Source organism: Actinoplanes sp. NPDC051513 (genome assembly GCF_044454685.1).
GTDB lineage: Bacteria > Actinomycetota > Actinomycetes > Mycobacteriales > Micromonosporaceae > Actinoplanes.
Genome location: NZ_JBITDW010000007.1, coordinates 56534 through 284954 on the forward strand (window position 1 = coordinate 56534; position 228421 = coordinate 284954).

The window sequence follows — 228421 nt, forward strand, 5'->3', positions numbered from 1 at the left end:
CCGTCGAGCACGACGCCCGGCAGCTCACCGCGCGCACCCACCTGGTCTGGTCCAACATCCACCGGCTGCTCGGCGACGCCGCCCAGTGCCTCGAGCACGCGGTGCTCAGCGTCGAGCTGCTCGACGAGACCGCCACCGACCACATGCGCATCTGGCACCGGGTCAAGCTGGGCGACGCGCTCAGCCTCAGCGGGTCGATGGACGCGGCGCGCCTGCGCTACCGGCAGGCCGCCGAGCTGTCCTCCCGGCTCGGGCGGCCCGACCTGCTGCTCGCGGTGCTCAACAACTTCGCGTACGCCGAGTACGCCGCCGGCCATCACGATCGAGCGCAGCAGGTCGCCGGCCAGTTGCAGGACGTCGCCAAGACCTTCGGGTTCGATCTCGACGCATCGCTGCTCGACACCATCGGCGCCATCCAGATCGAGAACGGGCAGCACGCCGAGGCCGAGAAGACCCTGCTCTCCTGCATCGATCAGCACAACGACGGCAGCCAGGACGACGCCGACGCGCTCGCCGAATACCTTCTGACCCTCGCCCGGGCGCAGCACGGCCTCGGCGCGTACGGGCGGGCCCAGCGCAGCCTCGACGCGTCCCGGCGGCTCTGCCTCGAGCGCGAGCTCGGCCACGTCCTGGTCCGGGTGCATCAGGAACAGGCCGAGCTGCACGCGACCCGGGGCGAGTTCGCCGAGGCGTACGCGGCGCACAAGGAGTTCTTCGCCGCCTACACCCAGCAACACTCGCTGCAGCGGGAGGCGCAGGCACGTACGCGTCAGGTGATGTTCGAGACCGAGGAGGCGCGGCAGGAGGCCGAGCGGTTCCGCGAGCAGGCGCGCCGCGACCCGCTGACCGGGCTGCGCAACCGGCGGTACCTCAACGAGCAGTTGCCCGGTCTGATCGCGACCGACCCCGAGCTGACCGTGGCGATCGTCGACCTCGACCACTTCAAGCGGATCAACGACGAGCTCTCGCACGACGTCGGCGACCGGGTGCTGGTGCAGGCGGCCAAGCTGCTCGAGACCGGGCTGGCCGCGGTGACGCCGCGCGGGTTCGTGGTCCGGCTCGGCGGCGAGGAGTTCCTCATGGTGCTGCCCGAGACCCCGGCCGAGCTCGCGGTCGAACAGCTCGACGCCATTCGCCGTACGATCAAGGGCTTTTCCTGGGAGGCGCTCACCGCGGGCGTTCCGGTCACGGTGAGCATCGGGGTCGCCGGCGTCGCCGACGCCGCGAAGGCGACCCAGCCGGCCCTTCTGTCCATTGCCGACCGGCATCTGTACGCCGCGAAGCACGGCGGACGCGACCGGGTGGTGTGGTCCCGCTCCCGGCGTGGCCGGGCCTCGGCAGCGTGAGCCTCCGGTAGCCCTCCTCAACGCTGCGTAGCCGCACTGCGGGCTCGGTTGTTGCACTCAAGGTGAAGATCCACGCCCCCAGTCGCTACCCTTGCGGACACTGACGGACGTCGACCTCTTCGCGGGGTCGAGTTGGGGGGCGGTCGTGGAGCTGGGCAATGAGGTGGCGCCGCCGGGCGTCAACATCAACGTGCCTCACTCCGCCCGCATCTACGACTACTGGCTCGGCGGCAAGGACAACTTCGCGGTCGACCGGGCCGTCGGCGACGCCATGATCCAGGCGATCCCCGACCTGCGCTACATGGCCGGCGAGAACCGCAAGTTCGTACACCGGGCAGCTCGGGCGCTCGTCTCCGGCGAGGGCATTCGCCAGTTTCTCGACGTGGGCACCGGCATACCGACCTCACCGAACCTGCACGAGGTCGCCCAGCGGCTCGAGCCCTCGACGCGCGTCGTCTACGCCGACAACGACCCGATCGTGCTGGTGCACGCGCGCGCCCTGATGATCAGCTCGGACGAGGGCCGCAGCGAGTACATCTCGGCCGACATCCGCGACACCCGGTCGATCCTGGACGACAAGGCGCTGCGCGACACGCTCGACTTCTCCAAGCCGATCGGGCTCACGCTCATCGCGATCCTCATGCTGCTCGCGGACGCCGACGACCCGTGGGCGCGGGTCGCCGAGCTGCGCGACGCCATGCCGTCGGGCAGCTGCCTGGCGATCACCCACCCGACGGCCGATTTCGCCCCCGACGAGATGAATCAGGCAGTACGCGCGGCGACGGACGCCGGGATGACGCTGGTCGCCCGCGACCGGGCGGCGGTGCAGCGCTTCTTCGGGGACTGGGAGTTGCTCTCGCCCGGGCTGGTGCCGGTGTCGAGTTGGCGCCCCGACGCCCCGGTCGAGAACCCCGAGGCCGCCTATTACTGGGCCGGAGTCGCGCGCAAGCCCCCGTCGACCAGATCGCCGACCGGACCGAGCAGGCCCTGAGGCAGATCGGGGACCGCCCTTGGGTAGCGGTCCCCGACCAGTACCCCCTCCCACCGAGCGGGCGTGGCGCTCGGCAGCGAGTGGACCGGTCGGGCGATCTGGCACGGGGGAACCGGACCGCCCGACCGGCGTTGGGTTGCGGGTGTTACGGCGTCACACCCGCGCTCGCGGTCTTGTCGGCACGCAATCGCGGCCTCTTCCGCGCCAGCGGAGCCGGAAGCCGCTCCGCCCGGATGAATATTTGGCGCCGGCCGACGCGATGGCCGGCCGAATTGATCTCTATGGCGTCGGCCGCGAGCCACGTGGACCCATCGCGGACGATGGCGATCTCCCACTCGACATGCACGATGCGTAACCGAAGCGTGCCGCTGCCATGACGATAGTCGGACTCCGCAAACTCGTGTTCGGGCCAGCGGGGCAGGCGCTCGAGGAGGCGGCCACCGCGGAAGGTCAACGCCGTCGGCACGGGCACCGGGGGGCCGGGAACAAGCCCGGCACGTCGGCCCCGCGCACAGCTGACGAGGTCACTCGCGCGCGTCGGAATCACCCTCCTCGGCCGGTGGCACGGGGTCGGCCACCGTCGCATCGGGGCGGCTCAGGGCATACCTGACGCCGCCGAATCGGTGCGTCACCGCGCTGGCCCTGGCCGTCGCGGCGGACACCTCGTCGGTCTGTGGCTCGTCGCGGTAGACGAGCGGCGGGTTTCTCCTCCGGTGTGTTTCCACTCCATCGGGGTCGCCCGGTTCCGCGTGCTCGGGGCCGATGTTGGGAATGGACATCTCGTCACCTCTCGCTCGGACCGCCCCCCAGGGAGCCTCGCGCCGAGACCGCAGACGCCGTTTCCGCGACCGACCCGTCACTTAAAGATGTCACCGTAAGTGACACCCCTTCTGGTGTGTACGTGCGTTATCATGCTCACAATCCCGTGAGTACGCAAGGCCAAATGCACGTGCATTTGCACAACGTGTGATGCGGCCGTTGCCACGAGAGAGCACCTCCGGGCGATCCCCGACCGGAGCAAACCAAGGGAGCTTCGAATGTCGTACGCGGTTAACGGCACCCCCGCCGGCCAGTTGGACGGTGTCACCTGGCAGAAGAGCCGGCGCAGCAACCCCAGCGGCAACTGCGTCGAGTGCGCCGCGCTGCCCACCGGAGAGGTCGCCGTGCGCAACTCTCGGGACCCCGAGGGGCCGGCCCTTATCTACACGCCCGCCGAGATCGAGGCCTTCATCCTGGGCGTTCGTGACGGCGACTTCGACAACCTGCTCGGCTGATCTCCAGTCGCGAGCGGTATGACGAAGGGCGCCGGGCGTGACGTGATCATGTCCACGTCACGCCCGGGCCGATTAGCGCAGACCTGAGCGAATACAACACACGACGCGCGGCAGAAGGCCCCTCACCAGCCCCTTGCCGTGCAGACGACAGAGGGCCGCGTCACCCCATGACGACCGCGGCCCTCTTCTGGTGTCCAGACCCTTTTGCTATGACCCGGTCGGCTTTGCTCGGACCCGGTCAGGCCGGGCGGCTTTGCTCGGACCCGGTCAGGCCGGGCGGCTTTGCTCCCACCCGGTCAGGCCGGGCGGCTTTGCTCCCACCCGGTCAGGCCGGGCGGCTTTGCTCGGACCCGGTCAGGCCGGGCGGCCGACCTCGTGCAGCAGCTTGCCGAGGATCTCGGGCGTGTGGTTCGGCGGCTCGGCGTCGATGCACACGCGCTCCATCGCCATCGCGTACTGGTCGACGTCCTCGCGCTTGTCGAGGTAGATCGCGCTGGTGAGCTGCTCGACGTAGACGACGTCGGGAAGCTCGGGCTCGGGGAAGCGCAGGATCGCGAACGGGCCGCCCGCGGCGGCGTGACCACCCGCGTTGAACGGGATGATCTGCAGCCGGACGTTCGGCTTCTTGGCCGCCTCGATCAGTGCCTCGATCTGCGCCCGCATCACCTCGACGCCACCGATCGGGCGGCGCAGCACGGCCTCGTCGATGACCGCCCACAGCTGCGGCGCCTCGGGCCGGTCGAGGACCTGCTGCCGCGCCCGCCGGAGCTCGACGCGGCGGTCCATCTCTTCCGGGGTCACGCCGGCGTGGCCGAGCATGATGACGGCCCGCGCGTAATCGGGGGTCTGCAGCAGACCGGGAACGAACTGGATCTCATACGTACGGATCAGCGTGGCGGCCGCCTCGAGACCCAGGTACGACTGGAACCAGCCGGGGAGGATGTCGCTGAACTGCTGCCACCAACCCGGGTTGTTCGCCTGGCGGGCCAGGACGAGCAGCGCCTCACGCTCTTGGTCGCTGGTGACGCCGTAAAGGGTCAACAGGTCGGCGACGTCGCGTTCCTTGAAGCTGACCCGGCCAAGCTCCATCCGGCTGATCTTGGAACCCGAGGCGCGGATCTCCCACCCGGCGTCTTCCCGGGTGATCCCCTTGGATTCCCGCAGACGTCGAAGCTGGGCACCGAGAAGGATCCGCAGCACTGTGGGGCCGCTGCCCGGTGCCTCCTCCTGCGAACCCGCGCTCACCTGACTCCTCGTCATCGCTGTCTGGGGCTGCCGGCCGCAGTCCCTACGCATCCTAAAGGGGAGATCGTCCACAACGAAACAGCACCAGCTTATCTCCGGAGCGTGACGCCCAGAGCATTCGCTCGGTGCGGATGCACGTGCAGACGGCCTTGCGGTTGCAACCGTTCGCGAGGATGATAGCTGACAGACACGCATCGCTCGCTGACACACCGTGTTGGTTGGCGAGGCGTGCCGCACAGTTCGGCTTCTCGGCCGACGCGTACGGGATGGATGGCGGTCAACGCCAACCTGACGACCGAGTCTCCGAGATCTGGGAGGGTCATCTCGATGTCCACGGCTTCCCCGCCTCCGCCCGGCACCCCGGAAAGGCCTGCCGCGCCGACCGTCGCCCCGCCGCAGCGTGACCCCGCCGACGTGGCGCCTGCCGACAGCTACCACCCCGCCGATCCGGTCTGGGTCTACCGAGACGGCTGGCGTGCTGGCGTGATCGAGGCGGCTTCCCCCCGCGCCGTGACCGTGACCTACCGCCCCGGCGCCCACCGCGGCACCGGCGTCGACACCTTCACCGCTCCTTATGTAACGGCTCGCTCGTCCGAAGATCCCGCGCTCGACCGCCGCGACCGGGGCCCACAGGCCCGGGGCGTGCGAATGACGCCGACCGGCCTGCCGGTGCGAGGCTCGGCGGCATGACCGGGGCGGTGGCCGTCGCGGCGTTCGTGGGCCTGTTGAGCCTGCTCGCCGGGGTGGCCCTCGGGTGGTATTTACGACGGTCCAACGATTGGTGTCCTGCTTGCGGCGACCAATTGTCCTGTGAGGGGTGTGGATCGGGGGCGGCCTGGCCGAAGCGGCCGGTTGCCACGACACATCAGAGTTAAAGCGTTCCGGATATATAGAGGGGCTGGCGCTGGCGCGCCGGCCCCTCCCGTGTTTGCGCCGCATTTCGGCGGTCGCTGCTGGGGGATGGCACGGGCCGAGCGAGCCCTGGCCCAGAGCGCGGGGGCAGAGCGCGGGGTACGGGGCAGAGCGCGGGTGCGGGACAGAGCGCGGGTGCGGGACAGAGCGCGGGTGCGGGACAGAGCCGGGCGCAGTTTCGGCGCGCGGGCGCAGCTGCGCGGCAGAGCGCGAGCCCAAAGCTGGGCGGGGTGTCGGCGCGAGCGCAGCTGCAGGGCAGAGCGCGGGTGCGGGGCCAGGCGCGGGTGCGGGGCTGGGCGCAGGCGGGGGCCGGGCGCGGGGCTGGGAGGGGTGCGGGGCGGAGAGCGCCGCGGCGGAACCGGCCGCTACGCACGGACACCGCGGCGAACGTTGGGCTTGGGGGTGACGCGTCGGTTACCAGAGGACGGACACGCCACCCCGAACGGGTGAATTCCCGCTTTTCGACCCCGCCGAAATGGTTACCGAACGTAGTTGTCGATCACTCGTGAGCCGGAACTATTCCCCCAAAGGGTCGATATTGAAGTTGTCACGGAAGACGTTCGCCGGGTCGTACTGCTTCTTGAGAGCGCGCAATCGGGCCAAAACCGATGCTGGCCAGGCCTCTTGGATTCGCTCGGGACTCTGGTCAGTTTCGAAGGAGAGGTACAAACCCCGGAAATGGGTGGCAAGCACCCCCCATGCTGCGTCCAATCTCGACTTTGATGCGCCGAATGCCACCACCGAGAAGTTTGCCGATCGGTGCGAATACGCGGTCTCATCCTCGGGCACGTCGGCCACCGCGCCGCCGACGGAGCGCACCTGGAAGAAGTAAACGGTGCCCGACGCGATCAGCTCAGCCGCCGCGGCGGCGAACGACGGGGTCAGATGCTCGATCAGACCCGAGCGGGCGACCGGCTCGCCTTGCCCGTCGTGCGCGGCGTCCGGCACGTTCATCACACCGGCGTACGGCAGCAGTTGGACCTGCTGGTCGAGCAGCGGCGCGATCTGGGCGATCGGCGTCAGGCGGTCGATGATCGTGTCGGGTGTGGACGAGTCGACCACGCCGTACACCTGGGCCAGCGCCTGCCCGCGCCGCGGCGGGCCCATGATCAGGTTGGTGGTGAGGTCGCGCGGGGCGGCCTCCATCGCCGCGCCCCAGCGTTCCAGCAGGCCGGCCGGGTCCGACGCGTCGTAGACGAACTGGCCGAAGCCCACGTCGCCGACCTCGTCGACCTGGAACTCGAAGGCCGTGACGATGCCGAAGTTCGCGCCGGCGCCGCGCACCGCCCAGAACAGATCGGGGTGCTCCGCGTCGCTGACGTGCACCTTCGAGCCGTCGGCGAGGACCAGATCGGCGGCGCGCATGTGGTCGATCGTGAGGCCGTGCTCGCGGGCCAGCCAGCCGATGCCGCCGGCCGTGGCCAGCCCGCCGACCCCGACGCCGCCGTAGTCGCCGCTCGACAGCGCCCACCCGTGCGGCGCGAGCGCGGCCGCCACGTCCTTCCAGCGGGCGCCGGCCTCGACCCGCACCAGGCGATCCGCCTCGGAGAGCACGGTGATCTCGCGCATCGACGAGAGGTCGATCACGATGCCCCCGTCGTTCGTGGACCGTCCGCTGATCCCGTGGCCGCCACTGCGCACCGCCAGCGGCACCTTCTGGTCGCGGGCGAAGGCGAGCGCGTCGGCCACCTCGTCGGCGTTCTTCGGCTGGATCACCAGGCCGGGCGAGCCGCCGCGCATGTAGGTCGAGCGCACTTTCGCGTACGCGTGATCGCCGGGCTCGACGGCCGTGAGCGACCCCGGAAGCTGGTCGTAATCGATGCCCTCGCGTCGTTTCGCGAGCTTGGCGGCGCTGCGCACCGGCCCGTCGACCACTCCCGCGGCCGACCGCGCCGAGGCGACCTGCTCCCGCACCGCCGGAATGACCTCCTCGGCGAAGCGCTGCAGCTCGCCCGGGTCGTCCGACCCGATGATCACAGTGCCAATGCCGTCCTCAAGCACCAGCGGCAAGATCTCGTCGATCCATTGGTCGGCCGACTTCGCCGGGTCCCCGAAGATGTTGAGCAGCCGCCGGATCTCGCGCGGATCGCGGCCCGCCCCGGCCGCCGCCTCGTCGATGATCGCGTTGCCCTTTGCCAGGTCACCGGGCTTGAAGTAGCTCAGCGACGGCAGCCAGCCGTCGGCCTTGGCACCGATCAGGCGCAGCATGCGCGGCTTGTAGGCGCCCAGCCAGATCGGCACCTCGTGCGCCGGGGCGGGGCCACGCTTGGCCCCCTTGAGCTGGTAGAACTTGCCGTCGTAGCGGAGTTGTGCGCGCTCGTCGGCCCGCCAGACCTCACGGATCACGTCGATCGCCTCGCTCAGCTGATCGACAGACTCGGGGGCGGTGCGGCGCGGGAAGCCCATCGCGACCATGGCGTCCCAGAACGCGCCCGCGCCGAGCCCGAGCGCGAGCCGCCCCTCGGAGAGCAGGTCGAGGCTGGCCGCCGCGCGCGCGAGCACCGGCGCCGGACGCATAGGGATGTTCAGAACATTGCCGGAGATATGTATTTTCGTCGTCTGCGCGGCGACCCAGCTCAGCAGCGTCCACGTGTCGAGGAACCCGGCGTTGTACGGGTGGTCCTGGAAGGTAACCAGATCGAAGCCGAGTTGCTCGCTGAGCTGCGCCCGAGCGACCGCGGCCTGAGGCGGGTCATTGACGGGCGTGACGAAGGTCCCGAATTCAAGCGGGTGGCCGTAATCCACAGTTCGAGCGTAGGTGGTTATTTGCGGCGTCAACTTGAGGTCCGCGCCACAAGATTCGACCGGAGTGACCTGGGTCACGCCGGGCGTGGGCGATCAGGGGTCCGGGTCGGTGTGGGTGCGGGACTTCAGGTCGCTCACCTCGGCTTGGAGTTTGCGGATCTCGCGCAGGAGCAGGGCTACGTCTGCTCGGGTGGCGGTTCCGGCCGGGCGCTCGGCGTCCGAGATGCGGTCGACTATCCAGCTGGCGAGGGAGCCAGTGGTGAAGCCGATCAGGCCCAGGCCGCCGATCATCAGGGCCACGGCGACCATCCTTCCCTCCAGCGTTTCGGGGTAGAGGTCCCCGTAGCCGACTGTGGTGATCGTGCAGACCGCCCACCACAGGGCGGCGGGGTAGGACTGGATGTTGCTGTCGGGATGGCCTCGCTCGGCCTCCAGCACGGCCAGGCCGGCCACCAGGACGATCAAGATGGTGGCGGCTATGACGTAGACGGCCAAGCGGCCCCGGGTCCAGGCGACGGCGTGGCGGTTGATCACGCGTAGGGCATTGAGCAGACGTAACGCGCGCAACGGGCGGAGCACGGGCAGGACCAGCACGGCCAGGTCGAACCAGTGCGAGCGGATGAAGCGGCGCCGGTCGCGGGCCAGGCTCATGCGAATCAGGTACTCGATGCAGAACAGCGCCCAGATCGCCAGATCGGTGGCCTCGCACAGGTGACGCCAGAGCGGATGCATCTCCGGGTCGAGGATCGGCCACGCGTACACCGCGATGAACAACACCGAGAGCGCGGTCAGCGGGTAGGCGGTCGCGTGCTCCCAGGCGCGCAGGCGGTCCTCGGACCGGTCGGAGGTCATGATCGCAGCTTGCCCGATCAACGTTGCCGTTCGTGGCACGTCGGGGCGGCCGTTACTCGGCCGGCGGTGCGCATATCGCTGGGGCGGCCCGCTGGCCCGAGCAGTTGGCGGCTCCGCTGCTGCGGTTGGGTGCGCGGTCACCCGTACGAATCATTGGTATTGATCTTGATCTTTATGGCACATGGCGCAGGCAACAGTTTTCGGGCGGGAATCGCCGGGTAGCCAAAGCGCGGAGGTGGTCCCCCGTGCTCGAACCCAACGAGAAAGCCGTCTTCGACGGCATGGTTACCCAGCTGCGCGCGGATGATCCACGATTCACCCAGCGCGTCGACCGGATGTGCCGGCCGAAGCAGCGGCTGTACACGACGATGGCGATTCTGCTGTGGACGATGGCGCCGCTGTGCATCGTGTTCGGCGGATGGACCGGCGTGATCATGGCGGTGGTGGCGACGGCGTACGGCGCGCACCTCATGAACAAGCGCGGTGGCGCCACGTTGCAGACGCTGTGGTCGTCGACGCGCCGCCCGCGGACTAGCTCCAGCTAGATCCCGTCAGCCGCTCGTATACCTCTATATAGCGGTTGCGGGTGGCCTCGACCACCTCGTCGGGGATGGCCGGCCCCGGGTCGGTCCGGTCCCACTCGGTGAGGCTCGACGACCAGTCGCGCAGGAACTGCTTGTCGAGGTAACGCTGGGTGCCGCCCGGCTTCCACTCGTCGGCCGCCCAGAACCGCGACGAGTCGGGGGTGAGCAGCTCGTCGCCCAGCTTGAGCGTGCCGTCCTTGGCCGTGCCCAGCTCGATCTTCGTGTCGGCGATGATGATGCCCTTGGTCTCGGCGATCTGCTGGCCGCGCCGGTAGACCTCGAGGGTGATGTTCTTGAGCTCGGCGGCTCTCTCTTTGCCGACCTTGACCTCGACGTCGGCGTAGGTCATGAACTCGTCATGGCCCTCCCCGGGTGGGACTTTGGTTGTGGGCGTGAAGACTGGCTCGGCTAACTGGGAACCTTCGATGAGGCCAGCTTCCAGCGGGACGCCGGAGATGGCGCCGTCGCGCTCGTACTCCTTGAGGCCGGAGCCGGCCAGGTAGCCGCGGGCTATGCACTCGACCATGACCATGTCTAGGCGCTCGCAACGGATGGCGCGGCCGGCCCACTCCTGCGGGACGTCGGTGGCGGAGATTACGTGGTTGGGGACTACGTCGCTCAGCTGGTCGAACCACCAGAGGGAGAGCTGGGTGAGGATCTTGCCCTTGTCGGGGATGGGCGTGGGGAGGATGACGTCGTAGATCGAGATCCGGTCGGAGGCGACCAGGAGTAGGTCGTTGTTGTCGGCGTAGACGTCACGGACCTTGCCTGAGTGCAGCAGCTCCACTTGCTCCCCTTTGCAGTACCTGTTCGGTATACCGCCACACGCTATCCGACCATGGGTAACGAGGTCCGAACGTCCCCAGAGCGATCACCCGGATTCTTGAGGAGCCCGTACGCTCGCCATTAGGTCGAGCCAGGTCACCGCGAACGGCGCGCCACGCGCGGCGCTTGCGGGCTTAAGAGCATCGATGGCAACGTCTGTCAGCCAAGCCGGCGGGTCCGCCACAACGTCGAGACTTGTAACGAGATACAGGAGGCCGCGGGGCTCGGGGTATCCGGTGCCGATAAGTTCCTGACGATCCACGGCACGCCATTCGCCAGCGCGAGCAAGTTCGAAAATGCGCGGGACGCTACGAACCTCCTCGTATAGCAGTACGAGGCGGGCACTAAGTTCACGACTCCCGAGATGCAACGCTCCGGTTCGGTTGTCCGCGCGGACGTTGTAGCTGCGAGTCTGGTCGATCCACGCCCGGTGCCTTGAACCTCGCACGTATCCCACCAGGACGTCGGTATCCGCCGGCGGTCGATCAAGGAAAGGCGCCGGAGGCAGGCGCGGATGCTCCTGTGCCGGAGCCGCATAGATGCGCGCCCGCCAGAACCTCTCCCGCTCATGTTGGGTCGCTTGGTCGGCTACGTGATCTAGGACGCCGGTCAGAAAGATCGAGATCTCCTCGACGCCGTAGGCCCCCTCGGCGCCGGGGCGAAGCGGGAAGGCACCAAGGCCGGGAAGTGCCTCGGAAAACTGACGCCGATCGACGGTCACGTCACCGGGGTACAGGACGTACGCGCCCGCGGTGCGATGAATGGCATCGCGATACGCGTGCATCTTGAGTAGGTCGTCGCGTTTCGCCGCTCCCCGTGAAATCACGCCGTCCTCGTCCTCCACCGAGAAATCAATAGGTGCGGCTCCGCTTACACGGTACTTGGCATCGAAGTGCACCCAAACGTCGAGTTCTTCAGCGCGCGCCGAAGCCAACGGGAGCGGACGGATAAGAATCGAGCAGTCGGGTCGCATAGGTGCCGTCCATGACCCATTTCCGGCGGTGAACTGACGATTGAACATGAGACGCACCTCGAGCGGACGACCGCGCCTAGTCGTTGACCAAACGAGTGCGGACTCCACGCCCGTCATGAGGCGCAGCGACAGCCCGTTAGCGCTGGGTGTGAAGGCCTGCGCGGTCTGTCGTTGTCCGCACACCTCACCTACAACATCGACTAAGGTGAGGTAGCTCCACAGCTCATAAAGCGTCGCGACATTGCGGAGAGTGGGATTGTAGACGTCATCTGCGTCCGAATCCCACGGCAGTTCCAGTCCAGCGTCGATGAGTACAAACATGTGAAACAACTGCCGATAACCTGCCCGTCTGAGCAGCACCTGGCTGCTCGATGGGAAGCGGTCGAGCCTTCCGACCTGGCGAAACAGCGGGCGATTCAGGATGTCGTCGAGAATTTCGATTGCTTCGTCGGCGGCCTGCTTTCCTCGGCGCATCGGTCCCGGCACAAGTCTTAGATCGTCACGGACCAAACCGTCACGCAGTTGCCGTGCCAGCGCTCGCCACGTCTCCAGTGCATATTTGACGAACCGGTTGGGTGCGGTATCGACCGTCGTCTCGTGCCTAGATCGCTCCAGCATCGTTGGCATCGTGGACAGGGCCGGACGGCCGCGTCCCTGCAGCCAAGGTCGACGTGGGCCCGGCGCGCCAAGCGCCCTTCCGAACGCCGGTCCCACTGGGTACGCGCTTCCCGGGCTTTGACGCTCCCCGACCGCGCGCCATTCGAGATGAGGATCGCCAAGTATCTGCCCTAGCACTGCTTCAAATTCGTCGGAGCGCAAGTGCGAGTCGAGGATGACGAATCGCTGGTATAGCAGGTCAGTGCTGTGGTTCGCTATTGCGGCCTCAAGGGCGGCCGGCGCGAACCCTTGGAGCACCGCCTCAGCCGCATGCTTCGTGATATCGGAAAGCATTTGGCGGTATTCATCGCGCTGTGTCAGCTTGGCGGGCACGACATCGACAACGGCCGACAAAATGGCCGAATTCGAGTAGACGACGATGACTATCGTGCCCACAGATTGCCCGGGTGCGATTCGCCCATGGCCAAGAGACACGTCATCGGGATCGAAAAGCTCCGCCGGCTCGATCCGCGAGACTTGATCGACGCCATGCAGCTCGTACCAGTACCGCTGACCCTCTATCAGCGCGACAGAGCCGTTCACTGCCGGTGGTGGACCGCTGGGAAGCTCCGACACCACCAGAGCTCCGCGCTCCTGGCCAGCCAAGTCACGGAGAGGTAGGGAGACTGACGTCATGGCTACTCAGCAAAACTCACGAACTGGTTTGCCCGCAGAACCTCCAACATGCGGCCGACCTTGGAGTGTGTCAGCGGCCATCGGACGGATTCGTCACCGTTTGCCCGTGTTTGGAGCTCCACGAGGAGCGGTTCCAGCCGACGCCGGGAGCCATGCAATCGCGGCAGAATCTTTTGCATCAGGATGAGGTCGAACACCTCGTCGATTGACGGAGTGGATGACGATGAGGCGGCATAAATAGCGGCGAAGCGCAGACTTTCGTACATCGTGCGGTGACCGAACTCAAAACTGACGTCGGCGAGGAGTCGGTGCACGCCCCGTAGGGCCTCAACCAACTGCTCCCGGTACTCATACGGATGCGTGTGGTGCCAGCCATCGTCTTCGGCCAGGGCGCAGACTTGCCGAACGATTTCCTCAGAAGCGGCTGCCGCCGGGACGGGACGGCCACGATCGGGGTCCAGAGCGTCTGCCTCGACGCGGAATTCAAAAGTAAATGCCCGGTCCAGAACCTTGGGAGAGAACATGTACGTCGTCTCATCCACATTGACCGTGCCGACGACGAACAGATTCCGCGGCAACGGGAGCCGCTCACCAGGAACGCTGCGCACCTCCCAGGACAAGTCCTCGTCTCGTCGCACCAAATCGGGCAGAATCGGCTGGCGTGACTCCGTGCCGGAGAGGAAATCGGCGAAGTAGCGCTCAACGTGGGCTAGGTTCATTTCGTCGAGAATGAGCAGGTACGGCGCTGTGGGATCGTCGACCGCGCGGAGGATGAGCTGCAGCGCTTCGGGTACGAACCACACCGGCGTCTTCGCCTCGGCGCTGCGGAGGGCATCCTCGTAGCCCAGCAGCGCCTCCGGCCCGGTCCAGTCCGGTCGGACCGGCACGACTAGATACCGAGGGCGCCCGCCAGCATCACGGCCGAGCCAATCACCGAGTCGCATGGCGAGCTGAGTCTTACCAGAACCGGACAACCCGGTGAGGATGGCGAATGGCTTGGCCAAGATGCCACTAAGGAAGGCGCGTACGAAGTTGCCGCCCGACGCGAAAGCGAGCCCCGATTCCTCCACCGCAGCGGCAAAGTTCTGCTGGACCGTCGCGAGGTCGATGTCAGACGCCGTTGACGTTGTCTCGGTTGGCTCATACCACGGCATCGCAGCACCAAACTCGGGGAAGTCCCTGACCAGCACGTTCAGCAGGGCCTCGCCGACCTTATACAGGTAGCCTTGCTGCACCGAGCCTACGCTGGTGAAGGGGCCTGAAGCGGGGATACGCACGGCCGCCGGGATCGATGCCAAGGGAACCGGGCTACCAAGATCTTCGTAGTGAACTTGGACGAGCCGGCCGTCCTGTTCCCACTCGTCGGATTCGAACGGATTCGCCGCATCCGACGCTGGGCCTTCGGCCGTCCCGATAGCCCGCAAGCTTCCGTTGCTGTAGTGCAGGATGATGTCGCCGCCGCTAACGTCGCGCATCGTTTCCCAGTGGCGCTCAGTGCGTCCGGCCTTGTTGAGCTTCGGCGCCCAGATGACACCGGAATTACGAGCCTTGCCGTACGTCGAGCCCTGGTTCACCCACCACACCGACGGCTGCTGCCCATTCATCTTGACATCATGCCCCAAAGCATCGACAGGACGCCGCTACAGATGACCAGCGCGCCGACACAAGGCAGGCGTGGGGTTGTCGGCGGCCGCCAAATTCCCGGGGCCCGCGTGGGCAATCCGCACGTCAGCTGTTCATCAGCTTCAGCATCTGCTGGACCTCGCTCTGGCGGGACTCGCGCACCCGCTCGGCGAAGGCCTTCGCCTCCTTGTTCGCGCCGTTTGTGGTCTCCAGGTGAGCCATCTCGATGGCGTTGTGCTGGTGGGCCAGGAACAGGTTGAGGAACGCGGTGTCGAAGCCCGCGGCCGAAACCGTCTTCAGCGCCTTGATCTCGGCGGGGCCTGTTGCGGGCAGGCCGCCGTGGTCGGCGTGCAGGCTCTTGTTGGTGTCGACGTCGACGGGCTTCTTCCACTGGGTCAGCCACGCCTGCATCATCGACAGCTCGTCCTTCTCGGTGGCCTGAACGGCCTGGGCGAGCGTCTTCAGCGACGGATTCTTTGCCCGTGCGGCGGCCATCGCGGTCATCTCGAGGCCTTGCTTCTGGTGGTAGACCAGCATCTGTAGGAACATCACGTCGGTGTCGTTGAAGTCGCTGCCGGCCTGGATTTCCGCTACCGCTTGAGCGGAGACGACCGAGGCCGGAGAAGGCGCGGCCGTGCCGCAGGCGCCTACGAAGAGGAGCGGCAGGGCGGCCAGAATCAGGCGCTTCACAGCGGGAGCCAGAGGGCGAGGGTGTAGATGGTCGGCTCCCAGCTGTTGATCGACGTGTGCGACTGGCGGCACTGGTAGCGCTTACCGCGATAAGTCACGACCTCGCCCGTTTTGTACGAGACTCCGGCGGCCCAAGATGAGGACGAGCCGCTGGTCGCGGCGGGAGAGGAAGTAGCGGCAACGATAGGTGCAGTCGTCGGCGCGGTGGTAGGCGTCGATGACGATTCGCCGCCGCCGACGTTCAGGTCTACGCAGTTGTAGAAGGCGTTCGCCGTGTCGCCGATGTTCCAAACGGCCAAGACCTTCTGCCGGCCGGGGAACTTGCTCAGGTCGACCGTGTGGGAGACGACGGCATCGGGCTGGGCGTTGCCGCCGTCGAAGGTGGCGACCTTCGTGCCGTCGATGTAGTAGACCCAATCCGCGGTGCGGTGCCGGGCCGTCAACACCCAAGTGAAGGTCACCGACGAGCCGACGGACTTCGCGGGCCAGTTCCGGGACTCGTCCGAGAGCACCGACCACTGCGCCACCCCGCCGTCGCACGATCGCGAGCCCTTCAAACCCTCCACGGTCTGCGGCTCGAACTGGATGGGTCCGCAGTCGGTCACGGCGCCGGAGGCGCAGAGGGCCTGGCGGCTGGGCGGCGTCGAGACGTATCCGTGGGCCGAAGCCGGTGAGGCGACCGCCAGGCTCGATCCGAGTACGCCCAGGGCTACCAGCGGATAGGCGATCTTCCTGCGCATGTCAGCACTCCACAACACTCCGGGGGCCAGTTACGCCGGAGACGGTAGGGAGCGCTGCCATAAAGGAGCCTTAACGGACCCGGAAAGGATCATGAAACCGGGAACAGGATGCCGACGCGGGCGCCGCCCAACGGGCTGCGCGTAATAACGAGCTCGCCCGACGATGAAGAGGCGGCTCGGCGCACGATGTCGAGGCCCAGGCCGGTCGAGCCGGCGCCGCTGACACCGCGCTGCACGGCATGCGCGGGGTCGCGGATGCCGGGGCCGGCGTCATCGACCAGCAGCCCGGACGGCGAGATGCTGACCCGGAAAGCCGTGCGCTCGGGGGTGTGCGAGAAGACGTTGCCGAGCATGGCGTCGACCACCAGGATCAGCTCGCTGCGCGGCAGCGGCAGCATCACCGGCACGTCGCCGCCGACGACCTCCCACGGCCGCTCCTGATCTTCGGCGAGCACCGACCAGAACGCCAGGCGGTCGGCGAGCACCTCGACCAGGTCGGTGCGCTCCTGGCCGCGCGCCTCGACGCCGAGCCGGGCGCCGGTGATGATCGCCTCGAGCTCCTCGTCGAGCAGGTCGCAGGCCTGCCGCATCCGCTCGGCTATCGGGCCGGGTGGCATCGCCTCGGCGTCCAGGCGGAGCGCCGTCAGTGGCGTACGCAATCGGTGTGAAAGGTCCGCGGCCAGCTCGCGCTCCTTGTCGAGCAGGCTCCGCAGGTCGTCCGCCATGGTGTTGAAGGCGTTCGCGGCGTCGCGCAGCTCGCGCGGGCCGACCGGTTCAACGCGTGTTTTGAGGTCGCCGCCGCCGAGCCGCCGGGTCGAGTTGGCCAGCTGCCGGGTCGCCCGCACCATCTGGCTGCCCAGCCGGTCGGCCAGCAGCGTCGACCCGGCGACGAGCACGATTGCGAGCCCGCCGAGCACCAGCCAGGCCGCCCACACGCCGCGGCGCATCTCGGCGTCGGGAACGTAGACCTCGACCACGACCGTGCGCCCGTCGGTGAGGACCGTCGGCTGCAGGTAGGCGACGCCGTCCGGCGCCGGCGCCAGCACCGACCGGCGGTCCTGCGCGGCTAGGGAGATCTGGGCGGCGTCGGTGTGCGAGACGCCGATCGGGGCGACCTCCGGCAGGTGTACGGCGAGCCGGCCGGCGCTGCCCGCGGTGGTGCTGGCCACCGCGTTGGTCAGCAACGTCGGGTCGGCGTCGACGCCGAGCACGGTGACCAGCGAGGTGGCCTGCTGGCGCGCGTCGCTGACCGCCCGGTCATGGGCGATCTGCCGGGTGGCCACGGCCAGCGGGACGAGGAAGGCGAGCGCCACCATCGACGTGATGGCGAGGGCGAGCCGGTTCAATGCCCATCTCATCGAGGATCGACCATCATCACGCCCACACCGCGCACGGTGTGCAGGAAGCGCGGCTGCGCCGCCGTCTCCCCGAGCTTGCGGCGCAGCCACGAGATGTGTACGTCGATGGTCTGCTCCTCGCCGATCCGGGCCTGGTTCCAGACCTCGTTCATCAGCTCACGCCGGCTGATCACCTGGCCGACCCGCTCGGCGAGGTACGCCAGCACGTCGAACTCGCGCCGGGTCAGCTGCAGCGGCTGCCCGTGCAACTCGGCCCGGCGCTGCCTCGGGTGGATGATCAGGTCGCCCACGACGATCTGCTGCTGGATCGGCTCGGGCGCGGTGCGGGCCCGGCGCAGCACGGCGGCGATGCGGGCGAGGATGTGCCCGCCCGAGAACGGCTTGGTCACGTAGTCGTCGGCGCCGGCTCTGAGCAGCGTGATGATGTCGGCCTCGGAGCGGCGGGCGGTGGCCACGATGACCGGCACGTCGGAGACCGAGCGGATCATCCGCAGCGCGTCGGTGCCGTCGATGTCGGGCAGCCCGAGGTCGAGGATGACCAGGTCGGGCCGTTCCTCGCTGACGATCTTCAGCGCGTCGCCGGCGCGGCCCACCGGCCGCACGACATGCCCGGCATCGGTCAGCGCCCGGGACAGCGCGGCCGTGATGATGCGGTCGTCCTCGACCAGCAGGATCAGCGCCATGCGGTGCAGCATAGGTGTATCTGAGAACATGGCCGCGTGGGATCTTCCCGGTGGACTCCGATCGCGGGCTGGGCTGCGGCTACCGCGACCAGCATCGTGCTGGCCAGCGTCGCCATCCTGCCGGTGCTGCGCGCCAGCGAGCCGCAGGATGGCGCCCTCGCGCAGCTCCCGGCCGCGGCGGCGACCAGCTTCCCCGCGCCGCTGCCGAGCGTGACCACGCCGGTACCAAAGGAGTCCCCGACCAGCAAGAAGCCACGGACGACGCCGACGTCAAAACCCCCCACGACGAAACCGGCCACCAATTCGACGACGCCGCCGAAGACCACGACCGAGGACGGCTGGACGGTCACCACCGCCGACGACGGGCTGCGCACGTACGTGCGGTCGTTCCAGGTCGAGGGTGGCCAGGCGGTCATCAAGATGACCTCCGACAGCGTGGTCTCGCTGGTCACGGCGACGCCCGCCGACGGGTACGCGGTGCAGAAGTTCCAGGACTCCGCCGACAATCTGGCCGTCTACTTCAACGAGACGAACCACAGCTTCATCATTCACGCGACCTGGTGGGACGACAAACCGTTCGCCGAGGTCAGCGAGATCGGCCAATAGATGCCGGCCTGGGCCGCCGTGCTGATCACCGCGGCGCTGTTGCTGGTGGTCGCCGGCGTGGCCGCGCTGACCGGAAAAGGTCAGATCCGCAAGCCGCTGCCGGAGGAGGCGATGGCCAGCGGCCGGCGCGACGTCGAGGCGGTGAAGGACGCGATCCGCGCGAGGCCCCAATAAGCCATCGCGAGTTATCAAGATCGCTAAGGCACCCGGGCGGCTGGATCGGTCCGGTCCAGCGCATCCTCGAGCACGCCGTTGAGCATCCGCGAGTAGGTCCCGGTGATGTGGAACCGATTGCGGTAGACCATTACGTTCCCGATCACCGGCGTGCAGATCGACGAGCACAGCCAGGGCAGCACCGAGACGTACCCGGCGCCGGCGCCGTGCGCCGCGGACTCGTCGGCCGCGTTCCACACCCGCGCGGTGGCCTTCGTCCGGGTCGTGAAGCAGGTGGCCAGGTTCGACCCGTGCGCGGCCAGGCAGTCCGGCGTGCTCTGGTCGAGCACCGGGGTGTCGCCCAGCACGACCACCCGCGCCGCGGCCAGCGACAGCGAGGTCAGCGTCTTGCGCAGCCCCGCCGCCCATTGTCCGGGAGTGATCAGCTCGCCACGGTCCACCTTCTGCGAGAAGCTCTCGTTGGTGACCACCACCAGGTCGGGCCGCGTCCGGCGCACCTCACCCAGGACGTACGAGTGGAACCGGCCGCACTCGGCGAACGGCCGTTGCTCCTGCTGGTTCCAGAAACTCAGCTCGGGTGTCGGGCAGGCCGGCTTGCCGTAGAACTCGAGCCGCCAGTGCCGCCGCTGCGCGATCTCCTTCATCGCCGGCAGCCACATCCCGGCGTGCGAGTCGCCGTAGAGCACCACGCGCAGCGCGCTCGCCGGATCGCCGAAGACGCACGGCTCCATGATCCGATCGGCGGCCGGCGCGACCTCGCACCTCTCGTTGTCGAAGCCCAGATCGGTTCCGGCGCTCGCGATCGACGGCGTCAGGTCGGCCGGCGCCGTGCGGATGGCCGGCGCCTTGCGGACCGCGGCGAGCACGCTCGACAACGCGATCCGCGGAGCGGGCTGATCCGACGGGCGCGGCGCGGGCTTGCCGTCGCCACAGGCCGACAGCAAGACCAAAGTCAAAAGAACCGGCAGAAGACGCGTACGGGAATCAGGGCTGCACATGCGCGACCGACGCTCCTAACCGGGGCTGAAACTGGGGTTGGTCGCCCGCTCCGGGCGACGTTGCCGTCTTCCACAGGGCCACCGCGACCGGCGCCAGGATGAGCAGCAGGGCGAGAAGAGCGGTGAGCAGGTGCGACCGCCGGAGGCGGCGGCTGTGCCGGATCGGGTTCTCCACCAGCGCGTACGTGGCGATCGCCAGCACCACGCCGAGCAGCACCAGGCCGGTGCGGGTGAGCCCGTTGAGCGGGCCGAAGGCCTGCGCGGCGATCATCAGGACCGGCCAGTGCCACAGGTACAGCGAGTACGAGATCCGGCCCAGCCAGCGCAGCGGCGCGACGCCGAGCACCGCGTCTGAACGGCCGGCCAGGGCCAGCAAAGTGGCGGCCACCGGCAACGCCGCGGCGTACCCGGGAAACGGGGTGCCGTCGTCGAAGGTCAGCGCCGCGACGATGATCCCGGCCAGCCCCACCCCCGCCATCGCGGAGGACAGGCCGGCCGGAATCCGGCTCAGGCGGCCGGCCGCAAGCGCGAGCAGGCAGCCGGCCCCCAGCTCCCAGGCGCGCGTCGCCGGGGAGAAGTACGACCAGGTGATGCCCGACTGCCACACCGAGCAGACCAGCGACGCGGTGACCGCGACGCCCAGCACCGCCGGGGTGAGGTGCCGCAGGCCCAGCCAGATCAGCAGGACCAGCAGCGCGGGCCAGACGAAATAGAACTGCTCCTCGACCGCGAGCGACCAGAAGTGCTGGAGAGGCGAGGGCGCGGCCTGCGACTCCAGGTAGTCGACGCCCTGAGCGGCGAAGTTGAAGTTGGAAGCGAACAGCGCGGCCCACCGGCCGTCCGAGGCGATCTCGTCGCCGCGGAGGAAACCGAGCCAGTGGTATCCGGCCAGGATCACGGTGACCAGCACGACGCCCGACGCGGGCAGGATGCGCCGGGCGCGGCGGCCGTAGAAGCGTAATAGCGAGAGGCCCCCGGTCGTGGCGACCTCGCGCAGCATCAAGGAGGTAATGAGGAACCCGGAGATGACGAAGAAGACGTCGACCCCGATGTAGCCGCCCCCGATTCCGGGAACGCCGGCGTGGAACAGCACCACCGCGGCGACCGCGACGGCACGCAGTCCCTCGATGTCGGGACGGAACGCGAGGGACGGCCCGGCCGCGCCAGCGGCGGCCGGGGAACGTACCTCTGTCGTCGTCTCTGTCATCGAGAGCGACACTAGCGGCGCAAAATCGCCGAAACCGGGCAATCAATCGAATACGACGCGTCCGGCGAGAGTTCGGCGAAAGTCCTGCGCGACGGGTCGGACACGTGCTACCGCGCATTGACGATGCCTGTCACCATAACTGTCGCCAGCGACGAAACGGGGGCGTCATCAACGGGTTCATCGAGGCTGCGTTGAGCTTTCCCGCCGTCTTGTTCACGCCGCTTCTCATCATCGTGATCGCGTTCTGGGCGGTGGTCATCGCGGGCGGCGCCGATCCCGACGCCGATGGCAGCGGCGACCTGCTGGGCTTCGCCGGGCTCGGTGGCGTGCCGGTCTCGGTTCCCATTTCGCTGCTGGTGGTCTTCGCCTGGTTCGGCAGCCTGGCCGGGGCCGTGTTCCTCCCGGCGTGGATCGCGCTGGTCGCCGCGCTGGCGGTGGCCTGGTTGACAACCTGGCTGATCGTCGTCCTCATCGGACGGTGGTGGCCGGCCCGCCCCGAGTCCCGCGCCGACTTCGTCGGCCGTACCTGTGTCATCCGCACCGGGCGCGTGACCCCCACCTTCGGTCAGGCCGAAGTCCGCGCCGAAGACGGCTCGTCCGCCATCGTGCAGGTTCGACAGACCGGCGCCGACGACTTGCACGCCGGCACGGTCGCCGTGCTTTACGACTTCGACCCGGAAGGCGAATTCTTCTGGGTCGTTCCCGCCGACATCGCCACGAAGGAACATTGATGGAAGTAATCTCCACCGGTCTTGGCATCGTGATTGCCGTCGTCGTCCTCATCGCTCTCGGCGTGCTCTTCTTCCTGAGCCGCATGTTCCGCAAGGTCGAACAGGGCAAGGCGCTGATCATCTCCAAGGTGCGACGGGTGGATGTCACCTTCACCGGCGCCGTGGTGCTCCCGGTCCTGCACAAGTCCGAGATCATGGACATCTCGGTGAAGACCATCGAGATCGTGCGGACCGGCCGCGAGGGTCTGATCTGCCGCGACAACATCCGGGCCGACATCCGGATCACGTTCTTCGTGCGGGTCAACAAGACCACCGAGGACGTCATCAAGGTGGCCCAGGCGATCGGCACCGCCCGCGCCAGCAACGAGGCCACGCTGCAGGAGCTGTTCAGCGCGAAGTTCTCGGAGGCGCTCAAGACGGTCGGCAAGCAGCTCGACTTCGTCGACCTCTACACCAAGCGGCACGAGTTCCGCGACCAGATCATCGAGGTCATCGGCACCGACCTCAATGGATACAGCCTCGAGGACGCGGCGATCGACTTCCTCGAGCAGACCCCGCTGCTGTCGCTCGACTCCAAGAACATCCTCGACGCCCAGGGCATCCGGAAGATCACCGAGCTGACCGCGATCGAGGCGGTGCGCACCAACGACTTCCGGCGCAACGAGGAGAAGGAGATCACCCGGCAGAACGTGGAGGCCAAGGAGACCATCCTCGAGCTGCAGCGCCGGCAGTCGGACGCCGAGATCAAGCAGCGCCGCGAGATCGAGACGATGCGGGCCCGTGAGGAGGCCGAGATCGCGCTCGCGCACGCCGAGGAGCTGCTGCGCTCCGAGGGCGCGAAGCTCAAGACCGAACAGCAGCTGGGCGTGCAGAGCGAGAACAAGGCCCGCGAGATCGCGGTGGCCGAGAAGAACCGCGAGCGGGTCATCGCGATCGAGACCGAGCGGATCGAGAAGGACCGGATGCTCGAGGTCATCGCCCGCCAGCGCGAGACCGAGCTGTCCACGATCGCCAAGGACAAGGAGGTCGAGGGCGAGAAGCGCTCGATCGCCGAGGTGATCCGGGAGCGGATCGCGGTCGAGAAGACGGTCGCCGAGCAGGAAGAGAACATCAAGCGCCTGCGGGTCGTCGAGGAGGCCGAGCGCACCCGGCAGGCCGTCATCATCAACGCCGAGGCTGAGGCGCAGGAATCGCTGGTCAAGGACATCAAGGCGGCCGAGGCGGCCGAGGCCGCGGCCAAGTTCAAGGCCCGCGAGGAGCTGGTGCTGGCCGAAGCGCGGCAGCAGACCGCCGAGCTCGACGCGCGCGCCAAGATCCGGCTGGCCGAGGGCCTGCAGGCGGAGGCGGCCGCGGCCGGCCTCGCCGACGTGCAGGTGCGCGAGCGCAACGCCGAGGTGGTCGAGAAGCACGGCATGGCCGAGAACGTGGTCGCCCGCGAGAAGGCGATGATCGCGGCCGACTCGATCAAGGCGAAGCTGGTGGCCGAGGCGGCCGGCCTGCAAGACAAGGCGGGCGCGATGGCGGCGCTCGACGACGCCACCCGCCAGCATGAGGAGTACCGCCTGCGGCTGGAGATGGAGAAGGAGATCCGGCTGGCCGGCATCAGCGTGCACAAGGAGATCGCCGAGGCGCAGGCCAAGGTCATCGCGGCCGGCCTCGAGAAGGCGGACATCGACATCGTCGGCGGCGAGTCGGTCTTCTTCGACAAGCTGATCGGCTCGATCACGCTGGGCAAGAGCGTGGACGGCTTCGTCGAGCACTCGAACGTGGCGCAGGCGATCGGCGCCCGCTACATCGAGGGCAACGGCAACCTCGTCGGCGACCTGGGCAAGGCGCTGGCCGGGATCGACACCGCGGACGTGGCCAACGTCAGCGTCGCCGCGCTCCTGGCCAAGCAGCTGAAGGAAGAAAAGGCCCAGTGACGTCGGGCACAGCGACGTCGACTCTCGACGCCGGCACCTACGAGGTACTGCGCGCCCGGCTGGGCGCGCAGGCCAAGGAGCTGGCCGCGCGGGCCGAGGCGCTGAACGACCGGCGGGTGCGGACGTTCGGCGGCTGGCCGATGACGCTGACCGGCACCGAACGGATCCGCACCGAGAACAACTGCGTGCCGCGGGACATCGCGCACGTGGGCGGCGCGATGCTGTTCGGCTACAACGTCTTCATCGGGCTCAAGGCCGAGACCTCGATCGCGGACGTCTTCGCGGTGCACGACTTCGCCGGCGGGAAGTTCGCCGGGTCGCAGAAGCCGGGGCTGCTCGACGACCCGGGCTTCCAGCGCGACTTCGCCGAGCTGTACCGGTACTACCGCGACACCAAGCTGCTCCAGCTGCGCCGGCTGGAAGGACTGCTGCTCGCGGTGTTCCAGACCGGGGCGCGCGGCGACGACGTCAAGGTGCTGCGCTGGCGGGTCGCCACCGACGGCGCCGTGTCGTACGTGGACAGCCGCGGCGAGCGGGACCACGTCTTCCCGCCGGCGCACGACTTCGAGTGGACGCCGACCACGCGGGACCAGCACGTGCAGGGCCGGCACCCGCACGTCTCGATCGAGGACGTGGTCTTCGTCGAGACGGTCGGCGGCGATCTCACGATCAAGGTGGAGAACAACACCGAGAACGGCGAGGGCATCTACACCGAGCCGGTGGACGAGCCCTTGCAGAGCCTGGCCGACGCCGAGATCGCGTACGCGAAGCTCGGGCCGTTGATCTTGCTTCGAATCCTGCCCTACAAGGAGACCCGGCGCCGCTACCTGGTCTTCAACACCCGCACCCGGGACGTGCGGCGGCTCGACGGGATCGGGCAGGCGTGCCAGCGGCTGCCCGAGGACCAGGGGATCATCTTCCCCGGCGGCTACTACCTGGCCACGGGCGTGAGCCGGACGTTCGACGCGGAGACCGCCGACCTCGAGTTCGAGCGGGTGGTGCGCTCGGTCAACGGCGAGGACGTGCTCTACGTCTTCCACGCCCGCGAGACGGGGCGCTACCTGCTGCTGCCCTACAACGTGATCCGCAAGGAGGTCGCCACCCCGATCATCTGCCACGGGTGGTCGCTCTTCGACGACGGCACCCTGATCGCGTTCCGGCACGACGGCGACGAGCCGAGCCGGGTGCACGCGATGCAGCTGTGGCAGACGCCGTACGTGTCGGACACGTTCGCGGCGGCGCAGCCGGACGGCGAGGGTCCGCTGCAGCGGATCGGCAACGCCGACCTGGTGCGGGGCATCGCCGACGCGCTCTCGGTGGCCCGGATGGTCGACGAGATGTCGCCGTCGGGGCCGGTCTTCGAGGCGATCATCGCGGCCTGCGGGCGGCTCTTCGACCACTACTTCTGGCTCGGCGAGGCCGAGCTGGAGAACCTGGCCGGACCGGTCGGCGAGGTGCGGGCGACGGCCGAGCAGGTGCTCGACGAGTTCGAGACGGTGCAGCAGCTGACCGCGCAGGCCACGGCCGCGGTCGACGAGTTGCGAGGAGAAGCCGAAGCGCTGATCCGGCGCGCTCGCAACGACTCGCCCGTCGCCACCGACGGCTGGATCGCGCTGCTCGCCTCGCTGCGCGCGCAGCAGGGACACGCGGTCACGCTGCGCGAGATGCGGTACGCGGACCTGGCCCGGCTCACCACCCTGGAAGATCAACTCGCGGCGGAGGTCGATGCCACGGCCGGCCGCGCGGTCGAGTTCCTCCGCCGCGAGGACGCGTTCGCCGGCTACCAGCGGGCGGTGGAGGACCTGGTCACCGAGGCGAGCAAGATCGCCAGCGTGGCCGCGGGCGAGCCGGTCGTGGCCAGGCTCACCGAGCAGGCCGACGGCCTCCAGGTGGTCATCGACGTGGTCGGCGGGCTGGAGATCGCCGACGCCACCGTGCGGGTCGCGATCCTCGAGCGGATCGGCGAGGTGCTGGGCGGGGTCAACCGGGCCCGGGCCACACTCGACGCGCGCCGCCGCGACCTGGCCGCCACCGAGGGGCGGGCCGCCTTCGCGGCCGAGTTCGCCCTGCTCGGGCAGGCGATCACGGCGGGGCTCGCGGCGGCCGACACGCCCGAGCGCTGCGACGAGCAGTCGGCCAAGCTGATGCTGCAGGTCGAGGCGCTGGAGTCGCGGTTCGGCGACTTCGATTCGCCCAATGGCTGGAACAGCGTCGACCAGCTGACGGCCAAGCGGACCGAGCTGTACGAGGCGTTCGCGGGCCGGCGGCAGGGCCTGCTCGACGAGCGGGCGCGGCGGGCCGAGCGGCTGGTGGCCTCGGCGCAACGAACCCTGGCGAGCGTGCAGCGACGGGTCGCGTCACTGTCCACGCTGGACGAGGTCAACACGTACTTCGCAACCGACCCGATGGTCGGCAAGCTGCGGTCGGTCGCCGGCGAGCTGCGGGCCCTGGGCGACACCGTGCGCGCCGAGGAACTGGACGGGCGGGTCAAGGCGGCGCGGCAGGAGGCCGGGCGCTCGCTGCGGGACCGGCTCGACCTCTACGGCGACGGCGGCACCACGATCCGGCTCGGCCGGCACACGTTCGCGGTGAACACGCAGGCCATCGACCTCACGCTGGTGCCCGACGGCGCCGAGCTGGCCTTCACGATCACCGGCACCGACTATCGCGCCCCGATCCGCGACGCCTCGTTCGTCGCCGAGACCCGCCCCTTCTGGGAGCAGCCGCTGATCTCCGAGAACCGCGAGGTCTACCGGTCCGAGCACCTGGCCGCCGCGATCTTCGCGGCGGACCCGGCGGGTGCCGCGGCCTCGCTTGCCGACGGGTCGATTCGCGATCTCGTACGGCGGGAAGCGGAGTCCCGCATCGGCGAGGGATACGAGCGCGGAGTGCACGACGCCGACGCGGCCCTGATCCTGGATGCCGTGATCCGGCTGCACGCGGCGGCCGGGCTGCTCCGCTACGAGCCGTCGGTGCGGGTGGCGGCCCAGGTGTTCTGGGCCTTCGAGACGACCGCCGAGCAGCGGGCCGCCTGGGCGCTGCGGGCTTCCTCGCTGGCCCGGGCGCGTGAGGTCTTCGGCGCCGAGAATGCGCTCGACGGGTTGGCGCGCGAGCTGGCCGCCGCGGCCGGGTCTTCGGCCGCCGGGGCCTCGGCTACTGCGGCCGGGTCGCAGGCTGCTGCGGTCAGGTCGCAGGCCGCTGCGGTCAGGTCGCAGGCTACGGTCGGGGAGTATCTTGCCGAGGAGCTGGCTACCGGAAATTCCGGATTTGTCACCTCGGCCGGCGCCCGGACCTTCCTCGACCGCTTCCACCGGACCGGCCGCGGATATCTGGATGACCTGTCGGGGCTGCCGGAGGTCGAGGCGCGGCGTGGGTTGATCACCAGCTGGCTGTCGGCGTTCCGGGCGGCCGATGTTTCACGTGGATCCGAGGACGATCTCATCGAGGCGGTCGCGATCGAGCTGACCGGCACGCAGATCACCCGATACGACTCGGCAGCCGCGCTGGAAACGACCGTCGAGGGACTGCTCGGCGTGCATCCGCGGATCAGCGGCGGCCGGCTGACCATCCGGCTCGACCGGTTCCTGGCGACGACCCGATCGTTCCGGGAGACCGGGGTGCCGGCCTTCCGCTCGTACCAGAAAAAGCGGACCGCCCTGGCCGCCGCCGAACGCACCCGCCTGCGCCTCGATGAGTTCGAACCGGCGGTCATGACCGCCTTCGTGCGGAATCAGCTGCTCGACAATGTGTATCTGCCGCTGATCGGCGACAACCTCGCGCGGCAGATCGGGGCGTCCGGCGACGCCAAGCGCACCGACCAGTCCGGGCTGCTGCTGTTGATCTCGCCGCCCGGCTACGGCAAGACCACGCTCATGGAGTACGTCGCGAACCGGCTCGGCCTGGTCTTCGTCAAGGTCAACGGGCCGGCGCTCGGGCATGGGGTCACCTCGCTCGACCCGGCGGCGGCGCCCAACGCGACCGCGCGGCAGGAGGTCGAGAAGATCTCGTTCGCGCTGGAGATGGGCAACAACGTCCTGCTCTACCTCGACGACATCCAGCACACGTCGCCCGAGCTGCTGCAGAAGTTCATCTCGCTGTGCGACGCGCAGCGCGAGATGGAAGGCATCTGGGACGGCGCCACGAAGACCTACGACCTGCGCGGGAAGCGGTTCGCAGTGTGCATGGCCGGCAACCCGTACACGGAGAGCGGTCAGCGGTTCCGGATCCCGGACATGCTCGCCAACCGGGCCGACGTGTGGAACCTCGGCGACGTCTTGTCTGGCAAATCGGACTTGTTCGAGATCTCGTACCTGGCGAACGCGCTCACCTCGAACCCGGTGCTCGCGCCACTGGCCACCCGCTCGCCCGAGGACCTGCCGTTGCTCGTACGGCTGGCCGCGGGGGACGAAACCGTGCGGCCCGACCGGCTGTCCTACGCGTATTCGGCGGCCGAGCTCGACCAGGTGCTGTCGGTGCTGCGGAAGATGCGGCATGTGCAGCGGATCGTGCTGCGCAACAACCAGGCGTACATCGCGTCGGCGGGGCAGGACGATTCGTCACGGACCGAGCCACCGTTCCGGCTCCAGGGGTCGTACCGGAACATGAACAAGCTGGCCGAGCGGATCGTGCCGGCCATGAACGACGACGAGGTCGAGGTGGTCGTCGACGACCACTACGCGGGCGAGGCGCAGACGCTCACCACCGGGGCCGAGGCGAACCTGCTCAAGCTGGCCGAGTTGCGCGGACGGATGACGCCCGAGCAGGTGAATCGATGGGCCGAGGTGAAGGCGGGCTATCTGCGGGCTCAGGCCCTGGGTGGCGACGGTGAGGACCCGCTCTCGCGGGCGATCGGGGCGGTCGGGCTGCTCGCCGATCGGGTGAGTGACGTGTCGTCGGCGATCGGGCGGCTGCGGTCTTCTTGATCTCCGCCGGATATCGTTCGAGCCATGGATATCGCTCCTGTCTCGGACGGCGTCGAGGTCTTCCGGCTGGCCGACGTGGCGGTCAAGCACACCGCCGCGGACGCCGCCGACGTGGTGTCGGGCGCGCCGACGCTCGGCACCACGGCGATCACCACGCTCGGGGACTCGGGCGTCGAGGTCGGCGTCTGGGAGATGAGCGTCGGCGCGGTGCGGGACGTCGAGATCGACGAGGTGTTTCTCGTGCTGACGGGCTCGGCGACCATCACCGTGGGCTCGTCCGCCTTTCAGGTCGGCGCCGGTGATCTTGTGCGGCTGACCGCGGGAACGTCGACCACGTGGGAAGTCACCTCGCCGCTGCGGAAGCTCTACATTGCCTAGTCTTTGATCTCGCAGCCGCTCCGGGCCGGGCTGCGGGTGAGCTCGATGACGGCGTCGAGGCGGTCGCGCGTACGCGTCAGCTCTGAAATTTGCTGATCTATGCGGTTGCGTTCCTCCTGCAGGCGGGCTCGCGACTCAGGGGTGCTGACCTTGGCGTCGACGCAGGGGAGCAGCTCGGCGATCGTGCGGCTGGTCAGGCCGGCCGCGTACAGGTGCTGGATGAGCTGCACCCGGTCGACCGCCGCCGACACGTAGATTCGCTGGCCGCTGCCGCTGCGGTCGCTCATCAGCAGGCCCTGCTCCTCGTAGTAGCGCAGCGCCCGGACGCTCACGCCCGCCTTGGCGGCCAGTTCACCGATGCGCATAGTGACCTCCGTCGCCACACTTGCCTCTGACGTCAACGTCAGGTTCTAGCGTAACCGGCATGCAGATTTCCGGATCAATCGCCCTGGTCACCGGGGCCAACCGCGGTCTCGGCCGCGAGTTCGCCACCCAGCTCCTCGCCCGCGGCGCCACGAAGGTCTACGCCACGGCCCGCTCGGCCGGAAAGGTCGACATCCCCGGCGCCGAGGTGCTGCCGCTGGACATCACCGACCCCGACTCGGTGGCGGCCGCCGCACGCGCCGCCTCCGACGTCACCCTGCTGATCAACAATGCCGGCATCTCGACCGGCGCGAACCTCGTGAGCGGCGACCTCGACCTGCTGCGGCGGGAGATGGACACGCACTTCTGGGGCACGCTCCGGATGATCCGGGCGTTCGCGCCCTCCCTTTCCGGCGGCGCGATCCTCAACGTGCTGTCGGCGCTCTCCTGGTTCGCCTACGACGGCGCCGGCGGTTACGGCGCGGCCAAGGCCGCGGAATGGAATCTGACCAACGGCGTACGCCTGGAGCTGGCCACCCAGAAGACGCTCGTCACCGCCCTGCACCTGGGAGCGGCCGACACCGACATGATGGCCTGGTACGAGGGCCCCAAGACGGCGCCGGCCACGGTGGTGGCCGCCGCGCTCGACGGGATCGAGCAGAACCGGCTCGAGGTCGTGGCCGACGAGTGGAGCGCCACGGTGAAGGCCTCACTCGCCGACGACCCGAGCCGGTTCTACACCTCCATCTAGCGGTAGGCGCGCACGTCGGCCACCGACCACCAGCTGCCGGACGCCGCGGTCAGGGTGAGGCGGACGTAGCGGACCGGGTGACCGCGCAGGTCACCGGTAGCGAACTGACCCGCGCCGACCGACCGCATCGGCCCCCAGGTAGTGCCGTCGGTCGACGCGGTGATCGTGTAGCCCCGCGGGTAGTCGCCGGTCGAGGCGCCGGTGTCGAAGACGATCCGGCCGATCCGCTGCACCTTGCCCAGGTCTATCTGCAGGTACTGGCCCGGCTCCTGACCCGCGCCGGTGCTGAAGCGGGTGCTGGCGTCGTCGTCGACCGCGTTGGCCGGCACGTCGGCCGGGGAAGCGACCGAGGCGGTGGCCGTCCAGCCGGTGGGCGCGATCGGCCGGTCGTCGCTGTGGCCGCGCCAGACGAACGTGGCGAGCGCGCCGCCCGGCAGCGTGTAGCTGAACTGCCGGTCGCCGAAACGGACCGCGACGGCCTGCGGGTTGTCGTTCTCGTTGTGCGCGACCAGGACCGTGCTGCCGTCGGGGTTGACGAACGCCACGTCCATGACCTGGCCGTTCCAGCCGGTGGTGCCGAACGACGTGCTCGCCACCCGGGTCGCGCCGGGCCGGACGAAGCGGGCGAGGTGGCCGAGCGTGTAGTACTCGGCGTTGCGGGTGACGTTTCCGGCCTGGTCGACGGTGACCACGCCGGTGCAGGTGCCGCAGCCGCCGGTGTGCGGCCCGTTGGTCTCGTCGAGCGCGAGGTTCCAGTTCACGACCGTCTTCGCCCAGTTCCGGGTGTTCCCGATGATCAGGTTCCGGGCGTGCCACTTGAGCGTGTCGGAGAACGTGTTGGCCGGGTCGCCCGACTGGCTGCCGGAGCACTCGGTGAAGTAGATGTCCGAGCGCGGGAACTCGTTGTGCAGCGCGGTCATGGCGCTGGGGTCGCCGTAGTAGCAGTGGTACGCGGTGCCGGCGATCCAGCGGGCGGCCGGCGACTCCAGCAGCTCCTGCGGGTAGTGGTCGATGTCGGCGACCTCGTCGGGCGGGGTGTTGGCCGCGTCGTTGGGGTGCTCGGACCAGTTGTGGTCGTACCCGAGGATCTTGGTGTCGAGGTGGTTGACGCGCAGCATCGGGCCGAGCTGCTCGATCACCTTGGCGGCCTGCCAGGACGGCAGATCCATGCCGGGGTACCCGCTCGGCGCCCGGTTCTGCGGCTCGTTCTGCACGCTCAGGTAGTCGACGCGGACGCCTTCCTTCTGGTACGCCTGCACGAACTTCAAGAGATAGGCCGCGTACGCCCGGTAGATCGCCGGCGAGTCGATGAGCCGTCCCCCGATCAGCGACCCGTTGGTCTTCATCCAGGCGGGCGGCGACCACGGCGTACCCATGATCTCGAGCTCGGGATTTCGCCGGGCGGCCTCGCGCAGCAGCGGCAGGATCTGTGCCTTGTCGTGCGCGATGCTGAAGCGCCGCAGCATGTAGTCGGTCTGCCCGGCCGGCACGTCGTCGTAGGTGTAGGCCGGCTCGTCGGTGAAGTCGGAGGCCCCGATCGGCTGCCGCAGGAAGTTGATCCGGTCCCGCCCGAACAGATCGGCCATGACGGCGGACCTGGCGTCGCTGTCGAACCGGTAGAGGACCGCCGCCGAGGAGTCGGTGATCGACGCCCCGAAACCGGTCATCGTCTGAAATTCCCGATTCGGGTCGACGACGATCGTCGGCGTCGAGGTGTCGGTCGCCTTTCCGAAGGCAACAGTGCCGGCATCGGTCAGGCGATACGTCCCGCCCGGCGAGCTGAGCCATACGTGGGCGGTGTGGCTGGGCTCGTGGGCGGTGCGGCTGGACTCGTGGGCGGCCGCGGGAACGGGCGCGGCGGCGAGGAGAAGGGCGGTCAAAGCGGCGGTTCCGAAGCTGGCCATGGGCGTCTCCCGATGTAACAAGCTGAAACAACACCGAAACGTTTCTGCTAAGGGGTAGGTAACCATCAGGCTCGGCGAACGTCAATGTCTATGCTTCGGTCATGAAACAAGGCCGGGTAACGGTCCGGGACATCGCGGCGCACGCCGGGGTCTCGATCGCGACCGTCTCCCGCGTGCTCAACGAGCAGGCCCACGTCGCGCCGGAGACCCGCGACCTGGTCCACCGCACCATCGAGCGGCTCGGCGGCCGGGCGTCCGGCCGACGGCCCGCCGGGAGCGGCGCGATCTTCCTGCGCTGCCCCTACCTGCTCACCGACTACTTCGGACTGATCGTCTCCTCCATCGCCGAGACGCTCGACCTGCACGACCGCCAGCTGGTCCTCAACGCCGGCGAGGCCACCCAGGAGCACGACGTGCTGCCCACGCTGGCCACCCGCGCCGGCATAGCCGGGGCGATCGTCGTGCTGCCGCCCGAGCCCGGCGCCGAGCTGGTCGCCCTGCAGGAGGCGGGCTTCCCGTTCGTGGTGGTCGACCCGCGCGAGACGGTCCCGCGCGACATCGCCGCCGTCTCGGCCGCCCACTTCGCCGGCGCCCGCAGCCTCACCGGCCACCTGACCGGGCTCGGCCATCGCCGGATCGGCCTGATCGCCGGTCCGGACAACTGGCTGGCCAGCACCGCCCGGCGAGCCGGCCACGTGTCCGCGCTTGCCGACGCGGGCGTGCTGCCCGACCCCGCCCTGGCGCTGCCCGGCGAGCCCACGGTCCGTTTCGGCTACGAGGCCGCCCAGCACCTGCTCGACCTGCCCGACCGCCCCACCGCGCTGCTGGGCTTCAACGACAAGGCCGCCTCCGGCGCCCTGGCCGCGGCCGCCCAGCGCGGCCTGCGCGTACCGGAGGACCTGTCGATCGCGGGCTTCGACGACATCGACCTGGCCCAGGCCACCCGGCCGACGCTGACCACGGTCCGCCAGCCGCTGCAGGAGATGGGGCGCATCGCCGTGAGCCTGCTGCTACGCCTGCTCAACCGCCACCGCCTCGACGCGCTGCACCTGGAGCTGGCGACGGAGCTGATAGTCCGCGACTCCACCGGCCCGGCCCCTAGTATCGATAGTTAGATTAACTATTAGCCTCGGGAGCCTTGTGGGGGCACACATCGATGCCTGAGGATGTGAGCCAGCGGCGCCGCGTCCCCTACCGCTCTCATCCCCAGAGGTATCGGATCGTGGCGAGAAGACTGTTCCGACGCGCCCTCGTGGCGACAATTGCCCTGCTCACGGTGGCGGCCACCGGGCTGGCCGTGCACACGGCCGAAGCGGCCGCGGCGGCGACCTTCAAGGTGCTCGCGTTCTACAACGGCACGTGGGACGCCGCGCACATCGATTTCGACAAGGAAGCCAAGGACTGGTTCCCGAAGGCCGGCGCGCAGTACGGCTTCAGCTGGGAGGCCACCACCGACTGGAGCCGGCTCAGCGCCTCGGGGCTGGCCGGGTATCAGGTGATCATGTTTCTCGACGACGGGCCGCCGGCCGAGCGGCGGGCCGCGTTCCAGCAGTACGTGCAGAACGGCGGGGGCTTCCTGGGCTTCCACGTCAGCGCGTTCACCACCAGCGCGAGCGACTGGAGCTGGTACTACAACACGTTCCTCGGCTCGGGGAACTTCGTCTCCAACACCTGGGGGCCGACCGCCGAGACACTGAAGATCGAGGACCGGAACCACCCGTCGACCGCGGGGCTGCCGGCCACGATCCAGTCGTCGGTCTCCGAGTGGTACTCGTGGAGCAACGACCTGCGGCAGAACTCCAACATCGACATCCTGGCGTCGCTCGACGCGTCCACCTTCCCGGTGGGCACCGACCCCAACCAGCAGTGGCGCAGCGGCTACTACCCGATCATGTGGACGAACAAGAACTACAAGATGCTGTACGCCAACTTCGGCCACAACGGCATGAACTACGACACCAACACCCGCACGTCCTCGACGTTCGAGAGCGCTCAGCAGAACCAGTGGCTGATCAACGGATTGCTGTGGCTGGTTGGCAGCCCGGCAAATCCGACAAGTCCCCCCACCACGACTCCGCCGACCGGACCGGATCCGAACACCTGGTACTCGCTCGTCAACAAGAACAGCGGGAAGTGCGTCGACGCCAAGGCGGCCGGCACCGTCAACGGCACCGCGATCCAGCAGTACGCCTGCAACGGCAGCACGGCCCAGCAGTACCAGCTCGTCCCCACCGGCGGCGGCTTCGCGCGGGTCAACAACCGCGGCAACAGCGCCCAGGCGCTGGACGTGACCGGCGTGTCCGCCGCGGACAACGCGAAGATCCAGACCTGGACGTACGGCGGCGGCGCCAACCAGCAGTGGCAGGCCGTGGCCGAGGGCAACGGCTACTACCACCTCGTCAACCGCAACAGCGGCAAGTGCCTGGACGTGCCGGCCGCGAGCACGGCCGACGGCGTTCAGCTCGTGCAGTACTCCTGCAACGGCACCGGCGCGCAGAGCTTCAAGCTGCAATAGCGGTATAGCTCAACCGAAGCGTCCGTTGACGTAGTCCGCGGTGCGCGGGTCGATCGGCTCGTTGAAGATTTTGTCGGTCGGCCCGTGCTCCACGATGTGCCCGGGCGTGCCCTGCTCGGCCAGGAAGAACGCGCATTGCCCGCCTTTCGGCAGACCCGGGGTTCGGTTAACGACGGACGAATGCGCGCCATGGTTTGGCGCGGGAACGGACGAGAAGGTGTGCAACGCTCACCGGCGCGGGTCGAGCCCCACGATCTCGGCGGCGGGGATCAGATCGAGGGCTATCGTTGCAGCTTGCTCGGCCTGTATGCGCCTTTGATAGTCGCGGCTGGAGACGGCGACGACGGCCTCCCCCGCCATGATCCGCCAGCTCCATGAGGACGGGCCGGCGCGGACGATGACGACCCGCAGGTCGGCGATTTCGCGCTGGAGCCGGAGCACGGCCGCCTGGCAAGATTGGGCATCCGGATAGGCGATGGGGGCCCGGGCCAGGTCACGGTTGTTGGTGGCCAGCAACCGCCAGCTCATCGAGCCGTCCAACCGGTGCCGAAGGATCCGAAAGCGCGCTGCTGCCACGAGGTCTCCTAGAGGGGCGCGCTGGAGAGATCATCGCGCGCCCCATACCGTGGCGGCCTTCCGTACACAGCCGACGCACAGCGCGTGAACAGCAGGCTTTAAAGAAGCGACATCAGGTCAGTGGCAGTGCCGGGCCGTGGATTTCGGGACGTCGAGAGCGGGGTTGCGGTCGAAGAAGCCGGACGGCTTGAGCGTGAACCCGGCGTAGTCGACTGGCATGATCGGCCAGTCCTCGGTCCGCGGGAAGTGGGTCAGGCCGAACGTGTGCCAGAGGACGATGTCCTCGCCGTCGATCGATCGGTCGGCCGCCGTCCAGGCCGGCAGCCCCGCGCCGGCCGGGCTCTGGTTGACCAGATCACCGGCGGGGTAGCGCTCGTCCGGCGAGTACCGGGTGACCCAGAGGTGCCGGGTGGCGAAGGCCGCGCGGGCATGGATGGACGACGATTCGTCGGCGAGCAGCAGCGGCAGCCCGGCCGGGTGCAGCGCGTAACCGACCGGCTGGCCGAGCCGGTTGGTGACCTCGGGGTTGACGACCTGCCAGACCCGGCCGGCCGCCGGGTCGGCGAGCCGCTGCCCCGCGGACTCGGACGCGAGCCGGGTGACCCGGCGGGCGAACGCGTTGCCGTACGGGTTGTCCGGGCCGACCGGCACCCGCACCGCGTCGATCTCGTCGACCGCGTTGCGCACGCCGTCCACGGTCATGTCCAGGCGGGCCGAGAAGAGATGCTGGTGGAACGGCGCGCCGAGACCGGGGGCGATCTCCGTCGCGTACGGATAGCCCGCTCCTGGATAGGCGGACGTGAAGACCACCCCGGTCGCCTTGGCCTCGAGCTGGATCGTCCCGTCGAGGTACAGGTACCAGTAGAAGCCGTAGTCGTAGTTGCCGATCGTCACGAAGAACGAGACGACCAGGCGGCGCTGGCGGCGGGTCTCGGACATCTCGTTGAAGAGGTCGGTGTGCTTCCACAGCACCCCGTAGTCCTCCTCGTGCATGCAGATCGCGTTCGGGATGACCCGCGGCGCGCCGAGCTCGTCGACCAGCGTCGCGTCGAAGTAGTGGATCTCGCCGAGGCAGTCGCAGCCCAGCTCCAGCGGGTTGGTGTACCGCGCGAACAGGTACTCGCCGGTGTCGAAATAGTTCTGCCAGAAGCGGGCCGGGGACGGGTCGGCGTAGGGCACTACCATCTCGGCGATCGAGGCGCGGTAGACGATCGGCCGGCCGTCGAACGAGACCTGGTTGAGGATCAGCCCCTCGCGCATGTCGAAGCCGATCCGCAGCTGCCACTTCTCCCAGGTCACCACGTCGTCCTCGACGCTGAAGCTGGGGCCGTCCGGCTGCGTGATCTCGATGGTCCGGAGGGTCTCGCGCGGCGGCGTCTCCCACTCGGCCTTCTCGCGCGGGATCGGGTGCTGCTCGTGGTCGTGCACGGCCAGCGCGATGCGCTCAGTCAGGTCCACATAGGCGACAAGACCATCGATCGGGTACGCCCACACGAGCTCTTTCGGATCCGGCTGGTGGAATGCCAGCACCCGGATCATCCGCCGCCCCGCCTCGTTCTCGTAGCCGAAGCTCCCGGCCGACAGCGGACAGGCGCGCACCTCCTCGACCGGCAGGCCGCGCTTCTCGAGGGCGGCCAGCCACTCCGGCGACTCGGCCAGGATCTCCTCGATGACCATGAACTCCTCGTCGAGGATCGGCAGCTGGCCGCCGGCCGGGTCGAGCTCGTCGATCGAGACGATCGCGCCGGCGGTGAGGTCGATCCGGCAGTCCCGGCCGAGACCGGTTGCCCGGTCGAGCAACAGCACCCGCACCTCGCGCGGCACGGCCTCGCCGGCCAGCACCGGGCGCTTGTCCGGCTCGACGAGCCCGAGGTAGGCGAAACGCGTGCTCTCGGCGAGCGCGCCGGCGTTCTCGAGCAGCGAGCGGGCGGCGTCGATCTCGTCTGCGGTGAGCCGGGAGAGAGGATGCGGACTCATGCGACGTTCCTCCAGAGTGGTCGGTTGAGCTGCGTCAACCTACCGCCGGATTGTTTCGCCGACCAGAGATCAAAGCCCATCAGTGGGGATTTGAAGGGCTCCTAGTGGGGTGACCTGCTCGCGCTCGTCGGTTGTGGCCGGTGCTGCGCCCATAGGCCGGTCCAAGCGGCGAGGTCGTGCACCCACGGATCGGGGCTGGTCTTCGCCTTGGCGGACCACTTTGCCGCATTCCGGATGGCGAAGTGGTCCAGTGCTTCGATGCCGGCTGTATCCCAAGCCGGGAACCGGGCCAGCCAGTCCTCGGCTTGGCCGGGAGTGTGACCGCTGCCGATGAGCCATTGGACGAGCAGGGCCAGTTCGACCCATGGTGCTGCCTTCGTCGCATACGCCCAGTCGACAATCCGTAGGCTGCCGCTGGTCACGATCAGGTTGGCGGGGTTGAGGTCGGTGTGGACGAGCGTATCGCCGTCCATTGTTGGGTGGGAAAATCCGAGTCGGGCCAACGGGTTGAACAGGGGTAGATCCGGCGGCGACGACCTGTTCAGGTCGTATATGGCTGCGGCGAGCAGGTCAAGATCGGGGCTGCTTGGCGACAGGTCGGCGTGGGGGCCGTCGAGCTGTTCGAAGCCGGCCACCAGCCAGCCGCCGGTCTCGAAATGCCATTGAATCGCTGGTGAGTGAGGCGGCTCGAGTGCCTCACCCACCAGCAGTTCGTAGCGCAGTGACCGGACGCCCAGATCAGTGTGGGCCGCCTTCACGAACACCTTCCCCGCGGTTCCGGTGACCGTTGCGGCGATTTCCGCATGGTCGCCGTGCATGGCGGGGATGGCGTGAGATCCGCCGATTCTGTCAGCTATCTCCTTCGTGACGGCTTCCGGTAGAGCTGTCCAGTCGATGCGCATCGGCTCTCTTGGGCCCTTTCAGACGCCCGGGTTCGGCGGGCAGCAGGACTCCGCCTCGCCGTCCCAGAATTCCATGTCGATGGCGTAGCCGGTTTCGGCCAGCGCCTTCATCGTGTACTGCTTCGCGGTGCCGTTCTGCATGGCCTCGGTCAGGATCGGGCGGTGGTGCACGAAGTCCCCCGCGATCGCGTCGCAGGCAGCGGCGTAGGGCTCGGTGTTCTGCAGGCAGGCGTGCCAGACGGCGTCGATCGGGGCCGTCGGGACGACGCGGTAGGACTCGCCGGTCGGCAGGAGCATCCCGAACGCGGGGTCGTTGCGGAGCCCGTCGGCGTGCGCTTTGAGGAAGATCAGGAACTGACCGAGCGCCCGCTCGGCGTAGTGCTGGCTGACTTCCTGGCGGGCGGCGAAGAAGCGGGCGAGCTTGTCGAAGGTCTCCGGGTCGACGAGGGACTGGGGGTCTTTGCCGGTCTGCACCGGCATAGCGGTCGTGACGGTCACGACTCCTCCTCGGATCTATGGATCGCCGACGCCTGGCGCGTCGGTGGAATCCCGTATGAACGGATCAGTCATTGACGCCTCAGACATAGTCGACGTCCGGTTCGGTGCGGGCTGCCTCGAGCAGCTCGGCGGCAAGGGCCACGTCGTCGACCGAGGCCAGCCACTTCACCAAGAGGGTTCGCGCCTCGTCGATCTGCTCGGCAAAGGCGGCAAGGTCAACAACGCGGTCGGGTGGGATCACACGCCGGAGCGGAGCCGACCTGATCGCGGCCTGGGCCAGCTTCTCGCCGATCCAATGGCCGGTGCGTTCGCGCATCACGAAGGTCAGATGGATGCTCTGGTCCTCTTGACCACGCGTGTGTGGGCTATGCATGCAGCCTCGGGGCAGCACGAGAACCTGTCCCGCGCGAAGGTCGAACTCGTGGTCAGGACCAGCGGCCTTCAGCCGGTTGACGACTTCGCGGCCCGGCGGGGCGTTGGAGGCCAGGTAGTCACGATGGGGTTCCTCGACGACCGGCTTCCAGATCTGCCAAGTCTTGCGGCCGACCACCTGGTAGACGAAAACGCTGCTCTGGTCCCAATGATGGTTCAGGCCCTGCGCCCCCGCTGGGCTGACGAAGCCGGCGACGTAGCAGCCGTACCCGGTTTCCCCCTGGATCGCTGAGCACATCGCGTGCAGCGGCGGATACCAGCGGTTGATGTTGCGAAGTTGGAGGCTGTATCCACGGCCACGCCAATTCCCGACCTTCGCCGGGTCGAGGTCGCCGGCCGTCGTGTACGCGCGAGGGTGCAGTGCAGCGCCAGACATGATGACGATGACCTTGTCGGCGGGCATAGCGCAGCTGTCGACGTAACGGTCGAGCACTTCTGCGTTGATGATCAGCGGAAGCTTGGACTCCGCCGGAAGCTCATGGATCGCGGGCTTCGTAGGCCACTCGCGCATCAGACCGCTGAGATAGGCGTCATTGAACAACATCCTGAGAGACATCAAGTCCTCCTGTTACCTGAGGCGGCGGGGAAGGCCGCGCCGCCTCAGGCTCGTCGACCACCATCGACAAACGCCGCTAGCGCGCGAGTGGGAGCGACGAGACCGTGACACGACGAGCGTTGACCAGCTCAGGTCGGCTGGCACCCGGCAGCCGGACCGGCAGTCGCAGACTTCGCGAGAGGATCGCCACCGCGCTCTCGCGTCGCCAACACGGCCCCGGTGAGCCGCACGCCAGACAGGCGCCGGTTGCGCTCGACGTGACGTGTTCGTCCAGAGTCGCTTGAGCGTCGCCGAGCAGGCGCTCAGCCGAGATCGAATAATAAGCGTTCTCTTCCATAAGCTCTCCCCGCGCGGCGTGGCGAAATTCGGTGCCGCGAACCTTCACACATTCCGAATGATCAACAATCATGCGGAAACCGAATCGATGTCGTTCTGCTCGTCAACGGCATTTCCTTTTGATTGACTGCATCACGGTACGATCAGGAATTGGAGCACGGAACTGACCACGAGTACGGGTGGACGGCAAGGAATGAGAACGCCAGGAGGGGCGTCATGGCACGCAGTTTGGGTACACTGACTGGCGGTCAGAGTTCGCGTGCGTCCGGCCTTATTTCAGGCTTCGTGTTGCGACTTGCGCGGCAGTCTGCCGCCATGACGCAAGATAGATTCGCCGAAGTCCTAGGCGTCGATGTCACCACGGTCCAGGGTTGGGAGTCGGGTCGCCGACCGCTTTCGGCGGTTGGTGCCGGCGACTTTCTCCGCATGTGCAGTCGTCTGTCCCGCATGGGAGCCCCCGCGTCCACCGGGCGTCACCTTCGTGAGGCCATCGAGGCAGATCAGGTCCTGGCGACTGGTGTTGCCGCCGGCGCCACCTGGATCAGCCCGGACGGCCATCCACTGGCAGCGAGCGTTCACCGCTGGACGATCACCAACCTCATCCTGTGGCCGATCCTTGGGAACACGCCACAGCACCTGCGCGAGTTCGTGCCCCGGACCCCTCGCCGTGGTCCCATGCCCACCCACCCCATGTTGACCACGGAAGAACGAACTCGCCTTCTCGACCATCTCCTCACCATCGCGGAACGCGCCAAGCACACCAACGAGGCCCTACTCCGCCGCCAAGCGGTGTATCTGCTCGGCTTCGATGGCCGGCCGGAAGCGGTCGAGTGGCTCCGCGCCGAGTGGAAACGCGCGTGCCGCCGACGGCCGGCAGAAGGCAACATCACGGAACTCCTGGAGGCCCGCTCCGCATCTGTTGCCCTGGCGGTGACCGGCGACAATACCTACCTCCACGACTTCGTCGGTCACATGAAAAGCCAGACCGAAGAGATCGCGAACCTGAACTATTGGGCGTACTGGATCGGAGAACTCAGCGACGAGCAGACAAGCGACACGTTCATGCTGCAGGCAGATACGCGATCATGGACCGGTGTCCGGATGATCCAGCACCTACTGCACCGCCTCGACCCCGCGTCGCCTCACCTTCCGCTGAATCTTTCAACCGTGCACACGCTGGTGGCGTCCCGTCCGTCCTTGCTCAGCGGGGCCCCTGCCACTCGCAGTTCCCTAGCCGAGGTACTCGATAGGCTCGCGTCCAGCAACGCCCTGGATCGCCACGAACGTGATCAGCTCGCGGGACTCCAATACGCATTACGCATCGCTGACCGGTTAGGGGAACGAACGTGCCAGAGGACGCTGAAGGGCTCGCCGAATTCGCGTATGAACTCGGGCTGCTGAAACGCGTCCGGCGCTCTGGCTGGTGGCACGCAGGCGTAAGCGACCCCGAGTCAATCGCCGATCACACGATGCGTGCAGCTCAGCTGGCCGCACTCATCGCAGCCGAGGAGGGAGCCGACCCCGCACGAGCGGCGTTCTTGGCCCTGTGGCACGACAGCCAAGAAACACGCACCGGCGACCTGCCGCACACCGCGACCGCCTACCTGGCCAAGCCTGATCCGCGCCAGATCACCGTCGATCAGACACAGGGGCTTCCTTGGCGATCCCGCGAGCTGGTCCGTGGCGCCGTGGACGAATACGAGTCGCGCCAGACCCTCGAGGCCCGATGCGCAAAGGACGCCGACAAGCTGGACATGCTGCTGCAAGCCGTCGAATACCGCGATGCCGGGGTGCAGCGCACGGATGGCTGGATCGACTCGGCACGCAAAGACCTCTATACCGAGACCAGCCGTCGCATCGCCGAGGCGGCCGTCAACATGTCGCCGCTGTCGTGGCGTGACCGCTGACCGCGCGGTTCTACAACCGGGAGCCGATGTCCCCGCCGCACGAGTGAGGGCAGACTGGTCGCATGGCGCAGTCCACCCCCACGGCCCCGATCGATCCCAGCGCGCTCGACGCCGTCTTGCGGCCGTTCGGCCAGTCCCGCATGCTGCCCGCCGCCGCGTACACCGGCCGCGAGATCTTCGAGTGGGAGCAGCGCCAGTTGTTCGCCGGAGCGTGGGTCTGCCTGGGCCGTGCCGACGAGGTTCGCCAAGGGCAGAGCCAGCAGGCCTTGACCGTGGGCGGCATCGGTGTGCTGCTCACGTTCGACGAGGAAACCGTCCGCGCGTTCGCCAACGTGTGCCGGCACCGCGGGCATGAGCTGCTGCCGGAGGGCGGGGCGGCCGACCGGATCGCCGTGGTGTGCCCGTACCACGGCTGGGCCTACCGCCTCGACGGCACGCTGAGCACCGCGACCGCCATGCGCGAGCTGGCCGACTTCGATCCGGCCGAGCACGGCCTGGTCGAGTTGCCCGCGGTGGTGTGGGAGGGCTGGCTGTTCGTGAACGCCGACGGGAGCGCGCCGCCGTTCGCCGAGCACCTCGGCGAGCTGGACGGCCTGCTGCGTCCGTACCGGTCGGCGGAGCTGCGGCTGCGGGCGGCGCACGACTACCGGGTCGCCGCCAACTGGAAGGTGATCGTCGAGAACTACCAGGAGTGCTACCACTGCCCGCAGATCCATCCCGAGCTGTGCCGCGTCTCGCCGCCCAACTCGGGCGACAACTGGGATCTGCCGGGCGCGTGGGTGGGTGGCTCGATGGATCTGCGGGAGCACGCCGAGACGATGTCGGTCGACGGCCGGGGCGCGGGGGTGTTCATCGACGGCGCGCCGCAACGCACTGTGCGCTACATCGCGCTGTTCCCGAACCTGCTGGTCTCGGCCCACCCCGACTACGTGATGACGCACCGCCTGTGGCCGGTGGCACCGGGCGTGACCGAGGTCGAGTGCCGCTGGTACTTCCCCGAGGAGATCACCGATCCGGCGTACGCGGTCGACTTCTGGGACCTCACCAACCGCCAGGACTGGGCCGCGTGCGAGTCCGTCCAGCGAGGCGTCGGCTCCCCGCATTTCCGGCCGGGACCGCTCGCCCCGAACGAGGACGCGGTGTACCGGTGGACGACGCTGATCGCGCGGGCCTACGCGAGCGGCCGCCTCGACCTGGCATAGAGGCGCGGCGAGGTCCATAGCTCCGCCGGACCGGCCATCAGCCAGCCCACCGCGCCGGTGAGCGCCAGCGCGATCATCGAGATCAGATAAAGCCACGCGTACGCCGACGCCCAGGTCACCTCGCCGGCGTGCAGCAGCAACGCCACCACGGCCGCGCCGCCCGCCACCAGGTAGTTGATCGCGCCCACCCGCTGCCGGTCGGGATCGCCCTCGCGGATCGCCAGCACCGAGCCGAGCCCGAACACCAGCGCCCACGCGCCGAGCGCCGACACGTCGAGCTCGGACACCGGCCACGGCCACATCCCCGCGACGGAACCCGGGAAGATCAGCGCCAGCAGCCCGGTTGCCCCGCCGATCGCCGCGACCAGCGCCACCGGCAGCACCGTGAACCAGACCCGCGGCTCGGCCCGCGGCGAGGGCCGGCCCGGCGCCCGCAACTGCCCGATCAGCAGCGCGACACCCGCGATCACCGCGACGATGTGCACGAGCAGCCAACCCCACGCATAGCCGAAGGCCACGATGTCGCCGCCGCCGAGATGGGTCTCCCCTCGGTACCGCAGTGTCACCGCGAGCATCAAAATCATGAGCAAGAGCGTGCTCATGTACGCGACGCGTACGTCGACCCAGCGACGCAAGCGCGAGGCGGCGACGAGCATGGCCAGACCGCCCAGATATCCCGCTCCCATCGTCGCTGCGGACAGCGGCGACCGGAAGGTCCAGGCGAACCCGCGTCCACCGAGGACGAACAGGACAAGCACCTGGAGGCCGGCACAGAACGCCAGCGGAAGGAGGAAGCCGCCGCGCGCCGCGGCGGTCATGTCTCTCTCGGAGGGTGACATCCGGTCACGTTACCAGCGAGTAACGTGACCGGATAGGCCCCTTCACGCCGTCCGAAGTGCCTCCGTCGGCGAGAGCCGCGCCGCCCGCAGCGCCGGCACCAGCCCGGCAATCGCGCCGATCACGACGGCCGCCACGATCCCGCCGACCCACGCCTCGACCGGCACCACCACCTGCCACCCCTTGCTCTGGGCGTAGATCACGGTGGCGGCCATGCCGGACGCCACCCCGAACGCGCCACCCAAGACGGTGAGCAGGATCGCCTCGGCCAGGAACTGTGCCCGGATCTGCCGCCGGGTGGCGCCGAGCGCCCGTCGCAGGCCGATCTCCGAACGCCGTTCCAGCACCGAGATAATCATGATGTTGGCGACGCCGACCGCACCCACGATCAGCGCGACCACGCCGAGCCCGAGGAAGAGGCTGTCGAACGCGCCCTCGGCGGCGGCCCGCGCGGTCAACGCGTCGGACGGCTGGCTGATGTCGACCTCGTTGGGCGCCTCCGGGTTGGCCGTCTGGGCCAGCACCCCCCGCACCGCGTCGACCCGGTCGGTGCCGGTCCGCACGTAGAGCGTCGCGGGCGGCCCGGCCACCGCCTTACCGGCCGCCATCTCGGTGTAGCCGAGGTAGCGCTGCGCCGCCGGGTATCCGATCAGGACGCTGCTGTCCAACTCACCGGCAAGCGCGGACGGCGCCAGGATCCCGGCGACGTAGAACCACTGCCCGCCCAGCCACACCCGCCGGCCGGGAATGACCCGGTCGAAGCCGAGCCGCTTGGCCGCCGACGCCCCGAGCACCGCGACCGGCTGGGTGGCGGTGGCCTCGTTCAGCCAGCGCCCCTGTGCGACGTCCGCCGCCACCACCGACGGCAGGTTGAGGCTGGCCGCTCGCACCGACAGCGCGTTGGTGCTCACCTCCGGGATGAGCGGGGAGCGGTAGACCTTGGCGCTATCGATCACGGCGGTGTGCGCGACCGTCTCGACCCCGTCCAGGTTGCCGACCCGGGCGGTGGCCTCGAGCGGCAGCGGGGCGGCCTCGCCGCCGAACGAGTGCCCGGCGCCCGCGGTCAGCAGGTTGGTGCCGAGCCGGTCGATCTCGGCGAGCAGGCCGGCCTGCGACGACGAGGAGAGCCCGAGCACGGCCACGATCGCGGCCACCCCGATCGCGATGCCGAGCCCGGAAAGCCCGGCACGCACCTTCCGGGCCCGTACCCCGATGCTCGCGACCCTTGCCTGGTCAGAGAACCGAAGCCGCATGGCTGTCCCTCACGATCCGCCCGTCCAGCACCTGCACCTGGCGCGGCATCTCCAACGCCAGATCGTGGTCGTGGGTGATCACGATGATCGTCGCCCCGCCCGCGTTGAGCTCGTGGAGCAGCGACACGATGCTCGCCCCGGTGGCGCTGTCGAGGTTGCCGGTCGGTTCGTCGGCCAGCACGATCGCCGGTCGGCCGACCAGCGCGCGGGCGATCGCCACCCGCTGCCGCTCGCCGCCGGAGAGCTTGGCCGGCTTGAAATGCGCGCGGTGCGACAGGCCCACCCGTTCGAGCGCCTCGGTGGCCCGCCGGCACCGGGCCCGGGCCGGCACCCCGGCGTAGAGCATGCCGTCGGCCACGTTCTCCAGGGCCGTGGCGTGCGCGGCCAGGAAGAACTGCTGGAAGACGAAGCCGATGTCGCGGGCCCGGACGTCGGCCACCTGCCGGTCGCCGAGCCGGGCCGCGTCCACCCCGTTGATCCGCACCACGCCGCTGGTCGGGCGCTCGAGTGTGCCCATGATGTGCAGCAGGGTCGACTTGCCGGAGCCGGACGGCCCGACGACTGCGACCAGCTCGCCGGCGCCGACGCGCAGGTCGATCCCGTGCAGCACCGACACTTCCCCGTACGCCTTCACGACGTTCACCAGCTCGAGGACGGGCTCGCTCATGTCGACGGCACCACCACTCGGTCGCCGGCCTCGAGGTCACCGGTGACCTGCACCATCCCGGACGAGTCGTCGAACATGCCGAGCTTGACCGGAACCGTTTGGCGCGCCCCGGCCGCGTCGACCCGCTCGACCGCGAAACCGCCGCCGTCCGTGCCGATCAGCGCGGTGACGGGCACCTTCAGGGCGTTCTTCACCCCGGCGGTGGTGATCTGCACCCGCACCTCGGCGGCGTCCAGTGTCCCGGCGTCCTTGGGCTTGTCGAGGGTCAGGTAGGCCGGGATGGTCACGTTGCCCTCCTTGTCCATCTCGGCGACCGTGCTGATCCGGCTGACCTTGCCGGTGGTCACCTTGTTGTCCGGCAGCGTGATCGTCGCCTTGTTGCCGGCCTTGACCTGGGCCTGCTGCGACGCGCTCAGCTTCACCTCGACCTCGCGGCGGGTGGTGACGGCCGAGCCGAGCGGGCTGCCCGGGCCGGCCCGGCCGCCGAGCTGGGCGGTCACGCCGGCGATCCGTACGGGGCCGGGCAGCACCACGGCGTCCGCTCTTTCCAGATCGTCATCGTCGAGCAGGTCGTCGAGTCCCGCCGCCGTCTCCCAGGTGAAATCGTCGCCGTCGTCGGCGTCGTAGCCGAGGTCGCGCAGGTTCTTGTTGAGGATGGCGACATCCCAGCCCTCGTCTCCCCGGGACAGGTCGCGGTAGAACGGCCGGCCGCCGCAGAGCAGCAGCACCGGCTGGTCGTCGACCCAGTACAGGACCTGGCCGCAGGAGACGATCTGGCCGGCCGCCGGCAGCTTGGTGTAGGTGCCCGCCGCCTGGTTGACGATCGGATAGTCGCTGCCGTCGGCCTGCTTCGCGTACGAGAGGGTGCCGGTCAGGCTGACCTGCCCGTTGAGCGAGCCCTGCTGGACTTGCGCGGTGGCGACGCCACCGGCGGTGGCGCCAGTCGTGAGCGGGGCCGTCCCGCCGGAGGCCGAGCGCGACCAGAACACCCCGCCGACCGCGAGCGCGGCCACGCCGAGCAGCGCCGCGCCGTACTTGAGGAGGCGTCCCATCAGCTGCCGGCCGCCCCGCCGGGGAGCTGGTCCCGGCACTTCGTCTGCGCGTCCTTGAATGCCTGCGAGTTGGGGTCGACCCCGGAGCCCTGCCCGATGATCATCCCACCGTCGGCCTGCGGGTCGGGCATGTTCGGCACGCCGTTCTGCCGCATGCACTGCACAAACTTGAGCATGTCGGCCTGCTGCTGGGGGTTCCCCTGCGCGCCGGCGCCCTCCGGCGCGTACTCCTTGCACTTCTCCTGGGCCTGTTTGAAGGTGTCGCTCTGCGGGTTGAGGTCGCTGCCCGGTTCGGCCCTCAGCTGGATGCGGCCGTTGGCGTCCGGGTCGGGGAAGCTGGGCACGCCGTTCTGGCGCATGCACTCGGAATACTTCACGGCCTTGTTCTCGGTGCTCGCCGTCGAGGGCTGCGCGGCCGGATCGTCGCCGCCGCCGCACCCGGCCAGGCTGAGCCCGAGCGCCAGCAGGCCGATCGAGAAAACAGTTCTCATTCGCATGCCGAGAAGTTCTACGGATCCGGCAGTCACACGCCGGTCCGCGCGATGGTGACCTCGGTGTGACATCGGATCGGGCAGGCTGGGCCTATGCGCGTGCTGGTGGTGGAGGATCAGGCCGAGCTGGCCGACTCGATCGGGCGGGTGCTGCGCCGCGAGGGCATGGCCGTCGACGTCGTGTACGACGGCGGCGCCGCCCTCGAGCGCACGATCGCGACCGACTACGACGTGCTGGTGCTCGACCGGGACATCCCGGTGGTGCACGGCGACGACGTCTGCCGCCAGATCTCCGGACCGCGGGTGCTGATGCTCACCGCGTCGGGCACGCTGGCCGACCGGGTCGAGGGGCTCAATCTCGGCGCCGACGACTACCTGCCCAAACCCTTCGCGTACGCGGAGCTGATCGCCCGCCTGCGCGCCATCGGCCGCCGCTCCCAGCCGGCCGTGCCCACCGTGCTCGCGCACGACGATCTCCAGCTCGACCCGGCGCGCCGGGTCGCCACCCGCGCCGGGGTACGGCTGGCGCTGAGCCCGAAGGAGTTCGCGGTGCTGGAATACCTGCTGGCCGCCGACCACCGCGTCGTGTCGGCCGAGGAGCTGCTGGAACGGGTCTGGGACGAGGCCGCCGACCCGTTCACCACCACGGTGAAGGCGACCATCAACCGGCTGCGCGGCAAGCTCGGCGAGCCACCGCTGATCGCGACCGTCACCCGCGCCGGATACCGGATCTGAGCCATGCCGCTAGTGAAGAAGACCGTGCGCGCCCGGCTCACCCTGCTCTACAGCGGCCTGTTCGTGGTGAGCGGCGCGGCGCTGCTGACGATCACCTACCTGCTGGTCTCGAACACGAAGCGCAGCGTGGTGCTGCGCAACTTCAACGCCGACGGCGCCCCGCTACCGCCGGCCGACTTTCTCGACGACCTCACCGAACGGGCCCGGGCCGAGGCCGAGCGGCAGCACCAGGAGACCCTGCAATCGCTGCTGACCTACTCGGGCGTCGCCTTGGCGATCATGACAGTCCTCGCGCTGGTGCTGGGCTGGCTGATGGCCGGCCGCATCCTGCGCCCGCTGCGCTCGATGATCGCCTCGATCCAGCGCATCTCGGCCCGCAACGTGCACGACCGGCTGGCCGCGACCGGGCCGCGCGACGAGCTCAAGGACCTCTCCGACACCGTGGACGGCCTGCTGCATCGGCTGGAGACCGCGCTCGACGCGCACAAGCGCTTCGTCGCCAACGCCGCACACGAGCTGCGCACCCCGCTCACCCTCGAGCACGCGCTGATCGAGGAGACGCTGACCGACCGAACGGCCACGCTGCCGCAGTACCGGTCGCTCTGCGAGCGCCTGCTGGAGCTGCGCCAGCAGCAGGCGGCGATGCTGGAATCGCTCCTCACGCTGGCCGGCAGCGAGCGCGGGCTCTCGCAGCGCGAACACGTCGATCTCTCCGAGATCGCCGAGCGGACGGTGACGGCCGGGCGGATGGCCGCTCTTCACGAGGGTGTACGGCTGGAGCCGCGCATCGACTCGGCCTGGACGACCGGGGATCCCGCGCTGGTCGAGCGGCTGGTCGCGAACCTGGTGGACAACGCGATCGCGTACAACGTGCCGGGCGGGTCGGTCGAGGTGAGCACCGGGGTGCGCGACGGCCGCGCGGTGCTCACCGTCGCGAACACCGGGACGCTGATCCCGGCCGAGCGGGTCGATGACCTGTTCGAGCCGTTCCAGCGCCTCGATCGCAGCGCCGGCCGGGCCGGGCACCACGGGCTCGGCCTGTCGATCGTGCGGGCGATCGCGGCCGCCCACGAAGCGGTGGTCGAGGCGGAACCCGGTCCGGAGGGCGGCCTTCGCATCGAGGTGACTTTTCCCGGCGTACGCGAACTGGTGTTGTCAATGGCGGAAGGCGGCATGGCCGGTCAAGGCCTGGCCGAGCACTAGCGTGTGCATCTCGGTGGTGCCCTCGTAGGTGAGCACCGACTCGAGGTTGGCCATGTGGCGCATCACCGGGTACTCGTACGAGATGCCGTTGGCGCCCAGGATCGTGCGGGCCGCGCGGCAAATCTCCAGCGCCTCCCGCACGTTGTTGAGCTTGCCGAGGCTGACCTGCTCGGGGGCAAGCACACCGCGGTCCTTGAGCCGGCCCAGGTGCAGCGCCAGCAACCCGCCCTTGGCCAGCTCGACCGCCATGCCGGCCAGCTTGGCCTGGGTGAGCTGGTACGACGCGATCGGGCTGCCGAACTGGCTGCGGCTGCCGGCATAGTCGAGGGCCACGGCGTAGCAGCTCCGGGCGGCGCCGAGCGCGCCCCAGATGATGCCGTAGCGGGCCTCGTTGAGGCAGGACAGCGGGCCTCGCAGGCCGCGCACCTCGGGCAGGGCCGCGTCGGCGGGGAGTCGCACCTGGTCGAGCACCAGCTCGCTGGTGATCGAGGCGCGCAGCGAGCCCTTGTGCTTGATCAGCGGCGCCGCGAAACCATCGGTGTCCGTGGGCACGACGAAGCCACGGATGCCCTCGTCGGTCTGCGCCCAGACCACCGCCACGTCGGCGACGCTCCCGTTGGTGATCCACATCTTGCGCCCGGTGAGCACCCAGTCGTCGCCGTCGCGGCGCGCCTGGGTGCGCATCGAGGCCGGGTCGGAGCCGGCATCGGGCTCGGTGAGGCCGAAGCAGCCGATCGCCTCGCCCGCGGCCATCGCCGGCAGCCACCGCTGCTTCTGCTCCTCGCTGCCGTGCCGGTGGATCGCGTACATGGCGAGCGAGCCCTGCACGCTGACCAGCGAGCGCAGGCCGGAGTCGGCGGCCTCCAGCTCGACGCAGGCCAGGCCGTAGGCGACCGCGCTCATCCCGGCGCAGCCGTAGCCGGTCAGGTGCATGCCGAGCACCCCGATCTTGCCGAGCTCCCGCGCAAGGCTCCTGACCTCGGGAAGCTCGCCGCGCTCGAACCAGTCGCCGACGTGCGGCAGCACCCGATCGGCGCACCAGTCGCGGACGGTCTCGCGGACGGCGCGCTCCTCCTCGGTGAGCACCTGGTCGATGCCGGCGGGGTCGAGCGGGTCGATGGTCATCGGATCTCCTTCAGGGGCCGGCCTCCGTGAGCGGGTTCTCCCATTCTGCTGCGGTCATCCCTTGACCACCCCGTCGACCCGGCGCGGGATGCTCCACAGGTTCGTTTCGCGCAGGTCCGGCGGCAGGCGTCGTGGCTGATCTTCGGCGTCCTGCACTTCGCCTTCCACGCCACCCACCTGGCGATGTTCCCCACCTTCGACCGCATCGCGATGCTGGCCGCCCTCGGCGGCACGGTGCTGCTCGCCGCCGTGCTCGTCATCCCCACCGGCGGCGCGTGGTCGCTACGGACCCGGCCGGGCACACCTGCGACATGAGGTCACCGAGTGCGATGGCTGGAACGTCACCGCCTGGAGCTGCCGTACGGCTTCCAGCCGGCCTCCAGATAGCGCAGCACCGCGGTGACGCGACGGTCCGCGCGGTCGTCGGGCGCCAGGTCGAGCTTGGCGAAGATGCTGCGGATGTGCTTGTGCACCGCCCCCTCGGTGACCACCAGCTTGTCGGCGATGGCCGCGTTGCCCAATCCCTCGGCCATCAGCGCCAGCACGTCGCGCTCGCGGGGGCTCAGCCGCTCGAGCGCCCCGCCGGGCCGGCTGCGGCTCATCAGCTGGGCGACCACCTCGGGGTCGATGGCCGTGCCGCCGTCCGCCACCCGGCGCAGGGCGCCGAGGAACTCCTCGACCCGGCCCACCCGCTCCTTGAGCAGGTAGCCGACGCGGTGCGCGCCGTCGGCCAGCAGCTCGGTCGCGAAGGCCTGCTCGACGTACGCGGAAAGCACCAGCACCGCGAGCCCGGGCTGCCGGCGCCGGGCCTCGACCGCGGCGACGATGCCCTCGTCGGTGTGGCTGGGCGGCATCCGCACGTCGACGATCGCCACATCGGGCCGGTGCTCCTCGATGGCCGCCAGGAACGGCGCCGGCGAGTCGGCGGTGGCCACCACCTCGAGCCCCTCGGCCCGCAGCAGCAGCGCCAGCCCCTCCCGCAGCAGCGCGTCGTCCTCGGCGATCACGATCCGCATGGCAGCTCCACCCGCATGGTCGTCGGCCCTCCGGCCGGGCTGGTCAGCGACAGGCGTCCGTCGTGCGCCTCGACCCGCCGCCGGATGCCGACGAGCCCGGACCCGCGGCTCTCGTCCGCGCCGCCGTGCCCGTCGTCGTCGATGCGCAACACGAGCCGGTCGCCCTCGCGACGCGCGGCGACCTTGGCGCTCGACGCTCCGCTGTGCTTGGCCACATTGGTCAGTGCCTCGGCCACGACGAAGTATGCCGTCGCCTCGACCGACGCCGCGCACCGCCCGGGCATCTGCACGTCGACCGCGCACGGCACCCCGCTGGCGCCGGCGAGGCCCGCTATCGCCCCGGCCAGACCCCGGTCAGCGAGCACCGGCGGCAGGATGCCGCGGGCCACCGAGCGCAGGTCGGCGAGGGCCTGTTCGGTCGCGTCCTGGGCGCGGGCGAGGATCTCGTCGGCCGCCGACGGGTCACGGGCCAGCTGACGGCGGGCCGCGCCGAGCAGCACGTTGACCGCGACCAGGCGGTTCTGGGTGCCGTCGTGCAGCGACCGCTCGATGCGGCGCAGCTCGACGGCGTGCGCGTCCAGCGCGGCGGCTCGGGTGGCGGTCAGCTGCGCCACCCGCAGCGAGAGGTCGACGTCGGCCGAGGCCTTGAGCAGCCGGCGCCCAGGCCAGGCCTGAAGGCGCGCCAGCCAGGGCAGCGCCACGAGTCCGACGAGCAGCCAGGCGACGCCGACCAGAGCGACGGCGAGCGCGTCGGGCCAGGTGCGGATCGCCCAGAAGATGAGGGTGGGGCTGCCCTCCTCGGGCGGGATCAGCTGCCACCACAGCGGGAAGGTCAGGTCCTGCACCGCGTAGAGCGGCACGGCCAGTCCGAACAGCCCGACGACCAGGCCGACGGTGGCGTGCACGACCAGCCAGCCGAGCTCCCGGTGCACGGCGGGGTCGCGTAGGCCGGCGAGCCGGCCGCTCGGGATCGGGTCGGGCGGGATGACCTCGGGACCCCAGCGGGTCAGCCGCCCCCGCTCGCGGTCGGCCACCGTCCGCACCGCGCGCAGCGCGCCGGGCACCAGCAACAGACCGACCCCGGTCAGGCAGAGCAGCGCCACGATCACGACCCAGACCAGCGCGCAGATCGCGAGCACCGCGGTGCCCAGGCCCCCGACGAGACGCCCAAGGCCATCGATGGCGCGGCGCACGCGGGCCGGAGGTGTCACAAGCCTGAGGGTAGCTTCGTCGCCCGTCACACCGCGGATGGGTCGCCGACGGGAATCTCACAACCACCGAGCCGAGGGCCCCTCGGGCGCGAACTCGTGCCGAGAAGTCACCGGCACGGAAGGACACGACATGACCGTCAAACCGACGACCGCGCGTGTGGCCGCTGCGCTCGGCGTGAGCGTGCTGCTCGCCGGCTCGGTGTACGCGCTCGGTCCCGGCGCCGCCACGGCGTCGAGCCACCGGGAAGCGCCGCTGGTCGCCGCCGACCCGGCGATCGACAACACCGACCTGTACGCGTTCGTCAGCCCCGAGCGCCCCGATTACGTCACGCTCATCGCCAACTGGCAGCCGTTCGAGGAGCCCAACGGCGGCCCCAACTTCTATCCGTTCGCGACCGACGCCACGTACACGATCAAGGTCGACAACGACGGGGACGCCAAGCCCGACGCGGTGTTCCGCTGGAAGTTCCAGAACCAGGACAAGCGCGGCAACAACACGTTCCTCTACAACAACGGCCCGGTCACCTCTCTCGACGACGAGAACCTGCTGTTCAAGCAGACCTACACGCTCGAGTCGTCGTTCAACGGGCAGCCGTTCAAGACGCGGGCCACGGGCGTTCCGGTCGCGCCGTCCCGGGTCGGCCCGGCCTCCATGCCCAATTACGGCGCGCTGCGGTCGCAGGCCACCCGCACGCTGCCCGGCGGCTGGAAGACCTTCGCCGGCCAGGCCGACGACCCGTTCTTCCTCGACCTGCGGGTCTTCGACCTGGTGTACGGCGGCGACCTGAGCGAGACCGGCCAGGACACCCTGTCCGGGTACAACGTGAACACCATCGCCATCCAGGTGCCGTTCAAGGACGTCGCGCTCAAGGGCGACGCGAAGCGCAACCCGGTGGTCGGCGTCTGGACGACGACCGAGCGGGATCGCGTACGGGTCGCGGACGGCTCCTCGTACGGCGGCAAGGTTCAGGTCTCGCGCCTGGGCAACCCGCTGGTCAACGAGGTGGTCGTGCCGGCCGGGCTCAAGGACACGTTCAACGCGACCCCGCCCGAGCGGGACGCGAAGATTCCGGCCCTGGTCAAGCGGGTTACCAATCCCGAGGTGCCACAGTTGCTCCAGCAGATCTACCAGATCCCGGCGCCCGCGACGCCGCGCAACGACCTGGTGGAGATCTTCCTGACCGGCATCACCACCAAGGCCGGTGGGCCGATCAAGGCGGACCTCAACTCGCAGCTCAACAACGCCGACGTGTCGGCCGGCAAGTTCACGCCGTCCGAACAGCTGCGGCTGAACCTGTCGGTGCCGGTGACCGCGCAGCCCAACCGGCTCGGGGTGCTCGGCGGCGACCTGCAGGGCTTCCCGAACGGGCGGCGGCTCACCGACGACGTGGTCGACATCGAGCTGCAGGCCCTGGTCGGGGCGGCGCAGACCGGCAAGCTGGTCGACGCGCTGGCCACCGGCGACAAGGTGGACGCCAACAACCAGCAGTTCGGCGGGAAGTTCCCGTACCTCGCGCTGCCCAACTCGGTGGCGGTCAACTCGCAGGGTGGCGCCGCCGCCCCGCCGGCCGCTCAGCAGGCGGCTCCGCCGTCGACCGATCCGTCCGCCGACACCGGTGCGGCCGGGGCCGGGCTTCCCGACACCGACCAGTCCGACGCCGCCGCGGCTCCCGGGGCCGGTATTCCGGACGCCGCCGAGCCCGCTTCGGCCGAGAGCACCGACAGCGGGACCTGGATGACCAAACCCGTGGCGTACGCGACCGGCGCCACCGGCTTCGGCGCCCTGATCCTCGCCTTCGGCCTCTTCGCCTTCATGCGGCGGCGCCGCCGTCCGGCGCCGCAGCAGCCCATCTTCGATCCCGAGCAGACGACCCGGATGTAACCCCGCGCAGGTGGGCGCACCAGCTGGTGCGCCCACCTGCTTGAAAATAAGGAGGAGCACCATGCGCCGCACCCTGATTCGCCTGGGTATCGCCGCCGCGCTAGCGGCCGCGGTGCTCACCGTCGCCAACATCGCCTTCCGCCCCCGGACCGAGCGGCCGGCCGCGCAGACCGTGGCCCAGCAGACCGACCTGCTGGCCGGCCGGGTCGCCCGCGCCCAGCAGCACCTGCGCGACGTGCCCGGCGACTGGGCCGGATGGTCGGCGCTCGGCGCCGCCTACCTCGAGCAGGCCCGGGTCACCGCCGACCCCGGTCTCTACCCCCAGGCCGAGCAGGCCACCCGCAAGTCCCTCTCGCTGCGCCGCGACGGCAACGGCGACGCGCTCGTCGTGCTCGGCGCGCTCGCCAACGCCCGCCACGACTTCGCCACCGCCCGCGACCAGGCACGCGCCGCGCTGCGCGTCGACACCGCCGACGCGGACGCCTACGGGGTGCTGGCCGACGCGCTGACCCAGCTCGGCGACGCCCGCGGCGCGACCGACGCCGTGCAACGCATGCTCGACACCCGGCCCGGGCTCGCCGCGTACGCCCGCGCCTCCTACGACCTGGAGCTGCGCGGCCGCATCCCGGAGGCGACCGCCCTCATGCGGCGCGCCCTGAACGACGCGGTCGACCCGCACGACGCCGCGTTCTGCCGCACCCAGCTCGGCGACCTCGCCTTCGGCCGCGGCGACCTGCGCGCGGCCGCCGACGAGTACGCCGCCGCGCTCGCCGCCGATCCCGCCTCGATCGCCGCCCAGCGGGGCCGCGCCCGGGTCCGCGCCGCCCAGGGCGACCTGCCCGGCGCGCTGAGCGACTACGCCGACCTCACCGCCCGCCTGCCCGGCCCGTCCTACCTGATCGAGTACGCCGAGCTGCTCAACGTCGCCGGGCGCGCCGCGCAGGCCGAAGAGCAGCTGTCGCTGGCACGCGCCGCGCAGCAACTGTTCACCGCCAACGGCGGCCAGGACGGTCTCGCCACGGCCGCGCTGGCGCTCGCGACCGGCCGCTCCGCCGACGCCGTCACCGCCGCCCGCGCCGAGTGGAACCGCCGCCACCACCCCGACGTCGCCGACACCCTGGCCTGGTCGTTGCACACCGCCGGCCGCGACGCCGAGGCGCTGACGTACGCGAAGCAGGCTGTCTCGGGCGGGGCGCACCCGTCCACGTACGCGTATCACCTCGGCGTCATCGAGCTGGCCCTCGGCCACCGCGCCGAGGCCCGCGCCGAGCTGACCCGCGCGCTCGACACCAACCCGTACTTCTCGCCCGTCGACGGACCCAACGCCGGCCGCGCGCTCGCCGCCCTCGGAGGCTCCCGATGATCCAGCTCGTCGTGCCCCTCGTGGCGGGCGTGCTCGCTCACCCGATCAACAACTTCTCGATCAACCAGTACGCCGAGCTGACCGTGCGCGCCGACCGGGTCGAGGTGCTGGCCCTCGCCGACGTGGCCGAGATACCGACCCTGCAGGAGAAGCCGGTCATAGACACGGACCACAACGGCACGCTGTCGGACGCCGAGCGGGCCGCCTACGCCACCGCGGAGTGCGGCCGTTACGCCGACGCGTTCGCCGTGACCGCCGACGGCAACCGTCTCACCTGGACGGTCGCCGCGCCCGGCTACCAGGTCATGCCCGGCGCGGGCGGCCTGTCCACGGGCCGACTCTCCTGCTCGCTGACGGCCCCGGCGACCGCGACGACCTTGCAGGTCGACAACCACTACCGGTCCGGCCGGGTGGGTTGGCGCGAGCTCACCGCGCGTGCCGATGGCGTACGGATCCAGACGGCGCTTCCCACTGACAGCGTGAGCGCCCGTCTCACCTCGTACCCCCGTGACCTGCTGACCTCGGTCCCCGACGTCCGCACCGCCACCATCAAGGTCGGCGGCGCGGCCGGGTCGCCGGCCGCGGCCGATGCCCCCGAGCGGCCCGCCATCGCCGGACCCTCCTGGCTGACCGCGGCCCAGACCCGGGTCGAGTCGCTGGTCGGCGGCCATCTGACGCCGGTCGTGGTGGCCTTGGCCTTCCTGCTGGCGCTGCTGCTGGGCGCGGCGCACGCGGCCCTGCCCGGCCACGGCAAGACCGTCATGGCGGCGTACTTCGCCGGCCGCCGGGGCCGCATCCGGGACGCGCTGGCGGTGGGCGGCACGGTGACGCTCTCCCACACCGGCGGCGTCCTGGCGGTGGGACTCCTCCTGAGCACGTCGACAGCCCTCGCCGGCGAACAGCTGCTGTCCTGGCTGGGGGCCCTCAGCGGTGTCGTGGTGATCGCCGTAGGCATCGGCATGCTGATCTCGGCCCGTCGCGCCCGCCGCTCCCCCGCAGGCCACAGCCACGGCCACGGCCACACGCACCACCACGCCGCCGACCACGCCCACGCCACCAATCACACTCACGCGACCAATCACACTCACGCCACCGATCACACCCGCCCTGCCGATCACGCCCATGACGGGCACGCCCACGGGCGCGGAAACAGCCATGGGCATCACCATCACCGGCCGGGTGGACGGCTCGGGCTGGCCGGGATCGGGCTGGCCGGTGGCCTGGTGCCCAGCCCGTCGGCGCTGGTGGTGCTGCTCGGCGCGATCGGCCTGGGCCGCGCGGGGCTCGGCGTGCTGCTCGTCCTCGCGTACGGAATCGGCATGGCCGGCACTCTCACGGCCGTCGGCCTTCTGCTGGTCGTCGCCCAGCGCAAGCTGGGCGACCTGGCCACCCGCGGCTCCCGCGCCGCCCGCCTCGGCGGGCTGCTCACCCGCCTGACCACCCGCGTCTCCGCCGGAGCTCCCACCGCCACCGCCGCCCTGGTCGTCCTGGTCGGCCTCGGCATGGGCGTCCGGGCCGTCGCGTGACGCCCGCGGCCGCGACCCGCCGACCGCCTCGCTCGACGCCGGAGGCCGCGACCTGCCGACGCCCGCCGCCGGCCACCGGACCGGCGTGATCCGCGACATCGTCGCCGCCGGGCGTGGTCAGGCCTACGCTCCGATCATGGAGAGGCTGCGGGTCGGGGATCTGGTCGCGCTGGTCGCGCCGTCGGGCGCGATCGGCGCCGAGGAACTCGCCGCGGCCGTGCGGGTGGTCGAGAGCTGGGGTCTGAAGACCCGGGTGGGCCGGCACGCGCGAGGCCGGCACTCGTTCCACTCCGGCACCGACGCCGAGCGCCTCGCCGACCTCAACGACGCGCTGCGTGACCCGGCCGTCCGCGGGATCCTCTGCCTGCGCGGCGGCTACGGCCTCCAGCGGATCGTCGACGACGTCGACTTCGTCGCGGCGAGGGCCGATCCCAAGCCGATGATGGGGTATTCGGACATCACCGCGCTGCACGTCGCGCTCTGGTGCGAGGCGGGGTTGCCGACCGTGCACGGGCCCACGGCCGGTCATCTGTTCCGGGGCGCCGACGAGGCACGGCGGGCGCTGATGAGCGGCGAGCCGATCGAGGTGGCCGCCGATCCGGCGGAGAGCACCTTCCCCGTACGCGTCGGTGGCCGCGCCGAAGGCGTGCTGCTCGGCGGGAACCTGACGATCCTGGCCGCCACCGCCGGCACCCGGCACCGGCCCGACCTGCGCGGGGCGATCCTGCTGATCGAGGACGTGAACGAGGCGCCTTACCGGATCGACCGATCACTCGTGCAGCTGCGGCGGGCCGGGTGGCTCGACGGGCTCGCGGGTGTCGCGATCGGACAGTTCATCCGCTGCGCCGACGAGACCTACCCACGCACGGCCGAGGAGGTGCTGGCCGAGCAGCTGGGCGAGAAGATTCCGGTGCTCGGCGGCCTGCCGATCGGCCACGGCGAGCGGCAGACGGCGGTGGGCCTGGGCGTGCGGGCCGTGCTCGACGCCGACGCCGGAACCCTGGTGGTGCAGGCCGCGTACGTCAGGCGGTCGGCGACGTGAGACTCCAGGACAGGATGTCCTGCGTCGACGTGGCGTCCCCGGTCGCGCCGGTGAATCCGGCCCACGCCGTCGGGCCGACCTCGCCGGCCAGGTCGACGGTCGTGCTGAGGGTCGGCTGGTCCCCGCCGACGTAAACGGTCAGCGCGTGCGTGGGCGCGTCGTAGGAGACCCGTACCGAGAACGGGGTGCCGTACAACGGGATCCCGGTCGGCGCGGTCGCGAGGTGGTAGTCCGGATTGCCCCGGAGCACGACGCCGACGTGGTCGGTGGCGGGATCGCCCGGGTTGGGGTAGTCGTCGAGCTCGACGGCGACGCTCTGCCGGATGCCGCGGTAGCCGAGGCCGCCGCCCCAGCTGCCGAGCGCTCGCGGACCTGCCGACTGGACGAGGAAGGCGATGCCGTCCGCCTTGTTCGCCCCGGCGTGCAGGTACGCCCGGAACGTGGTCTCGAACGACCGCGTGAGGTCGATCTGCTGGGCCGCCCAGGCCGCGCCCTCCTGCCGGTAGCCGCCGCCGGTCAGACGCAGGACCTGGCTCTGCGGCTCGATCGCGGCCGTGCCGTTGAGGCTCAGCGTGCCGGCGTCGAGGAAGGCGGGGTAGTCGATCAGCGTGGGCGGCCCGTCGGCAGCCAGGGCCACGCCGGGCGTAGCGGCGGCGACGAGCGAGAGGGCGACGGTCAGGATGCAGCCCTTCGCCCGTTGGCGGTAAGACATTTGATCCGGTCTCCGTTTCGGGGAATTCGACCTGTCCGAACCGGCCCAACGTATGGCAGCGAACCCGGCCGCGTGACGCGAATGGCAACCTCAGGCCGCATATCCGGGGAATCAACAGCGGGCCGCGCAGGACGCATGCTCATCTGCGTCTCGCGCGGCCCGCGCCTCGTGCTCGATCTCTAGGGCGACGTGCAGGTGGGTGTCATGGCGGCGCCGCTACCGGTCGCCTGGAAGCCGAACTCGGTGTAGCCGCCGGCCGGGATCTGGCCGTTGTAGCCGACGTTGGTGAACTGGACCGGGCCGCTGCTCGCGCTGCGGTTGGCGTTCCAGGCGTTGGTGATGGCGGCGCCTGACGGCAGCGTCAGGCTCACATGCCAGCCGTTGACCGCGGACGATCCGGCGGTCACCCGCACCGTCGCCACGAAGCCGCCGGTCCACGAGTTGAGCGCCACCGAGGCCGAGCATCCGCCAGTCGGCGGCGTCGTGGGTGGGGTCGTCGGCGGGGTCGTCGGCGGCGTGGTGGGCGGGGTTGCAGGCGGCGTGGTGGGTGGAGTCGTCGGCGGCGTGGTCGGCTGGTTTCCCAGCACCGGGGTGGTCCAGTCGACCCAGTCCGACAGCCGGCCCTGCGCCTTGCTGGAGATCCGCATCTGGCCCGTGTAGCTGCCGTTCCCGACCAGGAACTTCCTGATGTTCTGGGTCAGCGGGTCGCGCCACTCGGGCCGGTTCGCGCAGTGCGTGCCGTCCGCGATGTCGGACCAATAGGTGATGTTGCCGCCCGCCCCGAGCGCCTTGTAGACCTCGGCGCCGCCCAGGGCCGCCACGCTCGCCGACTTCGGGCCGAGGTTGGCGATGTGCGGGTTGTCCATGACGAAGAGGCCGCGCGGCGCGAACATCGCCACGACCTCGTGCGTGTCGATCGGCAGCCGGTTCGGCGCGCTCGTGAACGAGCCGAACGCGTCGCCGAGCCACGGCTGCTCGCCGTACGCGCTGCTCAGGCTCTGCGCGCCCTCGCCGGGGATGCCGCGGAAGATCGGGGCGCCGGCGCTTCCCGACTCGATCGGCATGGTCAGGGCGATGCGCTGGTCGAACGCGCCGATCACGAAGGCGCCCTTGCCGAACCGCGAACAGCCGGTCACGCCGGTCGCGTCGGCGCGCAGGACATTGCCGCCGGACTGCTCGATCACGTCGATGATCCGGCTGACGCCCCAGGCCCACGCCATGAGCAGGCCGGTCGGGCTCGACGAGCCGTACAGCGTGTAGAACGCGCCCTGCTTGTTGTTGCGCGGCGTGCCTTCCTTGCCGACCGCGTACGGGTCGTAATTGATGACCGCCGCGCCGGCGGCCCTGATGGTCGAGGTGTCGGCGCCGAAGCCGCCGAGGACGACGACGGCGGGGAACGGGCCGGTGCCGCTGGGCAGGCTCACCGAGGCCGAGAAGCTGGCGCTCTTGCCCTGGTTCGAGACGTTCACGGTGATGTTGGTAGCCGAGACTGCGCCGGTGACGCTCTGCGGCTTGCCGGGCTTCTCGCCGTAGACGAACTTCTCGGACAGCTTCTTGATCTCTTCGCGCCGGCAGGTCCAGTCGGCGGTGCTCGTGATCCGCGTTCCGTCGAGCTTCTTGAAGGGGTCGGGGAGCTTCGCGTTGGTGGGCAGCGAGCCCGCGTCGGGGAGAGCGGGCACCGCGCAGGCCGCGCCCTCGTCCTCGACGCCGGTCGCGGCGAACGCCGGTGTGCTGTGGGGGATTGCCGTTACCGCTCCGCCGATCGCGAGGGCCGCCGCGAGGGCGACGATCGTCGATCGGCGGATGGAGCGGCCCGAGCCGGTGGTCACTGGGGCTCTCCTTCGGGGATGAGGGGATCTCCCGCCCCGGGGCTTGGGAGCGCTCCCGGGCGAGTTCGCCCAAGTCTCCGACCCGACATCGAAACAAGTCAATACTTCTCGGAAACTTCCGGAGCTGGCGATCGAAACTTTCGGAACCGGTCACCCATGCCGGACCGGCACGGCAGGATGCGATAACGACCTTCCCGACAAGCGTCTAATTCATCACAGGGCCTGCGCAAAGGCCTCCTTTGTTTGTAGTTTCATTCGCCGTGCGGGTTGCGGCGAGAATGACGGCGGCATTCAGCCTGTCGGTCGTCACCGCGCTCTGGCTGACCGGTCTGGGCGAGGCGCCGGGAGGCATCGCGGCCGCCGGCCGGCTCGCCGCATTGTGGTCGGCCGACCTGCTGCTGATCCAGGTCGTGCTGATGGCCCGCATTCCGTGGCTCGAGCGCACGTACGGGCAGGACACGCTGGCCACCTGGCATCGGTGGACCGGCTTCACCTCGTTCCACCTGCTGCTTCTGCACGTGGTGCTGGCCATCGTGGGGCGGGCCGAGCGCGCGGGCACCGGTCTGCTCGCACAGACGTGGACGCTCCTGGTCACGTACAAGAGCATTGTTTTTGCATTTTTGTCGCTTTTCGCTTTTGTGCTGGTCGTGGTGACTTCGCTCCGCCGGGTGCGCCGCCGGCTCCGATACGAGTCGTGGCATCTGCTGCACCTCTATGCCTATTTGGGCGTGCTGTTCGCTCTGCCACACGAAATACTGCTCGGGAGCGATTTCCGCTCCGGCGCGGCGAAGGCCTATTGGTGGGCTCTTTATGCGATTGCGGCCACCTCCACCCTGATTTTCCGGATCGGGCTGCCGGTGTGGCGCACGCTGCGGCATCGGCTCACCGTCGACGAGGTGGTGACCGAAGCGCCCGGCCTGGTCTCGGTCTACCTGCGCGGCCACCACCTCGAAGACCTGCCGGCCCGCGCCGGGCAGTACTTCGTGTGGCGTTTCCTCGACGGCTCGCGGGTCCTGCACGGCAACCCGTTCTCGCTCTCCGGCCGCCCCAACGGCGACCGCCTGCGCATCACCGTGAAATCGGTCGGCGACGGCAGCGCCCGCGTGGCGACGCTGCGGCCCGGCACGCGCGCGCTGATCGAGGGACCGTACGGCCGGATGACCGCCGACAACTACTCCGGCGGCCCGGTGACGATGCTGGCCTGCGGGATCGGCGTGACGCCCCTGCTGGCGCTGTTGTGGGATCTTCCCTACGACTACGGGAAGGCGACGCTGGTCTACCGCACGCGGCACCCGCACGAGGTGGTGTTCCTGTCGGAACTGGAGCGCCTGGAGCGCGACCGGGGCGTGCGGGTCGTCCCGCTGGTCGGCCCCCGGCTGGCCGACGGGTCGTGGTTGCCGATGGCGTTCGCCGAGTACACCGACACCGAGGCGCTGCGCTCGCTCGCGCCGGGCATCGCGCACCACAACGTGTACGTGTGCGGGCCGGACGCCTGGACGGCGGCGGTGCTGCGGTCGGCCCGGGAGCTGGGCGTGCCGCAGGCGAGGCTGCATCGGGAGCGTTTCGCCTGGTAGGCGCCTCGCCTGGTAGGCGCCTCGCCTGGCAGGCGCTGCGTCAAGCGGCGCGAACCTCGCCCGTCCACGGCGGATCGGGAACTATCAGACTCATTGCCGCCCGGACCAGGGTGGCCGGCGCCGGCGAGGGCGCCAGGTGAACGTGGAACGGCGTCCGGGGCCGCCGGGCCGGTGGGTCGCCGGCCACGTGCGTGGTCAGCAGCCTCGTCCGCGGATCGGCCGGCAGCCGCTGCTCGCGCGCCGCGTGCTGGTCGGTCAGCACCACGACGATCTCCATGCCGCAGCCGGCCGCGGTCGACATCGCCGCCGGCAGGTCGGGCCGGTCGAGCCCGCGCCCCAGCCACATCGCGAGCAGGCCGGTCCGGTCGGCCAGCGGCTGTGCCTGCCCCGGCATGTCGGTGCGGATCAGGCACACCTGCTGGACCATCAGCCCGAGCAGGTGCCCGACCGAGCGCAGCACCGCCTCGACCGGCCCGAACGTCGCGGGCGAGGTGTCCAGCACGATCGCGACCGACGGGTACTCGGTCTCGGTCGACGCCACGTGCAGGCGGTACAACAGGTTGTCCTGTGCGAGCTGCATGCGGAACAGATCGGGCGGCAGGGCCAGCTGGAAGCGCAGCAGGTTCGAGACGGAGCCGTGGCGGCTCGTGCCGGCCAGCTCGCCGGTGACGCGCGGGGTGGGTGAGTGGGCGCCGGACTCGGAGATCAGCTCCCGGACATCGCGGGCGAGCAGCGTACGGGTGTCGAGGTCGAGCACCGGCAGCGAGCCGCCGTGCTGCTCCACCCGCAGCGGCAGGCCCGGATCGGCCGCGACCGCCTCGGGCCCCAGGATGTTGAGGAGCGTCACGGTGCCGGAGTCGACCCGGTCCGCGCCCGCGCGCAGGAGCGCCAGCGGCGCCGGCGGCGCCTCGGGCGGCACGGGTTTGCCGCCGAGCGCGCGCAGCAGCGCCGTCCGCAGCTCGGCCCGGGAGCTGTCGGGCGCGCTGTAGGCGGGGTCGGCCGGAAGGTCGCGCAGCAGCAGGGCCGCCAGACCGGCGCGCGCCTCGGGCGGCCAGCCCAGCGCGCGAAGCCGGACGATGCCGGGATGGTCGGCGAGACCGGTCAGCTCGGCGGGGGTCCGGCCCACGCCGCCGATGAGCCGGGTCGTCTCCTGCAGAAGGCTGAGCGGGGGTTGCAGGCCGGTGTCGGCCAGGCCGATGAGGGCGTCGGCGCCGGCCGGGAGGCTCTCCGCCATCGGCGCGATCTCCTCGGCCTCGGCGGCCTCGCCGATCCGCAGCGGCTGCCGGACGAGGTACACGGCGCCGCCCGCCGGAACCAGGACGACGAGGGTGTCCTCCTCGACCCGCGCGAACATCTTGTCCGGCTGGGACCGGCCGAGCGACGGCAGCTCGATCGAGGCCACGACCCGGCCGGTCGGGGCGTGCAGCACCTCGAGCAGGCCGCGCTCGCCCTGCTTGCTCGCGACGACGAAGAGCTGCTGGTTGTCCGCCTGGCTGATGTAGCGGGACGCCACGTCGCCGGCGACATGCTCGTGCAGGCGGGTTCCGGTGAGGCCGTCCCAGATGCTCACGCCCTCGTCATGCCCGACGCCGACGAGCACCTGGTCGTCCGGCGTCACGGTGATCGCCACCGACCAGAGGTCGGCCGCGGGACCAGTGGGAAAACTGGAGAGCGACTGCATACCCCGGTCCACGTCGTAGACGTTGACCGTTCCGCTGGAGTCGCCGACGGCGAGGACGGTGTCGCCCGACCGCCGCCTGCCCAGCGCCACCGCGGTCGCGTCCTCGTTGGGCAGCTGGTGCACGAGGCGCCCGGTCTCCACGTCCCACAGGGCGAGGCCGATGGAGATGCTCACCCCGGCCAGCAGGGGCGTTCCGTCGGCCATCTCGATGAAGTCGACCGAGTAGAAGGAGTCCATGCTGTCGTCGGCATCGGCATCGGCCAGGTTGCGCACCAGGTGACCGTCGAGCTCGTAGATCGTCACCCCTTCGTCGCCGCCGACGGCGATGCGCGCCTCGCCGCTACGCGTCCGCACCAGCTCGGTCGTCCAGGTGTTGTAGAAGCGGTGCGGGAAGGCGGCGAGCAACTGCTGGGTGACGCCGTCCCAGACCTGGATCCGGTCGTTGATGGCTGCCGCGACGACCAGCAGCCGGCCGTCGTCGAGCCGCATCCCGGCCACGGCGTGCAGGGGCTCGGACCCGGTGGCGCCGAGATTCGTCACCTCGGCGCGCCCGTCGGCCGTGAGCTCGCCGCCGGCGGCGAGCCGCTTCCCCGGCAGCCCGACCCGGATCAGCTCGATGCCCTCCTCGCCGGGCGCGGCCCGGCCCGCCAGGATCAGGGAATCCGCCGAACGCAGGTAGCCCGACCGTAACGACGGCGGCTGGCCCCGGCCCGCGAGCTCCTCGAGGATCACGTCGGCTTCGATGTCCCAGAGGAAGCACTTGCCGGCCTGGGTCACGGCCAGCAGCACGGGCTTGCCGGGCAGAACATCGACGAAGTGGAGGTCCGAGATCGGGTCACTCGGCGAGAGGGCCCGCTCCCCGATCCGCTCGGCCCGCTCGACGTCCCACAGCGTCACCTTGCCTTCCCAGGCGCCCACGGCCGCGCACGACCGACCGTCCGGCAGGCGCGCCCAGGCCAGCGCCTGGATGATGTCCTCATGGTCGATCTCCCGTAGGAGTTGGTCGGCCAGCGGGTCCCAGAGCTGGATCCGGCCGTCCTCGCGGCTGGACACCAGGAAGAGCGGGTCGCCGCCCGCGCGGGCGAGCCAGAGTCCGATGCGGGTGCTCGGCAGCGGCGTACGGACCGTGGAGATCTGGCGGCCGGAGGGCAGCTCGAGAAGGGGAATCTCGGCGTCGCCGACCATGGCGACGACGGTCCGCCCGTCGGGCAGCACGGTGGTCGGCAGTCCATAGAGGTCGATCGCGTTGGGCACCTCGCACAACTGGGCGCCGGTGACGGCGTCGATCGCCACGAACGGTGATCCGTCCCGGGCGATCAGGGCGACCGGCCGGCCCTCCAAGCGCGTCAGGGCGACGTTGCAGAAGGTCAGATAGGGATCGTCGTCGTCTCGATCGATGGCCGTCGCCGCGACGAGAACCTGGCGGGAGTCGAGATCCCAGATCTCGTACTGTCCCCTGGTGCTGCCGAGGGCCATCAGCGCCGGATGGCCGGCCGAGGGGAGGAACGACGTCGTCCACAGGTCGGGGGCCCGGCTGGCGAGGGAGGTCGACCCGGACTCCCCGCGGAACGGCGTGTCCGCACCCCGGGACGGGCGCGACACCGGCGCGGGCTTGGGCTCGTCGCCCCAGATGTCCCAGAGGTCGAGCGAGGTGCTCATGTGCTCGGCGGCCAGCATGAGCCGGCCGTCGACCTCGGCGAACCCCAGCTCGTACAGGCCGAAGTCGACGTCGACGTGGGTGAGCCGTCGCCCCTTCTCGAGGCTCCACAGGTCGAATCCCCGGCGGACGGGCAGCGCGACCAGTGTTTCGCCGGCCCGGTGGACGATGCCCACCGATCCGTCGATCTCGATCGCCGATTCCGTGATCGCCACGCGATGGGAGAAGTCGGCCAGATCGAAGACCTTGACCGCCTCGGGGCCGTCGCCGGCAGTGACCAGCGACGGCCTGCCGTCCGCGCCCGGGACGACCCGGGCGCCGATGACCGTCCCCTCGTGCGGGGAGAACGAGCGCACCCGAACACCGGTGTCGACGTCGTTGACGGAAACCGTTCCCTCGTAATCCACCGCGATCACCCAGAGCGCGCCGTCCGGCGATCGGGTGAAGGCCGCCATCCGCAGGTCCGCCTCGTGGGGTGTGAGCTCCAGGCTCCGGCGGCCGTCCAGGGTGGTCACGCGCAGGGCGCCGCCGCTCTCGCCGACGGCGATCCACTCTCCCCCGTCGACGACGTGCGCGGCCAGGGCGGTGATCTCGTTGCCACGGTCGATTTCGAGCGTCCGGCGCGGCACCCCGGTGACCGGGTCGCAGTCCTGGACGGTGCCGTCCAACCGCCCGATGATCAGCGCGGGGGTGCCGTCGGCGCGCCGGACGAACGTCGCCGCGCCGACCGACTCGTCCCAGCCGCAGGCCACGTCGCCGGTGCGTGCGTCCCAGACCCGCAGCTCCCCGTCGTCGCCGAGGCCGGCGACCAGTGGCCGGCCGTCGGGCAGGACGACCGACTCGATCGCCATCGTCATGAACGGCGTCTCGAAACTGCGCACCATCCGCGGCTCCGGATCGGGCGCGGGCCCGTCCACCGACGGCGCCCGGCGCGGTGCGCCGCCGTTCGCGGTGCCCGCGCGCCCCACCGTCCGCGCGTGCGCCTCGGCCCACGCGCGCAGCCCGTCGACGGTCACGGGGGTCCCTCCGGGAGTCGGGGTGTGGGCGGCCGGTCGGGGCGGCGCTCGGCGTCGCGCAGCTGCGCCAGGCGCTCGAAGAGGTGGGCGGCCTGGAGCGGCTGGTTGTGCGCGCGATGCAGCTCGGCCGCGCGGCCGAGGTCGCCGTTCATCTCGGCGTTCCAGGCCTCGTTGCGCCAGGCGTCGAGCGGCGTCACGGGACGGTTCGGGAACGGCCGCGGCTGGGGAATCTGCGGCGCCGCCGTCCGCGGGGCGTCCTGCTCGCGGGTGAGCTCGGCGAGGGCGTCGGCCGTCTCCGGCGGCACCTGAAGGTCGACCCGCGGCCGGGCCGGGGCCCACAGCTCCCAGACCGGTTGCCGCCGCTCGATCGGGAAGTGCAGGGCCGCGCCGTCGGCGAGCACCACGATGTGCCGGTCGTCCGGCAGGAACAGGCGCTGACGGGCGGCCGGGGGCAGCTCGGGGCTGAGCGCCGAGCCGATCGGAAGGTAGAGCGGCCCCGGCCCGAGGCAGGTGAGCGGCGTGCCGACGCCGACGTTGACCAGCAGGCCGCCGGCGGCGATCAGAAGGTGCCGGTCGCGCCCCCGGATGATCAGCGCCGACTCGGCGAGCGGGTGCCCCTCCAGCAGCAGCGGCACCAGGACGAGGTCCATGTCGTCCAGCAGCACCGCGTCGACCCGCTGCCCGGGGCTACGCCGCGGCACCACCCTCAGCTCGGCGTTCGCGGTGGCGCCGTGGTCGCCGAGCGGCGTCTGCGGCTGCGGCACGAAGCCGGTGGCGACCTTGATCAGCGAGACGGCGGGCTGGTGGTCGCTCAGCGGCTCGATCCGCCAGGAGCCGAACGCCTCGTCGGCGAGCGCCCAGCCCCCGGGCGGCAGCAATGTGGACAGTTGGTGGTCCGCGATCGGCAGACCGGCGCCGTGCTGGACGAGCAGCTCGCCCTGGTCGCCGGCGCGCCGGAACACCGTGGTCAGCGGGAGGCGCTCGGCGGCGGCGAAGAGCCCGGCCGGGATGGTCCGGGCGCCGGTGGCGTGCACGGTGACCTCGAGCATCACGGACTCACCGGCACCGTCGCCGTCGCCGTCTCTGCCGCCGTCTCTGCCGCGGCCGAGCGGGTGCAGGCGGACCGGGCGCTGCCAGACGTCCAGATCCAGTTCGAGGGCACGACGCACGAGCTCCTCGGTGGTCACCCCGGGCGTGAGGACGGCCGCGTCGTGCAGGGGCGCCTTTCGGGTACGGATCAGGGGCGCGTGCCGGATCAGGTCGGTGACGTCGCTGGGCTCCAGGGCCGTCACGGCGATCCCGCGGTCGCCGAACACCGGCCCGCCGAACGGCCGGTACCGGAAGAGCAGGTCGTCGTGCCGGGCGTAGACCCGGCCGCCGGCGCTGTGCGCGGCCGTCCGCACGAGGTCGGGCTCGGCCTCGGCGCGCAGCCACCATTCCCCGCCGCGGCGGTGGATCCGGCTCTCCGCGCCGCTCAGCACGGAGAGGCAGCGCAGCGCCCGGCTCGCGTCGGGCAGGCTCACGAAGATGTCGTCGGGCTCGGCGTCGGCCGGCGGCCCGAACACGGGCGACGGCACGACCACCGGCGGAGGCGTGGGCACGGGAGTGGGCGCAGGCCGGACCGGGACGGCCGGCGGCAGATCGGGTGGGATGCGCTCGATCGGGCCGCCCGCCCGGTGAGTGCGCGGCGGCGCCGGGGGCCCGGCGGGCGGCGGGGTGGTTGGCGGTGTCGGCTCGGCGGGCCGGCGTCGTCGGAACATCCTCAGGCCGTCCCTCGGGTCGCCGCGGGCGTCGCCTGCGGGATGACGATCCGCTGTCCGAATCGGTCCTGCGCCCATCGGCGCCAGCGCTCGGCGGCGGCGTCGTCCCCGCCGCGCACCGCGGCCGCGTAGGTCAGCGCGACCTGGTCGAATCGGTTGGCGGCCTCGGCGACCGCCACACCCCATTCCTCGAAGGTGCTCGTCCAGACGAGGTCGCCGGGAGCGCCAAGGTGGTCCTGCACGGCGGCGAGGACCGGCAGGACGGTGTCGGCCGGCGCACCCTCGGCCAGGGCACAGCGCATCTCGACCAGGCGCCGGAGCAGGTCGTTCCCGGCCGTTTCGTCGATGGGCGGCAGCGCCTGCCGGGCGGCCTCGGCGTCACCCAGCTCGTGCACGAATATCCAGGCGGCGACCAGGTGCCGGCCGGCGTGGCTCTCCATCTGTGCGGTGGCCCGCAGGTTGCCGGCGGCCCGGAAGACGCGGGCGGCCTGCGGGAACTGGCCGGCGTTGGCGTAGCAGCGGCCGGCGTCCTCGAGCCGGCCGGCCAGCTCGTAGCAGTGCGCGGCCTGGTTCCACGGCCACTCCGCGGCGGACGGGCTAGTCACGCATCGGCTCCGATCGGCGCTGCTCCTCGTCGTCGGGCGGCAGCGTCAGCGGGGGTTCGACCGCCGGCGGACCGCCGACCTCGTGGATCGACGCGTACGGGTCGACGACCCGCGCCACGTCCCGGGTGGCCGCGTCGTGCCGGGCGTCGTGGTCGGCCGCCCGGGGGCCGCCGTCCACGTCGTCGACGGTGAAGGCCTCCACCTCGCCGGTCTTGGCGTTGTAGCGGAATCGGACGCGTAGCCGCATCGTCACCTCTCCTCAGGCCTGGATCTCGAACTCGATCTCCAGCACGCCGTTCGTCTCGACGACCTGGACGCCGTCGGCGCCGCGCATCCGGGCGTAGGCGAGGACCGCCTCCCGGTACGCCTCGGCGAGCACCCGGTGGAACTCGTTGCGCCCGCGGACGCCGATCGTGGCCAGCACCTCGGCCGCGGCCGCGCCCAGCTCGGCCGTGCGCTCCGCGAGAATCCGGTCGAGCTCGGCGGTGGCCGCGGCCCGGGCAGAGGCGTCGAGGCCGGCCAGGTGCTGTTCGGCGGCCTCGCTCTGCGCCGTCGTCAGCGCCTCCGCACGGGCCGCCGCCAGGTTGAGCTGCGCCTGCCGTTCCGCCTCGCGACGGGCGTCCTCGGCGGTGATGCCGCCCCAGTTGTCGTCGTAGTGGGTGCCGGACCCGGCCGCGGTGATGTCCCGCTCGATCTCGCCGCTGATCGTCCGCGACGCCTCGCCGCTCGCGCTGACCTCCTCGGCGAGCTCCGCGACGATCTCCAGCTCGCGGGTGTCGGCGTGGTACGCGACGTACCCGCCCTCCATCGCGTAGCGGTAGACGTCGCCGTCGAGGACCCAGCCCTCGGCCTCGTCGAGCGTGCGGGCGAGCGCGGCGAGCGTCGGCGCACCGAGCGTGTCCTCCAGCGACTCGGTGATCCGGGCCTGCCCGGTCGCCGCGCCACTGATCGTGGCCACCCGCCGGACCTCGTGCTCCCAGGCCTCGCGCAGGTGCTGGGTCGCGGTGACATCGATGCGTCGGGGGTTACACATGTCTAGCCGTCCCTTCGGAGCTGCTGGAGTCGCTCGACGACGCCGAGCTGCACGTCGCGCAGCAGGGCGAGCGAGTCGCCCGCCTCGAGCCGGCCGGTGCGGATCTCGCGCAGCAGCCGAGCGGCCCGCCGCTGGGCCTCGTTGAGGTCCTCCATCGCGGTGACGTGCTGGACCGCGCGGGCGAGCTCCTTGATGTCCGCGACGACCTCGCTGACGTGCCGGGCCGGAACACCCGCGTCCACCGGCACGCCGTGCGCCGCCACCACCTGGCGGATGACCTTCTCGTCGTACTCGCTGGTCCAGAGGTGGACCAGCACCGAGAGGTCCTCGAGCCCGGCCGTGGGCCGGCCGTGCAGAAGGGCGTTGGCCGCGATCGCCTTCTGCGCCTTGACCGCGCGGCGGTCCGAGAAGGTGATCCGGTCCTCGCGCAGCGACCGGAGGATCGAGGCCAGCTCGGGCCGCACCGGGCCGAGGTCCACCTTGGCCACCGCGGATTGCAGCTCGAGGAGGTCCTCGCGACGGAACTGCGGGCCGACGGCGGTCGGCGCCCGGCCGTCGAGCAGCGCGGCCTCGACCTCCCAGCCGCTGTCGAGCACCTCCTCGAGCGACTCGTCGGGCACGTAGTCGAGCCGGCAGCGGAACAGGAACCGGTCCGAGAATGCCTGGAGCACCGGGTCGTCGACCAGCCCGTTGGTCGCGCCGAACAGCGAGATCAGCTGGGCCTGCTCGCGGTGCGAGCCGTTCACGAAGGTCCGCTCGTGCACGAGCGTCAGCAGCGTGTTGAGGATCGCGCTGCTGCCGTTGAAGATCTCGTCGAGGAACGCGATGTCGACCTTGGGCAGCATGCCCTCGGTCTTGATGCGGTAGACGTTCTCCTTCTGGAACGACTCGACGTCGATCGCGCCGAACAGCTCGGCGGGCTCGGTGAAGCGGGTCAGCAGGTAGCCGAAGTAGGTGGTCTGGAGCAGCTTGCTGAACCGCTCGATGAGCGACGTCTTCGCCGTGCCGGGCGGACCGACCAGGAGCACGTGCTCCCGGCACAGCACGGCCAGCGCGATCACGTCCACCGCGACGTCGCGGTCGACGTACTCGCTCTTGAACTCGTCCATCACTACGGCGAAGGCGCGGCCCTTGCGCAGGGCGTCCGGGCTGGGTGCAGTCATGACTGGGTCGGTTCCTCGGGCGTCTGGGAGATCATGGTGTCGTCGCCGGCGGCGCGTCCGCCGCCGGCCGCCGGCGGACGCCGGCCCGTGCGCTGATCGCGGTCGGCGTCGCGTTCCTGGATCGTCCGGCGCAGGCGCCCCACCAGCTGTCCGAGCCGGTAGGGGTCCTTCGCCGGCTCCACCCGCTTGACCGCCGCCTCGCCGCGGGCGGTGCTGAAGATCGAGCGGATGTCGTCGCCGTTCATCAGGTTGGTGGCGGCGGCGATGCGGTTGAGCAGGGCGTCCGTCACCGGAATCCCGAAGTGCTCGGCGTGCACCTCGGCGATCTTGCGGCGGGCTTCGAGGTTGGGCAGGTCGATCTTGATCGGGCGGAACCGGCTCGGCCGCAGCAGTGCCTCGTCGATGATGTCGAGCCGGTTGGTGGTCCCGACGATCAGCACCGGCACGGCCGGCCGGAAGCCGTCCATCTCGGTCAGCAGTTGCGCGACGATCGCGTTGCCGGCCCGGCTGCCGCCGTCCTCGCGACCCGAGCGCTGCGTCGCGATCGAGTCGAACTCGTCGAAGACGACCACCGCGGGCGCGTTCCGGCGGGCCTCGGCGAAGATCTCGCGGACCTTGCGCTCGCTCTCCCCGACGTACATGTCGGTGACCTCGGGCCCGGACACCACGTTGATCGTCGCCTGGAACGCGGTGGCCAGCGCCTTGGCGAACAGCGTCTTCCCGGTGCCCGGCGGCCCGTGGAAGATGAAGCCGCGCGGAATCAGCTCGCGGTGCAGTCGTTCGGGCAGCCCGGCCCCGCCGTTGATCAGGTCGATGGCGTGCTGGAGCTCGTCCTTGACCGCCTGGTACCCGCCGATCTGGTCGAAGGTCACGTCGGGCAGGTCGAAGTCGTTCGAGGTGGTCGCCTTGAAGATGCGCAGCTCGTCGAGCAGGTCGGTGAAGGTGCCACCGTCGCGGTGCTGGTGCTGGGCGTACCGGATGGCGTGCCGGAAGCGGACCGCGTTCATGCCGGCGATGTGCTTGTAGAGCCCCACCTCGTCGAAGCTGGAGAACATCGCGGCCTCGCCCGCGGTCACCAACGCGGTGCCGACCGGCACCTTTCCCTCGTCGCGGCGGACCTCGCGGGGCAGGATGTCGATCGCGATCCGCACCGCGAACCGGTTGGCCAGCACCTCCGGGATCACCAGGGACGGGTCCACGAAGGCCAGCAGCACGCAGGAGCTCGAGTCGTAGAGCACGTCGGTCAGCTCGCGGGCCTCGCTGTTGAGCGCGGCATCGCTGCCGCCGGCGAGCAGATCGAGGTGGGGGACGACGACCACGTCGTCCTCCTTGGCGTGCCGAACGGCCTCCTGCAGCGCCTGCAGGGACTGCTGCCGCCGGCCGCCCTGCATGCCGCCGAAGTCTTTCTGCGCCGACGCCGGATCGGGCCGGACGATCACCGGTCGCCGGCCGGAGCCCGACGTGATCTCGCGAGCCAGGTATTCCACCAGCAGCTTCTCGCACTGGACCACCACCGAGAGCCCGGCGTCGAGGTATTGCGCGGCCTTCTCGATGTCGGGCTTGTGGGCGATCCGGACCGCCGCCCCCTCGTCGATCTTGTCGGGGTGGCCGGCATCGACGATCTCCACGGTGCCCGCGGGCGCGGCGGGCTCCGGAGCCGGTGTGCCGCCGCTCGCCCCGGCTACCGTCATTCCCGGCGGCCAGTAGAGCGGCGCGTCCGTTGCCGGCGTGGTGAAGCTCAGGCTGAACCGGTGGAGCGGAATCTCCAGCGTCTCGGGCGAGAGCGGGGTGGCGGACAGCGCCGGCATCTCGGCCAGCGCCTGGCCGAGCGTCAGCTCCGGCTCGCGGTCGGCCATCAGCCAGCGGTCGCTGAGCCGCTGGGGATCGCCGAGCGCCACCAGCGCCACCCGCGGGCGTCTCGCGCTCATCAGCGGTCTCCGATCGTGAGGACGTCGCGGTAGCGGGCGAAGAGCCGCACGGCGCGGCCGTAATCCGCGTACGTCAGGTAGGTGCGGGCGCGGATCGAGGCGGCCGGGTCGATCGCCACGCCCCGGATACGGCCCGCGATCGTGCCGGCCTCGATCTCGGCGCGCTCGGTGTCGGCGAGCGGCCCCCAGAAGCGCACCGTGGCGAGCGCCAGCGGATCCGGGCCCTCGACGCGCGTCATCGCGGCGTCCGCGGCGGCTATCCGCGCGTCCCAGGCGGCGCCGTACCGCAGCCGTGCGGCCAGGTAGACGTCGAGCATCAGGCCGGGACGCTGCTCGCGGAGGATGCGCAGGAGTCTGGTACGCCAGTCGAGCACCAGCGGGTCGTCGCTCGGCCGGGCCATCACCGCGGTCAGCGAGGCCGCGCCGTGCGGGCGCCCCAGCAGCCGCATGCTCAGGTCGAGGGCGGCGGTGCGCCCGGCCGGGCCGGTGGGCGGGCGGAGGAAGACCGCGGTGAGCGGCGACATCGCCCGGAGCCGGTCGGCGAGGTCGGCCGGGATGCCGCTAGCGGAGGCGCCGAGCACCGGCGCGACCAGGGCGTGCCGGGCCAGCGCCTCGGCCCAGCGCCCGTCCCGCCGGGGCGAGACCTCGGCGACGAGATCGAGGATCTGCGAGGCGCGCGAATCGGCGCGTACCCCGGCCGCGGCGGCCATCAGGACGACGCCCGGCCCGACCGGTTCGCCGTCCGCCCACGGTGGATCCCCGGCCGCGAGCAGGGCGCCGGCCGAGGACACCAGCCGTCGCACGTCGGGGGCGCACTCGCCCGCCTCAGCCAGCGAGCCGGCCGCGCGCAGGATCCCGGACGGCACCGGACCGGACGGCGCGGCGGCCCACCTCAGCACCCGCTGGGCGGTGGTCAGGGCGTTCATCCGTCCACCACCCACTGTGGGAGGCGGCGCATTCTGCGCCCATTCCAGCCGTACGCCCGCAGCACCCGTTCCCCGTCGTCCAGATTCAGCAGTCCCGCGATCTGCCAGCGCCGCCGGAAGGTGCGGCTGTGCAGCTCGACGTCGCTGCTCGACAGCCCGAGCCGCTCGGTCGCCGGGAACAGGTGGGTGTGGTACCACCCGACCAGCTGCAGGTCGCCGCCGAGCCGGTGCACGGCGTCGTTGGCCCGAAGGAAGCTCTCCCCGGTGAACGTGAACTGCAGCATCGAGGCGCCGGTTCGCTCGGCCGGCAGCGCGTGCACGACCTCGACCAGGCACCGCTCGGGGTGGTCGGCGTCCCGGTGCACGTACCCGACCAGGAAGCCGCCCTCCTCGATCTCCTCGGACAGCGGCAGCTCGCGGCGCAGCGCCTTGCCGGCCTCGGGCGCGAACACGACCGCGACGTCGTCCTCGGGGCGCAAGCCGTCCTCGCCCGGGTCCGGCACGCCCAGGTCGGCGAGGCGGGCCAGCGGCGGCTCCGGCTCGGCCACCTCCTCCAGGTTCAGCCGGCTGGCGCGGCCGCGGCGCAGCCGTACGTCGATGGTCCCCTCCATCCGCGGCGCCGGGCGCTCGAGGCTGATCTTCTCGAGCCCGGGACCCGCGGGGGCGTACCCCCAATGCTTCTCGTCCGGGAAATCGGCGGCGAGCAGGCGCTGCAACGGCCGGGCGAAGACCTCGCGGACGGAGTGCGGGTGCCGGTAGATCAGGCGGTCGCCGACCAGGATGCGGATGGTGAGATAGCTGTGGCTGGGCCGCAGGTTGACCATGACCGGGTCGCCGCTGGTCTCGCGCTGGTCGGCCACCTGGTGGAAGCTCAGCGCGAACAGCGCGTCGTCCAGCGACCGGCCCAGCGCCTCACCGAGCACGCTGCGCAACAGCGGGAACAGGTCGGCGCGGCCCTGCAACACGTAGTCGTCGGTGCGGTAGAGGTCGATGCCGACCGTCTCGCGGTCAGTCCACGCGATCGATGACACTTCGCGAGACCCGAGGTCGGATGGCGGCGGACCGGACAATCGGGACCCCTCCCCTGCCCTTGATCAGTTCCTGGTTCTCCATGGCCCAGACCGCGGCCCGCTTGTCGAAGAAGTTGGCGTGCAGTTCCGGCGCCGCTCGGTCGCCGGTGACGTGGATGAGGTCGTAGTTCCGGTAACCGGCGATCTCCACCACCATCTGGCAGACCTCGCCCATATCCATGCCCGGATACCAGCTGTCGTCCAGCTCGCCGAGGCAGACCAGCCCGCGGAGGTCCTTGTTGTACCGCGTACCGAGGTCGGGGTTGTCGTACATCGGGTAGACGTTCGGGTGGAAGATCGGGCTGAGGAAGAACACGTCGGGGTGCCGCTCGGGAAAGTCCGGCCCGAGCTGGATCCGCACCCGATGGCGCTGGATCAGGGTCGGCTCGCCGTCGGCGCCCGGCGGCCCGAAGCTGTTCTCCTCGAACTCGAGGTCGTAGACGGTCGGCAGCGTCTCGGCGTTCGCGGTCAGCCGCATGCCGGGGTGCGCGTTCGCGTAGTTCACGATCTGCTTGTGCACCCGCTGGAGCGCGTCCTCCCGGATGATCGGGTTGACCGCGCCGGCCCGGCCCTCGAAGCCGATCCGCATCTGCTCGCCGTCCTGCACGCCCGCCTCGTGCAGCGTCTCGTCCGGGTTGGCCCGCTTGCGCTCGCCGCCCGGCCCGATCCGGTCGACGATCGCGTTGTTGACCGTGTCGCCGGAGACGGTTCCGGGGTAGTGCTCGCTGATGACGTCCTCGGCCACGTCGCGGAACGTCCGCTGCGACGGCGTGTCCCGGGCGATGAACCGTGACCCGTCCGGGCCCTGCAGCGACAGCGCGGAGAAGACGTAGTCGGGCTGCGCCGGACCGGCGACCGTCCACCCCAGATCGGTGCGGTCGAGCAGCGACGTGACCCGCACGACGTCGGGGCTGTTGGTCGCGAACGACGTCGTGTAGGTCGACGCCCAACGGAACTGCGGCGCCAGGCCCAGATCGCGCAGCTGCCGCTCGGCGTCCTCCCGCTCGGCCTCGGACCGCACGCTCACCATGACCCGGCAACTCGCCTCCTGCGCGACCTGATCGACCACAGCGGCGTCGTGCGGCGCGTCGGCCTCCGCCAGGTAGCGGTCGTGCAGCCGGGTGATCTCGGGGTTGTACGGGAACTCCTCGTGCACCGCCCGCAGCAGCCGGGAGTAAGGCCGCTGGACCCGGCCGAGATCGAGCTGGTCGAAGGCCAGCCACCACCAGCTCTCCGCGTCCTCGGCCGGCTGCGGGATGTGGTCGGCCGGGAAGCTCAGCCGACGCAGCCACCGGGCGCCGGCCTCGCGGTTTGCCGCCAGCCGGGTCATGACCTGGATGAAGGCGTCCCGGTCCTCCGCCGTCATCCGCACGTCCGGCCGTTCGCGGGCGGGCTCCTCCTCGCCCGGGCCGCCGGTTCTCATCCGAGCCTGAGCCATGAGTACTCCCCATCTGACGATCGGACGGCAAGGACCTCGTGCGGTGCGATGCCGAGCTCGGCCAGCTTCGTGCCGGACGAGGCTTCACGGATTCGGGTGGTCCGGCGGAGCCGGAGCCAGTCGCCGCAGTGCGGGCACTCGATGGTCGGCTCGCGATAGCCGTAGCCGGGCTCGCAGACGCCGTGGCATCGATAGCACTCCTGCGGTGGCGGGAACTCGGCCCAGGCCAGCGGCTCCGACCGCGGCGGCAGGGCGCCGAGCAGCTCGCCCACCGTGTCGTCGCGCGACACGGTGGCCCGCGCCGGCTCGCCGATCGCGCTGTGGTGCGGACACTCCGGGTCGCGGTCGACCAGCACCGGCGCGGTGTCGCCGATGGCGATGTCGACGGAGAGGAACCGCCACGGCAGCGGGACGCCGAGCACCTGGCGCGCCGCGGTTGCCGCCATCCAGCCGGCCACCAGTGACGACGAGAGGATGGACGCGGGCAGCGGCTGGTCGCCGAGCTCGGCGCAGCTCGCCGGGACTTCGGAGCCCCAGCGCTCGGCGGGGGTGAGCGTGCAGCCGTAGCAGGGCTCGGCCGGGTCGACGCGCAGCCGCACCTCGCCGCCCCACGGATGGGTGCCGCCGTCCACCAGCGGAACGCCGGCCATCGTGCAGCGCTCGAGCAATTGCAGGCGCGCCCATCGGGTGTCCAGGCAGCCGAGCACCACGTCGGCGTCGGCCAGCTCGCCGATGCCGACCCCGCGCACGAGGCCGTCGACGCGGGCCTCCACCGCCGTCTCCGGTGCTACCCGGGCCAGCGTGCGGGCCGCCGCCTCCGCCTTGGGCCGGCCCAGGTCGTTCGCGTCGAACAGGACGGTGCGGCTCAGGTTGTGCGCCGCCACCGTGTCCGGATCGCAGAGGATCAGCCGGCCGAAGCCGAGCAGCCCGAGGTTCTTGGCCACCTCGTTGCCGAGCGCGCCGACCCCGGCCACCACCGCGGTCGCGCCGGCGATGCGCGATTGGTCCCAGCCGGGCATCAGCCGCTGCCGATCGTGCCGGTCGGGGCTCGTCACCGCCGGGCCTGTCATCACTGGGCCTGTCATCACTGGGCCCGTCATCACTGGGCCCGTCATCACTGGGCCCGTCATCACTGGGTCTGCCATCACTGGCCCAGGTTTCGCGTCGTCACCGGGCAGGCCCGCAGCTCGCTGGCGGGCAGCCAGGCCTCCCAGCACACCAGGCCCTGCGCCGGATCGCGATGCACCGCGGCCCGGCACCGCCGCTCGGCCGGCTCGCACGGACAGATGATCACCATCTCGGCCGGGCGGAACGAGTGCGCGCAGACCAGGCACGAGCGACGCCGGAACCCGCGGTCCGCGGGCGCCAGCAGGTACGACGCCTCGTCGGTGCTGACCGTCGGCACGTCGCCGGCCGTCGGCCACGCGGCCAGCAGCCCGCTCACGAACGCGCTCACGTCCGCGTCGTCGGTGCCGGGCTCGCCCTCGACCTCGCACGACAGCACCGGGTCGAGGTGGGTGACCGTTCGCGTACGGCCGTCGACCTGCACCACGTCGTTGCGGCGGAACGTGTGCCCACAGTGGGTGCAGCGATCGTTGTGCCACCACGAGGTGACCCCGGTGACCGACGCGCCGTCCTGGGCGGTATCCAGCTGCGGCGGCGGATCGGCGGCGTTCTCCCGCCCGGCGTCGAACAGCTCGTCGTCGCTCACCCGATCACCCGCACAGCATCTGCTGGACCGGGCCGCCGCCGAGCTCGTCCATCAGCCGCTCGACCTCGAGCGGACGGAACGCGTCGGCCAGGACGGACACGCCGTTCTCGTCCACGGTGATCCGCAGCCGCACCAGCCGGCCCTCCGGATGGTCGGAGTACTCCTTCGCGTCGATCAGATCCGGCAGGTCCTGGACGAACTCGCGCTCAGTCATCGGGCTGCTCCCATCGGCCCTGCTCTCATCGGCCTGGCTCCCATCGGCCCGGCTCCCATCGGCCCGGAATGCCGGTCCCGCAGCCCGCGCAGGCGCCGGCCACGACGGCCACCTCCATCGTCTGCCAGACCCCACGATCAACCAGGGTTGCGTCGCAAGTGGGACACCTTGTGCGTCGTCCCTCGGCGCCGAGCGCCCGTTCGACGTACACGAAACGCAAGCCCGCCGCCCGGCCCACCGCGGCGGCCTCGGCCAGCGAGGACGGCGGCGTCGGCGCGAAGCGCCCCATCCGGAAGTCGGGCGTGAAGCGCACGAGGTGCCAGGGGATGTCGCGGTCGATGTCGGCCAGCGCGCCGGCCATCGCCCGCCAGTGCCGCGGCTCGTCGCCGATGCTCGGGATCAGCGGGCTGGACACCTCGACCCAGACGCCGAGCCGGTGGAACCGCTCGATCGCCGCGAGCACCGGGGCCGCCGAGGCTCCGGTCAGCTGCCGGTGTCCGCGCTCGTCCGCCGCCTTGAGGTCGATGTTGACCGCGAGCAGGCGCGGGGCGATCAGGTCGATCGCCTCCGGCGTCAGGAACCCGTTGCTCTTCCAGACCAGGCTCACCGCCGGGTCATCGGCGAGGGCCAGGGACAGTTCCAGGGCAAGAGCGGCTTCCGTGTACGAGAAACCGATCGCGGCCCGCTCGGCGAGGGCCCGCGCGCGCAGCCCCGCGACGTCGGCCGGACGGGCGCTCCACGGCACCGACTCCTCGCGGCCGTACTGGGAGATCGTGTGGTTGAGGCAGTAGTTGCACCGGAACGTGCAGCCGGGGGCGGCCAGCGTCAGAACGCGCGACCCCGGGCGTACGTGAAACAGGGGTTTTCTCTCGATCGGGTCGAGATGGGTCACGGTCGTCGCGAAGGACGCCGTCTCCAGCCGGCCGCGGTGATTCCGCCGGACGTGGCATGCGCCGACCGCCCCCTCGGCGAGCTCGCAGCGATGCGGGCACAGGTCGCACCGCAGCCGGTCGTCACCGAGCACCGTGGACAGCACCGCCGGCGTCCAGGTCGGGGCCGTCACGGCCGGCTCCTCAGCACGACGACGCCCTCGGCCATCGAGCGCCGGCGGGGGTGCTCGGCGACCAGCTCACGGCGCGCCCGGTCGGCGGCCGCACCGAGATCGCGGGAGCGGCCGAGCGCGTCGTAGAGGTAGGCGGCCCACAGCGCGGCGTCGTCGTCGACCAGATCGCCCTCGTGCGCGACCGTGACGCTCGCGGTCATCCGCAGGATCTCGGCGGCGGCCACGCTCGTGCAGGCGTTCAGCATGATCCCGGACAGCCGGGCCGGCCGGATCAGCTCGACGAGGTCGTCGGCGCGCACGACGATCGACGCGCCGTCGCGGCCGGTGAAGAACAGCTCGTCGCCGCGGGCGTGGCAGGCGAGGTGGAGCAGGTGATATTTGCCGTCGCGCAGCTCGGAGAGGTCACGGACCGTCGCGATCGGACGGTAGTCGGGCCGCAGGTGGTGGCCGGCGTCGACGAGCCGGCGATATTCCGTGTCGAACCGCAGCGGGTCGAGCCCGGCCGGCGACGAGCCGAGGAACAGGGTCTGCCAGACCTCGGGCGGCTCGTCGGCGAAGAGGACCTCGTTGTACGGCGCCCTTTCCCGGGCGGCCAGCAGCACCAGGTCGCGGCCCTGCGGCACCTCACCGGCGCCGATCTTGTCGTTGATCAGCAGCCAATACTCGTACGCGTGCTCGACGCTCTGGATGTTGGGCAGCATCGCCCGATCGAAGCCGAGACGCGCGAGGATCAATGGCGTGGCACGCGTGAGCGGGAAGATTCGCGAGAGCTCCCTCAGCTCACGGTCGGAGAAGCCCGTCGCCACTTGATCACCACCCGTCGCGGACCGTGTTCCACGAGTTATATCGGTGACTGTCAAGGCCGTCCATCACCCGCCGGGCCGACGACAGATGTCCGAATCGTCGCCGATCGTCCCCGGGCGGGTGATCCGCTCCAGGTAATCTTCCGTTAGTCGCCGATGACCCCATCTGCGAACCTGTGGGCGTGACCATCGACTACGACGCCGAGCTGCGGTTGTACAACGAGCCGCTGCACCGGGCGTGGAACCTGCGGCGTGACGATCATGTTCTCGACGTCGGCTGCGGAACCGGACAGACGACCCGCGACGCAGCCCGGACCGCCGGGAGCGCGCTCGGCGTCGACATCTCCGAAATATCCGTTCAGAATGCCCGTCGTCTCGCCTCGGCGGACGGGCTGACCAACATCAGCTTCGAGGTCGGCGACGCCCAGGCGTACGACTTCGGGCCGGCTCGATTCACCATCGCGACCAGCCGATTCGGCACGATGTTCTTCGCCGACCCGGTGGCCGCGTTCGCGAACATCGGCCGCGCGCTGGTCCCCGGCGGGCGCCTTGCGATGATCGTCTGGCAGGCCGCCGAGAGGAACGCATGGGACGTCGCGCTCCGCGAGGCCTTCGGGCCCACGCTGGATGGGCCGGAGCCGTTCTCCCTGGCCGATCCGCGCGCCGCCGGAGCGATTCTCCAGACGGCGGGATTCGGGGATGTCGCCTTCACCGGCGTCGAGCGGCCGGTCTGCTACGGCCCGGACCTGGATGCGGCCGTCCGCTTTGTCCGCGGCTTCAGCTGCGCCCAGGCCGCCACCCCGCACTCGCTCGCCACCCTGCGCGAGAAGCTCGCCGCGCACCTGACCGACGACGGCGTCTGGTTCGACTCCCGCGCATGGCTGGTCACCGCCCGCCGCGCGCCCCGTCGGGGCTACTGACGGCCCGTCAAAACCGCTTTCGCGTACGGCGAAAGGCCCACCCGACCAGCGTCGCGGCCACGACCGTAAGGACGAGACCGGCAATCGTGACCGCCTGTTCGAACTCCGCGGACTGCTGCGCGGTCCAGTGCGGTGTGGCGATGTCGCCGGTGAACAGCACCGCGAGGATGGTGCCGGCGATGGCGATGCCGGCGCCGTTGGCGACCTCGGTGGCGGTGTCGGTGAGCGCCGCGCCGATCGTCGTGCGGTTCGTCGGCAGACCGCGGAGCACGTTGACCCCGGCCACCACACCGACCACCCGAATTCCGGCCGCCACGAACACGAGCGCGATCGCGACCCACACGTATCCGAAACGGCCCAGCAGGCCGTAGACGGCGAGCCCGACGACGACCGACGAGGCGCTGAGCCAGGCGGCCCGCTCGAGACCGACCCGCCGCACGAACGGATTGACGAACGCGCCGCCCCCGACGAGGACGACGACCTGCGGCAGCAACCCGACGGCGGCGAGCGCGGGCGACCACCCCCAGTCGAGCTGCAGTTGCAATGTCACCAGGTAGCCGACGCCGGCGGTGGCCAGCCCGGCCGCGGCCTTGTACGCCAGGCCGCTGGAGACGAGCGGGCGCGCGACGAGCTTCAGGTCGAGGAGCGGATAACGGGCCGAGCGCTCGCGGAGGACGAAGAGGATCGCCGCCACCACGGCCGCGACGGTGGCCGTCCAGGGCGCCCAGATGCCGCTGCCCTCGTTCACGAACAGCGTCGGCGCCACGAGCGCGGGCACGATCGTCGCCGTGCCCAGCGCGGCGCCGAGCACATCCACCGGATCGCGGTGCAGGCCGGCCGGGTCGTCCCCGGCGATGCCGGCCCGGATAGCGATGATCGCTAACATGGCGATCGGGACGTTCGCCAGCAGCAGGACCTGCCACGGCGCGACCGCGAGCACGAGGCCGCCGGCCGTCGGCCCGATCGCCAGCCCGACCAGGCCGACGGTCGAGATGAGCGTCATCGCCCGTACGCGCAGCCCGTCGTCCTCGAACAGCCGGAAGGCCAGCGCCGCCGACCCCGGGGTCGTCATCGCCGCCGCGACGCCCATCACCGCCCGGACGGCGATCAGCTGCCCGGCCGTGGTGACGAAGGCGGTCGCCAGGCTGGCGACGCCGAGCAGCGCCAGCCCGACGAGCATGATCCGCCGCCGGCCGACCCGGTCGGCCAGCGCGCCGAACGCCAGCATCAGACCGCCGAAGACGACCGCGTACGCCCCCGTCACCCACTGCAGCGCGACGGTCGAGGCCTGCAGGTCGCGCCCGATCGTGGGCAGCGCGACGTTCAGGATCGAGTTGTCCAGCATTTCGAAGAGGAAGACGGACGACAGCCCGGCGAGGGCCACCCAGGCCGCCCGCAGTGACTCTGGTTTCCGCAGTTCAGTAGATACGAGCACCGTCCCAGAGTAGAGCGGTGCTCGGATTAATACGAGCGCTGATCGTATGATGCAGAACACTGTTCTCGGAGACCGCTAGACTCCGCACATGTCACCGACCCCGGAGGAACGGCGCGCCGCGCGGCACCAGCTCGCCGCCGGCCCGAGCACACCCGCGGGCCGGCGCGGCCCCTCCCGCGGGCACAAGAAGCCGATCACCGTCGACGCCATCATCGAAACCGCGTTCGGCATCGTGGAACGGGAGGGCTACGAGGCCCTCACCATGCGGCGGGTGGCCACCGTGCTGGAGACGGGCTCGTCGTCGCTCTACGCCCACGTGGTCAACAAGGAAGACCTGGACGAGCTGCTGATCGGCCGGCTCTGTGCCGAGATCACCCTGCCCGAGCCCGACCCCGCCCGCTGGCGACAGCAGCTCACCGGCGTCTGCGCCCAGCTGCGCGACCAGTACCTGCGCTACCCCGGCATCTCCCGGGCGGCCTTCGCCGCCGCCCCGTCGAATCTGGACACGCTGCGCGTGAGCGAGGGCATGCTGGCCATCCTGCTGGCCGGCGGCGTCCCGCCGCCGGCCGCCGCCTGGGCGATCGACTCCCTGACCTTGTATGTCAACGCGTACAGCCTCGAGGTCTCCCTCGCGGCCAAGCGCCAATCCCGCCCCGAAGACGGCTGGGTGGTGAGCCGCGAGGAGCTCCTGACCCGCTTCGCGGCCCTGCCCGACACCTTCCCCCAGACCAAGCGCTACGCCGCCGAGCTGACCGCCGGCACGATCCACGACCGCTTCGACTTCACCCTCGGCCTCATGCTCGACGGCCTGCCGATCTCGTGATCCGTACGGCACGCCGCCCACCGCGGGGGGATGCGGTGGGCGGCGCGTGACCTCAGCTGAGGGCTATGCCGCTGTAGTAGTGGCGGAGAATCGTCTGGTAGCCACTGCCCCCGTTCGCAAGATCACGGGAGCCGTACTGCGACATCCAGTTCCCGTCGACCCAGGCGCCGCAAGCGGTCGTGGTCGAGCAGTAGTGCGCTTGCAGGATGTTCCCGCTCCGGGTCATCCGGGCCGACCAGGTGCTGTCCACCGCGGCCGACGTGGACGACAGGGCCGACGACGGCCGGTAGACCTGGTCGGCCGTGTCGTCCCGGACGTCGTAGCACAGTCCGCCCCCGGTCTTGCGGGTCGAGTGCAGCGCCCAGTACCACGCGTAGCTCTTGACCGCCATGGCGCCGGCCTGCAGCGAGGCGGACGGCCAACTGCTGATCCATTCGTTCGGCAGGACGTTCTTGACGTACGTCTTGAAGTCCACCCGGTCGACGCGCCCGAGGCTGACCCGGTAGACCAGGATCGTGCGCGGAAGCTTGGTGTTGGTGCCGTCGGTGCTGCAGCCCGTCGGCCCCGACGACAGCAGCTCGTGCGAGGCGTTGTTGTTCTTCAATGTGGCGTTGAGGTTGCCCTTCGCCCCCGGCGCGAAGTCCTGGCTCGCCCCGGCGTTGTTGCTGTTGTAGTAGACCCGCACGGTCTTGCTGGTGCGGTTCCACACCGACGCGGCGTTGTTCTTCACGCACACGCCCTGGCCCGCGCCGGCGCCCTTGAACTCGTAGCAGGTCGGCTGGGTCGTGCCGTAGTCGTCCACCGAGTCGGTGAAGTCGGAGACCGAGCCGGCCTCGCCGCTGTTGTAGTAGTAGCAGAATTCGCCGCTGTCGCAGGTCCCGTCGCGCTCGGCAGCCGATGCCGCCCCCGGCGCCACGATGACTCCCACGAGCGCCGAAATCGCGACGGCGAGAATTCCGATCCGTGTACGCATCGCGGGTTACCAGCCGCTCGGGACGTACGCCCAGCCCAGGTAATCGGACCGCTGCCGGAACGTGCTGGTCTGGTAGACGCTCGGTCCGGTGCTGATGGCGCTGTTGCCGCCGATGGAGAGCATGACGTGGCCGGCCGACGTGGTGGACGTGAAGAACACCGCTGCTCCGGCCGGCGGCACCGAGCCGGTGTGGATGCGCCCGCTGCTCTTCTGCCACTGGTAGTGCGCGATCGCCGTGGCGAACCGGCCACTGGTGCCGAACGCCCGCTCGACGAACAGCTCGCACTGGTTGTTCCAGTCGGTGTGCCCGAGCCGTGCCTTGGCGAACGCGACGGCCTCGGACGCGCGCGGGTCGGCCGGGAAGGTGCCGCCGCTGGAGCCGCCGATGTCGTGCGAGGCGTTGTTGTTCTTCAGCGTGGCGTTGAGGTTGCCCTTCGCGCCGGCGGCGAACGACTGGCTCGCGCCGCCGAAGTTGCTGTTGTAGTACACGACCACGGTCTTGCTGGTGCGGTTCCACACCGACGCGGCGTTGTTCTTGACGCACAGGCCCTGGCCGTTGCCGGCGCCCTTGAACTCGTAGCAGGTCGGCTGGGTCGTGCCGTAGTCGTCGACCGACTCGGTGAAGTCCGAGATCGAGCTGGTCTCGCCACTGTTGTAGTAGTAGCAGAACTCGCCGCTGTCGCAGGTCCCGTCGCGGCCGGCGGCCGACGCCGGCGAGGCGACGCTCAGGACGGACGTGGTCAGGGCCAGCGCGATGCCCGCGACGGCGAGGTTCTTGCGGAGATGCAGCATGGTGTCCTCTTCGGTCGGTGGTGCTCTTCGGTCGGAGGGATGACTGCGCGCGGTCACTGCCCGCGCTGGTATTGCTCCCAGGTGTGGATCGGGACCTGCGGGCCGTCGTCCGGGCCACGGTTGGCCAGGCCGTTCAGGCCGAGGTAGTAGTCGCCGATCTGGTGCTGGGCCTGACTGGACAGGTCCGTGTCGTTGATCGCCGCGGCGTGGATGTGCCACGGCCAGTCGCCCTGGCTCGGATCCCGGACCCAGGCGGCGAAGCCGACCTTGCGCAGGGCGCGGGCCACGGCGGTGCGCTTGGCCGCGGTCATGCCGGTGACCGAGATGTCGACCACGCCGCCGCCGTCGTGCGTACCGGCCGACGTCGGGTCGCCCCCGGGGTTGTAGGAGCCTTGCTCGAGCGTGAGGGCGTAACCGAGCAGACGCTCGGCGGCGGTGAGCATCGCCTGGGCGCGGGCGTCCACGACGTACCCGTCGCGCTGGACTTGCGCCCCAGGGCCGATCTTGTTGGTGACCGTGAACCGGCTCTGCCCAAGCTTGGTCAGCGACGTCGCGCCGGGCAGCCCGTTGGCGGCCAGGCCCGAGTAGCCGAGCGAGCTCTGGTAGGCGGCGTACGCCGCGACGGTCGTGGTGCCGAAGTAGCCGTCGACCCACTGCGGGTCCAGCAGGTTCAGAGCCTCGAGGGCCTGTTCGACGGCCAGGACGGAGTCCTTGGCGCCCGGGGTCAAGGTGTGATCGGCCCGCCGGGGGTCGATCTGGGCGGCCAGGACGGTGGCCTCCATGTTCACGACGGCCGGCGTGGCCGCGGTGCCGGACGTCGAGGCCCACGCGTGGGCCGGGACGCCGACGGCCACGCAGAGCGCGGCCAGGCCGGCGGCTAGCAGGGGACGGCGCATGGTCGATCCTTCTCGTAGGTGGTGCGTCCCGTTCGGAACGGACATCACCTTGCGAGAAGGGATCTGGTGTTCGGTACCCCCGATGACCTGTCAGATCTGTACGACAGCCACTGACCTCTGTGGATACCGGTGTTGTCAGTTTCAGTCGGTGACGTTGACAAGGAAGTAGACCGGACGGCGGCTGGGAAAGTAGGCCCGTCCGTTCTCGTCGACCATCTTCCAGCTGACCCAGCACCGCCCGGGCCGGCTCGGCGCGACGACCGGAACGCTGATCATCACCTGCTCGCCGGGCAGCGTGTCGCCGATCTCCACGCGGCTCGGCACCTGGCAGCCGTTGTCGTCCCCGGCAGGCTGGGCCGGGGCCAGGAAACGGTGGTGCCAGCCGACCGTTCCGACGTTCGCGATCGCCCACACCTTCACGAAATGGGCCTTCACCTTCACCCGCGTACCGTCCGGGATGGTGACATCGCCGACGAACCGGCTCGCGTCCCCCGCGATCAACGCATCGGACGACGCGGCCGAGGAACCGGCCGACGGCGCCGGTGAAGGTGCCGCGGCGCCGGAATCCTCCCGCTCTCGGCCGCGGCTGGTGAGGCCCAGGGCCGCGACGATCGCCGCCACCACCGTGGCGGCGGCGAGCCACCGCCACCAGTGCCATCGCGCAACCGTGATCATGATCGGCACGGGCCGGGGCGCCGCGAGCTCCAGCGTCCGCGAGGCCGCCGGCACGAACTCCGACGGCGTGACGACGGTTGGCGTGACGACGGTTGGCGTGACGACGGTTGGCGTGACGACGGTTGGCTTGGCGTCCACAGTGTCCGGAACGATCGTGCGCTGAGCGTCCTCCCATCGAAGCCGCCATTCGGCCTCGTCCGCCTCGCATGCCCGAACGAACTCGCGCGTCGTCTCCCAGGACGGAAACCTGGTCCCGGCGGCCGCCTCGTGCAACGTCGTGTGCGAGATCCGCCCCGATCGCCCGGCCATCTTCCGGAACGACGGATCGCCCACCCCGGCGCGCAGGCCCCGCAACTGTTCGGCAAAGCCCGCGGCTGCCGTGACCTGCTGTTTCGTCTCGGTGGCAGCGCGCTGGGCTTCCATCCATCCCCCATGTCAGACACCGTTGTCAGGAATGTCAGAGGCTACCGAAGGGCGTCAACGTCTATCAATGTGCCGACGCACGCCCCGGGATCGAGAGCATCCGCAGGGCCGATCCGGCCGGGGGTTCATCGGTGTGTGACGGAGAACCCGGCGTGTTCCACCTTGAGGTCCGGTCCAGGGTTCGGGCCAGGGTTGTGCCCTGGGGCCAGGGGCACCGCCCTCATCCGAGGGTGTTCAGCATGAAGCGACGCATGATCTTCCTGATGGCCGCGGTGGTCCCGGCCGCGGCAGCTCTCCTGCCGGCGACCGCCGCCAGCGCGGCCACCGCCGGCGGCACGCCCGCCGCCACCACTTGTGCCGCCGTTCCCGTTTCCGCGCCGTCGGGCACCAAAGTGGTGTCGGTCAAGGCGGTCGCGCGGGCCGGGGGCAACTTCTCCTTCCCCACCGCGTACCCACCGCAGGCGGACATCAACGATGTGCCGGCCTGGTGCGACATCAACGTCGTGGTGACCCACCCGGGCGCGAACGACACCGTCAATATCAAGATCTCGCTCCCGCAGGACGCGAAGAACTGGAACGGGCGCTTCCAAGCCACCGGGGGCAGCGCGTACTCCGCCGGTGACGTCAGCGACCGGAGCATCCCGCTGATCAGCGCGGTCAAGGGCGGGTACGCCGGCGCGGCCACCGACGCCGGCGTCAAGACCGGGCTCGACGCCAGCTGGGGCCTCACCGCGGACGGCAAGGTCAACACCGGACTGCTCACCAACTTCGCGTCGCGGTCGGTCCACGACCTCGCGGTCATCGGCAAGGACGTGACCAGCCGGTTCTACCAGCGGGCGGCAAGCTACTCGTACTTCACGGGCTGCTCGACCGGCGGCCGCCAGGGGTACGCGGAGGCGCAGAACTACCCGGCCGACTTCGACGGCATCCTGGCCAACGCGCCGGGGATCGAGTGGAACCGGTTCGAGATCGCCACGCTGTGGTCGCAGGCCGTGTTCAACGAGGAGAAGGTCGCGCCGACCGATTGCGAGCTGACCGCCTTCAACACCGCTGCGATCGCCGCCTGTGACACCCTCGACGGCGTCAAGGACGGCGTTATCGACAACCCGCAGGACTGCAGGTGGGACGCCCGTCGCCTGGTCGGCACGAAGGTCCTCTGCAACGGCGCCGAGCTCACCATCACCAAGGCGCTGGCCGACGCGGTCAACAAGATCTGGGCCGGTCCGACGACGACGTCCGGCAAGAAGCTCTGGTACGGGCAGAACAAGGGCTCGATCTTCACGTTCATCGCCGCTTACAACGCCCCGTTCCAGGTGCCGGCGCTCTGGGCCCAGTACTTCGTGACGAAGAACCCGTCGTTCGACGCGACCAAGCTGACCTACAAGTCGTTCGAGCAGCTCTTCAACTCGGCGACCAAGCAGTACGACGGCATCATCGCCGACAACGACCCCGACCTGTCGAAGTTCGCGAAGTCCGGCGGCAAGCTGCTGACCTGGCACGGCCAGTCGGACCAGCTGATCCCGACCCAGGGCACGGTCGACTACCGCAAGCGCGTCGACGCCGAGCTCGGTGGCGACAAGCGCGTCGACGACTTCTACCGCGTGTTCCTGCTGCCGGGCGTGGACCACTGCGGGACCGCGATCTTCAGCACCGGTGGGCTGGTGAACCCCGGGGCCGACCTGGCCGCCCTGGTCAACTGGGTCGAGAAGGGCAAGGCCCCGGCCACCCTTCCCACCACCACGCCGGACGGGAAGACCACCCGCACCATCGCGAAGTACTCCGCGGCGAACTGCCGCTGAGACCTGCTCGTACGCGGCGGCCCCGGCAACCAGCCGGGGCCGCCGTACGGTCTTGACCCGCCGGGACAGCCCGGCGGCCGCGCGCGGAGGGTGACCAACGACGGCGCGTGGCGCCGCGGCGGGTGCTTTGCCGACCTCGTACGTGTAGAGGGGCTTTTATTTGATGCAGCAGCCGCGGCAGACCTTGGGCTGAGGCAGCGTGAATGCCAGGCAGCAGGTCTTGCGCTGGACGTCGAGCCGGCCGGCGGCGTCGGGGACCAGCTCGATGAGGTCCTCCACGCCGAGCGCTTGGTGCAGGCGGGCGATGGTCGCGACCGACGAGCCGGGGATGGCGTCGGCGCTGCGCAGAACTCCGTGGGCGACGCCCGACGAGAGCGAGCCCAGCAGGGTGCGCTTGCCCAGTCGGACCCGGTCGTGGATGGCGTTGAGCAGCGGCGTCAGATGCTCGTCGAGGAGAGAGCGGCGGAGCTCCGCCAGCAGGGCCTCCTCGTCGGGGACCACGCGGACCTGCGGGAGTCCGGAGAGCGCCAGCGGGTCGGTCGGCAGGACCGCGACAGGCGTGTCGGGGTGCAGGCCCAGGGTGACCAGGGGGCGCGGGTCGCGGAAGTGCATGAGCACGTTGGCGCCGGTCATCAGCGGGATGCGGCGAGCCGAGGCGTAACCCAGGACCGCGGGAAGGGCCAGCCAATAGGTGTACGCCTTCCAGGCCAGCGCGGCGGCGGCGTGGGGCTGAGCGTTCCAGCGGGTGCCGGCGGCCTCCAGCAGCAGGTCGAGCGCGTCGCCGGCCAGCAGGGAGGTGGGGCGCCAGGCCGCGGGGTCGGGCACCACCAGGTCGGGGGCGAGGCCGGGAATCTCGGTGCTCGTGCCGAACATTGCCGTCAGCGTCGCCGTGATCGGGGACAGCGGGCGTGCTTCGAGAGTGGTGGTGGTCGTCACGGACGGCTACCACTCCGCGGCGACACATAGACCCTTGTCACCGCTCTCACCTCGCCATACCTCGTCGATACAACCCTGCGTCCGGTGCTCCAAGACGACTTACCGTACACCTCTAAGGCTAGCCTAACCAACGAAGCCAACCCGATCTTTCGGACGAATACCCACCGCGAGGGTTGCCTAACTCGGCGTCGACGCGTTGCCGGATTCGTCAAGGTATCTGTCGGCTACGCGCTACTAGCACCTTGCGGACACGAGACGGCGGTGACACTTAATTTCTCGTCGCGAAGGGGACATCGATGATGACCACCTCGCCCGTCGAGCGGGCCGCTGACCAATTTGTGACGGCGCTGGCCCATTGGCGGGTCGAACGCGGGATGAGCAAGAAGCAGCTCGCCGCCCGTATGGGTTTCGATCCGTCCTATGTGAGCCACGTCGAGGGGCGGCGACATAAGCCAACCGAAGACTTTGCCCGCCGGGCGGAAGCGGTGCTGAGCGCCGGCGGGGTGATCTGGCAGCGCTTCCAGGAGTACGACGAGCTTCGCCACGCGCGAGGAACGACATTGCATCGCGACCCACCCGTGCCGGTGCAGTGGTTGCCCCCGGGAACGGGCCTGATCGTCGAGCAGGAGGTCGCCGAGCTCCGGTACGACGACGGACAGTATCGCTGCCGAGTCCGCCGCAGCCTCTACAACGCGGGCGCCGAGCCCGTCACGCGGTACCTCGTGAAGATCGCCGTGGACCGCTACCCGCACGATCCGTCCGGCTCCAACCGGCACCACCGCGATCACCCGCTGACCTTCGAGGAGATGGCGCTCTCGGCCGTGGCCGGCGAGGGCGACGCCACCGAGCCCATGCAGTGGCGGGTCAAGCTCGATCGGGACGCGGCCAAGGAGGTGTGGCTGCTCTTCGCGAACGAGAGAGGGCAGTTCCCGCTCTACCCCGGCGAACGGACGGTGATCGAGTACTCGTACACGGTCGGCGTCGAGAAGTGGGGACAGTGGTTTCAACGGGCGATTCGGCTCCCGACCCGGCGCCTGACCGTGCGACTCGACTTCCCGACCGGGTTCGACCCGCAGGTCTGGGGTGTGGAGACGTCGCTCGCGGCCGAGGTGCCGGTCCGGACCCCGCTGGAGCGGACGGACTCGGACGATCGAGCGATCTTCGAATGGTCGACCGACGCGCCGCAGCTCAACGCGCGCTACCGGCTGGAGTGGCGGTTCCGGGGGGTGGGCGCGCCCTCGTACGCGGAATTCGCCCCCGCCCAGCTGAACGGCCGCCCCCGGGCCTCGCGGCAGATGCGCGGCATCGGCATCGTGCAGCGCGGCTCCGACCTGCTGCGGCAGCGTGCCCGCCACTTCCAGCTGCCGCGCGAGGACGCTGCCGCGCGCGAGGCGGTGGACGCGCTGCTCGTAGCGCTGGGCCGGCTGTCGGAGCTGCACGACTTCAGCCACGGCGTCGGGCTGTCCGCGCCGCAGATCGGCCGATCGGTGGCGGCCGCGGTGGTGGGCGGGACGTCTCCCCTCGTGTTGCTCAACCCCCGGGTGGTCGGCGAGTCGACCGAACGCGACGAGCAGTACGAAGGATGCCTGTCGTTCTTCGACTACCGCGGGCTGGTGCGGCGCCCGGTGCGGATCGAGGTGGAGCACGCGCGCTATGACGGCGCCCGCGTGATCACGTCGTTCGACGGAGCGATGGCGCGGCTCGTGGGGCACGAGATCGACCACCTCGAGGGCCGGCTCTACGTGGATCGGATGGATGCCGAGTCGCATCTGGTGCCGGTCGCGGTGTACCAGCAGACCATCAAGTCATATCCGTGAAGCTGTCGTATTTTACGCGGATTGAGGGGACCTGAAGCTCCGAGAGCGTCTTGAGGGTCGACCGCACCATCGGCCCCGAGCCCGAGACGAAGAAGTCGTGGTCGTTCCACGGGCCGTACCGGGCCACCACCTCGGAGATATTGCCCTGCTCGCCCGGGAACGTCGGGTCGTCGCTGCACGCGGTCACCACCGACAGCCACGGATAGCGGGCCGCCAGCCGGTTCAGATCCGCCAGGTCGTAGAGGTCCTCCCGGTTCTTCGCCCCGAAGAAGACATGCACCCAGCGGGTCCGGTTGTAGCGGGTCAACTCCTCCAGCAGCGACTTGATCGGGGCCAGCCCGGTGCCGCCCGCGATGAACACCGCGTCCCGCGTCGAGCGCCGGTCGAGGTTCATGGTGCCCATCGGCGCGGCCAGCTTGATCATGTCGCCGATCGCGAGGCGGCGCACGAGCGCGCTCGACACCCAACCGGCGCCCACGGCCCGCACGTGGAACTCGAGCGTGTTGTCGCGCCGGGGGGCGTTCGCCACCGAGTAGGTACGCCAGAGCCGCGGCTGATACTTCGGGCACTCGAGGCTGAGGTACTGCCCGGCGCGGAACTCGAGCGGCTGGAGCGGTTGGACGGAGAAGACGGCGATGTCCTGCGAGCGGCGCTCGTGCGACACCACCTCGGCGTACCAGTAGGGCGGGTTCGGATCGGCGTCGGCGCCCGCCATCATGCGGGAGGCGATCACCGCGTACGCGTCGGCCCACGCCTGGTCGTACTCGATGCCCCACTGCTCGCCGGCGTACGTCCGCATCGCCTCGATCAACGCGCCCCCCACGACCTCGTAGTGTTCCGGTTCCACGTGGAACTTGCGGTGATCCCGTCCGAGGCCCCGCAGGTAGTCGTCGAACTTCTCCGGATCGTCGAGGGTCTGCACCGCGGTCACGATCGCGCTGAGCAGGCGGGATCGCTGCATGTCCATGTGCACCGGGAACAGGTCCCGCAGATCCGGGTAGGACAGGAACATCCGGGCGTAGAAGTAGCCGGCGACCTTGTCCTGATGCTCCTCGACGAGGCTCCAGCTCTCCTTGAGCAAGCGTGCGAGGTCTCCCATGAATTCAGGGTGGTCATGTCAGCCGCCAATGCGACGCACGAAAAGTGCGACTCGTCTCAGTGTGCGGCGCGTCGCTTGCCGGGATAGGTCCGTTTGTGCTTATGCGGGCGGTGTCTTTCCAACTCCTAAAGTGGTGCGCGTGACTCTTGATCGAGTTGTTCCCGGGCGTCGCGTCCTCACCGTCGAGATCGTCATCGTGCTGCTGCTGTCGCTGGGCCAGTCGGCGGTCTACGCGGTGGTGTCGCTGGTCGCCAAGCTCACCGCGGGCAAGCCGCTGTCACAGCAGGCGGCGGTGCTCAACGCGTCGCAGTCGCCGCGGCCCTACCTGGACCTCACGTACCAGCTGCTCGGGATCATCTTCGACCTGGTGCCGGTTGCGCTGGCGCTCTATCTGCTTATGCGCGATCGCATCAACGTACGGCAGACGCTCGGCCTGACGGCCTCACGACCGGGCTTCGACGCGGGCTGGGGCGCGTTGCTTGCCGCCTGCATCGGGATTCCCGGGCTGCTTCTGGTGTACGTGGCACAGCTGCTCGGCCTGAACGCCCGCATCGTGCCGGCGGCCCTGAATCCGGTGTGGTGGGCCGTGCCGGTGCTGATCCTGTCCGCCATCCAGAACGCGGTGCTCGAAGAAGTGATCGTCGTCGGCTATCTGATCACCCGCCTGAAGTCGATGGCGGTGCCCCTGGGGTGGGTGGTCGTGGCGTCGGCGGTACTGCGGGGTTCGTACCACCTGTATCAGGGGTTCGGGGCATTCGTGGGGAACGCGGTCATGGGGGTGGTGTTCGCACTGTTCTTCTTGCGGTTCAAGCGCGTGATGCCGCTGATCGTGGCGCACAGCCTGCTCGACATCACGGCGTTCGTGGGGTACCAGTTGCTGCCGCATTCATGGCTGACCTGGATCTAGGGCGGTAATAGGCCTCGGCTCGGGCGGCCACGGTCTGGGCCGACGCCGTGCTGGTGAGGACCGCGGCCAGCAGGCTCGTGCCCGGGAAGTAGCGGTTGGCCAGGCGCAGAGCTGCCCAGCCGCCGGTCTGCGCGGCGACCTTGCGGCCCAGGCGCCAGACCGCGTCGCTGAGGCCTCCGTTCTCGTAGGCCGGGCGGGCGGCGGCGGCTAGGGCGGCTTCGGCATCCGACTTCGTCGCGTGGGCGCGCGTGATGACCAGCAGGTCGACGGCACGCTGCGGGTCGGTGGGGTCTAGGCCGTACGCGGCGGCCAGGTGCAGAATCAGCTCGGCGTGCGTGATCGCGGCGCTGCCGAGCAGGGTGATCGGGGCGTACGAGCCGGCGACCGCGCCGAAGATGCTGCCCAGCCCGCCGAAGCGGGTGAACTGCTGCTTGGCGAGACGGGCCAGGGCGCGGTCAGAGGCGGTGGGGTAGGAGTCGCGGGTCCGGGCGGCCCAGGACCGGGCCTTGGGGCCGAAGGTCTGGACGGCGGCCAGAGCCAGGAGCTCCGGAGCGTGGCCGGGGTTGGCTATCAGCTTGGACCAGGGGTGGGTCTTCTGCGGCTTGGGAAGCTCCGGCTGCGCAAGGGCGGCGGCGGGCTCGTCGGCCAGGGCCAGCTCGTCAACCGCTGCTGGCGCCTCGACTACGGCCGGCGCTTCGACCGCGGCCGGCTCCTCGACCACTACCGGCCCCTCGACCGCGGCGGGTGCCTCGACTGCTGCGGGCTCTGCGGGTGCGGCGGGCTCTACGGCCTTGGCGAGCTCTTCGGGCCCGGTGACCGCGGCCTTCGCAGGAGCGGCCTTGCGCGGGGCGCGCTTGGCCGCCTTCTTCGCGGGCGGGGGCTCTGACTTCGCGACTGCGGGCGCTGCCTTCGCAGGTGAGGGCTCCGTCTTCGCGGGCGCGGGCTCTGCCTTCGGAGGCGCGCTTTCCGTGGGGGTGGTCGCCTTCGCAGGGGCGGTGGCCTTCTTGGCCTTCTTTGCGGGGGTGGCCTTCTTTGCGGGGGTGGCTTTCTTGGCGGGGGTGCGTTTGGCCGGCTTCGGGGCCGGCTCGGCTGCGGGGGTGGGCGCGGCCTCGGCTGCGGGAGTCTCGCCTGGCGACGGCTCTGGCGGGGGCGCGCCCTCAGCCGCTGGGCGGGAGCTGGCTTGGGTGGGGATCTCCCGGCCCTCGGACGACGGCCGTGGGTGCCGCGCCTTGCGGGGAGTAGCTCCCTCCGCAGATTCGTCGGCTGAGCGCCGCTGCGTACGAAATGGTGGTCTTTGTGAGGAACGGCCGGAAACTTCGGCAGATGCCGGACCCTCGTCGGGGTGATTCTCGGCACTCGGCGCCTGAAACGTGACCGCCGGGGCCGCCTTGGCGGCACGACGCGGCGCCGGCGCGGACGGTTTTTCCTCCGGCGCGGGCTGCGCGGGCGCGCTGAACGCGGGCCGCGCGGTACGACCGCGACGTTCGGTGGGCGGCTTCTCCTCCATGCCGTGGCAGCCTAGTCGTAAGTACGGCGTTTCACCTGCTGGAGTCGGCTACGCAAGCCCGCCGCGCGCGAGGTGGGCAACCTCTTTGTGCGGCCCTGACCGGGTCCGGTATCCTCAAGCGTCGGCAGCTCGAGGGCTGCTGAGGAGACTTCGCCTAGTCTGGTCTATGGCGCCGCACTGCTAATGCGGTTGGGGTTTTAAAGCCCCTCCCGGGTTCGAATCCCGGAGTCTCCGCGTGTCAGGCCGGTGTGTATGCTGGCTGAGCACTGAGCGCCCGTAGCTCAATGGATAGAGCATCTGACTACGGATCAGAAGGTTAGGGGTTCGAGTCCCTTCGGGCGCGCCAGATCGACAAGGCCGTCACCAGCGGAAGCGCGGGTGACGGCCTTCTCCGTTCCCATCCTCTATAGGCGCCATTTAGCCGCTGGCCCGCAGCACTTGACCGTTCCAAGACCTCCCATGAGCCGGGAGGCCCGGCGGTGGCGCTTTCTAATAGCTTGCGGCGGTGGGTTGGGTGGGATCAGCGCCTGCCAACCGCGTCCGGCGTGCCGAGCTGAGGCTTTGCCGCGGCCTTTGCGGAGCCGGGCTGCAGGACCATCGAGCCGTCGGCCGGCGGGAGCGGGAGGCCGGTGGGGTTCGGGTCCATGTCGTGGTGCTGGTGGCCGCGGATGATGTCGCTGATCTCGAAGGCCTGCTGGTCGTTCACCGCGGCGGTGCCGCCGAAGACGAGCGGCGTCTCGATGGCGGCGGAACGGTCGCGCAACGCCGCGGCGGCTGCCGGGTTGAGCGCCTGCACGTTCGGGTTGGACAGCAGGAGCGGCCCGCCGAGTGTGCCCAGGAGGGCGCCGCCGGCGAGCGCGTCCGGCCAGTTCTCGCCCGAGGCCACGCCGGCGTAGTGGGTGCCGGGGAAGAACACGTCGGCGACCTTCGCCGCGGTCTCGTAGCGGGTGGCACCGACGATCTTGGTCAGGTTCGGCCGGCCGGTTGTGGCGGTGGCGGCCGGGCCGCCGATGGCGAACAGCTTCGCGCTCGAGTGTGCGTCGAGGTACGCCTTCGTCGCCGCGGTCAGCGTGGTGTTGTTGGTCAGTACGACCACCGCCTTGTATCCCTTGATGTTGTACGCACCGGCGGCGGCACCGGCGGCCAGCGCGTCCGGGAAGTTCGCGCCGCTGGCCATCAGGATCATCTCGGGGGTGGTGCTGATCTCGTTGGCGATGGCCAGCGAGGTCTCGTAGCGGGTGGCGCCGGCCAGACGCCTGATGTTGGTGTAGCCGAGCGACCGGATCGTTCCCTCCACGTCGCCCGAGATGGCGGCGGGGCCGCCCAGCAGGTAGACCGTGCCGTTCTTGGGCAGAACCCGGAGCATCTCGGCCGCGGTGAGGGCGTTCAGCGATTTCGCCCCGGTGAGCAGCATCGGGCCGTGCTTGGCCGTGGCCAGCGCCGAGCCGCCGAGCGCGTCGGCGAACACGTCCGACTGGGACAGCACCACGGATTCGGCCTTGCCTGCACCCCAGTACGCCTGGGAGGTCTTGACCGCAGTGTCGAACCTGGTGTCGCCGAACAGGCGGTAGCCGTGGCCGTGCATTGCCCAGCGGTAGGTCGGGACGCCCAGCGGGCTGGAGATCGCGGCGGCCGGGCTGCCGTCCTCCTTCACCCGGGCGTTCTGGTAGCCGTTGACGTTGTAGGCGAGGTACTCACCCCAGGGCGCCCAGATCGGGTTGGAGTGGTCGGCGGCGTCCGTCGTGAGCTGCTGGACGCCGGATCCGTCCAGCTTGGACCGGTAGATCTGCTGGTGCTGCCCGTCGGAGCGGACGAACGCCAGCGGACCGCCATGATCGCCCGCGAATACGGTGCCGAGCGTGGGCTGGCTCGCGTCGGTGAGGATCTTCTTGTTCGCGCCGGTGTCGACGTCGGCCAGCCAGACCTCGGGCGTGCCGGTCGGCTGGCCGCCGCTGTCGGCGTTGCGCTGGTAGACGACGTAGCCGTCCAAAGAGGCGTCGGGGTTGGTGTAGTTGTACCCGTCGTCCGGCGTCCACTGGCGGCCGCCGTCGATGAACGAGCCGGACGCCCGGGCGATCTGCAGATGCCAGGGCTGCGTCGGGCCGGACCGCTCCGACCAGATGATGTAGCGCCCGGACGAGTCGAACGTCGGCGACTTGCGCTGGGTGCCGGCCGGCGGGGTGGGACCCCACCACTCGGCGCCACTGTCGGCGTAGGTCTGGATCTGGTTGTACTGGTTGATGAAGACCGCCCGGCTGCCGTCCGCCGACCACTGCAGGTCGGCGACCGTGGCCTCGATGCAGGTTGGCTCACACACCATCGGGTGCTGGGTGGATTGGCCCTCGCGGAAGACCCCGGCGCCGCCGTTGCTGACGTAGACCCTGTTGTCTGTGTCATAGCCGTCGGCCGAGAAGCTCGCCTGGGCGGCGGCTCCGCCGCCCAGCGCGGCGACGGCGGTGGCCGCGATCACGGCCACGATGGTTCTTGGCCTACCGAATGAAGTTGTCAACTCTTTCCCCGTTTTTTCGTGGTAGCTCAATCGACGCGAGCCGAGTATAGGAAGGCTCGATCGCCCACACTGCCCCAAAAAATGCAGGCCCATCGATTCGGGCAGTCCAGCGTGGACGGAGCGCTAGTCGTTCGGATTCTCACGCAATGGCAGGGCCGCGGCCGGCACCGGCGCCGTGCTGGTATTCACATACTTCGTAGTGAAGCTGCCGGTGTAGCCGAAGATCGGGCCGAAGCGGGGATTCGTCACCCGGACGTCGATCCGGAAGCGTGCCGCCGCCTCGTCGTACCACTCGTGCAGGGTTGCCGTGCCGGTGAGCCCGGCCGGCACCCGGCACCGGACGAAGCCCTCGGTCAGGCGCTGTTCGCCGCTGCGGATGTGCAGGCCGCCGGTCGCGTCGACGCTTACCCGCAGGTCCACCGCCAGGTGCTGGTGGGTGCCGAGGAAGTCGACGATCCCGCCGCGCGTGGGGCTGTAGATCATCGTGGCGTCGAAACGGCGGCGGCGGGCGCCGGGCATCTCGAAGGTGCGTACGAATGTCACCGTTTCCCGGCCGAGACGGTCGCGGTAGCCGTAGTTCTCGATGGTGAACGGCACGTCGGTGCCGCGCTCGGGGAACAGGATGTGCCGGCCCGCCCCGAGTCGCAGGAAGGGAACGAGATGGCGGCCGCCGTGCCAGACCCGATCCATCACCCCGGTACCCACGCAGGCGGTGCCGGCCGCGGCCGAAACGCTGAAACGCCGTCGCATCTCGGGATGCAGCTTGTCGAAGTCGTCGCCCAGCGCTTGCTCGAAGATGGCGTTCAAGCCCGTCCTGCCTTCTGGTTCAGCGCGGCGCCGGGGCCGCAGTGGTTGCTCTGCGGACGCCGGCGGCATCGCCGGGCGGCCGGGGTCCACGGCGACGGCGGCAGGGCGAACGCGGCGATCAGCGGGACCGGGCCGAACCGCCAGGCCATGACGACCAGGCCGGTGCGGACCGCGGTCTCGGCGAGCCAGCACCACCGGCTTGCCGACGGGGTGACGCCGCTTTCCAGCCATAGCCGCAGCCGATCGAACGACCACGCCGTCGCCCAGCCGAACACGGGCCGGAAGACACAGTCGGCGAGCCGGCCCGCCCGGCCCCAGCGCGGCCGGTAGTCGTACGCGGTCAGGAAGCGCACGCCCCCGGGAGCCGGCACGTATCGCCAATAGCCGCCGCCCCGGGCGATGAGGGACCGCCGGTCGGCGGAACCGAACCGCAGCACCGACAGAGCGCTGCCGTCCGGGCGTTCTTGCTCACCGGTGGTGATTCCGTAACCGTCGATGTGCACTCCGGGTAGCACCGTCGTCCGATACCGGAAGCGCTCGGCGGTCATGTGCTCGATGCGGGTGAAGCGCAGATCCCAGCGCGCGTGGCTCCCCGGGTCTTTCGTGTGCCGCCACACCTCGCCCAGGTCGGCCCGGATCAGTGTCTCGACGTAGATCCGCACCATGACCTCCCCGACGGCAGTTTGAGCAGTCGCTCAAGACGGACCCTACCCACGTTTGAGCGATCGCTCAAGACTGCGTACGGTGGTGCCGTGGCCGACACTCGACAGCGACTCATCGACGGCGCGATCGAGACGATCCGCACGCACGGCATCGCCGGCACCTCGGCTCGTACGATCGCGGCCACCGCCGGCGTGAGCCAGGGGCTGGTCTTCTACCACTTCGGCAGCGTGAGCGACCTGCTCCGGGCCGCCTGCCTCGATGCCACCCAGGCCCGGGTCGCCGCGTTCGCCGACCGCCTCGGCCGAGTGGACGATCTGCGGCAACTACTCGCCCTCGGCCGCGACCTGCACACCGAAGAGCGCGCACAGGGCAACGTCATGGTGCTGGCCCAGATGCTGGCCGGCGCCCAGAACGACGCCCACCTGGCCGAAGCCACCGCGACCGCGCTCGACCTGTGGATCGTCCCGATCGAGCAGACCCTCGACCGGCTGCTGGCCACCTCCCCGGCGGCCGGCCTGATCGACACCGCCGGCCTGGCGCGGGCGGTGAGCGCGGCATTCATCGGCCTCGAGCTGTACGAAGGGGTCGCCCCGGAGGCGGCCGCCACGGCGCTCGACTCGCTGGACCGCCTCGCCGTCCTCCTCGAGGTGATGGACGACCTCGGCCCGGTCGCCCGCCGCGCCCTGCGCGCCAAGCTGCGCCGCGTCGGCTGACCCCGCGAGGAAGAGCGGCGGTGTCAGCCGCCCGCGGAGAAGAGCGCCTCGTCCAGAACCGGCGCCAGAGCCTGCGAGTACGCGACCGACATGTGATTGCTGTCCTTGTAGACGAGGGTGTTGCCGACCACGATCGGGCACGTCTGCCTCGCGCAGAACCACGGCAGCGGATTGATCACCTGGATGCCGTTCTGTGCGGCTTTGTCGGCGACCATCGCCCGTCGCTGGGCTTCGTAGGTCGCGTTGGCCTGCGGACGGTCGCACTTGTAGAGCTGGCGCGGATTCGTCGCCGCGCATTCCGGCGCGACACCCGTGGGGTACGGGGTGTCCTGGATCAGCACCTTCCGCGGGACGCCCTCGAGCTTCGTCCACGTCTTCTGCCAGCCGTCGATCCAGGCGGCGTTGTCCTGCTGACCACCGCGCTCGATGAGCTGGTTGTTCTTGTCGTAGATGCCGCCGTTGTCGGTGTCGTTGGACGACATGACGACCATCTCCGGCTTCTCGGCGACGATGCGGCCGAGGACCTGCTCCCGGAAATTGACGCATCCGGTGTCCGGCTGGTGCAGAACGGTGTTGAAGTTCAGCACCGATGGCACCTGGCAGGACGCCTTGGCCAGCGGGAGCAGCTTCCAGCCCCGATCGTGCGCAACCTGGTCGAGCGCCGGAAACCATGCAGCCGCGTGCGAGTCGCCGATCAGGAACATCGTCTTGGCGCCGTTCGGGTCGCCGTACACGCAGGGCTTTTCCATCTTTTCGGTCCAGTAGCTGAGGAAGCACTGGTCCTCGTACAGACTCGAGTTGATGTTGCCGACGCGGGTGAGCTCGGGCGTGAGGTTCTCCGGCAGCTTGGAACTGTGGACCGAGCTGCCGATCAGCTCGGCGAGCCGGGCCTGCGGGTCCGTCGCCGCCTTGATGTCCGCCGCGATGTCGAGTTTGGCCGGTCCGGTCGGGATGGGTGGGGTGAACTGCCCGGCGAGCAGTGCGAGGGCGGCGGCCGAGGCGGAGAGGATCAGGCCGAGGGTCAGGCCACGACGGGCCCGCGAGCGCAGCCACGGCCGCATGCGGACCGGGTTCTCGACCAGGTGATAGGTCAGAAACGCGAGGCCGAGCGCGCCGACCGCGAACACCAGGTTCGACTTGACGCCCGCGTCGCGCAGGAACGCGAGCGGCCAGATCATCAGAACCGGCCAGTGCCACAGGTACCAGCCGTACGAGAGCTTGCCGATGAACCGGAACGGCGCGGTCCCCATCAGCTTGCCGGCCCCCCAGCCGTCCGCCGAGGCGCCGCCGGCGATCACCGCGGCGGTGCCGAGCACCGGGAGCAGGGCGGCGTACCCGGGAAAGGCCGTCGACTCGTCGAAGCGCAGGGCGGCGACGAGCACGGCGGCCAGGCCACCCCAGGTGACCACGGCGGCAAAGACTTTGGGCGTACGACTCAGCCGGCCGGCCGCGACCGCGACGAGCGCGCCGATGCCGAGCTCCCAGGCCCGCGTGTGGGATCCGAAGTAGGCCCACGGCGCGGCGTTGGCGGTCTGCTGGACACTGACGAACAGCGATGCCACGACGAGCGCGCTCAGCGCGATCGCCGCCCGGCGGCCCGCCCGGCGACCGGCACAGACGACGAGCAGCAACAGCGGCCAGACCAGGTAGAACTGCTCCTCGACCGCGAGCGACCACAGGTGCTGCAGCGGCGAGGGCGCAGCGGTGGCGTTGAGGTAGTCCGTCCCCTCGTACGCCAGCCGCCAGTTGATTCCGTAGAAGGTGCTGGACAGCGCGTCGAGCGAGATCGACTTGAACCGCGTCGCCGGCACGAAGAGCCAGGTGGCGACCAGCGTCGCGACCACGACGACGGTCGAGACCGGCAGCAGGCGGATCGCGCGGCGGGCGTAGAAGCCGGGCAGCGAGACCTTCCCGGTCTTGTTCAGCTCCTTCAGCAGCAGCGTGGTGATGAGGAAACCGGAGATGACGAAGAAGACGTCGACGCCGACGTAGCCGCCGGCGAACGTGCTGATGCCCGCGTGGCTGAGCACGACGAGCGTCACGGCGATGGCGCGCAGACCCTCGATGTCCGGCCGGAAGCCGATGTGGGCTCCCTCCGCCCGGCGGGGAGGCGGGGGCGCCGGGGCTTCCCGGACTTCGATGGTGGTGGACACCATGGGGCTACTCCAGTTGCTGAGCGGCGATCGAGGTCCGAGACGCGCGATTCACAATCGCCGCACAAGTTACCCACGGCGCGCCCACAGGGCGACCCGGTAAGGCTCACCAGGATCGATGTTCACCGCCTGCATTCGTGCCGTTCACGACCCGGCTACGACGTAAGCGCCACGGAGCCCCCGTCCCGGCGTTGACCGACGGGACGGGGGCTCCGTTGCGGACGACCGCGCTACTCGGCGCGATCCTCCTGCTCGACGCTCTCGGCCGGCGCCGCCTTCACGCCCGATGCCTTGGTCGAGATGAACTCGTGCAGCCGCTCCCACTCTCCCTCGAAGAGGGCCCCGTAGGCACGGGCCTCATCGATCAGGTCGCGGGCGCGGTCGTAGTCGCCGGAAAGAAAGGCGCCGCTGGCCGACGCATTGGCGCGCCCGCCCTCGGCCCGCATCTCCTCGGCGCTGCGGCCCGACTCCGGCATCCCGTTCTTGGCGATGTGTTCCCGCAGCCAGGCCTGTTCCTCGTCGGTGGCGGCGGCGATCTCGAAGACGTAGTGCAGGCGCTCGCCCGCCACGTTCCGATACGCCGGCCCCCACTGCTCCAAGATCAGGAGCAGTTCCCTTTGCCGGATTTTTGCCTTGCGCCCCCGCAAAACATCCGTTTCCGCCACGGCGGTCATTTGATCCTCCCCCAAAGATCATCAAGGGCCGTTGACATTCCCCCTGGTCGCCGACGGTAACCGCCCCCGGGGCACGACCCGATAACGATCCAGTGACTAATAGCGGGCACCCGCCAGAGCAGGCACATCGCCCAAAATCTCTAAATCGGACGATGGCCGCGTGATATCCACGGCGTCGGTCGTATTTGGGCGTTTTTGTCCCCCGCACCCGCGGCACCTGAGCAAGAACCCCGAGCCAGGGCGACGTACGCCACAGTGGTGCCCGAAGGCTCACGCATGCTGCGCCTCGGCAAGAGTCAGGTAGAAGGTGAAGCCGGCCAGCACCGGGCCGCTCTGCTGACGGCGTACCCATGAATCGGCAACGGCCTCGAGCAACGCGCCCGCCTGAACCGCCCGCTCGGTGTTGCGCCGCAGGCCGAGAATCCGGTCGGCCGTGTCGAAGTCACGGAAGAGCATGGCGACCGGCTCGACCGCGCGCACCCGGAATCCGGCGCGGGCGCACAGCCGGGGAAGCTCGCGCCCGCGCCGGGAAACTGCACGAAACGGGCCAGGCCGCTGCCCCGAGCCGAGGAAACTGTGGGGGGCGGTCAGACGACCGCCGCCCCATCAGGAAATGTCGGGGCCGGTGAGCACCGCGTTGGGGTCGTCGACGAGCTGACGCACGTCCCACACCCAGGCGCCGCCGGTCCAGGTCGGCTCGAAGCCCACCAGGTCGGACATGACCCGCAGCATCTCGATGTCGCGGACCTGCGGGGTCAGCAAGATCACACCGGCCTTCCAGTAGCGCAGGTCGGCGAGGGTCATCTCGCGGCGGGTGTCGTTGACCTCGGGAATCGGGTTGCCCTGCTTGATCGAGGCCATCAGTCCGCTGGTCGGCCGCCACGGCGGCGAGAACAACGCGGTGCGGTCGTTCGGGTTGAGCGGGTTCTCGTTGGGCAGCAGCGCGTACGCGCCGGCGATGCGCATGTCCTGACCGGTCGACGCGCTCCACCGGATCGGGTCGGGGTAGCCCGAATCGGGCAGCGGCAGCGTGACGACGGTGTGGTTGTCGTCGACGTACTGCTTCCAGGCGCCGGAGGTGACGAACGTCGGGGTCGGCGCGATCGGCGCGGTCTCGAGCGGGGTCGGCACGAGCGGCACGAGCGCCATGGCGACCGCGGTGATCATCGCCACCCGGACCGGGCCGCGGGCGGACGGCTGCGACTTGACGAGGTCGAAGGCGCGCTGGACGCCGATGGCGAGCAGGATGCCGACGGCCGGCGCGATGGCCATGGCCCAGCGGGTCGGCACGGCCGAGTTGAGCACCGGGACGCTGTGCAGAACAGCCCAGATGCCCAGAACACCGGTATTGATGCCGTTAAGGAAAATTCGCGGACCCAGTGACATCGCGGCGTAGAGCAGGGCCACCACGCCGAGCGCGACAACCGTGATCGAACGCCGCATCCAGACGATCAGGCCGAAGAAGAGAATGACCAGTCCCCAGCCGAAGAATGCGTTCTCTTCCTGCGGATTCTGGGCGAGACGCTCGGCCACGACCGAGTTTCCGGCGACCGATCGACTCGAATAGGCCGTGAACGAGCCGAGGTCCGCCCCGAAGTTACGGACGAACTGCGGCAGGCCGTGATAGCTCTGCGGCCCGAAGAACTGAACGGACAGCGGATAGGCAAGCACGGCGAGAGACGCGGTGGCGGCGATCAGCAGGCCGCGCAGGAAAGCGCGGCACTCGCCGCGGTGCTGCTTGCGGCGGGCGATCGCCATGATGGCGCAGAAGACGCCCAGGCCAACCGCGGTCATGAACAGGATCTCGAGGTTGATGAAGGCCTGCCAGACCAGCAGGACGGCGAGGATCAACCCGTTGCGCAGGGCGCGTCCGGGCTCGCGGAGCCGCAGCGTACGCCAGATGATCAGCGGGACCAGGAACTGCGAGACGATGTTCGGGTGGCCGCCGGCGTGCGACACCATGCTCGGCGCGAATGTGCAGAAGAGAGCGCCCACCCAAGCCGCGAGCCGGGAACTCACGAACTGCCGGGAGAGCACGAAATACCACGAGATACCGGTGAGCGACAACGCCAAAGTGAGAAATACGTTGAACGCCACATGCGGACCGAACAGCAGAGTGACCGGCGCCATCGGCAGCGAAACGGCCAACACCGAGGTGTTGGCCATCATGTTCACCCCATCGGGGTAATTCATACGATCGGAGAAGAACGGATAGGCGCCGTCGGTGAGGACTCTCGCGCCATGCGCGAGCATCCACTCAAAGAAAGCCTGATCCTGTGGATCGTCGGCCGATCCATGATCAAGGTTGAGCCAGAGCGGCATGGTCAGGTAGAGCGCCACAGCGACGAAAGTCGCTATCGCAAGAACGTCCCGCCAGTTGAGCCGGCGCCACACCCGCAAGCGGCGCGAGGGCTCCTGCTGCTGCTCAGGGGCAGCCTCGGTAGTGGGTACGGGGGAGACCGGCGCTGCCGTCTCAACCTCCGTACCCAGGGCCAGCAGCTCCGCGTCCAGGTCCCCGGGGTCGGTCACTTGACGGGGCGGCAGAACGTTCCCGCCGGCCGACTGGCCTGTCGAGTCAATACCCGTAATCGTCATAGCATCGGCGAGCCTAACCGAGGTTGGTAACGGAGTCGTGTCGAGCGGGCCATGCGTGATCGAGCCGATATGAACGTTGTATTCCGGGCATCCGCAGGTCGGCCCGCACGCTCGCCAACCAACCCCAGTACCCCGCCCACCTATGTCTCAATCAGGCAAATAATGCGGGGCCCGCTGCCGCTCAACTTTCGGTTCCGGGCCCTGGATGGTTAACTCGTTCGGTCCCGCTGTCAGCTTCGATCGGCAAGACGAGGGAACCTTACTTATGGCAGACATCACTGGAGACCAGCGGATCCAGTCCGAAGTGCTCGAAGGCCTCGCCACGGCCGTGAACCACCGTCGGTGGTTCGTCGAGCTCGCGCTCCCGTACCTGGGAGACAACCCGATCGAGATCGGCAGCGGTCTCGGCGACTACGCGATCGAGTGGGCTGAGCACCTTCCGCGGTTCACGGCGACCGAAGCCGACCCCGACCGGCTCGTGCTGCTCAAGGAGCGCATGGCCGACCACCCGAACATCGACGTACGGCAGATGCTGCTGCCGGCCGCCGACGCGAACGGCGAGTACAGCGCCGCCGTGTCGTACAACGTGCTCGAGCACATCGAGGACCACGTCGGCGCGCTGCGCAGCATGGGCGAGCTCGTCCGCCCGGGTGGCCGGATCATCCTGATCGTCCCGGCGTTCATGTTCGCCATGAGCCCGGTCGACGTCGCCACCGGCCACATCCGCCGCTACACCAAGAAGTCGATGCGCGCCGCGATGAGCGAGGCGGGCCTGCAGATCGAGAAGCTGCACTACGCCAACGCGCTCGGCCTGATCGGGTACTACACGGCGACCAGCATCTTCAAGCTGGCGCCCAAGGAGGGCCCGATGGTCAAGGTGTACGACTCCGTCGTGCTGCCGGCGACCAAGTTCGCCGAGCAGATCGCGAAGCCGCCGTTCGGGCAGTCCGTCTTCGTGGTGGCACGCACCCAGGCCTGACCGGCCTCACCTGACGGACACTTCAACGCGGGACAACAAAGGCCGCCGGTTCTCACCGGCGGCCTTTGGCGTTGCCTGGTCTCAGCCCTTGACCTGGTAGATCGGGCGGATGGTGCCGCGGGCCAGCGTGTGGAAGGCGAGGTTGAAGCCGACGTACGCCGGCGAGGCGTCCGGGCCGACCTCGAGCTTGTCGACGTCGAGCGCGTGCACCGCGAACACGTACCGGTGGGGGCGGTCGCCGGGCGGCGGCGCGGACCCACCGTAGTTGCGCTCGCCGTAGTCGTTGCGCACGCAGAACGCGCCGCCGGGCAGCGGGTCGACGCCGCGCTCGAGCTCGGTGACGGTGGCCGGCAGATTGACGACCAACCAGTGCCAGAAGCCGCTGCCGGTCGGCGCGTCGGGGTCGAAGCAGGTCACCACGAAGCCGCGGGTCTCGGCCGGGAAGCCCGACCACGCCAGCTGGGGTGACACATTCTTTCCGCCCACGCTCGGGTGCGTGAACATGTCGTCGAGCGGCTGTCCGTCCGTCATGTCCGCGCTGGTCACCGTGAAGGACGGGACCGGGGGCAGGTGATCGTACGGATCCGGGGCGACCGGGCGGTCGAGACTCATGGCGATGTCCTCCGGCGAGATGGTGAAAACCTTCTCCGCTTTCCCAAACCAAGCCGAGAGTAACCGGTCGTCCTGAGGTCACCCGATCGGGGAGCCGCACAGGCGGTGCGTAGACATCCATGACTACAGGGCGATGCTTCTGTCTGACATCCGATCGGGTGCGTGCGGCTGAGATCCCCGTGCCCGATGGCGATAGATCGCCGAATTCGCGGTCAGCAAGTCGGCACCCGCCCGGTGGCGGGTGCCGACTGCTGTATCCGGAACCTCCGGTCGCAACCCGTCCGGAATGAGAGCATTTGGGCATGAGAGCCCCCGTGCCCGTCGATGAGCCGGAGCGGCTCGCCGCGCTGCACGACGCCGGGGTCCTCGACACCGCGCCCGAGGAAGACTTCGACGACATCGCGCTGCTCGCCTCGGAGATCTGCGGTACGCCGGTGGGCCTGGTCAGCCTCGTCGACACCGACCGGCAGTGGTTCAAGGCCAAGGTCGGCCTGGACGTCTCCGAGGCGCACCGCGACGTGTCGCTGTGCGCGCACGCGATCAACGGCCATGAGCTGCTCGAGATCCCGGACACGTCGCTGGATCCCCGGTCCGCCGACAACCCGTACATGGCCGAGGGCGGCATCCGCTTCTACGCGGGCGCGCCGGTGGTGCTCGACGGCACGTACTCGGTCGGCACGGTCTGTGTCGTCGACAGCAAGCCGCGTGTGCTCACCGAGGCGCAACGACGGGCCCTGCGCAGCCTGGCCCGGCACGCCGCCGTGCAGCTGGAGCTACGCCGGTACGCCCGGCACGCCGGCGAGATCGCCGACCGGATGCGTCAGCTCGACCGGATGAAGGACTCGTTCCTGGCCACGGTGAGCCACGAGCTGCGCACGCCGCTGTCCACCGTCCGCGGATGCCTGGAGATGCTGCTCGAGGGCGATTTCGACGGCGAGACCTCGCGACGCTTCCTGTCGGTCATGGCCCGCAACTCCGACCGGCTGCTGCGCCTGATCGACGAGCTGCTGCTGGTCGCCCGGCTCACCGAGGAGGGCATGGAGCTGGACGTCGTCGAGCTCGACCTGGCCAACCTCGTCCACCAGGTCACCACCGGGTGCCGACCGCTCGCCGAGCACAAACACGTCGAGCTGCGCGACCACACGAGCGGACCGGTGCCGGCCCGGGGCGACGCCAAGCGCCTGCACCAGGCCCTCAACCACCTCGTGGTCAACGCGATCAAGTTCACCGGCCCCGGCGGCGAGATCACCGTCGACTCCGCGGCCGACGACGAGCCCTCGCTGATCATCACCGACAACGGGATGGGCATAGCCGAGGAGGACCTGCCGCACATCTTCGACCGCTTCTACCGCTGCGCGTCGGCCGACGTGATGGCCGTACAGGGACCGGGACTGGGCCTGGCGATCGTCAAATCGATCATCGAAGCCCATCACGGCAGCGTGCACCTCGAGAGCGAGCCGGGCATCGGCACCACGGTCCGGCTGATCCTCCCGAACCGTTGATCGCTCAGATCCCGAACATCGGCAGGCAGGGCTCCAGGCCCTCGATCGTCACAGGGATCGTGCGGGCCGCCTCCCACCCGGCGCGGTCCAGCCGCAGGCGGCGGCTGATCAGCGGCGCGCCCCGGATCACGTGCCGGGAGATGCCGTCGCCGGCGTAGCCGAGCTTGCGCGACACCGCGTACGACGCGTGGTTGTCCTCGAACGCCTCCGACGTCGCGAACTGCGCGCCCAGCCCGGTGAACGCGAGCTCGAGCACGGCCGCCCGCATCTCGGTGCCGTAGCCCTTCCCGTGCTCGGCGCGGCCCAGCCACGAGCCGGTGCCGACCTCACGCAGGTCGGCGAACCGGCTCGCCTCGATGGCCTGCGTGCCCACCACCCGGCCGCCGGCGATCGCGACCAGGCCGAGCGACCAGCCTTCCGGCTGCCACCGCGCCCACGCGTTCCAACTCCACTGGAGCACGCCGGCGGCGACCCGCTCCGGCGGCGCGTCGGTCCATTCCGCGACGAACGGCTGCACCGCCGGGTCGTGCACGCCGCCCTTGGCCAACTCGGCCAACTCGGCGAGGAGTTCCAGACCCGGCAGTCGCAATTCGAGACGCGGAGTGCGCAGCACAAGGCCGAACAGCGGCCATTGATCGGCAATCATGAGCGCGATTGTCCATGGCTGCCGCGACATCGATCAAAGCATTTACAGGCGCTCCACCCTGAGCCCGGAATAGAGTTTGCGATACACGACGCCGGTGCGATGGTTGCCCGCGTCGATCATCATCCCGCGGCCCATGTAGATGCCGACGTGCCCCGGACCGACGACCAGATCGCCCGGGCGGGCCTGGCTGCGCGAGATGCGGCGGGCGCGGGCGGCCTGAGCGCCGGAGGAGTGCGGCAGGCGGATGCCGATCCGGGCGTAGGCGGTCTTGGTGAAGCCGGAGCAGTCGAAGCCGCCCGGCCCCTCGCCGCCGCTCACGTAGCTCTTGCCGAGCTGCGAGCGGGCGTACGCGACCACCGCGGTCATGTCGCCGAGGCGCATCACGCGCTGAGCGCGGGGCACGGCGCCCCGCCGGGTGACGACCCGGGCAACTCGATCCCTCTTGATCTTGATCAGGCGCCTCACCAGCCGCTGCGCGTCCTGCTCGGCAACGCGGGCCGGGCGGGTGGTGAGGCGGGTGGTGCGCCTCGATGCGGGTGCGACATTTTCGCGTACGCCCGGAGCACGGCCCCCGGCGCGGCGGGTCGCGGCCCTGGACAGGCTCGTCGCCCTGGACAGGCTCGTCGCCCTGGACAGGCTCGTCGTCCCGGCCGGCCCGGTGACCCTCGTCCGCGTCGCGCGGGAGGCGCGCTCGGCGAGCTGGGATCGCGTGGCGAAGGCCGACTCGGGGTCGAGACGGGCGCCGCCGCCGGGCTGGTTCGCCCGACTCGCCGGTTCACTGGTGACCGGGGTGGCCGGCAGGGCGGCACTGGCCTGCTCGACAGTATCTAGGGCCGGCGTGACAACGGCCAGCGCGATGGCGCCGGCGGTCAGCGCACGGCACGCGGACGGACGGTGCAGCGTTGCCTCCGATATCGGCCCGGGGCACTCGCGCGAATCCCAACAGCACGGCATAACGTTCAGCCCCGCCCTGCGCCGCCGGTCGATGGACGGCAATGGGAACCCGGACAACTCGTCATTTCCGTCGACCATGCCAACACACAAACCGAATCCCCCGCGGCCGAATTCGCACAATCACCCTCGCACAATCGAGGAAAGGAATGCGTTTTGAGCTGTAAATAGCCGCCTTTCGATTTAAAAATTGCCACCCACTTCGGGCGTGTCGCCGGGCCGACGCCACTCACGAAAGGGCGACTCGAGCCCCTCGACTGCCCGCCGACTCGTGCACGAGCAACGCCACGAGATGCTCACCCACCGGCACGTCGAACGGCAGCACTCCCCGCACGGTCGCTCCCGCCGGCACCGCCCTCCCCAGCGCTGCGTCCGCCCCCAGCTCTGCGTCCGCCCCCAGCGCACCCGGAACGGCCACGGCCCGCTCCGCGATCGCATACGCTCGCCCATGACCGTCGACGGCGCCTGGGCACCGCCGTCGCGCCGCATACCGGACCTATCGCCGCATAAACTCCCACTCGATACACCCGATAGTGCTACGTTCCCCCTGAGCTCGCCTCACGGCAGCAGCACGATCTTGCCCAGGTGGTCGCTCGACTCCATCAGGTCGTGCGCCTCCTGCGCCGCCGCGAGCGGCAGCGTGGTGTGGATGATCGGCTTAATGGCGCCGGCCTCGACCAGCGGCCAGACCTCGCGCCGGACGCCCGCCACGATGCGCGCCTTGTCGTCGAGCTGCCGGGCGCGCAGCCCGGTCGCCGCGATGCGCCCGCGCTTGGCCATGAGCAGGCCGAGGTCGAGTTCGCCCTTGCGGCCGCCCTGCATGCCGATCACGGCGATCCGCCCGTCGGGCGCGAGCACCTCGACGTTGCGGGCCAGGTATTTCGCGCCCATGATGTCGAGCACCACGTCGGCCCCGCGCCCGCCGGTGAAGTCCTTTGTGGCCGCCACGAAATCGTCGGTCGTGTAGTCGATGACGTGGCCGGCGCCGAGCGCCCGCAGCCGGTCGTGTTTCGACGCGCGGGCCGTGGCCACGACGGTCGCGCCGAGCGCCTTGCCCAGCTGGATCGCGAACGTTCCGATGCCGCTGCCGCCGCCGTGCACCAGCAGCGTCTCGCCCTTGCGGAGGCGGGCGACGTCGACGATGTTGGACCAGACCGTGCAGGAGACCTCGGGCAACGCGGCCGATTCCTGCAGCGACAGCCCGGTCGGCACGGGCAGCAACTGGCCGGCCGGGATAGCGACCTTTTCGGCATACCCGCCGCCGGCCAGCAGCGCCGCGACACGTGAACCCACGTGATGGCCGGCGACGCCCGGCCCGACCGAGCTGATCACGCCGGCGCACTCGAGCCCCGGATATGCCGAGGCGCCCGGCGGGGGCGGATAGAAGCCCTGGCGCTGGGACACGTCGGCCCGGTTGACCCCGGCCGCCGTCACGTCGACGACCACCTCGCCCTCGCCGGCCACCGGGTCGGGCACCTCGCGCAGAACCAGCCGCTTGTCTTCGATCACGATCGCTTGCATGGGACTAGCTTGCCCTAGCGCCTGTGTCGATGTGGGGGCCGGAGCGAGGCGAGGTCCAGTTGCCGTCTGGCCGCTGGGCCACGCCGGAGCCCGTCTCCCACATCGACACAGGCGCTCCTGTGACAAAGACGAGGAGGGCCCGCGAGCAGCGCCCACCGCTGCTCGCGAGCCCCCTGACCTGGGAGATCAGCCCTTGTAGGCGCCGATGATCTTCGTGTACTGATAGGCCGACTGCGCCACGCCACTGCACGTGTCGTCGTTCGGATATCCACCCGAGCACTGCCGGTCCCGGTTCAGCGACCAGAACGTGAGCCGCGCGATCGTGTGCTGCTGCGCGTACGCCGTGATGGTCTGCATGTCCGCCAGGGTGACCACCGCGTTCTCATCGGTGATGCCGTTCATCGACGAGATGCCGACGTGTTTGTACGCGTCGGCGTCCGACCAGCCGTACGCCGTCTTGAGCCGGTTCTTCAGCCCATCCGCCGCCTGGATCGTCAGCGCGCCCTGGTTGTTGCCCGTGCTACCCCAGTCGAAGGTCATGATCCCCCAACCGTCGATCACCAGCCCGGCCGCGGCCGCCCGGTTGATCAGCGAGGCGTCCGGCCCGGTCGTGTAGCTGCCGAGCGTGACGTAGATGGTCAGGCCGGGGTTGTTGGCCTTGATCGTCTTCAGCGCGTCGACCGTCTTCTGCTGGTCGGCCGGGGTGTTGTACGGGGTGCCCTCGATGTCGATGTCGATGGCCTTCAACCCGTACGCGTTGATGACCTTCTGATAGGCCGCGGCCAGCGCCGACGCGCTCGTGCAGTAATGCTCGAGCCAAGGGCCGGCGGCCCCGCCGAACGAGATGACCACGTCGCCGCCATTGGCCCGGATGGTGTTGATCGCGGTCTGGTCCTGTCCGCCGGTCAGCGCCCGGCTGCCGTCCCACTTCGGGTCGCAGTTGCCGCTGTTCAGCATGAACGCCATCGTGAACCACTTGACCCCGGTCGACTGAGTGACCGTGGTCAGGTTCGGCGGGTTGCCCCACCCGGTGTAGTAGTACGGCGCGACCGCCTTGGCGCCCGGCCCGCCCGACGACGGCGGGGTGGTGGGCGGCGTGGTCGGCGGCGTCGAGCCCCCACCGAAGGTCCACTTCTGGTTCGGCGTACCCGTACACGTCCAGATCTGCAGTTTCGCGCCGTTGGCCGTGTTGTTGTCCTTGACGTCGAGGCACTTGCCGGACGCGCCGTTGACCAGGTCACCGGCTGCCGTGAGGCTCCACTTCTGCGTGGCCACGGTGTCGAAACAATCCCAGAGGTGTACGACCCCGCCGTTCGCGGTCGAGTTGTTGGCGACGTCGAGGCACTTGCCGCGGCCCTGGATCGAGCCGTTGTCGGCGAGCGTCCACACCTGGTTGGCGTTGCCCGCGGTGCAGTCCCACAGCTGCGGCTGGTTGCCGTTCGCGGTCGAGCCGCCGGTCACGTCGAGACACTTGCCGTTGAGCGAGCTCACGATGGTCCCGGCGCTGGCCGCCGACGCGTTGGTGATGCCGAGGATGCTCATGGTCGCGACGACCGCGACCCCGGTGAGGATGGCGAGCGTGCGCTTCATGCCGGAACCGTCCATCTCTGATTGGCGGCGCCGGTGCAGCTCCAGATCTGCAGCGTCGCCCCGTTGGCGGTGTTGTTGTCCTTGACGTCCAGGCACTTGCCGGACGCGGAGTTGATCAGGGTGCCGCCGGAGGCGGTCCACTTCTGCGTGGCGACCGTCGAGATGCAGTCCCACAGGTGTACGGCCGCACCGTCCGAGGTGGAGTTGCCGACCACGTCGAGGCACTTGCCGAGACCGCGGATGGTGCCGTCGGCGCCGACCGTCCACTGCTGGTTGGCGTTGCCCGCGGTGCAGTCCCACAGCTGCGGCTGATTGCCGTTGGTCGTCGAGCCGTTGGTGACGTCGAGGCACTTGCCGCCGAGACCGGTGATCGTGCCCGCTTTGTCGCCGGAACCTCCGCCTGAGCTTGGGGAGCCGCTCCAGGTGAACGTCGCGGAGGTCTTGGTCGGCAGGGAGTAGGTGAACGACTGCCCACCCCAGTTGACCTTGACCGACTGGGTGCTTCCGCTGGTGTTGTAGGCGATCAGCGCCTTCGACCCGTCGCTGTTCTTGAAGGCGACGTTGGGGACCGTGCCGTTGGCGCTCGAGTCGATGCGTACGGCGCCGGGTTTCACGAATTTCGTGAGGTGGCCCATCGTGTAGTACTCGATGGTGTAGTCGACCTGCCCACGCCGGCTGTCGTTGCGGTGCACGGTGACCAGGCCGGTGCAGGTGCCGCAGCCGCCATTGTGCGGGCCCATCGCCTCGTCCACGGCCAGCGACCACTTCGTCCAGCTACGACCCCAGTTGCGGAAGTAGTCGATGAGGTCGCCCATGTCGTCGGCCTGCTGGTTGCCCACCCAGGTGCCGCCCGAGTGCTCGGTCATGTACGCGTTCACCGACGGGTACTGGTTGTGCACCGTGGTCGCGGTCGACGGCGAGCCCGCGTAGTCGTGCCACGCGATGCCCCCGAAGTTGGGGTGGTTACGGATTGCGGTGTCGGCCAGCAAAGGCGCAACCCATGTCGCGTACGTGTCGAAGTTCCAGTCCCCGACCAGCAGCTTCGTGCTCAGCCCCGCGCTTTGCAGTGCCGGCAACAGGTTCGTCTTGGCGAAGTACTGCAGCCCCGAGGTGTTCCACTGCATCGACGGGTAGCCGGCGCAGCAGGTGGGCTCGTTCTGCTCGGTCACGTACCGGATCGGCACGCCCTGCGACTGATACCCCTGGATGTACTTCACGAAGTACTGGGCGTAGGCCGGGTAGTACTGCGACTGCAGAAAGCCTTGGCTGTACGCGTTGTTGTCCTTCATCCACGGCGGCGCCGACCATGGCGAGGCCATGACGAACATCGAAGAGTTCAATCCGTACGCCTGCTTGGTCAGCGCCAGAATGTCGGCGTCCCGCGAGAGCGAGAAGTCGTTCACGTCGCAGCAGGTGTTGTCGTACGAATAGCTGTTCTGCGCCAGGTCGGACGACCCGATGACGTTGCGCAGCGCGCTGACGCCGATGCCTCCGCTGTTGCTGAACAGCTTGGTCATGACGTCGTTCTGCGTGGCGGCCGACAGCGCGCCACTGCCCTTGATGTCGAAGGCGGCGGTGTCGGTCATCGACGCGCCGGCGCCTTCGAACGGCTGGTAGGTCGTGTTCTCGTTGACGGTGATCGTCTGGTTCGCGCTACCGCTGCTGCTCGCGAACGCGATCGGCGTCTGCTGCTGGAGTCCGCGGGTGACGGTCCGGCCGCCGGAGTCGCTGGTCGTGGTCAGGTACACGTTGACGGTCTCGCCCGCCGCGAATGCCTGCTGCGGTGCGGCCACGACGCCGGCGACCAGCAGCGCCGTCGTGGCCAGGGCAAATCTCTGGGGTCTGATGGGGATGGACATGCGGGGATCTCCCTTGCCGGAGGTGGGGGCCTTGGCCGGGATTGGTAAGGACACTGAACAATAAACACTCGCATCGATGCCTTGTCAATGGGCAAGTGTTGCCGCGGAGGGGTTGTTTGTGCAGCTCAGATGCCTGTTAAAGGTCTTAATATAAGTTTCGGTCGAGAGGGCCTGACAAGCCCCGTGATCTGGTCTGGCACACTGGGAGCGCAGCGCCGGGAGGGCTCGCCTAGTGGCCGATGGCGCCGGTCTTGAAAACCGGTATGGGGAAACTCATCGTGGGTTCGAATCCCACGCCCTCCGCTCAACCCAGACAGCAGAAACCCCGCCGACCTGGGACAAGCACCGGTCGTCGGGGTCGAAGCCGCTTCGCCGCCTCAAGTCGCCGATCAGCGGTCGTGCCTCTTACCCTGGTGCCGTGACTGATCTCTACGAGGCCACCGAGCAGCCCGCCGTCATCGCGACGTACTACCTGACCAGTATCGAAGACGTGACGGAGCATCTGCGGGCCGCGAATCGGCTCGGCCTCGGCGTTCGGGTACGCAGCTACCTCGAGGCCGAGGACGAGGACGAAGGGCTGGTCGAGCACTGGGAGGTCGAACTGCTCACCTCCTCACCGGTCCACGAAGGCGAAGAAGCCGAGCCCGAACAGGCCACCACCGCCGACTAACATGCGACGGGTGCTGCGGAAGATTGACTGCGTCATGGTCCGGGTCGACGACCTCGATGCCGGGGTCGCGTTTTACGCCGAAGCCCTCGGCCTGCGACCACTGTGGCGGGACGAGACGTCGGTGGGCATGGCGATGCCCGAGACCGACGCCGAGATCGTCCTGCACACCACCGATCTCGAGTATTCCACCCACTACCTGGTCGATGACGTCCGCGCCGCTGCCCAGAAATGGCAGCACGCGATAAGGACAGCCCCTTTCGAGATCGCCATAGGTTGGTGCGCCGTCCTCGACGACCCGTTCGGCAACCCGATCTGCATCCTCGACATGACCAAGGGTCAGCGCTGAGGCGAGACCGCCGCGAGCAACTCCGGCATGCGCTTGTCCAGCAGGTCGGCCGCGACACCCGACCCGATCAGGTACGCCGCCGCCCCGTACGCGATGCCCACCGGCAGCCCGATCCACAACCACACGTCGCCGAGCAGCAGCGCCACGATCTGCAGCGGCAGGCTGACCACCACCGACCCGAACAGCACCCCGAAGGCGAGCAGGCCCTTCGCCGGGCCGCCGCCCGACGACATCGCGAACGGGTTCGTCGACTGGGGGAAGGCGTACGCGGCCCGCACCGACGCCGGCAGCACCAGCCCGAGCCCCACCCCGTAGGCGGCGATCAGCAGCCCGAAAGCGCTCGGAATCCGAGCAGGATCCCCGGAGAGCACGCCCACCAGGACCGCCACCACCACGAACAACGGGATCGTGTAGATCGCGTGGGCCGTCGCGCGTGAGTTGATCTCGACGCGGCCGGGGACGCCGGCGGTGACGTTCGCGGCGTAGGCGCTGCCGTCGAAGCCGAACTGGTTGGCCAGCGCGAGAGCGGCCAGCCCGCCGACAAAGATGACCATGCTGCCGGGCGAGCCCGAGCTGATCGTGAGGCTCACCGGCAGGAACAGGCCGGCCATCGAGAAGGTGATCAGGCTGGCGCGCCGCCGCGTCTCGCGCCACCAGTACCGCACCTCGCGGGACACCAGCGCGCCGAACCGGGTCTGCGGCAACCTCCGGAGCAGCAGCAGGTCGACGGGCGTGCGGTCGGTGCTGGTCGCGCGGCGTCCGCCCTCGGCCGCCGTACCGAGCATCGCGTTCTCGAGGGTGGTGCTCCACCACCAGAGCAGGCCGCCGATGGCGGCGAGGGTGATGACCAACTTCAGCGGTGCGGTCCACGCATGCCCCGCGGCGATATCCAAACCGATCGTGTACGGGGAACCGAGCGGTGTCCACCCGATCACGTCGGCGACCGTCGCCACGGTGTCCCAGTTCGCGCGTTCGGCACTGGCCAGGGCGGCCAGCTGCAGCGGACCGATCGCCGCCGCGAGCAGCGCGAGCGCGATCGCCGCCAGGTCACGGGACCGCCGCGAGCGCAGCGCCGTCGCGAACGCGCTGGTCACCGACCGGCTCACGGCGACGCAGAGCAGCAGGCCGCAGACGATGCCGACGAGCTGACCGAGGGCCGCGACCGGGCCGCCGAGCCGGGCCGTGGTCTGCACCATGCCGGCCGTGGCGACGAGCGTGGCCACCGCGGGCAGCCCGATGAGCGCGGCCGCGAACAGGCCCTTGATCAGCGTGCGGTTGCGCAGCGGCAGCAGGGCGAAGCGGGCCGGGTCGAGCGACTCGTCGACGCCGAAGAAGACGAGCGGCAGGAACAGCCAGCCGAGCACGATGACCGCGCCGCCGAGCGGCAACAGGATGCCGGCCGCGTGCGCGTCGTCGGCCAGGCCGGGGATCGCGAAGATGGCGTAGCCGCAGATCGCGAAGAAGCCCGAGAGCAGCACGCCGACCACGAACATGGCGACGCGAGCCGGGCGGCCGCGCAGCCCGTTGGCGATCAGCCGCAGCTTGAGCCGGACGAAAGGCAGAGTGCCGGGAGACCCGGTCACAACCACGCCAGTTCCGAACCGGTCGCGACCCGGCCGCCGACGACCTGCACGAACACCTCTTCCAGCGAGCGGTCGCCGCGCACCTGGGCGAGCGTGCCGTGCAGCCGGAGAACACCGTCGGAGAGGATCGCCACGTGGTCGCAGAGGCGCTCGACCACCTCCATGACGTGGCTGGAGAAGACCACGGTGCCGCCGCCGGCGACGAAGCGCTGGAGGATGTCGCGGATCAGCGCGGCCGAGACGGGATCGACGGCCTCGAACGGCTCGTCCAGCACGAGCAGGCGCGGGCCGTGCAGCAGCGCGCAGGCCAGGCCGATCTTCTTCTTCATGCCGGCCGAGTAGTCGACCACCAGCGTGCGGTTGCCGACGCCGAGCTCGAGCACGTCGAGCAGCTCGCGGGCACGTTGGTCGACGGTCGCCGCGTCCATCCCCCGGAGCAGCCCGTGATAGGCCAGCAGCTCGGAGCCGGTGAGACGGTCGAAGAGGCGTACGCCGTCGGGGAGAACGCCGAGCCGTGCTTTCGCCGCCGCGGGATCGGCCCAGACGTCGTACCCGAGCAGGACAGCGCGACCCTCATCGGGCCGTAGGAGGCCGACGGCCATCGACAACGTCGTGGTCTTGCCGGCCCCGTTGGGGCCGAGGAGGCCGTAGAACGAGCCGGCCGGCACATCGAGACTGACGCCCGAGACCGCGAGCTTGGTGTCGAACCGCTTGACCAGGCCCCGCAGCGACATGGCCGCCGCCTGCTCTTCCCCGCGTTGCGCCGGCACCGTCATGACCCGACGGTAGCGGTCAGCCGCCAGCTCCGGGAGGGAGCTGGCGGCTCCGAGCGGGTAACCCCCTCACCCCACCCGCTCGATGACGGCCCGCCGGATCAGGAACTTGCCCGGCTCGCGGACCTGCTCGAACGCCGCGTTGTTGAGCAGGACGCAGCTGCCCGAGGGCGTGGCCACCTTGACGGTGATGCTCTTGTTGTTGTCCAGGTTCGTCACCTTGAGGACCGTGCCGATCGGGAAGGTGCCGCTGGACGCGAAGGGCGCGCCGGCCTCGCCGGAGAGCGTGACGGTCGAGCCCTTGCAAACGACCTCGCCCGCGCCGGTGCCCGCGTTGCCTCCGTTCGCCGGCGGCTTCGTCGCGGGAGCGGCCGGCTTGGCGGGAGCGGCCGGCTTGGCGGGAGCGGCCGGCTTGGCGGGAGCGGCGGCGCCCGGCACCTCAGCAGCCACGTTCGCGTTGCAACCCGCCACCTGCCGCCGCTGGTTGATCAGGTCGACCACCGCCTGCCGGTTCGCGATCCGCGCATCCGAGAGCGCGTCCGGGTTCGCCCGCTGCCCCGCGATGAACTGCAGGTTCTGCCGCAGCGCCTGGTCGAGCCCGACACAGTTCTCGCCGGCGCTGCTCACCCCGGTGCTGATCGCGAAGGCCCCGCCGGCGATCGCGAGCGCGACCCCGCCGATCAGCAGCTTCCGCGTACGCCCGGACATGTTGTTCCGCCGGTACCGCTTCATGAACCCGCTCCTTTGCTCGGTGGCTGCCGTTGAGTACGCGGCGCCCGTACGCGAAGGTTTGGGGGTCGGACCTTAAACATCCTTAAATGCGCAACGACTCCGGAGCGTGCAGCCGCAGCATGGTCGCGCCCACGTCGTGCGGCACGCGGCGGCTGGTCACCAGCGAGCCGATCACCATCACCAGGAACGCCAGCGGAACGGTCCAGGCCGCCGGCTGCCCGATCAGCTGGGCCGGCCACCCGCTCAGCGGCGGCCCGAGCACGGTGATCAGCACGGCCGCCATCGACGCGCCGCCCCCGATCAGGATGCCCGCCGCCGCGCCCAAGTCGGTCAGCCCGCGCCACCAGATGCCGAGCACCAGCAGCGGACAGAAGCTCGACGCCGCCACCGCGAACGCCAGCCCCACCACCCGCGACACGTCCATGTTGGAGACGTAGAGCGACAGCGTGACCGGCACGATCGCGGCCAGCAGCGTCGCCATCCGGAAGTCGCGCACCGAGCCGCTGCGCCCGGCCCGCAGCACGTCGGTGAAGACCACGCCGGCCACGCTGGTGAGCAGCCCCGACGAGGTGGAGAGGAAGGCGGCGAGCGCGCCCGCGGTGACCAGCGCGCCGAGCAGCCGGCCGAGATGGCCGCCGCCGAGCGCCGCCTCGGGCAGCGTAAGCACGACCGCGTCGGTGTGCCCGGTCATCAGCAGTTGCGGCGTATAGATCCGGCCGAGCACTCCGTACAGCGTCGGGAGCAGGTAGAACAGGCCCACGAGCGCGAGCACGACCAGCGTGGTTCGTCGCGCCGAGGCGCCGTCGGGGTTCGTGTAGAAGCGAACCAGCACATGCGGCAAACCCATCGTGCCGAGGAAAGTGGCGAGGATCAGCGAGTAGGTGGCGAACAGGCTCCGATCGCCGCCCGGCAGCAGCCAGTCCGGCCCGAAGCGCGCGTCGACGGTGCTGACCTGCGGCACCGGGTCGCCCTGGTCGTAGTGCAGCTCCTGTCCCTTGTGGACCTCGACGCCGTCGATCACCGAGTTCTGCTCGACGACCACCACGGTCGCGGCCGGAAAAACGGCGCCGGCGGGTGGGTTGACAGTCGGGCGGCCGTCCGACTGCCACTGCAGGGCAAGAAAGATCACGGGTACGGCCAGAGCGGTCAACTTGAGCCAGTACTGGAACGCCTGCACAAACGTGATCGCCCGCATCCCGCCCAGCGCCACGTTCGCCGTGACCACCGCGCCGACCAGCAGCGCGCCCCACACGTACGAGCCGCCGGTGACCGTCGTGAAGGTGAGCCCGGCGCCCTGCAGCTGCGGCACCAGGTAGAGGCAGCCGATGAAGACGACGAACACGCTGGCCAGCCGCCGCAGCAGGAGCGAGCGCAGCCGCACCTGGCAGAAGTCGGGCAGGGTGAACGCGCCCGACCGGCGCAGCGGCGCGGCCACGAACAGCAGCAGCGCCAGGTATCCGGCCGCGAAGCCGACCGGGTACCAGAGCACGTCGACGCCGTAGCGCAGGATCAGCCCGGCCACGCCGAGGAACGACGCCGCCGACAGGTACTCGCCACTGATCGCGGCCGCATTCCAGGACGGGCTCACCGACCGGGACGCGACCAGGAAGTCCGAGGTGGTGCGGGCGAAGCGCAGACCATACGCGCCGATGCCGACGGTCACCAGGATCACGAGAACAAGACCCGGGACGACGTACGGGTTCACTGCTCGGGCTTCCGGATCAGCGCGATGAAGTCCTGCTCGTTGCGTTCCGCCCAGCGCACGTACGCCCAGCCCACGCCGACCAGGAACGGGAACGACAGCACGCCGAGCAGGACCCACGGAAGGTTGACGCCGAGCACCTTCACGGTGGCGACGCCGGGCGCGGCCACGAACAGCAGCGGCAGCGCGCCCAGCCCGGTCACCACCACCAGCGCGAGGCGCAGGGCGAGCGCAAGCTGGGCGCGGACCAGGCCCTTGACCAGCGCCTCACCGACGGGTGTCTGCTCCGCGAGGTCGACGCGGGTGCGGTCGGTGGGCCGGCGCCGGGCGGCGATCTCCCCCAGCACCACCCGCGTACGCTCCGGCGACCCGTCCCCGCTCATGTCCGGAGTCTTCCGACCCTGGCCGGGATGTCAAGAGCAGCGCCAGCCCGGACCCGGTAGATCCCTGGCAATGATCTCCCGGGCCCGCTCGCGCCCGAGGTTCCACCCGCGCCGGTCGTCCGGGTGCAGCTTCAGCCAGAGCCCGATGTGGCCGAGCACGCACTCGCGGCTCGCCGGGTCGAGCCCGTCCAACCCCGGCACCGCGTCCGGCGAGAGGGTGCCGAGGTAGGCGAGGTCCACCGTCCGGGTCTGCTCGATGTTGTGTTCGGCGATCAACCGATCCGGGTTCGCGGCGGCCAGACCGAGCAACGCCAGCACCCCCGCGGCGATGGCGACCCTCGGCAGCCAGGAAGCCTTGATGCGTACGCCGGCCGCCAGCACCAGCAGCAGGACCAGGCCGAACCACGCCTCGCAGCAGGCCACCAGCAACCGCAGCCGGGTGAGGCCGTACGTGTCCGCGTACAGGTTCATCCGGTGCAGCGCCGAGCCGACGATCACCAGGGTGAGGGCGGCCAGTGCGCCGAGGACCGCCCGGAACAGCGCCCGGTCGGCGGAGGTCGCCCGGGGCGCCCAGCGAGCGGCGCAGGCCAGCACGACCAGCGTGAGCCCGGTGACGAAGGAGAGTTGCCAGAACCCGCCACGCGCGTAGGCGGCGTAGGTCAGGCCGTCGGTCTCCAGCACGTGCCGGTTGCCACCGAACAGGACGGTGAGCTGCACCGCGACGAAGGCGGCGAACAGCAGCACGAGCAGGCCGAGCGGCACGGCCCATTCGAATCGGTTGACCTTGCGGCCCTCGGTGGCGTCCAGCCGCGACAGGTCGGGCGGGCCGGAGCGCAGGAACGCGGCGCCGCCGAGCGCCGGCAGCGCGACGCAGCAGATGAAGACCCAGCGGACCGCGGTGGGCACGTCGAAGCTCGGGGTGAGCCGGGAGAGCGCCTCGGCGAACGCGGCGTCGGCCGAGGCGAACAGCGCGCCGAAGACCGTGAGCAGGGCGATCGAGACCGCGAGGGTGGCCGCGACCCGCACGTTCGCGGTGGCCCGGGCCGGGCGGCGCAACCGGGCCGCGCCCTGTGCCAGCCAGGGCACCGCTCGGAAGGCGGCGAAGACCGGCATCGTGTAGCCGACCGCGATGCTGCGCAGCGACCGGCCGCCGGTGAGGGCGAGCGCCGCGGTTAGCGTCGCCGTCGCCAGGCAGAGCAGGAACAGCCAGCCGGCCGAGCGGACCGTGCCGACCGCGAACAGGGCCACGGTGGCGGCGCCCCAGGCGTACGCGTCCCAGCCCACGCGGACCGGCGGCCGGGTGACCAGCGGCAGCGGCGCGCCGGGGAGCGGCCGGATCGGGACCGCGCGGGCCACGATCAGCGCGACCGTGCCGGCCAGCGCGGTGACCAGCCAGCCCACACCGGCCCGGTCGAGCGGCAGGCTGACCGCGGCGACCACGGTGGCCGTCGCGATCGCGACGGCGGTGGCAGCGCCGGCCGGGCGGCTGGCCCCCGACCAGTAACGTCCCCAGGGCGCGAGGGACGGCCACGGCCCGTGGATGGCCGGCGGGTGGCCGGGCGGCCGTTGCCGGGGCAGCGGGTCCGGCGGCACCAGGTTGGCCGGCCCGGCCGGCCGGGTCGGGTCGTACGCCTGGACTTTGGGGTTGTCCACGGGTGCATACCTCCATATTCCGGACATCAATGGGTGGAGCGAGGTAGCAGTGAGCCCGATCGGGGCAGCGTCGAGCCCGTTTGCGCGCTACGCGCAAACGGCCAGTTACCGGAATCTGGGGGTCAGGCCGGCTGGAGCGGGAGCGTCACCTGGATGTGGCAGCCGCGACGGTCGCGGTCGGGGTCGACCACGGCGATCGTGCCGCGGTGCAGCTGAACCACCCAGCGGGCGATCGCCAGGCCGAGCCCGGTGCCGCCGCTGGCCGACCGCTCGCCGCGGGTGAACCGCTCGAAGACCCGCTCGCGCTCGGCCGGCGGGATGCCGACGCCGTCGTCGGCCACCGCGAGCAGCAGATGGTTGTCGCGGCGCTCGGCGCGCACCAGCACGGTGCCGCCGGACGGGCTGTGCCGGGCCGCGTTGTCCAGCAGGTTCGCGAAGACCTGGTGCAGCCGTTCCCGGTCGCCGGTCACGATCACGGCCGGCGCGCTGATCTCGAAGTGCACCTCGCGGCCGGCGCCGGCCGCGTTGACCCGGGCCTCCGCGACCACGTCATCGAGGAAGGCTCGCACGTCGATCGGGTTGCGGGCCAGCGGCGCCACCCCGGCGTCCACCCGCGACAGGTCGAGCAGCTCGGTGACCAGACGGCCGAGCCGCTCGGTCTGGGTGAGCGCGGTCTGCATCATCTCGGGCTCGGCGCTGGCCACCCCGTCGACGATGTTCTCGAGCAGACCCTGAAGAGCCGTGATCGGCGTACGCAACTCGTGCGAGACGTTCGCGATGAGCTCGCGCCGCTGCCGGTCGGCCGCCTGCAGGTCGGCCGCCATCTGGTTGAACGCCTCGGCCAGCTGGCCCACCTCGTCCTGCGAGGTGGCCCGCACCCGCCGGCTGTAGTCCCCCTGCGCCATCGCCCGCGCCGCCGTGGTCATCTCGCGCAGCGGCGAGGTCATGCCGTGCGCGAGAAATTGCAGCGTGGTCAGCGCGACGACGATTGCGGTGACGGACGTCCAGAGCGGGAACCAGCCGAGCCAGAGCGTGAACCAGGCCATCCCCGCCGCGCCGGCCCCGATCAGGATCATCCCGATCTTGATTTTGATGGACCGGACCGGGTCGAGCGGCCGGGGCAGCGGCAGCCGGATCATCTTTCCACCTCCAGCGCGTAGCCGACCCCGTGCACCGTGCGGATCAGGTCGGGCCCGAGCTTACGGCGCAGCCCCTTGATGTGGCTGTCGACGGTTCGGGTGCCGGACGCGTCCGCCCACCCCCACACGTCGGCGAGCAGGCGCTCCCGCGGCAGCACGGCCCGCGGGTGCGCCGCCAGGTGCACGAGCAGGTCGAACTCGGTCGGCGTCAGGTGCGCCTCGACCCCGGCCCGCAGCACCCGCCGCTCCGCCTGATTGATCTCGAGGTCGCCGAACCGCAGCGTGGGTGGCGCCGCCGGGGCCGGGGCGCTCTTGGCCGCCCGCCGCAGCAGCGCGTGCACCCGGGCCGCGAGCTCCCGCATCGAGAACGGTTTGACCATGTAGTCGTCCGCGCCCACCGCCAGCCCCACCAGCAGGTCGGTCTCGTCGTCGCGGGCGGTGAGCATGAGGATCGGCACCGGCCGCTCGGCCTGGATGCGCCGGCACACCTCGAGCCCGTCGAACCCGGGAAGCATGATGTCCAGCACGATCGCGTCCGGCTGCACCCGGCGCGCGGCGTCGACCGCCGTCGGCCCGTCCCCCGCCATCTCGACCGCGAACCCTTCGGCCCGCAGCCGGGCCGCCAAGGCGTCGGCGATGGTCCGCTCGTCCTCCACGACGAGCACCCGCCGCTGCGCTGTCTCCACCGCCGCCACCTCCTGCTTGCCCCACCAGCATCTAACCGGGCGTGGGCAAGGCCGCCGGTGCGCCCCCGTGGCTCACCGGCCGGCCTTCCGGCGAGAACCATAGAGATCACCCGTGCAGACAGGGCGGCGAGTTTGTGAACGACCTGTGGAGATGAGGCCGATCACCCTGTGGATAACTCTGTGGAGAAACCTGCGGGCCTGTGGACAACGCTGTGGACGTACGTGACGGCCGACACCCCCACGAACGGCCGGAGATCCGGTAGCGTCGCCCGTCGTTCAATATCTACGGGGAGATCTTGACGTGAAGATGCATCTTCGCGCCCACGGCATGGCCTTGCTGGCCGCCGGGGCGCTGACCATTGGCCAGCCCGATCGGCCGGGGTGGGGCCGCCTGCCCGAGCCGAGAAATCCGCACCCTCGAGTGCGGCCGGTGCGGGGCGCCCGCGTCAACCGAGCCCGCGGACGCTAGCACCCGTAGGCGGTGACGACGTCGGCGTTGCTCGGCGCGGACCGGTTGCCGGCGGCGTCGACCGCTCGGGCCGTGACGGTCTGCGGGCCCGGCCGGGTGAAATGCAGGGCCGTGCTCCACACGGCCGAGTTCGCGCCGTTGTCGGCGATCGAGCCGAGCCGGACGCCATCGGCGAACACTTCGTAGACCAGGGCCGACTGCCGCGTGGCGTTGTCGGTGGACCGCTGGATCCCGATCGTGAGGGGCAGGCAACCACCGAGCCACTTCAGGCCGGAGGCGTACACGATGTAGGGCACGGAACCTAGGCTTCGCGCCGATCCGAAGTCAACCGCCCAGCAGCGGCAAATCAGGGCTATCGATCTCTCGCCACCGCATCAACGTCGGAATGCACCCCGCCATCGGACGGTGCTCGCTCGGACGTTTGGGGCCGTGTGTCCAGATCCGGGTCCGTCAATCTGGCCGGATCGCTGCTGTCGGATCGACGCAGGTGACACATAGCGTCCGCACCACGCGAAAGCTCGCGGAAGCGCAGCTGGTGGGCTGCGAACCTCCCACCGAGAGGTCTCACCCGATATGTCTCAGTCTCCGTACTACGCTCCGGTCCCGCCCTACGCGCCGCAGTCGGCCAAGAGTCCACTGCCGCTCTGGTCGCTCGGCATCAGTATCGCCGCCCTCGTGTTCTCCTGGGTGCCGGTCCTCGGCCTGCTCCTCGGCATGGTGGCCATCGCCCTCAGCGCCATCGCCCTGGCCAAGATCGCGGGCAAGGCCAAGGCCGCCATCGGCCTGGGGCTCGGTGTCGTAGCCCTCATCATCAACGTCATCGTGATCGCAGCGTTGGGCTCAGCAGCCCCGAGCCCCGTCAACGCCGCGGCCACCGCCCCCGCCGCCGCGGTCACGGCTGCTGACCCGACCACCGAGCCCACCACCGAGCCGACAGTGGACCCGACAACGGAGCCCCCGACCGTCGCGCCCACCACAAAGGCGGCTCCCCCGGTCGTCAAGCACACCACCAAGGCCCCCACCACCAGGCCGGTTTCGGCGGAGGAGGAGAACGCCATCCGGTCGGCCCAGAGCTACCTCGAGTTCAGCGCGTTCTCCCGCCAGGGCCTGATCAGACAGCTGTCCTCGGATGCAGGCGAGGGTTACTCGCTGAAGGCAGCGACCTACGCGGTGGACTCCCTGCACATCAACTTCAATGAGCAGGCCTACAAGTCGGCGAAAAGCTACCTCGAAATGTCGGGCTTCTCCCGCAAGGGCCTGATCCAGCAGCTCGAGTCGAAGGCCGGCGAGGGCTTCACCCACTCGCAGGCCGTCTACGGAGTCAACAAGGCGGGTCTCTGACTCACCCATGAAGTCGAGTGAGACTCATCGACAAGGCAACGAAGCGGTTCCGCGGGCCGTGGCAAGCTCGCCCAGCCGCCGGTCACCGCACGCTTTGGGCCGCGACGAGCGAGCAGGACCGGTAAGGATGAGGTTCGCTGATCGGGTGCAGCGCCGATATCCGCCAGTGATCACACAGATTTCAGCGGGCCACTGATCTTCATAGGCCAAGTGTGACCGGGTCGGAGGGTATCCCGGACGTGAGCAAGTCGGTCAGCGGTGTGGCAAGGTCACGGGGCGAGAACAAGTCAGGTCCGGTGTAAATGGTGATCTCAGAGAGCTGCCACCATCGAAAGGCGACGAGGTGCTCAGCGGCGAGTTGGTCGTCGGTGAACTCGCCTCGAGGCTCGAAGTGGGTGGCGCGGATGAGGAAGTAGTCGTTGACGATGCCGTCGAAGCCGGGCGCATGATCTGCGGCGACGACTACCTGATGCCAGACGTGCGGCGGATCGATGGCGATGACCAAGCCGGTCTCCTCTCGCAGCTCACGGCGCAGCGCGGACAGCCCGTCCTCACCTGGTTCTATGCCCCCACCTGGAGCAGCCCAGACGGCCTGTTCTCCGTTCGGGACCGCCGGGTGGGGGAAAACGAATCGGCATAGTAGGACGTGGTCATCCTCGTCGAGGAGGATCGCGCGGACGGAGGTTCGAAGGTTCAGCGACACGGCAGACTCCTCCACGAGGATCAGCGGGTACGGCCGAGCTTCAGCGGGTCCAGTCGTGTTTGGCGGCCCTGATCAGCTTGTCCTTCAGCTCGCGCGTGTGCCGCCGGCTCACCGGGAGCTCGACGCCGTCGACCGCCACCACGTAGCCCGACCCGGTCAGGCGTAGCTCGGCGATCAGCCGGATCTGCACCAGATAGGACCGGTGGATGCGGACAAACCCGGCATCCGCCCATCGCTCGGCCAGCGTCGCCAGCGAGACCCGCACAAGGTGCGAGGCGTCCGAGGTATGCAGCCGGGCATAGTCCCCCTGCGCCTCCACCCATCGCACCGACGAGCGCGGCAGCATTCGCGTGGTCCCCGCCAGCTCGACCGGGATCGCCGGCTCGTCCACCGGCACCGACGGGGCCGGCGTCGGAACCAGCCGCGATCCCGCCACCCGGCGCAGCGACTCCCCCAGCCGCTCGGCCCGCACCGGCTTGCGCACGTAGTCGGTGACGCCGAGGTCGAACGCGTCGACCGCGCCGTCGTCGTACGCGGTCACGAAGACGATCGCCGGCGGGCGGGCGAACCGCCGCAGGATGCGGGCCAGTTCCATCCCGTCGAGACCCGGCATGCGGATGTCGAGGAACACCGCGTCCACCTCGGTGTCGCGCAGCACGCGCAGCGCCTCGGTGGCGTCGCCGGCGCGGTGCACGTGGGCGACCCGCCCGTCCGCGTTCAGCAGATAGGCGAGTTCGTCGAGCGCGGGTGGCTCGTCGTCCACCGCCAGGACAACCAGGCTCACGCTCGTACCCCCGGATGGAATTTCGGCACCCGCATGCTCACCTTCGTACCCGCGCCGGGCGCGGTTTCCACCACCAGCCCGAAGCGATCGCCGAAGACCGACCGCAGGCGCTCGTCCACGTTGGTGAGCCCGACGTGCTGGCCGTCGTCGGTTTCCGGCCGGCCGGGCGCGAAGACCGCCGGGTCCATGCCGACGCCGTCGTCCTCGACGGTGATGTGGCATTCGGCGCCCGCGTCGCGCGCTTCGATGCTCACCATACCGACGCCCGGCTTGCGGGACAGTCCGTGGCGTACGGCGTTCTCGACGAGCGGCTGGAGGCACAGAAAGGGCAGCCCCACCGGCAGCACCTCGGGCGCGATCTGCAGGCGTACCTGTAGGCGGTCGCCGAAGCGGGCCCGCTCGATGGTCAGGTAGCGGTCGATCGAGCGCAGCTCCTCGGCAAGCGTCGTGTACTCGCCGTGCGCCCGGAACGAGTAGCGGGTGAACTCGGCGAACTCGAGGATCAGCTCGCGGGCCCGCTCGGGGTCGGTGCGCACGAACGAGGCAATCGCGGTGAGCGCGTTGTAGATGAAATGCGGGCTGATCTGGGCCCGCAGGGCGCGCACCTCGGCGCGGGCCAGCCTTTCCCGGGACGAGTCGAGCTCGGCCAGCGCGATCTGCGACCCGGCCCAGCGGGCGGCCTCGGCGGTGGCCTGCACGAGGCCGGGGACGGGCTGGTCGTCGGCGACCGCGACCAGTGCCGCGGTGGCCCGGCCGTCGGGACCGGCCAGCGGCGCCACGACCGCGCCGCGCACGACGCAGTCGACGCGGTCGCAGGGCAGGTCGGCGGCGGTGAGCACGACCGAGCGGTGGGTGGTGAGCGCACGCCGGGAGGCGGCCGTGAACTGGTCATTGTGGTGGCTGCCGCGCCCGTCGAAGGCGAGGCACCGCTCGCCGTCGTCGATGGTCAGGCCGACCGCGCCGACGAGCGCGCGCAGGTGCCGGATGGCCTTGCCGGCGGTGGCCGTGGTCAGCCCGCCGCGCAGCGGCTCGGCGGCGAGGGCGGCGGTGTGCAGGACGTCGTAGGTGGCCCGCTGCATGGCGGTGGCGATGCCCCGGCGCGCGCGCAGCCGGACGACGGCGACCACCGCGGCGGCCAGACCGGCGAGCACCGCGATGACCGCTAGGACGCTGCCCACCTGTCCGGCCATGCGCAGATGGTAGGGGGCAACCTGGATTACCGGGCAGTAACAATTGGACGGCGGTCCAGGAGTGGCGCAGCAACTGCCCGTATCAATAAGCACCCTTGCGCTTGAGCACGACCCAGATCGTGCGCCAGAGAATGCCGAGGTCATACGTCAGGGACCAGTTGTCGACGTAGTACAGGTCCAGGCGTACGGCCTCGTCCCAGGAGAGATCCGAGCGGCCCGAGACCTGCCAGAGCCCGGTCATGCCGGGCCGGACGAGCAGGCGCCGCCGAACGTCGCCGAGGTAGTCGCCGTCTTCGGCGGGCAGCGGGCGCGGCCCGACCAGCGACATCTCGCCCTTGAGCACGTTGATCAGCTGAGGCAGCTCGTCCATCGAGGTGGCGCGCAGCTTGGCGCCGAACGAGAAGATCCGGGGATCCTGCTTCATCTTGAACATCATGCCGTCGGACTCGTTGAGCTCCTCCAGCGTCGCCTTGCGCTCCTCGGCGTCCACGTACATGGTGCGGAACTTCCACACCCGGAACGTGCGGCCCTCGTGGCCGACCCGGGCCTGCCGGTAGAAGACCGGGCCGCGGTCGGAGATCCGGATGCCGAGCGCGATGAACAGCAGGAACGGGCTGAGCAGCAGCAGGCCGAGGCCGGCGGCCACCCGGTCGAGAAGGTTCTTCGCGAGCCAGCCGGGGCCCGAGAGGGTCGGCTCCTCGACGTGCAGCAGCGGCAGGCCCTCGATCGGGCGGATGTGCACCCGAGGGCCGGCGATGTCGGTCAGCTGCGGCGCCACCACCAGGTCGACGCCGGTGCCCTCGAGCTGCCAGGCGAGGCGGCGCAGCTCGCCCGGCTCGGCGCTGGCCGAGCCGCAGACCGCGATCGTGTCGCCGCCCACCTCGCGCACGAGCGACATCACGTCACGGGACGCGTAGACCGGTACCGGCGTCTCGATGCCGCGGGCGGCCGCGAAGCCGTCGGTGAGGTGGATGGCCACGGGGATGAGCCCGGCGGCCGGGCTGCGGGTGACCGCGGTGTAGACCTCGAGCGCCTCGGGCAGCGTGCCGACCAGGATCATCCGATGTGCGCCGTGGCCGGTGCGGCGGCGCGCGAAGTGCAACACCTGGCGGGCCAGCACCCGGCCGAGCAGCAGGAACAGCACCGCGCTCACCGAGACCAGGGCGACCGTGCCACGGGAGAGCTGGGTCTTGGTGGCGAACGCGAGCAGCGACACGCAGGCCACGACCGTGACCGAGCAGCGCACGATGCGCTTGAACTCCTCGCTGCCCAGGCCCAGGTAGCGCCGGTCGTAGGTGCCGTTGGCCCAGAGCATGATCAGCCAGCCGAGCGGCAGCACCACGTAGGCGAAGAAGTAGAACAGCTGGGCGTCGTGCAGGAAGATCCAGTCGCGGTTGCGGAAACCGGTCTTCGCCTTCTCGAGAACGGTCGCCGCGAGATAGCTCGCCGACAAGACGGAGATCAAATCCAGAAAGACCAAGACCATCGTGTACGGCCGGTGCCAGCGCGACAGGCGCTTGTGGGTCCGGTTCCACGCTGATCGGGGTACGCCATTGCTCGGCGGCTGTTCCTGCTGCCACTCGAAGCTGTCGTACGGCACGGGTTTGCTCCGGCTGCTGTCGGTAACCGGGCGATGCAGGCTTGTTGTCACGTCGCCTACGTCCTCCCGCATCCGGAAAAGATTACGCACCGCCACGATCCTTCGGGTCTCGGCCACCCCGGCCGTTGCCCGGCCGCACCGCGAGGGTTGCCTGGGACCGGGCCACTATACCGATGGAAACCGGGTAAGCGAGCGTACGTCGCGGGGGCTATACCGCTCCGAGTTGCTCGGACACGCTGGGTAATCCATCCGACCGCCCCGCCCGCCACCCATAAATCGGCTGAAGGCACACTTCAACTATCGAATCAGCTTGGAGAGACGGCGGTCTGCCAGGGGTTTGCCGCCTGTCTGGCAGGTGGCGCAGTACTGGAGGCTCTTGTCGGCGAACGACACCTCACGCACCGTGTCGCCGCAGACTGGACACGGCAAGCCGGTGCGCGCGTGCACCCGCATTCCGGCCCGCTTCTCGCCCTTGAGCTCGGCCGCCTTCTGCCCCACCGAGCGGGCCACCGCGTCGGTCTCCACCTCGCGCATCGCCGTGTACAGAGCGTGCATCTGCTCCTCGGTGATCTTCCCGGTGAGCGCGAAGGGCGACATCTTGGCCACGTGCAGGATCTCGTCGGAGTAGGCGTTGCCGATGCCGGCGAGCACCTCCTGATCGACGATCACACCCTTGATCTGGCCGTTGCGGGAGCGAATACGCTCGGCGAACTCCTCCTCGGACACGGCCAGCGCGTCGGGGCCGAGCCGCGACACGCCGGGCACCTCGGCCGGGTCGCGCACCAGGTAGGCCGCCAGCGACTTCTGGGTGCCCGCCTCGGTCAGGTCGAAGCCGGAGCCGTCGTCGAGCCTCAGTCGCAGCGCGATCGGCCCGCTGCCCGGCTTGAGCGGCGCCGGCGACTTGAACGCGTCGCGGTAGTGCAGCCAGCCGGCCCGGGCGAGGTGGACGACCAGGTGCAAGTCGTCGCCGAGGCCAATATCCAGGAACTTTCCATGCCGGCCTGCGTCGCGGACCGTCATCCCGGCGACGGCGGAGGCGGGCGGATCGTACGTCTTCAGCGCGCTGAACGAGGAGACCTCGAGCCGCTGCACGGTGTGGCCGACCGCGCGCTCACGCAGATAGGCCGCGAGCGCCTCGACCTCGGGGAGTTCGGGCACGCCCTCAAAGGTAGCGTTTCCTGCCGTGAAGGTGGTCGTCGCGCACAACCGGTACCGAGAAGCCATCCCCTCCGGCGAGAACGTCATCGTGGACACCGAGATCGCGCAGCTCCGCGCGGCCGGTGTCGAGGTGCTGCCGTTCCAGCGCAGCTCCGACTCGATCGGCGACCTGCCCGCCGTACAGAAAGTTCTTCTGCCCTTGTCGCCGATCTACGGCCGTGCCGCGCAGCAGGACCTGTCCGCGCTGCTGGCCGCGGAACGGCCAGACGTGCTGCACCTGCACAACCCCTACCCGCTGCTGTCGCCCTGGGTGATCCGCACGGCGCACGCGCACGGCGTCCCAGTGGTCCAGACGGTGCACAACTACCGCCAGGTCTGCTCGTCGGGGCTGTACTTCCGGGACGGGCACAACTGCCAGGACTGCCGCGGCAAGCTGCTGGGCTGGCCGGCGGTCAAGCACCGCTGCTACCGCGGCTCGGCGGCGCAGAGCGCGCTGATGGCCACCACGCTGGCCGTGCACCGGCCCACCTGGCGCTCGGTCGACCGGTTCATCGCGCTCACCGACCGCATCGCCACGCACCTGCGCGACTACGGCATCCCCGACGAGCGGATCGTGGTCAAACCCAACGGTCTTCCCGATCCGGGCGAGCCCTCGGCCTTGGGTGAGGGTTTTCTGTACGGCGCCCGCCTGTCGCCCGAGAAGGGTCTGGCGCTGCTGCTGGACGCGTGGCGGCGGCACCCGGACGGCACGCTGGGCCCACTGCGCATCGCCGGGGACGGCGAACTGCGGCCGCTGGCCGAGCGGGCCGCGGCCGAGCGCACCGACGTCACCTACCTCGGCGTGCTCGACCGCGAGCAGATGAACGCCGAGCGGCGTGCCTCGGCCGTCGTGATCGCCCCCCCGACCTGGAACGACGTGCTGCCCACGGTGATCCTCGAGGCGATGGCGAACGGCCGGCCGGTGCTGGGCACCGCGGTGGGCGGCATCCCGTACCTGGTCGGCGACGAGGCGGGCTGGCTCGTCGAGCCCGAGCCGGCGGCGCTGGCCGCGGCCCTCCCGATCGCCCGCGACGAGGCCGCCGAGCGCGCCAAGCCTGCCCGAAATCGCTACCTACGCGATTTCCATCCCGATGTGCTCACCGCTCGGCTCCTCGGCATTTACCGAGAAATCACAGCAAACTTTGATCATACGCCGAGATAGATCTTGGCCGTGGAAGGGAAAGCTGGGCCCGTGACGGAAACTTCCCGCGTCTCCCGAAGGAATCTGCTGCTCGGCGTGGGTGGCGCCGCCCTGGTCGGTGTGGCCGGCGGCGGGCTCGGCTACGCCCTGGGTCACGACGACGGATCCGACAAGACCGACAAGACCACCGGCGCGACCGAGGCCGCACAGGCCGGCCCGCCCAAGTACCGCTCCCGCCCCGACCTGCGCACGCTGCCGGATGTCACGATCACGACCGCCGCGAACGGGACGGTCGGCGGCTTCATCTGCCTCAGCCCGGCCTCCGGCACCGGCTTGTGGGGACCGCTCATGGTCGACGAGAAGGGCTCGCCGATCTGGTTCCGGAAGGTGCCCGAGCCGGCCACCGTGGCGATCGATCTCAAGGTGCAGCGCTACCGCAACCAGCCGGTCCTGACCTGGTGGGAAGGCACCATCGGGGGCACCGGCGGGCAGGGCGTCGGCCAGGGCGAGTTCGTGATCGCCGACCAGTCGTACCGGGAGATCACCCGGGTGCGCGCGGCCGGCTCCGAGCAGGCCGACCAGCACGACTTCGTGATCACGCCGAGAAATTCCGCGCTGTTCTGGGTGTACGACCCGGTGCCGTACGACCTGACCGCGCTGGGCGGGCCCAAGGACGGCGTGCTGCACGACGGCGTCATTCAGGAGATCGACGTCACGACCGGCAAGCTGCTGTTCCAGTGGAAGGCGAGCGATCACGTCGGGCTGGACGAGTCCTACGCGCCGCTGCCGCAGGGCGACTCGGCCCACCTGCCGTACGACTACTTCCACGCGAACTCGGTGGGACTCGCCGCCGACGGCAACGTCATCATCTCGTCGCGGCACACCTGGACGACGTACAAGATCAATAAAACGTCGGGCGAGGTCATGTGGCGCCTCGGGGGCAAGAAGTCCGACTTCACGATCGACGAGAAGTCCAAGTTCGCCTGGCAGCACGACTTCCGGCAGCGGCGCGACGGCACCTACAGCGTCTTCGACAACGGCGCCGGGGTCACCAAGATCCGCGACTACTCGCGCGGCCTGGTGATGAAGCTGGACGAGGCGGCCCGCACGGCAACGTTCGTGGCGGAATACCTGCACCCCGACAAGCTCTCGGCGCCGACACAGGGCAGCTTCCGCGAGCTGGCCGACGGCGGCTCGTTCATCGGCTGGGGCCAGATGCCGTACTTCACCGAGCACAACGCCGACGGCACCGTCCGGCTCGCCGGAAACCTGCCGCTCGACAACCAGTCGTACCGGGCCTACAAGGTCGATTGGGCCGGCAACCCGCTCGACCAGCCGGCGCTCGGCCTGCACGTCGAGAACGGCAACGTCATCGTCAGCGCGAGCTGGAACGGCACCACCAAGGTCGGCAAGTGGCGGGCCCGCTCGGGCGCCCAGCCGGGCGCCCTGACCGACGCGCTCGAGGGCGACCGCACCGGCTTCGAGACCCGCCTCACGATCCAGGGCACCCCCGAGTACGTGGTAGTCGAGGCCCTGGACGCAAGGGGCAACCTCTTGGGAGCCTCGTCAGCCATCCCAGTGCGTGTCTAATCAGCCGCGCAGGGCCTGCCGGGCCGAGAACACCACGCTGGCGGCCAGGAAGGCGGCGTTGACCAGCGTGAACAATCCGACGAACCAGACGGTCCACTGTGGGGCGATCGTCAGGACCAGGCCGGCCAGGGCGATCACCGCGCCGTAGTCGCGGACCAGCTTGACCAGCCGGACCGGCAGCGATCGGCTGGTCACCATGCTGGCGGCCTGCTCGCCGCCCTGCATCACCGAGGTGACCAGGTTGACCATCCAGGTGCCGGCGAACGCGGCCAGCAGCCAGGCGGGCGTGTCGGGCACCTGAGCCTTCGCGGTGGCGGCCAGCGCCGACACCAGGGAGATCTGCACGGCGACATCGCAGAGCACGTCGAGCCGGCCGCCGGCCAGGCTGGTCCGGTGGGTGACGCGGGCCAGCTGACCGTCGGAGCAGTCGAACGCGTACGCCAACTGCCAGCCGATCAGCGCGAGCAGGCCGATCGGCCAGGCCCAGATGTCGCCGGCGGCCACCGGGCCGGCCGCGGCGATCACCACGAACGAGACGAGGCAGCCCAGGCCGAGGTTGACCACGGTCAGCACCGTGGGCGCCAGACCGCGCTGGTGGGCGCCGACCGCGATCCGGGCGCCGATCCGCTGGCTGAGCGCCTCGCTGAACAGTCCGCCCCCGCGATTCACCGCGTAATAGTCGGCTGCTTTCGGCGTACTCGCAAAGTGAGCGGAACCTCCCTCGGGGCCGCCGGACGCGGACGGTCCCGGCCCACCACCCGGCGCGGGCGCGGGTTTTGCCTGGCCGTGGCCGGAGTCAGCGGTGGGCGATGGCTTCGGCATACTCGGCCAGCTTTCCGCTGATCTCGTCGGGCGTCATGGCGAGGTGCTCCAGGATCGTGTAGCGGTCGGGTCGCGTGCGCGGCGCGAACGACACGGCCTCGACGAACTGGTCGCCGGTCAGGCCCACGTCCTCGGGGAGGCGAGGCAGCTGGTGCCGGGCGAGGCAGTCGGCCATCTGGCCCAACCGCCGCTTGTCGCCGCGCAGGAAGGTGCAGAACAGCGCGCCGAGGCCGGCCAGCTCGCCGTGCGAGCCGGTGCCCGGGAAGAGCGAGTCGATGGCGTGCATGATCTCGTGGCAGCCGCCGCTGGCCGGGCGGCTGCTGCCGCAGACCGCCATGGCGAGGCCGCTGGAGATCAGCGACTCGGCGAGCACGGTGACGAACGCGTCGTCGTTCATGTCGCCCGGCATGGTCAGCATCGCCTCGGCGCCCATCCGGGCCAGCGACGCGGCCAGGCCGTCGACCGGCTCGCCGCGCACCTCGCGGGCGAGCTCCCAGTCGGCGAGCGCGCTGATGTTGCTGATCACGTCGCCGATGCCGCCGCGGTTGACCCGGTCGGGCCCGTTCTCGACGAAGTCGAGGTCGACGATCACGCCGAACGGGATGTGGACGCCGTACGAGCCCTTGATCCCGTCGTTGATCAGGCTCGCGACCGGGGAGGCGATGCCGTCGTTGGCGAGGCTGGTGGCCACCGAGATCATCGGCATGCCCCAGCGGTTGGCCGCGTACTTCGCGGTGTCGATGGTCGTGCCGCCGCCGATGCCGATGACGGCGTCGTAGTTGCGGGCGCGCAGCTTCGCGGAGAGCTCGAGCGCGGCGTCGAGGGTGCCGCCGGAGGTGGTGTAGACGTCGGCCGAGCCGAGCGTCGGGCGGATCAGGTTCACCACCCGTTCACCCAGGCCCGGCCCGACCACGACCGCGACGTCGCCACCGGCGGAGATGCGGCCGTCGGCCAGGACCTGGCCGAGGTCGGCGATCGCGCCGCGGCGTACCTCGATGTGCAGGGGCGTCTGAATGCTGCGGGCTAGTAGCGGCATGCGATCTCCCGCGCCTTCGCCAGGTCTTCGTGGTTGTCGACCTCGACCCAGCTGACCTCGCCGATCGTCGACGCGCGGACGTCGCCGCCGCGGTTCGCGAACTCCTGGAAGCCGTCCTCGTAGTAGAGGTTCGGGTCGCGTTCCCAGGTCGCCTTGAGGGCGTCGGCCAGCTTTCCGGCGGTCGACGGCTCGATGATGTTGGCGCCGATGTACTCGCCGAAGGCGTCGGCCGGGTCCATCAGCTTCGTAATTTTGGTGAGCTGTCCATCTGCGTTGAAGATGGTCTTCATCTCCTCGTCAGCCAGCTTCTTCAGATTGTCGATGGCGAGCAGGATGCTCGGACCACGATCGGCGAGGAGGGTGTGCTCGACGCTCACGGGATGCACGGTGTCGCCATTGACCATCAACGCGCCCTGCGCGAAGTGGTCACGGGCGAGCCAGAGGGAGTAGGCGTTGTTCCACTCCTCGGCCTTGTCGTTGTGGACGAGGCTGATCTTGACGCCGTACTTTTCCTGGAACGCGGACACGCGCTCCTCGACCGCGCCGGCGCAGTAGCCCACCACGATCGTCACGTCCGTGAGTCCGGCCTCGGCGAGGTTGCGCAGAGAGATATCCATGATCGTGGTGTCGCCGTCCACCGGGACGAGCGCCTTGGGCAGCGTGTCCGTGTATGGACGCAGCCGGCGCCCGGCGCCGGCGGCGAGTACGAGTCCGATCATGGGGATGACTCTCCTAACGAGGTTGCATGCATGTGTGGCCCCGCGAGGATAGCCGTCGGTGTGAAATCGAGCCTCACCACAGCCTCCGGAAAATCCTCTGGAGGCGGCTCGTAAGCTGTGGGGCATGACCGCTGAGCAGCTGATCTCCTTCGCCCGTGGCGCTCCGTCGCTGGACATCATCGACGTCGAGGGCCTGAAGGCCGCCGCCGCACGCGCCTTCGACGCCGACCCCGCCGGCATCACCGCTTACGGCACGTCCGTCGGTTATGTCCCGTTGCGCGCGTGGATCGCGAAGAAGCACGGCGTCTCGGCCGACCAGGTCATCGTGACGAACGGGTCGCTCCAAGCCGACGCGTTTCTCTTCAACCACCTCGTGCAGCCCGGCGACACCGTGATCGTCGAGAAGCCCACCTACGACCGTACGCTGCTGAGCCTGCAGAACCTGGGCGCCAAGGTGCACCAGGTGACGCTGCGCGAGGACGGCATCGACGTCGACGAGCTGCGCGGGCTGCTCGAGTCCGGTGTGCGCCCCAAGCTCGCCCACATCATTCCGAACTACCAGAACCCGGCCGGCATCACGCTCTCCGCCGAGAAGCGGCGCGCTCTGCTCGCGCTCGCCGTCGAGTACGGCTTCACCATCTTCGAGGACGACCCGTACGTCGACATCCGGTTCCGCGGCGACGCGCTCCCGTCGATGCTCTCGATGGACTCCGACAATGTCGTCGTGCACGCCTCCAGCTTCACCAAGACGGTGTGCCCCGGCGTCCGCGTGGGCTACCTGGTCGGCCCGGCCGCGCTGATCGACGCGATCGCCAAGAAGGCCACCAACCTGTACATCTCGCCCGGCATGGTCTCCGAGGCGATCGTTCACCAGTTCTGCGTCTCCGGCGACATCGAGCGGTCCGTCCAAACCGTGAGCACCGCGCTCGCCGAGCGCGCGTCGCTGCTCGCCGACTCGCTGCGCAAGCACATCCCGGGCGCCACCTTCACCGAGCCCGACGGCGGCTACTTCCTCTGGGTCGACCTGCCCGACGACGTCGACGTCGACAAGCTCTTCCCCGCCGCGATGAAGAAGGGCGTGGCTATCGTCAAGGGGACGGACTTCCTGCTCGACGGCGGGAAGAGCTCGGTTCGCCTGGCGTTCTCCGCTGTCACGGTCGACCAGATCGACGAGGGTGTCCGACGCCTGGCCGCGGCCATCGACGAGGTACGCGCCTAGGGTCTCGCCGCGCCGGACGGGTTCTTGCTGATCCCGTCCGGTGCCCGCGCGATCGTGAGCTAGCCTGCTGCGGGCCCGTCGGGCGGTGTGGGGAGGTCTGTCATGAGCGAGCGTGAGCCCGGCACGTGGAGCCGGAACAAGCCGCTGTCGCGAGCGTTCGCCGCGCCACGGCGCGCGATGAATCGCATCTTCGCCACCACCGGCGAGCATCTCGACGGTCCCCGCACCCGCACCGCCGTCAGCTCGGTGGTCGACTGCGGCGTGTACGTGGCCGGCAAGCGGCTGGCCGGCGACTTCTCCCCCGACGAGGCGCTCCGCGAGGCCTGCGCCCACGAGGACGGCTTCGTCTGGCTGGGCCTGCACGAGCCCAGCGAGGACGAGATGACGGCGATCGCGCAGACGTACGGGCTGCACGAGCTCGCCGTCGAGGACGCGGTCAAGGCCGAGCAGCGCCCCAAGCTGGAGAACTTCGGCTCGGTGCACTTCCTGGTCATGCGCACCGCGCGCTATGTGCCGCACAGCGAGATCACCGAGACGTCCCAGGTCGTCGAGACCGGCCAGATGATGATCTTCGTGGGCGAACAGTTCGTCATCACCGTCCGCCACGGCGACGCGTCCGAGCTGGGTTCGGTGCGTACCGACCTCGAGAACGGCCGGGCCGCGCTGCTCGAGCAGGGACCCTGGGCGGTGGCGTACGCGGTGACCGACCGTGTGGTCGACCACTATCTGCTGGTCGCCGACCAGGTCGAGGCCGACCTCGACATCATCGAGGAGGGGGTCTTCTCCCGCGGCGCGGGCAGCCCGATTCAGTCCATCTATCAGATGAAGCGGGAACTGGTGGAGTTCCGCCGGGCCGTCGTGCCGCTGCAGCGCCCGTTGGCCACGATCGTCGCCATCGTGCCCAAGCGGATCGGCAAGTACTTCCGCGACGTTCAGGACCATCTGACCCGTACGGTCGAGCAGGTCTCCTCGTACGACGACCTGCTCAATTCGATCCTCCAGGCGCGTCTCGCCCAGGTGACGGTCGACCAGAACAACGACATGCGCAAGATCGCCGCGTGGGCCGGTATCGCCACCGTCTGGGCCGCAGGCGCCGGGATCTATGGCATGAACTTCACCCATATGCCCGAATTAGACTGGCTGTACGGCTATCCGGCATGGTGGGCGATCATTCTGCTGATTTCCTTCGTGCTCTACCGGGCCTTCCGCCGCAACGGCTGGCTGTAAGGGCTGCCCCCTGGCCATCGACGCCGACCCCTAGAGTGACAGGGTGCCGTCGCGTCAGGACCAGCTGCATTCGTACCAGTACTCGCTTCAGCGGGTGGTGGCCGCGCTGGTCACGCACGACCCCGACCCCTCGCGGTCGCCGCTGCGCCGGGCCGGCACGACGGCGCTGATCAGCCTGCTGATCGCGAGTCTCGCCGTGGGCGGCGCCGCGATCTACGGCCTCCTCACCGGACACAGCAATGTGGATCCCCGCAACCCCAACGTGGTGTTCCAGGAAAAGGGCACTGGCGCGCGGTTCATCTACCTCGAGTCCGACAAAAGCCTCCACCCGGTGCTGAACTACGCGTCCGGCCTGCTGCTCGCCAACGCCGAGGCGCCCGAGCTCAAGAGCATCTCGTCCGACAAGCTGGCCGGCGTGCCGCTCGGCGCCCCGCTCGGCATCCCCGACGCGCCCGACTCGCTGCCGGCCAAGAACGCGCTGATCACCGAGCGCTGGTCGATCTGCACCGACAACCGCGGCGACGAGAACACGCCACGCAGCACCCTGCTGATCGGCGACAAGCTCACCGACGGCACGGTCTCGGCCAAGGCCGGCGAGGCCCTGCTCATCCGCGAGCCCGAGGGGCGCAGCGCGCTGGTCTTCGACAACAAGCGCTACCCGATCCCGGCCGACCAACTGGTCGCGACGCTGCGCGTGCTCGGCTGGGCCTCGAAGGAGCCCTGGACCGTCGCGACAGCCTGGGCCAACGCGGTCCCGCTCGCCGACAACCTGGTCGCTCCCAAGATCGCAGAGGTGGGCAGCACCTCGGTGGTGGACGGCTTCGAGGTCGGCGACCTGGTCACCGACTCCGGCCAGCAGTTCGCGGTGATCCTCGCCGACGGCGCAGCCGCCCTCACCGAGATGCAGGCCCGGCTCATGCAGGCCGCCCCCGGCGTCGAGAAGCCGCAGGCGATCGGCAACGCGTTCTTCCAGCTGCCGCCGTCGAAGACCCGGATCAGCGACGAGGGCGACCCCAACGGCCTGCCGGTGACGGTGCCCAAGCTGCACGAGTCCACGCCCGCCCAGGCCTGCATGACGCTGCCGGTCGACGCGAAGTCCGGCGACGGCCTGCGCATCGACCCCACCGTGCCGTCCGGCGTCGTGGTCAAGGCCGGCTCCGCCGAGCCCAACGTCGTCCTCGCCGACTACGTGCACATCGCGCGCGGCAAGGGCGTCCTCGCCACGGCCGCCGCCTCGCCGAGCGCGCCCGCCGGCACCGGCACGGTCAGCGTCGTCACCGACACCGGGCGCAGCTTCCCCCTCGCCAACCGGTCACTGATCACCAAACTGGGGTACGCCGGGGTCAAGCCCGCCCAGATCCCGTCCGAGCTCGTCTCGATGCTGCCGCGCGGTCCATCGCTCGACCCGGCCCGCGCCCGCCAGACCGACGTGCAGTGAGCACACCACCGGGCGGGTCGCCCGCAGGGGCGCCCGCCCGATAGGCGATCGGCTGTTACCGAGGGGTTTGCTGCGCCGTGTCCGGCACGGTGCCGTTCGGCGTCGTGTACGCCGAGGGCTCGGCCGGCTCGAACGCGGCGTCGTCCGCGCCGCCGACCTGCGACGACGATTCGGCCGGTGCCGCCGGGTCGTACTCGTCCCACTGGCTGGCCTTGCGGCGCTTGGCCATGTAGGCCGCGCCCACGCCCACGGCCGTGCCGATGAGCGCGTAGCCCAGCAAGCGCGAGCCACGGCGCTTGTCGGACCGCTTGTCGACCCGCTTACGCAGCTGCTTCGCGTACTTCTTGTTCTGCTTCGCGGTCTTCTTCATCTGCCTCTTGCTCACCTTGCCGGTCTGCCGCACGTTGTCGGTCGCGGCGGCGACCAGCGGGGTGAGCGTCGCGAGAGCGCTGTCCCAGCCACTCGATGCGACATCCTTGGCCTTCACGGCCGCGGGCTGCACCTTGTCGACCGCGGCGGCCACCTTCGGTCCCACGGTCGAGCCGGTCTCCTGAGCCGCGAGCGATGCCGCGCGCTTGAAGTGGTCAACGCTCTGGCCGAGCTCGTTCTTCATCCGCCGGCTCCGGCTCTTGCGGCGCATCGTTGCGAACACCAGTGCCCACCTCCTGTGGTCTCTCCCACGTCATGGTGCCCTCAACTGGTACCCCGGCGTGGCCGGATCAGACACATGGGGGAGGATCCGAACTACAAAAGAAACTGTCCCATCGCCTCTTCGAGGTACGCCAGGGGCGACCGCGACACAGACAGGAGTACCCGTGGCCGAGAAGCTTTACGCCACCCTGCACACCAACCACGGCCCGATCCGGCTCCAGCTCTTCCCGGACCACGCCCCGGCAACCGTGCGCAACTTCGTGGAGCTCGCGGAGGGCAGCAAGGAGTACATCGACCCGCGCACCGGCCAGCAGGGCAAGGGCACGCCCTACTACGACGGCACGATCTCGCACCGGGTCATCGCCGGCTTCATGGTCCAGCTGGGCGACCCGACCGGCACCGGCCGCGGCGGCCCAGGCTTCAAGTTCGCCGACGAGTTCCACCCGCAGCTGTCGTTCGACCGGCCGTACCTGCTGGCCATGGCGAACGCCGGGCCGGGCACCAACGGCTCGCAGTTCTTCATCACGGTCGCGCCGACGCCGCACCTCAACCGCCGGCACACCATCTTCGGCCAGGTGGCCGACGAGGCGTCCGCCAAGGTCGTCGACTCGATCGCCACCACGAAGACCGGCCCCGGCGACCGCCCGGTGGAAGACGTGGTCGTCGAGCGCGTGGAAATCGAGCGCGTGCAGGACTGAAGCTTGTTCGTTCGCGAGCGCGAGCTGTGCAGACGGTCTCGTCCGTCGCGAACAAGCTTCACCGAAGTACCGTTGAAGATATGAGTGAGGCTCCCTCGACGGCTCCGGTCTGTTATCGCCACCCGTCGCGGGAGACTCACCTCCGCTGCACCCGGTGCGACCGGCCGATCTGCCCCGACTGCATGCACGAGGCGTCGGTCGGCCATCAGTGCCCCGAGTGCGTGGCGGAAGGAAAGCGCAGCCAGCGTCCGGCGCGGACGGCCTTTGGGGGCAGCCGCGCCGGCCAGGCCGGCATCGCGACCCGCACCCTGGTCGCCATCAACGTCGCCGTCATGGTCCTGTCGGCCATCGTGGGCGGCGCCCGGGCGATCGGCGGCTCCGGCGGGTGGTTCGGCCTGCTCGGCGACCAGACCGCGGTGACCCGTTGGGGTGAGGTTCTCGGCTACGCGCCGTACACGGCCGGCGGCGAGGTCCACGGCATCGCCGCCGGCGAGTGGTGGCGGCTCTTCAGCGCCATGTTCCTGCATTACGGCGTGCTGCACCTGCTGCTCAACATGTGGGTGCTGTGGCAGCTGGGCCGCTATCTCGAGATCCGGCTGGGGCCGCTCCGCTTCATCGGCCTCTATCTGCTGGCCGGCCTGGGCGGCAACGTGGCGGCCTACGTCTTCACCGCGCCGAACCAGCCGGCCGCCGGCGCCTCGACCGCCGTCTTCGGCCTCTTCGCCGCGGCGATCATCGTGAACCGCCGGCTCAAGCTCGACATCAGCACGCTGATTCCGCTGCTCGTGGTCAACCTGCTCTTCACGTTCACGGTGCCCAACATCTCGGTGGCGGGCCATCTGGGCGGTCTGGTGGCGGGTGGCATCGTGGCGGTCATCATCGCGTACGCGCCGGCGCAGCGCCGCACATTCGTGCAGGCCGTCGGTTGTGGCGTGTTCTTCCTTGTCCTCCTGATAGCGGCCGTGATCCGAACCCAGGCCATCCTCGCCTGACCCAACCCCGCCACGCCCTGCTCTGCCCCGGCACCGCACCGACCCTGCCCGGCACGCGAGGACCCGCCCCAGCGCGCATGAGTCCCTGCCCAGCGGGGCGCGGGCGTTGCCCTGGCGCGAGCGAGGCCCTGCAGAGTGCCGCGAGGCCTGCTCCGGTGCGAGGCCGTGCCCCGGTGCGAGGCTCTGCCCCGGTCCGAGGCCTGCCCCGGTGCGAGGCCTGCCCGGTGCGAGGCCTGCGTCGGTGCGAGGCCTGCGTCGGCGCGCGAGGCCCTGCCCAGCCCAGCCTCTGCCACAGTGCGCACGTGAGGCCCTGCCCCGGCACGCGAGGGCCCCTCGCGCGTGGCCGGCCTTGATGAGTTGCCGCGCGGAGCGCGCACGAAGTCATTGCTCGGGCGACGGTAGCGTCCTGGGGTGATGTGGAGCGTGGTACCCCCGCCGGCGGCGGCTCAGGTCCGCGATGCGTTCGGTGTCGAGGTTGGCGAGCTGCGGCCGCATCCGGGCGGGTTCGAAGCGGATGCTTTCACCGACGGGCGCTGGTTCGTGAAACTCTGGCGTCAGCAGCCCGACAGCGACGCCGCACTGGCGCTGACCGCTGAGCTGGCTGCCCGGGGTATCCCCGTTCCTGCGGCGCAGCGAACTCTCGACGGCTCGTACACCTGCGCGCATCTTGGCCGGCGGTACGCGCTGTTCCCGTTCGTCGACGGCCGCCAGACAACGTGGGACGACGCGGACGCGATCGCGCGGGCGATGCGTGCCGTGCACGAAATCGCCGGCTTCCTCCTGCCCCGCACCGACATGGACGAATGGTGCATCGAGGTGCTGCGCGACCGGCGCGACCACCCGTGGATCGCCGACCGCCGCGACGAGGTCATGGCCAACGTCGACCGGCTCGAAGCGGTGATCGAAAGGGCACGCGCGATCGACGTTCCCCACGTCGTGTGTCACCACGACCTGTTCCCGCACAACGTCCTCGTCGACCGCGACGGTCGCGTCGTGGCACTGCTCGACTGGGGTCGCACGATGCTGGCGCCGCGCGAGCACGACGTGTTCGCCGGCTTGTGCGGGCCCGACCCCGTGCGCTTCCTGAGCGCCTACGGCGCACAACGACTCGACCTCACGCACCTCGAGTACGCCCGGCTCGCCCGCTCGCTTCGCGACCTCGCCGTTCGCATCGACAACGAGGTCGACCTGGACGGCATCAACACGTGGGGCTTCGACGGATTGCGCCGAGTGGACGCCGACCTCGAACTCGCCCGACCGTATTGCGATCGCTGAGCTCGGCGGGGGCTGCGACACAGCAGGCCCGGCTGGCTGATCGACATGCTCGCGCTCACCCGCCGACGTCGGCACGGTGGGGCGCGCGGCAAATCATCATTGATGACCTCGCGCTCGCAGCCCGCTCGCAGCGCAGCGCGCGGCAAGCCGCCACTGGTGACTTGACGCTCGGGGGAACGGGGTCAGTGGGTAGACAGCGGCTTGGCGGCGCCCGAGGCCAGCAGCCCGATCAGGAGAGCGCCCAGAACGCACAGCAGGGCCTGCAGAACGCCAAGGTGCTGGGCCAGGACTCCGATCAACGGCGGCCCGGCCAGGAAGGCCGCGTACCCGATCGAACCGGCCACCGAAACGCGAATAGCGGCCCGGGTCGGGTCGTCGGCGGCCGCGCTCATGCCGACCGGGAAGCCCAGCGACGCGCCGGCGCCCCACAGCAGGCCGCCGAGCAGGGCCAGCGGAACGGCCAGGCCGGCGACCACCATGAGCAGCCCCGCCACGCCGCACACGACCGTGGCGCGCAGGACCCGGACTCGGCCCCAGCGCTCGATGGCCGCGCCGCCGAAGAGGCGGGACAGGGTCATCGCCGTGACGAACGTGCCGTAGCCGACCGCGCCCACCGTCTCGCTCGCGCCGTAGCCGTCCACCAGGCTGATCGCGAGCCAGTCGTTGGCGGTGCCCTCGGTGAAGCCGAAGCCCAGCATGATCAGGCCGATCAGGATGGTGCGGGGCTCACGCCAGGCCTGGCTCACGCTGACCGGGCGCGGCTCGTCGGCGGCGGGCGGCGTGTGCGGCAGGAACACGCGTACGGTCGGGAAAGTCACCACGGCCGTGAGGGTTGCGGTGAGATAGAGCTGCGCCCAGATCGGCAGGCCGGCGGCCGCCGCCAGCGCGCTCATCCCGGCGCCCAGCACCGTGCCGAGGCTGAAGCCGGCGTGGAAGCGCGGCATGATCGTGCGGCCGAGGCGGCGCTCGACGTCGGCGCCCTCGACGTTCATCGAGACGTCCCATGCGCTGTTGCCGGCGCCGACCAGCACCAGGCCGGCCGCGGCGATCGGGACCGAGCCGGTCAGCGTGCCGGTGCCGAGCCCAGCGAGGCCGAGCACCATGGCGCTGCTGGCCACCAGGATCGTGCGCGCCGGGCCGAGCCGCTGCACGATCGGCCCGGCCAGCGGGATCGACACGATCGCGGCGCCCGAGATGCAGAGCAGCAGCAGTCCGAAGCCGGCCGCGGAGAGGTGCAGGTCGTCGCGGACGGCGGGGGCGCGGGCCAGCCAACCGCCGAAGGCGAGGCCGTTGGTCACGAAGGTGGCGGCGACCGCGGCCTTGGCCCGCTCGATCCGGGGAAGGTCGAGGTCGATTGTCGTCACGCCGTCGAACTTACTCGTTAAAGCTGAACCGACCGAGCGCCTCCCGAAGTGCGGCCTCGCCCATGGCCTCGACCCAGGCCACGTGCCCATCGGGACGGATCAGCATGGCGGGGCCGTCCCACGCGAGAGCCTCGCCGCCGAGACGTCTCGATCGCGCCGAGTCGCGGCTCAGGAGAACCGGTTGCGCCGCGTGGAGGTGCCGGTAGAGCCGGGTGCCGTCGGGGAGATCCAGGTCGGGCACGCGGTGGCCGGCGCCGTCGCCCAGCCCGGCGTAGTGGATGTCGAGCCCGGCCAGCATCTCGCTCAACGACCGATTCACCCCACCGAGCGCGCTCAAGCCCGTCAGCACCCCGCGTAGCGCCGAGGTCTGCGGGTCGGGCCGGGTAAGCGCGGTCTGCGCACGCGTGTTGGCGAGGACGCGCTCCGCGACGGGCCGGCGCTCCGCCTCGTACGTGTCGAGCAGCTCTTGATCTTGGCCCTTCTGAAGCGAAAGAGCGAGCTTCCAGCCCAGGTTGAACGCGTCCTGGACGCCGGTGTTGAGGCCCTGGCCGCCGGCCGGGTAGTGGATGTGGGCGGCGTCGCCGGCCAGCAGCACCCGGCCCGACCGGTAACGCGACGCGAGCCGGGCGGCGTCGTTGTAGCGCGAGATCCAACGCGGGCTGTGCAGGCCGAAGTCGGTGCCGGCGTGCCGCAGCAGTGACGCGCGCAGATCCTCGACCGTGATCGGCGCGTCCCGGTCGGCGACGTGATCGAAGTCGTTGGTCATCACCCGGTACCAGCCGGGCTCGAAGTTCAGCACCGACCAGTTGCCATGCGGCGTGCGCTGCTGGAAGACCGGCGCGGCGGGCGGCGAGGCGAGCTCGACGTCGCCGAGGATCGCGGTCATCGTCGCGGGCGTGCCGGGAAAGTCGATGCCGGCGAGCTTGCGGACCGTGCTGCGCCCGCCGTCACAGCCGACCACAAACTCGGCGGCGAGCTCGCCCTGGGTGGTCTCGATCTCCACGCGATCCGGCGTCTGGCGCAGGCCGGTCACCGCGATCTCGCGCCGCAGGCGTACGCCCAGATCGCGCGCTCTCGCCTCGAGAAGCCGCTCGATGCGGCGCTGAAGGATGTTCAGCAAGAACGGATATCTGGTCGGCAGGCCGGAGAAATCCAGCGGAATGCCCGCGAAGTGCCCCCGCGGCAGCCGCCGGCCCTCGGCAAGGAACGGCTCGAGCATGCCGCGCATGTCGAGGATCTCCATGGTGCGGGCGTGGATGCCGCCCGCCCGTGACTCGCCGCTCGGGCCGGCCAGCCGCTCGATCACCAGCGCGTCGACCCCGCCGAGCCGCAGCTCACAGGCGAGCATCAGCCCGGTCGGCCCGCCCCCGACGATCACCACTTGCTCCATGATCCTTCGCCCCCCTAACTAAGTTCGGGCATCTCTAACTTTGTTAGGGATACCCCGAACTTTGATAGGGTGTCAACCGTGAAGCTCACTTCGGACGCCATCGCCCGCGCCGCTCTCGCCGCCCTCAACGAGGTCGGCCTCGACGGCCTGACCATGCGGGTGCTCGCCAAGGAGCTGGGCGTTCAGGCGCCGACGCTCTACTGGCACGTGAAGAACAAACAGGAGCTGCTCGACGCGATGGCCGACCTGCTCGCGGCCGAGGCGACGGAGGGCCTCGAGGCGCCGCGGCGCGACGAGACGTGGCAGGACTGGCTGGTCGCCCTGGCCGTCCGCAACCGGCGCACGCTGCTGCGATATCGGGACGGGGCACGGGTGGCGGCGGGAGCGTATTCGGCGCATCCGGCCGTCCTGCGCACGGTCGAGCTGATCCTGCGCACGCTGCAGGACGCGGGGTTCGAGCCGGCCACCGCGGCCCGGGCGTTCCCGGTGATCCTGCATTACACGATCGGCTTCACGATCGAAGAGCAGGCGCGGGCGGGCGCGGCTTATGAGCGGAATCCGTACGCCGGCGGGCTCCGGGTCGACGCGGAGCGCTATCCACTGACCGCGGGCGCCGCGGGCGATCTCTACGACGAGGACACGGACGCGAATTTCGAGTATGGGCTTCGCATCGTCTTATCTGGAATATCCGGACTTGTCGGTCATGGTGATCGAAGCTTGGGAATGTGACGCCACGCCGGGAATCCCCTCGCCTCCAGCCGTCGTGATCAAATCGTCACACGTTTTCCATGAATAGCGACCTAAACCACATGTGCGGTCAACATGGACGAAGGCCGACAGATCGCCTGGCCGGATAAATCCGGTTTCATCGGGAAAGATGGAAAACACCTGAGTCGGGTGCGCCAACCTATCGGCCCACGATGGCTCTGTAACTGGACCGTACGGCGGGTTTCTCATGGCGTAGCGCCGATGGTCCTGATCAAAGGTTCCCACGTTGAGTGTTTTCGCTCCGGCGAAATTCTCATGGGGGAAACAAGCATGCACCTGCGCGGCCACCACTGGTCCCGAGCCGCGGCAACGGCTGTCCTCTGTGTCCTCACCGGCACCGCCGTGGTGCTGCACCAGCAGCAGTCGGGCAGCGCCGAGTCGCCCACCACCGGCGCCGCCGACCCGCACACCGGCCACATCATGCCGGAGGCCGAGGCCGTGCCCGTCGCGGTGACCACCGCCGCGCCCCTGCCGCGCACCGGATGGACCGCGTCCGATCCCACCGCCGAGTCCTCCGCCGCCAACGTGCTGGACGGCAACGCGAACAGCTCGTGGAAGAGCGCCGCCGGCCTGCCCCGCGCCATCACGATCGACACACACAACCGCATCGCGCTGAGCGGCCTCACGTACCGGCCCTCCGACGGCGCGAACGGCCGCATCGGTCAGTACTCCGTGCAGATCAGCGACAACGGCACCACCTGGAGCGCGAACGTCGCCACCGGCACGTTCGCCGACGACGACGTGGTCAAGACCGTCACCGTCAACACCGTGGTGACGCGCTTCGTGCGGCTGACCGCGATCGGCGAGGCCGGCGCCCGGGTCAACTGGGTCTCCGCCGCCGAGATCAACCTGCTCGGTGGGACCGACCCCGCCCTTCCGCGTACGGGATGGACCGTCGCGGCCGACAGCCAGGAGACGGCCAAGCAGCCGGCCGCGGCGATCAACGCGATCGACGGCAACACCAAGTCGATCTGGCATTCGGCCTGGAGCTCGAACCCGCCGAAGGCGCTGCCGCACTGGATCACCGTCGACATGCACAAGGTCAATCTGGTCTCCGGCCTCAGCTATCTGCCGCGCCAGGACACCTCGCCGAACGGCATGATCGGCAAGTACCGGGTCGAGACCAGCTTCAACAACACGATCTGGAGCCCGGTGACGGCGACCGGCTCGTTCGTGCCGACCAGCAGGACCGCGCAGACGGTCACGTTCGCCCCGCAGATCGCCCGCTACGTGCGGCTCACCGCGCTGACCGAGGCCGGCAACCGCGGGCCGTGGAGCAGCGCCGCCGAGATCAACGTGCTGGGCCGGGCCAACCCGACGCTGAGCCGCACCGGCTGGACCATCGCCGCCGACTCGCAGGAGACGGTGAACGAGGACGGCCGGGCCACCCGTGCGATCGACGGCAGCTACGCGACGTTCTTCCACAGCCAGTACACGCCGGCACCGGCCAAGGCGCTGCCGCACACGCTCACCATCAACATGGGCAAGGTTCAGCCGGTCGGCGGCCTGTCGTACCTGCCCCGCCCGTCGACGAGCAAGAACGGCCGGATCGGCACCTACAAGATCTATACCTCGGTCAACGGCACGACCTGGACCAACCGCATCGACGGCGCCAAGTTCGCGGACAGCGCCGCCACCCAGACCGTCGTCTTCCCGCCGATCGACGCCAAGTACGTCCGGCTGATCGCGACGACCGAGGCCGGCAACCGCGGCCCGTGGACGACGGTCGCCGACCTCAACGTGCTCGGCGCCAGCGGGTCGGTCTCCCCGATGCGTGGCATGTGGAGCGCGCCGGTCGGGTTCCCGCTGGTCCCGGTCGCGGCCGCGCTGCTGCCCAACGGCAAGGTGCTGACCTGGTCGGCGTACCAGAACGACACCTACTCCGGCGCCGACCCTACGAAGCCCGGTCTCACGATGACCGCCACCTATGACCCGGCCACCGGCGTCGTCACCCAGCGCGAGGTCACCGAGACCGGGCACGACATGTTCTGCCCCGGCATCTCGGTGCTGCCGGACGGCCGGATCATCGTTACGGGCGGCAACACCAACCAGAAGACCAGCATCTACGACCCGGCCACGGATGCCTGGACCTCGGGCGCCAACATGACGGTCGGCCGCGGCTACCAGGCCAGCGTCACCCTCGGCAGCGGTCAGGTGTTCACCATCGGCGGCTCGTGGAGCGGGCCGGTCGGCGGCACCGACGGCATCGGCCACAAGAGCGGCGAGGTCTGGTCGGCCGATTCCGGCTGGCGCGCGCTGCCCGGCGCCGACGCCACGCCGATGCTCACCGCCGACGCCAACAAGCTCGGCGACTACCGCAAGGACAACCACGCCTGGCTGTTCGCGTGGACCGGCAACAAGGTGCTGCAGGCCGGCCCGAGCAAGAAGATGAACTGGTACTCGGTGGACGGCGACGGCTCGACCACCCCGGCCGGCAACCGCGGCGGCGACGACGCCATGAACGGCAGCGCCGTCATGTACGACACCGGCAAAATTCTCACGCTGGGCGGCTCACCGAGCTACGACAACTCGGAGGCCACCGCCGCCGCGCGGGTGCTCACCATCAACCCGGACAACACGGTGACCAGCCGACAGGTCGGGTCGATGGCCAACACCCGCAGCTTCCAGAACAGCGTGGTGCTGCCGGACGGCAAGGTCCTGGTGATCGGCGGCGAGAACTACGCGGTGCCGTTCTCGGACAACACCGCGGTGCTCAACGCCGAGCTGTGGGACCCGGTCAGCGAAGGGTTCACGACGATGGCCACGATGACCGTGCCGCGTACGTACCACAGCGTCGCCCTGCTGCTGCCGGACGGCCGGGTGTTCAGCGCCGGCGGTGGCCTCTGCGGCAAGAACTGCGCGACCAACCACTTCGACGGTCAGACCTTCACCCCGCCGTACCTGCTCAACGAGAACGGCACCGCCGCCTCCCGCCCGTCCATCACCAGCGTGTCCGACACGACGGTTGCCAACGGCGGCAAGATCACGGTCACCACCGACCGGGCGGTCACCGCCTTCTCGATCGTCCGGATGGGCACCGCCACCCACTCGGTCGACACTGACCAGCGTCGCCTGTCCCTGGCCCCCTCCACCGGCAACGACGGCAGCTACACGCTGACCATCCCGGCCGACAGCGGCGTCGCGATCCCCGGCAACTGGATGCTCTTCGCGCTGGACGCCAAGGGCGTGCCGAGCGTCGCGAAGATCGTCCACATCGGCGAGTAAGGAAACGAGTAACCAAAAAGGGGCTTCCTCGGCGCCCGCGCCGGGCGCAATTACGAATGTTTTCCGACGTAGCGCGACCTCCGGCTCACCAGCACCGCGGCCACGCCGCCGATCAGCAGCAGCGTGCCCGCGGCCAGGAGAACCACATTCGTGCCGGCGCTCGTCTCCGTCTCGCCGCCGGCCAGCTCCGACTCGGCAGGCACCCCGGCGGCGGCCGACCGCGGCAAAACGGACGACGGTGAAGGCGAGGTGGCCGTGCGCGAGGGCCGCCGCGTATTCGTCGAGGTCATCAGCCTGAGATAGACCGCTCCGACGGCCGGTCCAGCCATTTTCGTCGGCGACAACGACAGCGTGCCCCCGGTACCGGCCGCCCCGCCCTGCCCCTGGGCCCAGGACGCCGGATGCCACTCGAACACCACCGGCGACACCCGCTGCGCGGTCGCCGACGCCGTGACATGAAACCCCGAGAGCGCATACTCAGCTCCCGCCCCGACCCGCTGCGGCAAAGCACACCAGGCTCCGCCCAGAATCCCGTCCCGGTAATACCGGCAGTTGGTGAACTCCCGCGGCAGGCTCAGCCCGCCCGACACCCGGATGTTCACGACCACCCCGTCGACCGCCGACCCGCCGGTGTTCCGCACGCCGACCGGCAGCGCGATCGTCTGCCCCGGCTTGATCGCGGGAGCGGACGCCCCGGCCAGCGTCACCAGCCCGGAAGCGCCGGCCGGCGTAGGCGCCATCAGGAGAACTAAAAGGACAAACCACCCCACGAGGGGCAGGCTACTCAAGTTCCGCGTCCGCCGGGGGGTTAATGATCATCTGAGGGCCGGACCCGCGGGCAGCCAGCCGGTCGGCCGGGTTGATCAGGTTGCAGCGTTGCAGCGAGAGGCAGCCGCACCCGATGCACCCGGTCAGCTGGTCGCGCAGCCGCTGCATGAGCAGAATGCGTTCCTCCAGCTTTCCGCGCCAGCGGGCCGAGAGCCGTGCCCAGTCGGCCTTGGTCGGCGTGCGGCCCTCGGGCAGCTCCGACAGCGCCTCGCGGATCTCGTCCAACGTCACCCCGACCTGCTGGGCGATCTTGATGAAGGCCACCCGCCGCAGCTCGGAGCGCAGGTAGCGGCGCTGGTTACCGGTGGTCCGGGTGGAACGGATCAAACCCTCGCGCTCGTAGTAGCGCAGCGCGGAAGGCGCCACGCCGCTGCGCGCCGCGAGATCGCCGATGGCCAGCGTCGTCTCCATCACAACCCTTGAGTTGAAGTGCACTTTAAGTTGCAGCCTATCGACATGACCGTGACAGCACTCCCCGCCGACGCGCTGCTGAGCCTGATCGCGCGCACCACCGGGGACGAGAAGCACGCGCCCAGCTCGTACTCGACGCTCGACGTGCTCTGGGTGCTCTACGACCGCATCCTGCGGATCGATCCGCGGAATCCCGACCAGCCCGACCGCGACCGGTTCCTGCTCTCGAAGGGCCACGGCCCGGCCGCCTACTACGCGGTGCTGGCCCAGAAGGGGTTCTTCCCCAAGGAGTGGCTCGACACCATGGGCGCGTGGGACAGCCCACTGGGAAATCATCCCGACCGCCGCAACGTCCCGGGCGTCGAGATCGGCACCGGCTCGCTGGGCCATGGCCTCGGCATCGGCGCCGGGGTGGCGCTCGGCCTGCGCGCGCAGGGCTACCTCGAGCCGCGCGTCTTCGTCCTGGTCGGCGACGCCGAGCTCGACGAGGGCTCCAATCACGAGGCGATCGCGTACGCGGCCGCCACCCACCTCCCGATCACCGCGATCGTGATCGACAACCAATCGGCGACACACGGCTGGCCCGGTGGGATCGCCGCCCGCTTCCCGGGCTGGATCATCTCGATCGTTGACGGCCGGGATCACGAGCTGATCGAGCATGCCCTCGCCCGCCGTCACGACCGCCCGAACGTCGTCATCGCGACCGTCGAACCGAAGCGGGGCTGAAGCCATGATGCGGGAAACTTTCGTCGCCACCACCACGGAACTGCTCGCCGAGGACCCGCGCACCGCGCTCGTGCTCGCCGACATCTCGGCCGACGCGTTCGAGCCGGCCATGCGCCGCCACCCCGACCGGGTGCTCAACGTGGGCATCCGCGAGCAGCTCATGACGGGCGTCGCCGGCGGCCTCGCCCTCACCGGCATGCGTCCGATCGTGCACTCGTACGCCCCGTTCGTGGTCGACCGGGCCTACGAGCAGATCAAGCTCGACCTCGGCCACCAGGACACGGGCGCGGTGCTGGTCAGCATCGGCGCCTCCTACGACGCCTCGAGCTCCGGCTACACCCACCAGTCCCCGGGCGACGTCGAGCTCCTCGACACGCTCGAGGGCTGGACCGTGCACGTCCCCGGCCATCACGACGAGGTGCCGTCGCTGCTGCGGCAGGCGGCCCGCCACGACGACCGGGTCTACGTCCGGCTTTCCGTTCAAGAGAACCAGCACGCGTACGCCGACAGCACCCGTCTACGCGTCATCAGGCGAGGCGGCGCCCTGGTCGTCGCGGTCGGCCCCATGCTCGACCCGGTCCTCGAGGCCACCCGCGACCTGGACGTCACCGTCGCGTACACGAACACGCCCCGCCCGCTCGACGCCGAGGGACTGCGCGCGCTGGCCGAGGGCGACGTCGTGATGGTCGAGCCGTACCTGAGCGGCACCTCGGCCCGGCAGGTGGCCGCGGCGCTGGGTGACCGCCCGCACCGGGTCCTGCATCTGGGCGTCGGCCGCGAGGAGGTGCGCCGCTACGGCTCATGGCAGGACCACGCGCGGGCGCACGGCCTCGACGCGGCGGGCCTGCGCGGCCCCATCACCGAGTTCCTGTGGTGCGGGTGACGGTGATGGTGGTGCGGATGATCAGGCGGCGATCGCGGGGCGCGGCGTACGGAACACGTGCTCGAGCAGCGAGTCGAAGTGCCACACCGCCTCGGGCTCGCCGAGCCGCAGCCGGAACCGCTCGCGGACCCCGTCCACCGCCGTGGCCGCCACGTCGACGGCCGTGCGGGGCAGGTCCGGGCTCCAGGTCACGTTGCTCAGGTGCCGCAGGTTGGCGTTGAGGTGCAGCCGCAGCCGGTGGAAGACCTTGGTCTCCTGGGTGACGACCAGCCGGCGGTAGGTGAGCAGCAGCAGGTACTCGCCGGCCATCGGCGCCTCGGGGCGGTGGCAGCGGCTGACCAGCACGGTGGTGTCGTCCGGCTCCACACACCGGCGGAAGATCGGCATGTGGCGGCTCACGGTCGGGATGGCCACGCCCGCTTCGGCGGCGGCCGGCAAGAACGTACGGGAGAACACGTCCATGTGCCGTTCAACGGTGGCTCCCGCCCGGAGGCATCGGCCGTCACCCGATGAATGTCGAATTACAGCCGCTAGACAATTGTTGCGTCACCCTTTCCAAGGCCCCGCGCGCGGGCTGCCATAGTTGGTGCGTGCAGTGGCGCATCAGGCCGGTCTTGCCGGTCACCAAGCTGATGGGCGCGGTCGCGGTCGTGGTGCTGGCGGTCGCGTTCGCGGGAAATGACCCGATTCGCTGGGCCATCGCCGGGGTCGCGGCGATCGCGCTGGCGCTCTGGGCGCTGCGCGATCTGATCGCGCCGGTCCGCCTGGCGGCGGACGCGACCGGGGTCACGGTGGTCGCGGGATTCGCCCGCCACCGGCATCTGCCATGGTCGAAGATCGAGCGCGTACGGGTCGACCGCCGCACCCATCGGGGGCTGCGCAGCGAGGTCCTCGAACTGGACACCGGCGACGCGATCTACCTGTTCAGCACCAACGACCTGGGCGCCCTGCCCGACGACGTGGCGACCTCCCTGGCCGACCTGCGGTCCAGCTCGCCGTCGCAGGCCTGAGCGCCCCGGCGCGCATAAACGGCGTCTACAGATACTTCGTCTTCGCCAAGTGACCCGCTATCGCCGTTTGCGGAGGCCGTCGCGGCGGACGAAGATGACGCGGCGCTCGATGGCGTCGCCCGAGGGGCCCAGGACGTAGCCGTCTATCCACAGCCAACCGTCGTAGGTGCGGCGGGGGTCCACACGGATCACTCGGAAGGTCAGCGCGCGATCGCCCTGGAACTGGACGCTGGCCGCACCGCCTACGTAGAGCACGTCGCCGGGCTGCGGCAACGCCTCACTCATCCGGGCCCCTCTCCATATCGCCCAGTACGTGCGCGACTACGGACGGGATTACGTTACACAAATTGTGTAATGGCCAGTATCCGGAAGGTGACTGTCCACATTCGCGGCCGAATGGGGCAGCATGATCGGAGTGGGCAACCCGTATGTCGTAGCCGGGGCCGGCGATGCGTGGAAGGCCGAGGCCGCCGCTGCCGGCCGCCGGGGGACGCAGCGGCTGCTCGATGTGCGCACCCTGACGCCGAGCGACGAGGTGCGGGCCGCGCTCGCGCTGGGCGAGGGCGAGCTCGCGGTGGTGCGGAGCCGGTTGATGCTGCTCGACGACGTGCCGGTGGAGATCGCGGATTCCTTTTATCCCGCTTCGCTGGCCGCCTCCACACCGCTCGCCTCGCCGGCGAAGATCAAAGGTGGGGCGGTCGCCGTGCTGGCCTCCTTGGGACGGGCGGCGGCGTCGACGATCGAGACGATCACGGCGAGGTTGCCTCGACCGGACGAATTAGACGATTTGCAGATCGGTCCGGCGGAACCGCTACTCGTTTTAATGCGCATAAGTTTGGATAAAGAGGGTTTGGCGGTCGAATACGCCGTCAACAGAATGGTCGCCGGCCGGAGCGAACCCCTCGAATACCGGGTGGCGCCATGACGGTCCCGGACGATGATCTGCGGTCGAAGCAGCAGCAGCTCGCCGGCGACCTGCGCGCGCTGATCCTCGCCGAGGACATCGCGGCTGGGGCGCGCCTTCCGAGCACCGCCGAGCTGAAGCAGCGCTACGGCGTCAACAACATGACGGTGACCCGCGCGCTCGCGATCCTCAAGGCGGAAGGCCTGGTCGAGGGTCATCGCGGCAAGTCGGTGGTGGCGACCGGGCGGCTCCCGTCGGTTCTCCGGGCCGCGCTCGCGCCGCCTCTTCGCGTGCCCGGAAACACGACCTCGACGCGGCTGCTCGAGGTCGGCGAAGGGCCGGCGCCGGCTCGCGTCGCCGCCGCCTTCGGGCTGGCCGTGGGCGACCCGGTGCTGGTGCGGTCGCAGCTGGCCCTGCTCGATGGCGAGCCGGCCGAGCTGGTGTGGAACTACTACCCGGCGGACCTCGCGCGGGGCACCGCTCTGACCGAATCACGGCTGCTGCCGGGAGGAGCGCTGGCGGCGCTCGGACTCTCCGTCGCGCGGGCGGTCGACCATGTCTCGGTACGGCCGGCCACCGTCGCGGAGTTCGTGATGCTCGAGCTTCCGGGCGACGTCCCTGTTCTGCGGCAATTCCGGATCGCGTACGCCGAGGGCGGCCGGGCCGTCGAGGCGACCGTGATGATCAAATCGGGTCAGCGGTTCGAGATCCGCTACGACGTGCCGCTAAGCGACGAGAATGCTGAGCGACGAGAATGATGGCTCGTGACAGCTGACATGCCCGGCGGACGGATCCATTCGAGCGACCCCTTCGCGACCCCGGAGGAGGAGAGGTCCCCGGTACGGCGGCTACGCGGCAGATTGGCGGCGCCCGTCACGCTCTGGACGGCGCCGGGGCCGCGGGGACTGACCGTGTCGTCGATGCTCGTCGCCGACGGCGATCCGGGGCGGGTGCTCGGGCTGATCGACGAGGAGAGCGATCTCTTTCCGGCGATCGAGCGGGAAGGCCGCTTCGCCGTCGCGCCGCTCGGCCCCGACGATCGGCAGCTGGCTGACCGATTTGCCGGGCTGATGCCGGCGCCGGGCGGGCTCTTCGCCACCGGGGAGTGGGTGTCCACGGAGTACGGTCCCGTGCCGGCGGGCCGAACCTGGGCCGGTTGCCGGCTGGAGAGCAGCCGCGAGTGCGGCTGGGCAGTGCTGGTCGAAGGCGTGATCGAATCGATTTCCTTCGAGGGCGGAGCGCGGCCACTGATCCATTACCGCGGTCGATATCACGAGGTGAGCGGCTGACCGCCCACCCACTCGGCGCAGTCAGACCGCCACTCGGCGCAGGGTCCGACCGGGCCCCGCCGCCGGGAACCAGGGCTTCGTACGTTGCCGGAAATGCCCATCCCCACGAAGGTGGTGAATCCCGGTGACGACAGAAGTGCCTTCCGAGTCCTCCACCGAGAGATACCAGGCCGTCCAGCGGTCCGAGGATTTCCAGCGCCTGCGCCGCAAGCTGCGCAGCTTCATCTTCCCGATGACGATCGCGTTCTTCCTCTGGTACCTGCTCTACGTGATCCTGTCCGCGTACGCGCGCGGCTTCATGAGCATCAAGGTCGTCGGCAACATCAACATCGCGCTGATCTTCGGCCTCCTGCAGTTCGTCTCGACCTTCCTGATCGCCTGGTACTACGCGCGGTACGCGAACCGCGAGCTCGACCCGATCGCCGACAGCATCCGCAACAAGATGGAAGAGGGTGCTGAGTGATGGAGTCGCACCTCCTGGCCGCCGAAGCCGAGGCCACCAGCGCTCGTGGGCTGACCATCACGCTGTTCCTCGTCTTCGTGGCCATCACCCTGGGCATCACGATCTGGGCGAGCCGCCAGACCAAGACCGCTACTGACTTCTACGCCGGCGGCCGCCAGTTCTCCGGCTTCCAGAACGGCATGGCGATCGGCGGCGACTACATGTCGGCCGCGTCCTTCCTGGGCATCGCCGGCCTGATCGCGCTGTTCGGCTACGACGGCTTCCTCTACTCGATCGGCTTCCTCGTCGCCTGGCTGGTGGCGCTGCTGCTGGTCGCCGAGTTCCTGCGCAACTCGGGCCGGTACACGATGGCCGACGTGCTGGCGTTCCGGATGCGCCAGCGTCCGGTGCGCTCGGCCGCCAGCCTCTCCACCGTGGTCGTGTCGATCTTCTACCTGATCGCCCAGATGGTCGGCGCGGGCGCGCTGGTCTCGCTGCTGCTCGGGATCAAGCCGGGTCAGACGTTCCTCGGCATGGACGCGGACACCGCCAAGGTCGCCACGATCATCCTGGTCGGCGCCCTGATGATCGTCTACGTGGTGGTCGGCGGCATGAAGGGCACCACCTACGTGCAGATCGTCAAGGCGTTCATGCTGATGCTCGGCGCGCTGGTGATGACGTTCCTGGTGCTCTGGCACTACAAGTTCAACCTGTCCTCGCTGCTCGGGGACGCCGCGGCACAGTCCGGCAAGGGCTCCGCGTTCCTCGAACCCGGCCTGCGCTACGGCGTCGAAACGGCGGGCGACGCGGCCAAGACCTTCTACAGCAAGATGGACCTGATCTCGCTCGGCATCGCGCTGGTGCTCGGCACGGCCGGCCTGCCGCACATCCTGACCCGCTTCTACACGGTGCCGACCAGCAAGATCGCTCGGAAGAGCGTGCTCTGGGCGATCGGCATCATCGGCACGTTCTACCTGTTCACCCTGGCCCTCGGCTTCGGCGCGGCGGCCCTGGTGGGCGGCAAGGCGATCACCGCGCAGGACAAGGCCGGCAACACGGCGGCGCCGCAGCTGGCGCAGCAGCTGGGCATCGACTACTTCGGCGGATCCACCGGAGGCGCGGTGCTGCTGGCAATCATCGCGGCGGTCGCGTTCGCCACGATCCTCGCGGTGGTGGCCGGCCTGACCCTGGCGTCGTCGTCGAGCGTGGCGCACGACTTCTACGCCAACGTGATCAAGCGCGGCAACGCCTCCGAGCGGGACGAGGTACGGGTCGCCCGCATCTCCGCCCTGGTCATCGGCGCCGTCGCGATCGTGCTGTCGATCTTCGCGCAGAGCCTGAACGTGGCGTTCCTGGTGGCGCTGGCGTTCGCCGTGGCCGCCTCGGCCAACCTGCCGGCGATCCTGTACAGCCTGTTCTGGAAGCGGTTCAACACCTCCGGCGCGATGTGGGCCATCTACGGCGGCCTCATCTCGGCCGTGGTGCTGGTCTTCTTCTCGCCGGTCGTCTCGGGCAGCCCGACCGCGATGTTCCCGCATGAGGACTGGCACTGGTTCCCGCTGAACAACCCGGGCATCATCTCGATCCCGCTCGGCTTCCTCTGCGGCTACATCGGCACGCTCATCTCGAAGGAGGACGACACCGAGAAGTACGCCGAGCTCGAGGTCCGGTCGCTGACCGGTTACGGAGCGCACTAGAGGGATTACTCCCCTCTTTGTGCCGAACGGGTGTCGATAACCGGGCGCGATGGCCGACGCTCCGTAATCTGGATTCCATGTCTACGACCGTCGGACGAGCCTCGGTGCAACCACCCTCATACGGTCCGCCACCCGCGAAGCGGCCCCGGCTGAAGCCACGCTGGGGCCGCATCGCACTCCTGGGCGGGCTGGCCGTGCTGATCATCGCGGTGATCGCCGGCATCTCGCTGTACGGCTACGCCAACGGCCTGGACAAAGACCTCAAGCGCACGAACGCGTTCTCGGGACTCACCGGGGACCGGCCGGCCAAGGCGGTCGAGGGCGCCCTCAACATCCTGCTGGTGGGCAGCGACTCCCGCGATCCCGACGCCAAGGAGGACGAGGCCAACGCCTGGCGGGCCGACACGCTGATCCTCATGCACGTGCCGGCCGACCACAAATCGGCCCAGATGGTGTCGATCCCGCGTGACCTGTGGGTGGTCGTCCCCAAGAGCAACAGCGCGGCGTGCAGCGACGGCAGCCGCGCCAAGATCAACGCTTCGTTCGCCTTCGGCGGGCTCCCGCGAGCGGTGCACACCGTCGAGTGCCTCACCGACGTGAAGATCGATCACGTCATGGCGATCGACTTCGGCGGCTTCAAGGAGGTCACCGACGCGCTCGGCGGCGTCGACCTCAAGGTGGACAAGACCATCACGTCGATCCACAAGCCGCACCGGGTGTTCACCAAGGGCATGATGCACATGGACGGCGCGCAGGCGCTGGACTGGGTGCGCCAGCGCTACCAGTTCCCCCGCGGCGACTTCGACCGCGTGCGGCACCAGCAGGAGTTCCTCAAGGCCCTGATGGACAAGGCGGCGAGCAGCGGCACGATCACCAACCCCGGCAAACTCGACAAGTTCCTGAAGTCGGTCACCGCCGCGGTCACCGTCGACCAGGACTTCTCGCTCAGCGACATGGCCGTCGACCTGCGCGGCATCCGAGGCAGCAACCTCACCTTCGTCACCAGCCCCAACAAGGGCAGCGAGACCATCTCGGGCCAGTCCGTGGTGGTCTCCGACCGGGAACAGGCGATCGCACTCTACAAGGCCGTCAAGGACGACAAGATGAGCGAGTGGATGGCGGCGAACCCGAAAAAGTCGACCTCGTAAGCTGAGAGCCGTGTTCGGACCCCAGGTTCCCAGCGTGACTCCCGACGAGGTCACCTCGGACGCTTATCTTCTTGACGTACGCGAGCCCGACGAGTGGGAGGCCGGCCACGCCCCCGGCGCCCACCACCTGCCGATGATGGAGGTCCCGGCCCGGTTGGCCGAGATCCCTGCCGACCAGGAGGTCGTCGTGGTCTGCCGCTCCGGTGGGCGCTCCGGCCAGGTGGTGTCGTATCTGATGGGCAACGGCTGGGACAACGTGCGCAACCTCGACGGCGGCATGCAGGTCTGGGCCGCCGTCGGGCGCGATGTCGTCAGCGAGAACGGGAAACCCGCCCAAGTTCTATGAAAAGGCCTCTCGTCTTCGCGCACCGCGGCGGCGCGGACGCGCTTCCCGAGCACACGCTCGGCGCCTACCTCCGCGCGATCGAGGAAGGCGCCGACGGGCTCGAGTGCGACGTGCGGCTCACCCGCGACGGGCACCTCGTCTGCGTGCACGACCGCAATCTCAACCGTACGAGCAACGGCCGCGGCCTGGTCAGCAGCAAGACGCTGGCCGAGCTCGACGAGCTGAACTTCGGCTCCTGGCATCCCGGCTATCCGGCCGACGAGGAGCTGCCCGACCTGAGCCGGCTGCTCACGCTCGACCGGCTACTGGAAGCGCTGCGCGACAGCGGCCGGTCGGTGCGGCTACTCATCGAGACGAAGCATCCGTCACGGTACGGCGCCGAGGTCGAGCGCAAGCTCGTCGAGACGCTACGGCGGCACCACCTGCCCGACGAACGGGTGCACGTCACGGTGATGTCGTTCGCCGCGCTCGCCCTGCGCCGCATCCGCGCCCAGGCCCCGGAGGTGCCGACGGTGTACCTGCTGGAGATCCTGCCGCCCGGGGTGGGTCGCGGCCGGCTGCCGTTCGGCGCGCGCATCGCCGGGCCCAGAGTCGGCCTGGTCCGCTCCCGCCCCGGCCTGGTGCCGTCGATCAAACAGGCCGGCCACCAGGTGTACGTGTGGACCGTCAACGAGCCCACCGACCTCGAGATGGTGATCGAACACCAGGTCGATGGCGTGATCACCGACCGGCCGCGGTTCGTGATGGAACGCCTGGCCGAGATGTGACGTCACACACGGTACGGTGAATCGCACCAAGATCCGCATGCAACCATCTGCCCAAAACCCAGGAAGCGAGGCAGACTCGCAGACATGCCGGAGCGTCCCGACTATGCCGCGCTGACCCGTGGTCAGATCGCGGTCCTGGATCGGCTCAAAACCGGCGAGGTGGGGCTGCCCCTGGTGCAGCGGATCGTCCGCCTCGCCCAGGAGGTGCTGGGCGCCGACGGCGCGGGATTCGTCGAGTACGCCGCCGACCACGGCCGGGTGGTCGCCGCCAGCGGCGCGTGCGTCAAGGCGATCGGGCGCCGGGTCGATCGCGTTTCCGGGAACCCGATCCCGCTCCACGAGCTCAACGAGATCTTCGCGAAGCAGGTCGCGGGCGGAGACATCCACCGGGTCCTGGGCGCCCGGAGCGAGGGCGGCTCCCTCCACGTGTACTTGCCCGATAAACCCGACAAGTCGTTTGAAGAGGTGCTCGAGCTGCTGGCCGGCTACCTCGGCCACCTCTACGCCACCCAGCCGCGCGACCCCGACCAGGCTCGCCGCCAGGAAAACCGCGACCTCTGGCTCGCCGTCACCAGCCACGAGCTACGCACCCCGGTGACGGTGATCAAGGGGTACGCGGACACGCTCGCCAACCACTGGGACTCGCTGGGCGAGCAGGGCCGCCAGGAGGCCGTACGCATCATCGGCGCCCGCTCCGGCGAGCTGGCCCGGCTGGTCGACCGCCTGCTGTCCGCGACCAGCGACGACGGCGAGGTCGGCCGCGGGACGGCCGGGCCGTTCGACCTCCCCGAGACGCTCCGCAACGCCGTCGAGGAGCTGCCGGAAGACCTGCGCCGCCGCATCGTGCAGGGCAACCTGCCGGCCGAGCTGCCGAAGGCGTACGGCGAGCGCGACTCGATCGCCACGATCCTCACCGAGCTCGCCACCAACGCCGAGAAGAACTCGCCGGCCGACTCCCCGATCGAGCTGTGCGCGGCGGCCGACGGCGAGACCCTGCGCTTCCGGGTGTCCGACCGCGGCATCGGCATCCGCCCCGAGCACGTCGAGCGGGCCTTCGAGCGGTACTGGCAGGCCGAGGCGGGCGACCGGCGGCGTCACCCCGGCGCGGGGCTGGGGCTCTACCTCGTACGCCGTCTGGTCGAGCGGCAACAAGGGTGGGTGTCCCTGCGGCCGCGAGACGGTGGAGGCACCACCGCCGAGGTGCGACTCCCGCGCGCCTGAGTGGCTTGAGCCGGAGGGCACCGCCTAGGCTGTCGAGCCGTGAGCAAGCGTCGCAACCAACGCCAAACCGCACCGAAGCGCGAAAAGGTGCGCGACATCTTCGTCGCTCGGCCGTTCGAGGGCCTGGCCGACGAGCCGGAGTGGATCGCCCTGCGCGAGCTGGTCCCCGCCGCCTCGGCGCCGCTGACCCTCAAGCCCGAGATCGTCGAGGAGTACGGCGACCGCCCGGTCACCCTGTCGACCGTGCTGCCGATGGCGTGGCCCGCGATGACCCGTACGGATGGCCGGGTCTTCATCGGCCTCCAGCGGCACGTGCAGTCCGGCGACGTCTCCCGCGACCTGGCGGTGGCGATCCTCAGCGCGCTGCGCACCGAGCCCGGCGACACCGTGTCCGTGCCGGCGCTGCCCGGCCAGGGCCTGCGCCTGCAGGACATCCTGGTCGACGGCCCGCTCGAGGTGACCATGCAGGAGGGCTTCGAGTACTGGCTCGACGCCGACCAGGCCGAGGACCCGAACGTGAAGGCGTCGCTCGAGCGGGCGAACGCCTCGATCTACCCGACCGTCCGGCTGGCGGCGGGGCGGGCCGCGTACTGGTGCCGGGTGGCGCCGGACAAGGGCCACGTGCGCTGGGTGCTGCCCGAGCCCGAGGACAAGGCGCTGGACGCGCTGTCGCGGCTGAGCGCCGCCGGCGATCTGCTGCTCGGCGAGAACACCAAGTTCGCCGGCATGTTCCGGGCGCACGGCCTGCTGGTGCCGGTCTGGGACATCCCCGGCGAGCCCGAGGCGGCCGACTGGGAGGCGCCGCTCGCCGACTTCGCGAAGCGCTACGCCGACATCCTGGCCGAGACGGGCCCGCTCGACGCCGACGCCCGCCGCGCCCGGCAGGGCCTGATCGGCCGGCAGCTGACGCTGCGCTGAGATGTCTTCCCTCGCGGAGCGGTTCACCGCCGATCGATTGGACCGCTCCGTCTGGGTTCCGTGGTATTTGCCCCATTGGAGCTCCCGCGCGGCCACCGCGGCGACGTATGCGGTCGGCGGCGGCTCGTTGCGTCTGAGCATCCGGCCCGACCAGCCTTTGTGGGCCGAGGGAGTGCACGAGACGCCGCTGCGGGTGTCGGGCATCCAGAGCGCCAACTTCTCGGGCCCGGTCGGCAGCACGATCGGCGGCCAGCCGTTCCTCGACGGCCAGCGCGTCCGCGAGGAACAGCCGGCGTTCTGGGGATGCACGCCGCTCTACGGCGACATCGAGATCCGCATGCGCGGCATCATCACGCCGCGGTCGATGGTGGCGTTCTGGCTCTCCGGCATCGAGGACGAACCGTCGAAGTCGGGCGAGATCTGCGTGATGGAGGTCTTCGGCACCCGCCCCCAGGGCGTGGGGATGGGCTTGCACCGCTTCCGCGATCCGCGGCTCACCGAGGACTGGTCGGTGGTCGATCTGGCGATCGACGTCGCGGCCTTTCACACGTACGGGGTGCAATGGCGCCCGGATCATCTGTCCTTCACCGTCGACGGCTCGGTGGTGAAGACGGTCTCTCAGGCCCCCGACTATCCCGTCCAGCTGGAGATCGCCGTCTTCGACTTCCCCGAGAAGGCCGGCCTCGTCCCGGGCCCGACACCGACCCCCGAGCTGATCGTCTCCCACGTCCTCGTGCGATAGCTGACAGAAGATGTCAGCCGGGCGGCCCTAGCCTCGCGCCATGGCGAAGAACTTCGATTTCCTTGTTGGCGAGTGGACCTCCAAGCAGCGGCGGCTCCGCGAGATCCTGTCCGGGTGCGACGAGTGGTACGAGTTCAGCGGGACCACCCGCTGCTGGAGCGTCTTCGACGGTGGCGGGAACATCGACGAGGTCGCGTTCCCGGAGCAGGGGTACACCGGCCTCACCCTGCGGCTGTTCGACCCCGCCACCGAGCTGTGGTCGATCTATTGGGCACGCAACGACACCGGCCTCACGCTGCCGCCGACCGTGGGGCGCTTCGACGAGGACGGAATCGGCCGGTTCTACGACGACGAGGAATGGCAGGGCCGGCCGATCCGGGTGCGCTATCTCTGGACGGTGCCGTCCGACGACTCGTGCCGGTGGGAGCAGGCGTTCTCCACCGACCAGGGCGAGACGTGGGAGACGAACTGGGTCGCCGACTTCACGCGGGCCGGGTGAGGGGCGCCCGCTCGATCGGGCAGCTCATGCATCTCGGGCCACCGCGGCCGCTGCCGAGCTCGCTGCCGCTGATGCGGACGACCTCGATGCCCGCGCGCTCGAGTTGGGCGTTCGTCTCGATGTTCCGCTCATAGGCGACACAGAGCCGTGGGGCGATGGCCAGGGTGTTGTTGCCGTCGTCCCACTGCTCGCGTTCGGCCGTGACCGGGTCGAGGCCGGTTTCGATGGTGCGCAGCCGCTCGATGCCCATGGCATCGGCGGCGGCCTCGAGGAACGGGCGTGGCGGCCCGGCGTGCGGCTCACCGTCGGCGTCCGCGATGACCGTGTACGCCCGCAGCGAGTCGGCCGCGTTCGGATACATGACGACGGCGTCGACGTCGACCATCGTGCACACGGTGTCGAGGTGCATGGTGGCCCGCTCCTGGGCGATCGGCACCACCAGAATCGTGTGCGCCAGACCCCCCTCGAAGACTTTCCTGGCGAGGCGCTCGGCGCCGGCCGGGGTGGTGCGCTCGCCGACCCCGATGGCCAGCACGTCGGGCGCCAGCACCAGCACGTCCCCGCCCTCGACGTGCTCGAGCGCCGGGTCGTACAGCAGCTCGACCCCGGCGAAGCGCGGATGGTGGCGGTAGATCGCCCTCGTGAGGGTCGTCTCGCGCCGGCGGGCCGGCATGGCGAGGCTGGTGACCGCGACCCGGTCGCGCACCCAGACCGAGGAGTCGCGGGTGAACAGCAGGTTGGGCAGCGGGTCGATCACGAAGTCGTGGGGGTCCATGAGCTCGTACACGAGCCCCCGCGGCCCCGGCTTGAGCTCGCCATGCGCGAGACCGGCCATCAGCACCTCGGCGAGCCGGCTCGGGTCCTGGTCGGCGAGGTAGCCGCGGACACCTGCCCGCAGGGTGTCGCCGAGCCGCCGGTCGTCCAGCACCGCCTCGGTGAGCTCGTCACGCGCCTCGGGGATGGTCAGGGTCTCGGCCAGCAGATCGCCGAGGTAGAGCACCTCGACCCCGCGTTCGCGCAGTGCCGAGGCGAACGCGTCGTGCTCCTCCTGAGCGCGGCCCACCCAGGGGATGCCGTCGAAGAGAAGCGAGTCGTTGTTCCGGGGTGTCAGGCGGGCGAGCTCGGCTCCGGGCCGGTGCAGCAGGACGGTCCGAAGGGGGCTCACTTCACTGTCGACATAGTGAACCATCTCGGTACTCCTCGCATTTGACCGATGACGTTCTGACTAGATCATGGGACATCGGTGCACGAGAGCGAAGGTGAGGCTAACTTTGTGCTTGAAGCTGCCGAACCGGGGAGACGACGCAAGATGCACCATCCGCAAGAAGTTGCGGTGCATGAATGTCTGATTCATCCCGACTCACTCGTCTCTCTTTCACCCCGATGTCTTGCTTCCGTGTGGGGGCGAGCACGTACGGTAGTGACTAGAGAGCCCGAAGAGACCTTTTGCCGGAGGTCGCAGTGACTGTCTTCCCGCGCCCTGCTCTGCCCGTACCCGTCAAGGCGCCCCCCGCGATAAGCCGCCACCCCGCGGCCGCGACCGCTATTGACACTCCGCGCCCTACGCCCGCCGACTGGGCCCGCCGTCGCCGCGCCGAACGTGACGCGCGCCGTCTCGAGGCAGCCGGAAACCGCGCGCTGACCCGACTCGACCGTCTCGGACCCAACTGGCACATCGTCGACTGGCCGCGTACCGACGCGCAGGGCTACTACGAGCCCGACCTCGCCGACGACCGTGCCGGCTTCCTCGCCATCGGCCCCGGCGGCGTGTACGCCGTGACGGTGGCCGACCACGGCCGTGCCCGCGTGCTGATCGCCGGCGACGTCGTGCAGATCAACGGTAAGCGCCCGCAGTACATCGCCGAGGCCCGCCGTGAGGCCCGCCGGGCGAGCAAGGCGCTGTCCGCCGCGGTCGGCCTGACCGTGCCGGTCACCCCGGTGCTGACATTCGTCGGCAACGGCGTGATCAGCGTGCACGGCCTGCCCAAGGAGGTCCTGGTCTCGACCGACAAGGAACTCGACCGCCTGCTCATCGCGGGTGGCGCGCGCATTTCGCCGGCCACCGCCAGCAAGCTCTCAGCCGTCGCCAATCACCCCGGTACCTGGGCAAACGCGCCCTATCGCCCGGCCGGTGACTACCGGTGGCACCCCGACGGACAAACGGCCGCTGACAAGCGGACAGCACGCCGGTAACGTTCCTCCCGGTGTATTCGACGGGTCGCCGCCGCTGACGCGGCGGCGTCGCCCGCCGATCCGAGGGAACGAGGAGGACCGGGTGGCACACGTCGAGCTCTCCCTGTCGGGAGCGTTCGTGCCCCAGGCGCGCACACCGGCCGAGGCCGAGTTCGTCCCGAGTCTCGAGCGTTGGACGTCCGCGGTGGCCGAGGCGGCCGAGCCGTGTCTGGTGATCGACACGTCCACCACGATCCTGGCCGTGTCGGCTTCGTGCTGCGAGCTGTTCGGCCTGGGTAAGCCCGCCGAGGTGACCGGCCAGCCGCTCGGCGCGGCGCTACGGCTGATCGACTTCACGGCCGGCGCCGGCGAGCTCGACGAGACCGACGTCGAAAAGATCCCGCCGCTGCTTGCCATCCGCAGCGAGCGGCTGGCCCGCGGCCTGCTGCGCACGGCCGCTGTCCCCGGCGAGCCGCCGCTGACCGTCGACGCGATCACCACGCCGCTGCTGAGCGGCGAACGGGTGGCCGGTTCGCTGACTTTCTTTGCCTCGGTGCGCTGATTTCCACTGGTGTGGTGATTGCCGCACCTTCGGGGGTTGGGCAAGGGCTGATCTCGAAACGTAGTCTGCCCTCATGCTCGATCTAGATCTGCTACCGGAGGAGTACGCGGTGTGCCGGCTGCCGGCCGGTTCGCCGATTCCGGCTTCGCTGGCCGCGGGTCCGGACGACAAGAGCGTCATCGCGCTGAGCTGGGCGCCCGACGAGCTGTCGATCATCTGCCCGGCCGACCGGGTGCCGGACGGCGCGGTGGCCGACACGGCCTGGCGATGTCTACGCGTGGCCAGCCAGGTCGAGCTGGCCCTGTCGGGCGTGCTCGCCTCGCTGATCGGGCCGCTCGCCGACGCCCGGGTCAACATCGTGACCTTCTCGACGTACTCGACCGACTACCTGCTGGTGCCCGCCGTGCGGCTGTCCGAGGCGGTCGACACGCTGCTGGCCGCGGGGCACCGCATAGCCTCCTGAATCGGGCGCGCCTACCATGTGCGGCGTGTCCCGCCGCACGCGTCTCATCCCCCTGGGCGTTCTGCTTCTCGGCGCCCTGACGCTCCTGAGCGCCTGTGGCACCCCGCCGCAGCCGCCGCTCAAGTCGCCGCCGCTCGCCAGCCCCAGCGCGGCTCCGCTCTCCCTGCCACCGTCCGCGCTGCCCGGCCTGCCCGCGACCACGACCGCCCCGACCGCGACCGCGACCGCGCCAACCCTCGGCGCCTACCCGACATATCCGACTTATACGTATCCGACGTATACGACGCCAGCAACCACGGTGTCGCCGACGCCGACGCCATCGCATGCCGCGCTCTGCGCCGGCTCACCCACCGGCCCCCAGATCCTCGCGCTGATCAAGGGCCGCAAGGGCATCCCGAAAGTGACGCTCCAGGTCGACTCCGGGCCCTACTGCTCGGGAAACTGGTCGTTCACCACGGTCGAGGTGACCGGCTCGAACGAGGACCAGCTCGAGCCGCTGATGGTGGTGGCCACCGGCAAAGACACGACGCTCGCGTTCGTCACGGCCGGCTCGGACGTGTGCATCAACCAGGTGCAGACCAAGGCGCCGCCGGGGATCCGCGTCCTGGCCTGCGGCTACTGACGGGCCGGCTCGCTAGACTGCCGGCATGCCGGGAACGCCACCGTCACGCTTCGTCTACCTCGGTCCGGAGGGCACCTTCACTGAGGCGGCTCTTCGCACCCTGCCCGCCGCCGAGCGCGGGGTGCGCACGCCCGCGCGCAGCGTCCCCGAGGCGCTCGAGGCGGTGCGCGCCGGCGACGCCGACGCGGCCCTCGTCCCCCTGGAGAACTCGGTGGGCGGCGCCGTCCCGGTCACCCTCGACGAGCTGGTCACGGGCAATCCGCTGGTGATCACCCGCGAGGTGGTGATCCCAGTCGAGTTCGTGCTGGCCGCTCGCGAGCCCACCCCGCTCGCCTCGATCCGCACGGTCGCCGCGCACCCGCAGGCCTCCGCCCAGTGCCGCAACTGGCTGCTGGCCCATGTGCCCGACGCGGTCGTGGTCGACGTGCTGTCCAACGCCACGGCCGCGATCAGCGCCGCCGCCGGGGAGTACGACGCGGCCCTGTGCGCGCCGATCGGGGTGCCGCGCAACAACCTGACGGTGCTCGCCGACAAGGTGGCCGACCACGCCGACGCGGTGACCAGGTTCGCGCTGCTCAGCCGGCCCGGCCCGGTGGGCGAGCCGACCGGCGACGACGTCACCTCGCTGGCCGTCTCGATCCGGCACGACCAGGTGGGTGCGCTGCTCGCGGTGCTCACCGAGCTGCTGGTCCGCGGCATCAACCTGTCCCGCATCGAGTCGCGCCCGACCGGTGAGCAGCTGGGGACGTACTTCTTCTTCCTCGACTGCACCGGCCACGTGGCCGAGACCCGGATGGGCGAGGCGTTGCAGGGCCTGCGCCGCATCTGCGCCGAGGTCCGCTTCCTGGGCAGCTACCCCCGGCACCGGCTCCACCACGAAGACCCGCCGCCGGGGTTGCCAGGCCTCACCGATGCCGACTTCGCCGACTCGGCGGCGTGGCTGGCACGCCTCCGAGCCGGCGAGATCTAAACCTCAATTTCCGAGCAGGTTGCCGAGGAGGCCGCCGCCCTGGCCGGACTGCTGGCCGCTGCCGGTGCCGGCGATCAGGCCGCCCGGGGGCTCCTCGGAGGGCTGCACGACCACGAAGCCCTGGCCGGCGAAGCTCATCGTGTAACGCTCGCCGGTGGTGCGCCCCAGCAGCGTGCCGAGGCCCATCTGCTCGGCGCGGTGGTAGCCGGTCTGCAGGTTCGCCGACCAGCAGATCGCGGCCTGCGGGTCGACGTAGGTGGGCTGGTCGACGCTCAACACCACCGGCGTGCCCTTGGTGGTGACAGCGATCCGGCCGTACCCGGAGAAGACGCAGTTGAAGAGGCCGGCGTTGGACATCATCCCGGCGCCGCCGACCATCTTGATGTCGTACTGCAGGGTCGAGTCGAAGGCGAGCACGTTCGACCCGTTGATCGAGAGCGTGTCACCCTGCTCGAGGTCGATGAGGTGGACGTCGGCGGCCCGGTCGGCGAGAAAGACGTCGCCGTGGCCCCGCACGCGCATCAGCGGCACGCCCTCGCCGGTGAGCTTCTGCTTGATGAATTTGCCGATACCGCCGGAGCCGAGCGCCTCGAACTGAACGTTGCCCTGGTAGGCGACCATCGAGCCCTGGCGAGCCATGAAGTCGCCGTTCAGCTCGGCCTTGAGCAGTTTGGAGTTCTGCAGCCGAAGGCCGGGCTGGGCCGATTCCTTCTCGAGGTTCTCGGCCGAAAAGAGTTCGCTGCGCATGAAGCCTGTCCTCCTGAAAGAAATGTGATCTCAGAGTAGGACCTACGCCCAACCCAGCTCGTGCAGACGGTGATCGTCGATGCCGAAATGGTGGGCGATCTCGTGCACCACCGTGATGGCGACCTCGTCGATGACGTCGGTCTCGCTCTCGCAGATGCGCAGCGTCGGCAGCCGGTAGATCGTGATGCGGTCGGGCAGCACGCCCGCGTAGTCCCACCCGCGATCGGTCAGCGCCGTGCCCTCGTACAGGCCGAGCAGGTCGTCGCTGCCGTCCGGCGGACGGTCCTCGACGAGCACGACCACGTTGTTCATCATCGACAGCAGCTCGACCGGAACCTCGTCGAGCGCCTCACCGACGAGCTCCTCGAAACGTTCACGACTCATGTCGACGGGCACGCCGACCATTGTGCCCACACGAGGACGTGGCTGGGTGAGCCGATGCGGTCGGGGATTGGTCGAGTCCCGGCCGCATCGGCCTTCAGGCGGTACGGATCAGGCGAGCTTGGCGCTCAGCGTGATCTGGGCGCCGGGGGACAGCAGCCGGGAGATCGGGCAGTTCTCCTTGGCGCCCTCGGCGATCTTCTGGAAGGTGGCCTCGTCGATGCCGGGGACGTTGCCCACGGTCTCGAGGTCGATGCGGGTCACGCCGAAGCCGGCGTCGCCCTTGTCGAGGTGGACCTTCGCCGTGGTGTCGACGGAGGTGGGCGTGAAACCGGCGTCCGCGAGGCCCTTCGAGAACGCCATCGAGAAGCACCCGGAGTGCGCGGCGGCGATCAGTTCCTCGGGGTTCGTCCCCTCGCCCTCCTCGAAGCGCGACTTGAACGAGTAGTTCCCCTGGTAACCGCCCTTGCCGGTCTTGATCGTGCCGGAACCCTCGGTGAGGTTCCCTTCCCAGCGGGCCGTAGCAGTGCGAATAGGCATATCGAGAACGCTAGTCCATCGGACGGCCGCTGGCCGGGCGACCGGGCACCGGTCATCATGGGTCACATGCCCCCCGAGCACCGGCCGATCGATCTCGACGAGCCGCCCCCCGTTCCGCCCGACGACGAGGTGGTCGAGTTCGGCGACGACGCACGCCCGTCGCGGCGGCGCTGGAGCACGGCCGGCCTCGGCCGGGCCATGGTCACCGACCGCCGCATCGTGCCGCTGACCGCCGCTCTCGGCGCGGTCGCGCTGCTCGCCTCGCTGATCTCCGAGTGGCAGGTCACCACGGTGGACGCCGAGGTGTCCGGCGGCGAGGTCGGCGCGCATCCGATCGCCACCGACATCATCGACCTGGGCGCCCTCGGCACCGGTTACCTGGTCGGCCTCTTCCCGCTGGTGTGCGCCGTGGTGCTGACCCTGTTCGGCCCGGCCGCGGGCCGCCACTGGGCGCGGCTGGCCGGCATGAGCGTCGCCGGCACGATGATCGCCCTGCTCTTCGCGACCGCCACATCCCTGGGCGATCAGAGCCGCACGGTTCCCGACCTCTACACGCTCCAGTTCGATAAAGATCAGGTGCAGTTCACGTACGGGCGGGGCCTGTGGTGCGCGGTGGCCGGGGTGGTGCTGGCCATAACGGCCCTGTACCTCGCCGAGCGGCATCAGCCTGACGCCGTCCCTTCCGCGTCGGCCGAGGCCCCCGCCGCGACCGACGACTCGGCCTGGCGGTGGCGCCGCCCGCCCGCCCCGCGGGAGGAGGAGCCACCCGCCGACCAGCCGCTCGAGCTGACGGTCGGGCCGGCAAAGCCGTTCACCTCGCTCGGGGACGACCGCGACAAGCCCAGCCGATCGTGACGGACGCGCCCAAATCCGGAAACGGGAATAGTCGGGTGCTGACCGGATGGGCGCGCCGGTAGGCTCGTCAATCGTGATTGACCTGCGCCTGCTCCGCGAGGACCCCGAGCTGATCCGCGCCAGCCAGCGACTGCGCGGCGAGCCCACCGAGGCGGTGGACGACCTGCTGCGCGCCGACGAGGAGCGCCGGGCCGCCACCCAGCGCTTCGAGGCCCTGCGGTCCGAGCAGAATTCGCTGAGCAAGCGCATCCCCAAGGCCTCGCCCGACGAGCGGGCAACCCTGCTGGCCCGCACCAAGGAGCTGGCGGCCGAGGTCAAGGCGGCCGACGCGGCGGCGAGCACGGCCAACGACGCGCTGCGCCAGGCCCACCTCGCGGTGCCCAACGTGGTGCAAGATGGCGTCCCTCCCGGCGGCGAGGACGACTTCGTCGTGCTGCGCGAGGTCGGCGATCGACCCGAGATCGAGAACCCCAAGGACCACCTCGAGATCGGCGAGGGCCTGCGGGCGATCGACACCGAGCGCGGCGCGAAGGTGTCGGGCTCGCGCTTCTACTTCCTGACCGGGGTGGGCGCGCTGCTCCAGCTCGGCATGCTGCAGATGGCGATCGCCCAGGCCGTCGAGCACGGCTTCATCCCATCGATCACCCCGACCCTGGTCAAGCCCGAGTCGATGGAAGGCACCGGCTTCCTCGGCTCGCACGCCAGCGAGGTGTACCGGCTCGAGGCCGACGACCTCTATCTCGTGGGCACCTCGGAGGTCGCGCTGGCGGCGTACCACTCGAATGAGATCTTGGATCTCCAAGCGGGACCGGAACGCTTTGCCGGCTGGTCGTCGTGCTACCGCCGTGAGGCGGGGTCGTACGGCAAGGACGTGCGCGGCATCCTGCGGGTGCACCAGTTCGACAAGGTCGAGATGTTCTCGTTCTGCCGGCCGGACGAGGCCGCCGACGAGCACCTGCGCCTGCTCGCCATGGAGGAGGAGATGCTCGCCAAGGTCGAGATCCCCTACCGGGTGATCGACGTGGCGGCCGGCGACCTCGGGTCGAGCGCGTCGCGGAAGTTCGACTGCGAGGCGTGGGTGCCGTCGCAGGGGCAGTACCGCGAGGTCACTTCGACGTCGAACTGCACGACGTTCCAGGGCCGCCGGCTGAACATCCGGTATCGGGACGAGGACGGCAAGCCGCAGACCGTCGCCACGCTGAACGGGACGCTCGCCACCACTCGCTGGCTGATTCCGATCCTGGAGAACCATCAGCAGCCGGACGGCTCGATGCGTGTTCCGAAGGCCCTTCAGCCGTACCTCGGTGGCCGGGACGTCCTGGAACCCTCGCGCTAACGGGTAATACATCCGTCGGTCACCGGAAGTCATAGCCGCAGGTAGTTGGGCGGGTGTACCGTTTTCCTTCCGCCCTCCGCGGGGGTCAGCCCCACCCTCGGAGGTATCGATGGTCAAGCCTGGACTCCCCAAGCTGATCGCGACGGATCTCGACGGCACACTCGTCCGCAGCGACGACACCGTGTCCGCGTACACCCACGAGGTCCTCGATCGGGTCCGGGCCGCCGGCATCCGGATCGTCGGCGCCACCGGGCGCGGCCCGCGCCTGACCTCGCTCACCCGCAACGACATCCGGGTGGCCGACTTCCTCGTCCTCGCCCAGGGCGGCTGGGTCCTCGACCAGGCCGAGTCGGCCTACCTACTGCGCTCGCGACTGCCCGGCCCGATGCTCGCCGACGCCCTCACCCGGCTCGAGGCCGAGGTGGGCCGGCTGTCGGTGATGGTCGAGGCGCTCGAGCACGACGACGCGCCGCTGTGGGGCGACTACGACCCCACCTGGCGGTACCCGGTGGTCGTCGAGCGGCGCCCCCGCGCCGAGTGCCTCACCGGCGACGTGATCAAGGCGTTCGCCCGGTCCTTCGAGTACCACGTCGACGATCTCCTCGAGGTGGCCCGGCGCATCGTGCCGGCCGACGTGGCATCGGTCACTCAGGCCGGCCTGGACTACGTGGAGATCTGCCCGGCGAATGTGAACAAAGGGACCGGCCTCGCGGTGGTCGCCGAGTCGGTCGGCGTCGACCCGCAAGACGTACTGGTCTTCGGCGACATGCCCAATGACCTGCCGATGTTCGCCTGGGCCGGGTGGAGCCGCGTGGCGGTGGCCAACGCGCACCCGTCGCTGATGGCGGTGGCCGACGAGGTGACCCTCGCCAACGACGAGGACGGAGTGGCGGTCTACCTCGACAAGTTACTGTCGAGGTGATGAACGGTTTGGCATCGGTTTTCCGCCGCGGGTCAGCTCAGCCTCCTCCCTATCGCCTTGTCGCCTCCGACATCGACGGCACTCTGATCCGCGACGACGGGACGCTCAGCAAGGGCACTCTCGACGTCATCCATGCCCTCCCCGTGCCGCTCGTGCTCGTGACCGGGCGACCGGTCCGCTGGCTCCAGCAGCTCTACGACCAGATGCCCGAGCCGGTTCCGGCGGTCTGCGCGAACGGCGCGGTCGTCTACGACCCGGCGACCGACACGATCCTGCGCGCCGACCCGCTCTCGGTCGACCTGCTGCTCGATGTGAGCAAGCGGCTGCGCGAGGCGGTGCCCGACATCGCGCTGGCCGTCGAGGTCGAGGACGGCCGGAAGTTTTGGTACGAGGAGGCCTGGCCGTTGCGCTGGGAGGCCGAGAACGACAACGTACGCGTCCTCGCCACGCCCGAGGAGCTGACCTCCGTGCCGGCGGTGAAGCTGCTGGCCCGCTCGGCCAACCACGAGCCGGGCCCGTTCTACGAGCTGATCAGCCAGACGCTGGCCGGGGTAGCTGAGACCACCCATTCGTCGAAGAGCTCGCTCGTGGAGATCTCGGCGACCGGCGTGACCAAGGCCGCCGGGCTGGCCTGGCTCTGCGAGCGGCAGGGCATCGGGGCGAGTGAGGTGATTGCCTTCGGCGACATGCCGAACGACATCCCGCTGCTCACCTGGGCCGGACACTCGGTGGCGATGGGCAACGCCCACCCCGCCGTTCGCGAGGTGGCCGACGAGATCGGCCGCACGAACGACGAGGACGGCGTGGCGGTTTACCTGCGGGACGTCTTCGATCTCTAGAGATCGCTAGAGGTACTGGCCGGTGCGGCCCTCGGGGCCACCCTGGCTCTGAGCCTGCTGGCTGGGCAGGCCGGCGCCGAAGCCGCCGGGGCCCATCGGCAGGGCGGGACGGCCGCTGCCGCCGCGCATCTGCTCGAGCTGGAGCCGGGCCGCCATCTGCTGCGCGACCAGCGCCGCCTGGATGCCGTGGAAAAGCCCTTCGAGCCAGCCCACCAGCTGGGCCTGTGCGATGCGCAGCTCGGACTCGCTCGGCGGGGTGTCTCCCTCGAACGGCAGCGACAGCCTTTCGAGCTCGTCGCGCAGCTCGGGGGCGAGACCGTCTTCCAGCTCCGTGATCGACCGCTGGTGGATCTCACGGAGCCGGCCGCGGCTCGCCTCGTCGAGGGGCGCGGCCCGCACCTCCTCGAGAAGCTGTTTGATCATGCTGCCGATCCGCATGACCTTGGCCGGCTGCTCGATCAGGTTTCCCGGCTCCTCGGGGGTCAGCGAGCCGTCGGGCTCGACCGTGCCCATCGGACGCCCGTCGGGCCCGACCACGATGACGGAGCCGTCCTGCTGATTCTCCGGGGTGCGATTGTCGTCGGTCATGGGATCCATCTTCCCGCACCCGGCGCTACGCGCGTAGCTCGGCCACCGCGCACTTGACGCTGCCGCCACCACGCTTCAGCTCGGTGAGCTCCACGTGCACCGGTGCATAGCCCGCGGCACGTACCTTTTCGCCCATGGCGATGGCCTCGGTGTTGAGAATCACGTGCCGGCCGTCGCTGACCAGGTTGAGCCCGAACGCCTCGGCATCGGCCCGGTCGGCGATCACCGCGTCGGGGAAGAGCTGGGCCAGCACCCGCCGCGCGGACGGCGAGAACGCCCCCGGGTAGTAGGTGATGTTGTGGTCGTCGAGCGCGGCCAGGGCCGTGTCGAGGTGGTAGAAGGCCGGGTCGATCAGGCGGAGCGAGACGACCGGGCGGCCGAGGGCCTCCTGCGCCTCGGCGTGCGCGGACGGCTCGGTGCGGAAGCCGTAGCCGGCCAGGATCACGCCGCCGTGCGCGCCGGGAAGGTAGGCGAAGTCGCCCTCGCCCTCGTTGACGTGCTCGGGGTCGACGAACTCCCAGTTCTCGTAGAAGCCACGGTGGGCGACGGCCTCGGCGGCGCGCTGCGGGTGGCGGAAGCGGGCGCCGTAGACCCGGCCGTCGACCGAGAAGGCGCCGTTGGCCGCGTAGACCATGTCGGGCAGCCCGGCGACCGGGTCGAGCAGGTGCACGGTGTGACCGAGATCGACGAGGGTGGTGCGCAGCAGGTCCCACTGCTTCACCGCGAGCGCCGCGTCGACCGGGACGGTGATGTCCATCCACGGGTTGATGGCGTACTCGACCGTGAAGTGCTCCGGGGGACACATCAGATATGTCCTGACTCGCGGCATCCGCTCCGTGTCGCTCATGAGGTAGAGCGTAGGTAGGCTTCGGTGCACGAAACAGCGAGAAGTCTTGTGAGTTGGAGGTGAATCGTTGCAGATGGACGCGGTTGACCAGCGAATCGTTGCGCTGCTGGTGGCCGACGCTCGCGCGTCGTACGCCGAGATCGGATCGAAGGTCGCGTTGTCCGCCCCGGCGGTGAAGCGACGCGTCGACCGCCTTCGATCGAGCGGGATCATCAAGGGATTCACCGCGGTGATCGATCCGGCCGCGGTCGGGTGGACCACCGAGGCGTTCGTCGAGCTCTTCTGCACCGGGCGCACCACGCCGGCCCAGATCACGGTGGCGACCCGGCGGCATCCCGAGGTCGTGGGGGCGTACACGGTTTCGGGCGAGGCCGACGCGCTCGTGCACCTGCGGGCCGCCGACATCGCGCACCTCGAGCAGGCCCTCGAGCGGCTGCGGGCCGAGTCGTTCGTCACCTCGACGCGCAGCATGATCGTGCTGTCCCGGCTGGCCGAGACGCCGACGGTGGTCCCCGCGCCGACGTAGGGAACCAGCTCCGGCCCGGAGTCGTCCAACCGCACATGCGCCGTCGTCTCTGGCTCTGCGTCGTGTTCTCCGTGCTGCCGCTCGCCGGCTGCACCTCCGCCGTGGAAAAGCCCGCTCCTCCGCCCGTGGCGAAACCCGTTCCCGCCGCTCCCTTCAAGCTCGTCGCCTTCGACTCCTGCGATCGGCTGCTCAAGGAGCTGCGGGCCGCGACGCTGCGCGGGCTCACCCCGTACGGCCTGCACAACGCCGTGCCGGAGGCCGCGAACGCGGCCCGCGACATGACCGGCGCCGGCGACATGGCCGCCGGGGTCGCCGGGAGTCCCGTCGAGGCGCAGAAGTACTCCGGCACCAACGTGCACGAGCAAGGCGCCGACGAGCCGGACATCGTGAAGACCGACGGACGCCGGATCGTCACGATCGACGCCGGCGGCACGTTGCACGTGATCGACGCCGCGAGCCGCCGTGAGACCGGCCGGCTCGCGCTCGGCGTGGCGGGCGGCGCCCAGCTGCTGCTCGCCGGCGATCGCGCGCTGGTGCTGGGCTACAACGCCAAGACGATGGAGCGGATCGCGCCCAAGTACCAGTACCGGACCATCGGTGCCGGGGCGGTCCTGGTCGACCTGTCCGGCCCGCCGACGATCATCAGCCGGTTCCGGGGCGAGGGCCGCATGGTCGACGCGCGGCAAACCGGGAGCGTGGCCCGGATCGTGCTCAGCAGCGCGCCCAAGCTTGAGTTCCCCTACGCGGAAGGCAACGAAAAGACCTTGCTCGAGCGGAACAAGCAGGTGGTGAACCGGGCGAAGGTCGACGCGTGGCTGCCGTCGTGGGAGGTCACCACCGGCGGGTCGACGACCGAGGGAAAGGTCGACTGCGGCGCGGTCAGCCGGCCCGACTCGTTCACGGGCGCGGCGATGCTGACCGTGCTCACCTTCGACCTCGCGGCGCCGGCCTTGACCGACGGGAGCCCGGTGTCGGTCGTGGCCGACGGCGACATCGTCTACGGCACGCCGACCAGCCTTTACATCGCGAACGACCAGCGCTGGCGGATCGAGTCGTTCGGCGAGAAGAACGCACCGGACACCGAGATCTTCAAGTTCGCGCTGCCGGCGGCGGGCAAGCCGACGTTCGAGGCCAGCGGCGCGGTGCCGGGCCGGTTGCTCAACCAGTACTCGCTGTCCGAATGGGACGGCCACCTGCGAGTGGCGACCACCGACCTGGCCGAGCGGTCGTCGGCAGTGCGGGTGTTCGCCCAGCGCGGCGGGAAGCTCGACGAGGTCGGGAAGATCGAGGGACTCGGCAAGGGTGAGCGGATCTACTCGGTGCGGTTCATCGGGGATCGCGGCTACGTGGTGACCTTCCGGCAGACCGACCCGCTGTACAGCCTCGATCTCTCCAACCCGGCGCGCCCGGCCGTCACCGGCGAGCTCAAGATCACTGGATATTCCGCACACCTTCAGCCGGTCGGGGAGAACCTGCTGGTGGGCGTGGGCCAGGAAGCCAGTGCTCAAGGCGTACGCGAAGGTCTCTTGATCTCGCTCTTCGACGTCACCGATCCGGCCGACCCGAGGCGGCTCGCCCAGCACGTCGTGGCGGACACCTCGTCGGAGGCCGAGTTCGACCCGCACGCGCTGCTCTGGTGGCCGGAGACGCAGCTGCTGGTGGTGCCGGTCAGCGGAAACACCAACGGCGCCGTCGCCGTGCACGTGCGCAACGGAACGATCCAGCCGGCCGGAAACCTCGCCGGCGCCACGATCCGCCGCTCGCTGGTGATCGGGGATCAGCTCTGGACGCTCGCCGACGACGGTCTCGGGGTGGCCGATCTGTCCACCCTGGACCGCGTCGGATGGGTGTCCCTATAGGTACATGCCCGTGCGGTGCTCGTCGGTGCTCTGCTTGGCCGGCACCGGCTTGTCGCCCTCGCCGAAGAAGCGCTTGCCGCCGAACTCGCCGTGCAGCCGGTCGTCGAGCTCGTCGGCGAGGCCGGTCATCACCTGCACGGCGAGCATGAGGTGGGTGGCCTGGAAGTTGCGGCCGAAGACCGGGATCGACGCCCATACGGTGTCCTGCGCGCAGTAGAGGCGGCCGATCGGCATGCGGTTGGTCAGCTCCGAGAGCTTCACGTAGAGCTCCTCGGTCGGATCGACCTCGGTGAGGACCGGCGAGAAGACATCCACCAGCGGCGGATTTTCCCGAACCCGGACGAACACCATCGCCGAGCCGGCCCGGATGCCGATGTCGCCGTCGGTGTCGACCTGAAGCTGGTCGACCTCGGTCTTCGTCATCGTCGCGACCACCGTGCGCACCCGCTCCTCGAGCGGCACCTCCTCGGCGGCCGAGGCCAGCGCCGCCGACAGCTCGCCGTCGGCGTCGAGGTCGTCGAGATCGAGCACGCCGCCGATGCCCGGCTCGTGCCGGGCCGTGGCCAGCGGCGCGGTCTCGATCGGCTCGTCCTCCTCGTCGTGCACGAGGTAGACCAGGAAGGCCGGGTGCGGCGTGCCGTAGACGTCGCGCATCGTGCGGGAGACGACGGTGGCCAGGCTCGCCGCCTTGTCGACGCTGGAGCGCAGGCCGAACGAGTCGCCGGAGCCGGCCAGCACGCCCGGCGGCGACCAGCCCAGCGCCACGAGGTCGGCGACCGCGGCGCGATCCATCCGGTACCCCTCGGGGAGGCCGGCGTTGCCGACCGCGAGCGCCTCGACCACGCCGTCGGGCAGCACGCGGATGCTCACCGAGTAGACCGCCATGCCGGTGCCCGACGCGGTCGGGTCGAGCGTGAGGTCGATGTGCGCCCCCGGCGCGAGCGTGGGCAGCAGTTTGGCCAGGGCACCGGCGAATTCCCGCCAGGCCTCGGTCACCTTGGCCCGCAGGTCAGCCGTGGTCGGCTCGTCGAGCAGGATGCTGTCGTTCGACTCGCCCGCGGCATTGTTTGCCGTCATGATCGCACCTCCGTCCCCGTCACCTTATCGAGCGTCATCAGGGGGCGGGTGACGGCCACGACAGTGCGAGCTCACTGAGACGATCGGCCACATCGGCAGGGTCGGCTCCGCGGCCCACGGCCACCCCCATGAGGTACGCCGAGACGGGCGCGCCGGGGCGCACGACACCTCTTGCCACGTCCCGCGCGAGGTCGAGGATGGCGCCGGTGGGGACCTCGGCCGGGTCGAGGCCCAGCTCACGGCCGGCCACCCGGACCCATTCGGTGAGCACGTCGATGTCGGTCATCGGGCCCACTCCTCGGCGGCGCGCAGATCGTCGTCGGTGTCGCAGTCGAACCAGGGCGGCGGGCCCGGGCGGCGCCAGGACACCTCGGCCACCCGCAGGAAGTCCATCAGCTCGCGGACCGACGCGCCGCGCAGGTCGCCGCGCCGTTCCTCGAGGCGGTCGATCGCCTCGCGCAGCGCCTTGGTCCGCCACACCCCGCACAGCATCTGCCGGCGGCCCTCGGCGTCGCGGTAGACCGCGCCCTGCATCGGCGCGGACTCGGCGGTCAGTCGCAGCACGTCGATCGCTTCGCCGGTCAGCAACGGCAGGTCGGCGGCGAGCAGCGCGGTGAAGGTCACGTCGTCGGGCACGAGCGCGAGCCCGGCCGCGGTCGCCGCCACCGGGCCGCCGCCGGGCGGTTCCTCGCGGGTGGAGTGCACCGGCACCGGCAGATCGGGCGGCACCGGGCCGACCACGATGCGCGGATCGGCGTCGTGCACCGCGGCCAGCACACGGGTCAGCATGGACTGACCACCGACGGGCAGCGTCGGTTTGTCCGCGCCGCCCATCCGCCGTGCCGCACCACCGGCCAGCACTACCGCAGCAAACCCTCCCACGTACGTACCGTATCCCGAGCGCGTGTCGAGCGTGACCGCGCGCTCACTTCACAGTCGAAGATCACTATGGGCCCGGGCCGTTTTCCGGCCGTGGGCATACGCTTCCGGCATGGCTCGCACCACCACCCGGCGACCGGTTGTGAAGATCGACTTGTCCTCTACCTCGGGCACCACCCGGCGGCGCCCGGACGAGCTGGCGGCCGAGGAGCCGCTGGAGATCCGGGTGCGCAAGAAGCCGCTCGCGGTGACCATGCGCACGCCGGGGCACGACATCGACCTCGCCGTGGGGTTCTTGCTCAGCGAGGGGATCATCACGGCGGCGGGCGACGTGGTGACCGCCCAGCTGTGCGCGGGAACGGATACGCCGAACACGTACAACGTGGTCGACGTGGTGCTCGGCGATTCGGTGCCGCCACCGGTGACCGATCCGAGCCGCAACTTCTACACGACCAGCTCCTGTGGGGTGTGCGGGAAGGCGAGCATCGACGCAGTGCGTACCCGGTCGATCTTCGACGTCTCGGCTGACCAGCTTTCGGTCCCGGCCCGCGTGCTCGCGGCGCTGCCCGACCGGTTGCGGGCCGCCCAGCGGACCTTCGACCGCACCGGCGGGCTGCACGCGGCTGGGCTCTTCACCGCCGCGGGCGAGCTCGTGGTGCTGCGGGAGGACGTCGGGCGGCACAACGCGGTCGACAAGGTGATCGGGTGGGCGGTGCGCGAGGGGAAGCTGCCGCTGGCCGGGCATCTGCTGCTGGTGTCGGGGCGGGCGAGCTTCGAGCTGACGCAGAAGGCTTGGATGGCCGGGATCCCGCTGCTCGCGGCCGTGTCGGCGCCGAGCACGCTGGCCGCTTCGCTGGCCGAGGAGGCGGGCATGACCCTCGTCGGCTTCCTCCGGGGCGAGACCATGAACGTCTACACCTCCGCAGAGCGCGTCACCCTCTGAACACGCGCGCATCGGTCAGCGCGACCGGCGGCGAGCGCCGCGAGGTTTACGCCGCCCGCCGCTCGTCCCGGGTCTCTCGTTCTGACCCAGCGCCGCGTCGTGGGCCGGACGGCTGGGCCGCGCCGGCTGCCCCTGCTGCAACCTCGGCACGAGCCTCTCCGGCGGACGCGGCCGGATTCCCGCCGCCAACAGCCGATCCAGCGTCCCCGCCAGTCGGTGGCTGACGTCCTCCCGCAGCGCCCGATCCACCGCGACCCGCGCCAGCGAGCCGTCCCCGGCTTGCCAGGCGGCGAACGCGAGCAGACAGGCCGGTGCCGCCGCGAGCGACGGATCGACCCACCGCGTCACCTCGTTCCACAGCCGGAGCCGCCATTCCTCCGGACCCGACCGGTCGATCGCGTAGTCGAGCACCACCTGATTGACCAGCAGAACGCCGAGCCAGGCGACCTGATCGGCGCCGAGCGAACGGCCGGCCCGAGCCGCCTTCTCCGCCTCCCGCACGGCCTCGCGCCCGGCCCGCCGCATCCACAACCCGGCCCGCCCGGCCTTCAGATCGCCGGCCGCCAGATCGGTGGCCCGAGCCCGGGCCCGCCCGGTGGCCGCCATCATCTCTGCCCGGGCCTCGCCCTCGACCGGCGCCACCTTGGCTACCAGCGCCTTTCGGTCGGGAAGGGCGACCATGCCGTGGTAGACCGCCTCGGCGGCCAGCCCCGGCGCGCACGGGGTTCCACCGGCCGGCCCGCCCAGATAGGACCACCAGCGCCCGTCGGCCACCCGGATCACGTCGGCGATCCGCACGCCGGCCCTCCGCAACGAGTACCCGGCCTGGAGCACTGCCGACGTGACCCGCCTCGGCGACCCGTAACCGAGGATCATCACCCGCTCGACGCCCTGCCGGGCGATCAGCACGGCCGTCTCGTCGAAGTCGACGAGCCCGGGCGGCGGCAGGTCGTAGCGCACGGCGAAATCGACCGTGCGCCCGATCATGCCGAGCACGACGAAGCTGTCGGTGGGATGGAACCCCAGCAGATAGGGCGCCACGGCGACGGCCTCGGCCGGGGAGGATGCGGTGATCGAGCAGTGCTGGTTCATGCCCGAGATGGTGGGCCCGGCGGCGGCCCGCGCGAGTGCCAATTCGGCCGCCTGTGGATGAAGCACGGTTATCCACAGGCGGCCGAGAAAATTGCCCGATCTAGGAACGGAACTGCATATCGTGCAGCTCCAACCCCTCCTCCTGCCACTCATGAGGGTTCCGCTCAAGATCGAGGGTGAGCTCAATGGACGACACGACGTCATATCCCGCCGCGTGCAGGCTCCGGATGGCGTCCACGTTTCGCGAGGCCGGCGACACCGTCAGCGCCGTCATGTTCCTCTTACGCGCCTCGTTCGCGACGTGCCGCAGCAGCTTGCGCCCGACCCCCTTGTGCCGATGAGAGATCGTCACCACGATCGGCTCGACGACGCCGGTCCGCCCCCTGATGGTCAGGCCCACCAGCCCGATCACCCCGTCGTCGGCATGATCGGCGACCCACAGCCCGCAGAGGTCGAGCCGGGTCAGGTATTCCTCGAAGCCTTCGCCGCCGTCTTCGGTGGGCTCGCCATACATCCGGTTGTGCTGATCGGTGAGGTCGGCCCACAGTCGACGACCCGCGGAGTGGTCACTCGGACGGTACGAACGCACTGTGACAGGGCTCATGCCGACATTTTGACTCCGTTTCCGGACGTCCGTAAGCCGAAGTGGAAGATAAGGCCGTGGACCAGGCGTACTTACGCGCGCACCCCGAGCATCTCCCGACATTTCTCACCCACCAGCGCATCCGCGAGACTCCGGTGGGCGGCGGCAGCGTCTCCACGGCGAGCCGGCTCACGCTCGACGACGGCACCTCGCTCTTCGCCAAGACCTGGCCCGCCGGCGATCCCCCCGCCGGATTCTTCGAGGCCGAGGCCGCCGGCCTGCGGTGGCTCGCCGAAGCAGGCGCCCCCGTCCCCGAGTTGTTCGTCGCCCTGCCCCAGATGCTCGCCACCGGCTGGATCGACCACGCCGAGCCCACCGCCCGGTCCGCCGAACGCCTCGGCCGAGACCTGGCCACCCTCCACCGCTCCGGCGCTTCCTCCTTCGGCGCTTCCTGGCCCGGCTTCATCGGCCCGCTCCCCCTGGACAACACCGAGTCCACCGGCCCGTGGCCCACATGGTTCGCGACCCACCGCCTGCTCCCCTACCTCAAACTCTCCGTCGACCGAGACGCCCTGGCCTCCCCCGACGCCTCCCTCCTCGACGACGTCCTGACCGCCCTGACCCACTACCCCGACCCCGAGCGCCCGAGCCGCACCCACGGCGACCTCTGGCCCGGCAACATCCTCTGGTCCCCCACCCACGCCTACCTCATAGACCCGGCCGCCCAGGGCGCCCACCGCGAGACCGATCTGGCCGAGCTGGCCCTCTTCGGCGGGGCCCCGCACCTCGACCGCATCCTCGCTGCCTACCACGAGACCTACCCTCTCGCCGATGGCTGGCGCGCACGCGTGCCGCTGCACCAGCTACACCTGCTGCTGGTACACACCGCCGCCTTCGGCGCCTCCTACCGAACCGCGGTGGTCACGGCCGCCGAAGCGGCACTGCGAGCGATCACCTGAACGACAAACCCGCATAAGGTACGAGGAAAGGGGCCCCCAACCACACGAACGGCGAACCCGCCGCGGCGGCCCGGCTCGCTGCAACTCAAGGCCGTCCGCGACCCATCGGCCCAGCGACCCCCAACCTGCGGCCGGCGCGCGCGTGACCAGCAGCCCGCGCCTGACCAGCCCGTTCCTGTCCAGCAGCCCGGCTCGGGCGGCAGGCCGCGTCGGGCAGCGGGCCGCGTCGGGCAGCGGGCCGCCGTCGGGCAGCGGGCCGCGTCGGGCGGCAGGCCGCGTCGGGCATGAGGACGACAGGCCAGCCCGGCCGCGGCCCAGCCCGGGGCCGCCTGGCGCGGGCAGCCTGCCGCGAGCAGCGAGCCGCTACCGCAGCGCTAGTCGCCGCACAGACGCGAGCCGCCGCACGGGCGCGAGCCGCCGCGGCGCGTGGGGCGACTCCGCACGGCGCTGGGTCGCCAACCAGGCGCGGGTGGCGACGCCGCTGCGTCGTTGGGCGGTCAGGCGGGTTTGTGTGCCTCGATGAGAAAGCGCTGGGATTGGGTCACGAACGGGCCGGTGGACTCGATCTGGGTGTGGAGGGCCTCGAGGCGGGCTCGGTAGGCGTCGACGGTGAAGTGGGGAACGGTCCAGATGACCTTGCGGAGGAAGACGATCACGGCCGCTATGTCGAAGAACTCGATGCGGAGGGCTTCGGCTCGGAGGTCGGTCACGGTGAGGCCGGCGGCCGTGGCTTCTCTGCGGGCACGTTCGGGGTCGCGGGCGTCGCCGATCGGCTGCGGGCCCATCATGAAGTCGATCAGCTCGCGGAGCGATCCGGCGCCTACCTGCTGCGATAGATAGGTGCCGCCGGGGGCCAGCACGCGCGCGACCTCGGGCCAGCGCACCGTCACCGGATGGCGGCTGACTACCAGGTCGAACGTCCCGGCCGGGAAGGGCAGGTCGTCGTCCTCACCTGCCTCGACGACTTTCCCGCCCAGCGGTGCCAGGCGTTCGCGGGCAAGCGCGGCGTTGGGAGGCCAGCCCTCGGTGGCTAGCAGCGTCTCCGGGGCGCGGGGGATCGACGCCAGCACCTCGCCGCCGCCGGTCTGCAGGTCGAGCGCGCGGGTGGCCTGCGCCATCCGCTCGCCGATCAGCCGGGCGTAGCCCCAGGACGGCCGCTGCTCGGTGGCGCGGCCCGCGAACCAGGAGAAATCCCAGCCCTCGACCGGGACCGAGAGGCCTTCCGCCACCAGTTCTTCGAACGTTGCCATGATCCGACCCTCCCAACGCACAGCCCGGGCGATCAACCCAATTCCGCCGGCCCGGACGGGCGTGAGCCTTGCCCGTACGCGATCTCGTGGGTTGAAGACGAGGGCAGACACGAAGCTGATGGGTCGCGGGTTGTCCATAGGGCGAAAACGGCTGAGGCGGGCCGGGGCGGGAGCGGATAGATTCGGAGGATGGCAGATGGGACGAGATCAGACTCGGTGGCGGGGTGTCGCTGGTGACTGGGCTCGTTGACCGCTTTGGGCGGGTTGCTACCGACCTTCGGGTTTCGCTCACCGATCGGTGCAATCTGCGGTGCAGCTACTGCATGCCCGCCGAGGGTCTTGCCTGGCTGCCTCGCGAAGAGCAGCTCACCGACGACGAGGTCGGGCGGCTCATCCGGGTCGGGGTGGAAGAGCTCGGGATTCGCGAGGTGCGGTTCACGGGTGGGGAGCCGTTGCTGCGGCGAGGCCTGATCGGAATCGTCGAGAGCGCGGCGCGGCTGACGCCTCGGCCCTCGCTGAAGCTGACGACCAACGGGATCGGGCTCGAAAGGGTGGCGGGTGCACTCCGCGAGGCCGGGCTTGATCGGGTCAACGTCTCGCTGGACACGCTTGATCCTGAGCGGTTCAATGCGCTGACCCGGCGGGATCGGCTGGATGACGTGCTGCGGGGGCTCGAAGCCGCGGCGGCGGCGGGGCTGACGCCGGTGAAAATCAACACCGTGCTCATGCGGGGGATCAACGAGGACGAGGCGCCGGAACTGATGAAGTTCGCGCTGACCTACGGGTATCAGCTGCGGTTCATCGAGCAGATGCCGCTCGACGCTCAACATCAATGGGATCGGCACACGATGGTGACCGCCGACGAGATCCTGGTCGCGCTGGCGCCCTTCGATCTGCGGCCCGATCCTGTTTCACGTGGAACAGCGCCCGCCGAGACGTGGCTCGTGCCGGGGCACGTCGACGCGGCGGGCGCGCCGGCCCGGGTGGGGGTCATCGGGAGCGTGACCAGGCCGTTCTGTGGTGACTGCGACCGCACTCGGCTGACGGCGGACGGGCAGATCCGGAACTGCCTCTTCGCCACCGAGGAGAGCGACCTGCGGAAGCTGCTGCGCGGGGGCGCCTCGGATGCGGATATTGCGGAGGCCTGGCGGGCGGCGATGAGGGGCAAGCGGGCGGGGCACGGGATCGACGATCCGAGCTTCCTGCAGCCGGCGCGGCCGATGTCGGCGATCGGGGGCTGATGTGATTACCGTGCGCTATTTCGCGGGGGCGCGTGCCGCAGTGGACGGGGTTTCGTCCGAGCCTGCCGAGGCGGGGACGCTGAATGCTCTGATTCAGCTGCTCACCGACCGTCACGGGGAGCGCTTGGGCGTGGTGCTCAAGTCGGCGAGCTTTCTCGTCGACGGGCTCGCCTGTCATGACCGGCAGGGGGCGCTACCGGCCGGAGTGACGGTTGACGTGCTGCCGCCGTTCGCGGGCGGCTGATCTCGGCGGGTCGATCGCACACAGCCGGGCCACAGGAAAAGCGCGGCCGCGTCGGGGAGACTGGACAGCCTCGGGTTGGCGCTAGTTAGGGGCGGGGCGGCTTGCTGGTCTTCGTTGGGCTGATCTTCGTCGTCATCGGGCTGATTCATTTCTATCTGTGGAAGCGGCTTGCCCGGGATCCGCTCAGGCCCGGCAGGGCTCGGCGAGTGGGCGCGATCGTCGCCGTCGTTCTGGCGCTGCTGGTGCCGGCGACGCTGATCGGGACTCGGACGGGGCACGCGGAATGGCTCGCCTGGCCGGGTTACCTCTGGCTGGCGCTGATGTTCTACCTGCTGGTGACGCTGGCCCTACTGGAGATTCCGCGGGCGGCCGTCCTGCTCTGGTGGCGGGCCTCGGCGCGAGCCGAGCCCGGCACGGAAGAGAAGCCAGCTCCCGGCGCACACGCTGCGGCTGTCGCGGGCGTCGCGGCGCGATCGGAAGACGCCGCAGCGGCGCCGGCCAACGAGACGGCGTCGAGCACGATCGCGACCGGGGAAAGCACTCGCGACCAAGATGGCAAGGACCACGGGGACGGCGGCGGGGATCGAACGGGGATCGAACGGCGACTCCTGCTCTCCCGCGGCGCGGCCATCTTCGCGGGACTCACCGCCGCGGGCATCACCGGCTACGGCGTCAAGACCGCGCTCGGGGCGCCCCAGCTCGACCGCTGGAGCATGCCGATGGCGAAGCTCCCCCGGGCGATGGACGGCACCCGCCTGGCCGTAGTTTCCGACATCCACCTCGGCCCGCTCACCGGCACCCGGCACGTGGGCCGGATCGTCGACCTGATCAATTCGGTGAAGGCGGACATCGTGTGCGTCGTCGGGGATCTGGTTGACGGCACCGTGGCGGAGCTGGGGCGGTTCGCGACGCCGCTCGCCGACATCGAGTCGCGGTATGGGGCGTATTTCGTGACCGGGAACCACGAGTACTACTCGGGGTACGCGCCCTGGATCGAGGAAGTCACGCGGCTCGGGCTCAGGCCGCTGCGGAACGAGCGGGTCGAGATCAACGGCCTCGACCTCGCCGGCGTCAACGACCTCGGCGGCACTCAGTACGACGACGGCCCCGACTTCGCCAATGCGCTGGGCGACCGCGACACCGCACGCCCCGTCGTCCTGATGGCCCACCAGCCCGCCGCGGCGCACGAGGCTGCCCCGTTCGGGGTTGATCTTCAGGTTTCCGGGCACACGCACGGCGGCCAGATGGCACCCTTCAACCTGCTGGTCAAGCTGGAGCAACCGGTCGTGTCCGGCTACGGGAACGTCGACGGCGTGCCGGTGTACGTGACCAACGGCGCCGGGTTCTGGGGTCCGCCGGTACGGGTCGGCGCGCCCCCGCAAGTGACGGTCGTCGAACTGCGGACGGCGTGATCCCAACAAACCCAACAAACACGGCCGATTCAGGCATCAAGATCCGTAAGTTTGTCAGCGCGTGGCGAATGGTAGTGGAACCGGAGGGCATGACAGGATGCAGCGCGTGCCCTCGGACAACGCAGGGTCCTCGGTCGCCGCGGACACATACGTCGCGGATCTGCACATCCACTCCCGGTTCTCGCGCGCCTGCAGCCGCGACCTGACGCTGCCCAATCTGGCCTGGTGGGCACGCCGTAAGGGAATCGCTCTGCTGGGCACCGGCGACTTCACGCACCCGGCGTGGTTCGACCACCTGACGCAGAGCCTCACCGAAAAAGACGGCCTCTTCGAGCTGACCGAAGAAGAAGAGGTCACGAGGCGCCTGCCCGGCTCGCTCCAGGCGAGCACGGCCGCGAAGTTCATGCTCAGCGTCGAGATCTCGACGATCTACAAGCGGGACGACCGCACCCGCAAGGTGCACCACCTGATCTACATGCCCGACTTCGCGGCGGCAGCGAGGTTCAACACCGCACTGGGGCGCATCGGCAACCTCACCGCCGACGGCCGGCCCATCCTCGGGCTCGACTCCCGCGACCTGCTCGAGATCACCCTCGAGGCCGGCGGCTACCTGATCCCGGCGCACATCTGGACGCCGTGGTTCTCGGCGCTCGGCTCGAAGTCGGGCTTCGACGCGATCGCCGACTGCTACGCCGACCTCGCCGAGCACATCACCGCCGTCGAGACCGGCCTCTCCTCCGACCCCGCGATGAACTGGCGGGTGTCCAGCCTGGACCGATACCGCCTGGTCTCGAACTCGGACGCCCATTCGCCGGCCGCGCTGGCCCGGGAGGCGACGCTGTTCGCCGGCGTTCCCGACTACGAAGCCGTCAAAAATGGCACGACGATAAAAGGAACCCTCGAGTTCTTCCCGGAAGAGGGCAAGTACCACGCCGACGGGCACCGGGTCTGCGGGGTCAATTGGGAGCCGCAGCGCACCCGGGAGGCCGGCGGCCGCTGCCCCGAGTGCGGCAAGCCGCTGACCGTGGGCGTGCTGAGCCGGGTCGAGGACCTGGCCGACCGGCCGACCGGCCACCGGAAAGACGGCCACGTCGAGCACCTCATCCAGCTGCACGAGATCCTCGGCGAGATCAACGGCGTCGGCGCGAAGTCGAAGACGGTGGAGGCGCAGCTCAACCACCTGGTCGCGACGCTCGGGGCCGAGCTGGACATTCTCCGCAAGGTGCCGCTCGACGAGATCGGGCAGGCGGGCGGCGACGAGCTCGAGGAGGCGATCGGCCGGCTGCGCCGCGGCGACGTCCGCCGCGTTCCCGGCTACGACGGCGAGTACGGCGTCATCACCCTCTTCGAGCCGGGGGAGCTGAGGAACAAGGCCTCGGCCCCGCAGACGGAGGCGTTGTTCGACCTCGCCATGTTCGACGTCCCCCAGCAGCGCAAGCCGGAAAAGGTCGCCAAAAAGCCGCTCAAGCCGGCCAGGGAAGCGAAGATCCAGGCGCCGCCGCCGATCGCCACGCCGCCCAGCCCCCACGAGCCGTTCGAGCCCATGCTCGCCGGCATGGAGGAGGTGGGCACCGGCCTGCTGGACCGCCTCGACGCCATGCAGCGAGTGGCGGCAAGCGCCCCCGGCGGACCCCTCCTCATCGTCGCGGGCCCCGGAACAGGCAAAACCCGCACGTTGACCCACAGAATCGCCTACCTCTGCGCCGAGCTGGGCGTCTTCCCCCACCGCTGCCTGGCCATCACCTTCACCCGGCGCGCGGCCGCGGAGCTGAAGGGACGCCTGGACGCCCTCCTGGGCGAACGGGCCGAGGACATCACGGTGGGCACGTTCCACTCGGTGGGCCTGACCATCCTCAAGGAGAACGCCAAGGCGGCCGGCCTCGGCCCGAACTGGCGCATAGCGGAGGAGGCCGAGCAGAAGGCCGCCCGCGAGCAGGCCAGCGACGACGACCTCGCCTACAAGAAACTCCTCCGCCAGCAGGATCTGGTCGACCTCGACGACCTGATCAAGCTGCCCGTCGAGCTGCTGAGCGATGAGCCCTCGCTGACCGAGAAGTACCGCAAGCTCTGGCAGTGGATCTTCGTGGACGAGTACCAGGACGTCGACGAGTTCCAGTACGAGCTGCTCCGCCTGCTCAGTCCGGCCGACGGCAACCTCTGCGCGATCGGCGACCCCGACCAAGCGATCTACTCGTTCCGCGGCGCCGACGTGAAGTACTTCCTCCGCTTCAACGAGGACTTCGTCGACGCCCGCCTGGTCCGCCTGACCCGCAACTACCGCTCGAGCGCCCCGATCCTGGCCGCCGCCGTCCAGGCCATCGCCCCGTCGACCCTGGTCAGCGGCCGCCGCCTCGACCCGGCCCGGCTGGATCCCGAGTCTCCGCTGGTCGGCCGCTACCCCGCCGCCAGCGTCGCCGACGAGGCCGACTTCGTGGTCCGCACGATCGACGAGCTGGTCGGCGGCCTGTCGCACCGCTCGCTCGACTCGGGCCGCGTCGACTCCCGCTCGGCGACGGCCGGCAACCTGTCGTTCTCGGACATCGCCGTCCTCTACCGCACCGACGCCCAGTCCGGCCCGATCGTCGAGGCGCTGTCCCGGGCCGGCGTGCCGGTGCAGAAGCGCTCGCACAACCGCCTCCGCGACCGCACCGGCGTGCAGATCATCGCCCGCGAGCTGCGGCACGCGGGTGGCCTCGGCGGCTCGCTCGCCGCCCGGGTCAAGCTGACCGCCCAGGTGCTGGCCCAGCGCTTCGCCGCGCCGACGCTCGATGCCGAGCAGCTGTCCCCGGAGGACATCTGGACGGCCGCCGATCTGCTCATGCCGCTGGCCCACCGCATGGGCGACGATCTCCCGCTCCTGCTTCAGGAGATCGAGACGGGCGCCGAGGTGGATGCGCTGGACCCGCGGGCCGAGGCGGTCAACCTGCTCACCCTGCACGCGGCCAAGGGCCTCGAGTTCCCCGTGGTCTTCCTGGTGGGCTGCGAGGACGGTCTGCTGCCGCTGCGCTGGCCGGGCAGCACGCCGGCCGACGACGAGATCGCCGAGGAGCGACGCCTGTTCTTCGTCGGTCTGACCCGCGCGCAGGACCGCCTCTACCTCAGCTACTCGGCGCGGCGGTTCCGGCACGGCAGCGAACGCGAGCAGAGCCCGACCCCGTTCCTCGACGCGATCGACTCGGGCCTGTTCGAGCGACTGGGCGACACCGTCCCCGCCCGCCCGAAGGACCGCCAGCTCAGGCTGCTGTAAGCCCGATCAGGGCCCCGGCCAGCAGCGCCGGACCGAACGGCAGCACCCTGCGGCGTCCCGTCACCAGCACGAACAGGGCGATCGGTCCATTGATCAGGTGGGGCGCGAGCACGCCGACGATCACCGCGGGCCAGCCGGCGAAACCCAGGATCAGGGCGAGCACCGCGGCAAGCTTCACGTCACCGAGCCCAAGACCTCCGAGAACGGCCAAGGTTCCGTACGCGGTCAGCACGGCGCCCGCCGCCACCAGCGCCGGCGCGATCCCTTCCGGCCTCAGCAGAGCCAACGGCGCCGCCGTCAACGCCACCAGCCCCACCACGCGATCGGGCAGCCGCAGACAGCGCAGGTCGATCACCGCGAGGAGCACCCCGGGAACGGCCGCCACCAGATAGGCCGGGAGCAGCGGCGACGGCCCGATCACGACCGCCACCGCCGCTCCGACCGCCGCACCGGACGCGACCGTCCACACGTACCCGCCGGAGCAGGAACACGCCGCTCCGACCCGTACCCATCCTGGAAAGCCCGGGGGGAACGGCCGTGCGCAGAGCGCGCAGTCGCGTCGAGGATCGTCGGCGTAGCCGACGGCGAGACGGTGGGCCAGCCGGGGCAGGAAGGCGGCGGATGCGCCGCCGAAGACGGCCGCGAAGATCACGAGGAGTGGTGACACGACCGTGGACCGTATCGGCCGGCGGCACGCTCCGGGGGTCGTGTTACCGACAACCGCGGCGATTCCGTGCGGGTTTGCGGCACCCCCGCACGCTACGGTGGCAGGCAGCGTAGACCGCATCGGGAGGAAAATCCCCCATGTCGCAGAAAGGCCCCCATTCCGGCCCGCCGTGGTCGCACGGGAGCTCCGACGATTCCTATGGCGAACCGGCCGACCCCTGGGGCGATCAGGGTGCTGCCGTTCCGCCCGATCCGTCGTGGGGCGGGCAGTCGATCCCGCAGCAGCAGGCGTCGTACCCACCGGCGTCGCTGTGGAGTCAGCCGACGCCGCCACCGCGGCCGAAGAGGAACACGCCGATCGTCGCGCTCGTGGTGACGCTCGGGGTGCTGATCTGCATCGGCTTGGGCGCGACGGCGTGGCTGCTCAAGGAGCGCGCCGACAATCCGAAGGCGTCGCCGTCCCCGTCCGACGCGGCCACCAATCCCGGCCCGGTGCCGCTGGGCAGCGAGGACGCCCGGTTCAACGTGAAGCAGGGCGACTGCGTGGTCAACGAGGGCACCGACGAGGCGCCCGAGATGCGGGCGACCCAGTGCGTGTCGGGGACATATCAGGTGCTCAAACGCATCGACGGCCCGACGACGGGTGAGAAGGACGCCGAGGCCAAGTGCGCCAAGGTCCAGGGCTACACGAAGTGGTACTTCTACGACAGCCCGCTCGACGACCTCGACTTCGTGCTGTGCCTGAAGGAGCATAAGGCGCTCTAGCAGTGTCTTGAAAAAACGCTAGATTCGCGTAGACGACACTCGCGAGGTTTTGCTAGCGGACTCTAGCTATTTCGCTAGACGACCCGATACGGTGCAATGCGTGGATCCGGTCCGGAATCCCTACGCCCCCGGCGCCGGTCAGCGCCCTCCTGAGCTGGCCGGGCGTGGCCGTGAGCTCGACGCGTTCGATGTGGTGCTCGAGCGGGTCGCCCGCGGGCGACCCGAGCGCAGCCTCGTTCTCACCGGCCTGCGCGGCGTCGGCAAGACCGTCCTGCTCAACACCCTGCGCTCCGCCGCGATCGGCCGCCTCTGGGGCACCGGCAAGATCGAGGCGCGCCCCGACCAGTCGCTGCGCCGCCCGGTCTCGGCCGCCCTGCACATGGCGATCCGTGAGCTCGCGCCCCACCACCGCGACCCCGATCGGGTCGACGAGGTGCTCGGTGTGCTCAAGGCGTTCGCGCTGCGGGTCAACGACCCCAACGGCAAGATTCGCGACCGCTGGTCCCCCGGCATCGACGTGCCGCCGGCCCGGGGCCGCGCCGACTCCGGCGACATCGAGATCGACCTGGTCGAGCTGTTCACCGACGCCGCGTCGGTGGCCACCGACGTCGGCACCGGCATCGCCCTGTTCATCGACGAGATGCAAGATCTGGGCCCGGCCGACGTCTCCGCGCTCTGCGCCGCCTGCCACGAGCTCTCCCAACTCGGGGCGCCGCTGATCGTGGTCGGCGCCGGCCTGCCACACCTGCCGGCCGTGCTGTCCGCCGCGAAGTCGTATTCCGAGCGCCTCTTCCGTTACCAGCGCATCGACCGCCTCGACCGGGTCTCCGCCGACCTGGCGCTGAGCGCGCCCGCCGCCCGGGAAGACGTCGAGTACGAGGCGAAGGCCCTCGACCTGCTCTATGAGAAGTCGGGCGGCTATCCGTACTTCGTGCAGGCGTACGGCAAGGCGACCTGGGATCACGCGCCGCAGTCCCCGGTGACCGACGCCGACGTGCGGGTCGCCGCCCCCGAGGCCGAGGCGGAGCTCGCGGTCGGCTTCTTCGGCTCCCGCTTCGAGCGGGCCACCCCGGCCGAGCGGGAGTACATGCGGGCGATGGCCGTGCTGTCCGGCGAGCCCGACAACGACATGGACGCGGCGGTGCCCACCTCCGAGATCGCCACGGCCCTCGGGCGCAAGCCGGCCAGCCTCTCCCCGGCCAGAGATGCCCTGATCAAGAAGGGTCTGATCTACTCCGGCGAGCGCGGCACGGTCGCGTTCACGGTGCCGCACTTCGGCCGATACCTGCGCACCCAGCCGGTATGAGGCCCGCCCTGCGGGTATAACCATTTTCATGAGACCCGTACGCACAGCGGCCCGTGCCATGCTCGCCTCGATCTTCGTGGTCGACGGCATCCGACACCTGATCAACCCGGACGAGAAGGTCGACACGGCGCGGTGGGTCCTCGACCGGGTCGGCCCGGCGCTCGAGAAGGCCGATCCGCGCATCCCGACCGACCCGCGCACGATCGTGCGCGCCAAGGCGGCCACCGACGTGGTGGCCGGCGTGGCGCTGGCAACCGGACATTTCACCCGGCCCGCCGCGGCGCTGCTGGCCGCCGGTCTCGTGCCGACGACGGCCGCGGGCTTCGCCAAGGAGAAGCGGCCGGCCGATCTTCTCAAGAACCTCGGTCTCATCGGCGGTCTGCTGCTGGCAGCGGCCGACACCGAGGGCCGCCCGGGCCTGCGTTACCGCACGACGCACGCGGTCGATCGCTCGCAGCGCGCGGTGAAGCGGGCCGCCAAGGCCGCCAAGCGCGACGCCAAGATCGCCGCGATGTCGGCCGCCGCCGCTCGAAAGATCCCCGGCTGACCCGCTGGGTGACCTTGTCGCGGTCTCCGCGTTAAAGCGGACGAGGGCCGCGCGGCTGGTCTGCGCCTTCCGAGAGCGACGGGGGTCGCGCCATGCCGGCGAAGCACGCAAGGTCCGTTGTGGTCGCCCTGGCGGGTCTCGCCGCCGGCTCGGCGATTCTCTTTCTCCATCACGCGTACGGGGTCAGCACGCTCGCCGCCTCGCTGGCAGCCGTCCGGGACTGGCAGGCCGGCGACCGGCTGGACGCCCCGCTGACCGCCCCCGCCGCCCTACTCATCTCCCCGCTGAGCCTGCTCCCACTCAGGGCGGCAGCCGTTCTGACGGCCGTGACCGGCGTGGTCGCGCTGGTCCTCGCCCTGGTCGCCCTGGCCGGCCCGGTCGCCCGCCGATACGGCCGGCCCCGCTTCCCGATCATCCTCGCCGCCGTCCTCCTGGCCCTGGCGGCCGCCCCGGTTCGCGCCACGCTGGGCCTGGGCTGCCTCGATCTGCTCCTGTTCGGCCTGGTCACCGCCGACGTAATAGCCCTGCGCCGCGCCGCCTGGGCCCGCAGCCGCGCCACCTGGTGGCCGGACCCTTCGGACGGCCGCCCGCCCGCCCGTCTCCGCCGGATGTGGGCCACCGGCGCCTGGGCCGGTCTCGGCACCGGGATCGCGACCGCTCTCGCCATCGGCCCGTGCCTGTTCATCGTGTATTTCGCGGTCACACGGCAATGGCGGGCCGCGGTGACCGCGACCATCACCGCCCTCACCGTCCTCGGCGCCGCCCTGCTGGTGGCGCCCGGCCCGGCGCCGATCCTGCCCGGGCTGGCCCGCTCGGGGCCGTTCGACGTCCCCGACAACCAGTCGCTGGCCGGCGTCCTGGCCCGCCTCTACGACTCGACGAGCACGCCGGTGCTGATCTGGCTGTCGTTCGCCGGTCTCCTGATGGCGGTCGGCATGATCCGTGCCCGTTCCGCGCACCACGACGGCGACGAGATCGCCGCCTGCACGCTGATCGGCCTGACCGGCGCGGCGGTAGGCCCGATCAGCCGAGTCCACTCCCTGATCTGGCTCCTGCCGGCCGTCCTGATCCTGATCGACGCCGCCGCCCGCCGGCGGACCGCCGCCCGCCGCCCCCAGTCGCGGCGTTTTCCCGGCGCCGGATTCGCGGCCGCGGCGGTGCTGACCTACGTGCTGCTCGTGGCCGATCCACGATGGACAGCCGGCGGCAACGGTTACGCGTTCATCCTGATCTTGCTGCTGAACGCCCTGCCGTGGCGGCCGGGTGTGGCCCCCGCCGTGCCGGTGCGCCGCCGACCGCAGCAGCTGCGCCGGGCCCCGGCCATACCGGGACCGCGAGGCCGGTGACCGCGCCTACGGGCAGTTGACCCACTCGTCGGTGCCGTCGGTGAAGACCTGGCGCTTCCAGATCGGAAGGCGGGCCTTCACCTCGTCGACCAGGCGGGCGCACGCCGCGAACGCCGCCGCCCGGTGGGCCGTGCTCACCGCGGCCACCAGCGCGACGTCGCCGATCGCCAGCGTGCCGACCCGGTGGGACACCGCCACGGCGTACACGTCGGGATCGGCGGCGATCTCGGCCGCGACCTCGCGCAGAATCGCCTCGGCGGTCGGATGGCCCTCGTATTCGAGCAGCGTCACGCCGCGCTCCTGGTCGTGGTCGCGCACCACGCCCTGGAAGGAGACCACCGCGCCGGCCCGGGCCTGGGCCACGGCCTTCTCGTGCGCCGCCAGGTCGAGCGGCACGGCCAGCACCTCGGCGATCGCGACAATCCGGGTCATGGACGTTCTCCGGCAACGAGCGGCAACGGTAGGAACGGCACGAGGTCGCCGGCCGCGGCCTGCGCGCCGGGGCGGACCACGACGAAGCCGTGCGCGTTGGAGAGGCCACGCAGCATCGCCGAGCCGACGTGGCCGACGGGGGTGGCCGACCGTCCATCGTGGTCGAGCCGGGCCAGCGCCAGGTGGGTGAACCCGCCGCGGCCCGGCACGCCGGCGGACACCTCGACCATGGTGAGCGAGGGCGCGGGGCGTCCCTGCAGCCCGGCGAGGAGCGGCGCGACCAGCGTGATCAGGGCGATCACGGCCGACTGCGGGTTGCCGGGCAGGCCGGCCAGGAAGCGGGTTCGCCCGTCGGGGCCGGGGACGCGGGCCAGCAGCATCGGGAAGCCGGGGCGGACGGCGACGGTGTTCACCACGTACTCGGCGCCGAGCTCGGTCAGCGTCGGGTGCAGGTGGTCGACCGGTCCGTGCATGGTGCCGCCGGTGGTGCAGACCAGGTCGGCCGCGGTGAGCGCGCCACGAACCGCTTCGAGGTGGGCCTCGAGGGTGTCCTGAACCGGGCCCGCGGACGGCTCGACCGCGGCGCCGCAGCGGCGCAGCCAACCGGGCACCTGGGGGCCGAGCGAGTCGCGCACCCGGCCGGCGCCCGGCGTGCCGGCGGTGAGCAACTCGTCGCCGAAGACCAGCAGCCCGGCGCGGGGACGCGGGCGCACGCTCAGCGCTTCGTACCCGCACGTCGCGGCGACGCCGATCACCGCCGGATCGATGGCCGTGCCCACCGGCAGCAGTTCTTCGTCCTTGTGCGCTTCCTCGCCTGGCAGCCGCCACTCGGGCACCGCCCGGGGCTCGCCGCTGACCAGGCCCTCGGCGTCGCGAGTGGACTCTTCGACGCGGATGAGCGCGTCGGCGCCGGCCGGCACCATCGCTCCGGTCGCGATCTCGACGCACGTGCCGTCGTGATCGAGGGGGCCGGCCACGCCGCCGGCCAGCACCCGGCCGACGACGCGCCATGGCTTCGGGCCACGCACCGCCCAGCCGTCGATGCTCGACGTGGGGAACGCCGGGAGGTCGGTGAGCGCGCGCAGCGGCTCGGCGAGGGTGCGGCCGTCGGCGTCGGGCAGCGAGATCAACTCGGTCGGCCCGGCCGCGCGCCGGCCCGCCTCGTACGCGAGGGCGCGGGCCTGTTCCCAGTCGACCGGGATCTCTTCGCTCACCGGTCGAGCCTAACGAGCGCGATCGTCTCGCGCCCCACCCAAGTGTCCGGGCCCAAGATTTCCCACTATGTGGACGCCGAACGGTGTCCGACTTTGCACCATGCGTCTAGGACTTTTTGTGTACGCCCGCGGGTCTAGTACTCGCGGGCTACACCTGCGGGTGATCCCCGCCGCCGATCTGCTCAATCGCGTGCTTGAGCAGGGGCGCGAGCACCGCGAGGCCGTCCTTGGCCCCGCCGGTTGAGCCCGGCAAGTTCACTATAAGTGTTCGTCCGGCTACTCCGGCAATACCTCGGGAAAGAGATGCGGCCGGCACCCGGTCGCGGCTGTACGCCCTGATCGCCTCGGCGATGCCGGGAATCTCGAAATCGAGCACGCCGCGGGTGGCCTCGGGCGTGCGGTCGGTCGGGGTGATGCCCGTTCCGCCGCTGGTCAGCACCACATCGACGCCGTCGGCGACTGCCTCGCGCAGCGCCCGCTCGACCGGATCGCCGTCCGGCACCACGACCGGGTCGCCCACCTCGCAGCCGAGCTCGCGCAGGCCGCTGACCAGGCGTGGGCCACTGGTGTCGGCGTAGACGCCGACGGCGGCGCGGTTGCTGGCGACGATCACGCGGGCCTTCATGGACGGTCCTCCGGGCGTACCCATTCACCGGTCTTGCCGCCCTCTTTCCGCAGCACACGGACCGATTCGATGCTCGCGGCCGGATCCACCGCCTTGATCATGTCGATCATCGTGAGGCCGGCCGTCGCGACCGCCGTGAGCGCCTCCATCTCGACGCCCGTGCGGTCAGCGGTCCTGGTGGTGGCCGTGATCTCGATCGCATTCCCGGTGAGCTCGAGGTCGACCACGACGCCGTGCAGGCCGATCGGGTGGCAGAGCGGGATGAGGTCGGGAGTCCGCTTGGCGCCCATGATTCCGGCGATCCGCGCGACGGCCAGCGCATCGCCCTTGGGCAGGCCTTCTACCCGCAACAACGCGATCACCTCGGGGGTCGTGACGACCCGGCCGGCGGCGATCGCGAGACGCGTCGTGACCGCCTTCGCGGAAACGTCGACCATGCGTGCGGCGCCTGTCTCGTCGACGTGACTGAGCAGCGATTTCTCGGGCATAACGGGAGTTTATAGAACGTTCGCCGAAGACGTCCGCCAGCGCAATGGAGACATGCGGTTCACCATTGAAAGGTTGTTCAATGTTCATGATCTATGCGCTGCTCAGGAGCCTGCCGACGTTACGGATAAGCGAGTTGTTTTGTCAATCCGTTGCGTTATACAAACGGCACCCTCTGCTATCCGGACACTGCGTCCAAATCGACTAATCACATTGCACAGAGTTCTGTTTCTTGGACAGCGAGTAACGACCGCCGGCCCGATTATCGCTTTCTGCGCATACCGACACAAAAGGGTTACGGCTGCGCGGACTACCGCATAACGTTCTGCTCGTCGCGACGAACCAAGATCATTTTGGACCCGGACTGGGCCGGGTTCCGACGCGAGGAGAGAAGCAATGCGGATCCGTGACTGGGACTAAGGGGTCAGTGCGCCACAGGGCGCCCTTTGCATACGCTTGAGCCCGGGAACACCGCCCGTTGAGCTCGGCGACAGGAAGATCCCGTGTCAACCGTACGAAGCTCCAACGACGACGCGACCGATCGGCGGCTCTGGCTGCTCATCGGTCTCGTCGTCGTTCTGGCGTGCGGGGCCGTCGTCTTCAACGTCTGGTACGCGATCAACGCGGACCTCTCGACGCCACAACCCGCGCTACTGATCCTGATCTTCCTCGGCACAGTGGTCGGCGAGCGCGTCAAGATCTATGTACGGGTGCAATCCAGCCAGAACGCCACGAACTGGAGCGAAATCCCGATCATGATCGGGCTGGTACTCGCCCCGATGCCGTGGGTCGTGCTGTGCGCCTCGGCCGGCATGGCGGTCGCGAAGATCCCGACCCAGCGATCGGCGCAGAAGTCGTTGTTCGCGCTCGCGAAGCTTGTGCTCATCGTCAGCGCGGCCGGCACCGTGCTGATCCTCAGCGGCGCACGTCCCGACCTGATGCATCCCGAGGCCGCGATCTGGGCGGTCGCACTGTCCTATCTGGCGCTCAACATTGTCGACCAGCTGCTGTTCCTCCCAGTCATCGCGGTGGCCTCGCATTCGACCATCCGGCGGCTCTTCTTCCGCGAGCTGATCTCCGACCTGGTCGACATCGCGGTCAAGCTGGCCACGATCCTCTACATCGCCGGCGTGCTGATCTACGGGGCGAGCCTGCTCCTGCTCGGCTTCGTGCCGCTGGTGGTCGCGTGCCTGCACCTTTGGCACACCCGGCGGGTGCGCACCGCGGAGGAGCGCGAGTCCTGGCGGCGGCTCGCCGACACCACTGACGAGCTCAGCTCGGTCGACCTCAACCAGGTGCTCTACCACGCCGCCGAGCAGGGTGCGCGGCTCTTCTCGGCCGACGAGGTAGAGATCGACCTGAACACCACCGGCGTCGACCGGGTGGTGCGAGCGCGCGCCGAGGGCGTTACCTACGACGGCCCCGGCCCGCGGAAGTTCGGCGGTGACACGGCAATCACCACCGAGCTGGAGACCCGCGACCGCAGCTACCGGGCGGGCGCGCTCGTGCTCGACTTCCACGGCAAGATCAAGCTCACCGAGTTCGAGCGGTACAAGCTCAAGACGTTCGCATCGGCGCTGTGCACGGCGATCCGCAACGCCTCGGCGTACGCGGAGCTGCAGCGGCTCAACGAGCAGAACGCGTGGGAGGCCGCACACGACCCGCTGACCGGGCTGGCCAACCGTCGCGAGCTCTACGAGCGGGCGATGAAGTACTTCGCGGGCCGCACCGACGACGGCATCGTGGCGCTGCTGCTCATCGACCTCAACCATTTCAAAGAGGTCAACGACACGCTCGGCCACGGCGCGGGCGACGCGGTGCTGCGCGAGGTGGCGCGGCGGCTCGACGACGCGGCGGCCCCCGGCGACCTGGTCGCCCGGCTCGGCGGCGACGAATTCGCGGTGCTGCTGGTCAACCTGGTCACGCCGGCCCTGGCCACGCACCGCGCCGAGCAGATGCTCAGCGCGCTCGAGGCGACCCTCGAGGTCGAGGGCATGCAGATCACGGTCGAGGCGGCCGGCGGCATCGCGCTGGCGCCCGGCAGCGGCGGCATCAACGAGCTGATGCGTCGCGCCGACGTCGCCATGTATCAGGCGAAGCGCGCCGGCCTGCCCACGGCGACGTACGCGCACTCGCTCGACACCGCCGACGTCGGCCGGCTGATGCTCGGTGGCGAGCTTCAGCGCGCGGTCGCCGAGCAGGAGTTCGTGGTCGACTTCCAGCCGATCGTCGACCTCGGCAGTGGCGAGATCATCTCGGCCGAGGCGCTGGCCCGCTGGCAGCACCCCGAGCACGGCTACCTCACGCCCATGCAGTTCCTCGAGACGGTGGAGCGCTCGGGCCAGCTGCCGGCCTTCGCCGAGGCGGTGCTCGACCAGGCACTGGCAGCGTCGGGCGTGTGGCGGGAATCCGGCTTCGACCTGCCCGTCGCGGTGAACGTGTCGCCGCGCAGCCTGCTCGACGCGCGCTTCCCGTCCACTGTGCTCGCCGGCCTGGCCCGCCACGACGTGCCGGCCGACCGGCTGGTGCTCGAGCTCACCGAGACCCTCACGATCAGCCAGATCGACACGGTCGGACGGGCGCTCACCGAGCTGCGCGACGCCGGCGTCGGCCTGGCCCTCGACGATTTCGGCACCGGCGTCTCCTCGCTCTCGGTGCTGTCGCACATCCCGATCAACCAGCTGAAGATCGATCGCGACTTCGTCACCGCCGTCGAGACCTCCTCCGAGGCCGCCGCCGTGATCCGCTCGACCGTCGATCTGGCTCGCAGCCTGCACCTCACCGTGGTCGCCGAGGGCGTCGAGAGCGAGCCGCAGCGGCACGCCCTGTGGGAGCTGGGCTGCGTCGCCGGCCAGGGTCACCTGTTCGCCCGGCCGATGTCGTCGGCGCGGCTGCTGGGCACGCTCCAGCGCGGCTCGGGCGGCCGTCCGGGCGCGCTGGCCGCCGCCCTGCACGACGCCGGCTCGGTGGTGCGCCTGCCGCGGCGCCGGCCGCCCGGCCAGAGTCGTTCCGCCCTGCCTCACCAGCCGAGCTGACCTCCTCCGCCGGGCGGGCTCGACCTGCCCCCGGCCAGCCAGGCTCGACCTGCCCCCGGCCAGCCGGGCTTGACCTCCCCACCAGCGGGGCTTGACCCCCGCCAGCCGGGCTTGACCTTCCCCCGCCAGCCAGGCCCGACCCGCCCCGCCAGCGCGGCTGACCTGCTCTGACACACTTGCCGGCGTGACCAACCGCGCCGTCCGCCTGCTCCAGGGCATCGATCGGGCCGGCGGCGGCCTGACGGCCGACCTTTTCCTGTACGCGATCGCGGCCGCCTTCGCGCTGATCACGGCCCTCACCTCCACACTGCTGCCGCACCGCGCGTGGGGCGCGATCGCGGTATGGCCGTATGCCGCGGCGACGGTGCTGGTCGTCGTACAGATCATGCGGCGCTCGGTGAGCGGAAGGGGAACGCTCGCCTGGACCACCGGGGTTCTCGCGGCGTTGTTGCCGCTGGTGGTCGAAGCGGTGCATCGAGCCGGCGGGCGGACGGACCGGGCGCAGGAAGAGGTGCTGGTCGTCGAGCGGATGGGCGACCGGCTGCTGCACCACGGGACGCCCTATCTGGGCCGGGACGCGATCGCGGCGCTGCCGGTCGACGAGCGGCTGATGGGGTACAGCCCCTACCAGCCGGGGATGGCGGTGTTCGGGCTGCCACGGGCCGTCTTCGGCGACTTCTGGTGGACAGACGCTCGGGTGTGGTTCGCGGTGATGACCGTGGGCGCGCTGGCGGTGGCGGTCGGGCTGCTCATGCCGGGCAGCTCTCCGACGCCGTCATCCGGGCCGCTGCCGGGCCTCTCGGGCGCGCTTCGGGGACTTCCCGGGACGCCGATGCCGCCCCCTCTCGTGCGGGCCGTTCAGGCCGTCGCGATCGTGCCGATCTGTGCGCTGACGCTGGCCACCGGGGGCGACGATCTGCCGGTGCTGGCGCTCTGCCTGCTGGCTCTGGCGCTCACGGCGACCGGCCGGTGGGGCTGGGCCGGAGTCGCCGTCGGCGCGGCGGCGGCCTGCAAGCCGTTTGCCTTCCCGGTGGTGGCGGTGTTGCTGGTGTTCGCCATCGTCAGCGGGCGGTGGCGGTCGTTCCTGCCCGGCGCGCTCGGGCTGCCGATCCTCGTGCTGATCCCGCCGTTCCTGGTGAACGCGCACGCCTTCCTCGAGAACGTGGTGCGCTTTCCGCTCGGGCACGGCCTGGTCACCAGCCCGGCGCAGTCGCCATTCCCTGGCTACCTGATCGCTCAGCACCTGCCCGGCGGTCGGCTCTTGGCCACCGGACTGCTCGCGGCGACCGCGGTCGTGATCGCCGTACGGCTGGTCCGCCGGCCGCCGCGGACGGCCGCCGACGCGGCGCTGATCTGCGGCTGGGGGCTGCTCGCCGCAATCCTGCTGATCCCTTCGACCCGCTTCGGCTACCTGCTCTACCCGATCGCGTTTCTGGCGTGGGCGCCAGCGTTGACGTCCGATGTTTCCCACCGTGCATTCAGCAAGCACACAGCCTGACAAAGCTCGGAACAGTGACACGGCCTTGTACCGTCTGTGAGATGCAGATGACCTGTCCGAAGTGTCACGGCGAGATGCGAGTGTACGAGCGCAGCGGCGTCACGGTCGATCAGTGCACCGAATGCCGCGGCATCTTCCTCGACCGCGGTGAGCTCGAAAAACTCTTTGAGGCCGAGGCCAGCTTCAATACCCGGCAGGCCCCGTCACGCCCGGCAGCGCCCACCCCGCCGCCCGGCGCTTACGCCCCGCCGCCGCCCCCGCAGACGCACGGCGGTTACGCGGCCCCGCCGCCTCCGGCTTACGGCGCGCCGGCCGCCCATGGGTATCCGGCCCCCGCCGCATACGGGCACCACGGCCACTACCGGGCGCAAGGCCACCACGGCCACTACCGGGGACAAGTTGGCCACCACGGCCACTACCGCAAACGTAAGAGCTTCCTGCACGACCTCTTCGACTGACGGGGTTTGCGCCCGCCGGTTTCGCCCAGCCGCGAATCCGGCGGGCGCCTCTGCCTTTCGGCCCCTAAGTCGCGGGCCCATTGTCGCGGGCCCATTGTCGCGGGCCCCTACCTCGCCGGACGGCGTCCCGGAGCCGTCGTCGTGGAGGCGGTCCGCCGGGCCGTCGCCGGTCAGGAGGGCCGTTACGGCTTCGTCGAGCGAGTCGCCGACAAACCACTCGCCGGCCTGGTCGAGAAGGAACACGCGGCCAGGCTCGTCGATCACCACGTAGGAGTCACCGGCCTCGACGCCGAGCGGGAACACCGGGACGCCGAACACCTCGGCGAACTCGGTCAGCGCGCCGGACTGATGAGCGCCGGGAAGCGGATCGAACGTCAGCGGACGGATCGCTATCTGCCGGCCGAATCGGGCACGATGCGGTTCCTTCGCGACAACGAGCTCCGTTCGCTGCTGGGCCACCATGACGCGGGATGAGCCGGGGCGGCGGATCAGTGAGGCCGGGCGCGCGCTGGGCGTGCAGCGCGACGCCGCCGGGGCGGCGGTGGCTGCCGCGTCCGCAGCGCGACCCTGGGGCGACGACGAGGCCGGGCGGGCCTTCGAGGGCCGGTACCCGGTGGTCGAGGCGCACGTCCTCGGCGCACGACCCCGGGCCATGGCAAACCCAGCCCAGCCGCCACCCAGCGCAACGGGCGGCACCCACCGTGACCACGCACGACTCCCGGCCATGGCGCGCCCCAGCCCAGCCGCCACCCATCGCAACGGCCGCACCCACAATCACTACCCCAAGGCCACGGCAGCCAACCCGCTCAAACCAGACCCACCCAAACAGGTGTCTAGCCCTGTTTGGCAGCCCCCTCTGTTTGGCGGTCCCCTCTGTTTGGCGGCGCCTAGACGATGGCCATGTCGACGAAGCGGGAGAGGTGCAGCTGGGCGGCCACCGTCACGGTGTCGGTCGGGCCGTTTCGGTGCTTGGCCACGATGAAGTCGGCCTCGCCCGCCCGTGGTGACTCCTTGTCGTAGTAGTCATCACGGTGCAGCAGGATGACGACGTCGGCATCCTGCTCAATTGATCCACTTTCACGGAGGTCGGACAGCTGTGGCCGCTTGTCGGTGCGCTGCTCGGGGCCGCGGTTCAGCTGGGACACCGCGATCACCGGGCACTCGATCTCTTTGGCCAGGAGCTTGAGGCCACGGGAAAGCTCGGAGACCTCTTGCTGGCGGCTCTCGGTGCGCTTCGGCGAGGTCATCAGCTGGAGGTAGTCGATCACGATCAGCTTGAGGTCGTGCCGCTGCTTGAGGCGGCGCGCCTTCGCCCGGATCTCCATGAGGTTCATGCTCGGGGTGTCGTCGACGAAGATCGGCGCCTCGCTGATCTCACCCATGCGACGGGCGAGCTTGCTCCAGTCGTCGTCGGTGAGCTGCCCGGAGCGCAGGACGTGCAGCGGCACCCGAGCCTCGGCGGAGAGAAGCCGCATGACCATCTCGATCTTGCTCATTTCGAGCGAGAAGATGGCACTCGCGCAGTTGTGGCGAATCGCGGCATTGCGGGCGAAGTCCATGCTCGCCGTCGACTTGCCAAGGCCGGGCCGCCCGGCCACGATGATCAACTGGCCGGGGTGCAGACCGTTGAGCAGGCGGTCGAGGTCGCCGAAGCCGGTCGGCACGCCGCTCATCATGCCGCCGGACGCGCCGACCGCCTCGATCTCGTCGAGGGTGGGTTGCAGCATGTCGCCGAGGGCCGCGAAGTCTTCGCTCACCCGCTTTTCGGTGACGTCGTAGATGGCCTGCTGGGCCAGGTCGACGATGTCGTCGACATCGCGCCCGCCGTTGCCGTTCGCCCCGTAGCCGAGCTGCACGATCTTGGTGCCGGCCTCGACGAGCCGGCGCAGGATCGCCCGCTCGGAGACGATGCGCGCGTAGTAGGAGGCGTTCGCCGCCGTGGGCACGCTCTCGATCAGGGTGTGCAGGTACGGCACGCCGCCGGTGCGCTGCAGGTCGCCCGCGTCGGAGAGGGCCGCGGCCACGGTCAGCGCGTCGGCCGGCTCGCCCCGCCCGTACAGATCGAGGATGACGTCGTAGATCGTCGCGTGCACCGGACGATAGAAGTCCTGCACCTTGATGATCTCGACGACGTCGGCGATCGCGTCTTTGGACAGCAGCATGCCGCCCAGCACGCCCTGCTCGGCCGCCACGTCTTGCGGCGGGGAACGGTCGAAACCGCCGCCGCCCGACCCCTCGCCGCCGCCCCCACGCGGCGGCCCGCCGGCCGATGGCTGGGCTGGCGGCCGCGACTCCGGCCTTGCGTCGTCGGTGATCGACACCCGGACCCCCTCCGCTAGCCGTACGTCTATCTCGTGATCCAACAGCCCGGGTACGACACTTTCGGCTGAAACAGCCCCATGATCAAAAAATTGGCCCGATCACGAGGTTGGCCCACTCTACGAAGAGCCTCACCACCTGCCCAAGCGCCCCGGTGGACAAGCCTTGGGACAACCTGTGGACATCCCGGCCCAGCCTGGGGACAGGCCTGTGCACAGCCTGTGTACAACTCCTGGGGATGGGGTGACATGTGCCTTATCCAGCAGGAACAACGCCATCAACAGCTGTGGAGGGAGAAAAAGCTGCCCCGCGTGAGCAAGCCATCGCCCGGAGGCGTTGCGGTTCGGTCTCCCGCACGTCACGCTTTCTGGGTGGACCAACGGGAGTGGGACTACGGCACACGCATGCCGCGCGACCGGCGCGCTGCACAGCCGTGGCCTTCCCCGAGTCCGGAGCGTACCGATTTCGTCGAGCCTGAGCCGAAATGGGCGTCCCTGACCGACACCGGCAGCATGCAGCCCAGCCCCGAGGCGCAGGCCTGGCAGGACCGCGCCGACGCGTGGGCTCAGCAGGCCGAGTCCGACTCCCAGGCGGTCGAGCCGGCGAACCGATGGTCCGACGTGGCCTCGACGGGACGCCCGACCTTCCCGGCCGACGGCGTCGGCTGGCGCACGGAGACGGCCGAATGGCGGGCCACCGGCGCACGCTGGCGGCAAACCACCGAGTGGCGATCCACGACCGGCACGCACGGCTTTCGCTCGACCACCGAGGCCTGGCAGACCGGCGGCACCGGCGCGTACCCGCCGACCGGCGAGACCCCCAACGCCCAGCCGGCCATCTCCAACACGGCCTGGTCCGCGCCCGCCTCCGACGAGTCGCGCCCCGCGTGGCAGCAGTTCACCGAGCCTGCGCAGCCCTGGGAACAACAGTCCACGCCGAGCCGCCAGCAGCCCGCCCCGCGTCCGCCGGCCGAGAGCTCCTCCTCCTGGCAGCAACTGGTCGACGGCAGCCCGGCCGAGCCGGCCCGTCAGTCCTGGCAGCGCGACGCCATCGACGGCACGGCGACGTGGAACGATTCGGCCTCCCCCGCGAGCAGCTCCACGAAGGACCCGGAATCCATGTCGAGCTGGCTGCGCATGGACGATCCGGCCGAGACGCCGAGCTGGCAGACGCCGCGCGACGACGGACGCCATCTCGTCCGCGAGGATGACCGCGCCGCCTGGCGGCGCGATGCGGAGCTGGGTGATGGGTCACCGCCGGTCGGCCGCCGCCGGGCGCCCGAGGGTGGCGGTTCAAGACCATCAGGGGGTACGGGCTGGGCCACGCGCTCGGAATCCGACCACTGGGCCGGGCACACCGACACGGGCAACATCCCGCTCTTCGCCGACCCGGCCGCCCCCACCACGCCCACGTGGGCCGGCGCCGACCCGGCCGCCCGGCGCCACGACGACGACGCCGGCCGCCACGACGGCTCCACGGGCCGCCGGGCCCTGCCGGCGACCCCGTACGAGGGCGGGGCCTATGACGATCCCGCGCGCCGGTCGGCGCCATACGGCGAGCCCGGCCGCCGCAGCCGCCACACCGACCCGGCCGCCGACGCCGGCGCACGCCCGATCGGCGGCGCCGCATCGGTGCCGATGCCGCTCAGCTACGACACCCGTCCCGGCGGCCACGCCGCCGACGCCGCGCCGCCCGCACCGCGCCGCGGCCGATACGCCGATGACGCCCCGCCGGCCGAGTCCCCGCGCGGGTACGCGACCGAGTCACCGACGACGAGCTTCACCCGCGGCAACTACGCCGAGCCGCCGTCCGCTTCGCCCGCATCGGGCTACGGGCGGGGGGTCGAGCCGCCGCCCGCCGCTCCCACCTCCAGCTTCGGGCGCGGCGCGGCCTATCCTCCCGAGGCCCCCTCCGGGCCCGGCTTCGGGCGCGGCGCCGAGCCGCCGGCTGCCTCTCCGACCACCGGGTTCGGGCGCGGCGCTGAGCCGCCGGCCAGTGGGTTCGGGCGCGGCGCTGAGCCTCCGGCCGCTGGTTTCGGGCGCGGCGCGGCGCCGGGCTATCCCGCCGAGCCGCCGGCCGCCTCGCCCACCAGTGGCTTCGGCCGTGGTGAGCGTCCACCGACGGCACCCACCTCAAGCTTCGGACGCGGCGCCGGCCTGGCCGAACCCCCGACTCCCGGCTACGGCCGAGGCGCCATCGAGCCGCCGCCCGCCGCACCTACCTCGAGCTTTGGACGCGGCGCTGGTCTCGCCGAACCCCCGACCAGCTTCGGGCGCGGCGCCGAGCCGCCGGCGGGCTCTCCCACCAGCGGGTTCGGGCGCGGCGCCGAGCCTCCGGCCGCCTTCGGGCGCGGCGCGGCTCCGGGCTATCCCACCGACCAGCCGGCCCCCGGGGTCGGCCGCCGGCGCAGCCGTGACGACGCCGACGCGCCCGGCCGGTTCAATGAGGACCCGCGCAACACCCCCGGCGCATTCGGTGGCGCACCCGGAGCGCTGGGTGGCGCCCCCGGAGCGTTCGGTGACGACGCCCGCGGCTCAGGCGCCCGCAGCGCCCCCGGAGCCTTCGGCGGCACGCCCGGCACGTTCGGCGACGACGCTCGCGGAGCGAACCCCCGCAGCGCCCCCGGAGCCTTCGGCGGCACGCCCGGCACGTTCAGCGAGGACCCCCGCGGGGCAAACCCCCGCAGCGCGCCCGGCGTGTTCGGCGACGACGGTCGCGAACAGGGCGCCCCCGGCCCGCAGCCTGGTCGCCGTTCCAGGGCCCAGGAGCAGCAGCGCCCGTCCGGCCGCGGCGGCAAGGCCCGCTACAACGAGGGCCACGACGACGACTGGCGCGAGCACACCGGCTCTTGGGTGGCCGAGCCCGACACCAGCAGCTGGGTTCGTGACCCCGACACCGGCCAGTGGAGCCGCGCCGAGGACGACCCGCGCGTGCAGGCCTGGCGCGACGAGGCCGCCCGCCGCGAAGGAGAAGGCCCCACTGTCCCGCCGCGACGCGCGCTTCCCGCCGGCCCCGCGAAGCCCGAGGGCCCCGCCGACGACTGGCGCGCCTCGCCGTCCAGTTCCCCGCGTAGCGCCATGCCCGCCGAGCCTCGTAGCGGCATGCCGTCGAGCGCCCCGCGCAGCGCCACGCCCTACGGCAACCGGCCCGACGAGGAGCCCGGCTACCCCGGCCCGGCCCCGCGCAGCGGCACCCCCTACGGCACGCCCCGCCGCGAGCTTCCCAGCGGCCGCGCCCGACCTGACGACACCGGCTTCGGCGCCGCCCCCGCGAGCGGCCCCGCCTACGGCAACGGTCCCGCAGGCGGCCCGACCTACGGCAACGGTCCCGCAGGCGGCCCGACCTACGGCAACGCGCCGGCGAGTGGCCCCGCCTACGGCAGCCCTCGCCGCGAGTTGCCGAGCGGCCGCGCCCGACCTGACGACACTGGTTTCGGCGCCGCCCCGGCCAGCGGTCCGTCCTATGGCGGCGCGGCGTCCGGCGGTCCCGCGTACGGCGGCGGCGCGACCTACGGAAGCGCTCCGGCCAGCGGTCCCGCCTATGGCACCGATCGCGGCTACGGCGACGGCCAGGCCTACGGCTCCGGAAACGGCCAGGCCTACGGCGGCGCCTCCCCGAGCGGCCCGGCCTACGGCAGCGCCCGGCGCGCGCTTCCGAGCGGTCGTGCCCGCCCCGACGACGCGACCGACTACCGCACCGGAGACGACGGGCTCTACGACGACGCACCCGGCAACAGGCCGCGCAGCAGCATGCCCTTCGGCGAGCGCCCGGGCGGCCCTGCCTACGGCGACCGCGCCGGCGGCAGGGGCGCGCCCTTGGGTGATGGCCTGGGAGGCGACCCGCGCCGGGGCACGCCCTACGGTGACGGTCCCGGAAACGCACCGCGCGGCGGTGATCCCTACGACGACGGTCCCAGCGGCGCGCGTGGCGGCAACCCCTACGACGACGGCCCCGGTGGCGCGCGTGGCGGCAACCTCTACGGCGGCGATCCCGGCAACTCCCCGCGCAGCGGCACGCCCTACGGCGGTCCGTCTGATTACCGTGCCGGGGTCCGTCGCCGTGACGGCGACGACGATCCGCCGGCGGGTGGTGGCCGGCGCCGCGCCGACACGGAATACGGCGAGCCGCTGGGCTCCGATGCCTGGCGCCGCGACTCCGGCGTTGGCCCCTCCTGGCAGAGCCGGGCCCTCGGCGCGGCCCCCGAGAGCCCGCCCTGGGCCGGTGGCGCGCCGTCCGATGCCAGGCAGCGCCCCGATCCTGGCGACTGGCGAAGCGAGTTCGCCGAGCCCGCCGAAAGCAACGGCGACGGCCGCGGCTCGGCCACCTACCGCGAGGTTGGCGACGACGACTGGCGACGAGACCTGTCGGACAGCAGCAATCTCGCCGAGGGTGAATCCCGGCGCTTCGGCACCTCGGATTTCGTGCCCTTTCGGGCGAGCGGGGCGGCAGAGGCCCCGCGATCCTCGAACTTATCGATGACCTCGACGTCGCTGATCTCGCCCGTCCCCCGCGAGCAGCGCGATCCGATGGTCCGTCCACAACGCTCCGGCAACGGGGTCCAGCAGAATCTCACCGGCTCCTACGAGCGCCGCCCCGTGACCGGCGGTTTCCCGACGAGCCGGAGGAGTGACCTGCTCGATCCGGACGACGAGGAGGATGATCAGGACGCCGGCGGCCCACTCGCCGCGATCGGATACACCGTTATCTGGTACGGCGTGCCCATTGTCCTATTTGTCGTCTACATGTTGGTGGTCAACTCCGGCTCCCAGTCGCACGCCCTGGACACCCTCGGCAAGGCGGCCCCGCAGTTCCTCATCTCGCTCGTGCTGAGCATCATCGTCGCCGTCGGCCTGCGAAAGTTCAGCAGCTCCTGGAAGGCGATCAGCGTGGGCCTGGCCGCCGCGGTCGTCGGTGGAGGACTGGCCACAGTGATCAGTTCCGCCATCACCGGCAACAGCCTCAGCTGAGCAAGCCGGCCCGCTCTCAAACTGAGGTCGCTGGCAGACGGGTCTTTCTCGTGGGTGGTTCGGGGGCTCGGCCCCCCGGTCGGCATGCAAAGAGGCCCCGGTCCACGCTTTCCGTGGACAGGGGCCTCCCGACTCTGACGCCCTTACTTGGCGGCCACCACGTTCACCGGGAACGTCGCGGTCACCTCGGGGTGCAGCTTGACCTGGACGTTGTACGCGCCCGTGGTCTTGATGTGCCCCGGCAGCTCGAGGCGGCGCCGGTCGAGCAGCGGACCGCCGGCGGCCTTGACCGCGTCGACGATCTCGCTCGGGGTGATCGAGCCGAACAGGCGGCCGCCGCTGCCGGAGCGCGCGTTCAGCGTCACCTTGAGGCTGGCCAGCTGCGCCTTGACCTCGTTGGCCTGCCCGAGGTCACGGATCTCGCGGGCATCGCGGGCCCGCTTGATGACGGAGACCTGCTTCTCGGCGCCCTTGCTCCACTGGATCGCGAAGCCCTGCGGCAGCAAGTAGTTACGGCCGTAGCCGTTCTTGACCTCGACGATGTCGCCGGGGGTGCCGAGGCCCGACACCTCCTGGGTGAGGATGATCTTCATCTCGCGGATCCCCCTCAGCGCGCCGTCGCCGTGTACGGCAGGAGCGCCATCTCGCGGGCATTCTTGACCGCGCGGGCGATCTGCCGCTGCTGCTGCGAGGTCACCCCGGTCACCCGGCGAGCGCGGATCTTGCCGCGGTCGGAGATGAACTTCCGCAGCAGGGCGGTGTCCTTGTAGTCGATGTAGGTGATCCCGTCCTTGTCGAGCGGGTTCACCTTCTTCTTCGGCTTGCGCAGTGCCGCAGCCTTAGCCATTGCTCTTACTCCTGAACTCTTTTGACAGCCCGACAGGGCTAGAAGGGAGGCTCTTCGTCGAACGAGGAGCTGCCGCCGCCGGAGCGGCCGCCCTGGGCCGGAGCTGCCGTCGCCCACGGGTCGTCGAAGTTGCCTCCGCCGCCGCCGCCGCTGCTGGTGCTGGTGCTGGGCTGCCGGTTACCGCCGCCACTGGCACCGCCGCCACTGGCACCGCCGCCACTGGCACCGCCGCCGCTGGCACCGCCGCCGTTGGAGGCGCCGAAGCCACCACCGCTGCCGCCGGCGCCGCCGGAGCGGCTCATCCGCTGCACCTTCGCCGTGGCGTACCGCAGCGACGGGCCGATCTCGTCGACTTCGAGCTCGTAGACGGTGCGCTTCTCTCCCTCGCGGGTCTCGTAAGACCGCTGGCGCAGCCGGCCCTGCACGATCACCCGAGCGCCGCGCTGCAGCGACTCGGCGACGTGCTCGGCGGCGTCGCGCCAGATGTTGCACGCAAGGAACAGTGGCTCGCCGTCTTTCCACTCACCCGACTGCCGGTCCAGAGTGCGCGGCGTGGACGCGATGCGGAACTTGGCAACCGCCGCACCCGACGGGGTGAAGCGCAGCTCGGGATCGTCGGTGAGGTTACCGACGACCGTGATAACGGTTTCTCCTGCCATGATCTACTCCTCGCCGCTGTTCTCGTTCGTAGGAGGGTCGCAGAACCCCCTGACAAAAACGAGCGGTCAGCGGGTCTCGGGCCGGATGACCTTGGTACGGAGGATGTTCTCGTTGAGCCGCAGCTGACGGTCCAGCTCGGCGACGGCCTCGGGGGTCGCCTGAAGGTCGACGACGGCGTAGATGCCCTCGGCCTTCTTGTTGATCTCGAACGAGAGCCGGCGACGGCCCCAGACGTCGAGCTTCTCCACCGAGCCACCCGCGGTCCTGATCACGTTCAGGTACTGGTCGAGCGATGGGGCGACGGTGCGCTCCTCGAGCGAAGGATCGAGGATCACCATGAGTTCGTAATGACGCAAGACTTTCTCACCTCCTGTGGGCTGAGCGGCCACGGTCTCTCCGTGGCAGGAGGTCTTGTGTCGTTCGCAGCGAAAAGCCGTGGGTACAGAGCCCACGGCTGGGACTGCGAACCGAGCAAGCATACCCACCCGGCTCGACCTGCCCAAATCCTGGTCGGAACACGAAAGAGGACCCCGTCGGCGGACGAGGTCCTCTTTCATCGGGAGCCGCGGGGCGTCCGTTCCGCTTTCGCTGGGTGGGACCTGGGGAGGAACGACCACACCGATGAGGTTGGACGCGGCCGCCCCGCGGAGCTTGTTGACAATTAGCTTACGCCACTTTCGCCCGATTTGCACGTTGCGACACGATAGCCCGAATTGCCGCAGCACCCACTCCCATCACACAAACCGCCGCCATCAGCGCCAGCAGTCCGATCGGCCCGGTCTCGCTCATCGGCTCCATCGCGGCCACCGGCTCCGCTGCGGGCTCCGCCGTCGCGATCTCGGTGGGTGGCGCGGCGGGCGGCGCGGGCAGGGCTTCCCGCGTGGCCGGGCTCAGATCGAGGTGGGGTACGCCGGGGACAAGCGTCTTCCGATCACCCGGCGGCATACCCGAGAACGCGGTGACCGTGCTTCCCGGCGTACCCGTCGGCGTCTTGACCTTGACTCGCCCGGAGCTGCCACCCTGCGGCATGGCCTGCGCCGCGGCCGCCGCCGCCTGAGCCACCGCCGAGGTCCGCATGGTCGCCGGAGCCCGCACACTCGAATGTCCCGTCGCCGGCGTCGGCCGCGACGGACTCGCCGCCGCCGAATCCGGCAGGGCGGAACCGGACGCGGGACCGGACGGCGATCCCGACGAGCCCGTGGCGGCCATGACCGAAGCGCTCGCGCTGCTGCCCGAGGGCGCCGGCATCGGGTCCGGCATCTGCGCCGACGCCGACGGCGCGGCCGTGACCAGCACCGGCGTCGTGTCCTCGCCGAGCGGGCAGTTCGGCCTGAGCAGCACCGTCGTCGTGCCCCGGCGGAACACCACGTCGGTCGCGGCGTCGTCGGGAAGCGTGCCCTTGGTATCGCGGCCGAGCTGCAGACGTGCGCTGTAACCGGTGCGGTTGATCACCCGGACCGTACTGTCGGCCGGCACCGTCATGTGCTCGATGTCGGGGTGGGAGCGGCAGGAAAGGTCAAACATCCCGCCGCCTTCGAAGATCACTTGCCGGCCGCCCTCGCGGGCCTGGCCGGTCTGCTCGGCGCTCGCCGTGCCATTCGTCAGCAACGGTGCGCCGAATATGAGGCCGCCGAGCACGAACGCTGTGACCCGGTAGCGGAACTGCCGCGACATGCACCATCTCCCAGTTCGTCCTGCTTCGATCGGGACTAACGAGGCCCGGCGGGACGCGGTGACGCATGCGGAAAGCGTCGGACCCTCGTCGTAGGCTCGTCCCATGCGCATCGGAGCCCATGTCGATCCCGTCGACCCCCTGAACGCGGCACGTGAACGCGGGGCCGACGCCGTGCAGTTCTTCCTGACCGACCCGCAGGGTTACAAAAGCCCCAAACCGCGCGAAGACGCCGCGGCCCTGCGCGAGTCCGAGGTGGACATCTACATTCACGCGCCGTACATCGTGAATGTCGCCTCGCCCAACAACCGGATCCGTATCCCGAGCCGCAAGCTGCTCATGGCGCACGCGAAAGCCGCGGCCGAGCTGGGTGCGAAAGGCCTGATCGTGCACGGCGGCCACGTGGGCGCCGGGGCCGACCTGTCGGCCGGTTTCGACAACTGGCGCAAGGCCTTCGAGTACGCGGAATCCGACGGCGGCCTGCCACTGCCGATCCTGATCGAGAACACCGCCGGCGGTGACAACGCGTGCGCCCGCCGCTTCGACGACCTGGCCCGGCTGTGGGATGCGGTGGCCGGCTTCGGCGCGGGTTTCTGCCTCGACACCTGCCACGCGTTCGCGGGCGGGGAAGACCTGGTCGGCATCGTCGACCGGGTCAAGGCGATCACCGGCCGGATCGATCTGATTCATGCGAACGACTCGAAGGGCGGCTTCGACTCCGGCCAGGACAGGCACGACAACCTCGGCAATGGCAAGATCGACCCCGAGTTGGTGGTGGCCGCTATCCGGGCCTCCGGCGCTCCGGCGGTCGTCGAGACGCCGGGCGGCGCCGAGGGCCAGGGCGCAGACATCGCCCTCCTGAGGGAGCGGGCAAGCCGCTGACCACGGGGTACTGGGGAGGACCATGACCACCGAGCAGCCGCAGGAGCAGCCGGCCACCGAGCCGGCCCCGCCCCGCGCCCCGGCGGCCGAGGCTCTGCGCCCCGCTGCCCCGGCGCCGGCTCCCGTCGCGCCGCCGGCGGCCGCCCCGACGAGCGAGGCCGATCGAGCCGCGCGCATGACGGTCTCGCTGGAGGAGCCGGCTGCCGCCCGGGCCACCGACGCCGAGTCGGGTTGGCGGCGATTCCTGCGCGTAACCAGTCGGCGACGGTCGGCGACTCCGGCCCGTGAGCTCGCCTCTGTCGGCGCACCAACACCCGCTGGCGCCGCCCCCGCTGTCGGCACGCCCGGGGCCGCCGACACCGCGCCCGCCCCGGCAAATCCGTCCGATGTGTCCGATTCTGCGGCTGGTGCGGCAATCGCTCCACAAAAGATGCCATCGTCCGCCCGCATCAAAGAGCCGCTGCCCAGCGCTCGCCCGGCCAACGCCCCGGCCGACCCCTGGACGGTCTTCGCCACCATGCCCGAGCGAGCGCCCGGCCGCATCCGGCGGGCCATCCGCTCCTTCGGGCGCGCGCTGATCCACGAGTACGCGGTGGTCACCTACGTCGCGCTGGCGCTGGCCGTGGCGATGACCTGGCCCGCCCTGCAGTACCCGCTGCACACCCTGCCGCAAGATCTCGGCGATCCGGCCCGTCAGGCCTGGCAGATCGCCTGGAGCGGGCACATCCTGCTCACCGACCCGGTCAAGTTGTGGCAGGCCAACGCGTTCTTCCCCGAGCCCAACAGCTTCGCCTTCGGCGACAGCCTGCTCGGTTACGCCCCGGCCGGCATGATCGGCGAGGGCCCGCTCGCCGCCGCGCTGCGGTACAACATTCTCTTCGTCCTGGCCCACACGCTGCTGCTGATCGGCGCCTACGCCCTGGTCCGGCAGCTCGGCGCGGGCCGCACCGGCGCCGCCGTGGCCGCGGTCGCCTTCGCGTACGCGCCGTGGCGCCTCGCTCAGGAGGGCCACCTCGACATCATCTCGGCCGGCGGCATCCCGCTCGCGCTCGCCATGCTGGCCCGCGGGCACGGCTGGTCGATGCGGCGCGGCTTCCGGCGTACGCATCGCCATGCCGGCTGGGCCGTGGCCGGCTGGCTGGTCGCCGCCTGGCAGGTCAGCCTCGGCTTCTCGCTCGGGCTGCCGTTCCTCGGCGTGCTCGGGATCATCCTGCTGGTACTGCTGGTCCGGGTGCCGATCCGATGGTGGCGCCGTCCCGTCGAGCGTCCGGTGCTGGGCTGGCGGCTGCTGGTCACCGACCTCATCGGCCCGCTGCTCGTGGCCGGGGTGGCCGCGCTCATCGCCATTCCCTATTTCAAAGGCAGCGGCACGAGCACCGCCACCGCCGAGATCAAGTTCTTCTCGCCGCCGCTGCGCAGCCTGCTGATCGGCCCCGCCGAGTCGCGGTTGTGGGGCGGCCCGCACCAGGTGCCGCGCTCCTCACTGACCTGGCCGGCTGAGATGTCGCTGCTGCCGGGCTTCGTGCTCTACGCGCTGGCCCTGGCCGGCCTGGCGTTCTCCATCTGGACGCTCTGGCAGCGCCTGCTCCTGTTGGCCGGTCTCGCCGCCACGATCATCCTGACCTTGGGCACGAACTTCTTCGACGGCCGCTGGACGTACCTCCCGGTCTTCGGTCACCTGCCGGCCTCGTTCGGCGTCCGGATCCCCGGTCGGCTCATGCTCTGGGTGACGCTGTTGCTGGCGATCCTGGCGGCCGGCGCGGTCGCCGAGTTCGTGCGCCGCGCCGATCACTGGGCCGAGCAGCGCATCCCGCCATGGCCGGGGCCGTGGCTGCGGCTGGCCACGCTGATTCCGCTGGCCCTGGTGCTGGCCGAGGGCTGGGCCTCGGCCGCCCACCCGGTGGTGCCCGACCAGCCCAAGGCGATGCGCACGGTCACCGGCCCGATGCTGGTGCTGCCGACCGCCGAGCTCACCGACCAGATGGTGATGTTCTGGTCGACGACCCGCTTCCAGCAGGTCGCCAACGGCGCGGGCGGTTTCGCCGTGGCGCACCAGGCCGAGATGCGCCGGTCGGTGCAGACGTTCCCCGACGCGGTCAGCATTCAATACCTGCGCACGCAGGGCATCACCACGGTTCTGCTGCTGCGAAACTACGTGGCGGGCACGCCGTGGGAGCGCGCCGGCGACATTCCGGTCGACGGGATGGGCATCACCCGCGAAGACCTGGACGACGCCGTGCTGTTCCGGCTGACCCCGCCTGACCAGTCCGGCCAGCAGCCGGGCCAGCCCGGGACGGGCACCCAGCCCGGCACCGGAACCCAGCCGGGCACGGGCATCCAACCGGGAACCGGCACGCAGCCCGGCGGTGAAATCCCGCAGCCGGGGACGGGCACCCAACCCGGCGGCGATCCCGGCCTCGGGCGCACCCTGCCGACCCAGCCCACCCTCAACGCCCAGCCGGGCGGGCTGCCGACGCTCATCGCCGCTGCGGGCGGCTGACGCACGGTCCGTCGTCGCGGCCTGGCCAAGCCATCGCGGCCTGGCCAAGCCATCGCGGCTGACCAACGTCGCGTGCTGACCAAGTCGTCGCGGGCTGACCAACCTCGCGTGCTGACCAAGTCGTCGCGGGCTGACCAAGTTCGTCGCGGGCTGACCAAACAGAGCAGCCCGGGCCCAGAGGCCCGGGCTGCGGTCGTTTCCTGATCGGATTCGTCAGCTGATGAGCACCGGCTCCGGGGAGGCCGGGGGCTCGGGCTCGGGCTCGGCAGTGGCAGCCGCCGCGGCGGGCTTGGGCTTGCGGTGGAAGGCCCTGCTGAAGCCCTCGATCCAGCCGGCGTCCGGGCGGTTGAGGAAGCCGCCGTCCGGGTCTTCGTCGCGGTAGGTCTGGCGGACCACGTCGAGCTCGGGCCGCCAGATCTCGCGGATCACCAGGCCACAGAGGACCGCGACCGTGATGAGGCGCAGGGCCGAGGCCAGCACGAACGTGCCCTCGGGGATCACCGGTTTGCCGCCGGCGCCCAGCAGCTCGGCGTAGAACGCGGTGAAGTAGCCGAACTCGGCGACCGTCCAGGCGATGATCGCGCCCCAGCGAGGGCGGGCCAGGACGATCAGCGGGAGCAGCCAGAGGACGTACTGCTGCGACCACACCTTGCTGAAGATGAGGAATGCCGCGACGACCAGGAAGGCCAACTGGGCCATCCGGGGACGCTTGGGCGCGGCGAGGGCCAGGATGCCGATCGCGACGCAGGCGAGCCCGAACAACCCGTACGTGAAGATGTTGAGCGTCGGAACGTGGTTGCTGAGCCACTGGAACGGGCCCTGATCGCCGTTCGCGCCGCTGTGCCACTTGCCGTCGAGGTAGCGGCCGACGTACCAGAACGTGCCCCAGTCGATCGGCCGCTCGCTGTTGAGCTGGAAGAAGCGCAGCCAGCTGTCGTGCCAGAGGTACCAGACCGGGAAGTTGACCGCGAGCCACGTGCCGGCCGTGGCGAGGAACGACCACAGCCATTTGTCGAGGGTCTTCGAGCGCAACGCCAGCACGAGCAGCGGGCCGAGGATGAACAGCGGCCACAGCTTGGCCGCCGCGCCCAGCCCGAAGAACAAGCCAGCCCAGGCCGGATGTCGTTTGGCCCACAGGTAGATGCCGATCGCGGCCAGCCCGATCGCGAGGAAGTCCCAGTTGACCGTGGCCGTGAAGAAGATGATCGGGGAGAGCGCGAAGATCGCGGCGTCCCAGGGCCGTCGCCGGCGCAACGCGAGGATCACGGCCGCGGTCGCCACGGCCAGCGCCGAGAGCACCAGCGCGTTCGCGTTGTAGAACCACTGGCCCTGGTTGATCTCGGGGTGCTTCACGCCGTACGCGTGCACCGGCAGGCCCAGCGCGCCCATGAAGTAGCCGGTCACGACCGGGTACTCCACCGCGTGGTCCTTGTACGGGACCTTGCCGTCGTTGAGCCCCTCGGCGTAATACAGCGCCAGCACATCGGTGTAGCAGAACCGGGTGTACTGGACGTTCTTCTGCCAGTCGCCGGTCTGGCACGGGGACTTCTGCACCCACGAGAGCGCCAGCGTGATGCACGTCAGCGCCAGGATGATCCGTGCTGCCGTCCAGAACCGCCCGCGTCTCGCCTCGGGCCGCACGGCGTGCCCGCCGAGCGGACCACCGATCGCCTCGGAGAGGCCGCGCACGAACGAGTCGCCGGTCGCCGGAGCGGTCGGCTCGGCGCCCCGTTCGGCGTCGGGGCGATCGATGTCCTCGGACGGTTGGGTGCTCATGACAACGCATCATGCCGTATCGGGCGGCGGTCGTCGGACACACCTTCCGGCGTACGTGAGAAAGCCTGATGAAACGCCGCGCCGGCGCCGGAACGAAAACGGCCGGCGCGCGCCCCGGAGGGCACACGCCGGCCGCGCGAGCGGGATCAGACGCTAACCGCCGCCTGTTGCCGCTGTTGTCTCTTGTGTGAACGGGTTGGTGACAGTGCCGGTTCCGGTGCCGTTGCCACCGCCGTTGTTGCCACCGTTGTTTCCGCCGTTGTTGCCACCGCCGTTGTTGCCGCCGTTGTTCCCGCCGTTGTTGTTGCCGTCGCAGGTCAGGCCGATCAGCGTGAGCGCGCAACCGTTGTCGGGAGTCGTCGGCTCGGCCGGCTTGGTGCCGTTGCCGAACTTCGCCGGGTCACCGGTCTTGGCCCGGTCCGGGAAGTCGACCTGCTTCCAGTCGAGCGACTTGGTGACCGAGTCGAGGAACTGCCTCCAGATCTTCGACGGGACGCCGGCGCCGAACATGTCCTTGAACCGGCTGCTGCTGTTCGGATCGTGCAGTTCGACCTTGTTGGTCTTGCCGCCGACCCAGACCGTTGCCGCCAGCTGAGGAATGCCACCGACGAACCAACAGTCTCCGGAGCCGGTGTGACTGTCCTTGCCGTCGTCGTACTCCCACGTGCCGGACTTGGCGATACTCTCGCGGCCGTTACGCAGGTCGCGCTTGTCGACGTCGACGATCTCCTTCATGACGCCCTGAAGGTTGGACATCTTGTCTTCGTCGAAGACCCGCGTGCCCGCCGTCTTCTCGGCGTTGATGACCTCGATCTTGCCGTTCTCCGGGTTGACCCGCTTCACCTGGCGGACGAAATGCGCGTTGTGGTGAACGCCGCCGCTGACGATCGTCGCGACACCTTCGGCGTGCTCGAGCGGCACCACCCGGTACTGGCCGAACGCGACCTCGTTGTCGAAGTAACCCGACTTCTCCCAGGTCGACTTGTCGGTCTTGGAGAGGTCGACCAGCTTCCCGTTCGGGAACTGCTTGTTGCCGTCGGTGTACATGTGCTTGATGCCCGCGGCCTTGGCCGCCGCGATGACCTTGGAACGGCCGATCGTGTCGGCGATCCAGTAGAACGGGAAGTTGTACGACTTGATCGTCGCGGTCTCGAGGTCACAGTTCTTCGGCTTGTTCTTGCAGATCGTGCCCGGGTCCGCGCCGGCGTTGTTGATCGGCTTGCCGTTCGGACGCAGCTTCGTGCTGTCCCAGATGCTGTCGAAGGACAAGTCCTCCTGCAGACCGGCCGCGAGTGTGTAGATCTTGAACGTCGAGCCCGGGGACTGGCCGCCTGTGATGCCGGAGCCGTCGCCGGCCATGTAGCCGCCGTAGTCGGTTCCATTCGGATTGTCGCCGCCGTAGTAGCCGAGCACCCGCCCGGTGTTCGGGTCGATGCCGATGACCGCGGCCTGGTACGACTTCGGCAGGCCGCGCATCGGCGAGTCGGCGCTGGCGGCCGAGCCGGCTTCCTCGGCGGCCTTCTGCACCTCGGGGTCGATGGTCGTGGTGACGGTCAGGCCACCCTGCTCGAACTCGGACTCGTCGATGCCCATCTGCGCGAGCTCGGCCTTGACGTGCCGCAGGATCATGCCGACCGGCTTGTTCTGCGCGCAGGTCTTGCAGGAGTTCGCGGTGGGCTTGCGCACGGCCGGGTACTTCCGGGCGGCGTAGACCTCCGGGGAGATCTTGCCCATCTCGAGCATGTTCTTCATCGTGTACTCCCACCGCTCTTTGGCGGCCGGGAGGTTGTAGTTCGGGTCGTAGCCCCGGTGGGCGGAGTTCGGGTAGGGCTGCTTGATGATCGAGGCGAGCACCGCGGCCTCGTACGGCGTCACCGCGTTCTTCTGACCGGCCGGCGTGGTAACCGACTTGCCGAAGTAGCCCTGCGCCGCGGCCTCGATGCCGTACCTGCCTTCACCGAGGTCGATGTAGTTCAGGTACATGCCCATGATCTGGTCTTTGTTGTACTGCGACTCGAGCTTGCGGGCGATGACCGCCTCACGCAGCTTCCGGTTGATGCTGATGGCCTTGAGGTCGGCCGCGTGCCGCGCGTACTGCTGGGTGATCGTCGACGCGCCCTGGGTGGTGCCACCGGTGAAGTTGTTCCACGCGGCGCGGACGATGCCCTTCATGTCGATGCCGTGGTGCGAGTAGAAGTTCTTGTCCTCGGCCGCCGCCACGGCGTACTCGACGATCTTGTTGATCTTCTCTTCGGGCACGACCGTGCGGTTCTGCTCGCCCATCTTGGCCAGCACGGTGCCGTTCGCGTACTGGATCACATTGGACTGGTCCTCGGTGACCGGCGGCGGCAGCGCCACATCGTCGAAGAAGTAGGTGCCGCCGACGACGCCGGCGCCGAGCAGGATGACCACCACGGCGGCCGCGGCGGTGAGGATGTTGGTGCGCCGGCGGCGCTTGGCCGCCTTCGACTTGTCCTTGCCCTTGCCGGGAGTTCCCGGCCCGCCTGGTCCGCCCGGCGCGTCGAGCCCGGGGTTGGGCCGGACCGCGGCGCGGGCGACCGACGCCCGGCCACCGACCGAGCCGGATCCCGCGCCGACCGAGGCGCGGGCGCCCACCCGAGCGGAGCCCGTGGCTCCGCCCACCGACGCGCTTCCGACGGGCGCGCTGCCCGCCGACGCCCGGCCGGGGACCGACGCGGCGCCGACCTTGGCCGCGCCGACCGAGGCGCCGCCCACGGCGGCGCGGCCGCCTGACCCACGGCGGTACGCGTCGGGCGCGGGGCGGGCCGCGGCCGAATATCGGCCGTCGGGCTGGTCGCCGGCAGGCGATGAGGCACCGGACCCAGGCACGCTGGCCCGGGCACGCGGAGACTGCGATTCGCCGTACGAGTTCATGCGGTCACACCTCGGTCACGGTGACGCACGCGGGGAGAGCCCTGGAGGGGCCCCCGCCAACGACGCCACGCGCGGACGATTTGGGCTGCATACCGGCAGCCGCCCTGTCGGATGTCATGAATGACCGATTGCGGCGCTGGATGCCCGGTTCGGTCGGGGTCGTGCACACGGTATCGGGATGGAGCCACCTCATCGGCGGCCCTCCCGGCGTTGCGGCGACGACCCTGTCCCGCGGTGGCGGCCCGCGGCGGCCGAAGCGACAGCTTCGTCCTGATCAAGCTCGTCGGCGGTCAGCGCGTCGCGGCCGAGCACGTACTGCTGGGCCAGGTGATTCCACGCGCAAGAGCGGCACACCTCCACGACGAACACCTGGAACTCACGCAGAGTCATCGCCAGGACGGGGAGTTCGGCCAGCTTTCGGGCCTGTCCGGCTGACTGCTTGAGTTCATCGCCATAGATGTAGTGCACGAGGGTGAGATTGTCGCGGCGGCAGACCGGACAGCGGTCGTCGGTCGGCTCGCCATGGAATCGAGCTGCGTTTTTCAAGTACGGGGAGGCATCGCAGACCTCGAGCGTCGCGACGCGGCCGTTGTGCACGTCACGCAGCACTGCTCGCTTCTGTAGCGAGTAGTCGACAACCTGCCGCTGCGTGCGCATGGCGAAGAGAGTACGCGGTCCTCGCGTGCGCGGCGACAGCCATCACTCAGCGTGGCGCGGTGGTCGCGGGAACGAGTATTTCTTGCGTCCTTCGCCGAGGCGATCTACGGTTGCGATGTATCGGGCCGATACATCGGGTACGAGGAGGGGGTGGCCGATGTTGGAACTGGCAATCCTCGGTCTCCTTCAGGAGACCCCGATGCACGGGTACGAGCTGCGCAAGGAGCTCGCCACCAAGCTGGGCACTATTCGCGCGGCCATCAGCTACGGCACCCTTTATCCGACCCTCAAGCGCCTTCAGACCGCCGGCTGGATCACCGAGTCGGAATCGGATCCCTCGATCATCCCGCCGATGACCAGCAAACGCGGCCGGGTTGTCTACAAGATCACTGCAGAGGGCAAGGAGCGTTTCGGCGATCTGCTCGCCCAGGCCGGCCCGGAGACGTACGACGACGCCGGATTCGGCGTGCACTTCGCCTTCTTCTCCCGCACCGACCGTGCCACCCGCCTGCGCATCCTCGAGGGCCGCCGCCGGCGGATCGAGGAACGCCGCGAGGGCCTGCGCGACGTGCTCTCCCGAGCTGGTGAGCGGCTCGACGCGTACACGCTGGAACTGCAACGCCATGGCCTCGACGCTTGCGAGCGCGAGGTTCGCTGGCTGGAGGAGCTCATCACCAACGAGCGCTCCGGCCGCGCGCCGGCCACCCCCGGCTCCCTAGACCTCCCCGCCACTGAGCCACAAAAGCGAATGGCTGGGGACGCACCCCCCGAATCCCCGCGTCCACACGAGGACCGGCCGTGATGAACAAGGAGGAAAACGCGATGGGCTCCGTCCGCGTCGCCATCGTCGGTGTGGGTAACTGCGCCTCGTCCCTGGTACAGGGCGTGGAGTACTACAAGAACGCCGACCCCAACGACCGCGTCCCGGGTCTCATGCACGTGACCTTCGGCGACTACCACGTATCCGACGTGAAGTTCGTCGCGGCGTTCGATGTGGACGCCAAGAAGGTCGGCATGGACCTGGCCGAGGCGATCGTCGCCAGCGAGAACAACACGATCAAGCTGACCGACGTGCCGCCGACCGGCGTCACCGTCCAGCGTGGACCGACCTTCGACGGTCTGGGCACGTACTACCGCGAGATGATCGAGGAGTCCTCGGCCGAGGCCGTCGACGTCGTGCAGGCTCTGCGCGACGCGCAGGTCGACGTCGTCGTCTCCTACCTGCCGGTCGGTTCCGAGCAGGCCGACAAGTTCTACGCCCAGGCCGCGATCGACGCCGGCTGCGCGTTCGTCAACGCGCTTCCCGTGTTCATCGCCTCGAACCCCGAGTGGGCGCAGAAGTTCACCGACGCCGGCCTCCCGATCGTCGGCGACGACATCAAGAGCCAGGTCGGTGCGACGATCGTGCACCGCGCGCTCGCCAAGCTGTTCGAGGACCGCGGCGTCGAGCTGCTGCGCACGTACCAGCTCAACTTCGGCGGCAACATGGACTTCATGAACATGCTGGAGCGCAACCGCCTGGTCTCCAAGAAAATCTCGAAGACCCAGTCGGTCACCAGCCAGATCCCGCACGAGATGGTCAAGAGCGACGTGCACATCGGCCCGTCCGACCACGTGCCGTGGCTCGACGACCGCAAGTGGGCCTACATCCGTCTGGAGGGCCGCAGCTTCGGTGACACCCCGCTGAACGCCGAGCTCAAGCTCGAGGTGTGGGACTCCCCGAACTCGGCCGGCGTCATCATCGACGCCGTCCGCGCCGCGAAGATCGCCAAGGACCGCGGCATCGGCGGCCCGATCCTCTCGGCGTCGTCCTACTTCATGAAGTCCCCGCCGGTCCAGTACAACGACCACGACGCGAAGGAGTCCGTCGAGGCCTTCATCCGCGGCGAGATCGAGCGCTAAGACCCCCGCAATCACCGAGAAAGGCCGGGCCGCTGCGGCGACCCGGCCTTTCCGTTTCCTTCATCTGGTACGCAGGTACGGCTGCAACCGCGGCATTCGGTCTCACAGCCGCGGCCACCAGGATGCCGCCGTCTCGGACGTTGCTCCCGGGGCCGTCGCCTGCCCGAGAAGCCCGAGAAGGTCGAGAGGATCGGGCCAGGCCGGCTCGGTCATCGGTCGCCGATCAGGTCGAAGAACTCCTTGTGTTCGGCGTAGACCGGCGGGCGAGCTCTCTGGTCTCGCTGTTGGTCTCGCCGGCCAGGTCAACTCCAGGCGCGTGCCAAAGCGACCCGGGCCTCGAGCTCAAGTAGCTTCCGCTTGCGGTCGAGGCCGCCGCCGAAGCCGACCATCTTGCCGCCGGCGCCGACGACGCGGTGGCACGGGACGATGACCGGGATGGGGTTGTGGTTGCAGGCCGTGCCGACGGCCCGGGCCGCACCCGGGTCACCGAGCGCCGTGGCGATCGCGCCGTAGGTGATCATCTCGCCGTACGGAATCTTGGCGATCTCGGCCCAGACGGCGCGCTCGAACTCGGAGCCGCCGCGCATCTCGACCGGCACGGTGAAATCGGTGAGCTCGCCGGCGAAGTATTCCGTCAGCTGCGCCGCGACGGGGTGCGCCGCGGACGGGCCGGGCTTGACCCCGAAGCGCACGTTGATCACGGTGTCCCCAGTGACGACCACGCCGAGCGGACCGATGGGCGAATCGACGACGAACATGCCCCGATTCTGCTCCGGGGGTACGACAAGAACGGCTACGAGGGAAGGTGGCCGTTGTCGCGGGCCCACTTGAGCAGTTCGGCCTCGGCTTCGTCCCGGTCGAGCGGCCCGCGGTCGAGACGCAGCTCCTTCAGATGGCGCCACGCCTGGCCGACGATCGGGCCGGGCGGCACGCCGAGCAGTTCCATGATGGCGTTGCCGTCGAGGTCGGGGCGCACCCGGGCGAGATCTTCCTCGGCCGCGAGCCGGGCGATCCGCTCCTCGAGCGCGTCGTAGTCGGCCGCGAGGTTGGCCGCCTTGCGCTTGTTGCGCGTCGTGACGTCCGAGCGGGTGAGCTTGTGCAGGCGATCGAGCAGCGGGCCGGCGTCGGTCACGTAGCGGCGCACCGCCGAATCGGTCCACTCGCCCCGGCCGTACCCGTAGAAACGCAGATGCAAGGCGACCAGCTCGACCACCTCGGAGATGACGTCCTTGGGGTATTTCAGGGCCTTCATCCGCTGCTTGGTGAGCCGCGCCCCGACGACCTCGTGGTGGTGGAAGCTGACCCGGCCGTCGCGGCCGACCGCCTTGGTGGCCGGCTTGCCGACGTCGTGCATCAGCGCCGCCATCCGCAGCACGAAGTCGGGCCCGGAGGGACCCTCCAGCCGGATCGCGTTCTGCACGACGATCAGCGTGTGCTCGTAGACGTCCTTGTGCTGGGCGTGCTCGTCGATCTCGAGCTTGAGCCCGGAGATCTCGGGAAGGAACCGGTCGGCCAGCCCGGTGTCGACGAGCAGCCGCAGCCCGGTGATCGGGCCGGCGCCGCACATCAGCTTGGTGAACTCGTCCCGGACCCGCTCCGCGGTGATCCGGTCGAGATCGGCGGCCATGCTCGACATGGAAGAAATAACCGAATCGTCCACTGTAAAGCCCAGCTTCGCCGCAAAACGGGCGGCGCGCAGCATCCGAAGTGGATCATCGCCGAACGACGACGACGGCGCCGCCGGTGTGCGGATCACTCGGGCCGCGAGATCGGCCAGCCCGCCGTACGGGTCGGTGAAGACGTGCCCCGGCAGCGACACCGCCATCGCGTTGATCGTGAAGTCCCGCCGTTCGAGGTCCTCGAGCAGCGACTTCCCGTAGACCACGATCGGGTTGCGCGACACCCCGTCGTACGCCTCGGCCCGGAATGTCGTGACCTCGAGTCGCAGGCCGTTCTTCTGCACGCCGATCGTGCCGAAGTCGCGACCGGTCTCCCAGATCGCGTCGGCCCAGCCCTGCACGACCGTGAGGGTCTGCTCGGGCGTGGCATCGGTGCAGAAGTCGAGATCGTCGCCGAGGGCGCCGAGCAGCGCGTCCCGCACCGACCCGCCGACCAGGTGC

At 70.1% G+C, this 228421-nt stretch carries 211 protein-coding genes, 3 tRNA genes and 1 pseudogene (2 of these 215 cut by a window edge); 93 read left to right on the forward strand and 122 right to left on the reverse strand.

Going from position 1 to position 228421, the window contains the following annotated elements; genetic code table 11:
• Positions 1–1346: the 3' portion of a diguanylate cyclase gene (locus ACIA5D_RS23260; protein ID WP_396032253.1), read on the forward strand. The gene continues 223 nt to the left of window position 1, outside the view; 1346 of the gene's 1569 nt are visible here — the last part of the coding sequence; the start codon falls outside the window, past its left edge; the stop codon is at positions 1344–1346.
• Positions 1347–1491: 145 nt separating this feature from the next.
• A complete protein-coding gene (locus ACIA5D_RS23265; RefSeq protein WP_396032254.1) occupies positions 1492–2337 on the forward strand; it encodes an SAM-dependent methyltransferase in 846 nt (281 codons plus the stop codon).
• Between the two features lie 145 nt (positions 2338–2482).
• Here ACIA5D_RS23265 and ACIA5D_RS23270 read toward each other — a convergent pair whose 3' ends face one another.
• Both ACIA5D_RS23270 and ACIA5D_RS23275 read right to left on the reverse strand, forming a co-directional pair.
• Entirely contained in the window at positions 2483–2809 is a 327-nt protein-coding gene (locus ACIA5D_RS23270) for a hypothetical protein (protein WP_396032255.1), read from the reverse strand.
• A gap of 52 nt (positions 2810–2861) precedes the next feature.
• Positions 2862–3116, reverse strand: coding sequence for a hypothetical protein (locus ACIA5D_RS23275; protein WP_396032256.1), 255 nt, complete (start codon positions 3114–3116; stop codon positions 2862–2864).
• Between the two features lie 258 nt (positions 3117–3374).
• Between ACIA5D_RS23275 and ACIA5D_RS23280 the strand changes: the two genes are divergently transcribed.
• Positions 3375–3611, forward strand: a complete 237-nt coding sequence (locus ACIA5D_RS23280) for a DUF397 domain-containing protein (protein ID WP_378974874.1) — start codon at positions 3375–3377, stop codon at positions 3609–3611.
• A gap of 354 nt (positions 3612–3965) precedes the next feature.
• Here ACIA5D_RS23280 and ACIA5D_RS23285 read toward each other — a convergent pair whose 3' ends face one another.
• On the reverse strand, positions 3966–4856 hold the full coding sequence (locus ACIA5D_RS23285) for a helix-turn-helix domain-containing protein (protein ID WP_396032257.1): 891 nt from the start codon (positions 4854–4856) through the stop codon (positions 3966–3968).
• Between the two features lie 327 nt (positions 4857–5183).
• On the opposite strand from ACIA5D_RS23285, the gene ACIA5D_RS23290 reads away from it, so the two are divergent.
• Positions 5184–5546 carry a hypothetical protein gene (locus ACIA5D_RS23290; protein ID WP_396032258.1) on the forward strand — a complete coding sequence of 121 codons (363 nt, stop codon included), beginning with the start codon at positions 5184–5186 and terminating at the stop codon, positions 5544–5546.
• Between the two features lie 738 nt (positions 5547–6284).
• Here the strand turns inward: ACIA5D_RS23290 and ACIA5D_RS23295 are convergent.
• Together ACIA5D_RS23295 and ACIA5D_RS23300 are read right to left on the reverse strand one after the other, a co-directional pair.
• Entirely contained in the window at positions 6285–8513 is a 2229-nt protein-coding gene (locus ACIA5D_RS23295) for an LLM class flavin-dependent oxidoreductase (RefSeq protein WP_396032259.1), read from the reverse strand.
• A gap of 93 nt (positions 8514–8606) precedes the next feature.
• Entirely contained in the window at positions 8607–9365 is a 759-nt protein-coding gene (locus ACIA5D_RS23300; protein ID WP_396032260.1) for a potassium channel family protein, read from the reverse strand.
• A gap of 245 nt (positions 9366–9610) precedes the next feature.
• Here ACIA5D_RS23300 and ACIA5D_RS23305 point away from each other — a divergent pair, with 245 nt between their 5' ends.
• On the forward strand, positions 9611–9910 hold the full coding sequence (locus tag ACIA5D_RS23305) for a DUF3040 domain-containing protein (RefSeq protein ID WP_396032261.1): 300 nt from the start codon (positions 9611–9613) through the stop codon (positions 9908–9910).
• Here the strand turns inward: ACIA5D_RS23305 and ACIA5D_RS23310 are convergent.
• The 7 genes from ACIA5D_RS23310 to ACIA5D_RS23340 all read right to left on the reverse strand — a co-directional run bounded on the left by ACIA5D_RS23310 (position 9897) and on the right by ACIA5D_RS23340 (position 18134).
• Positions 9897–10736 carry a phosphoribosylaminoimidazolesuccinocarboxamide synthase gene (locus ACIA5D_RS23310; protein WP_396032262.1) on the reverse strand — a complete coding sequence of 280 codons (840 nt, stop codon included), beginning with the start codon at positions 10734–10736 and terminating at the stop codon, positions 9897–9899. The two genes, ACIA5D_RS23305 and ACIA5D_RS23310, sit on opposite strands and share 14 nt — an antisense overlap.
• Before the next feature lie 84 nt (positions 10737–10820).
• Positions 10821–12983, reverse strand: coding sequence for a DUF2357 domain-containing protein (locus tag ACIA5D_RS23315; protein WP_396032263.1), 2163 nt, complete (start codon positions 12981–12983; stop codon positions 10821–10823).
• A 59-nt stretch (positions 12984–13042) separates the two neighbouring features.
• A complete protein-coding gene (locus tag ACIA5D_RS23320; RefSeq protein ID WP_396032264.1) occupies positions 13043–14644 on the reverse strand; it encodes an McrB family protein in 1602 nt (533 codons plus the stop codon).
• A gap of 124 nt (positions 14645–14768) precedes the next feature.
• Positions 14769–15353 carry a DUF305 domain-containing protein gene (locus tag ACIA5D_RS23325; protein WP_396032265.1) on the reverse strand — a complete coding sequence of 195 codons (585 nt, stop codon included), beginning with the start codon at positions 15351–15353 and terminating at the stop codon, positions 14769–14771.
• Entirely contained in the window at positions 15350–16093 is a 744-nt protein-coding gene (locus ACIA5D_RS23330; protein WP_396032266.1) for a lytic polysaccharide monooxygenase, read from the reverse strand. Before ACIA5D_RS23330 ends, ACIA5D_RS23325 begins: the two co-directional genes overlap by 4 nt.
• Positions 16094–16182: 89 nt before the next feature.
• Positions 16183–17451 carry a HAMP domain-containing protein gene (locus ACIA5D_RS23335; RefSeq protein WP_396032267.1) on the reverse strand — a complete coding sequence of 423 codons (1269 nt, stop codon included), beginning with the start codon at positions 17449–17451 and terminating at the stop codon, positions 16183–16185.
• Positions 17448–18134, reverse strand: coding sequence for a response regulator transcription factor (locus ACIA5D_RS23340; RefSeq protein WP_396032268.1), 687 nt, complete (start codon positions 18132–18134; stop codon positions 17448–17450). Before ACIA5D_RS23340 ends, ACIA5D_RS23335 begins: the two co-directional genes overlap by 4 nt.
• A 36-nt stretch (positions 18135–18170) precedes the next feature.
• Between ACIA5D_RS23340 and ACIA5D_RS23345 the strand changes: the two genes are divergently transcribed.
• Positions 18171–18740 carry a DNA mismatch repair protein MutL gene (locus ACIA5D_RS23345; protein ID WP_396032269.1) on the forward strand — a complete coding sequence of 190 codons (570 nt, stop codon included), beginning with the start codon at positions 18171–18173 and terminating at the stop codon, positions 18738–18740.
• On the forward strand, positions 18741–18914 hold the full coding sequence (locus ACIA5D_RS23350) for a phage holin family protein (RefSeq protein ID WP_396032270.1): 174 nt from the start codon (positions 18741–18743) through the stop codon (positions 18912–18914).
• 23 nt (positions 18915–18937) lie between these two features.
• On the opposite strand, the gene ACIA5D_RS23355 is transcribed toward ACIA5D_RS23350, so the two are convergent.
• Positions 18938–19858: an SGNH hydrolase domain-containing protein gene (locus ACIA5D_RS23355; RefSeq protein WP_396032271.1), complete on the reverse strand. Its 921-nt coding sequence runs from the start codon at positions 19856–19858 to the stop codon at positions 18938–18940.
• A gap of 40 nt (positions 19859–19898) precedes the next feature.
• Positions 19899–21119 (reverse strand): acyltransferase family protein, encoded by a 1221-nt coding sequence (locus tag ACIA5D_RS23360; protein WP_396032272.1) that lies wholly within the window; start codon positions 21117–21119, stop codon positions 19899–19901.
• A gap of 191 nt (positions 21120–21310) precedes the next feature.
• On the opposite strand from ACIA5D_RS23360, the gene ACIA5D_RS23365 reads away from it, so the two are divergent.
• The 4 genes from ACIA5D_RS23365 to ACIA5D_RS23380 are packed head-to-tail and all read left to right on the forward strand — an operon-like array spanning position 21311 to position 29072.
• Positions 21311–21850, forward strand: coding sequence for a hypothetical protein (locus ACIA5D_RS23365; protein WP_396032273.1), 540 nt, complete (start codon positions 21311–21313; stop codon positions 21848–21850).
• Positions 21850–23772, forward strand: coding sequence for an SPFH domain-containing protein (locus ACIA5D_RS23370; protein ID WP_396032274.1), 1923 nt, complete (start codon positions 21850–21852; stop codon positions 23770–23772). Before ACIA5D_RS23365 ends, ACIA5D_RS23370 begins: the two co-directional genes overlap by 1 nt.
• Positions 23769–28694, forward strand: a complete 4926-nt coding sequence (locus ACIA5D_RS23375) for a DNA repair ATPase (RefSeq protein WP_396032275.1) — start codon at positions 23769–23771, stop codon at positions 28692–28694. The genes ACIA5D_RS23370 and ACIA5D_RS23375 overlap by 4 nt, the downstream gene beginning before the upstream one ends.
• A gap of 24 nt (positions 28695–28718) precedes the next feature.
• Positions 28719–29072, forward strand: a complete 354-nt coding sequence (locus ACIA5D_RS23380) for a cupin domain-containing protein (protein WP_396032276.1) — start codon at positions 28719–28721, stop codon at positions 29070–29072.
• Here the strand turns inward: ACIA5D_RS23380 and ACIA5D_RS23385 are convergent.
• The gene (locus tag ACIA5D_RS23385; protein ID WP_396032277.1) at positions 29069–29437 is read right to left on the reverse strand and encodes a MerR family transcriptional regulator; all 369 of its coding nucleotides are present in this window, start codon (positions 29435–29437) and stop codon (positions 29069–29071) included. The two genes, ACIA5D_RS23380 and ACIA5D_RS23385, sit on opposite strands and share 4 nt — an antisense overlap.
• 59 nt (positions 29438–29496) lie before the next feature.
• Here ACIA5D_RS23385 and ACIA5D_RS23390 point away from each other — a divergent pair, with 59 nt between their 5' ends.
• Positions 29497–30186: an SDR family oxidoreductase gene (locus ACIA5D_RS23390; RefSeq protein ID WP_396032278.1), complete on the forward strand. Its 690-nt coding sequence runs from the start codon at positions 29497–29499 to the stop codon at positions 30184–30186.
• Here the strand turns inward: ACIA5D_RS23390 and ACIA5D_RS23395 are convergent.
• Positions 30183–32090 (reverse strand): discoidin domain-containing protein, encoded by a 1908-nt coding sequence (locus ACIA5D_RS23395; RefSeq protein ID WP_396032279.1) that lies wholly within the window; start codon positions 32088–32090, stop codon positions 30183–30185. The two genes, ACIA5D_RS23390 and ACIA5D_RS23395, sit on opposite strands and share 4 nt — an antisense overlap.
• A 101-nt stretch (positions 32091–32191) precedes the next feature.
• On the opposite strand from ACIA5D_RS23395, the gene ACIA5D_RS23400 reads away from it, so the two are divergent.
• Together ACIA5D_RS23400 and ACIA5D_RS23405 are read left to right on the forward strand one after the other, a co-directional pair.
• Entirely contained in the window at positions 32192–33205 is a 1014-nt protein-coding gene (locus ACIA5D_RS23400; RefSeq protein WP_396032280.1) for a LacI family DNA-binding transcriptional regulator, read from the forward strand.
• Between the two features lie 107 nt (positions 33206–33312).
• Entirely contained in the window at positions 33313–34605 is a 1293-nt protein-coding gene (locus ACIA5D_RS23405; RefSeq protein WP_396032281.1) for an RICIN domain-containing protein, read from the forward strand.
• Between the two features lie 9 nt (positions 34606–34614).
• Here the strand turns inward: ACIA5D_RS23405 and ACIA5D_RS23410 are convergent, their stop codons facing one another.
• From ACIA5D_RS23410 to ACIA5D_RS23440, 7 genes are all read right to left on the reverse strand, one after another.
• Positions 34615–34830 (reverse strand): hypothetical protein, encoded by a 216-nt coding sequence (locus tag ACIA5D_RS23410; RefSeq protein ID WP_396032282.1) that lies wholly within the window; start codon positions 34828–34830, stop codon positions 34615–34617.
• Positions 34831–34833: 3 nt separating this feature from the next.
• Positions 34834–35133 carry a hypothetical protein gene (locus tag ACIA5D_RS23415; RefSeq protein ID WP_396032283.1) on the reverse strand — a complete coding sequence of 100 codons (300 nt, stop codon included), beginning with the start codon at positions 35131–35133 and terminating at the stop codon, positions 34834–34836.
• 165 nt (positions 35134–35298) lie between these two features.
• Positions 35299–37158 (reverse strand): primary-amine oxidase, encoded by a 1860-nt coding sequence (locus tag ACIA5D_RS23420; protein ID WP_396032284.1) that lies wholly within the window; start codon positions 37156–37158, stop codon positions 35299–35301.
• A 101-nt stretch (positions 37159–37259) separates the two neighbouring features.
• Positions 37260–38060, reverse strand: a complete 801-nt coding sequence (locus ACIA5D_RS23425) for a phosphotransferase (RefSeq protein ID WP_396032285.1) — start codon at positions 38058–38060, stop codon at positions 37260–37262.
• 18 nt (positions 38061–38078) lie between these two features.
• On the reverse strand, positions 38079–38558 hold the full coding sequence (locus tag ACIA5D_RS23430) for a hypothetical protein (RefSeq protein ID WP_396032286.1): 480 nt from the start codon (positions 38556–38558) through the stop codon (positions 38079–38081).
• Positions 38559–38637: 79 nt separating this feature from the next.
• On the reverse strand, positions 38638–39546 hold the full coding sequence (locus ACIA5D_RS23435) for a JmjC domain-containing protein (protein WP_396032287.1): 909 nt from the start codon (positions 39544–39546) through the stop codon (positions 38638–38640).
• Between the two features lie 76 nt (positions 39547–39622).
• Complete coding sequence (locus tag ACIA5D_RS23440) at positions 39623–39955, reverse strand: hypothetical protein (RefSeq protein WP_396032288.1); 333 nt, start codon at positions 39953–39955, stop codon at positions 39623–39625.
• Between the two features lie 143 nt (positions 39956–40098).
• Here ACIA5D_RS23440 and ACIA5D_RS23445 point away from each other — a divergent pair, with 143 nt between their 5' ends.
• The 3 genes from ACIA5D_RS23445 (at position 40099) to ACIA5D_RS23455 (ending at position 42991) form a co-directional block, all read left to right on the forward strand.
• A complete protein-coding gene (locus ACIA5D_RS23445) occupies positions 40099–41283 on the forward strand; it encodes a helix-turn-helix domain-containing protein (protein ID WP_396032289.1) in 1185 nt (394 codons plus the stop codon).
• Positions 41229–41789 carry an HD family hydrolase gene (locus ACIA5D_RS23450; protein WP_396032290.1) on the forward strand — a complete coding sequence of 187 codons (561 nt, stop codon included), beginning with the start codon at positions 41229–41231 and terminating at the stop codon, positions 41787–41789. The genes ACIA5D_RS23445 and ACIA5D_RS23450 overlap by 55 nt, the downstream gene beginning before the upstream one ends.
• Before the next feature lie 62 nt (positions 41790–41851).
• Positions 41852–42991, forward strand: a complete 1140-nt coding sequence (locus tag ACIA5D_RS23455; protein WP_396032291.1) for an aromatic ring-hydroxylating dioxygenase subunit alpha — start codon at positions 41852–41854, stop codon at positions 42989–42991.
• Here ACIA5D_RS23455 and ACIA5D_RS23460 read toward each other — a convergent pair.
• Genes ACIA5D_RS23460 through ACIA5D_RS23480 form a run of 5 tightly spaced genes read right to left on the reverse strand, consistent with a single transcriptional unit; the run spans position 42961 to position 47297 of the window.
• Positions 42961–43830, reverse strand: coding sequence for a hypothetical protein (locus ACIA5D_RS23460; protein ID WP_396032292.1), 870 nt, complete (start codon positions 43828–43830; stop codon positions 42961–42963). The genes ACIA5D_RS23455 and ACIA5D_RS23460 overlap by 31 nt on opposite strands.
• A 42-nt stretch (positions 43831–43872) precedes the next feature.
• Complete coding sequence (locus ACIA5D_RS23465) at positions 43873–45081, reverse strand: ABC transporter permease (protein ID WP_396032293.1); 1209 nt, start codon at positions 45079–45081, stop codon at positions 43873–43875.
• The gene (locus tag ACIA5D_RS23470) at positions 45062–45748 is read right to left on the reverse strand and encodes an ABC transporter ATP-binding protein (protein WP_396032294.1); all 687 of its coding nucleotides are present in this window, start codon (positions 45746–45748) and stop codon (positions 45062–45064) included. The genes ACIA5D_RS23465 and ACIA5D_RS23470 overlap by 20 nt, the downstream gene beginning before the upstream one ends.
• Positions 45745–46800, reverse strand: coding sequence for an efflux RND transporter periplasmic adaptor subunit (locus tag ACIA5D_RS23475; protein ID WP_396032295.1), 1056 nt, complete (start codon positions 46798–46800; stop codon positions 45745–45747). The genes ACIA5D_RS23470 and ACIA5D_RS23475 overlap by 4 nt, the downstream gene beginning before the upstream one ends.
• Entirely contained in the window at positions 46800–47297 is a 498-nt protein-coding gene (locus tag ACIA5D_RS23480; RefSeq protein WP_396032296.1) for a hypothetical protein, read from the reverse strand. The genes ACIA5D_RS23475 and ACIA5D_RS23480 overlap by 1 nt, the downstream gene beginning before the upstream one ends.
• An 87-nt stretch (positions 47298–47384) precedes the next feature.
• Between ACIA5D_RS23480 and ACIA5D_RS23485 the strand changes: the two genes are divergently transcribed.
• Positions 47385–48026, forward strand: a complete 642-nt coding sequence (locus ACIA5D_RS23485) for a response regulator transcription factor (protein ID WP_396032297.1) — start codon at positions 47385–47387, stop codon at positions 48024–48026.
• Between the two features lie 3 nt (positions 48027–48029).
• Complete coding sequence (locus ACIA5D_RS23490) at positions 48030–49229, forward strand: sensor histidine kinase (protein ID WP_396032298.1); 1200 nt, start codon at positions 48030–48032, stop codon at positions 49227–49229.
• Here the strand turns inward: ACIA5D_RS23490 and ACIA5D_RS23495 are convergent.
• Positions 49182–50354 (reverse strand): acyl-CoA dehydrogenase family protein, encoded by a 1173-nt coding sequence (locus tag ACIA5D_RS23495; RefSeq protein ID WP_396032299.1) that lies wholly within the window; start codon positions 50352–50354, stop codon positions 49182–49184. The two genes, ACIA5D_RS23490 and ACIA5D_RS23495, sit on opposite strands and share 48 nt — an antisense overlap.
• A 183-nt stretch (positions 50355–50537) precedes the next feature.
• Between ACIA5D_RS23495 and ACIA5D_RS23500 the strand changes: the two genes are divergently transcribed.
• Entirely contained in the window at positions 50538–50669 is a 132-nt protein-coding gene (locus ACIA5D_RS23500; RefSeq protein WP_396032300.1) for a hypothetical protein, read from the forward strand.
• Between the two features lie 26 nt (positions 50670–50695).
• Here the strand turns inward: ACIA5D_RS23500 and ACIA5D_RS23505 are convergent, their stop codons facing one another.
• Together ACIA5D_RS23505 and ACIA5D_RS23510 are read right to left on the reverse strand one after the other, a co-directional pair.
• Complete coding sequence (locus ACIA5D_RS23505) at positions 50696–51370, reverse strand: response regulator (RefSeq protein WP_396032301.1); 675 nt, start codon at positions 51368–51370, stop codon at positions 50696–50698.
• Positions 51358–52581 (reverse strand): sensor histidine kinase, encoded by a 1224-nt coding sequence (locus ACIA5D_RS23510; RefSeq protein ID WP_396032302.1) that lies wholly within the window; start codon positions 52579–52581, stop codon positions 51358–51360. Before ACIA5D_RS23510 ends, ACIA5D_RS23505 begins: the two co-directional genes overlap by 13 nt.
• 130 nt (positions 52582–52711) lie before the next feature.
• Here ACIA5D_RS23510 and ACIA5D_RS23515 point away from each other — a divergent pair, with 130 nt between their 5' ends.
• The 4 genes from ACIA5D_RS23515 to ACIA5D_RS23530 all read left to right on the forward strand — a co-directional run bounded on the left by ACIA5D_RS23515 (position 52712) and on the right by ACIA5D_RS23530 (position 58394).
• A complete protein-coding gene (locus tag ACIA5D_RS23515; RefSeq protein WP_396032303.1) occupies positions 52712–54463 on the forward strand; it encodes a DUF4331 domain-containing protein in 1752 nt (583 codons plus the stop codon).
• Between the two features lie 61 nt (positions 54464–54524).
• Positions 54525–55826, forward strand: a complete 1302-nt coding sequence (locus ACIA5D_RS23520; protein WP_396032304.1) for a hypothetical protein — start codon at positions 54525–54527, stop codon at positions 55824–55826.
• Positions 55823–57352, forward strand: a complete 1530-nt coding sequence (locus tag ACIA5D_RS23525; protein ID WP_396032305.1) for a hypothetical protein — start codon at positions 55823–55825, stop codon at positions 57350–57352. The genes ACIA5D_RS23520 and ACIA5D_RS23525 overlap by 4 nt, the downstream gene beginning before the upstream one ends.
• 136 nt (positions 57353–57488) lie before the next feature.
• A complete protein-coding gene (locus ACIA5D_RS23530; protein WP_396032306.1) occupies positions 57489–58394 on the forward strand; it encodes an LD-carboxypeptidase in 906 nt (301 codons plus the stop codon).
• Here the strand turns inward: ACIA5D_RS23530 and ACIA5D_RS23535 are convergent.
• Both ACIA5D_RS23535 and ACIA5D_RS23540 read right to left on the reverse strand, forming a co-directional pair.
• Positions 58375–59106, reverse strand: a complete 732-nt coding sequence (locus ACIA5D_RS23535) for an L-type lectin-domain containing protein (RefSeq protein WP_396032307.1) — start codon at positions 59104–59106, stop codon at positions 58375–58377. The two genes, ACIA5D_RS23530 and ACIA5D_RS23535, sit on opposite strands and share 20 nt — an antisense overlap.
• A 179-nt stretch (positions 59107–59285) precedes the next feature.
• On the reverse strand, positions 59286–60935 hold the full coding sequence (locus ACIA5D_RS23540) for a cellulose binding domain-containing protein (protein WP_396032308.1): 1650 nt from the start codon (positions 60933–60935) through the stop codon (positions 59286–59288).
• Between the two features lie 278 nt (positions 60936–61213).
• On the opposite strand from ACIA5D_RS23540, the gene ACIA5D_RS23545 reads away from it, so the two are divergent.
• Complete coding sequence (locus ACIA5D_RS23545) at positions 61214–62509, forward strand: ferric reductase-like transmembrane domain-containing protein (protein WP_396032309.1); 1296 nt, start codon at positions 61214–61216, stop codon at positions 62507–62509.
• Between the two features lie 40 nt (positions 62510–62549).
• Here the strand turns inward: ACIA5D_RS23545 and ACIA5D_RS23550 are convergent, their stop codons facing one another.
• The 15 genes from ACIA5D_RS23550 to ACIA5D_RS23620 form a co-directional block, all read right to left on the reverse strand.
• Positions 62550–66863 (reverse strand): WD40 repeat domain-containing protein, encoded by a 4314-nt coding sequence (locus ACIA5D_RS23550; protein ID WP_396032310.1) that lies wholly within the window; start codon positions 66861–66863, stop codon positions 62550–62552.
• Positions 66860–68623, reverse strand: a complete 1764-nt coding sequence (locus ACIA5D_RS23555) for a hypothetical protein (RefSeq protein WP_396032311.1) — start codon at positions 68621–68623, stop codon at positions 66860–66862. The genes ACIA5D_RS23550 and ACIA5D_RS23555 overlap by 4 nt, the downstream gene beginning before the upstream one ends.
• A gap of 2 nt (positions 68624–68625) precedes the next feature.
• The gene (locus ACIA5D_RS23560; RefSeq protein ID WP_396032312.1) at positions 68626–69228 is read right to left on the reverse strand and encodes a hypothetical protein; all 603 of its coding nucleotides are present in this window, start codon (positions 69226–69228) and stop codon (positions 68626–68628) included.
• The gene (locus ACIA5D_RS23565; RefSeq protein ID WP_396032313.1) at positions 69221–69475 is read right to left on the reverse strand and encodes a hypothetical protein; all 255 of its coding nucleotides are present in this window, start codon (positions 69473–69475) and stop codon (positions 69221–69223) included. Before ACIA5D_RS23565 ends, ACIA5D_RS23560 begins: the two co-directional genes overlap by 8 nt.
• A 12-nt stretch (positions 69476–69487) precedes the next feature.
• On the reverse strand, positions 69488–70261 hold the full coding sequence (locus ACIA5D_RS23570) for a molecular chaperone DnaJ (RefSeq protein WP_396032314.1): 774 nt from the start codon (positions 70259–70261) through the stop codon (positions 69488–69490).
• A 2-nt stretch (positions 70262–70263) separates the two neighbouring features.
• Positions 70264–71424, reverse strand: coding sequence for an AAA family ATPase (locus ACIA5D_RS23575; protein ID WP_396032315.1), 1161 nt, complete (start codon positions 71422–71424; stop codon positions 70264–70266).
• The gene (locus tag ACIA5D_RS23580; protein WP_396032316.1) at positions 71421–73352 is read right to left on the reverse strand and encodes an ATP-binding protein; all 1932 of its coding nucleotides are present in this window, start codon (positions 73350–73352) and stop codon (positions 71421–71423) included. The genes ACIA5D_RS23575 and ACIA5D_RS23580 overlap by 4 nt, the downstream gene beginning before the upstream one ends.
• Positions 73352–74278 carry a hypothetical protein gene (locus ACIA5D_RS23585; protein WP_396032317.1) on the reverse strand — a complete coding sequence of 309 codons (927 nt, stop codon included), beginning with the start codon at positions 74276–74278 and terminating at the stop codon, positions 73352–73354. Before ACIA5D_RS23585 ends, ACIA5D_RS23580 begins: the two co-directional genes overlap by 1 nt.
• Complete coding sequence (locus tag ACIA5D_RS23590) at positions 74275–75309, reverse strand: JAB N-terminal domain-containing protein (protein WP_396032318.1); 1035 nt, start codon at positions 75307–75309, stop codon at positions 74275–74277. The genes ACIA5D_RS23585 and ACIA5D_RS23590 overlap by 4 nt, the downstream gene beginning before the upstream one ends.
• Positions 75287–76786, reverse strand: a complete 1500-nt coding sequence (locus ACIA5D_RS23595; RefSeq protein WP_396032319.1) for an effector-associated domain EAD1-containing protein — start codon at positions 76784–76786, stop codon at positions 75287–75289. The genes ACIA5D_RS23590 and ACIA5D_RS23595 overlap by 23 nt, the downstream gene beginning before the upstream one ends.
• Entirely contained in the window at positions 76768–77841 is a 1074-nt protein-coding gene (locus ACIA5D_RS23600) for a HesA/MoeB/ThiF family protein (RefSeq protein WP_396032320.1), read from the reverse strand. Before ACIA5D_RS23600 ends, ACIA5D_RS23595 begins: the two co-directional genes overlap by 19 nt.
• Positions 77842–77930: 89 nt before the next feature.
• On the reverse strand, positions 77931–78497 hold the full coding sequence (locus tag ACIA5D_RS23605; protein ID WP_396032321.1) for a hypothetical protein: 567 nt from the start codon (positions 78495–78497) through the stop codon (positions 77931–77933).
• A gap of 4 nt (positions 78498–78501) precedes the next feature.
• Positions 78502–78711, reverse strand: a complete 210-nt coding sequence (locus ACIA5D_RS23610) for a radical SAM-modified peptide, FtsH ternary system-associated (RefSeq protein WP_396032322.1) — start codon at positions 78709–78711, stop codon at positions 78502–78504.
• A 25-nt stretch (positions 78712–78736) separates the two neighbouring features.
• Positions 78737–79774 (reverse strand): radical SAM protein, encoded by a 1038-nt coding sequence (locus ACIA5D_RS23615; RefSeq protein ID WP_396032323.1) that lies wholly within the window; start codon positions 79772–79774, stop codon positions 78737–78739.
• On the reverse strand, positions 79771–80580 hold the full coding sequence (locus tag ACIA5D_RS23620; protein ID WP_396032324.1) for an effector-associated domain EAD1-containing protein: 810 nt from the start codon (positions 80578–80580) through the stop codon (positions 79771–79773). Before ACIA5D_RS23620 ends, ACIA5D_RS23615 begins: the two co-directional genes overlap by 4 nt.
• A gap of 179 nt (positions 80581–80759) precedes the next feature.
• Here ACIA5D_RS23620 and ACIA5D_RS23625 point away from each other — a divergent pair, with 179 nt between their 5' ends.
• Complete coding sequence (locus ACIA5D_RS23625) at positions 80760–81497, forward strand: class I SAM-dependent methyltransferase (protein ID WP_396032325.1); 738 nt, start codon at positions 80760–80762, stop codon at positions 81495–81497.
• A 7-nt stretch (positions 81498–81504) separates the two neighbouring features.
• Here ACIA5D_RS23625 and ACIA5D_RS23630 read toward each other — a convergent pair whose 3' ends face one another.
• The gene (locus tag ACIA5D_RS23630; RefSeq protein ID WP_396032326.1) at positions 81505–82932 is read right to left on the reverse strand and encodes an MFS transporter; all 1428 of its coding nucleotides are present in this window, start codon (positions 82930–82932) and stop codon (positions 81505–81507) included.
• A gap of 88 nt (positions 82933–83020) precedes the next feature.
• On the opposite strand from ACIA5D_RS23630, the gene ACIA5D_RS23635 reads away from it, so the two are divergent.
• Positions 83021–83755, forward strand: a complete 735-nt coding sequence (locus tag ACIA5D_RS23635; RefSeq protein ID WP_396032327.1) for a TetR/AcrR family transcriptional regulator — start codon at positions 83021–83023, stop codon at positions 83753–83755.
• A 52-nt stretch (positions 83756–83807) separates the two neighbouring features.
• On the opposite strand, the gene ACIA5D_RS23640 is transcribed toward ACIA5D_RS23635, so the two are convergent.
• The 4 genes from ACIA5D_RS23640 to ACIA5D_RS23655 form a co-directional block, all read right to left on the reverse strand.
• Positions 83808–84728, reverse strand: coding sequence for a SpoIID/LytB domain-containing protein (locus ACIA5D_RS23640; protein ID WP_396032328.1), 921 nt, complete (start codon positions 84726–84728; stop codon positions 83808–83810).
• A gap of 6 nt (positions 84729–84734) precedes the next feature.
• On the reverse strand, positions 84735–85520 hold the full coding sequence (locus tag ACIA5D_RS23645) for a peptidase inhibitor family I36 protein (RefSeq protein ID WP_396032329.1): 786 nt from the start codon (positions 85518–85520) through the stop codon (positions 84735–84737).
• Positions 85521–85573: 53 nt separating this feature from the next.
• A complete protein-coding gene (locus ACIA5D_RS23650) occupies positions 85574–86416 on the reverse strand; it encodes a peptidoglycan-binding protein (RefSeq protein WP_396032330.1) in 843 nt (280 codons plus the stop codon).
• A gap of 141 nt (positions 86417–86557) precedes the next feature.
• The gene (locus ACIA5D_RS23655) at positions 86558–87514 is read right to left on the reverse strand and encodes an NBR1-Ig-like domain-containing protein (RefSeq protein WP_396032331.1); all 957 of its coding nucleotides are present in this window, start codon (positions 87512–87514) and stop codon (positions 86558–86560) included.
• 239 nt (positions 87515–87753) lie between these two features.
• On the opposite strand from ACIA5D_RS23655, the gene ACIA5D_RS23660 reads away from it, so the two are divergent.
• Positions 87754–89313, forward strand: a complete 1560-nt coding sequence (locus ACIA5D_RS23660) for a tannase/feruloyl esterase family alpha/beta hydrolase (protein WP_396032332.1) — start codon at positions 87754–87756, stop codon at positions 89311–89313.
• A 156-nt stretch (positions 89314–89469) separates the two neighbouring features.
• Here ACIA5D_RS23660 and ACIA5D_RS23665 read toward each other — a convergent pair whose 3' ends face one another.
• Positions 89470–90186 carry an IucA/IucC family C-terminal-domain containing protein gene (locus ACIA5D_RS23665; RefSeq protein WP_396032619.1) on the reverse strand — a complete coding sequence of 239 codons (717 nt, stop codon included), beginning with the start codon at positions 90184–90186 and terminating at the stop codon, positions 89470–89472.
• 362 nt (positions 90187–90548) lie between these two features.
• Between ACIA5D_RS23665 and ACIA5D_RS23670 the strand changes: the two genes are divergently transcribed.
• Entirely contained in the window at positions 90549–92066 is a 1518-nt protein-coding gene (locus ACIA5D_RS23670; RefSeq protein WP_396032620.1) for a peptide deformylase, read from the forward strand.
• Here ACIA5D_RS23670 and ACIA5D_RS23675 read toward each other — a convergent pair.
• Positions 92050–93165, reverse strand: a complete 1116-nt coding sequence (locus tag ACIA5D_RS23675) for a globin domain-containing protein (RefSeq protein WP_396032333.1) — start codon at positions 93163–93165, stop codon at positions 92050–92052. The two genes, ACIA5D_RS23670 and ACIA5D_RS23675, sit on opposite strands and share 17 nt — an antisense overlap.
• A 133-nt stretch (positions 93166–93298) precedes the next feature.
• Between ACIA5D_RS23675 and ACIA5D_RS23680 the strand changes: the two genes are divergently transcribed.
• Positions 93299–94072: a CPBP family intramembrane glutamic endopeptidase gene (locus ACIA5D_RS23680; protein WP_396032621.1), complete on the forward strand. Its 774-nt coding sequence runs from the start codon at positions 93299–93301 to the stop codon at positions 94070–94072.
• On the opposite strand, the gene ACIA5D_RS23685 is transcribed toward ACIA5D_RS23680, so the two are convergent.
• Positions 94017–94793 carry a hypothetical protein gene (locus ACIA5D_RS23685; protein WP_396032334.1) on the reverse strand — a complete coding sequence of 259 codons (777 nt, stop codon included), beginning with the start codon at positions 94791–94793 and terminating at the stop codon, positions 94017–94019. The two genes, ACIA5D_RS23680 and ACIA5D_RS23685, sit on opposite strands and share 56 nt — an antisense overlap.
• 929 nt (positions 94794–95722) lie before the next feature.
• Here ACIA5D_RS23685 and ACIA5D_RS23690 point away from each other — a divergent pair.
• Both ACIA5D_RS23690 and ACIA5D_RS23695 read left to right on the forward strand, forming a co-directional pair.
• Positions 95723–95813: transfer RNA gene (locus ACIA5D_RS23690), tRNA-Ser, on the forward strand.
• A gap of 36 nt (positions 95814–95849) precedes the next feature.
• Positions 95850–95925, forward strand: a tRNA-Arg gene (locus ACIA5D_RS23695).
• A gap of 174 nt (positions 95926–96099) precedes the next feature.
• Here ACIA5D_RS23695 and ACIA5D_RS23700 read toward each other — a convergent pair.
• The 3 genes from ACIA5D_RS23700 to ACIA5D_RS23710 all read right to left on the reverse strand — a co-directional run bounded on the left by ACIA5D_RS23700 (position 96100) and on the right by ACIA5D_RS23710 (position 99560).
• Entirely contained in the window at positions 96100–98049 is a 1950-nt protein-coding gene (locus tag ACIA5D_RS23700; protein WP_396032335.1) for a cell wall-binding repeat-containing protein, read from the reverse strand.
• A 162-nt stretch (positions 98050–98211) separates the two neighbouring features.
• Positions 98212–98895 carry a DUF4166 domain-containing protein gene (locus ACIA5D_RS23705; protein ID WP_396032336.1) on the reverse strand — a complete coding sequence of 228 codons (684 nt, stop codon included), beginning with the start codon at positions 98893–98895 and terminating at the stop codon, positions 98212–98214.
• Positions 98892–99560: a hypothetical protein gene (locus ACIA5D_RS23710; protein WP_396032337.1), complete on the reverse strand. Its 669-nt coding sequence runs from the start codon at positions 99558–99560 to the stop codon at positions 98892–98894. The genes ACIA5D_RS23705 and ACIA5D_RS23710 overlap by 4 nt, the downstream gene beginning before the upstream one ends.
• Positions 99561–99647: 87 nt before the next feature.
• On the opposite strand from ACIA5D_RS23710, the gene ACIA5D_RS23715 reads away from it, so the two are divergent.
• Positions 99648–100271, forward strand: a complete 624-nt coding sequence (locus tag ACIA5D_RS23715; protein WP_396032338.1) for a TetR/AcrR family transcriptional regulator — start codon at positions 99648–99650, stop codon at positions 100269–100271.
• A gap of 23 nt (positions 100272–100294) precedes the next feature.
• Here the strand turns inward: ACIA5D_RS23715 and ACIA5D_RS23720 are convergent, their stop codons facing one another.
• The 4 genes from ACIA5D_RS23720 to ACIA5D_RS23735 all read right to left on the reverse strand — a co-directional run bounded on the left by ACIA5D_RS23720 (position 100295) and on the right by ACIA5D_RS23735 (position 105693).
• Entirely contained in the window at positions 100295–102427 is a 2133-nt protein-coding gene (locus tag ACIA5D_RS23720) for an acyltransferase family protein (RefSeq protein ID WP_396032339.1), read from the reverse strand.
• A gap of 227 nt (positions 102428–102654) precedes the next feature.
• A complete protein-coding gene (locus tag ACIA5D_RS23725; protein ID WP_396032340.1) occupies positions 102655–103098 on the reverse strand; it encodes a hypothetical protein in 444 nt (147 codons plus the stop codon).
• A 270-nt stretch (positions 103099–103368) separates the two neighbouring features.
• The gene (locus ACIA5D_RS23730) at positions 103369–103578 is read right to left on the reverse strand and encodes a hypothetical protein (RefSeq protein WP_396032341.1); all 210 of its coding nucleotides are present in this window, start codon (positions 103576–103578) and stop codon (positions 103369–103371) included.
• 126 nt (positions 103579–103704) lie between these two features.
• Positions 103705–105693 (reverse strand): hypothetical protein, encoded by a 1989-nt coding sequence (locus ACIA5D_RS23735; protein WP_396032342.1) that lies wholly within the window; start codon positions 105691–105693, stop codon positions 103705–103707.
• Positions 105694–105958: 265 nt separating this feature from the next.
• On the opposite strand from ACIA5D_RS23735, the gene ACIA5D_RS23740 reads away from it, so the two are divergent.
• Positions 105959–106672, forward strand: a complete 714-nt coding sequence (locus tag ACIA5D_RS23740) for a class I SAM-dependent methyltransferase (protein WP_396032343.1) — start codon at positions 105959–105961, stop codon at positions 106670–106672.
• An 81-nt stretch (positions 106673–106753) separates the two neighbouring features.
• Here the strand turns inward: ACIA5D_RS23740 and ACIA5D_RS23745 are convergent, their stop codons facing one another.
• Positions 106754–107284, reverse strand: coding sequence for a YbhB/YbcL family Raf kinase inhibitor-like protein (locus ACIA5D_RS23745; protein WP_396032344.1), 531 nt, complete (start codon positions 107282–107284; stop codon positions 106754–106756).
• 302 nt (positions 107285–107586) lie between these two features.
• On the opposite strand from ACIA5D_RS23745, the gene ACIA5D_RS23750 reads away from it, so the two are divergent.
• Positions 107587–108786, forward strand: a complete 1200-nt coding sequence (locus ACIA5D_RS23750) for an ATP-binding protein (RefSeq protein ID WP_396032345.1) — start codon at positions 107587–107589, stop codon at positions 108784–108786.
• Between the two features lie 4 nt (positions 108787–108790).
• Here ACIA5D_RS23750 and ACIA5D_RS23755 read toward each other — a convergent pair whose 3' ends face one another.
• From ACIA5D_RS23755 to ACIA5D_RS23775, 5 genes are all read right to left on the reverse strand, one after another.
• A complete protein-coding gene (locus tag ACIA5D_RS23755; RefSeq protein WP_396032346.1) occupies positions 108791–109432 on the reverse strand; it encodes a GNAT family N-acetyltransferase in 642 nt (213 codons plus the stop codon).
• Between the two features lie 42 nt (positions 109433–109474).
• Complete coding sequence (locus ACIA5D_RS23760; RefSeq protein ID WP_396032347.1) at positions 109475–110464, reverse strand: NlpC/P60 family protein; 990 nt, start codon at positions 110462–110464, stop codon at positions 109475–109477.
• Between the two features lie 477 nt (positions 110465–110941).
• On the reverse strand, positions 110942–111904 hold the full coding sequence (locus ACIA5D_RS23765; protein ID WP_396032348.1) for an NAD(P)H-quinone oxidoreductase: 963 nt from the start codon (positions 111902–111904) through the stop codon (positions 110942–110944).
• A 186-nt stretch (positions 111905–112090) separates the two neighbouring features.
• Positions 112091–113494, reverse strand: a complete 1404-nt coding sequence (locus ACIA5D_RS23770) for a ricin-type beta-trefoil lectin domain protein (protein WP_396032349.1) — start codon at positions 113492–113494, stop codon at positions 112091–112093.
• Complete coding sequence (locus tag ACIA5D_RS23775; protein WP_396032350.1) at positions 113491–115353, reverse strand: ricin-type beta-trefoil lectin domain protein; 1863 nt, start codon at positions 115351–115353, stop codon at positions 113491–113493. The genes ACIA5D_RS23770 and ACIA5D_RS23775 overlap by 4 nt, the downstream gene beginning before the upstream one ends.
• A gap of 218 nt (positions 115354–115571) precedes the next feature.
• On the opposite strand from ACIA5D_RS23775, the gene ACIA5D_RS23780 reads away from it, so the two are divergent.
• The 3 genes from ACIA5D_RS23780 to ACIA5D_RS23790 all read left to right on the forward strand — a co-directional run bounded on the left by ACIA5D_RS23780 (position 115572) and on the right by ACIA5D_RS23790 (position 116369).
• Positions 115572–115656 (forward strand) — tRNA-Ser (locus ACIA5D_RS23780).
• 115 nt (positions 115657–115771) lie between these two features.
• Positions 115772–116023: a hypothetical protein gene (locus tag ACIA5D_RS23785; protein ID WP_396032351.1), complete on the forward strand. Its 252-nt coding sequence runs from the start codon at positions 115772–115774 to the stop codon at positions 116021–116023.
• Between the two features lie 10 nt (positions 116024–116033).
• The gene (locus tag ACIA5D_RS23790; RefSeq protein WP_396032352.1) at positions 116034–116369 is read left to right on the forward strand and encodes a VOC family protein; all 336 of its coding nucleotides are present in this window, start codon (positions 116034–116036) and stop codon (positions 116367–116369) included.
• On the opposite strand, the gene ACIA5D_RS23795 is transcribed toward ACIA5D_RS23790, so the two are convergent.
• From ACIA5D_RS23795 to ACIA5D_RS23835, 9 genes are all read right to left on the reverse strand, one after another.
• Positions 116360–117958, reverse strand: a complete 1599-nt coding sequence (locus tag ACIA5D_RS23795; protein WP_396032353.1) for an ABC transporter permease — start codon at positions 117956–117958, stop codon at positions 116360–116362. The genes ACIA5D_RS23790 and ACIA5D_RS23795 overlap by 10 nt on opposite strands.
• Entirely contained in the window at positions 117949–118728 is a 780-nt protein-coding gene (locus ACIA5D_RS23800) for an ABC transporter ATP-binding protein (RefSeq protein ID WP_396032354.1), read from the reverse strand. Before ACIA5D_RS23800 ends, ACIA5D_RS23795 begins: the two co-directional genes overlap by 10 nt.
• Positions 118729–118794: 66 nt before the next feature.
• Positions 118795–119457: a hypothetical protein gene (locus ACIA5D_RS23805; RefSeq protein ID WP_396032355.1), complete on the reverse strand. Its 663-nt coding sequence runs from the start codon at positions 119455–119457 to the stop codon at positions 118795–118797.
• A gap of 82 nt (positions 119458–119539) precedes the next feature.
• Positions 119540–121162 (reverse strand): cation acetate symporter, encoded by a 1623-nt coding sequence (locus tag ACIA5D_RS23810; protein WP_396032356.1) that lies wholly within the window; start codon positions 121160–121162, stop codon positions 119540–119542.
• Positions 121159–121542: a hypothetical protein gene (locus tag ACIA5D_RS23815; protein ID WP_396032357.1), complete on the reverse strand. Its 384-nt coding sequence runs from the start codon at positions 121540–121542 to the stop codon at positions 121159–121161. The genes ACIA5D_RS23810 and ACIA5D_RS23815 overlap by 4 nt, the downstream gene beginning before the upstream one ends.
• Before the next feature lie 30 nt (positions 121543–121572).
• Positions 121573–123195, reverse strand: coding sequence for a DUF4153 domain-containing protein (locus ACIA5D_RS23820; RefSeq protein WP_396032358.1), 1623 nt, complete (start codon positions 123193–123195; stop codon positions 121573–121575).
• A 122-nt stretch (positions 123196–123317) separates the two neighbouring features.
• Complete coding sequence (locus ACIA5D_RS23825; protein ID WP_396032359.1) at positions 123318–124334, reverse strand: ATP-binding protein; 1017 nt, start codon at positions 124332–124334, stop codon at positions 123318–123320.
• Positions 124331–125020 (reverse strand): response regulator transcription factor, encoded by a 690-nt coding sequence (locus ACIA5D_RS23830; RefSeq protein ID WP_396032360.1) that lies wholly within the window; start codon positions 125018–125020, stop codon positions 124331–124333. The genes ACIA5D_RS23825 and ACIA5D_RS23830 overlap by 4 nt, the downstream gene beginning before the upstream one ends.
• 465 nt (positions 125021–125485) lie before the next feature.
• Positions 125486–125785 carry a hypothetical protein gene (locus ACIA5D_RS23835; protein WP_396032361.1) on the reverse strand — a complete coding sequence of 100 codons (300 nt, stop codon included), beginning with the start codon at positions 125783–125785 and terminating at the stop codon, positions 125486–125488.
• Between the two features lie 277 nt (positions 125786–126062).
• Here ACIA5D_RS23835 and ACIA5D_RS23840 point away from each other — a divergent pair, with 277 nt between their 5' ends.
• Positions 126063–126830: an Ltp family lipoprotein gene (locus ACIA5D_RS23840; protein ID WP_396032362.1), complete on the forward strand. Its 768-nt coding sequence runs from the start codon at positions 126063–126065 to the stop codon at positions 126828–126830.
• 199 nt (positions 126831–127029) lie between these two features.
• Here ACIA5D_RS23840 and ACIA5D_RS23845 read toward each other — a convergent pair whose 3' ends face one another.
• The 5 genes from ACIA5D_RS23845 to ACIA5D_RS23865 all read right to left on the reverse strand — a co-directional run bounded on the left by ACIA5D_RS23845 (position 127030) and on the right by ACIA5D_RS23865 (position 132265).
• A complete protein-coding gene (locus tag ACIA5D_RS23845) occupies positions 127030–127533 on the reverse strand; it encodes an NUDIX hydrolase (RefSeq protein WP_396032363.1) in 504 nt (167 codons plus the stop codon).
• A 40-nt stretch (positions 127534–127573) separates the two neighbouring features.
• Entirely contained in the window at positions 127574–128317 is a 744-nt protein-coding gene (locus ACIA5D_RS23850; RefSeq protein WP_396032364.1) for a LytR/AlgR family response regulator transcription factor, read from the reverse strand.
• Positions 128314–129507: a sensor histidine kinase gene (locus ACIA5D_RS23855; RefSeq protein ID WP_396032365.1), complete on the reverse strand. Its 1194-nt coding sequence runs from the start codon at positions 129505–129507 to the stop codon at positions 128314–128316. Before ACIA5D_RS23855 ends, ACIA5D_RS23850 begins: the two co-directional genes overlap by 4 nt.
• A gap of 82 nt (positions 129508–129589) precedes the next feature.
• A complete protein-coding gene (locus ACIA5D_RS23860) occupies positions 129590–131179 on the reverse strand; it encodes a sugar transferase (protein WP_396032366.1) in 1590 nt (529 codons plus the stop codon).
• 225 nt (positions 131180–131404) lie between these two features.
• A complete protein-coding gene (locus tag ACIA5D_RS23865) occupies positions 131405–132265 on the reverse strand; it encodes an Fpg/Nei family DNA glycosylase (RefSeq protein WP_396032367.1) in 861 nt (286 codons plus the stop codon).
• Positions 132266–132290: 25 nt separating this feature from the next.
• On the opposite strand from ACIA5D_RS23865, the gene ACIA5D_RS23870 reads away from it, so the two are divergent.
• Both ACIA5D_RS23870 and ACIA5D_RS23875 read left to right on the forward strand, forming a co-directional pair.
• Positions 132291–133466 carry a glycosyltransferase family 4 protein gene (locus ACIA5D_RS23870; RefSeq protein WP_396032368.1) on the forward strand — a complete coding sequence of 392 codons (1176 nt, stop codon included), beginning with the start codon at positions 132291–132293 and terminating at the stop codon, positions 133464–133466.
• A 30-nt stretch (positions 133467–133496) separates the two neighbouring features.
• Positions 133497–135035: an arylsulfotransferase family protein gene (locus ACIA5D_RS23875; protein ID WP_396032369.1), complete on the forward strand. Its 1539-nt coding sequence runs from the start codon at positions 133497–133499 to the stop codon at positions 135033–135035.
• Here ACIA5D_RS23875 and ACIA5D_RS23880 read toward each other — a convergent pair whose 3' ends face one another.
• The 3 genes from ACIA5D_RS23880 to ACIA5D_RS23890 all read right to left on the reverse strand — a co-directional run bounded on the left by ACIA5D_RS23880 (position 135036) and on the right by ACIA5D_RS23890 (position 137612).
• Positions 135036–135704 (reverse strand): CDP-alcohol phosphatidyltransferase family protein, encoded by a 669-nt coding sequence (locus ACIA5D_RS23880; RefSeq protein WP_396032370.1) that lies wholly within the window; start codon positions 135702–135704, stop codon positions 135036–135038.
• A gap of 127 nt (positions 135705–135831) precedes the next feature.
• Positions 135832–136893, reverse strand: coding sequence for an iron-containing alcohol dehydrogenase family protein (locus tag ACIA5D_RS23885; RefSeq protein ID WP_396032371.1), 1062 nt, complete (start codon positions 136891–136893; stop codon positions 135832–135834).
• A complete protein-coding gene (locus tag ACIA5D_RS23890; protein WP_396032372.1) occupies positions 136881–137612 on the reverse strand; it encodes a sugar phosphate nucleotidyltransferase in 732 nt (243 codons plus the stop codon). Before ACIA5D_RS23890 ends, ACIA5D_RS23885 begins: the two co-directional genes overlap by 13 nt.
• 124 nt (positions 137613–137736) lie before the next feature.
• Here ACIA5D_RS23890 and ACIA5D_RS23895 point away from each other — a divergent pair, with 124 nt between their 5' ends.
• The 3 genes from ACIA5D_RS23895 to eccB all read left to right on the forward strand — a co-directional run bounded on the left by ACIA5D_RS23895 (position 137737) and on the right by eccB (position 141496).
• Entirely contained in the window at positions 137737–138831 is a 1095-nt protein-coding gene (locus ACIA5D_RS23895; protein ID WP_396032373.1) for a PLP-dependent aminotransferase family protein, read from the forward strand.
• 102 nt (positions 138832–138933) lie between these two features.
• Positions 138934–140058 carry a magnesium and cobalt transport protein CorA gene (locus ACIA5D_RS23900; RefSeq protein WP_396032374.1) on the forward strand — a complete coding sequence of 375 codons (1125 nt, stop codon included), beginning with the start codon at positions 138934–138936 and terminating at the stop codon, positions 140056–140058.
• A gap of 43 nt (positions 140059–140101) precedes the next feature.
• Positions 140102–141496: a type VII secretion protein EccB gene (eccB, locus tag ACIA5D_RS23905; protein WP_396032375.1), complete on the forward strand. Its 1395-nt coding sequence runs from the start codon at positions 140102–140104 to the stop codon at positions 141494–141496.
• Between the two features lie 55 nt (positions 141497–141551).
• On the opposite strand, the gene ACIA5D_RS23910 is transcribed toward eccB, so the two are convergent.
• Complete coding sequence (locus ACIA5D_RS23910) at positions 141552–142148, reverse strand: hypothetical protein (RefSeq protein WP_396032376.1); 597 nt, start codon at positions 142146–142148, stop codon at positions 141552–141554.
• Positions 142149–142311: 163 nt separating this feature from the next.
• Between ACIA5D_RS23910 and ACIA5D_RS23915 the strand changes: the two genes are divergently transcribed.
• The 3 genes from ACIA5D_RS23915 to ACIA5D_RS23925 all read left to right on the forward strand — a co-directional run bounded on the left by ACIA5D_RS23915 (position 142312) and on the right by ACIA5D_RS23925 (position 145112).
• Positions 142312–142845, forward strand: a complete 534-nt coding sequence (locus ACIA5D_RS23915; RefSeq protein ID WP_396032377.1) for a peptidylprolyl isomerase — start codon at positions 142312–142314, stop codon at positions 142843–142845.
• Positions 142846–142925: 80 nt separating this feature from the next.
• Complete coding sequence (locus ACIA5D_RS23920; RefSeq protein ID WP_396032378.1) at positions 142926–143837, forward strand: rhomboid family intramembrane serine protease; 912 nt, start codon at positions 142926–142928, stop codon at positions 143835–143837.
• A gap of 414 nt (positions 143838–144251) precedes the next feature.
• Positions 144252–145112: a phosphotransferase enzyme family protein gene (locus ACIA5D_RS23925; RefSeq protein WP_396032622.1), complete on the forward strand. Its 861-nt coding sequence runs from the start codon at positions 144252–144254 to the stop codon at positions 145110–145112.
• A 182-nt stretch (positions 145113–145294) separates the two neighbouring features.
• Here ACIA5D_RS23925 and ACIA5D_RS23930 read toward each other — a convergent pair whose 3' ends face one another.
• Together ACIA5D_RS23930 and ACIA5D_RS23935 are read right to left on the reverse strand one after the other, a co-directional pair.
• Positions 145295–146476, reverse strand: coding sequence for an MFS transporter (locus ACIA5D_RS23930; protein WP_396032379.1), 1182 nt, complete (start codon positions 146474–146476; stop codon positions 145295–145297).
• Positions 146477–146486: 10 nt separating this feature from the next.
• Positions 146487–147866: an FAD-dependent monooxygenase gene (locus tag ACIA5D_RS23935; protein WP_396032380.1), complete on the reverse strand. Its 1380-nt coding sequence runs from the start codon at positions 147864–147866 to the stop codon at positions 146487–146489.
• A 78-nt stretch (positions 147867–147944) separates the two neighbouring features.
• Between ACIA5D_RS23935 and ACIA5D_RS23940 the strand changes: the two genes are divergently transcribed.
• Both ACIA5D_RS23940 and ACIA5D_RS23945 read left to right on the forward strand, forming a co-directional pair.
• The gene (locus ACIA5D_RS23940; protein WP_396032381.1) at positions 147945–148595 is read left to right on the forward strand and encodes a TetR/AcrR family transcriptional regulator C-terminal domain-containing protein; all 651 of its coding nucleotides are present in this window, start codon (positions 147945–147947) and stop codon (positions 148593–148595) included.
• A 294-nt stretch (positions 148596–148889) separates the two neighbouring features.
• Positions 148890–151859 carry a discoidin domain-containing protein gene (locus tag ACIA5D_RS23945; RefSeq protein ID WP_396032382.1) on the forward strand — a complete coding sequence of 990 codons (2970 nt, stop codon included), beginning with the start codon at positions 148890–148892 and terminating at the stop codon, positions 151857–151859.
• Between the two features lie 50 nt (positions 151860–151909).
• On the opposite strand, the gene ACIA5D_RS23950 is transcribed toward ACIA5D_RS23945, so the two are convergent.
• Together ACIA5D_RS23950 and soxR are read right to left on the reverse strand one after the other, a co-directional pair.
• On the reverse strand, positions 151910–152599 hold the full coding sequence (locus ACIA5D_RS23950; protein WP_396032383.1) for a hypothetical protein: 690 nt from the start codon (positions 152597–152599) through the stop codon (positions 151910–151912).
• Positions 152600–152639: 40 nt separating this feature from the next.
• Positions 152640–153098 (reverse strand): redox-sensitive transcriptional activator SoxR, encoded by a 459-nt coding sequence (gene soxR / locus ACIA5D_RS23955; RefSeq protein ID WP_396032384.1) that lies wholly within the window; start codon positions 153096–153098, stop codon positions 152640–152642.
• 45 nt (positions 153099–153143) lie between these two features.
• Between soxR and ACIA5D_RS23960 the strand changes: the two genes are divergently transcribed.
• A complete protein-coding gene (locus tag ACIA5D_RS23960) occupies positions 153144–153824 on the forward strand; it encodes a thiamine pyrophosphate-dependent enzyme (protein ID WP_396032385.1) in 681 nt (226 codons plus the stop codon).
• 7 nt (positions 153825–153831) lie between these two features.
• The gene (locus ACIA5D_RS23965; protein WP_396032623.1) at positions 153832–154707 is read left to right on the forward strand and encodes a transketolase family protein; all 876 of its coding nucleotides are present in this window, start codon (positions 153832–153834) and stop codon (positions 154705–154707) included.
• Between the two features lie 21 nt (positions 154708–154728).
• On the opposite strand, the gene ACIA5D_RS23970 is transcribed toward ACIA5D_RS23965, so the two are convergent.
• Positions 154729–155169 carry a hypothetical protein gene (locus ACIA5D_RS23970; RefSeq protein WP_396032386.1) on the reverse strand — a complete coding sequence of 147 codons (441 nt, stop codon included), beginning with the start codon at positions 155167–155169 and terminating at the stop codon, positions 154729–154731.
• 128 nt (positions 155170–155297) lie between these two features.
• Here ACIA5D_RS23970 and ACIA5D_RS23975 point away from each other — a divergent pair, with 128 nt between their 5' ends.
• Positions 155298–155717 carry a PH domain-containing protein gene (locus tag ACIA5D_RS23975; protein ID WP_396032387.1) on the forward strand — a complete coding sequence of 140 codons (420 nt, stop codon included), beginning with the start codon at positions 155298–155300 and terminating at the stop codon, positions 155715–155717.
• 57 nt (positions 155718–155774) lie between these two features.
• Here ACIA5D_RS23975 and ACIA5D_RS23980 read toward each other — a convergent pair whose 3' ends face one another.
• Positions 155775–156002 carry a hypothetical protein gene (locus tag ACIA5D_RS23980; protein WP_396032388.1) on the reverse strand — a complete coding sequence of 76 codons (228 nt, stop codon included), beginning with the start codon at positions 156000–156002 and terminating at the stop codon, positions 155775–155777.
• Between the two features lie 121 nt (positions 156003–156123).
• Between ACIA5D_RS23980 and ACIA5D_RS23985 the strand changes: the two genes are divergently transcribed.
• The 12 genes from ACIA5D_RS23985 to ACIA5D_RS24040 all read left to right on the forward strand — a co-directional run bounded on the left by ACIA5D_RS23985 (position 156124) and on the right by ACIA5D_RS24040 (position 165690).
• Positions 156124–156642: a UTRA domain-containing protein gene (locus ACIA5D_RS23985; RefSeq protein WP_396032389.1), complete on the forward strand. Its 519-nt coding sequence runs from the start codon at positions 156124–156126 to the stop codon at positions 156640–156642.
• Positions 156639–157379 (forward strand): GntR family transcriptional regulator, encoded by a 741-nt coding sequence (locus ACIA5D_RS23990; RefSeq protein ID WP_396032390.1) that lies wholly within the window; start codon positions 156639–156641, stop codon positions 157377–157379. The genes ACIA5D_RS23985 and ACIA5D_RS23990 overlap by 4 nt, the downstream gene beginning before the upstream one ends.
• An 18-nt stretch (positions 157380–157397) precedes the next feature.
• Positions 157398–157910 carry a flavin reductase family protein gene (locus tag ACIA5D_RS23995; RefSeq protein WP_396032624.1) on the forward strand — a complete coding sequence of 171 codons (513 nt, stop codon included), beginning with the start codon at positions 157398–157400 and terminating at the stop codon, positions 157908–157910.
• A 124-nt stretch (positions 157911–158034) separates the two neighbouring features.
• A complete protein-coding gene (locus tag ACIA5D_RS24000; RefSeq protein ID WP_396032391.1) occupies positions 158035–158373 on the forward strand; it encodes a DUF485 domain-containing protein in 339 nt (112 codons plus the stop codon).
• Positions 158373–160049 carry a cation acetate symporter gene (locus ACIA5D_RS24005; RefSeq protein WP_396032392.1) on the forward strand — a complete coding sequence of 559 codons (1677 nt, stop codon included), beginning with the start codon at positions 158373–158375 and terminating at the stop codon, positions 160047–160049. The genes ACIA5D_RS24000 and ACIA5D_RS24005 overlap by 1 nt, the downstream gene beginning before the upstream one ends.
• A 77-nt stretch (positions 160050–160126) precedes the next feature.
• Positions 160127–161197 carry an LCP family protein gene (locus ACIA5D_RS24010; RefSeq protein WP_396032393.1) on the forward strand — a complete coding sequence of 357 codons (1071 nt, stop codon included), beginning with the start codon at positions 160127–160129 and terminating at the stop codon, positions 161195–161197.
• A gap of 10 nt (positions 161198–161207) precedes the next feature.
• Positions 161208–161543, forward strand: coding sequence for a rhodanese-like domain-containing protein (locus ACIA5D_RS24015; protein WP_396032394.1), 336 nt, complete (start codon positions 161208–161210; stop codon positions 161541–161543).
• The gene (locus tag ACIA5D_RS24020; RefSeq protein ID WP_396032395.1) at positions 161540–162310 is read left to right on the forward strand and encodes a glycerophosphodiester phosphodiesterase; all 771 of its coding nucleotides are present in this window, start codon (positions 161540–161542) and stop codon (positions 162308–162310) included. The genes ACIA5D_RS24015 and ACIA5D_RS24020 overlap by 4 nt, the downstream gene beginning before the upstream one ends.
• 84 nt (positions 162311–162394) lie before the next feature.
• Positions 162395–163531, forward strand: coding sequence for a sensor histidine kinase (locus ACIA5D_RS24025; protein WP_396032396.1), 1137 nt, complete (start codon positions 162395–162397; stop codon positions 163529–163531).
• 39 nt (positions 163532–163570) lie between these two features.
• Entirely contained in the window at positions 163571–164449 is an 879-nt protein-coding gene (locus tag ACIA5D_RS24030) for a DUF5926 family protein (RefSeq protein ID WP_396032397.1), read from the forward strand.
• A 1-nt stretch (position 164450) separates the two neighbouring features.
• Positions 164451–165191: a glycoside hydrolase family 16 protein gene (locus ACIA5D_RS24035; protein WP_396032398.1), complete on the forward strand. Its 741-nt coding sequence runs from the start codon at positions 164451–164453 to the stop codon at positions 165189–165191.
• A gap of 40 nt (positions 165192–165231) precedes the next feature.
• The gene (locus ACIA5D_RS24040; RefSeq protein WP_396032399.1) at positions 165232–165690 is read left to right on the forward strand and encodes a hypothetical protein; all 459 of its coding nucleotides are present in this window, start codon (positions 165232–165234) and stop codon (positions 165688–165690) included.
• Here ACIA5D_RS24040 and ACIA5D_RS24045 read toward each other — a convergent pair.
• On the reverse strand, positions 165674–166879 hold the full coding sequence (locus ACIA5D_RS24045) for an arginine deiminase (RefSeq protein ID WP_396032400.1): 1206 nt from the start codon (positions 166877–166879) through the stop codon (positions 165674–165676). The genes ACIA5D_RS24040 and ACIA5D_RS24045 overlap by 17 nt on opposite strands.
• A 272-nt stretch (positions 166880–167151) precedes the next feature.
• On the opposite strand from ACIA5D_RS24045, the gene ACIA5D_RS24050 reads away from it, so the two are divergent.
• From ACIA5D_RS24050 to pheA, 5 genes are all read left to right on the forward strand, one after another.
• Complete coding sequence (locus tag ACIA5D_RS24050) at positions 167152–167883, forward strand: hypothetical protein (RefSeq protein WP_396032401.1); 732 nt, start codon at positions 167152–167154, stop codon at positions 167881–167883.
• 82 nt (positions 167884–167965) lie between these two features.
• Entirely contained in the window at positions 167966–168424 is a 459-nt protein-coding gene (locus ACIA5D_RS24055; RefSeq protein ID WP_396032402.1) for a hypothetical protein, read from the forward strand.
• 73 nt (positions 168425–168497) lie between these two features.
• Entirely contained in the window at positions 168498–168887 is a 390-nt protein-coding gene (locus ACIA5D_RS24060; RefSeq protein WP_396032403.1) for an ACT domain-containing protein, read from the forward strand.
• A 25-nt stretch (positions 168888–168912) separates the two neighbouring features.
• On the forward strand, positions 168913–169509 hold the full coding sequence (locus ACIA5D_RS24065) for a hypothetical protein (RefSeq protein WP_396032404.1): 597 nt from the start codon (positions 168913–168915) through the stop codon (positions 169507–169509).
• 25 nt (positions 169510–169534) lie between these two features.
• A complete protein-coding gene (gene pheA, locus ACIA5D_RS24070; RefSeq protein ID WP_396032405.1) occupies positions 169535–170479 on the forward strand; it encodes a prephenate dehydratase in 945 nt (314 codons plus the stop codon).
• A 3-nt stretch (positions 170480–170482) separates the two neighbouring features.
• Here pheA and ACIA5D_RS24075 read toward each other — a convergent pair whose 3' ends face one another.
• From ACIA5D_RS24075 to ACIA5D_RS24085, 3 genes are all read right to left on the reverse strand, one after another.
• Positions 170483–171226 (reverse strand): AIM24 family protein, encoded by a 744-nt coding sequence (locus tag ACIA5D_RS24075; protein WP_396032406.1) that lies wholly within the window; start codon positions 171224–171226, stop codon positions 170483–170485.
• 42 nt (positions 171227–171268) lie between these two features.
• Positions 171269–171631: a metallopeptidase family protein gene (locus ACIA5D_RS24080; protein ID WP_396032407.1), complete on the reverse strand. Its 363-nt coding sequence runs from the start codon at positions 171629–171631 to the stop codon at positions 171269–171271.
• Between the two features lie 87 nt (positions 171632–171718).
• Positions 171719–172147, reverse strand: a complete 429-nt coding sequence (locus ACIA5D_RS24085) for an OsmC family protein (protein ID WP_396032408.1) — start codon at positions 172145–172147, stop codon at positions 171719–171721.
• A 66-nt stretch (positions 172148–172213) separates the two neighbouring features.
• On the opposite strand from ACIA5D_RS24085, the gene ACIA5D_RS24090 reads away from it, so the two are divergent.
• The 4 genes from ACIA5D_RS24090 to ACIA5D_RS24105 all read left to right on the forward strand — a co-directional run bounded on the left by ACIA5D_RS24090 (position 172214) and on the right by ACIA5D_RS24105 (position 176099).
• The gene (locus ACIA5D_RS24090) at positions 172214–173002 is read left to right on the forward strand and encodes a hypothetical protein (RefSeq protein WP_396032409.1); all 789 of its coding nucleotides are present in this window, start codon (positions 172214–172216) and stop codon (positions 173000–173002) included.
• Between the two features lie 73 nt (positions 173003–173075).
• Positions 173076–174338, forward strand: a complete 1263-nt coding sequence (gene serS / locus ACIA5D_RS24095) for a serine--tRNA ligase (RefSeq protein ID WP_396032410.1) — start codon at positions 173076–173078, stop codon at positions 174336–174338.
• 109 nt (positions 174339–174447) lie between these two features.
• Positions 174448–175260, forward strand: a complete 813-nt coding sequence (locus ACIA5D_RS24100; RefSeq protein WP_396032411.1) for an HAD family hydrolase — start codon at positions 174448–174450, stop codon at positions 175258–175260.
• Positions 175260–176099 (forward strand): Cof-type HAD-IIB family hydrolase, encoded by an 840-nt coding sequence (locus tag ACIA5D_RS24105; protein WP_396032412.1) that lies wholly within the window; start codon positions 175260–175262, stop codon positions 176097–176099. The genes ACIA5D_RS24100 and ACIA5D_RS24105 overlap by 1 nt, the downstream gene beginning before the upstream one ends.
• A 6-nt stretch (positions 176100–176105) precedes the next feature.
• Here the strand turns inward: ACIA5D_RS24105 and ACIA5D_RS24110 are convergent, their stop codons facing one another.
• Complete coding sequence (locus tag ACIA5D_RS24110) at positions 176106–176687, reverse strand: bacterial proteasome activator family protein (RefSeq protein ID WP_396032413.1); 582 nt, start codon at positions 176685–176687, stop codon at positions 176106–176108.
• Between the two features lie 25 nt (positions 176688–176712).
• Complete coding sequence (gene ddaH / locus ACIA5D_RS24115) at positions 176713–177534, reverse strand: dimethylargininase (protein ID WP_396032414.1); 822 nt, start codon at positions 177532–177534, stop codon at positions 176713–176715.
• 67 nt (positions 177535–177601) lie between these two features.
• Here ddaH and ACIA5D_RS24120 point away from each other — a divergent pair, with 67 nt between their 5' ends.
• Positions 177602–178060, forward strand: a complete 459-nt coding sequence (locus ACIA5D_RS24120) for an Lrp/AsnC family transcriptional regulator (protein WP_396032415.1) — start codon at positions 177602–177604, stop codon at positions 178058–178060.
• Positions 178061–178095: 35 nt separating this feature from the next.
• Complete coding sequence (locus ACIA5D_RS24125; RefSeq protein WP_396032416.1) at positions 178096–179919, forward strand: beta-propeller domain-containing protein; 1824 nt, start codon at positions 178096–178098, stop codon at positions 179917–179919.
• Here the strand turns inward: ACIA5D_RS24125 and ACIA5D_RS24130 are convergent.
• The 3 genes from ACIA5D_RS24130 to ACIA5D_RS24140 are packed head-to-tail and all read right to left on the reverse strand — an operon-like array spanning position 179914 to position 181830.
• A complete protein-coding gene (locus tag ACIA5D_RS24130; protein ID WP_396032417.1) occupies positions 179914–180996 on the reverse strand; it encodes a T3SS (YopN, CesT) and YbjN peptide-binding chaperone 1 in 1083 nt (360 codons plus the stop codon). The two genes, ACIA5D_RS24125 and ACIA5D_RS24130, sit on opposite strands and share 6 nt — an antisense overlap.
• A 37-nt stretch (positions 180997–181033) precedes the next feature.
• Positions 181034–181282, reverse strand: coding sequence for a DUF6457 domain-containing protein (locus ACIA5D_RS24135; RefSeq protein WP_396032418.1), 249 nt, complete (start codon positions 181280–181282; stop codon positions 181034–181036).
• Positions 181279–181830: a molybdenum cofactor guanylyltransferase gene (locus ACIA5D_RS24140; RefSeq protein WP_396032625.1), complete on the reverse strand. Its 552-nt coding sequence runs from the start codon at positions 181828–181830 to the stop codon at positions 181279–181281. Before ACIA5D_RS24140 ends, ACIA5D_RS24135 begins: the two co-directional genes overlap by 4 nt.
• A gap of 157 nt (positions 181831–181987) precedes the next feature.
• Here ACIA5D_RS24140 and fdhD point away from each other — a divergent pair, with 157 nt between their 5' ends.
• Positions 181988–182818 (forward strand): formate dehydrogenase accessory sulfurtransferase FdhD, encoded by an 831-nt coding sequence (gene fdhD / locus ACIA5D_RS24145; protein WP_396032419.1) that lies wholly within the window; start codon positions 181988–181990, stop codon positions 182816–182818.
• A 15-nt stretch (positions 182819–182833) separates the two neighbouring features.
• On the opposite strand, the gene ACIA5D_RS24150 is transcribed toward fdhD, so the two are convergent.
• Both ACIA5D_RS24150 and ACIA5D_RS24155 read right to left on the reverse strand, forming a co-directional pair.
• Positions 182834–183976 (reverse strand): DUF4192 domain-containing protein, encoded by a 1143-nt coding sequence (locus ACIA5D_RS24150; RefSeq protein WP_396032420.1) that lies wholly within the window; start codon positions 183974–183976, stop codon positions 182834–182836.
• Between the two features lie 34 nt (positions 183977–184010).
• Positions 184011–184424, reverse strand: coding sequence for a GNAT family N-acetyltransferase (locus tag ACIA5D_RS24155; RefSeq protein WP_396032421.1), 414 nt, complete (start codon positions 184422–184424; stop codon positions 184011–184013).
• 146 nt (positions 184425–184570) lie between these two features.
• Here ACIA5D_RS24155 and ACIA5D_RS24160 point away from each other — a divergent pair, with 146 nt between their 5' ends.
• Positions 184571–185452 carry a fructosamine kinase family protein gene (locus tag ACIA5D_RS24160; protein ID WP_396032422.1) on the forward strand — a complete coding sequence of 294 codons (882 nt, stop codon included), beginning with the start codon at positions 184571–184573 and terminating at the stop codon, positions 185450–185452.
• Between the two features lie 497 nt (positions 185453–185949).
• Here ACIA5D_RS24160 and ACIA5D_RS24165 read toward each other — a convergent pair whose 3' ends face one another.
• On the reverse strand, positions 185950–186702 hold the full coding sequence (locus tag ACIA5D_RS24165) for a class I SAM-dependent methyltransferase (protein WP_396032423.1): 753 nt from the start codon (positions 186700–186702) through the stop codon (positions 185950–185952).
• A 224-nt stretch (positions 186703–186926) separates the two neighbouring features.
• On the opposite strand from ACIA5D_RS24165, the gene moaA reads away from it, so the two are divergent.
• From moaA to ACIA5D_RS24185, 4 genes are all read left to right on the forward strand, one after another.
• Complete coding sequence (moaA, locus tag ACIA5D_RS24170; protein ID WP_396032424.1) at positions 186927–187943, forward strand: GTP 3',8-cyclase MoaA; 1017 nt, start codon at positions 186927–186929, stop codon at positions 187941–187943.
• Between the two features lies 1 nt (position 187944).
• Positions 187945–188187 (forward strand): MoaD/ThiS family protein, encoded by a 243-nt coding sequence (locus ACIA5D_RS24175; protein WP_396032425.1) that lies wholly within the window; start codon positions 187945–187947, stop codon positions 188185–188187.
• A 101-nt stretch (positions 188188–188288) separates the two neighbouring features.
• The gene (locus tag ACIA5D_RS24180; protein WP_396032426.1) at positions 188289–189599 is read left to right on the forward strand and encodes a metallophosphoesterase; all 1311 of its coding nucleotides are present in this window, start codon (positions 188289–188291) and stop codon (positions 189597–189599) included.
• A gap of 97 nt (positions 189600–189696) precedes the next feature.
• Entirely contained in the window at positions 189697–192846 is a 3150-nt protein-coding gene (locus ACIA5D_RS24185) for a UvrD-helicase domain-containing protein (RefSeq protein ID WP_396032427.1), read from the forward strand.
• Here ACIA5D_RS24185 and ACIA5D_RS24190 read toward each other — a convergent pair.
• Positions 192833–193513, reverse strand: coding sequence for a prepilin peptidase (locus ACIA5D_RS24190; RefSeq protein ID WP_396032428.1), 681 nt, complete (start codon positions 193511–193513; stop codon positions 192833–192835). The genes ACIA5D_RS24185 and ACIA5D_RS24190 overlap by 14 nt on opposite strands.
• Before the next feature lie 137 nt (positions 193514–193650).
• On the opposite strand from ACIA5D_RS24190, the gene ACIA5D_RS24195 reads away from it, so the two are divergent.
• The 4 genes from ACIA5D_RS24195 (at position 193651) to ACIA5D_RS24210 (ending at position 197476) form a co-directional block, all read left to right on the forward strand.
• On the forward strand, positions 193651–194277 hold the full coding sequence (locus tag ACIA5D_RS24195; RefSeq protein WP_396032429.1) for a hypothetical protein: 627 nt from the start codon (positions 193651–193653) through the stop codon (positions 194275–194277).
• A gap of 100 nt (positions 194278–194377) precedes the next feature.
• Positions 194378–195583: an AAA family ATPase gene (locus tag ACIA5D_RS24200; RefSeq protein ID WP_396032430.1), complete on the forward strand. Its 1206-nt coding sequence runs from the start codon at positions 194378–194380 to the stop codon at positions 195581–195583.
• Positions 195584–195611: 28 nt separating this feature from the next.
• Positions 195612–196130: a DoxX family membrane protein gene (locus ACIA5D_RS24205; protein WP_396032431.1), complete on the forward strand. Its 519-nt coding sequence runs from the start codon at positions 195612–195614 to the stop codon at positions 196128–196130.
• A 92-nt stretch (positions 196131–196222) separates the two neighbouring features.
• A complete protein-coding gene (locus tag ACIA5D_RS24210) occupies positions 196223–197476 on the forward strand; it encodes a glycosyltransferase 87 family protein (RefSeq protein ID WP_396032432.1) in 1254 nt (417 codons plus the stop codon).
• 6 nt (positions 197477–197482) lie between these two features.
• Here ACIA5D_RS24210 and ACIA5D_RS24215 read toward each other — a convergent pair whose 3' ends face one another.
• From ACIA5D_RS24215 to moaC, 4 genes are all read right to left on the reverse strand, one after another.
• Positions 197483–197908: a molybdenum cofactor biosynthesis protein MoaE gene (locus ACIA5D_RS24215; protein WP_396032433.1), complete on the reverse strand. Its 426-nt coding sequence runs from the start codon at positions 197906–197908 to the stop codon at positions 197483–197485.
• The gene (locus ACIA5D_RS24220) at positions 197905–199122 is read right to left on the reverse strand and encodes a molybdopterin molybdotransferase MoeA (RefSeq protein ID WP_396032434.1); all 1218 of its coding nucleotides are present in this window, start codon (positions 199120–199122) and stop codon (positions 197905–197907) included. The genes ACIA5D_RS24215 and ACIA5D_RS24220 overlap by 4 nt, the downstream gene beginning before the upstream one ends.
• Before the next feature lie 148 nt (positions 199123–199270).
• Complete coding sequence (locus ACIA5D_RS24225) at positions 199271–199771, reverse strand: molybdenum cofactor biosynthesis protein B (RefSeq protein ID WP_396032435.1); 501 nt, start codon at positions 199769–199771, stop codon at positions 199271–199273.
• The gene (moaC, locus tag ACIA5D_RS24230) at positions 199744–200235 is read right to left on the reverse strand and encodes a cyclic pyranopterin monophosphate synthase MoaC (RefSeq protein ID WP_396032436.1); all 492 of its coding nucleotides are present in this window, start codon (positions 200233–200235) and stop codon (positions 199744–199746) included. The genes ACIA5D_RS24225 and moaC overlap by 28 nt, the downstream gene beginning before the upstream one ends.
• Before the next feature lie 501 nt (positions 200236–200736).
• Here moaC and ACIA5D_RS24235 point away from each other — a divergent pair.
• The 3 genes from ACIA5D_RS24235 to ACIA5D_RS24245 all read left to right on the forward strand — a co-directional run bounded on the left by ACIA5D_RS24235 (position 200737) and on the right by ACIA5D_RS24245 (position 205224).
• A complete protein-coding gene (locus tag ACIA5D_RS24235; RefSeq protein ID WP_396032437.1) occupies positions 200737–203268 on the forward strand; it encodes a putative bifunctional diguanylate cyclase/phosphodiesterase in 2532 nt (843 codons plus the stop codon).
• A gap of 184 nt (positions 203269–203452) precedes the next feature.
• On the forward strand, positions 203453–204766 hold the full coding sequence (locus ACIA5D_RS24240) for a glycosyltransferase 87 family protein (protein ID WP_396032438.1): 1314 nt from the start codon (positions 203453–203455) through the stop codon (positions 204764–204766).
• A 41-nt stretch (positions 204767–204807) separates the two neighbouring features.
• Positions 204808–205224, forward strand: a complete 417-nt coding sequence (locus ACIA5D_RS24245; RefSeq protein WP_396032439.1) for a zf-TFIIB domain-containing protein — start codon at positions 204808–204810, stop codon at positions 205222–205224.
• 225 nt (positions 205225–205449) lie between these two features.
• Here the strand turns inward: ACIA5D_RS24245 and ACIA5D_RS24250 are convergent.
• Positions 205450–205950 (reverse strand): annotated as a pseudogene (locus ACIA5D_RS24250) (SUKH-3 domain-containing protein); the annotation flags it as partial.
• Positions 205951–206111: 161 nt separating this feature from the next.
• Positions 206112–207545: a replicative DNA helicase gene (gene dnaB, locus ACIA5D_RS24255; protein ID WP_396032440.1), complete on the reverse strand. Its 1434-nt coding sequence runs from the start codon at positions 207543–207545 to the stop codon at positions 206112–206114.
• A 369-nt stretch (positions 207546–207914) separates the two neighbouring features.
• On the opposite strand from dnaB, the gene ACIA5D_RS24260 reads away from it, so the two are divergent.
• A complete protein-coding gene (locus tag ACIA5D_RS24260) occupies positions 207915–212510 on the forward strand; it encodes a hypothetical protein (RefSeq protein WP_396032441.1) in 4596 nt (1531 codons plus the stop codon).
• A 143-nt stretch (positions 212511–212653) separates the two neighbouring features.
• On the opposite strand, the gene rplI is transcribed toward ACIA5D_RS24260, so the two are convergent.
• From rplI to ACIA5D_RS24285, 5 genes are all read right to left on the reverse strand, one after another.
• The gene (gene rplI / locus ACIA5D_RS24265) at positions 212654–213103 is read right to left on the reverse strand and encodes a 50S ribosomal protein L9 (protein WP_396032442.1); all 450 of its coding nucleotides are present in this window, start codon (positions 213101–213103) and stop codon (positions 212654–212656) included.
• Between the two features lie 14 nt (positions 213104–213117).
• Positions 213118–213357, reverse strand: a complete 240-nt coding sequence (gene rpsR / locus ACIA5D_RS24270; protein ID WP_007073789.1) for a 30S ribosomal protein S18 — start codon at positions 213355–213357, stop codon at positions 213118–213120.
• 38 nt (positions 213358–213395) lie between these two features.
• On the reverse strand, positions 213396–214016 hold the full coding sequence (locus ACIA5D_RS24275; protein ID WP_396032443.1) for a single-stranded DNA-binding protein: 621 nt from the start codon (positions 214014–214016) through the stop codon (positions 213396–213398).
• A gap of 66 nt (positions 214017–214082) precedes the next feature.
• On the reverse strand, positions 214083–214373 hold the full coding sequence (rpsF, locus tag ACIA5D_RS24280; protein WP_097325510.1) for a 30S ribosomal protein S6: 291 nt from the start codon (positions 214371–214373) through the stop codon (positions 214083–214085).
• 310 nt (positions 214374–214683) lie between these two features.
• The gene (locus tag ACIA5D_RS24285; RefSeq protein ID WP_396032444.1) at positions 214684–215655 is read right to left on the reverse strand and encodes a hypothetical protein; all 972 of its coding nucleotides are present in this window, start codon (positions 215653–215655) and stop codon (positions 214684–214686) included.
• A gap of 139 nt (positions 215656–215794) precedes the next feature.
• Between ACIA5D_RS24285 and ACIA5D_RS24290 the strand changes: the two genes are divergently transcribed.
• Both ACIA5D_RS24290 and ACIA5D_RS24295 read left to right on the forward strand, forming a co-directional pair.
• Positions 215795–216571 carry a deoxyribonuclease IV gene (locus tag ACIA5D_RS24290; RefSeq protein WP_396032445.1) on the forward strand — a complete coding sequence of 259 codons (777 nt, stop codon included), beginning with the start codon at positions 215795–215797 and terminating at the stop codon, positions 216569–216571.
• A gap of 22 nt (positions 216572–216593) precedes the next feature.
• Positions 216594–219071: a hypothetical protein gene (locus ACIA5D_RS24295; RefSeq protein WP_396032446.1), complete on the forward strand. Its 2478-nt coding sequence runs from the start codon at positions 216594–216596 to the stop codon at positions 219069–219071.
• 213 nt (positions 219072–219284) lie between these two features.
• Here the strand turns inward: ACIA5D_RS24295 and ACIA5D_RS24300 are convergent, their stop codons facing one another.
• The 3 genes from ACIA5D_RS24300 to ACIA5D_RS24310 all read right to left on the reverse strand — a co-directional run bounded on the left by ACIA5D_RS24300 (position 219285) and on the right by ACIA5D_RS24310 (position 224399).
• On the reverse strand, positions 219285–220847 hold the full coding sequence (locus ACIA5D_RS24300) for a glycosyltransferase family 87 protein (RefSeq protein WP_396032447.1): 1563 nt from the start codon (positions 220845–220847) through the stop codon (positions 219285–219287).
• 153 nt (positions 220848–221000) lie between these two features.
• Positions 221001–223742, reverse strand: a complete 2742-nt coding sequence (locus ACIA5D_RS24305; protein ID WP_396032448.1) for a transglycosylase domain-containing protein — start codon at positions 223740–223742, stop codon at positions 221001–221003.
• 189 nt (positions 223743–223931) lie between these two features.
• Positions 223932–224399 (reverse strand): DUF5318 domain-containing protein, encoded by a 468-nt coding sequence (locus ACIA5D_RS24310; RefSeq protein ID WP_396032449.1) that lies wholly within the window; start codon positions 224397–224399, stop codon positions 223932–223934.
• Between the two features lie 157 nt (positions 224400–224556).
• Between ACIA5D_RS24310 and ACIA5D_RS24315 the strand changes: the two genes are divergently transcribed.
• Entirely contained in the window at positions 224557–225201 is a 645-nt protein-coding gene (locus tag ACIA5D_RS24315; RefSeq protein ID WP_396032450.1) for a PadR family transcriptional regulator, read from the forward strand.
• A 20-nt stretch (positions 225202–225221) separates the two neighbouring features.
• Positions 225222–226301: an inositol-3-phosphate synthase gene (locus ACIA5D_RS24320; RefSeq protein ID WP_396032626.1), complete on the forward strand. Its 1080-nt coding sequence runs from the start codon at positions 225222–225224 to the stop codon at positions 226299–226301.
• 302 nt (positions 226302–226603) lie between these two features.
• Here ACIA5D_RS24320 and ACIA5D_RS24325 read toward each other — a convergent pair whose 3' ends face one another.
• The gene (locus ACIA5D_RS24325; RefSeq protein ID WP_396032451.1) at positions 226604–227059 is read right to left on the reverse strand and encodes a methylated-DNA--[protein]-cysteine S-methyltransferase; all 456 of its coding nucleotides are present in this window, start codon (positions 227057–227059) and stop codon (positions 226604–226606) included.
• 35 nt (positions 227060–227094) lie between these two features.
• A protein-coding gene (locus ACIA5D_RS24330) for a CCA tRNA nucleotidyltransferase (protein ID WP_396032452.1) crosses the window boundary here: on the reverse strand, positions 227095–228421 show its 3' portion. It continues 107 nt past the right edge of the window; 1327 of the gene's 1434 nt are visible here — the last part of the coding sequence; its start codon lies beyond the right edge, outside the window — the gene reads right to left on this strand; its stop codon occupies positions 227095–227097.

Coding starts and splice junctions, on each gene's coding strand:
- ACIA5D_RS23275 (WP_396032256.1), bottom strand. CDS start 3,116: ATGTCCATTCCCAACATCGGCCCCGAGCACGCGGAACCGGGCGACCCC.
- ACIA5D_RS23280 (WP_378974874.1), top strand. CDS start 3,375: ATGTCGTACGCGGTTAACGGCACCCCCGCCGGCCAGTTGGACGGTGTC.
- ACIA5D_RS23290 (WP_396032258.1), top strand. CDS start 5,184: ATGTCCACGGCTTCCCCGCCTCCGCCCGGCACCCCGGAAAGGCCTGCC.
- ACIA5D_RS23300 (WP_396032260.1), bottom strand. CDS start 9,365: ATGACCTCCGACCGGTCCGAGGACCGCCTGCGCGCCTGGGAGCACGCG.
- ACIA5D_RS23320 (WP_396032264.1), bottom strand. CDS start 14,644: ATGAATGGGCAGCAGCCGTCGGTGTGGTGGGTGAACCAGGGCTCGACG.
- ACIA5D_RS23330 (WP_396032266.1), bottom strand. CDS start 16,093: ATGCGCAGGAAGATCGCCTATCCGCTGGTAGCCCTGGGCGTACTCGGA.
- ACIA5D_RS23335 (WP_396032267.1), bottom strand. CDS start 17,451: ATGAGATGGGCATTGAACCGGCTCGCCCTCGCCATCACGTCGATGGTG.
- ACIA5D_RS23340 (WP_396032268.1), bottom strand. CDS start 18,134: ATGGCGCTGATCCTGCTGGTCGAGGACGACCGCATCATCACGGCCGCG.
- ACIA5D_RS23350 (WP_396032270.1), top strand. CDS start 18,741: ATGCCGGCCTGGGCCGCCGTGCTGATCACCGCGGCGCTGTTGCTGGTG.
- ACIA5D_RS23360 (WP_396032272.1), bottom strand. CDS start 21,119: ATGACAGAGACGACGACAGAGGTACGTTCCCCGGCCGCCGCTGGCGCG.
- ACIA5D_RS23370 (WP_396032274.1), top strand. CDS start 21,850: ATGGAAGTAATCTCCACCGGTCTTGGCATCGTGATTGCCGTCGTCGTC.
- ACIA5D_RS23380 (WP_396032276.1), top strand. CDS start 28,719: ATGGATATCGCTCCTGTCTCGGACGGCGTCGAGGTCTTCCGGCTGGCC.
- ACIA5D_RS23385 (WP_396032277.1), bottom strand. CDS start 29,437: ATGCGCATCGGTGAACTGGCCGCCAAGGCGGGCGTGAGCGTCCGGGCG.
- ACIA5D_RS23390 (WP_396032278.1), top strand. CDS start 29,497: ATGCAGATTTCCGGATCAATCGCCCTGGTCACCGGGGCCAACCGCGGT.
- ACIA5D_RS23395 (WP_396032279.1), bottom strand. CDS start 32,090: ATGGCCAGCTTCGGAACCGCCGCTTTGACCGCCCTTCTCCTCGCCGCC.
- ACIA5D_RS23400 (WP_396032280.1), top strand. CDS start 32,192: ATGAAACAAGGCCGGGTAACGGTCCGGGACATCGCGGCGCACGCCGGG.
- ACIA5D_RS23415 (WP_396032283.1), bottom strand. CDS start 35,133: ATGAGCTGGCGGTTGCTGGCCACCAACAACCGTGACCTGGCCCGGGCC.
- ACIA5D_RS23420 (WP_396032284.1), bottom strand. CDS start 37,158: ATGAGTCCGCATCCTCTCTCCCGGCTCACCGCAGACGAGATCGACGCC.
- ACIA5D_RS23425 (WP_396032285.1), bottom strand. CDS start 38,060: ATGCGCATCGACTGGACAGCTCTACCGGAAGCCGTCACGAAGGAGATA.
- ACIA5D_RS23435 (WP_396032287.1), bottom strand. CDS start 39,546: ATGTCTCTCAGGATGTTGTTCAATGACGCCTATCTCAGCGGTCTGATG.
- ACIA5D_RS23440 (WP_396032288.1), bottom strand. CDS start 39,955: ATGATTGTTGATCATTCGGAATGTGTGAAGGTTCGCGGCACCGAATTT.
- ACIA5D_RS23445 (WP_396032289.1), top strand. CDS start 40,099: ATGGCACGCAGTTTGGGTACACTGACTGGCGGTCAGAGTTCGCGTGCG.
- ACIA5D_RS23455 (WP_396032291.1), top strand. CDS start 41,852: ATGGCGCAGTCCACCCCCACGGCCCCGATCGATCCCAGCGCGCTCGAC.
- ACIA5D_RS23460 (WP_396032292.1), bottom strand. CDS start 43,830: ATGTCACCCTCCGAGAGAGACATGACCGCCGCGGCGCGCGGCGGCTTC.
- ACIA5D_RS23465 (WP_396032293.1), bottom strand. CDS start 45,081: ATGCGGCTTCGGTTCTCTGACCAGGCAAGGGTCGCGAGCATCGGGGTA.
- ACIA5D_RS23470 (WP_396032294.1), bottom strand. CDS start 45,748: ATGAGCGAGCCCGTCCTCGAGCTGGTGAACGTCGTGAAGGCGTACGGG.
- ACIA5D_RS23475 (WP_396032295.1), bottom strand. CDS start 46,800: ATGGGACGCCTCCTCAAGTACGGCGCGGCGCTGCTCGGCGTGGCCGCG.
- ACIA5D_RS23480 (WP_396032296.1), bottom strand. CDS start 47,297: ATGCGAATGAGAACTGTTTTCTCGATCGGCCTGCTGGCGCTCGGGCTC.
- ACIA5D_RS23485 (WP_396032297.1), top strand. CDS start 47,385: ATGCGCGTGCTGGTGGTGGAGGATCAGGCCGAGCTGGCCGACTCGATC.
- ACIA5D_RS23490 (WP_396032298.1), top strand. CDS start 48,030: ATGCCGCTAGTGAAGAAGACCGTGCGCGCCCGGCTCACCCTGCTCTAC.
- ACIA5D_RS23495 (WP_396032299.1), bottom strand. CDS start 50,354: ATGACCATCGACCCGCTCGACCCCGCCGGCATCGACCAGGTGCTCACC.
- ACIA5D_RS23500 (WP_396032300.1), top strand. CDS start 50,538: ATGTTCCCCACCTTCGACCGCATCGCGATGCTGGCCGCCCTCGGCGGC.
- ACIA5D_RS23505 (WP_396032301.1), bottom strand. CDS start 51,370: ATGCGGATCGTGATCGCCGAGGACGACGCGCTGCTGCGGGAGGGGCTG.
- ACIA5D_RS23515 (WP_396032303.1), top strand. CDS start 52,712: ATGACCGTCAAACCGACGACCGCGCGTGTGGCCGCTGCGCTCGGCGTG.
- ACIA5D_RS23520 (WP_396032304.1), top strand. CDS start 54,525: ATGCGCCGCACCCTGATTCGCCTGGGTATCGCCGCCGCGCTAGCGGCC.
- ACIA5D_RS23525 (WP_396032305.1), top strand. CDS start 55,823: ATGATCCAGCTCGTCGTGCCCCTCGTGGCGGGCGTGCTCGCTCACCCG.
- ACIA5D_RS23530 (WP_396032306.1), top strand. CDS start 57,489: ATGGAGAGGCTGCGGGTCGGGGATCTGGTCGCGCTGGTCGCGCCGTCG.
- ACIA5D_RS23535 (WP_396032307.1), bottom strand. CDS start 59,106: ATGTCTTACCGCCAACGGGCGAAGGGCTGCATCCTGACCGTCGCCCTC.
- ACIA5D_RS23545 (WP_396032309.1), top strand. CDS start 61,214: ATGACGGCGGCATTCAGCCTGTCGGTCGTCACCGCGCTCTGGCTGACC.
- ACIA5D_RS23555 (WP_396032311.1), bottom strand. CDS start 68,623: ATGTTCCGACGACGCCGGCCCGCCGAGCCGACACCGCCAACCACCCCG.
- ACIA5D_RS23565 (WP_396032313.1), bottom strand. CDS start 69,475: ATGCGGCTACGCGTCCGATTCCGCTACAACGCCAAGACCGGCGAGGTG.
- ACIA5D_RS23570 (WP_396032314.1), bottom strand. CDS start 70,261: ATGTGTAACCCCCGACGCATCGATGTCACCGCGACCCAGCACCTGCGC.
- ACIA5D_RS23575 (WP_396032315.1), bottom strand. CDS start 71,424: ATGACTGCACCCAGCCCGGACGCCCTGCGCAAGGGCCGCGCCTTCGCC.
- ACIA5D_RS23580 (WP_396032316.1), bottom strand. CDS start 73,352: ATGAGCGCGAGACGCCCGCGGGTGGCGCTGGTGGCGCTCGGCGATCCC.
- ACIA5D_RS23585 (WP_396032317.1), bottom strand. CDS start 74,278: ATGAACGCCCTGACCACCGCCCAGCGGGTGCTGAGGTGGGCCGCCGCG.
- ACIA5D_RS23595 (WP_396032319.1), bottom strand. CDS start 76,786: ATGGCTCAGGCTCGGATGAGAACCGGCGGCCCGGGCGAGGAGGAGCCC.
- ACIA5D_RS23610 (WP_396032322.1), bottom strand. CDS start 78,711: ATGACTGAGCGCGAGTTCGTCCAGGACCTGCCGGATCTGATCGACGCG.
- ACIA5D_RS23635 (WP_396032327.1), top strand. CDS start 83,021: ATGTCACCGACCCCGGAGGAACGGCGCGCCGCGCGGCACCAGCTCGCC.
- ACIA5D_RS23640 (WP_396032328.1), bottom strand. CDS start 84,728: ATGCGTACACGGATCGGAATTCTCGCCGTCGCGATTTCGGCGCTCGTG.
- ACIA5D_RS23645 (WP_396032329.1), bottom strand. CDS start 85,520: ATGCTGCATCTCCGCAAGAACCTCGCCGTCGCGGGCATCGCGCTGGCC.
- ACIA5D_RS23650 (WP_396032330.1), bottom strand. CDS start 86,416: ATGCGCCGTCCCCTGCTAGCCGCCGGCCTGGCCGCGCTCTGCGTGGCC.
- ACIA5D_RS23655 (WP_396032331.1), bottom strand. CDS start 87,514: ATGGAAGCCCAGCGCGCTGCCACCGAGACGAAACAGCAGGTCACGGCA.
- ACIA5D_RS23660 (WP_396032332.1), top strand. CDS start 87,754: ATGAAGCGACGCATGATCTTCCTGATGGCCGCGGTGGTCCCGGCCGCG.
- ACIA5D_RS23665 (WP_396032619.1), bottom strand. CDS start 90,186: ATGTTCGGCACGAGCACCGAGATTCCCGGCCTCGCCCCCGACCTGGTG.
- ACIA5D_RS23670 (WP_396032620.1), top strand. CDS start 90,549: ATGACCACCTCGCCCGTCGAGCGGGCCGCTGACCAATTTGTGACGGCG.
- ACIA5D_RS23675 (WP_396032333.1), bottom strand. CDS start 93,165: ATGGGAGACCTCGCACGCTTGCTCAAGGAGAGCTGGAGCCTCGTCGAG.
- ACIA5D_RS23710 (WP_396032337.1), bottom strand. CDS start 99,560: ATGGTGCGGATCTACGTCGAGACACTGATCCGGGCCGACCTGGGCGAG.
- ACIA5D_RS23720 (WP_396032339.1), bottom strand. CDS start 102,427: ATGGTGTCCACCACCATCGAAGTCCGGGAAGCCCCGGCGCCCCCGCCT.
- ACIA5D_RS23725 (WP_396032340.1), bottom strand. CDS start 103,098: ATGACCGCCGTGGCGGAAACGGATGTTTTGCGGGGGCGCAAGGCAAAA.
- ACIA5D_RS23735 (WP_396032342.1), bottom strand. CDS start 105,693: ATGACGATTACGGGTATTGACTCGACAGGCCAGTCGGCCGGCGGGAAC.
- ACIA5D_RS23740 (WP_396032343.1), top strand. CDS start 105,959: ATGGCAGACATCACTGGAGACCAGCGGATCCAGTCCGAAGTGCTCGAA.
- ACIA5D_RS23745 (WP_396032344.1), bottom strand. CDS start 107,284: ATGAGTCTCGACCGCCCGGTCGCCCCGGATCCGTACGATCACCTGCCC.
- ACIA5D_RS23750 (WP_396032345.1), top strand. CDS start 107,587: ATGAGAGCCCCCGTGCCCGTCGATGAGCCGGAGCGGCTCGCCGCGCTG.
- ACIA5D_RS23755 (WP_396032346.1), bottom strand. CDS start 109,432: ATGATTGCCGATCAATGGCCGCTGTTCGGCCTTGTGCTGCGCACTCCG.
- ACIA5D_RS23760 (WP_396032347.1), bottom strand. CDS start 110,464: ATGGTCGACGGAAATGACGAGTTGTCCGGGTTCCCATTGCCGTCCATC.
- ACIA5D_RS23765 (WP_396032348.1), bottom strand. CDS start 111,904: ATGCAAGCGATCGTGATCGAAGACAAGCGGCTGGTTCTGCGCGAGGTG.
- ACIA5D_RS23770 (WP_396032349.1), bottom strand. CDS start 113,494: ATGAAGCGCACGCTCGCCATCCTCACCGGGGTCGCGGTCGTCGCGACC.
- ACIA5D_RS23775 (WP_396032350.1), bottom strand. CDS start 115,353: ATGTCCATCCCCATCAGACCCCAGAGATTTGCCCTGGCCACGACGGCG.
- ACIA5D_RS23800 (WP_396032354.1), bottom strand. CDS start 118,728: ATGACGGTGCCGGCGCAACGCGGGGAAGAGCAGGCGGCGGCCATGTCG.
- ACIA5D_RS23805 (WP_396032355.1), bottom strand. CDS start 119,457: ATGAAGCGGTACCGGCGGAACAACATGTCCGGGCGTACGCGGAAGCTG.
- ACIA5D_RS23815 (WP_396032357.1), bottom strand. CDS start 121,542: ATGAGCGGGGACGGGTCGCCGGAGCGTACGCGGGTGGTGCTGGGGGAG.
- ACIA5D_RS23825 (WP_396032359.1), bottom strand. CDS start 124,334: ATGATCCGGCTGCCGCTGCCCCGGCCGCTCGACCCGGTCCGGTCCATC.
- ACIA5D_RS23840 (WP_396032362.1), top strand. CDS start 126,063: ATGTCTCAGTCTCCGTACTACGCTCCGGTCCCGCCCTACGCGCCGCAG.
- ACIA5D_RS23855 (WP_396032365.1), bottom strand. CDS start 129,507: ATGGCCGGACAGGTGGGCAGCGTCCTAGCGGTCATCGCGGTGCTCGCC.
- ACIA5D_RS23860 (WP_396032366.1), bottom strand. CDS start 131,179: ATGCGGGAGGACGTAGGCGACGTGACAACAAGCCTGCATCGCCCGGTT.
- ACIA5D_RS23885 (WP_396032371.1), bottom strand. CDS start 136,893: ATGCCGCTACTAGCCCGCAGCATTCAGACGCCCCTGCACATCGAGGTA.
- ACIA5D_RS23890 (WP_396032372.1), bottom strand. CDS start 137,612: ATGATCGGACTCGTACTCGCCGCCGGCGCCGGGCGCCGGCTGCGTCCA.
- ACIA5D_RS23895 (WP_396032373.1), top strand. CDS start 137,737: ATGACCGCTGAGCAGCTGATCTCCTTCGCCCGTGGCGCTCCGTCGCTG.
- ACIA5D_RS23900 (WP_396032374.1), top strand. CDS start 138,934: ATGAGCGAGCGTGAGCCCGGCACGTGGAGCCGGAACAAGCCGCTGTCG.
- ACIA5D_RS23920 (WP_396032378.1), top strand. CDS start 142,926: ATGAGTGAGGCTCCCTCGACGGCTCCGGTCTGTTATCGCCACCCGTCG.
- ACIA5D_RS23925 (WP_396032622.1), top strand. CDS start 144,252: ATGTGGAGCGTGGTACCCCCGCCGGCGGCGGCTCAGGTCCGCGATGCG.
- ACIA5D_RS23935 (WP_396032380.1), bottom strand. CDS start 147,866: ATGGAGCAAGTGGTGATCGTCGGGGGCGGGCCGACCGGGCTGATGCTC.
- ACIA5D_RS23945 (WP_396032382.1), top strand. CDS start 148,890: ATGGGGGAAACAAGCATGCACCTGCGCGGCCACCACTGGTCCCGAGCC.
- ACIA5D_RS23950 (WP_396032383.1), bottom strand. CDS start 152,599: ATGGCGCCTACGCCGGCCGGCGCTTCCGGGCTGGTGACGCTGGCCGGG.
- soxR (WP_396032384.1), bottom strand. CDS start 153,098: ATGGAGACGACGCTGGCCATCGGCGATCTCGCGGCGCGCAGCGGCGTG.
- ACIA5D_RS23960 (WP_396032385.1), top strand. CDS start 153,144: ATGACCGTGACAGCACTCCCCGCCGACGCGCTGCTGAGCCTGATCGCG.
- ACIA5D_RS23965 (WP_396032623.1), top strand. CDS start 153,832: ATGCGGGAAACTTTCGTCGCCACCACCACGGAACTGCTCGCCGAGGAC.
- ACIA5D_RS23970 (WP_396032386.1), bottom strand. CDS start 155,169: ATGGACGTGTTCTCCCGTACGTTCTTGCCGGCCGCCGCCGAAGCGGGC.
- ACIA5D_RS23980 (WP_396032388.1), bottom strand. CDS start 156,002: ATGAGTGAGGCGTTGCCGCAGCCCGGCGACGTGCTCTACGTAGGCGGT.
- ACIA5D_RS23985 (WP_396032389.1), top strand. CDS start 156,124: ATGATCGGAGTGGGCAACCCGTATGTCGTAGCCGGGGCCGGCGATGCG.
- ACIA5D_RS23990 (WP_396032390.1), top strand. CDS start 156,639: ATGACGGTCCCGGACGATGATCTGCGGTCGAAGCAGCAGCAGCTCGCC.
- ACIA5D_RS23995 (WP_396032624.1), top strand. CDS start 157,398: ATGCCCGGCGGACGGATCCATTCGAGCGACCCCTTCGCGACCCCGGAG.
- ACIA5D_RS24005 (WP_396032392.1), top strand. CDS start 158,373: ATGGAGTCGCACCTCCTGGCCGCCGAAGCCGAGGCCACCAGCGCTCGT.
- ACIA5D_RS24010 (WP_396032393.1), top strand. CDS start 160,127: ATGTCTACGACCGTCGGACGAGCCTCGGTGCAACCACCCTCATACGGT.
- ACIA5D_RS24020 (WP_396032395.1), top strand. CDS start 161,540: ATGAAAAGGCCTCTCGTCTTCGCGCACCGCGGCGGCGCGGACGCGCTT.
- ACIA5D_RS24025 (WP_396032396.1), top strand. CDS start 162,395: ATGCCGGAGCGTCCCGACTATGCCGCGCTGACCCGTGGTCAGATCGCG.
- ACIA5D_RS24035 (WP_396032398.1), top strand. CDS start 164,451: ATGTCTTCCCTCGCGGAGCGGTTCACCGCCGATCGATTGGACCGCTCC.
- ACIA5D_RS24040 (WP_396032399.1), top strand. CDS start 165,232: ATGGCGAAGAACTTCGATTTCCTTGTTGGCGAGTGGACCTCCAAGCAG.
- ACIA5D_RS24045 (WP_396032400.1), bottom strand. CDS start 166,879: ATGGTTCACTATGTCGACAGTGAAGTGAGCCCCCTTCGGACCGTCCTG.
- ACIA5D_RS24060 (WP_396032403.1), top strand. CDS start 168,498: ATGCTCGATCTAGATCTGCTACCGGAGGAGTACGCGGTGTGCCGGCTG.
- pheA (WP_396032405.1), top strand. CDS start 169,535: ATGCCGGGAACGCCACCGTCACGCTTCGTCTACCTCGGTCCGGAGGGC.
- ACIA5D_RS24075 (WP_396032406.1), bottom strand. CDS start 171,226: ATGCGCAGCGAACTCTTTTCGGCCGAGAACCTCGAGAAGGAATCGGCC.
- ACIA5D_RS24080 (WP_396032407.1), bottom strand. CDS start 171,631: ATGGTCGGCGTGCCCGTCGACATGAGTCGTGAACGTTTCGAGGAGCTC.
- ACIA5D_RS24085 (WP_396032408.1), bottom strand. CDS start 172,147: ATGCCTATTCGCACTGCTACGGCCCGCTGGGAAGGGAACCTCACCGAG.
- ACIA5D_RS24090 (WP_396032409.1), top strand. CDS start 172,214: ATGCCCCCCGAGCACCGGCCGATCGATCTCGACGAGCCGCCCCCCGTT.
- ACIA5D_RS24100 (WP_396032411.1), top strand. CDS start 174,448: ATGGTCAAGCCTGGACTCCCCAAGCTGATCGCGACGGATCTCGACGGC.
- ACIA5D_RS24105 (WP_396032412.1), top strand. CDS start 175,260: ATGAACGGTTTGGCATCGGTTTTCCGCCGCGGGTCAGCTCAGCCTCCT.
- ACIA5D_RS24110 (WP_396032413.1), bottom strand. CDS start 176,687: ATGACCGACGACAATCGCACCCCGGAGAATCAGCAGGACGGCTCCGTC.
- ddaH (WP_396032414.1), bottom strand. CDS start 177,534: ATGAGCGACACGGAGCGGATGCCGCGAGTCAGGACATATCTGATGTGT.
- ACIA5D_RS24125 (WP_396032416.1), top strand. CDS start 178,096: ATGCGCCGTCGTCTCTGGCTCTGCGTCGTGTTCTCCGTGCTGCCGCTC.
- ACIA5D_RS24130 (WP_396032417.1), bottom strand. CDS start 180,996: ATGACGGCAAACAATGCCGCGGGCGAGTCGAACGACAGCATCCTGCTC.
- ACIA5D_RS24135 (WP_396032418.1), bottom strand. CDS start 181,282: ATGACCGACATCGACGTGCTCACCGAATGGGTCCGGGTGGCCGGCCGT.
- ACIA5D_RS24140 (WP_396032625.1), bottom strand. CDS start 181,830: ATGGGCGGCGCGGACAAACCGACGCTGCCCGTCGGTGGTCAGTCCATG.
- fdhD (WP_396032419.1), top strand. CDS start 181,988: ATGGCTCGCACCACCACCCGGCGACCGGTTGTGAAGATCGACTTGTCC.
- ACIA5D_RS24155 (WP_396032421.1), bottom strand. CDS start 184,424: ATGTATGGCGAGCCCACCGAAGACGGCGGCGAAGGCTTCGAGGAATAC.
- ACIA5D_RS24165 (WP_396032423.1), bottom strand. CDS start 186,702: ATGGCAACGTTCGAAGAACTGGTGGCGGAAGGCCTCTCGGTCCCGGTC.
- ACIA5D_RS24185 (WP_396032427.1), top strand. CDS start 189,697: ATGCAGCGCGTGCCCTCGGACAACGCAGGGTCCTCGGTCGCCGCGGAC.
- ACIA5D_RS24195 (WP_396032429.1), top strand. CDS start 193,651: ATGTCGCAGAAAGGCCCCCATTCCGGCCCGCCGTGGTCGCACGGGAGC.
- ACIA5D_RS24205 (WP_396032431.1), top strand. CDS start 195,612: ATGAGACCCGTACGCACAGCGGCCCGTGCCATGCTCGCCTCGATCTTC.
- ACIA5D_RS24210 (WP_396032432.1), top strand. CDS start 196,223: ATGCCGGCGAAGCACGCAAGGTCCGTTGTGGTCGCCCTGGCGGGTCTC.
- ACIA5D_RS24215 (WP_396032433.1), bottom strand. CDS start 197,908: ATGACCCGGATTGTCGCGATCGCCGAGGTGCTGGCCGTGCCGCTCGAC.
- ACIA5D_RS24225 (WP_396032435.1), bottom strand. CDS start 199,771: ATGGGTACGCCCGGAGGACCGTCCATGAAGGCCCGCGTGATCGTCGCC.
- moaC (WP_396032436.1), bottom strand. CDS start 200,235: ATGCCCGAGAAATCGCTGCTCAGTCACGTCGACGAGACAGGCGCCGCA.
- ACIA5D_RS24245 (WP_396032439.1), top strand. CDS start 204,808: ATGCAGATGACCTGTCCGAAGTGTCACGGCGAGATGCGAGTGTACGAG.
- rplI (WP_396032442.1), bottom strand. CDS start 213,103: ATGAAGATCATCCTCACCCAGGAGGTGTCGGGCCTCGGCACCCCCGGC.
- rpsR (WP_007073789.1), bottom strand. CDS start 213,357: ATGGCTAAGGCTGCGGCACTGCGCAAGCCGAAGAAGAAGGTGAACCCG.
- ACIA5D_RS24275 (WP_396032443.1), bottom strand. CDS start 214,016: ATGGCAGGAGAAACCGTTATCACGGTCGTCGGTAACCTCACCGACGAT.
- ACIA5D_RS24290 (WP_396032445.1), top strand. CDS start 215,795: ATGCGCATCGGAGCCCATGTCGATCCCGTCGACCCCCTGAACGCGGCA.
- ACIA5D_RS24295 (WP_396032446.1), top strand. CDS start 216,594: ATGACCACCGAGCAGCCGCAGGAGCAGCCGGCCACCGAGCCGGCCCCG.
- ACIA5D_RS24300 (WP_396032447.1), bottom strand. CDS start 220,847: ATGAGCACCCAACCGTCCGAGGACATCGATCGCCCCGACGCCGAACGG.
- ACIA5D_RS24305 (WP_396032448.1), bottom strand. CDS start 223,742: ATGAACTCGTACGGCGAATCGCAGTCTCCGCGTGCCCGGGCCAGCGTG.
- ACIA5D_RS24310 (WP_396032449.1), bottom strand. CDS start 224,399: ATGCGCACGCAGCGGCAGGTTGTCGACTACTCGCTACAGAAGCGAGCA.
- ACIA5D_RS24315 (WP_396032450.1), top strand. CDS start 224,557: ATGTTGGAACTGGCAATCCTCGGTCTCCTTCAGGAGACCCCGATGCAC.
- ACIA5D_RS24320 (WP_396032626.1), top strand. CDS start 225,222: ATGGGCTCCGTCCGCGTCGCCATCGTCGGTGTGGGTAACTGCGCCTCG.
- ACIA5D_RS24325 (WP_396032451.1), bottom strand. CDS start 227,059: ATGTTCGTCGTCGATTCGCCCATCGGTCCGCTCGGCGTGGTCGTCACT.